At 37.6% G+C, this 230,686-nt stretch carries 183 protein-coding genes, 1 tRNA gene, 1 rRNA gene, 1 riboswitch and 1 other annotated feature (2 of these 187 running past the window's edge); of the genes, 22 read left to right on the top strand and 163 right to left on the bottom strand.

What is annotated here, in order from left to right:
• Positions 1-1,022: the 5' portion of an NAD(P)/FAD-dependent oxidoreductase gene (locus QA584_RS13260; RefSeq protein ID WP_278274975.1), read on the bottom strand. It extends 202 nt beyond the left edge of the window; only the first 1,022 of its 1,224 coding nucleotides appear in the window; its start codon is at positions 1,020-1,022; its stop codon lies off the left edge, out of view.
• 439 nt (positions 1,023-1,461) lie between these two features.
• Here QA584_RS13260 and pdxS point away from each other — a divergent pair, with 439 nt between their 5' ends.
• Positions 1,462-2,337 carry a pyridoxal 5'-phosphate synthase lyase subunit PdxS gene (pdxS, locus tag QA584_RS13255; protein ID WP_278274974.1) on the top strand — a complete coding sequence of 292 codons (876 nt, stop codon included), beginning with the start codon at positions 1,462-1,464 and terminating at the stop codon, positions 2,335-2,337.
• Positions 2,338-2,916, top strand: a complete 579-nt coding sequence (gene pdxT, locus QA584_RS13250) for a pyridoxal 5'-phosphate synthase glutaminase subunit PdxT (protein WP_278274973.1) — start codon at positions 2,338-2,340, stop codon at positions 2,914-2,916.
• A gap of 115 nt (positions 2,917-3,031) precedes the next feature.
• On the opposite strand, the gene hemL is transcribed toward pdxT, so the two are convergent.
• The 9 genes from hemL to QA584_RS13205 form a co-directional block, all read right to left on the bottom strand.
• Positions 3,032-4,306, bottom strand: a complete 1,275-nt coding sequence (gene hemL, locus QA584_RS13245; RefSeq protein WP_278274972.1) for a glutamate-1-semialdehyde 2,1-aminomutase — start codon at positions 4,304-4,306, stop codon at positions 3,032-3,034.
• Positions 4,303-5,274 carry a porphobilinogen synthase gene (gene hemB, locus QA584_RS13240; RefSeq protein ID WP_278274971.1) on the bottom strand — a complete coding sequence of 324 codons (972 nt, stop codon included), beginning with the start codon at positions 5,272-5,274 and terminating at the stop codon, positions 4,303-4,305. Before hemB ends, hemL begins: the two co-directional genes overlap by 4 nt.
• 352 nt (positions 5,275-5,626) lie before the next feature.
• Positions 5,627-7,144 carry a uroporphyrinogen-III C-methyltransferase gene (cobA, locus tag QA584_RS13235; protein ID WP_278274970.1) on the bottom strand — a complete coding sequence of 506 codons (1,518 nt, stop codon included), beginning with the start codon at positions 7,142-7,144 and terminating at the stop codon, positions 5,627-5,629.
• Positions 7,145-7,565: 421 nt separating this feature from the next.
• Entirely contained in the window at positions 7,566-8,567 is a 1,002-nt protein-coding gene (gene hemC / locus QA584_RS13230) for a hydroxymethylbilane synthase (RefSeq protein WP_278274969.1), read from the bottom strand.
• 14 nt (positions 8,568-8,581) lie between these two features.
• Positions 8,582-9,205, bottom strand: a complete 624-nt coding sequence (locus QA584_RS13225) for a precorrin-2 dehydrogenase/sirohydrochlorin ferrochelatase family protein (protein ID WP_278274968.1) — start codon at positions 9,203-9,205, stop codon at positions 8,582-8,584.
• 42 nt (positions 9,206-9,247) lie between these two features.
• Positions 9,248-10,402 carry a glutamyl-tRNA reductase gene (hemA, locus tag QA584_RS13220; RefSeq protein WP_278274967.1) on the bottom strand — a complete coding sequence of 385 codons (1,155 nt, stop codon included), beginning with the start codon at positions 10,400-10,402 and terminating at the stop codon, positions 9,248-9,250.
• A gap of 613 nt (positions 10,403-11,015) precedes the next feature.
• A complete protein-coding gene (locus tag QA584_RS13215; RefSeq protein WP_278274966.1) occupies positions 11,016-11,456 on the bottom strand; it encodes an RbsD/FucU family protein in 441 nt (146 codons plus the stop codon).
• Positions 11,457-11,653: 197 nt separating this feature from the next.
• On the bottom strand, positions 11,654-13,072 hold the full coding sequence (locus tag QA584_RS13210; RefSeq protein WP_278275167.1) for a rhamnulokinase: 1,419 nt from the start codon (positions 13,070-13,072) through the stop codon (positions 11,654-11,656).
• A gap of 62 nt (positions 13,073-13,134) precedes the next feature.
• Complete coding sequence (locus QA584_RS13205) at positions 13,135-14,928, bottom strand: L-fucose isomerase (protein WP_278274965.1); 1,794 nt, start codon at positions 14,926-14,928, stop codon at positions 13,135-13,137.
• A 205-nt stretch (positions 14,929-15,133) separates the two neighbouring features.
• Here QA584_RS13205 and QA584_RS13200 point away from each other — a divergent pair, with 205 nt between their 5' ends.
• Positions 15,134-15,997, top strand: coding sequence for an AraC family transcriptional regulator (locus tag QA584_RS13200; RefSeq protein WP_278274964.1), 864 nt, complete (start codon positions 15,134-15,136; stop codon positions 15,995-15,997).
• Positions 15,998-16,070: 73 nt separating this feature from the next.
• Here the strand turns inward: QA584_RS13200 and QA584_RS13195 are convergent, their stop codons facing one another.
• Positions 16,071-16,760, bottom strand: a complete 690-nt coding sequence (locus QA584_RS13195) for an HAD family hydrolase (RefSeq protein WP_278274963.1) — start codon at positions 16,758-16,760, stop codon at positions 16,071-16,073.
• Between the two features lie 230 nt (positions 16,761-16,990).
• On the opposite strand from QA584_RS13195, the gene QA584_RS13190 reads away from it, so the two are divergent.
• A complete protein-coding gene (locus tag QA584_RS13190; RefSeq protein ID WP_278274962.1) occupies positions 16,991-17,452 on the top strand; it encodes a GNAT family N-acetyltransferase in 462 nt (153 codons plus the stop codon).
• A 90-nt stretch (positions 17,453-17,542) separates the two neighbouring features.
• Here QA584_RS13190 and QA584_RS13185 read toward each other — a convergent pair whose 3' ends face one another.
• The 36 genes from QA584_RS13185 to QA584_RS13010 all read right to left on the bottom strand — a co-directional run bounded on the left by QA584_RS13185 (position 17,543) and on the right by QA584_RS13010 (position 59,760).
• Positions 17,543-21,331 (bottom strand): chitobiase/beta-hexosaminidase C-terminal domain-containing protein, encoded by a 3,789-nt coding sequence (locus tag QA584_RS13185; protein WP_278274961.1) that lies wholly within the window; start codon positions 21,329-21,331, stop codon positions 17,543-17,545.
• A gap of 717 nt (positions 21,332-22,048) precedes the next feature.
• Complete coding sequence (locus QA584_RS13180; RefSeq protein ID WP_278274960.1) at positions 22,049-23,110, bottom strand: GNAT family N-acetyltransferase; 1,062 nt, start codon at positions 23,108-23,110, stop codon at positions 22,049-22,051.
• 241 nt (positions 23,111-23,351) lie between these two features.
• On the bottom strand, positions 23,352-25,055 hold the full coding sequence (locus QA584_RS13175; RefSeq protein ID WP_278274959.1) for a sulfate adenylyltransferase subunit 1: 1,704 nt from the start codon (positions 25,053-25,055) through the stop codon (positions 23,352-23,354).
• Positions 25,056-25,955: a sulfate adenylyltransferase subunit CysD gene (cysD, locus tag QA584_RS13170; protein WP_278274958.1), complete on the bottom strand. Its 900-nt coding sequence runs from the start codon at positions 25,953-25,955 to the stop codon at positions 25,056-25,058.
• A 60-nt stretch (positions 25,956-26,015) separates the two neighbouring features.
• Entirely contained in the window at positions 26,016-26,330 is a 315-nt protein-coding gene (locus QA584_RS13165; RefSeq protein ID WP_278274957.1) for a 4Fe-4S dicluster domain-containing protein, read from the bottom strand.
• Positions 26,314-28,041, bottom strand: coding sequence for an adenylyl-sulfate reductase subunit alpha (locus QA584_RS13160; protein ID WP_278274956.1), 1,728 nt, complete (start codon positions 28,039-28,041; stop codon positions 26,314-26,316). Before QA584_RS13160 ends, QA584_RS13165 begins: the two co-directional genes overlap by 17 nt.
• A 68-nt stretch (positions 28,042-28,109) precedes the next feature.
• Complete coding sequence (locus QA584_RS13155) at positions 28,110-29,171, bottom strand: sulfate/molybdate ABC transporter ATP-binding protein (protein WP_278274955.1); 1,062 nt, start codon at positions 29,169-29,171, stop codon at positions 28,110-28,112.
• A 1-nt stretch (position 29,172) separates the two neighbouring features.
• Positions 29,173-30,000, bottom strand: coding sequence for a sulfate ABC transporter permease subunit CysW (gene cysW, locus QA584_RS13150; RefSeq protein WP_278274954.1), 828 nt, complete (start codon positions 29,998-30,000; stop codon positions 29,173-29,175).
• Positions 30,001-30,015: 15 nt separating this feature from the next.
• Complete coding sequence (cysT, locus tag QA584_RS13145; protein WP_278275166.1) at positions 30,016-30,846, bottom strand: sulfate ABC transporter permease subunit CysT; 831 nt, start codon at positions 30,844-30,846, stop codon at positions 30,016-30,018.
• Between the two features lie 32 nt (positions 30,847-30,878).
• Positions 30,879-31,922, bottom strand: coding sequence for a sulfate ABC transporter substrate-binding protein (locus QA584_RS13140; RefSeq protein ID WP_278274953.1), 1,044 nt, complete (start codon positions 31,920-31,922; stop codon positions 30,879-30,881).
• A 467-nt stretch (positions 31,923-32,389) separates the two neighbouring features.
• Positions 32,390-33,412 carry a LacI family DNA-binding transcriptional regulator gene (locus tag QA584_RS13135; protein ID WP_278274952.1) on the bottom strand — a complete coding sequence of 341 codons (1,023 nt, stop codon included), beginning with the start codon at positions 33,410-33,412 and terminating at the stop codon, positions 32,390-32,392.
• Between the two features lie 461 nt (positions 33,413-33,873).
• Positions 33,874-34,707, bottom strand: coding sequence for a BofC C-terminal domain-containing protein (locus tag QA584_RS13130; RefSeq protein WP_278274951.1), 834 nt, complete (start codon positions 34,705-34,707; stop codon positions 33,874-33,876).
• 89 nt (positions 34,708-34,796) lie between these two features.
• On the bottom strand, positions 34,797-36,425 hold the full coding sequence (locus QA584_RS13125; RefSeq protein WP_278274950.1) for a putative polysaccharide biosynthesis protein: 1,629 nt from the start codon (positions 36,423-36,425) through the stop codon (positions 34,797-34,799).
• Positions 36,426-36,507: 82 nt separating this feature from the next.
• Entirely contained in the window at positions 36,508-37,611 is a 1,104-nt protein-coding gene (locus QA584_RS13120; RefSeq protein ID WP_278274949.1) for a DUF3048 domain-containing protein, read from the bottom strand.
• A gap of 26 nt (positions 37,612-37,637) precedes the next feature.
• A complete protein-coding gene (ybeY, locus tag QA584_RS13115; RefSeq protein ID WP_278274948.1) occupies positions 37,638-38,135 on the bottom strand; it encodes an rRNA maturation RNase YbeY in 498 nt (165 codons plus the stop codon).
• Positions 38,136-38,155: 20 nt separating this feature from the next.
• Positions 38,156-39,445, bottom strand: coding sequence for an HDIG domain-containing metalloprotein (locus tag QA584_RS13110; protein ID WP_278274947.1), 1,290 nt, complete (start codon positions 39,443-39,445; stop codon positions 38,156-38,158).
• Between the two features lie 49 nt (positions 39,446-39,494).
• Complete coding sequence (locus QA584_RS13105; protein ID WP_278274946.1) at positions 39,495-40,568, bottom strand: PhoH family protein; 1,074 nt, start codon at positions 40,566-40,568, stop codon at positions 39,495-39,497.
• Entirely contained in the window at positions 40,543-41,784 is a 1,242-nt protein-coding gene (gene yqfD, locus QA584_RS13100) for a sporulation protein YqfD (protein ID WP_278274945.1), read from the bottom strand. Before yqfD ends, QA584_RS13105 begins: the two co-directional genes overlap by 26 nt.
• Before the next feature lie 48 nt (positions 41,785-41,832).
• Complete coding sequence (gene yqfC / locus QA584_RS13095; RefSeq protein WP_278274944.1) at positions 41,833-42,207, bottom strand: sporulation protein YqfC; 375 nt, start codon at positions 42,205-42,207, stop codon at positions 41,833-41,835.
• A gap of 214 nt (positions 42,208-42,421) precedes the next feature.
• Complete coding sequence (rpsU, locus tag QA584_RS13090) at positions 42,422-42,598, bottom strand: 30S ribosomal protein S21 (protein ID WP_033166800.1); 177 nt, start codon at positions 42,596-42,598, stop codon at positions 42,422-42,424.
• A gap of 396 nt (positions 42,599-42,994) precedes the next feature.
• Positions 42,995-45,634 (bottom strand): alanine--tRNA ligase, encoded by a 2,640-nt coding sequence (gene alaS, locus QA584_RS13085; RefSeq protein WP_278274943.1) that lies wholly within the window; start codon positions 45,632-45,634, stop codon positions 42,995-42,997.
• A gap of 181 nt (positions 45,635-45,815) precedes the next feature.
• Complete coding sequence (locus QA584_RS13080; protein WP_278274942.1) at positions 45,816-47,102, bottom strand: nitrogenase component 1; 1,287 nt, start codon at positions 47,100-47,102, stop codon at positions 45,816-45,818.
• A 4-nt stretch (positions 47,103-47,106) separates the two neighbouring features.
• Positions 47,107-48,555 (bottom strand): nitrogenase component 1, encoded by a 1,449-nt coding sequence (locus tag QA584_RS13075; RefSeq protein ID WP_278274941.1) that lies wholly within the window; start codon positions 48,553-48,555, stop codon positions 47,107-47,109.
• Positions 48,556-48,575: 20 nt separating this feature from the next.
• The gene (locus tag QA584_RS13070) at positions 48,576-49,328 is read right to left on the bottom strand and encodes an ABC transporter ATP-binding protein (RefSeq protein WP_278274940.1); all 753 of its coding nucleotides are present in this window, start codon (positions 49,326-49,328) and stop codon (positions 48,576-48,578) included.
• A 111-nt stretch (positions 49,329-49,439) separates the two neighbouring features.
• Positions 49,440-50,213 (bottom strand): ABC transporter permease subunit, encoded by a 774-nt coding sequence (locus QA584_RS13065; RefSeq protein ID WP_278274939.1) that lies wholly within the window; start codon positions 50,211-50,213, stop codon positions 49,440-49,442.
• Positions 50,214-50,288: 75 nt separating this feature from the next.
• On the bottom strand, positions 50,289-51,041 hold the full coding sequence (locus QA584_RS13060; RefSeq protein WP_278274938.1) for an amino acid ABC transporter ATP-binding protein: 753 nt from the start codon (positions 51,039-51,041) through the stop codon (positions 50,289-50,291).
• Complete coding sequence (locus QA584_RS13055) at positions 51,038-51,745, bottom strand: ABC transporter permease subunit (RefSeq protein WP_278274937.1); 708 nt, start codon at positions 51,743-51,745, stop codon at positions 51,038-51,040. The genes QA584_RS13060 and QA584_RS13055 overlap by 4 nt, the downstream gene beginning before the upstream one ends.
• Before the next feature lie 78 nt (positions 51,746-51,823).
• Entirely contained in the window at positions 51,824-52,516 is a 693-nt protein-coding gene (locus QA584_RS13050; protein ID WP_278274936.1) for an amino acid ABC transporter permease, read from the bottom strand.
• 17 nt (positions 52,517-52,533) lie between these two features.
• Positions 52,534-53,487 (bottom strand): transporter substrate-binding domain-containing protein, encoded by a 954-nt coding sequence (locus tag QA584_RS13045; protein WP_278274935.1) that lies wholly within the window; start codon positions 53,485-53,487, stop codon positions 52,534-52,536.
• A gap of 118 nt (positions 53,488-53,605) precedes the next feature.
• Positions 53,606-53,962, bottom strand: coding sequence for a NifB/NifX family molybdenum-iron cluster-binding protein (locus QA584_RS13040; RefSeq protein WP_278274934.1), 357 nt, complete (start codon positions 53,960-53,962; stop codon positions 53,606-53,608).
• A gap of 95 nt (positions 53,963-54,057) precedes the next feature.
• Positions 54,058-54,927: a radical SAM protein gene (locus tag QA584_RS13035; protein ID WP_278274933.1), complete on the bottom strand. Its 870-nt coding sequence runs from the start codon at positions 54,925-54,927 to the stop codon at positions 54,058-54,060.
• Positions 54,928-55,252: 325 nt separating this feature from the next.
• A complete protein-coding gene (locus QA584_RS13030; protein ID WP_331487921.1) occupies positions 55,253-56,395 on the bottom strand; it encodes a nitrogenase component 1 in 1,143 nt (380 codons plus the stop codon).
• Positions 56,395-56,559, bottom strand: coding sequence for a hypothetical protein (locus tag QA584_RS28600; RefSeq protein ID WP_331487920.1), 165 nt, complete (start codon positions 56,557-56,559; stop codon positions 56,395-56,397). The genes QA584_RS13030 and QA584_RS28600 overlap by 1 nt, the downstream gene beginning before the upstream one ends.
• On the bottom strand, positions 56,556-56,798 hold the full coding sequence (locus QA584_RS13020) for a hypothetical protein (RefSeq protein ID WP_278275251.1): 243 nt from the start codon (positions 56,796-56,798) through the stop codon (positions 56,556-56,558). The genes QA584_RS28600 and QA584_RS13020 overlap by 4 nt, the downstream gene beginning before the upstream one ends.
• Before the next feature lie 12 nt (positions 56,799-56,810).
• Positions 56,811-57,689 (bottom strand): nitrogenase iron protein, encoded by an 879-nt coding sequence (nifH, locus tag QA584_RS13015; RefSeq protein WP_278274932.1) that lies wholly within the window; start codon positions 57,687-57,689, stop codon positions 56,811-56,813.
• 1,399 nt (positions 57,690-59,088) lie between these two features.
• Positions 59,089-59,760, bottom strand: a complete 672-nt coding sequence (locus QA584_RS13010) for a flagellar brake protein (RefSeq protein ID WP_278274931.1) — start codon at positions 59,758-59,760, stop codon at positions 59,089-59,091.
• Between the two features lie 583 nt (positions 59,761-60,343).
• Between QA584_RS13010 and QA584_RS13005 the strand changes: the two genes are divergently transcribed.
• Positions 60,344-60,601, top strand: coding sequence for a hypothetical protein (locus QA584_RS13005; protein ID WP_278274930.1), 258 nt, complete (start codon positions 60,344-60,346; stop codon positions 60,599-60,601).
• Between the two features lie 498 nt (positions 60,602-61,099).
• Positions 61,100-62,515, top strand: coding sequence for a glycosyl hydrolase family 18 protein (locus tag QA584_RS13000; RefSeq protein WP_278274929.1), 1,416 nt, complete (start codon positions 61,100-61,102; stop codon positions 62,513-62,515).
• Between the two features lie 225 nt (positions 62,516-62,740).
• Here the strand turns inward: QA584_RS13000 and QA584_RS12995 are convergent, their stop codons facing one another.
• From QA584_RS12995 to QA584_RS12930, 14 genes are all read right to left on the bottom strand, one after another.
• Entirely contained in the window at positions 62,741-62,908 is a 168-nt protein-coding gene (locus QA584_RS12995) for a hypothetical protein (protein ID WP_278274928.1), read from the bottom strand.
• Between the two features lie 210 nt (positions 62,909-63,118).
• Positions 63,119-64,483, bottom strand: a complete 1,365-nt coding sequence (locus tag QA584_RS12990; protein ID WP_278274927.1) for an Ig-like domain-containing protein — start codon at positions 64,481-64,483, stop codon at positions 63,119-63,121.
• A gap of 160 nt (positions 64,484-64,643) precedes the next feature.
• Positions 64,644-64,841, bottom strand: coding sequence for a DUF4177 domain-containing protein (locus QA584_RS12985; RefSeq protein WP_278274926.1), 198 nt, complete (start codon positions 64,839-64,841; stop codon positions 64,644-64,646).
• A gap of 217 nt (positions 64,842-65,058) precedes the next feature.
• Positions 65,059-65,130, bottom strand: a tRNA-Glu gene (locus QA584_RS12980).
• 940 nt (positions 65,131-66,070) lie between these two features.
• On the bottom strand, positions 66,071-70,603 hold the full coding sequence (locus QA584_RS12975) for a PolC-type DNA polymerase III (protein WP_278274925.1): 4,533 nt from the start codon (positions 70,601-70,603) through the stop codon (positions 66,071-66,073).
• Positions 70,604-70,838: 235 nt separating this feature from the next.
• Complete coding sequence (gene ispG / locus QA584_RS12970; RefSeq protein WP_278274924.1) at positions 70,839-71,897, bottom strand: flavodoxin-dependent (E)-4-hydroxy-3-methylbut-2-enyl-diphosphate synthase; 1,059 nt, start codon at positions 71,895-71,897, stop codon at positions 70,839-70,841.
• A 175-nt stretch (positions 71,898-72,072) separates the two neighbouring features.
• Positions 72,073-73,434, bottom strand: coding sequence for an RIP metalloprotease RseP (rseP, locus tag QA584_RS12965; RefSeq protein ID WP_278274923.1), 1,362 nt, complete (start codon positions 73,432-73,434; stop codon positions 72,073-72,075).
• A 40-nt stretch (positions 73,435-73,474) separates the two neighbouring features.
• A complete protein-coding gene (locus QA584_RS12960) occupies positions 73,475-74,626 on the bottom strand; it encodes a 1-deoxy-D-xylulose-5-phosphate reductoisomerase (protein WP_278274922.1) in 1,152 nt (383 codons plus the stop codon).
• A 552-nt stretch (positions 74,627-75,178) separates the two neighbouring features.
• Positions 75,179-75,976 (bottom strand): phosphatidate cytidylyltransferase, encoded by a 798-nt coding sequence (locus QA584_RS12955; protein WP_278274921.1) that lies wholly within the window; start codon positions 75,974-75,976, stop codon positions 75,179-75,181.
• A gap of 14 nt (positions 75,977-75,990) precedes the next feature.
• Positions 75,991-76,689, bottom strand: coding sequence for an isoprenyl transferase (locus QA584_RS12950; protein ID WP_278275165.1), 699 nt, complete (start codon positions 76,687-76,689; stop codon positions 75,991-75,993).
• Positions 76,690-76,831: 142 nt separating this feature from the next.
• Complete coding sequence (gene frr / locus QA584_RS12945) at positions 76,832-77,386, bottom strand: ribosome recycling factor (protein WP_278274920.1); 555 nt, start codon at positions 77,384-77,386, stop codon at positions 76,832-76,834.
• A 30-nt stretch (positions 77,387-77,416) separates the two neighbouring features.
• Positions 77,417-78,121 carry a UMP kinase gene (gene pyrH / locus QA584_RS12940; RefSeq protein ID WP_278274919.1) on the bottom strand — a complete coding sequence of 235 codons (705 nt, stop codon included), beginning with the start codon at positions 78,119-78,121 and terminating at the stop codon, positions 77,417-77,419.
• A gap of 17 nt (positions 78,122-78,138) precedes the next feature.
• Positions 78,139-78,894 (bottom strand): bactofilin family protein, encoded by a 756-nt coding sequence (locus QA584_RS12935; RefSeq protein WP_278274918.1) that lies wholly within the window; start codon positions 78,892-78,894, stop codon positions 78,139-78,141.
• A gap of 26 nt (positions 78,895-78,920) precedes the next feature.
• On the bottom strand, positions 78,921-80,108 hold the full coding sequence (locus QA584_RS12930) for a polysaccharide deacetylase family protein (RefSeq protein WP_278274917.1): 1,188 nt from the start codon (positions 80,106-80,108) through the stop codon (positions 78,921-78,923).
• 412 nt (positions 80,109-80,520) lie between these two features.
• Between QA584_RS12930 and ccpM the strand changes: the two genes are divergently transcribed.
• Genes ccpM through QA584_RS12910 form a run of 4 tightly spaced genes read left to right on the top strand, consistent with a single transcriptional unit; the run spans position 80,521 to position 83,749 of the window.
• The gene (gene ccpM / locus QA584_RS12925; RefSeq protein ID WP_278274916.1) at positions 80,521-81,966 is read left to right on the top strand and encodes a Cys-rich peptide radical SAM maturase CcpM; all 1,446 of its coding nucleotides are present in this window, start codon (positions 80,521-80,523) and stop codon (positions 81,964-81,966) included.
• An 18-nt stretch (positions 81,967-81,984) separates the two neighbouring features.
• Positions 81,985-83,325, top strand: a complete 1,341-nt coding sequence (locus QA584_RS12920; protein ID WP_278274915.1) for a TIGR04066 family peptide maturation system protein — start codon at positions 81,985-81,987, stop codon at positions 83,323-83,325.
• Positions 83,326-83,337: 12 nt separating this feature from the next.
• Positions 83,338-83,583 carry a peptide maturation system acyl carrier-related protein gene (locus tag QA584_RS12915; RefSeq protein WP_278274914.1) on the top strand — a complete coding sequence of 82 codons (246 nt, stop codon included), beginning with the start codon at positions 83,338-83,340 and terminating at the stop codon, positions 83,581-83,583.
• Positions 83,584-83,623: 40 nt separating this feature from the next.
• Positions 83,624-83,749, top strand: coding sequence for a hypothetical protein (locus tag QA584_RS12910; protein WP_278274913.1), 126 nt, complete (start codon positions 83,624-83,626; stop codon positions 83,747-83,749).
• Positions 83,750-83,864: 115 nt separating this feature from the next.
• Here QA584_RS12910 and arfA read toward each other — a convergent pair whose 3' ends face one another.
• Positions 83,865-85,361: an arabinosylfuranosidase ArfA gene (arfA, locus tag QA584_RS12905; protein ID WP_278274912.1), complete on the bottom strand. Its 1,497-nt coding sequence runs from the start codon at positions 85,359-85,361 to the stop codon at positions 83,865-83,867.
• 207 nt (positions 85,362-85,568) lie between these two features.
• On the opposite strand from arfA, the gene QA584_RS12900 reads away from it, so the two are divergent.
• The gene (locus tag QA584_RS12900; RefSeq protein WP_278274911.1) at positions 85,569-86,351 is read left to right on the top strand and encodes a helix-turn-helix domain-containing protein; all 783 of its coding nucleotides are present in this window, start codon (positions 85,569-85,571) and stop codon (positions 86,349-86,351) included.
• A gap of 386 nt (positions 86,352-86,737) precedes the next feature.
• Here the strand turns inward: QA584_RS12900 and QA584_RS12895 are convergent, their stop codons facing one another.
• The 31 genes from QA584_RS12895 to QA584_RS12745 all read right to left on the bottom strand — a co-directional run bounded on the left by QA584_RS12895 (position 86,738) and on the right by QA584_RS12745 (position 132,135).
• On the bottom strand, positions 86,738-87,430 hold the full coding sequence (locus tag QA584_RS12895; protein WP_278274910.1) for an L-ribulose-5-phosphate 4-epimerase: 693 nt from the start codon (positions 87,428-87,430) through the stop codon (positions 86,738-86,740).
• A 14-nt stretch (positions 87,431-87,444) separates the two neighbouring features.
• Positions 87,445-88,941, bottom strand: a complete 1,497-nt coding sequence (araA, locus tag QA584_RS12890) for an L-arabinose isomerase (RefSeq protein WP_278274909.1) — start codon at positions 88,939-88,941, stop codon at positions 87,445-87,447.
• Positions 88,942-89,089: 148 nt separating this feature from the next.
• A complete protein-coding gene (locus tag QA584_RS12885) occupies positions 89,090-90,133 on the bottom strand; it encodes an AraC family transcriptional regulator (RefSeq protein WP_278274908.1) in 1,044 nt (347 codons plus the stop codon).
• Between the two features lie 145 nt (positions 90,134-90,278).
• Positions 90,279-90,491 (bottom strand): GNAT family N-acetyltransferase, encoded by a 213-nt coding sequence (locus QA584_RS12880; RefSeq protein WP_278274907.1) that lies wholly within the window; start codon positions 90,489-90,491, stop codon positions 90,279-90,281.
• A gap of 68 nt (positions 90,492-90,559) precedes the next feature.
• Entirely contained in the window at positions 90,560-91,381 is an 822-nt protein-coding gene (locus QA584_RS12875; protein WP_278274906.1) for an energy-coupling factor ABC transporter ATP-binding protein, read from the bottom strand.
• A 197-nt stretch (positions 91,382-91,578) separates the two neighbouring features.
• Positions 91,579-92,484 (bottom strand): cobalt ECF transporter T component CbiQ, encoded by a 906-nt coding sequence (cbiQ, locus tag QA584_RS12870; RefSeq protein WP_278274905.1) that lies wholly within the window; start codon positions 92,482-92,484, stop codon positions 91,579-91,581.
• A 114-nt stretch (positions 92,485-92,598) separates the two neighbouring features.
• Positions 92,599-92,919, bottom strand: a complete 321-nt coding sequence (locus tag QA584_RS12865) for an energy-coupling factor ABC transporter substrate-binding protein (RefSeq protein ID WP_278274904.1) — start codon at positions 92,917-92,919, stop codon at positions 92,599-92,601.
• 1 nt (position 92,920) lies between these two features.
• A complete protein-coding gene (locus tag QA584_RS12860; RefSeq protein ID WP_278274903.1) occupies positions 92,921-93,679 on the bottom strand; it encodes an energy-coupling factor ABC transporter permease in 759 nt (252 codons plus the stop codon).
• Between the two features lie 218 nt (positions 93,680-93,897).
• Positions 93,898-94,133: riboswitch (cobalamin riboswitch) on the bottom strand.
• Between the two features lie 358 nt (positions 94,134-94,491).
• Positions 94,492-96,948 (bottom strand): GH36-type glycosyl hydrolase domain-containing protein, encoded by a 2,457-nt coding sequence (locus tag QA584_RS12855; protein ID WP_278274902.1) that lies wholly within the window; start codon positions 96,946-96,948, stop codon positions 94,492-94,494.
• Between the two features lie 23 nt (positions 96,949-96,971).
• Positions 96,972-103,067 carry a glucoamylase family protein gene (locus tag QA584_RS12850; protein WP_278274901.1) on the bottom strand — a complete coding sequence of 2,032 codons (6,096 nt, stop codon included), beginning with the start codon at positions 103,065-103,067 and terminating at the stop codon, positions 96,972-96,974.
• Between the two features lie 410 nt (positions 103,068-103,477).
• A complete protein-coding gene (locus QA584_RS12845; protein ID WP_278274900.1) occupies positions 103,478-103,966 on the bottom strand; it encodes a C-GCAxxG-C-C family protein in 489 nt (162 codons plus the stop codon).
• 163 nt (positions 103,967-104,129) lie between these two features.
• Positions 104,130-104,873, bottom strand: coding sequence for an ABC transporter permease (locus QA584_RS12840; RefSeq protein ID WP_278274899.1), 744 nt, complete (start codon positions 104,871-104,873; stop codon positions 104,130-104,132).
• A complete protein-coding gene (locus QA584_RS12835) occupies positions 104,860-105,591 on the bottom strand; it encodes an ABC transporter ATP-binding protein (protein WP_278274898.1) in 732 nt (243 codons plus the stop codon). The genes QA584_RS12840 and QA584_RS12835 overlap by 14 nt, the downstream gene beginning before the upstream one ends.
• Before the next feature lie 63 nt (positions 105,592-105,654).
• Positions 105,655-106,416, bottom strand: a complete 762-nt coding sequence (locus QA584_RS12830) for a MerR family transcriptional regulator (protein WP_278274897.1) — start codon at positions 106,414-106,416, stop codon at positions 105,655-105,657.
• Between the two features lie 186 nt (positions 106,417-106,602).
• Positions 106,603-108,021, bottom strand: a complete 1,419-nt coding sequence (locus tag QA584_RS12825) for a redoxin domain-containing protein (protein ID WP_278274896.1) — start codon at positions 108,019-108,021, stop codon at positions 106,603-106,605.
• Positions 108,022-108,072: 51 nt separating this feature from the next.
• Positions 108,073-108,732 carry a 4Fe-4S binding protein gene (locus QA584_RS12820; protein ID WP_278274895.1) on the bottom strand — a complete coding sequence of 220 codons (660 nt, stop codon included), beginning with the start codon at positions 108,730-108,732 and terminating at the stop codon, positions 108,073-108,075.
• A gap of 200 nt (positions 108,733-108,932) precedes the next feature.
• The gene (locus tag QA584_RS12815; protein WP_278274894.1) at positions 108,933-111,059 is read right to left on the bottom strand and encodes a methyl-accepting chemotaxis protein; all 2,127 of its coding nucleotides are present in this window, start codon (positions 111,057-111,059) and stop codon (positions 108,933-108,935) included.
• Between the two features lie 73 nt (positions 111,060-111,132).
• A complete protein-coding gene (locus QA584_RS12810) occupies positions 111,133-111,918 on the bottom strand; it encodes a sulfite exporter TauE/SafE family protein (RefSeq protein ID WP_278274893.1) in 786 nt (261 codons plus the stop codon).
• A gap of 25 nt (positions 111,919-111,943) precedes the next feature.
• A complete protein-coding gene (locus tag QA584_RS12805) occupies positions 111,944-113,053 on the bottom strand; it encodes an anaerobic sulfatase maturase (protein ID WP_278274892.1) in 1,110 nt (369 codons plus the stop codon).
• A gap of 33 nt (positions 113,054-113,086) precedes the next feature.
• Entirely contained in the window at positions 113,087-114,559 is a 1,473-nt protein-coding gene (locus tag QA584_RS12800) for a sulfatase-like hydrolase/transferase (protein WP_278274891.1), read from the bottom strand.
• Between the two features lie 185 nt (positions 114,560-114,744).
• Positions 114,745-116,286: a sulfatase gene (locus QA584_RS12795; RefSeq protein ID WP_278274890.1), complete on the bottom strand. Its 1,542-nt coding sequence runs from the start codon at positions 116,284-116,286 to the stop codon at positions 114,745-114,747.
• A 118-nt stretch (positions 116,287-116,404) separates the two neighbouring features.
• Positions 116,405-117,904, bottom strand: a complete 1,500-nt coding sequence (locus QA584_RS12790) for a sulfatase (protein ID WP_278274889.1) — start codon at positions 117,902-117,904, stop codon at positions 116,405-116,407.
• A gap of 75 nt (positions 117,905-117,979) precedes the next feature.
• Entirely contained in the window at positions 117,980-119,014 is a 1,035-nt protein-coding gene (locus QA584_RS12785) for an ABC transporter permease subunit (RefSeq protein WP_278274888.1), read from the bottom strand.
• A 45-nt stretch (positions 119,015-119,059) separates the two neighbouring features.
• Positions 119,060-120,415: an S-layer protein gene (locus QA584_RS12780; RefSeq protein WP_278274887.1), complete on the bottom strand. Its 1,356-nt coding sequence runs from the start codon at positions 120,413-120,415 to the stop codon at positions 119,060-119,062.
• Positions 120,416-120,470: 55 nt separating this feature from the next.
• Positions 120,471-121,475 (bottom strand): ABC transporter permease, encoded by a 1,005-nt coding sequence (locus tag QA584_RS12775; RefSeq protein ID WP_278274886.1) that lies wholly within the window; start codon positions 121,473-121,475, stop codon positions 120,471-120,473.
• A gap of 14 nt (positions 121,476-121,489) precedes the next feature.
• Positions 121,490-122,998, bottom strand: a complete 1,509-nt coding sequence (locus QA584_RS12770) for a sugar ABC transporter ATP-binding protein (RefSeq protein ID WP_278274885.1) — start codon at positions 122,996-122,998, stop codon at positions 121,490-121,492.
• A gap of 220 nt (positions 122,999-123,218) precedes the next feature.
• Positions 123,219-124,832, bottom strand: a complete 1,614-nt coding sequence (locus QA584_RS12765) for a sulfatase-like hydrolase/transferase (protein WP_278274884.1) — start codon at positions 124,830-124,832, stop codon at positions 123,219-123,221.
• 165 nt (positions 124,833-124,997) lie between these two features.
• A complete protein-coding gene (locus QA584_RS12760) occupies positions 124,998-127,061 on the bottom strand; it encodes a beta-glucosidase family protein (RefSeq protein ID WP_278274883.1) in 2,064 nt (687 codons plus the stop codon).
• Between the two features lie 24 nt (positions 127,062-127,085).
• Positions 127,086-128,585, bottom strand: a complete 1,500-nt coding sequence (locus QA584_RS12755) for a sulfatase-like hydrolase/transferase (protein ID WP_278274882.1) — start codon at positions 128,583-128,585, stop codon at positions 127,086-127,088.
• Between the two features lie 182 nt (positions 128,586-128,767).
• Positions 128,768-130,360: a response regulator transcription factor gene (locus QA584_RS12750; RefSeq protein ID WP_278274881.1), complete on the bottom strand. Its 1,593-nt coding sequence runs from the start codon at positions 130,358-130,360 to the stop codon at positions 128,768-128,770.
• A gap of 38 nt (positions 130,361-130,398) precedes the next feature.
• Entirely contained in the window at positions 130,399-132,135 is a 1,737-nt protein-coding gene (locus QA584_RS12745; RefSeq protein WP_278274880.1) for a sensor histidine kinase, read from the bottom strand.
• Between the two features lie 359 nt (positions 132,136-132,494).
• On the opposite strand from QA584_RS12745, the gene QA584_RS12740 reads away from it, so the two are divergent.
• A complete protein-coding gene (locus tag QA584_RS12740) occupies positions 132,495-133,391 on the top strand; it encodes a hypothetical protein (protein WP_278274879.1) in 897 nt (298 codons plus the stop codon).
• Between the two features lie 136 nt (positions 133,392-133,527).
• Here QA584_RS12740 and QA584_RS12735 read toward each other — a convergent pair whose 3' ends face one another.
• The 6 genes from QA584_RS12735 to QA584_RS12710 all read right to left on the bottom strand — a co-directional run bounded on the left by QA584_RS12735 (position 133,528) and on the right by QA584_RS12710 (position 137,332).
• Complete coding sequence (locus QA584_RS12735) at positions 133,528-134,073, bottom strand: class I SAM-dependent methyltransferase (RefSeq protein WP_278274878.1); 546 nt, start codon at positions 134,071-134,073, stop codon at positions 133,528-133,530.
• A gap of 27 nt (positions 134,074-134,100) precedes the next feature.
• Positions 134,101-134,430, bottom strand: coding sequence for a DHCW motif cupin fold protein (locus tag QA584_RS12730; protein ID WP_278274877.1), 330 nt, complete (start codon positions 134,428-134,430; stop codon positions 134,101-134,103).
• An 89-nt stretch (positions 134,431-134,519) separates the two neighbouring features.
• Positions 134,520-135,236 (bottom strand): HAD family hydrolase, encoded by a 717-nt coding sequence (locus QA584_RS12725; protein WP_278274876.1) that lies wholly within the window; start codon positions 135,234-135,236, stop codon positions 134,520-134,522.
• A gap of 50 nt (positions 135,237-135,286) precedes the next feature.
• Complete coding sequence (locus QA584_RS12720; RefSeq protein WP_278274875.1) at positions 135,287-135,811, bottom strand: hypothetical protein; 525 nt, start codon at positions 135,809-135,811, stop codon at positions 135,287-135,289.
• A gap of 45 nt (positions 135,812-135,856) precedes the next feature.
• Positions 135,857-136,603 carry an EFR1 family ferrodoxin gene (locus QA584_RS12715; RefSeq protein WP_278274874.1) on the bottom strand — a complete coding sequence of 249 codons (747 nt, stop codon included), beginning with the start codon at positions 136,601-136,603 and terminating at the stop codon, positions 135,857-135,859.
• A gap of 414 nt (positions 136,604-137,017) precedes the next feature.
• A complete protein-coding gene (locus QA584_RS12710; RefSeq protein ID WP_278274873.1) occupies positions 137,018-137,332 on the bottom strand; it encodes a hypothetical protein in 315 nt (104 codons plus the stop codon).
• A 291-nt stretch (positions 137,333-137,623) separates the two neighbouring features.
• Between QA584_RS12710 and QA584_RS12705 the strand changes: the two genes are divergently transcribed.
• Both QA584_RS12705 and QA584_RS12700 read left to right on the top strand, forming a co-directional pair.
• The gene (locus tag QA584_RS12705; RefSeq protein WP_278274872.1) at positions 137,624-138,559 is read left to right on the top strand and encodes a glycosyltransferase; all 936 of its coding nucleotides are present in this window, start codon (positions 137,624-137,626) and stop codon (positions 138,557-138,559) included.
• Positions 138,560-138,975: 416 nt separating this feature from the next.
• The gene (locus QA584_RS12700; RefSeq protein ID WP_278274871.1) at positions 138,976-140,610 is read left to right on the top strand and encodes an NTTRR-F1 domain; all 1,635 of its coding nucleotides are present in this window, start codon (positions 138,976-138,978) and stop codon (positions 140,608-140,610) included.
• A 207-nt stretch (positions 140,611-140,817) separates the two neighbouring features.
• Here QA584_RS12700 and QA584_RS12695 read toward each other — a convergent pair whose 3' ends face one another.
• The 24 genes from QA584_RS12695 to cls form a co-directional block, all read right to left on the bottom strand.
• Positions 140,818-141,354, bottom strand: a complete 537-nt coding sequence (locus QA584_RS12695; protein ID WP_278274870.1) for a YcxB family protein — start codon at positions 141,352-141,354, stop codon at positions 140,818-140,820.
• A 233-nt stretch (positions 141,355-141,587) separates the two neighbouring features.
• On the bottom strand, positions 141,588-142,118 hold the full coding sequence (locus tag QA584_RS12690; RefSeq protein ID WP_278274869.1) for a hypothetical protein: 531 nt from the start codon (positions 142,116-142,118) through the stop codon (positions 141,588-141,590).
• A gap of 524 nt (positions 142,119-142,642) precedes the next feature.
• The gene (locus QA584_RS12685) at positions 142,643-145,225 is read right to left on the bottom strand and encodes a hypothetical protein (protein WP_278274868.1); all 2,583 of its coding nucleotides are present in this window, start codon (positions 145,223-145,225) and stop codon (positions 142,643-142,645) included.
• A 17-nt stretch (positions 145,226-145,242) separates the two neighbouring features.
• On the bottom strand, positions 145,243-146,715 hold the full coding sequence (locus tag QA584_RS12680) for a hypothetical protein (protein ID WP_278274867.1): 1,473 nt from the start codon (positions 146,713-146,715) through the stop codon (positions 145,243-145,245).
• Positions 146,716-146,987: 272 nt separating this feature from the next.
• Positions 146,988-148,580, bottom strand: coding sequence for a hypothetical protein (locus QA584_RS12675; protein ID WP_278274866.1), 1,593 nt, complete (start codon positions 148,578-148,580; stop codon positions 146,988-146,990).
• A gap of 146 nt (positions 148,581-148,726) precedes the next feature.
• A complete protein-coding gene (locus QA584_RS12670) occupies positions 148,727-150,019 on the bottom strand; it encodes a hypothetical protein (RefSeq protein WP_278274865.1) in 1,293 nt (430 codons plus the stop codon).
• A complete protein-coding gene (locus QA584_RS12665; RefSeq protein ID WP_278274864.1) occupies positions 150,019-153,180 on the bottom strand; it encodes a serine/threonine-protein kinase in 3,162 nt (1,053 codons plus the stop codon). Before QA584_RS12665 ends, QA584_RS12670 begins: the two co-directional genes overlap by 1 nt.
• 248 nt (positions 153,181-153,428) lie before the next feature.
• Positions 153,429-153,836 (bottom strand): hypothetical protein, encoded by a 408-nt coding sequence (locus tag QA584_RS12660; protein ID WP_278274863.1) that lies wholly within the window; start codon positions 153,834-153,836, stop codon positions 153,429-153,431.
• Positions 153,837-154,323: 487 nt separating this feature from the next.
• Positions 154,324-155,250, bottom strand: a complete 927-nt coding sequence (gene tsf, locus QA584_RS12655) for a translation elongation factor Ts (protein WP_278274862.1) — start codon at positions 155,248-155,250, stop codon at positions 154,324-154,326.
• A gap of 145 nt (positions 155,251-155,395) precedes the next feature.
• Complete coding sequence (gene rpsB, locus QA584_RS12650) at positions 155,396-156,151, bottom strand: 30S ribosomal protein S2 (RefSeq protein ID WP_278274861.1); 756 nt, start codon at positions 156,149-156,151, stop codon at positions 155,396-155,398.
• Between the two features lie 232 nt (positions 156,152-156,383).
• The gene (locus QA584_RS12645; RefSeq protein ID WP_278274860.1) at positions 156,384-157,283 is read right to left on the bottom strand and encodes a sensor histidine kinase; all 900 of its coding nucleotides are present in this window, start codon (positions 157,281-157,283) and stop codon (positions 156,384-156,386) included.
• Between the two features lie 100 nt (positions 157,284-157,383).
• Positions 157,384-158,160 carry an ABC transporter permease gene (locus QA584_RS12640; RefSeq protein ID WP_278274859.1) on the bottom strand — a complete coding sequence of 259 codons (777 nt, stop codon included), beginning with the start codon at positions 158,158-158,160 and terminating at the stop codon, positions 157,384-157,386.
• Positions 158,144-159,076, bottom strand: a complete 933-nt coding sequence (locus QA584_RS12635; protein ID WP_278274858.1) for an ABC transporter ATP-binding protein — start codon at positions 159,074-159,076, stop codon at positions 158,144-158,146. The genes QA584_RS12640 and QA584_RS12635 overlap by 17 nt, the downstream gene beginning before the upstream one ends.
• Before the next feature lie 333 nt (positions 159,077-159,409).
• On the bottom strand, positions 159,410-160,114 hold the full coding sequence (locus QA584_RS12630) for a response regulator transcription factor (RefSeq protein WP_278274857.1): 705 nt from the start codon (positions 160,112-160,114) through the stop codon (positions 159,410-159,412).
• 282 nt (positions 160,115-160,396) lie between these two features.
• The gene (locus tag QA584_RS12625; RefSeq protein WP_278274856.1) at positions 160,397-162,415 is read right to left on the bottom strand and encodes an FAD-dependent oxidoreductase; all 2,019 of its coding nucleotides are present in this window, start codon (positions 162,413-162,415) and stop codon (positions 160,397-160,399) included.
• Between the two features lie 647 nt (positions 162,416-163,062).
• The gene (locus QA584_RS12620) at positions 163,063-163,875 is read right to left on the bottom strand and encodes a MerR family transcriptional regulator (protein WP_278274855.1); all 813 of its coding nucleotides are present in this window, start codon (positions 163,873-163,875) and stop codon (positions 163,063-163,065) included.
• Positions 163,876-164,068: 193 nt separating this feature from the next.
• Positions 164,069-164,521, bottom strand: coding sequence for an NUDIX hydrolase (locus tag QA584_RS12615; protein WP_161839305.1), 453 nt, complete (start codon positions 164,519-164,521; stop codon positions 164,069-164,071).
• Positions 164,522-164,683: 162 nt separating this feature from the next.
• Positions 164,684-166,249: a peptidoglycan D,D-transpeptidase FtsI family protein gene (locus tag QA584_RS12610; RefSeq protein WP_278274854.1), complete on the bottom strand. Its 1,566-nt coding sequence runs from the start codon at positions 166,247-166,249 to the stop codon at positions 164,684-164,686.
• Positions 166,209-167,558, bottom strand: coding sequence for an FtsW/RodA/SpoVE family cell cycle protein (locus QA584_RS12605; protein ID WP_278274853.1), 1,350 nt, complete (start codon positions 167,556-167,558; stop codon positions 166,209-166,211). The genes QA584_RS12610 and QA584_RS12605 overlap by 41 nt, the downstream gene beginning before the upstream one ends.
• 43 nt (positions 167,559-167,601) lie before the next feature.
• Positions 167,602-170,097, bottom strand: a complete 2,496-nt coding sequence (locus QA584_RS12600; RefSeq protein WP_278274852.1) for a U32 family peptidase — start codon at positions 170,095-170,097, stop codon at positions 167,602-167,604.
• A 335-nt stretch (positions 170,098-170,432) separates the two neighbouring features.
• Positions 170,433-170,849, bottom strand: coding sequence for a cell division protein ZapA (locus QA584_RS12595; RefSeq protein ID WP_278274851.1), 417 nt, complete (start codon positions 170,847-170,849; stop codon positions 170,433-170,435).
• A 95-nt stretch (positions 170,850-170,944) separates the two neighbouring features.
• Entirely contained in the window at positions 170,945-171,949 is a 1,005-nt protein-coding gene (gene ruvB, locus QA584_RS12590; protein WP_278274850.1) for a Holliday junction branch migration DNA helicase RuvB, read from the bottom strand.
• Positions 171,950-171,968: 19 nt separating this feature from the next.
• On the bottom strand, positions 171,969-172,592 hold the full coding sequence (ruvA, locus tag QA584_RS12585; RefSeq protein ID WP_278274849.1) for a Holliday junction branch migration protein RuvA: 624 nt from the start codon (positions 172,590-172,592) through the stop codon (positions 171,969-171,971).
• 170 nt (positions 172,593-172,762) lie between these two features.
• Complete coding sequence (gene cls / locus QA584_RS12580) at positions 172,763-175,258, bottom strand: cardiolipin synthase (RefSeq protein ID WP_278274848.1); 2,496 nt, start codon at positions 175,256-175,258, stop codon at positions 172,763-172,765.
• Between the two features lie 170 nt (positions 175,259-175,428).
• On the opposite strand from cls, the gene QA584_RS12575 reads away from it, so the two are divergent.
• Positions 175,429-176,697, top strand: coding sequence for a ribonuclease H-like domain-containing protein (locus QA584_RS12575; RefSeq protein WP_278274847.1), 1,269 nt, complete (start codon positions 175,429-175,431; stop codon positions 176,695-176,697).
• A 160-nt stretch (positions 176,698-176,857) separates the two neighbouring features.
• Positions 176,858-177,034, top strand: a complete 177-nt coding sequence (locus QA584_RS12570; RefSeq protein ID WP_278274846.1) for a hypothetical protein — start codon at positions 176,858-176,860, stop codon at positions 177,032-177,034.
• A gap of 103 nt (positions 177,035-177,137) precedes the next feature.
• Here QA584_RS12570 and QA584_RS12565 read toward each other — a convergent pair whose 3' ends face one another.
• From QA584_RS12565 to QA584_RS12520, 10 genes are all read right to left on the bottom strand, one after another.
• Positions 177,138-177,425, bottom strand: a complete 288-nt coding sequence (locus QA584_RS12565; RefSeq protein WP_278274845.1) for a hypothetical protein — start codon at positions 177,423-177,425, stop codon at positions 177,138-177,140.
• Positions 177,426-177,630: 205 nt separating this feature from the next.
• The gene (rpmF, locus tag QA584_RS12560; protein WP_091687525.1) at positions 177,631-177,813 is read right to left on the bottom strand and encodes a 50S ribosomal protein L32; all 183 of its coding nucleotides are present in this window, start codon (positions 177,811-177,813) and stop codon (positions 177,631-177,633) included.
• A gap of 2 nt (positions 177,814-177,815) precedes the next feature.
• Positions 177,816-178,343: a YceD family protein gene (locus tag QA584_RS12555; protein ID WP_278274844.1), complete on the bottom strand. Its 528-nt coding sequence runs from the start codon at positions 178,341-178,343 to the stop codon at positions 177,816-177,818.
• 220 nt (positions 178,344-178,563) lie between these two features.
• Positions 178,564-179,751 (bottom strand): acetate kinase, encoded by a 1,188-nt coding sequence (locus QA584_RS12550; RefSeq protein ID WP_278274843.1) that lies wholly within the window; start codon positions 179,749-179,751, stop codon positions 178,564-178,566.
• A 102-nt stretch (positions 179,752-179,853) separates the two neighbouring features.
• Positions 179,854-180,846, bottom strand: a complete 993-nt coding sequence (gene pta / locus QA584_RS12545) for a phosphate acetyltransferase (protein WP_278274842.1) — start codon at positions 180,844-180,846, stop codon at positions 179,854-179,856.
• Between the two features lie 245 nt (positions 180,847-181,091).
• A complete protein-coding gene (locus QA584_RS12540; protein WP_278274841.1) occupies positions 181,092-182,348 on the bottom strand; it encodes an HD-GYP domain-containing protein in 1,257 nt (418 codons plus the stop codon).
• Between the two features lie 220 nt (positions 182,349-182,568).
• Complete coding sequence (locus QA584_RS12535; protein ID WP_278274840.1) at positions 182,569-182,715, bottom strand: cyclic lactone autoinducer peptide; 147 nt, start codon at positions 182,713-182,715, stop codon at positions 182,569-182,571.
• Between the two features lie 119 nt (positions 182,716-182,834).
• A complete protein-coding gene (locus tag QA584_RS12530) occupies positions 182,835-183,431 on the bottom strand; it encodes an accessory gene regulator ArgB-like protein (RefSeq protein WP_278274839.1) in 597 nt (198 codons plus the stop codon).
• Between the two features lie 163 nt (positions 183,432-183,594).
• Positions 183,595-184,917 (bottom strand): sensor histidine kinase, encoded by a 1,323-nt coding sequence (locus tag QA584_RS12525; RefSeq protein ID WP_278274838.1) that lies wholly within the window; start codon positions 184,915-184,917, stop codon positions 183,595-183,597.
• 22 nt (positions 184,918-184,939) lie between these two features.
• Positions 184,940-185,680 carry a LytR/AlgR family response regulator transcription factor gene (locus QA584_RS12520; protein WP_278274837.1) on the bottom strand — a complete coding sequence of 247 codons (741 nt, stop codon included), beginning with the start codon at positions 185,678-185,680 and terminating at the stop codon, positions 184,940-184,942.
• 209 nt (positions 185,681-185,889) lie between these two features.
• On the opposite strand from QA584_RS12520, the gene QA584_RS12515 reads away from it, so the two are divergent.
• Both QA584_RS12515 and QA584_RS12510 read left to right on the top strand, forming a co-directional pair.
• Entirely contained in the window at positions 185,890-187,131 is a 1,242-nt protein-coding gene (locus QA584_RS12515; protein WP_278274836.1) for a nucleotidyltransferase, read from the top strand.
• 20 nt (positions 187,132-187,151) lie between these two features.
• Positions 187,152-187,598 (top strand): GNAT family N-acetyltransferase, encoded by a 447-nt coding sequence (locus QA584_RS12510; protein WP_278274835.1) that lies wholly within the window; start codon positions 187,152-187,154, stop codon positions 187,596-187,598.
• Positions 187,599-187,895: 297 nt separating this feature from the next.
• Here QA584_RS12510 and pepF read toward each other — a convergent pair whose 3' ends face one another.
• Positions 187,896-189,701, bottom strand: coding sequence for an oligoendopeptidase F (gene pepF / locus QA584_RS12505; RefSeq protein ID WP_278274834.1), 1,806 nt, complete (start codon positions 189,699-189,701; stop codon positions 187,896-187,898).
• Positions 189,702-190,006: 305 nt separating this feature from the next.
• Between pepF and QA584_RS12500 the strand changes: the two genes are divergently transcribed.
• Complete coding sequence (locus tag QA584_RS12500; protein WP_278274833.1) at positions 190,007-191,053, top strand: transporter; 1,047 nt, start codon at positions 190,007-190,009, stop codon at positions 191,051-191,053.
• Positions 191,054-191,070: 17 nt separating this feature from the next.
• Here the strand turns inward: QA584_RS12500 and QA584_RS12495 are convergent, their stop codons facing one another.
• The 11 genes from QA584_RS12495 to QA584_RS12445 form a co-directional block, all read right to left on the bottom strand.
• Positions 191,071-191,721, bottom strand: coding sequence for an ATPase (locus QA584_RS12495; RefSeq protein ID WP_278274832.1), 651 nt, complete (start codon positions 191,719-191,721; stop codon positions 191,071-191,073).
• A gap of 1 nt (position 191,722) precedes the next feature.
• Positions 191,723-192,214, bottom strand: a complete 492-nt coding sequence (gene coaD, locus QA584_RS12490) for a pantetheine-phosphate adenylyltransferase (RefSeq protein ID WP_278274831.1) — start codon at positions 192,212-192,214, stop codon at positions 191,723-191,725.
• A gap of 122 nt (positions 192,215-192,336) precedes the next feature.
• Complete coding sequence (gene rsmD, locus QA584_RS12485; protein WP_278274830.1) at positions 192,337-192,891, bottom strand: 16S rRNA (guanine(966)-N(2))-methyltransferase RsmD; 555 nt, start codon at positions 192,889-192,891, stop codon at positions 192,337-192,339.
• 330 nt (positions 192,892-193,221) lie between these two features.
• Positions 193,222-193,425, bottom strand: a complete 204-nt coding sequence (locus tag QA584_RS12480; protein WP_278274829.1) for an alpha/beta-type small acid-soluble spore protein — start codon at positions 193,423-193,425, stop codon at positions 193,222-193,224.
• Between the two features lie 868 nt (positions 193,426-194,293).
• Positions 194,294-196,687 (bottom strand): DUF2298 domain-containing protein, encoded by a 2,394-nt coding sequence (locus tag QA584_RS12475; RefSeq protein WP_278274828.1) that lies wholly within the window; start codon positions 196,685-196,687, stop codon positions 194,294-194,296.
• A gap of 27 nt (positions 196,688-196,714) precedes the next feature.
• Positions 196,715-197,419, bottom strand: a complete 705-nt coding sequence (locus QA584_RS12470) for a glycosyltransferase family 2 protein (protein ID WP_278274827.1) — start codon at positions 197,417-197,419, stop codon at positions 196,715-196,717.
• Positions 197,412-198,506, bottom strand: coding sequence for a UDP-galactopyranose mutase (gene glf / locus QA584_RS12465; protein WP_278274826.1), 1,095 nt, complete (start codon positions 198,504-198,506; stop codon positions 197,412-197,414). The genes QA584_RS12470 and glf overlap by 8 nt, the downstream gene beginning before the upstream one ends.
• Before the next feature lie 196 nt (positions 198,507-198,702).
• Positions 198,703-200,346 (bottom strand): AAA family ATPase, encoded by a 1,644-nt coding sequence (locus tag QA584_RS12460; protein ID WP_278274825.1) that lies wholly within the window; start codon positions 200,344-200,346, stop codon positions 198,703-198,705.
• A gap of 137 nt (positions 200,347-200,483) precedes the next feature.
• Positions 200,484-202,520 (bottom strand): ATP-dependent DNA helicase RecG, encoded by a 2,037-nt coding sequence (recG, locus tag QA584_RS12455; protein WP_278275164.1) that lies wholly within the window; start codon positions 202,518-202,520, stop codon positions 200,484-200,486.
• 119 nt (positions 202,521-202,639) lie between these two features.
• Complete coding sequence (locus QA584_RS12450) at positions 202,640-204,328, bottom strand: DAK2 domain-containing protein (RefSeq protein ID WP_278274824.1); 1,689 nt, start codon at positions 204,326-204,328, stop codon at positions 202,640-202,642.
• Between the two features lie 32 nt (positions 204,329-204,360).
• Entirely contained in the window at positions 204,361-204,717 is a 357-nt protein-coding gene (locus tag QA584_RS12445; RefSeq protein WP_278274823.1) for an Asp23/Gls24 family envelope stress response protein, read from the bottom strand.
• Positions 204,718-205,137: 420 nt separating this feature from the next.
• On the opposite strand from QA584_RS12445, the gene QA584_RS12440 reads away from it, so the two are divergent.
• A complete protein-coding gene (locus tag QA584_RS12440; protein WP_278274822.1) occupies positions 205,138-205,278 on the top strand; it encodes a hypothetical protein in 141 nt (46 codons plus the stop codon).
• Between the two features lie 123 nt (positions 205,279-205,401).
• On the opposite strand, the gene rpmB is transcribed toward QA584_RS12440, so the two are convergent.
• The 10 genes from rpmB to QA584_RS12390 form a co-directional block, all read right to left on the bottom strand.
• Positions 205,402-205,587, bottom strand: coding sequence for a 50S ribosomal protein L28 (rpmB, locus tag QA584_RS12435; RefSeq protein ID WP_278274821.1), 186 nt, complete (start codon positions 205,585-205,587; stop codon positions 205,402-205,404).
• Positions 205,588-205,705: 118 nt separating this feature from the next.
• Positions 205,706-206,113 carry a GerW family sporulation protein gene (locus QA584_RS12430; RefSeq protein WP_278274820.1) on the bottom strand — a complete coding sequence of 136 codons (408 nt, stop codon included), beginning with the start codon at positions 206,111-206,113 and terminating at the stop codon, positions 205,706-205,708.
• Positions 206,113-207,405, bottom strand: a complete 1,293-nt coding sequence (locus tag QA584_RS12425) for a DUF2953 domain-containing protein (protein WP_278274819.1) — start codon at positions 207,403-207,405, stop codon at positions 206,113-206,115. The genes QA584_RS12430 and QA584_RS12425 overlap by 1 nt, the downstream gene beginning before the upstream one ends.
• Before the next feature lie 102 nt (positions 207,406-207,507).
• Positions 207,508-207,816, bottom strand: coding sequence for a hypothetical protein (locus tag QA584_RS12420; protein ID WP_278274818.1), 309 nt, complete (start codon positions 207,814-207,816; stop codon positions 207,508-207,510).
• Positions 207,817-207,899: 83 nt separating this feature from the next.
• The gene (locus QA584_RS12415; RefSeq protein WP_278274817.1) at positions 207,900-209,354 is read right to left on the bottom strand and encodes a hypothetical protein; all 1,455 of its coding nucleotides are present in this window, start codon (positions 209,352-209,354) and stop codon (positions 207,900-207,902) included.
• 18 nt (positions 209,355-209,372) lie between these two features.
• On the bottom strand, positions 209,373-210,608 hold the full coding sequence (locus tag QA584_RS12410; protein WP_278274816.1) for an ABC transporter permease: 1,236 nt from the start codon (positions 210,606-210,608) through the stop codon (positions 209,373-209,375).
• A complete protein-coding gene (locus QA584_RS12405) occupies positions 210,598-211,800 on the bottom strand; it encodes an ABC transporter permease (RefSeq protein WP_278274815.1) in 1,203 nt (400 codons plus the stop codon). Before QA584_RS12405 ends, QA584_RS12410 begins: the two co-directional genes overlap by 11 nt.
• Positions 211,801-211,858: 58 nt before the next feature.
• Complete coding sequence (locus tag QA584_RS12400; protein ID WP_278274814.1) at positions 211,859-212,734, bottom strand: hypothetical protein; 876 nt, start codon at positions 212,732-212,734, stop codon at positions 211,859-211,861.
• 44 nt (positions 212,735-212,778) lie between these two features.
• Positions 212,779-213,714, bottom strand: coding sequence for a magnesium transporter CorA family protein (locus QA584_RS12395; protein WP_278274813.1), 936 nt, complete (start codon positions 213,712-213,714; stop codon positions 212,779-212,781).
• Between the two features lie 499 nt (positions 213,715-214,213).
• Positions 214,214-214,555, bottom strand: a complete 342-nt coding sequence (locus QA584_RS12390) for a LysM peptidoglycan-binding domain-containing protein (protein ID WP_278274812.1) — start codon at positions 214,553-214,555, stop codon at positions 214,214-214,216.
• A gap of 529 nt (positions 214,556-215,084) precedes the next feature.
• Here QA584_RS12390 and QA584_RS12385 point away from each other — a divergent pair.
• Positions 215,085-219,317, top strand: coding sequence for an acyl-CoA dehydratase activase-related protein (locus QA584_RS12385; RefSeq protein WP_442870359.1), 4,233 nt, complete (start codon positions 215,085-215,087; stop codon positions 219,315-219,317).
• A gap of 72 nt (positions 219,318-219,389) precedes the next feature.
• Positions 219,390-219,686: a hypothetical protein gene (locus tag QA584_RS12380; RefSeq protein ID WP_278274811.1), complete on the top strand. Its 297-nt coding sequence runs from the start codon at positions 219,390-219,392 to the stop codon at positions 219,684-219,686.
• 267 nt (positions 219,687-219,953) lie between these two features.
• Here the strand turns inward: QA584_RS12380 and QA584_RS12375 are convergent, their stop codons facing one another.
• From QA584_RS12375 to QA584_RS12340, 8 genes are all read right to left on the bottom strand, one after another.
• Positions 219,954-220,448 carry a 2'-5' RNA ligase family protein gene (locus tag QA584_RS12375; protein ID WP_278274810.1) on the bottom strand — a complete coding sequence of 165 codons (495 nt, stop codon included), beginning with the start codon at positions 220,446-220,448 and terminating at the stop codon, positions 219,954-219,956.
• A gap of 292 nt (positions 220,449-220,740) precedes the next feature.
• Positions 220,741-221,955, bottom strand: a complete 1,215-nt coding sequence (gene tyrS, locus QA584_RS12370) for a tyrosine--tRNA ligase (protein WP_278274809.1) — start codon at positions 221,953-221,955, stop codon at positions 220,741-220,743.
• Between the two features lie 515 nt (positions 221,956-222,470).
• Positions 222,471-222,729: a binding site (T-box leader), on the bottom strand.
• Between the two features lie 163 nt (positions 222,730-222,892).
• Positions 222,893-223,567, bottom strand: a complete 675-nt coding sequence (locus QA584_RS12365) for a uracil-DNA glycosylase (protein WP_278274808.1) — start codon at positions 223,565-223,567, stop codon at positions 222,893-222,895.
• Between the two features lie 124 nt (positions 223,568-223,691).
• Positions 223,692-224,459: an imidazole glycerol phosphate synthase subunit HisF gene (hisF, locus tag QA584_RS12360; RefSeq protein ID WP_278274807.1), complete on the bottom strand. Its 768-nt coding sequence runs from the start codon at positions 224,457-224,459 to the stop codon at positions 223,692-223,694.
• A 9-nt stretch (positions 224,460-224,468) separates the two neighbouring features.
• Entirely contained in the window at positions 224,469-225,071 is a 603-nt protein-coding gene (hisH, locus tag QA584_RS12355; protein ID WP_278274806.1) for an imidazole glycerol phosphate synthase subunit HisH, read from the bottom strand.
• A 108-nt stretch (positions 225,072-225,179) separates the two neighbouring features.
• Positions 225,180-226,556, bottom strand: coding sequence for a hypothetical protein (locus tag QA584_RS12350; protein ID WP_278274805.1), 1,377 nt, complete (start codon positions 226,554-226,556; stop codon positions 225,180-225,182).
• Between the two features lie 144 nt (positions 226,557-226,700).
• A complete protein-coding gene (locus tag QA584_RS12345; RefSeq protein WP_278274804.1) occupies positions 226,701-227,591 on the bottom strand; it encodes a chemotaxis protein in 891 nt (296 codons plus the stop codon).
• A 235-nt stretch (positions 227,592-227,826) separates the two neighbouring features.
• Positions 227,827-230,686 (bottom strand): 23S ribosomal RNA (locus tag QA584_RS12340) (it continues 112 nt past the right edge of the window).

Here is a 230,686-nt window from a genome sequence, read left to right as displayed (position 1 = left end):
CCAGGCCCGCTTATAACAACCTTCCATTCTTTAAACTGTTCTGCCAGATGATAAAGCTTATTTTTCCCAACCAAAGCACATAGTTCCAAGGGATCGATTCCTGCCTGTTTTAATCCAACATAAGCAAGTTTATTATTAAATAATCCAATCAAGGCTTCTTCAGCTGTAACAGAGGGGTTTCGTCCTACCCGTTTATATAACATCTCTACTAACTCTTCTTTTGTAACCTCAGGAAGAAAGTCAATAAGCAGGTGAACTTTTTTCTTTTGGTCTAGTGCTCTGGTGGCATAACTGCTTAACTGCATAATTGGGATTCCGGAGACTCCGTAAGCTGCCAGCAATAATTCTCCCTGTTCTTCCGCTGCAAAGTTATCCTCTATAAACAGCCTGATAAACACTTTGGTTCTGACGCCTGCTAATGTTTTGAAATATTTAGCATCAGATTTTAATTGTACCAATGCCGGCAGGGGTTTTATAATTCTGTGTCCCAATTTTTCAGCAAGTCCGTAGCCGCTTCCGTCGGAACCAAGATTTGGGGAAGCACATCCTCCGGCTGAGAGTATAACAGTATCGGCTGTATACTCTCCCTTATTTGTTATAATAAGGAATCCGCTCTTGTCCTTTTTAATTCCTTCTACGTCAACCTCGCAGCAGATTTTTACCTTCAGGCGATTAAGCTCAAGTTTTAGTACCTCGACCACAGAAGAAGCCTGTTCGGAATTAGGATATAGATAACCGTTTTTTTCTTTTGGATATATGCCAAGCTCCTTAAATAAATCAATAGTATGGTTAACATGAAACAATGGCAGTACCTTCATGGCAAAGGAACTGTCATTTCCTCTGTACATCTTAGGACCTTGATCAAGGTTTGTATAGTTACATTTACCATTACCGGTAGCTAAAATCTTTTTCCCGATTTTATCCTTATGTTCCAGCACCGTGACTTTTTCCAACTGCCTGGCAGCAAAGACCGCTGCCATTAATCCTGAGGCTCCGCCGCCAACAATAATAACATTACCCATAGAGGGAATCCTCCCTATCGTCTGATCTATATGATGTATATTTTAATAATTATAGTTTGTAATTATACAATACCTATATTTTAACCATACTTTACCGTTATTTCAAGTAGTATTATTGGGGGAGGTGTTCATTTTGAAGTTTTTTCATGTTTTTCTTGTTATATATTAACATTTTTTAAAGTAAAACTTTATCATTTACAAACATTTCTTTTAAATTGTCAGCAAAAGCATGGCTTTAATACATAACTTTGCATAGTCTTTCATCTTTAACAAAAATCTGGCTCTGTTAAAATATTCTATTTTGGATGTTTTAACAGGGGCAGTATCCGTTATAATATACTTTATAACAAAGAGGCTTTGTAAGATAGTTCACGGTACCTTACAGTGGCCCCTTGTATCCGGATACTAGTTAAATTCATTAATTCAGGGAGGTTTCATTTTGAAAGAAAACAGATATGAGTTAAACAAAGAACTCGCCCAGATGCTTAAAGGCGGGGTTATTATGGATGTCACTACACCAGAACAGGCTGTTATTGCAGAGAATGCCGGTGCTTGTGCGGTTATGGCCCTGGAGCGGATTCCGGCGGACATACGGGCCGCTGGAGGTGTCGCCCGAATGAGTGATCCTGCTATGATAAAGGGGATTCAAAAGGCAGTTTCCATTCCTGTAATGGCAAAATGCCGTATCGGTCATTTTGCAGAAGCACAGATTTTAGAAGCGATTGAGATCGACTATATTGATGAAAGTGAAGTTTTATCCCCTGCTGATGATGTATATCATATCGATAAGACTAAATTTAAAGTTCCTTTTGTATGCGGTGCGAAAGATCTGGGAGAAGCCTTGCGCCGAACCAGTGAAGGGGCAGCTATGATCCGCACCAAAGGAGAACCAGGTACCGGTGATATTGTCCAGGCGGTAAGACATATGAGAAAAATGAACCGGGAAATTGCAAGCCTTGCCGCTTTAAGGGAAGAGGAGCTGTATCAGGCCGCCAAAGAATTACAGGTGCCTTATGATTTAGTACAGTATGTCCATAACAGGGGCAGACTTCCGGTGGTTAACTTTGCCGCCGGCGGTGTAGCTACTCCTGCCGATGCTGCTCTTATGATGCAGTTAGGAGCAGAAGGGGTTTTTGTAGGTTCCGGTATCTTTAAGTCCGGCAATCCAGCGAAACGTGCTGCTGCCATCGTAAAAGCCGTTACCAATTTTACAGATGCCAAATTAATAGCGGATTTGTCGGAGGATTTAGGAGAAGCCATGGTTGGAATAAATGAAAATGAGATTAACCTGTTAATGGCAGAAAGGGGCAGATAAATGACAATCGGAGTTTTAGCCTTACAAGGGGCTTTTATTGAACATGAAAACGCTTTAAGCAGATTAGAGACAGAGTCCTTTGAAATACGGAAAAAATCCGATTTAAACAGACCTATGGACGGACTGATCCTTCCTGGTGGAGAAAGTACTGTAATGGGAAAGTTATTAAAGGACTTAAAACTGTTTGACCCTTTAAAGGAAATGCTTGAAGGAGGTCTGCCGGTTTTAGGCACCTGTGCCGGTTTAATTCTGTTAGCTTCCCATCTTGCAGATTCTGATACGGTCCATTTTGGGACGCTTCCTGTTACAGTAAGGCGTAATGCTTATGGACGGCAGTTAGGGAGTTTTTATACGGAGAACTATTTTGAAGGAATTGGTATGGTTCCAATGAAATTCATACGGGCACCATATATAGAAGCAGCAGGCAGTTCTACGCAAATCCTGGCTGTAGTTGATAACCGGATTACTGCTGTTCGGTATAAAAACCAGTTAGGTATCTCCTTTCATCCAGAACTCACCGACAATCTTATGATACACCGCTATTTTCTTAATATGACTGGTCTTTTAAATAATATGTGATGCCAACTATAAGGGTATCATGCCTGACGTTTTAACTTCTTATACAAAATAACGCGAATGATAGCAGAATTATAAAATTCTACAGTCATTCGCGTTTTAAGTATCATTTATCCTGCTAATTCTCTCTGATTATCCTGCAGGTTTTTTCAAGATCTGCCTCGGAATGGGCAGCCGATACGAACATGGCTTCATACTGGGAGGGCGCAACATAAATTCCCTGTTCCAGCATAGTTCTAAAATAAGCGGCATATTTGCCAGTGTCGGAAGAAACTGCCGAATTATAATCCTTAACTTCTTTGTCTGTGAAAAAAGCACTTAACAAAGAACCAATTTGATTGACTTTAATAGCCTCCCCTTTACCGGCTGCCCTGTCTGCATAAGCATCGGCAAGTAATTTTGCTTTTACTTCCAGCTCTTGGTATATGAATGTATTTTTCTTTAGGATTTCAAGAGTTTTTATACCTGCTGCGGTTGCAATTGGATTACCTGAGAGGGTTCCCGCCTGATAAACAGGACCAAGAGGAGAAACAACCTGCATAATATCTCTTCTTCCGCCGTAAGCACCAATGGGCATTCCACCACCTACAATTTTACCAAGGGTAGTAAGATCCGGCTTTATATTAAAATATGCCTGAGCACCTCCAAGACCTAATCGAAATCCGGTGATAACTTCGTCAAAAATAAGTAATGCCTCTTCTTTATAGGTTATCTCCCTTAAGTAAGATAAAAAATCCTCCTCCGGCAGTACTACTCCCATATTGGCAGCAACCGGCTCCACTAGAACAGCAGCTATCTTTCCTTTAAACCGTTCAAATAATTGACTGACAGATGCTTTATCATTATAATCTGCAATCAGGGTATTTTCTGTATAAGACGCTGGAACTCCTGCACTATCCGGGACCGACTGGGTAAGTGCTGCCGAACCGGCTTTAACCAGTAATCCGTCAGAATGTCCGTGATAACAGCCTCGAAATTTAATAATCATATCCTTTTTCGTATAACCTCTGGCAGTCCTTATGGCACTCATGACCGCTTCGGTTCCGGAACTTACTAACCTTATCATTTCCATAGAGGGCATAATTTCTGAAATCAATTCGGTTAGGATAATCTCTTTTTTAGTAGGTGCACCATAAGTTAAACCATCAAGGGCAGCTTTTCTTACCTCTTCGACTACTTCTTCGTGGGCATGTCCTAAGATAGCAGGTCCCCAGGAACACACATAATCGATATATTCATTGCCGTCTGCATCATAAATTTTACTGCCCTTAGCCCGTTCTATAAATAACGGAGTCCTTCCTACAGACCCAAAAGCCCTTACCGGACTGTTGACACCTCCCGGCATAAACTTTACTGCTTTTTGATATAATTCTTCCGATTTCTGAGTCTTCATTGATTCATCTCCTTAATCCAACCGGCAACCTCCAAGGCATGATAGGTAATGATAATTTTAGCACCGGCACGTTTCATTGCCGTTATATTTTCCATAACTATTTTTTTCTCATCAATCCAGCCGTTCATAGCAGCTGCTTTTACCATTGCATATTCACCGCTGACATTATAAGCAGCTATCGGGTAATCTGTTTCAAGAGCAACGGATTTTATTACATCCAGATAGGCCAGGGCTGGTTTAATCATAACGATATCCGCTCCTTCTTTGATATCATCAAAAACCTCTCGGAGAGCTTCCTTTGAATTGGCATAATCCATCTGATAGGTTTTCCGGTCGCCAAATCCCGGTGCCGAATGGGCAGCATCCCGAAAAGGAGCATAATAGCCGGAGGCATATTTTGCGCTGTATGCCATAATAGGAGTATTAATAAAACCATTGTTATCCAGTACCTTACGGATTTCGCCTATATGTCCGTCCATCATATCAGAGGGGGCGATCATATCAGCTCCTGCCTGGGCACAGGTCAGTGCTGCTTCTGCTAATAATGGGAGAGTTTCATCATTTAATATGACTCCATCTTTTATTAATCCGCAATGTCCATGGGAGGTATATTCACAGAGACAGATATCTGCCACAAGAATAAACTCCGGATAAGCGGCTTTTATATACCGGATTGCTTTTTGTACAATTCCGTCTTTATTATAAGCTTCGCTGCCGGTTTCATCCTTATGTGCAGGTATACCAAAAATCAGAAGGCTCTTTACGCCGCTTTTCTTAATACGCACTAATTCTTCCCCTAAGCGATCAAGGGAGTACTGATAGATCCCCGGCATGGAATCCACCGGATTTTTTTGATTTTCTCCTTCTATTACAAAGATCGGATAAATCAGGTCTGATACTTGAACACTGGTTTCCCTTACCAATTCTCTTATCGTCTCATTTACCCTTAGTCTTCTTCGCCTAATCATTTGTTATCCTCCTGTTAAAAACTGCTGATAATTTCAACTTAAAATTTCCTATACCCCTATAAGTTGGATACTTCTGTATTTTAAACAGTTCTATCTAGCTTAATTAAGAAGAGTTTCCAGCTCGGTTAATAATATGATACTTTAAATCAAATACTAAGTTATAATATTAATATCAATACCTAACTTACAGTACTAAGTTATTATATTAATATCAATACCTAACATTCAGTACTAAGTTATTATATTAATATCAATACCTAACTTACAGTACTAAGTTATTATTTTATATCAATACCTTAATCCACAGTACGAAGTATCATGTCGTTATCATAAGACTTACACGAATTTAGTCTTAGATATTTTTAATTTCGGTATCATTTAATATACATTCAACGATACCCTTAACGCTAAATTCCTTAGCCGAAATAAACCCGGTAACGCCATAACCTGCAAGACATTTTGCAGTTACTTCTCCGATACTGACGATAACCGTATGTTCTAAACGGGCACTTAAACTTTCCTCTGCGTTTTCAAAAAAGCCTTCTACACCAGAAACACTGGCAAAGGTAATATAGTCATAACCTGATAACTCCTTGATTACCCTCTGCTTTTTCACTTCCTCGATTACAATGGAATAAAGCTTTATATCTGTATATGGTATATGTTGCTTATCCAAACGATCAGTTAAATCCTTTGAACCATTTAATGCTCTTGGGATTAACAGTCGGTCTTCTTCTTTTAAGATATCAGCCAGCCCTTTTGCTAAAGCCGCTGTAGTATAAGTCTCTGGCATATAATCCGCAGTAAAACCCTGTTTTAACAAAGCATCTTTCGTACCGTTTCCTACTACGGCAAATTTAATCCTAGCAAAATGTCTGTAGTCTATCTGCTGCTTTTTTATATACTCAAAGAATAGATCAACCCCATTGGTACTGGTAAAGACAAGCCAGGTATAAGACATTAAACTACCAACTGCCTGGGCTAATTCTTTGTTGTCCGTATGTTCTTTAACCTGTAAAAACCCCAGGTCATAAACCTGGGCTCCGTACTGCCTTAACTCACCCGCCAGTTTATCCGTTAATTTCTTTGTGCCGGTTACTCCGATTCGTTTTCCGGTTAACCTGCCGCTTTTTTCTTCTTTCATATTAAGTTGTGCAACACCTCCAATTATTATAATAGCCGGAGATTTGATATTATTTTGAGTAACCTTTAAAGTAATATCTGCCAGGGTTCCCTTCACCGTTTTCTGTCTGCATGTGGTTCCCTTTGATATAACCGCAGCCGGTGTGCTCCCATCTTTTCCGTATTTTAATAGTTCACTTACTATAAGAGATAAGTTGCCAAGTCCCATTAAAAATATAAGGGTTCCCTCTAACTTTGCTAATACTTCATAATTATCCGTAAGCTGGTTCTTAGAATCTCTGGTATGTCCTGTTATAACATGAAAGCTTTGGCTGACCCCCCGGTGGGTCACAGGAATACCGGCATAAGTGGCGGCTGCTATGGCTGAAGTAATTCCTGGAATGACCTCGTAAGGTATTTCCTCCTGCTGCAAAGCCATTACCTCTTCACCGCCCCTGCCAAATACAAAGGGATCACCGCCTTTTAAACGGACAACCTGTTTACCCTCCAAGGCTTTCTTAACAATAAGTTCATTAATCTCTTCCTGGTTAAAACTGTGTCTGCCCACTTCTTTTCCTACATATAATTTCTCACTATCTGCCGGAACCAGATCAAGGAGGCTGTCTGCGGCCAGTCTGTCATAAATTACGACCTCACATTCCTTTAATCTCGCCTCTCCTTTTATAGTAAGCAGTTCTGGATCACCAGGACCTGCTCCGACTAAATAGACCATCCCTTTTTTACTCATAAAAAGCTCCCATATATCCTGTTAGACCAGGTTAATTTATATAAATAATTCAAACTTCGCTGTTATTTTTGTCTTAGTATACTTGATAAAATCAGCAAGGAAGGTGATTAAGAAAGCATTGATTATGCTATGTTTCATAAGCTTAGGATTCTGAGCCTGGAATTCACTAATGATTTTTTCAGGTGGTAAAGCAAGACCCAAAAAGCACAAACTCCTCGCTATGCTCGTCAAACAGTGTGCATTTTGAGTCTAAACCACCTGAAAAAGTCATAAGTGAATTAGCAGACTCAGAATAAAGCGCTTATGAAACATAGCATAATCATGCTTTCAATTTAGCTTTAGGGCTGATTTTATCAAGTGTTTTTAAGTTTATTAACTACGAAGTTTGAGCAAATAATTATTCCACAAAACTTAATTATTGTTAAATTCCAAGTTTCAGCTTATGAACTAAATCCTGCGCAAGGCCAAGTCTGTTTTCTACTGCTGTAGTCCCATTCATCCTTATTACTTTTCCGTCATGCTTATACATTATCCTTAAAGTTATCTGATCCTTTTGTATTTTGGAATAAACCCCGATAGGTTCACTGCAACCAGCACCAAGAAGCTTTAATACCTCTCGTTCGGTTTCCAATGAATACATGGAGTATAAATCACTCCAGGAGTATAAATCACTCCAGGAGTATAAATCACTACTGGAAGTAATATCACTACTGGTGGTAAGTTCACTACAGGAGGTGATTTCATTCCTTACGCCCCGATCTTTTCCATTATTTTCAGTAGTAAATAATTCTTTTAAGAATACATCCTTCTTTCTTCCCTCAACTGCAATAACCCCCTGTCCGGCTGCTGGTATAAAGGTTTCTTCATTCAAATACTCATATTGAAATTCTTCCTCGTCTAGCATACCCAAACGTTTAAGTCCGGCTGCTGCCAGAATGATGGCATCATATTCTTTTTCCCTTAGTTTGTTTAATCTGGTTCCTACATTCCCACGTAAATTCTTAATCTGTACCTGATAGAGTTCTTCTAATTGTACCTGACGTCTTAAGCTGCTGGTGCCTACTATCCCTCCTGGTCTTAACGGAGAAGCTTTTCTGGTAACCAGCACATCTCTTGGGTCTTCTCTTTTTGATACAGCCAGTATATCAAGCCCTTCTTTTAATTCGATGGGCATATCCTTTGCACTATGTACAGCTAAATCAATATTTCCAGCAAGAAGGGCATCTTCAAATTCTGTGATAAATGCACCTTTTCCCCCAAAGCTTTCCAGAGGTTTATCAAGTATCTTATCACCGATTGTAGTCAAGGGCACCAGTTCAATTTGGATATCTTTATTCTTTGCCTTTATTGCACTTACTACCAGTTCTGTCTGAATCATAGCCAGTTGGCTTTTTCTTGTTCCGATTTTAATTATCTGTTCCACTGATACCTCCCTGATTAACGATACCTTTCTTTTTCATTCTGAATTATTTCTCTTACATCCTCATCGGTTAGTTTTCCTTTTTTTAAACAGCCTAATTCCACCAATTGCTTAAATACCTGTTTCCTTTTTTCTTCCTCCTCAAAGGAGCTTAGTACTGCTTCTCTGGTACTTCCCAGGTGTTCCACCAGTTCAGCCAGGTAATCCGGAATCACTTCATTAATCTTTTTCTTTAGTTTCTGTGAAATAATCGGGCTTTTACCGGAGCTGGTCACTCCAACGGTTATGTCCCCTTTTTTTACGAAGGCAGGAAAGATAAAACTGCACTCTTCTTTGATATCCACTACATTAACCGGTATTTTTCTCTCCCGGCATTCTGCGGATATCCTTTGATTTACCAAAAGGTCATTGGTTGCTGCAATGACTAAGAATGCCCCAAAAAGATCCTCGGTCTCATAGTTTTTCCGCTTCCTACTTATCTTATCTTCTGCTATTAACGGTTCACAGAATTCTGCTGCTATAACCGTTACCTTTGCTTCAAATTCCAACAGTGCCTTAACCTTACGGTAAGCCACCAGCCCTCCGCCAATCACTACACATGATTCATTCTTTAAATCCATAAACATTGGAAAATACGCCACAATAAAATCTCCTTTGTATCATTTAGGTATCTCAAACAGTACTCAAATATCTGTCAGCATTTTCAAACTTTGCAAAATAACTTTTAATTCATCGTTGGTTACACTATTCCGTATCCGGTACAATATACTTTCAAAGGACTGCTGCTCAAAAACCGATTTGATTTCACTCATATGAGGAACAAAATCCCTGAAGTTAATCTCTTTATAAAATTCATCCACCTGTTTTTTTAGGATTACCTTGGCAGCTTCGATTTCCTGAGTTTTTAAATTATTATTTTCTTCCGACAATTGTTTGAAATAATCGATATCAATTAAACGAATATTTTTTAATTTCTCTATCCCTTTATCAATATCTGTAGGTACTGCCAGATCAATAAATAAGCGTTTCTTATCATCGGTCAGATAGGTTTTAAGTTCTTCATAGGTTATGGTGTAATGGGGACTTGCAGTCGCACTGATAATGATATCTGCTTCATTTATTTTATCATATCTGTTTTGATAATCAATCATTTTAACTTCCGGGTATAATAAAACTAACTCCTCCGACAGGTTATGATTTCTGTAGGTTCCTATAATTTCCACATTTTTATTATGGTAGAGGTTTTTCATAACTATCGTACCAAACTTACCGGAGAGTCCAATAATTAATACCTTTTTTACTTCCGCTTTTTCAGAAAAATGAAATACTTCATTTGCTGCTAAGGTACCGATGGAAATGGAGGTTTTTGATAATTTGGTGTCCGTTTTCACTTTTTTAGCACAGGTAATAGCCTCCCGAAATAACGTATTTAATAAAAAATCCGTAGTTCCGGCTTCTAACGCAATCTTATAATCCTCTTTTACCTGCCCAAGGATTTCATCTTCTCCAATTAACATGGAATCAAGACCACTGGCTACCTGAAATAAATGTTTCACGGCTTTTTCTTCACTGTACCGAAGAAAATACTTCATCATTTTATTATATTCTATCTGCTTTCTGGTTAAAAGCAGTTCCATTATCTGCTCTGGGGCATTCTCTTCACCGGTTATATATACTTCTGTGCGGTTGCAGGTCGCAATTAATACACATTCCCTGACAGCCTGCAGCTTTACCGCACTTTGTATCAATTCGATTTTTTCTTCCCTTGAAAAGGTTAGTAATTCTCTGACCTCAACCGGTGCTGTTTTATGGCTGATGCCTATGTTGTATAGTTTCATTTGTATTCCTCTTTCTTGCCTGATACCGTATTTACTTTTTTGCGACAGGGTTATCGCTTCCATTAATTATAACACAAACTTTTGAAAGGTACAGGTAAAAGTTTATTGGAAGGTAGGATGTTTAAAGGGGGCGGCAGTATCCTGGCAGGCTTGTAATTTTTTTGTAGGGAAAGAACCCTCCTGGCACTAGAAAACTTGGTGAACCGCTTAAAGCAGGAGGAAAAGTGTAAAACTCGCTAACGCTCAGACAGTTACACTTTTCCTCCTTGGCGCGGTTCTCCAAGTTTAAGTGCCAGGAGGGTTCTTTCCAATACAAAAAAATTACAAGCCTGCCAGGATACTGCCTTAGTCTTTGGATGCATTGTATCTTACTTTCTGGTTTGCTGTGAAGTTGTAACGACGATTCGCATTGTGATGTCAGGTGAGGACTTGACTTAAGATTATCCTAAAAAAGAGTTAAGGAGTTGTTGCAAAATTGTAGGATATGTTGCTTGGGTTTTGAATAATCCGTATTGCTTCCCAAGTAACATATTCCTAATTTTGCAAAAACTCCTTTTTTGGTTTTTAACTGATATTTTCTCTTAATTCTCTGTGATATAAAGTGCGTTTTTTTCTATTCTACAACGACACCTTTTTGCAGCATTATATTGGCATAAAGTGCTTTTTCACTGGTTGCTATTATAGCATAGACAGTTTTTGCTTCTTCATAGAAGGCAAAGCGTTCGATACAGCCTACTGCCTTTTCACCACGGTTATCATATTTTGTAACGATTTCTTTGTAAGTATCCCATATTGGGGTTTCTACCGTATCTCCTGGCATTACTTCCATGAGATTGACCGGTTTTTCTGTGTAGGTATCTAAAGGGAATACTTTTAAGATAGCTTCTAGTAGTTCCGGAACTCCATGTCCGTCACAGCGGATTACGATGGCATTCTTTCCCATGGATTCAGCAGGGAAGTTGCCGTCGGATATAATCAGACGGTCACTGTGACCCATTTCACATAAGACCTTTAATAATTCAGGTGATAAAATTGGTGGTATACCTTTTAACATATTGCCCTCCATCTGCCGCTTTAGCGGCAATTAAAAATACGAAGTAAAACACCCTGTGTGCGCTTATTGAGAGTTGAAAATTGCATATCTTTTCAAGCCGCCACATCCTATTGCATCTATTATACATATATTATCTTCGTATTATTATCCTTGTATTACTATCCTTATATTACTATCCTTATATTACTTATTATACATTATTTCAGAATTAGGTCTTTATAATATTTATAAGCCTCTTCCCAGGCATCCACATTGTCTGGTTCATATCTGGTAATATCCGGGGACTGACCGATAATTCTTCTGGCTTCTGCTAAATCTCTGATTTGTCCGGCTGCAATTAACTGAAGGGCTACGTTACCAAGGACCGTAGCTTCCACGGGACCAGCTATGACTCTGCGTCCGTTTGCATTGGCGGTGAACTGGCATAACTGACTGCTCTTTATTCCTCCTCCCACCATATGAATTGCAGGATAGTCCAGTCCGGTACACTCACTAATTTGTTCCAGGGAATAGCGGTACTTAAGAGCAAGACTTTCGTTGATGCAGCGAATCATCTCTCCTACGGTTTCCGGTACTTTCTGGCCGTGACTACGGCAGTATTCTCTTATTCTTGAGGGTATATCCCCGGACGCTGAAAATTCCGGTGCATCCGGATCAATGAAACTGGCAAAGGGAGCTGCTTTCATTGCTAATTCTTCCAGTTGTCCAAAGCTATACTCATTTCCTTCCCTCATCCATTGCCTTCTGCTTTCCTGAACCAGCCATAATCCGGTAATATTCTTAAGGAAAGAAGCCCTGCCGCCATATCCTCCTTCGTTGGTGATATTATAATAGTCCGACTTCTCATTAATTAAGGGGGCTTCTAGTTCCGTTCCAATCAAGGACCAGGTACCGCAGCTGATAAAGATAAAATTCTCCTCCTTCGAAGGTACTGCAACTAAAGCGCTTTGTGTATCATGACCGGCTACGGCAATGACATCGCATTTCTTAAGCCCCAATTCTTCACAGATTTCATCGGAGAGAACTCCTATTTTGGTGCCGCTTGGTACAATGGTTGGAAATATATGCTTTGGAATGCCAAGGGTCTGTATGACCTTCTCAGACCATACACCCTTTTTGGCATCCAGTAATTGTGTGGTTGAAGCGATGGAATATTCCGCTTTTTTTTCACCGGTTAACATATAGTTAAATAAATCCGGAGTCAGTAATAGTTTATCGGTGCGTTCCAGTAAATCAGGTCTGTTTAAAACTAAAGACAGTAACTGGAAGGCAGTATTAATTTCCATGAACTGATTGCCGGTTATACTGTAAAACTCCTGCTTTGGTAGTTTTAAAAAACTTTCTTCAAGCATTCCTAAGGTGCGGTTATCCCTGTAATGTACCGGATTCTCAAGTAAATTCCCTGCTTTATCAAGGAGACCGAAATCAACGCCCCAGGTATCAATACCAATACTGTCAAATTCTGATTCATGCTTTGCTTTTAATAGACCCTGCTTTATTTCGTGGAATAAACGCAGAATATCCCAGTACATAGTACCATTTACAATAACCGGATCATTGGTAAAACGGTGGATTTCCTTTAACTCAATGGAATTGCCGTCATATGTGCCAAGCATTGCCCTTCCGCTGGAAGCACCAAAATCAAATGCCAATACTCTTTTCAAGGTTTTTCTCCTCCTTATTTATAAAGGGGACCATAAGCCTCACATGCTCTGTAATCCTGCCCTTCTTTATCCATACCGAATGCATTCCAGGCGGCTGGTCTGAATATCTTTTCTTCCGGAACATTATGCATACATACAGGAATTCTTAAAATGGAACATAAGGTAATGATATCTGCACCGATGTGACCATAGCTGATCGCACCATGGTTAGCTCCCCAATTATTCATTACGTCATAAGCGGACTTAAAAGCACCGGCTCCGGTAAGTCTTGGAGCAAACCAGGTACAAGGCCAGGTATAATCGGTTCTTTTCCACAATTTATCGGATACTTCTTCTGGTAGATTAACGGTATAACCTTCTACTAATTGAAGTACCGGTCCTAAGCCTTTTACTATATTTAAACGAACCATGGTAACAGGCATTTCACTTCTAGTTAAGAATCTGGAGGAATATCCGCCGCCTCTAAAATATCCGATATCCGCTGCATTCCAGGTAGTCGCTGTAAGGCAGGCTTTCTGATCTGCTTCTGACATTTCCCAGAAAGGTTTGATAACACCGTTACCCAAAGCATCTTTTACTTCACCGCAGGCATCGATGCAGGCAGCACCGGAATTAATTAAGTGGATAAAACCTTGGGATTCCTTTGCCACACCTTTAAGATCATATCCGGTTGCTTTTTTAACAGCTTCAGGACTCCAGTAAGTTCTTACATCGGCAAAGATCTGAGCTGTATTGGTAAGTAATTTACCGAATAACATACCCACACCATTTAAAGTATCATTTTCTGTTGCAAGAACATAAGGTTCTCTTGCGCCTTCCCAGTCAAAGGACGAGTTAAGCATAGCCTCCGGGAAGTCACAGTTAGGATAAAAGTCTGTCCACTGTCTCTGACCCTGGAAACCGCCTACGATAGCGTTATGGCCTACGCTTTCTTCTTTTGCATATTCCGGAAGATTTGGATTGCCGTTGTATAAATCCTTGATGATACACATCATCTTAACAACAAATTCCCAGTCTTTTTCTTTTTCTTCCGGAGACTTCTGGAATTCTTTCGAGTTTTTATCAAAGCCTTCCTTGCAGTTTGCCTTTGTCCAGGCCAATGCTTTTTCATATTCCGCTTTATCATAAATTTCTTCTGTCATTCTGCGGATAATTTCAACTTCATCCACGGATTCAACTCTCATGCCTAAGTATTCTTCAAAGAATTCCGGATTGATAATGGACCCTGCAATACCCATGCAGATAGAACCAATCTGTAAATAGGATTTTCCGCGCATGGTAGCCGCTGCTACGGCTGCACGTCCAAAACGTAATAATTTTTCCTCTACATCAGCAGGAATATCCGTATCCTCTGCATTCTGCACATCATGTCCGTAGATACCGAATGCAGGAAGTCCTTTTTGAGCATGTCCTGCAAGTACGGCTGCAAGGTAAACAGCACCCGGTCTTTCTGTTCCGTTAAAGCCCCAAACACCCTTAATGGTCATAGGGTCCATATCCATGGTTTCAGAACCATAGCACCAGCAGGGAGTTACAGTAAGAGTAATGTCAACACCTGCTTTTTTAAATTTATCTGCACAAGCGGCTGCTTCCGCAACACGTCCGATAGTTGTATCGGCTATAACAACCTTTACCGGTTCTCCGTTGGAATATTTTAAGTTCTTGGTAAAAAGCTCAGCTGCAGCCTTTGCCATGTTCATAGTCTGTTCTTCCAGAGATTCCCTTACCTTTACAGCACCTCTTCGTCCATCAATAGTAGGTCTGATTCCGATTACCGGATAATCACCGATTAATCTGCTTTTAGCCATTTTAAATACCTCCGTTATGAATATGATTTGTTAGTATAATGTAATATAATGTTGTCCGGTATTATCGGAAACCGCAGTTTCTGATAACCGGTAAGTAGGATAACTTATACTTCTTTCTGTTCCCTTATAATATACTATTGCTGCTTATTTAATACTTGTGTTATAATAGCAAAAAATATAAAAATATTCACCTTGGAGGTATCCTATGCAGTACATCGACTATAATGAAAGAAAAATACGCGGAACCTTTGATTTCCCTATAGAATTTTATCATATAGACAGCCAGCACCCCCAATATGCCATGCCCTATCACTGGCATGTAGAATATGAAATTATTCGTATTTTGGAAGGCAAATTTACAGTCAGTCTGGATGAAAATGAATTTACTGCAAAAGAAGGTGATGTTATCTTTATTAACAGCGGAACCCTTCATGCCGGAATACCGGAAAACTGTGTTTATGAGTGTATTGTTTTTGATATGAACATGCTGATGAAAAAAGATACTATTTCTCAGAAATATATTCAGGATATTATGAAACATGTAATTAATATAAAAGAATTTTTTGAAAAGGATTCGACTGAATTCCATAGAACGGTATGGAAGCTTTTTGATGTGATGGATAAGAAAAATTACGGTTATCAGTTAATCATACAAGGGTGTCTTTATGAGGTTTTAGGAATACTTTTAGAAAACGGGGATTTCGTAACCGATTCCCTGCAGACTCCCCAGAATCACAGAAGGATTCTGCAGCTGAAACAGGTTTTGGAGGTCATTGAGAATTCCTACTCTTCTGTCATTACCCTGGAAGCGTTATCAAAAGCCGCCGGTATGTCTCCAAAGTACTTCTGCCGCTTTTTCCAGGAAATGACCCATAAAAGCCCCATTGATTATTTAAATTATTACAGAGTGGAACGTGCCTGCTTCCAATTACTCAATACAGACACGTCCATAACTGATATTACTTATAATGTAGGTTTTAATGATTTAAGTTACTTTATTAAGGCATTTAAAAAATATAAGGGGATAACACCGGCTAAATATAGGAAATTAAACTATGTTTCTCAATAATCATAGTATAATCATAGCATAATAATGGATTAGAATCTTAATACCCATAATCAAAAAAAATATATAACCTATTTCACTCAGTTTTATAAAAAGTTAAACTGCTATTTTTTTCTTTACAGTTCTGAAAATAATTTCTCACCTCAAGAAGAGACTCAAATTTTCCATATAATAATTTCTTTAACTCTTCATCCGGCTGAATCAGATCCGGAACCATAATCGGTTTCATTCCGGCCTGATAAGCCGATTTTAACCCGTTGGGGGAATCTTCTATGGCAATACAGTTATCTGGCAGAGAATCCAGTTCCCTGCAGGCCTTTAAATAAATCTCCGGATCAGGCTTGCCATGGACTACCATATCACCGGTTACAATAGCCTGAAAATAGTGGGTGATGCCGGCCCTGTCAAGGTATTTCACTACATTGGCTTTATTCGTGGAAGAAGCCAGTGCAATCTTATAATTATTCTCCTGGAGGAAATTAAGCAGCTCAAAAACTCCTGGCTTTACAGGTAATCCTTCCGTAACCAGAATGGTATGAAATAACTCAGAGGAACGATTTCTGAAATTCTCATAGTCAAAGTCCTTACCGTACAGCTTTAGGAAAAAATCTCTGGTATCCTTGGAATTTAAACCGACACATGCCGTTACGGCAATCTCAATATCCTTAAGACCAAGTTCCGTTCCTACCTGGCACCATACATCCGAGCATACCCTTTCCGTATCAAAAAGGACTCCATCCATATCAAATACAACGCTTTCTATCATTGTGCACTCCATTTCATGTCATTTATTATAGTCTTTCTGGTTCTTGTTTCCTCTGGTTGGAAACTTTAATGTATTATACCATATTCAAAGGCAGATGTCTCGTTGAATCATAATTAGCCAGTATCATTGTATTGTAGATGATTTTAAGCTCTGTTAGATAATATTATTGGCATTGAACATATGTTCTTAATGTGATATAATAGAACTCAGGAAGTGAGGTCTATATAAAAATGGGTATTACGTTAAAAACAATAGATATAGTTTATTGTGATTATTTGGCTGAATTACTAAATTCAGATGAAAACTTATATTTAGCACTTACTCCAAACAGTCCACGCAAAAATATTACAGGTAATGATTATTATGTAGGATGCAAGGAATGGGAAGTAAGAAAAAACGGAAGTAATTTTGTGATTTTATATAATGAGAGACCTATTGGTTCTATATCATTTTATAAAAGAGATGATTCAACAGCAGGGTGTGGATATTGGATAGAAAGTCTTTTATGGGGAAAAGGTTATGGCAAGGAAGCTTTTTCGTTATTTCTACCGATTATTAAAAATGCAGGATTTGAATATGTTACTGCGAATATATTAAAGTCAAATGAAGCTTCGTTAAAAATTTGGACGAAGTATACAACTGATATAAAGGAAAATGAGGACAGATATGCTCCTATTATATGTCTTAAATAGTAAGCGACATAATGCTTACCCCGGCAGTTCCATGATTACCTGCCGGGGTATTTTTAAGCACTATGTAAAACTGTAAAAAATCAATAACTCTTACGGTGAAGGCTTAAAGTCCTTAAGCCCATATCCATACGGAAAGAGCGGATTTCCGAAATTGGTCGGAACCGGCTGACCGTTTCGAATATAAGTACGTATCTGGGCACGTTCCGCATCCGTTGCACCCAGATCATAGGGCAGATCCCACTTCTCGAGCTGATTGGTAGTCACATCGGTACCTACCTGATCCACTGATCTTGGAAGCTGGAACGGCAGCGTTCCATTTGGCAGGAAATCGCCGAACAATAACTGGGAAGTTGCAAGGCCGCCTCCGTTACCCGGTCTGTAAACTACTACGATTGCAGCACATTTATTTAATATATCTGTCAAAACGTAAGGTCTTGGCATAACTACTACTGCAATTACCGGTATTCCACGGCTGTAGAATTTATCAATCTGGGCAATCTGGTCCGCCGGAAGGGTAACCTGTTTATCCGGCCATTCCGTGCCATGGGTATAACTCTTTTCACCGATTACAACGACAGCGGCTTTCGCGGTTGTGGCATCATTTAAAACAACATTCACACCGGTTCCTGCTCTGTCCTTAATACCCTGATAATAAGTTTTTGCCTCCGGGTTGTCATGATAGATGGATTGCCAGATAACATTGGCAATATTGTCATTTGCCATATCATCGCTGGTAGCTCTTGGACCGGCTACAACCACCGTATCCCCGTTATTTACCTTAAGGGGCAGAATGCCGTTATTCTTTAAAAGTGTCAGGGACTGACGAGCAGCCTCATTGACAATATTCTGGCTTTCCTGGCTGTGCCAGATCGTGGTTGGATAATCCGGATCACCGTAAGGATTCTCAAAGAGACCCAGACGAAGTTTTAAGTCCAGAACCCTTCGTACCGATTCATTCAGGCGGTCCCAGCCTACCGAACTGATAAGTGCATTAAAATCTGTACCGGAAGCCATAGCGCCGCCCATAACATCGCAGCCTGCACCGATGCTCTTAACGGAAGTATCCGTAGCAGAGGCCAGCCAGTCGGTAACTACAACTCCGTTAAAGCCTAAAACATTTCTTAAATAGTCAATGGTTGGCTTACTTGACCCTGCTCCTGCTCCGCTGGGGTCTAAATAAGGTGCTCCGCCGTAGCCCGGCATAATCGTGCCACAGTTGGCTTCAAGTGCTGCATACCAAGGCTTCATATGCCATTTAATAGTATCCTGATCATATACGATACTCTGTTCACCGCCGGCACCCTGGCTTGGCCAGTGTTTTACGGTAATCATCAAAGACTTCGGATTTACTTCCGGTCCCCCCTGCATACCACAGATCATAGCCCTTACCAGGGCAGCGGAATAATCTGCATTTTCACCGGTGCCCTCCTGAAAACGAGGATACATTACTTTTGTATCTACTTCCGCAAGAGGGGACAGAGTTCCTGTAAAGCCGTACGCTTTTTGTTCCCTGCGCTGGAGATCTCCGCACTGCCAGGCAAGATTTAAGTTACCTGTGGCTGCTAAACCAAGTTCTGTCGGGAAAACCGTTTTCCAGCCCTGGATTTTATCGCCGGCAAAAGCAATGGGAATACCAAGTCTTTGTTCTCTTGCTACTTTCACCTGAGCATCCCGGATAAAGTCCGTTGTTCCGTAAGAGAAAACAAAACCGGCCTGTGAGTTTAAGGAAGTAATGGTATCCGGTGAGTAAAACAGCTGGTTAATCTTTTCGTCATTGCTCATCCGGGACATTAAGTCGTTAAGGCGGACATCAATGGAATTATGCCAGTCTTCGTAGGGTTCAATGGTACCGTTTTTATTTAAGTCACGGCTGCCATTTACGATATTTACTCCGTCAGCTATTTGCTCAAGATATGGCAGGTAAACACTGAATTGACCGATATCCGACTGAATTCTGCTGCCACTTTGGTCTACTGCGACTACATACCATTTGTAGGTCCACCTGTCTGCCAGGGAAGGTGCGGTACAACTGGTACCCGTCACTTCGGCAACTTTGGTATACCTGTCTAAGAGATTACCGGAAGCTTTCCAGTCATAGTCTGTTCTCGATAAGTTTACCCATACTTCATAGCGTACTGCCCCGGTTTTAGCCTGCCAGGTTAAGACAGGTGTCCTGGTATTGGTCACCATCTGACCGCCGGTGGGTGATACCACACGAAAGCCTACAATGTTATACACTGCCTGGGATACCCCTGAATCCGCATAGCCATTACCCGTTGCAATAGCACGGATTGTTGTGGTCACTCCAAGATGCAGCGGTGCGGTATAAACCGGAGAAGTAGCCGTAGGTGTGGAGCCATCCGTTGTATAACGGATTACAACTCCCTTTGTCTCACTGGCTAGAATCACATCTACTGCAGAGGTATAAGTGCCGGCTGCCGGTGAAAAGGTAGGTGCAGCAGCCCTTAAAAGAGGCGGTGTGGTACTTCCGTATACTTCAAATTCCCAGAGTGAATACCCATAAGGCGTATTGCGGACATTTCCGATTAACTTAACATACCTGCCCTCCGCAGGGTCAAAATTAATTGATTCAATGCCACCCGGTGCATTATTACCGGTATAAACCTTGTGCCACTCGGAACCGTCTTTGGATACCTGCAATATGTATTCTTTTCCGCTTGCGGTTTCCCAATTAAGCTTAACGCCGTCTATCCAGTAAGTGGAACCCAGATCTACATAAATCTCTTGAGGGTCCGAAAACTCTGATTCCCATCTTGTTTTATCATTACCGTCAAATGCTGCATTTGCTATATTTCCGCCAAGAAATGAAGTTGCCTGGGCTGTTTTTCCAAGGGCAAGGTTTGTCCTTCCTGTGCCAATGGTATAGACTGCCGTTGCAACCCCAGAGTCCCCAAGTCCGGCAGATACTGCATAAGCTTTTAAGGTGGTAGTTGCAGTTATATGGATCGGTCCCGTATAAACAGCTGATGAAGCCCCTGGTGTGGAGCCATCTGTAGTATACCGGATAACAGCATTGGCCGTAGCGCAGGAAATGGTAACATCCTGTGCTGTGCTAAAGGTACCCGAACCTGGTACAAATACCGGCAAAGCTGTGGCAGCCTGATCAGTAATCTCTACATTTACCGATGAATTACTAAGTACGGTAAAGGTCAATGGATTACCCTTTACAATATTGCCGCTTTGATCTTTGGTAGTAAACTGTACCTGTTTCTGCTCAACCATGTAATTTACCTTAAGGGTTACCTGGTCCCCTACATGGTATTTGAGGGTATGGTTTATAGTCCCATTCTGTGTCTTTAAGGTTGTTACACCGTTAAGATCCGCAGGACTTAACCCTACTTCCAAATATTGTGCATAAGGACCGGTCACAGGTATATCAACAGTTGTTACCGGCTGCTCACCCGAGGAGGTAAGTTCCAGCCAGTTAAGATTCCAGCCGTTAGTAACCGCGTTGACCCGCAATGTTCTGGCACCTGCTGCCAGGGTCACCATTGCGGTAATGGTTTCCCAGTTCTGATATCCTCCGGTGTTTGGAACGGTCAGTGCTGCCAGTACGGTACTGCCGTCTGTAAGCTGAAACTTTGTGTCATTATAGGGACTGGATACCCGAAACTGGGCGGTGTAGGTTCCGGCCGTCTGGATATTCACTGCGTAATCCATATAATCTCCGGCATCTACATAACCTACATTCAGGCCGCCTTCCTGGCAGACCTCTGTCTGTATTCCAAACATGGCAGAATAATTTTCCGCCTCGATTCTGCCCGGGTCTCCTGCTGCTGCCATAGCGGGCAGATTCGTCAGGATAACTCCTGCAGTCATAGTCAGGATTAAAAGTAGTGCAATGATTTTATTTTTCATACTTTTCCCCCTAACTTTTTGTGCGGCTGGCAGCTTCCGTTATACACCCGGAAGCCATACTGCCAGGCAGATTATTAATGTCTGACAGCAGTATACGGTTACTTTGGGTCAACTTACTTTTCTTCATGCTTATACTCCTTTCAAAATAAAAAAATAGTGAATTGGTAATACATATCTATCTGTCACCCCTAAGATAGATATAACAATCTGTACTGATATATTATCGGCTAAAGCAATACATATATTTACATATATAACCATTAATTGCCACGTTTATATTGAAAGAAAACCCCAATAAAGTTTACTGTAGTGACTCATTATCACCACTCTTGTCTACGTTTAGAAGACTTTATTGTTAAATTATAATATTGTTTTTCACATCAATAGATCAATTTTAGAGGTCTTTTAACCCTCGAATCAATATTTGAACTTATTTATATCAAAAATGCCGTTGTATGTATATTGATGCTCTCAATAAGTCATACAGCTGAAATAAAAAATCTGTTTACTTAAAGAGAAGCATATCATTACTACACATACTACGGCATTGCTAATACAAAATACACTATGAAATCTTATTAAGAATCCTTATTCATTGATTCAATCAATCTGTTGAGGTAACGTTCAAACAATCTGCTGTAATCATGAAACATAAGGCTAACAAGATAGTAAATGATTAATCTATTGGCACTCCTGTTTTATGTTCCTGATTTCTAATTAAATCCAAAATATTCTGGTCATCACAATAACAATAGAAAGTAAAGCCATAACCGAATATACTATCTTATTCCAGTGAAATACCCGGGTTCCTCCGAATACCGAAAAAGGATAAACGGCTAATATACGAAAACTCATCAGTGCACTGCAGATGATAAATACCTGATTACAAAATAAGTTATATGGGCTGAGAATACCAGACGCAAGTGCTAACACCAAATACCCGGCCCAGTTTATAGTAGACTGGATACCTAAATCTCTTTTAAATTTCTTTGTTTTCTCATATTCAATCGGATACCAGTTTCCAATCATCGGAAAGACTGCTTTGACTAAAGCCAGCAGGATGGAACTTATAAATCCGCAGTTTACTAATCTGAACTTCCATTTCCGTTTACTAAATACGGTTCCCAGATATCCTGTCAGCACACCAAAGGATAACACTGAGAACAAGGCTCCGGCAAAAATCATTGTCTGGGCTGCTCCAAGGTGAAAAATCACCAGTAATGAAATTAGAACATTAACAAACAAATACAGGAAGATCTGAAATAAGCTGTTGTTCTTCTTTTGTTTTGAATCCCCCTTGGAATCTGCCAGATAAACTTCACAGCCTGGTCCCCAGGCCATGGCTGTATGTAATATGTGATTTAAGAAGCCTTTCTTTCCAAGGCATTTGAACAAGGTATACAGACTGGCTCTTTCAAACCCATTTTTTAAAAATATGCTCCAGGAGCCTGCATTATCATCTTTTACCAGGGCGGTAATTTGGCTGCAACCACGTCTCCAAAGATAATATACGGAAGCCTTATAGATCTGCCGTCCAATCCCCTGATTATGAAATGCCGGGTCAACAAAAGCAAAATCGATATAACCTGTTTTCTGATTATCCTTGGATCGGATAATTTTTATGATTACCGCTGCTATAATTTTAGAGTCTTTTATTGCTACCAGTGCTTCTTTTGGGGTGGGGACAAACAGGCTTTCCAAACTCCGAAAGGATCTAATCCCAAGCTTCTTAACTTCTTTCGCTTCACCAGGTTCCATTCTTCGAATAATAAAATTCAAACTGGTACCTCCAAATATAATTCCTTATATTTATATGTTACAGGCTTAGATAGAATACCTTGGTATATATGATTTCCGGGATTTTTCGAACTATAAATACTAATATAATAGGACTCAAGTGTCAAAAGTCTCTCAACCAGTATTTTTATAATGATACCGGAATTCCTTAAAACGCAAAATTGCCTTTTAACACTTATATCATAAAATAAGAATATAGTATAACGATACAAGTTTTAGCAGCCTATATCACCCAGAAATTACTGCTAAATACGATGCGGCGGTACGTATCAAATGCAATCCACTTTGTATTGAATTCTAGTTCGTTTTTCCCTTCCGTACTTTTATATTCCTTTATAAACTGTTGGAACTCATCTTCGGTTACCACTTTAATGGAAAATCCACTTCCATTCATAAGAGGCAGACCAGAATAACGGAAGTCATCCATTGTTTCAATGGCTTTTATTTTGGCATCTCTTATTTTAACCACTGTCCAATCTCTTAGTACCAGTATATCAAAGCTTTCCGGGTACTTATAGCTTTCCCCTTCAATCGGTATTACCTCTCCAACCCTATAGACCTTACTGGCTGGCTTTTGTTTATGAATCGTAAGGCTTTCTAAGTTGTAATAAAACTCCTCAAATATATCACCTTTTACCTGTAAGTTTCCATAAGTGAAAGCAGCACCGTCTTTTATTGAATTCGTTTCATCATTAAATTCTTCTATAACACCACAGGCGGAGGTCATATTGGAAACTCGGTCAATTAAGATTAGTTCCCCCAGTGCCTTATGGGCATGAAAGCTGTCCGCAGTAATTTTCTCTGCCAGAACAATATCGCAAACTGCGATTTCATTTTTCAGTAAATGGCTTGCAGACTGGTGTTCACCGGAATTGACATCTATTTTATACCGAATGCCGGTTACTACCCCGGGTATCAGTTTGGTACCTATCTTTACAAAATAATTCTTATCTGCCGTCAGCTCTCCGTCATCCATCCATAGAATGGAAGCCGTTAATTCCTTCGTAGTGGTAAGTCCGGTATCTTTCGTAAGAACACAACCTCTTGAAACATCTACCTCCTTATTTAACTGAATGGTTACGGACTGTCCTTTTATGGCAGTATCCCCTTGTCTGTCGGTAATGTAAATGCTCTTAACGACAGCCTTTTCATTACTGGGAAGCGTAGTCAGTTCATCACCTACGGAGATACTACCGGCCTCGATTTGTCCCTGAAAGCCCCGGAAGGTATGGTTAGGACGGCACACTCTCTGGACCGGCATGTAAAAGCCCTCTTCTTCACCTGCGTTTGTGGTATCTACCTGTTCTAAGTAGGTTAAGAGTGCTTCTTCCTTATACCAGGATATATTAGGGGATTTCTTGGTAAGATTATCTCCTTCTGTTGCAGATATGGGAATAATCTTAATGTTTTCAAGGGAAAGTTCTGTGGCAAGCTGCCTGATTTCCGCCGCAATCTCGTCAAACCGTGCTTTTTGGTAACCGATTAAGTCCATTTTATTGACTGCAAATACAAAATGTTTGATTCCCATAAGGGAGCAGATTCTGGCATGTCTTCTGGTCTGAACCAGTACACCCTGTTTGGCATCCACCAATATAATGGAAAGGTCTGCAAAGGAGGCACCTACCGCCATGTTTCTGGTATATTCCTCATGCCCGGGGGTATCCGCTACGATAAAACTACGGTGATCGGTGGTAAAGTAACGATAAGCTACATCGATGGTTATACCTTGTTCCCGCTCTGCCATAAGTCCATCTAATAACAAAGAATAATCAATGGCGCCTTCTCGGCTGCCGACTTTAGAGTCCAGCTCCAGTGCCTTTTCCTGATCGGCATATAAAAGCTTGGAGTCATATAAGATATGTCCAATCAGAGTGGATTTTCCATCATCTACACTTCCGCAGGTAATAAATTTTAATAAGCCTTTCATCTAGAAATATCCCTCCCTCTTTCTTCTCTCCATACTACCGGCAGCCTCGTTATCAATTACCCTGCTGGTTCTTTCCGAGGATACGGCACTTAAGGTTTCATCAATAATTTCATCCAAAGTTACCGCATTGGATTCGCAGCCTCCGGTTAACGGATAACATCCCAGGGTACGAAAACGTACCTTTTTGTTCACGATTTCCTCACCCGGTAAAAGCTTTAACCGGTCATCATCCACCATAATGATGTTACCGTCACGATATACCACCGGACGTTCTTTGGCATAATAAAGAGAGACAATATCTATATTCTCACGTTTTATGTACTGCCAGATGTCCTTTTCCGTCCAGTTGGAGATTGGAAATACTCTCATACTTTCTCCTTTGTTGATTTTCGTATTATAGAGTTTCCACATCTCCGGACGCTGATTTTTCGGGTCCCAGGCCTGGGCTTCATTCCGGAAAGAGAAAATCCGCTCCTTTGCCCTGGACTTTTCCTCATCTCTTCGTCCGCCTCCAAAGGCTGCGGTAAAACCGTATTTTTTTAATCCCTGCTTTAAGGCCTGGGTTTTCATAATATCCGTATATGCAGAACCATGATCAAAGGGATTAATACCCTGTTCAATGCCCTCCCTATTACTGTGTACAATCATCTCAATCCCAAGTTCTTTTGCTTTACGGTCACGGAACTGGGTCATTTCCCTGAATTTCCAGGTGGTATCGATATGCATGAAAGGAAACGGGGGTTTTTCCGGATAAAATGCTTTCATAGCAAGATGCAGCATAACCGAGCTGTCTTTGCCAATGGAATATAACATCACCGGTTTTTCACATTCTGCTGCAACTTCACGGATTACATATATTGCTTCGGCTTCTAATTCATCAAGATGTGTTAACTCACTCATCTGTATATCCTCCTTTTGTTCTGCTTTAACAGCCATATCATGTGTGGCGCTGTTTAATAATTAATACTGGTTGGAATCCTTGCGGTTAACATCAATTACAAGAAGTTCTCCGTTTGTATCCTCAATCTGCCAGTGGACAATATCTTCCTCTATGACTGTAGTCAATTTACTTCCCCTGCCGCCGATATCCGCTCCCAGGTAAAAGGATATGGCTCCGAAACTGCATTCCTTAAGACAGGAGGTACAGCCCCAGCAATCTTTCGGGTATTTCATAAACGCTTTCTTTGTATCAGACACTTTAATAAGGCTGCCGGGACATACAGCGAGACACTTTCTGCAGCCGGTGCATTTATCCTGATTAATGGTTATGCTCATACTCTTCACCTCGCTCCACTAACTCTCTGTATATCATTTCTATCTTCCCGTTTATTAGCCTGGAATTCACATATTTTAACCATTCCTCACTTTTATCCGGATAATCCAGATTTTCTGCAAAACTATGCCATCTCGTTTCTTTTCTGGCAAGCAAATGCGCAATAACAGATTTCGCCAGCACCAGCCGTTCCTTCAACTCATAGATAAACATTAATTCGTGCATATCCTCTGCATGAAGCATCCCGCTTAAATCCATAATCTGATTAATTTTCTCCTCTGCAATAATAAGCTGTTTTTCATTATACTGATAGTTATTACTTATACCGCCGGCATAGGTATCCATTACCTTTTGCATGGCTTCTTCCAGTTGTTCTACAGTAAAGACTGGATTTTGATAATTCAGGATATCTTCCAGTTCTCTTAGTTTTTCCTTAACCAGTACATGTTCTTCCTGTTGTATCAGCTCTTTCTTATTGGCTTTACTATAATTTTCTGACAAACGTTCTTTTTCTAAATCTTCCAATGCTGTTAAAGCTGCAATCTCACCTTCTACCAATGCCCCAGTCACATACTTTTGCGGACATCCCCCGGCTACATCACCGGCAGCGTAAAGACCGTTTATCGTAGTACGTCTTTTGGTATCCACCCAGTAACCACTGGCAGTATGACCTCCTACAATGTAAGGCTCTGTACCTTCAATTTCCACGTTTTGTTCGCTGGGATTTTTTCTGTCTTCCATCCACTTAAGGGTCTGGCTCGGTGCCATATTAAGATATGCCTTTTTCAGTTCAACATCTTGTAAGGAAGTGATTCCCTCGGTTTTAAGATAACAGGGACCTCTGCCTTCCAGGGTTTCCTTAACCGTACCATATACTCGCTCAGAAGTAGTGAGTCCGTATTTGGCTTCATAGACTTCTCCTTTTGAATTAATCTGTTTAGCCCCGACTCCCTGGGCAATGGTACCGGTAGGTGCAATGGTATCCTTACATCTGAGTGCAATAAATCTCATCTCAAAGGTAGTCATTTCTGCGCCAGACCGTATACCCATGGCATAACCTGCACCTGTATTAAAAGGCGGATACCACATCTTATGCCTTGAAAATCCGGGATTATTTGGCCGGTATAAGCCGGCTGCACCACCGGTGGCACAGATTACTTTCTTTGCTCTGATTTCATACAAGATTTCTTCTTCTATACTAAATGCAAAAGCACCTTTAATCTGGTTATCCATAACAATATAATCCGTTACATTGACCCTGTTTAAAATCTCTACTGCCTCTAAGCTCTCTACTGCTTTTGCCAAAAGGGGTTTCATATTTTCACCGTTTATTTTAATATTGCGGTTACCTCTGGCAGCATATTCGCCCTGTTCGTCTTTTAAGATTACCAGTCCCAAATCCTCCAGTTTTTTTGTAACCCGGTTTAATCCCTGGGACATGGTAAGGAGTAAGTCTTCCCTGACGATATTGTCCCCATCCTTTTTCGCATAATCTACGTAATCCTCTGGAGTCCTTCCTTTCACAATATAGGCATTGATTGCATTCACTCCTGCCGCCAGACAGCCACTTCTTTTAATATTGGCTTTTTCTGCAATGATAACGCTTGCCTTAGAGTGTTCCCTTATGGTAAGAGCGGCATAACAACCAGCTGTTCCGCCTCCGATTATCAGGATATCCGTACTAAGTAGTTTTACTGTTAATTTCTTATTCATGAATTCCTCCGTTATAAACCTTTATCTATATAACCTTTATATATATAATCCTTTAGATATATAAACCTTTATATATAAACCGGGTTCATATCTTGAATAGCTTTATTTTCAAGTACCAGACTGCCTTTCTCATCAAAGGTAAACAACCGGTAGATTAAAACATTTACCTTTTCACCTACTGTTAAGGGAATCTCCTCCAAAGACCTGGTTGCAGTCAGCATATAACCCTTAACACTTATGATTACTTCAAAGTAACTGCCCCGAAAAGAGGTCTTCTCAACCGTTCCATCCTCTACGGAATTAGGGTATAGCAGTGCTTCATCTTTTCTGGTAACCTTAATAAATTCCGGCCGGATAATTGCTCCTAAGCCATCTGCAGCTCCTTCAAAGCCGGTAAGCCTGCCATAATCCTCCAGCAAGGAAGACTGCCCGACGAACTTGGCCACGAAAAGAGTCTCTGGATTGCGGTATATCTCTGTAGGGGAACCTTTCTGCTCGATTCTTCCCTTATTCGTAATAATAATCTCATCTGCCACTTCAATGGCCTCATCCTGGTCATGGGTGACAAAGATACTCGTAATACCAACCTTGTTAATGGTATCCTTAAGCCAGCTTCTAAGCTCCTGCCTTACTTTGGCATCAATGGCTGCAAAGGGTTCATCTAACAATAATAACTGGGGACTTGGAGCTAAGGCTCTCGCAAATGCTACCCGTTGTTTTTGTCCTCCGGATAACTGATGGGGGTATCTGTTTCCTAACCCCTCTAACCCGATAAGTTGTAAGAGTTCCTCTACTCTTTCCCTGCATTCTTTTTTATTCTTTTTCTGAATCTCCAGACCAAAGGCTATATTATCAAATACACTCATATACCGGAACAAGGCGTAATTCTGAAAAACAAAGCCAATTCCTCGTTTACTTGCCGGCAAATCGTTAACCCGGCTGCCGTTAATAAAGATATCACCGGAATCCGGAGTTTCAAGACCTGCAAGCATTCGAAGTATGGTGGTTTTACCGCTTCCGCTGGGACCAAGGAGACCTATTAATTTTCCCTTCTCAATTCCGAAACTGATGCGATCGGAGGCTTTAAAATCACCGAAGGATTTGTTTATATTTTTAAGTTCTACATGCATTTCAGACACCTGCCTTTTTCATTTTATATTCCAGCACATTTCTTATAATCAGAATAATGACTGCCAGGATGACCAGCAGGGAAGAAACCCCAAAAGCCGCTGTAAAGTTAAATTCACTGAAAAAGATTTCCACCTGCAGCGGCAGGGTAATTGTCTTTCCTCTTAAATGCCCCGATAATACGGACACCGCTCCGAATTCCCCCATGGCTCTGGCCGTACACAATACAATACCGTATAAAAAAGCCCATTTTATCTGGGGAAAGGTGATTTTGCGGAAAATACGGAAAGCACTTGCACCCATAATAGCTGCTGCTTCCTCCTGATCCTTCCCCTGAGCATTAAGTACCGGTATGATTTCTCTTGAGATAAAGGGAAAGGTAACAAACACCGTGCCGAGAATGACACCTGGAACTGCAAATACGACTTTTATGTCCAGTGCGGTAAGGATGCCATGGGTCCAGCCGATTCGTCCGAAGGTAAGTATAAAAATCAAGCCTGCTATAACCGGTGATATGGCAAAGGGGATATCAATAAGAGTGGTTAACAGTTTTTTCTTTTTAAAATGATATTTTGTTACTGTCCAGGCAGCAAATAAGCCGAATACCGTATTAACTGCCACTGCTGTTGCCGTGGCTTTCAGGGTAAGAAACAATGCCTTGATGGTGTAGGTGTCAAAAACTGCTTTTTTATAAACCGAGATTCCCTCCCGGAAAGCTTCTGTTATCACCACAATAAGAGGTACAATCAGCATGATAAATAGAAATAATATACTCATAGTAATTAAGATGACTGGTACGGCTTTCGATTCTTTTTGATTTACTTTAGCCATGATTTGCTCTCCTTTCTATTCTCTGGTAAACCGGTTTGCATATACCTGTACCGAGTTGATTGCAAACAGTATTACAAAGGATACGATTAACATTACCAGTGCAATGGCATTTGCCCCGTCATAGTTAAATTGTTCCAGTTTGCTCATGATTAAAAGAGGAGCGATTTCTGTTTTAAAAGGAATATTTCCAGCAATAAAAACAACACTTCCATATTCCCCAATGGCTCTTGCAAAGGCAAGACCAAAGCCAGTTAGTAAAGACGGCAGTATTTCAGGCAATACCACCTTTATAAAGATTCTGGCTTTACTAGCGCCAAGAACCCCTGCAGCTTCCTCATACTGTGGGTCCAGATCCTCAAGGACCGGCTGAATGGTTCTTACTACAAACGGTATTCCAATAAACACCATAGCTACAATGATACCAAGTTTCGTATAAGATACCTTAATGCCCCATATGGAAAGAATTTTACCAAACATACCCTTATCTGAATACAGTGTGGTTAAGGCAATGCCAGCTACTGCTGTTGGCAGGGCAAAAGGCAATTCAATCAGACCATCTAGGAACCTTTTAAATGGGAAATCATACCGTACCAACACCCAGGCTAAAATGACTCCAAATACTCCATTTATGATTGCTGCTGTCAGAGCACAGGTAAAGCTTACCAGGTAACCGGATAGGATCCGTTTGTCCGTTACCGTGGACACAAATGTATGTATTCCCATGGTAGAGGCATTCATAACCAAGGAAGCCATTGGGATTAAAACAATTAAACTTAATAAGGTCAGAGTTACTCCCATGGATATGCCAAAACCCGGCACCACCTGTTTTCTTTTAGGATGTTTCATAGTCATCAATAGCCTCCGCTTATTATGATTTATTATTTACCGGTATAGAGCTGGTCGAAAATACCACCGTCATTAAAATGTTTTTCCTGAGCCTTATCCCAGCCCCCAAACAAGGGATCATCAATGGTTATCAGCTCTAAGTTAAGGTCAAACACATCACCAAATCCCTTTAAAATATCAGGATTCGTTGGTCTGTAATAATTATCCCCTGCCAACCTTTGGCCTACGTCGGAATAAAGATATTCAAGATATGCTGTTGCCACCTCTCTAGTTCCCCTGTCATCGACAACCTTATCCACGATTGCAACAGGCGGTTGGGCAAGGATACTGATACTTGGTGTGACTATTTCATAATCATTTGGATTTTCCTTAATGGAAAGGTACGCCTCATTTTCCCAGGCCAGGAGTACATCTCCCTGTCCGTTTTCTACGAAGGTGGTGGTGGCGCCTCTGGCTCCGGAATCCAGTACCAATACATTTTCATAAAGTTTTTTTACAAACTCTTTTATTTGATTTTCATCGTGATTATAAAGTTTATCGGCATAACCCCAGGCCGCAAGGTAATTCCATCTCGCCCCACCGGAGGTTTTAGGATTAGGGGTAATTATCTTAATATCCTCCCTGATCAGATCATCCCAATCCTTTATCTGCTTCGGATTACCTTTACGAACCAGAAATACAATGGTTGAGGTGTAGGGCGAACTGTTATTCTTGAATTCGCTCTGCCAGCCAGATTCAATCAGTCCGGCCTGCTCTATTGCCGTAATATCATACCCTAAAGCCAAAGTAACTACATCGGCTTCGTTTCCTTCTATAACAGAACGGGCCTGCTTTCCGGAACCGCCATGAGATGGCACTATGGTAACCTCCTGTCCGGTTTTATCTTTCCAGTACCTGGCGAATTCCTGGTTATAAGCTTCGTAAAATTCTCTGGTTGGATCATAGGATACATTCGTAATCTCTACGGATTTAGCCTTTGACACAGTGGTATCTTTCGCTTTACTGCCGCAGCCTGCCAGCACCCCAGTGATTAGTGTGATAATTAATCCGAAGGTAAACAGCTTTTTAATCTTCATAAATTCTCCTTTCATTCAAAAACCGAATATTCAATGTTACGGTTCTCTCTTGTTCTCTCTCTTATTCATCCTTATGTATTATTCATATACTAACAACTTTATTCATATATGTTTAGTATGATTTATGATTATACTTTAGAACTAATAGTTATGCAACAGGAAAAAGGTGTAACGTTTGCGCAGTTCATTTTGAGTCTAAACCGCCTGAAAAAGTCATAATACGTCGCTTTTAAATTTATCCTATGAAAGAACAAAGAGTCTGGCTCGCCAGACTCTAGCGCTGACGCACTGTCACGACAGTGACAATCTTCCTTAAGTGCGTCATGCGCATCCTGCCTGGAAGGCTTTTTTATTGCATAGGTAAGTTCGAAGAAGTTTCCTATGCAATAAAAAAGAGCCGGATTAACATAAACGGACAATTTCGTCCATTTATACCTGTTACTCCGGCACCTGATTATGTATCGTTGTTATAAACATTTTGTTACACTTTCCCGTACTGCTAACTTAAAAGGCAGATATAGTTTCATCGGCAGTTTATGATTCTTATTCAGCCGGCTAACCAATATATGTACCGCCATATTTCCAAGTTCCGCTTTGGGCATACCAACCGTTGTTAACATAGGCGATACATAACCTGCAAGTTCAATATCGTCCATACCGATAATAGAAATATCCTTTGGAATTTTGATACCTGCTTCGGTAAAACGCCGGATGGCCCCAATAGCAGCCACATCTGTTGCACAAAAAACAGCAGTAGGTAACGGTTTTACCCTTTTAAGCAGCATATCCGCCCCCTGGTATCCACCCGCTCCAGTCTGAGGACAGGAACAGATTAAACAACGGTCATTATCTAACTTCTTCTCTAAAAGGGTATCCAGATATGCTTTATACCGGATCTCATTTACAGTTTCCCCAATATATCCGATTCTTTTGTGTCCGAGCCGAAGCAAATAGTTTAGTGCTTCCTTGGTCGCTTCATATCCGTCACATATCACCTGATCCAATTCCGCATCCACTACATTCCGGCCAACATACACTATATTCTTATAGTGATTCTTAAGAAACTTCAAAGTACCCGTATCAAAACGGCCAATGATGATAGCACCATCGGTTTTAACAGACTCGATTTTTTTTAGTAACTCTAAATTGGCAATATCAAGTATAGAATATGACAGGGCTACTACATAACCTAAACTCAACGCCTTCTGTTCAACAGCCCGCACTACCTGGGCAAAAAAGGGATTTTCCTCCGGAGTTTTTGTCCTCCCAAGAATACAAGCTATGGTAATTGGGTTTCTGATATCATTTTTCGTTTTATTTTGCTTTAATTCAATCGCTGACTGATTTGGAACATAACCCGTATCCCTGATAATCTCCCAGACTTTATCCCTTATCTCCTTCCGTGCAAAATTGCCGTCAGGTGTATTAATAATACGTGAAACAGTAGAAATCGACACATTGGCACGTTTCGCTATTTCCTTTAAAGTCATGAATTAGAAACCTCCTTATATAACAAGCATTCCATTATAACGAATCATTATAACCTTTATCGCAATTTTGTAATTTATTATTCGATATTATACATATTATATCCTACAATGTCAATATGAATATAGTTGTTTTATCATTTAAGTGAAATAGCATGGAGCAATTGGTATGTAAAAAAGGAGAAGGACCTCAATACCTCTTAGTATAGAATCTATTTTTCATAGTCCATAACCATAAAAAAACTTGATAAAATCAGCCATAAACTTAACAGAAAGCATGATAATGATGTCTTCATAAGCGCTTCCATCTGACTCTGAATAAAAGATTCGTGAATTCAGACTCAATAACTAAGCATAATGAAAGATATCATTACAATGCTTTCTTAACAACCTTCAAAGCTGATTTTATCAAGTATCCAACAACAACTACTAAGGATTACACCTCACGTATCCCAGTTAATCTTCTAACTAGAATAATTCTCCAACAACGCATACAGCTCGTCTAAATCCTTAACGAAGATGCCTTCCTTTAGCTGCTTTTTCTCGTAATCGGATAAATTCTCAACCGATACTCCCGTATAATCAAAAACAGTCTTCTGGTCCCCGTAATAAGCAACGATATAGCCGTTTTGTTCCTTAAGGTAATATTTATTTTCCGCTTTATCTTCGTTATATGTTTTTTTCAGCACTATTTTTTCCTTAGAAAAACTTATGACTTCAAAGGAAACCAAACCTTTTTGAAATTCATTTAAAGGCAGATCTTCCATATAATCCTTTAGGTATTGAATTATTTCCTCACGGGTTAAACCAATCAGATAGCTGGGAGTAGGCAGTACTTCTTCATTGGTAACACCGGTTTTTGCATCATAAGTCTGTAAAGTATACTCCGTTGTCGGAAGTACAGTACTGTTAACAGCATCGACTGCGATACTGGTATCTGTGGTATTTTCCGTATCATTTGAAGCATTAAGATTAGTATCATCTGTTGTGTTTTGATTGTCTGCTATGTTTTGGTCCTCTGTTGTGTTTTGATTATCAGCCGCGTTTTGATTATCTGCTGCGTTTTGTACCGGTTCATTTGCAGGCGGGCTTACTTGTGCCTTATCTGAATTCTGCTGTCCATTTAACTGCAGCAGCCCATTATTCTCTAATGATAGAATCAGCTGATTATTACGCTCTACCGCACTTTCATTAAAATCTTTCAAAGCATTCTTATAGCTTAAATAATAACACGCGGAAAACATTACAGATAACGAAAAAAAACTAATGAAATATACTAATGCCTTTTTCAGTTTCACAAAAATCACTCCTTTGGCATTAAGTATTCACTAGTTTTTCCCAGTTTATACAGTTATATATTACTACTTTTAAACATCATAGATTTTTTCTATAACAAATGAAGTTTTCCTGCAATCCTCGCCAGAGTCCTGCCCAAAGGCATTTCATGCAATTCTTCTTCTGTAACTCCTTTAAACAAAAGTAACATGCAGCCATATACAGCAACCGCAACAATTACAGCTGCCAGTGTACTGATGGAATTAATACCAATCAGTTTGTGAAGGCCATAATAGGTTAAATAGGATACCACTCCCATAATCCCGGAACACAAAGTCGGTATCAGGAAAGTCTTCTTTACTTCCTGCTGATAGTTTAAATGCCTTCCGACAGAAATCCAGTTTAAGATACAAACGACCAGCGCAAAGGTTACATTACCGATTACCAGTGCATAAGTACTTAGGTTAAAGAATTGCAGCAATATGTATAAAAGAACAATATGAATACCTAATGAAATGGCGGAATGGATAACCGGAATCCGCATCTTATTGATTCCCTGAAGTACAGCATTGGTAATGGTAGAAAGAGAAAACATTACGATTGCAATGGACCCAAAACGTATCAGATTAGCCGGCAGTTCCCTGGAATCATGAAACAAAAGCTGTAAGATCGGAGAAGCCAGAACACCCATTCCAACCGCTGCCGGTATGGCAATGATCATATTAAACTTTACTGCCTGTTGTACTTTATTCTTAACTTCATAATTGGAACCGCTGGCTCTTGAAGCCACCAGACTTGGGATAATGGCAACACCCATAGCAGAGGATATGGAAACCGGAACTGTGATAAGCAGGTTATATTTATTGGAGTATATACCCCATAAGGCATTCCTGGCTTCTTCTTCCAAACCTTTTCCTGCCATAATATGTCCGAATAAAGAACCATCTAAAACCCCGCTGATCTGATAGATCGTCTGACTTAAAATAACCGGAATAATTGTTATACCAAGTGCTTTTAATATGTCTGGATAAGATTCACGGATGCTGCCGGTATCTTTTCTTAACTGCTTATCTATTATAGGTTTGTAAAGGGCAAAAATAAAAGCTAAAAAGATTAGGGCGCTACAGGCACCTACAAATGTACCAAGAGTACCTCCCGCTGCTCCAAAAGCTGAGATATCCGGGGAAGCGCTGTGATTCTTCATTAAAAAATAAGCCGCCGCAATACTGACCACTGCATTGATAATCTGTTCCAGAACTTGTGAAACTGAGGTGGGCAGCATGGTATTTTTTCCCTGGAAATAACCTCTTAATACTCCCATGACAGCGAAGACAAATATAGTAGGAGCCAATATCCGAAGTGGTATTGCACTACGGGGAGATTTATAAATCGCACTGGCAAAAATATCTGCACCAAAATAGATACCAAGAGATGCTATGGTTCCAACGATTATTGCAAAACACATGGCACATAAAAAGATCCGGTAGGAATTCCGGTATTGTTTATTCACAACTCTGGCTGCCACCAGTTTTGAAACTGCAAGAGGTAAACTGTAGGAGGATAAAATCAAGGCGATATTATATATTTGGAATGCAGTGGAATAATAACCCATTCCCTCATCCCCAATAATATTGGTTAAGGGAATCCGGTACAGCAGGCCGATTAATCGAACAATAATTGAAGCGACAGCCAGTATACTTCCCTGCACCAAAAAACTACTACTTTTCTTACCTGAACCCATAAAATCCTCCTATATACAAACATAAGCCGCTTATTCTTTGACAGGCGTCTAATGTTAAGTAAATCATTTGTAATTTAATATATTATTTACCGGCTAAAACTACATCTTCCGTCCGGTTATCCGGAAAAATTGCTATATACGTTTTTCCCGGATTCATTGTAAGTTCATTCCCCTGGGCGTCGTAATAACGCATTTTTTTCGTGCTCTCATTTTTCTTCCAGGTAATATCTGATTTTTTACCGTTGGTAATATAATATCCTTTTCCCTCGGCATTTTCTATATTCATGGTCTGGTAACCATTTTTATCAATATTCCATTCCTTAACAAATTGTACAATAATATTTTTAAAAGTCAACTGTTTTCCAGTATTGCGATCAATATGTTCCGTTCCAAACTGATATCTTCCATATAATTTATCCTTGTTATCATAAGTAAAATATGGACTGGTATAACTTGAGAATTTTAAGGTAACAGTTTCAGCCTTGTCCTCGCTTGTTAAATCCTTGTCCTCAGTATAGAACTTAAAATGCCCTTCATAATCCTTTGGATATTCTGTTTCAAACTTTTTGATTTCAGTGCCTTTTAAGATACCTTTCTTACTGGCAAAAGCGTTGTGTGGAGCTTTAATGGACTTATCCCTGTAAAATACCGTATCTCCAAGAGCCGTTAACCCGCTTAATTCATCAATACCAAGTTGCTTTATCTTTTTGGTGGCATAAGTGGTTTCACCATAATGAACATAGATTGCATCATATTCATCTGCAAAACTGACAAAATAATGTCTGGCACTCCGAACTGAACCAATCCTGGTATCATTAAGTTCATCAAAGATACCCATAAGCCTGGTAATACCGCCTTCAACAATTGCTTCATAAAGAATAGACGCTTCTGAGGTTCCGCTTTGGGGTGATGCCAGCTTAATATTATTAAACATAATTGCATATGGTCTTTTCGTGCTAATCTCCTTTGGAACCCAAAGTCCGGTCAGTTTACTTATTGCTTCCCCGTCATGATTCTCCGGTGCCTCTGTCGGTGCTTCTGTCGGTTCCACTGTCGGTGTAGGGGTCTCTTCCGAAGTCTCTGTCAGTGGCGGTGTTGGAGTAATATCTGTATCTGCCTTTTTTTTGCACCCAGCTAGTGCTAGTACCAGAATTATCAGAATAATAAATATCTTGTATTTTTTCATAATAGTAATCTCCCGTTCTTAAAGCATTATCTGAATATAGTAAGCTCGTCTAAAACCTTTTTCTGCTTTTCTTCCATTATGATTCTTTCGTTTTCTTCCATATGATCATAACCGAACAAATGCATCATGCTGTGGGCTGTTAAAAATGCAAGTTCGCGTTCCCTGGTATGCCCATATTCCTTCGCCTGCTCGATTACTTTTTCAACGGATATAATAATGTCACCAAGGAGTAATTCTCCCGTCTCCGGATTAAAGTAATCCTCTTGTGCTTCTTCTAGTCCGTCGAAATCCCCGGGAGTCTCATAACCAATCATGGGAAATGATAATACATCCGTTGGCGCATCAATAGTTCGGTAAGTCTGGTTGATCTCTCTGATTTCCTCATTATCTGTTAAAATTACATTTAATTCCACTTCATAGGGACATTCCTCCAGATCCAGTGCTTTTTCAACTACTTTTGTTATAATACTCCGGTAATCAAGATTAAGTTCAATTTCAGCTTCATATTCTAAATTTAGTGTCATTTTAGTTCCTTTCCCAACATTTACATAGATAGAAAAAATTCTTTTAAATCATTATATTGTTTCAGGGTCAATCCGGACTCGTCAAGACTTCCCCTTCTTAACCGCATCTGAAATACATTGTCTACGATTTTGTCGATAGGAACTAAGGTTTCCTCTTGACTGTCCCCGCTTGATTTGACTTCTGTTTTTTCCAAATACTCCTTGGTGGCTATTACACTGATGGCTATCATGACAATGGCAGCCTCCGGTGATTTCGGTTTATCATACTTGATATTATGCTGGCGAATGATATCTTTGATAAAATCCGGAAGCAGATAATCCTCCGCTAACTTAATGCCTTCTTCCACATATTCTTTATTCGTAATCCTGCCTATTTCATGATAAAGACCGCCTGCTTTTGCCTTAAGTTCATCAGCACCGGCTGCCTTTGCCGCCCTTTGAGAAAGATCGCTTATTAAAAGGGAATGCTTGTACACTTTTGTGGAATATTCTCTTAATCGTAATAATAACGGAAAATTAATATCCAGAATTTCATCCAGGTTATAACTTAAATCACTATTCTGATAGTTAAGGCCATCTCTGTCGACAGCCTTTATATCCTCCCTATTCACTATTCCTATGCTTTCTGTGCTTTGTTCTTCGTGATCTAGAGAAGAAAAAACCTTCTTTTTATATAAGGAATATGCTAAAAATGAAAGTCCAATGACAGCAAGACTGGAAACCAGCGAATATAAAGCAGTAATATACAACGCATTCTTAAGTATAAAATTATGGATGATAAAAATTAAAATAAGCTGCAGGGATAATATTATTACAGTCGAATAAACAAGGGTCGCCAATTTTATCATATAACCCGATAACAGGCAATAAAGAGTGCCTAGTATCAGCAGATAGATAATGAACTCTAACTGAAAGCCTCCAGCAAAACCAGCTAACAAAATCAGGTTAAAGGTAACCAGATATCCCAGATACATATGAAACGCCATAGCTGTCAATAAACCGCCTGCCATCCAAAGGGTCAGTTCTGTACTGCCTTTGGTAAACATGATCAAACATATAGACACCAGATAAGTAATAGTAAAAATAACATAAAAATTCGGCAGTTCTTTTATTTTTTCCCCTTGTGATAATATATAAAATGCAATAATAGATATCAAAACAACAGATAACACACTTAATTTTATAATAGTAATTAAGGCAGCACCATTCACGGTCCCAAAGAATAGTATGATGAAAACGGATACAATCCCTACTATCCCGCACATATAAGCAAATGGCTTACTGCCTTTGGCAGTACTAAGATGTTTCACTAAAAACCCCCATCAGCCTGTAAGGTACAGACTTAACTTTCGTATTTTACTAATATCTTCTTCTTTTGGATGATTTATCACCATTCCGCTCAAAATTCTGGACTTTGGTGCCATTTAATTTTTTTCTTTGGAACCGGGAAGGATTATCTTTTACTTCTGCTTTACTTATTTTACTTTCATAAGCATCATAAGCCATAACAATCTTTTGAACCAGCGGATGTCTGACAACGTCCTGACCGGTAAGGTAAGCAAATCCGATATCCTCGATTTTGCTCAGTACTTTTATAGCTGTATCAAGACCTGACTGGGTCCCGGCAGGCAAATCCTTCTGGGATAAATCCCCGGTAATAATAACTTTAGAACCAAACCCGATTCGGGTTAAAAACATCTTCATTTGGGCTGGAGTGGTATTCTGGGCTTCATCCAGAATAATAAAAGCATTCTCGAGGGTCCGGCCTCTCATGTAAGCTAACGGAGCAACTTCGATTAAACCTTTTTCTGTATTCTTAAGATAACCTTCCGCACCCATAATCTGATACAATGCATCATATAAGGGTCTTAAATACGGGTCAACTTTACTTTGTAAATCTCCCGGCAGAAAGCCTAATTTTTCACCGGCTTCTATTGCGGGTCTGGTTAAGATAATTTTGCTTACTTCATCATTTTTAAAAGCAGTAACTGCCATAGCCATGGCCAGGTAGGTTTTTCCGGTACCGGCAGGACCAATACCAAAGGTAATCATCCTTTTGCGTATCAAGTCCACATAGGACTTTTGTCCAAGGGTTTTCGGCTTTATAGGCTTTCCTGCTATGGTATGGCAGATTAAATCCTGATCGATTTCCACGATAGCCGATTCTTTATTCTCAAAGCATAAAGACAGGGCATAACTTACATTTTGCTCCGTTATGGTATTGCCTCTTCTGGATAATTCAATTAATTGCACAAATACACTTTTAGCTTTCGTAACGTTATCGTTTTCTCCGATTAGCTTAATTTCTCCGTTTCTTACAATTACGGTTACATTTAAAGTTTTTTCAATCATTTTAACATAAGCATCGAACTGACCAAATACATTTTTCTCATGTTCAGCCGGTACATCAATTATCGTTTCCATTAGACTCATCTGTATCTATAATCCTCCACTCACTGTCGTCAATAGATTTAAATTCCTTTACGGATTCCTGCACGATTATTTTGCCGGATGCGATACAAGTATTATTCTCTATTGCTATTTTTACATTATTTTCAACAATTAAAACATCTTTTTTCTTTAATTCCTCTAAAAAACGTTTTAATTTTTCATTGGCTAATGCTGTAACTTCTTCCTTTGTATATTTCTTTTTAATTTCTTCATATTCCGGATACTGAATGACCGAGTAACCAATTGGCAGGTAAAAATTGTCACTTAGATGAAGCATAAATTCATTGACAATTATATCATACTTTGCATAAGGAATTCTAGGTTTATATAAATTAAATTTTTTCAGCAGTAAGGAACCAAGGTATCCCTTTTTACTTCTTCCGGTATACAGTTTTTGGGTATAATTTATAGGAATTTTGTCTTTATAATCATAAAAGGTTTTACCGATGACATCCGCATCCGCAATTACCGGTTTTTTAGCCAGCAAAATATCATTATCCCCAATAATATCCACTACACCGGATACCAGTATGTCACCTTTTTTCACCACACTGCCGACTTTTACTTTTGGGGTCCCGGTTCTGGTAATAATGTGGGTAATGATGCAGTCTTTCGATGCCGCAATATGGCAGTTCTTCGTAGCCGTTACAGCCGGTGCGGGCATATTGGTTTCTGTAATTTTTATGATTAATCTTGTACCTTTTATTTCGGCAGAAACCCATCCGATATCATTATAAGTCCCTCGGATTAATTCTTCAATTTCCTGACAGTCAATATTTTTCTTCTGCAGCCCGATATAGATCCGATTATTTTTTAAGAATTTCAGCATGGCTTCCTGGGTATAGGAATGTCCGCCTAATACACTAATATCCCATATATAAAGTGAAAGTATGTATAGAATCGTACAGAAAAGAAGAATTCCTGCCAGATAACCCTTACGTTTTTTATACTTGTGTATTAAAAAAGGGAATCCATATCTTTTTTTTATAAAAGGAATCGTGCCGGTTTTTTTTGCTATGGGCTTAAGTTTCAGATAATCCTTTAGCATAATCCGAAACTCATACTCCCCTTCCTTATGTTTTAGGTCCCAAAGATATATGTATCTATTGCTGCACAGATTAATAAAACGTTCCGGAGATTGCCCTTTCATTCTTATCAGTAAGTAACCGCGCAACCAGTGTAATAGCTTTATCAGCATGCCAATACCTCCAGTTAAAATTAAAATTGCCAGTCTAGATGTCTTTTCTCATCTGTTATTTACATAGTTTATAGTATGTATCATGCCAGTTATTTTCATCTCTTCGTTGGTAAAATAAGCAATATTTAGATTTTTTCCTTCTATATGTATGCTGCCGATTTTGGTCAGGATTTTAATTAAGGCACTGTTGTATTCAAGGATTCCTTTATAATTCTCTATACAGACCTCACTTCTTCCAATTGCAGTCACAATGGGTGCTCCTGCCAGCATATCCGAGGGAAGCTTTAACTGGCTGGAGAGGATTTCGAGATAACTCGCCCGCTCGGTATCTTCCTTTTTTTTCTTTTTCTCGATATGATCATATATTTCTTTATTTGATTTTTGTTTAAATTTCTTATGACTGGATTTAAGCTTTTTAATCATCCATACCACTCCATACTACTTAAGTACTATTATAGAATATATGGGAAGAATTCCTGTCTTATGCACGAACCGGTTATATTTGAAATATTCTATTACCTATGCATCCTGCCTGGAAGGCTTTTATTTATTGGTAAGTTCAGAGAACTTTCCTGTAAAATAAATAAAAACCCCTGAACCAATGGGCTCAAGGGCTTACCTTTGTAGATATTATCCACTATTTGAATTTACGCTTACGAGCTGCTTCAGACTTTTTCTTACGTCTTACACTCGGCTTTTCATAATGCTCTCTTTTACGGATTTCTTGCTGAATACCTGCCTTCGCACAGTTTCTCTTAAATCGACGTAGAGCACTATCTAAAGTCTCATTATCTTTTACAATAACATTTGACATAGTCTCACACCTAACCTCCCTCCAGTTGTGTATTGTGCCTATACAACTGTTTGGGTATTTTTTGAATAGCACTATTATGATTATAGCATAAATTTCTTATTCGTCAACCATTTTTTATGCATGAAAATATTTTTTTATTAATAATTCAGTACGAAACGGACTATAACTATTGACTATTCGTCAAAGTGAACAACCTTAATTAACAAATATATGATACTATATTCAGCTGCATAGGAAAAGGATACATTTTCTTCCATAATTTTGGAAAACACAGTTTCGGAATTATCCTTATGGCATACCATACACATGATACAAGTTTCCAGATTCTGTAATTCCACAGGCGGATTCAAATATAAAAATTCATATCATTTGCATGGTATCTGCTAACTATCTTATCTATTTAATCTGACCCTCCAGGGCTTTTGGCGCACGTTCAACAACAGAATCGATTCCCTCCGGATTCTTTCCGCCGGCCTGAGCCATATTGGGCCGTCCGCCGCCGCCACCGCCTACTAAAACGGCTAGTTCTTTAATCAGATTACCGGCATGGGCACCTTTCGCCATTGCATTATCGGTAGCCATGGCAATTAAATTCACCTTATCTTCTGCTGTGGAAGCAAGGATAATAACACCATCACCTAATTTATCCTTTAACTGATCTCCTAAGTTACGCAGTCCGTTCATATCAACACCAGGTACTTTGGCAGCTAATAGCTTAACTCCCTTAACTTCTGTCACCTGATTCATAACATCGCCTAAAGCATCTTTTGCTAATTTATTCTTAAGCTTCTCATTCTCTGATTGTAAGGCTTTTATTTCTTCTTGCAGTGTCTCGATACGTTTTGATAAATTGACCGGTTCCGTTTTAGCTGTTTTCGCAGCAAGGTTTAATTCTTTTTCAATTTCATTATAATATGAAAATACTCCTGCAGCCGTTAGGGCTTCAATTCTTCTTACACCGGCAGCAACACCTGTTTCAGAAACAATTTTAAATACCAGAATGGTTCCGGTATTACTTACATGGGTACCCCCGCAAAGTTCTCTGCTGAATTCTCCCATGGAAACGACTCTTACCTTATCCCCGTATTTCTCACCAAATAAAGCCATCGCTCCGGTTTTCTTAGCTTCTTCGATGGTCATCACATCCGTATTTACCGGAAGGGATTTTGCTATTTCTGCGTTAACAATAGCTTCTACCTGGCTGATTTCTTCTTTGGACAAAGCTGAAAAATGAGTAAAGTCAAAACGGAGTCTATCACTGGTTACTAAGGAACCTGCCTGTTCTACATGGGAACCTAATACCAGACGGAGTGCTTTTTGCAGTAAATGAGTCGCACTGTGGTTTTTACCGGTTGCCAGTCTCTTATCGACATCTATGGTAAGGGTTGCGTTTTCTGATACTTTAAACATACCTTTGGTTACTTTTCCAACATGACCAATCTTGCCACCCTGTAATTTAATGGTATCTTCCACTTCAAATTCTGCATCTGCCGTTGTAATAAGGCCGGTATCCGCAGCCTGCCCGCCGCTAGTAGCATAAAAGCTGGTTTCTTCTACGAAAATCGTACCGCTTTGACCTGCAATTAACTCCTTTACTAATTCGGACTCTGTGGTTAAAGCAATTATTTTAGAGACATTGCTGGTCTTTTCATAACCTACAAAGGCAGACGTAAGACTTGGATCTAACTGCTGATAAACGGTTTCATCAGCACCCATATAATTCGTAACAGCACGGGCACTTCTGGCAGTTTCCCTTTGAACTTTCATCGCTTTCTGGAAACCATCTTCATCGATAGAAAAACCTTTTTCCTCCAGAATTTCCTTAGTAAGATCTAAGGGGAAACCATAGGTATCATATAACTTAAAGGCATCCTCACCGGATAACGTCTTGCTGTTTTCCTTAACCAGTGCTTCTTCTAATTCAGCTAAAATACTAAGACCCTGGTCAATGGTTTTATTAAAGTTATCTTCTTCAATCGTTAATAATTTTAATATATAATCTTTCTTGTCTTCCAGTTCCGGATAACCATCCTTGGATTCTTTTATAACCGTAGTACTTAAAGTCGCTAAGAAACGGTCTTTTACACCAAGTAATCTACCATGTCTTGCCGCACGTCTTAACAATCTGCGCAGAACATAGCCTCTGCCTTCATTGGACGGAATGATACCATCTGAAATCATAAAGGTTACAGAACGGATATGATCGGTAATTAAACGGATGGATACATCTATTTTCGCATCGTTTTTATAGATGACCCCTGCTACTTCACAAACTTTATCACGAAGTGCTTTAATGGTATCCACATCAAAGATGGAATCTACATCCTGAACAACAGTTGCAAGTCTTTCAAGTCCCATACCGGTATCTATGTTCTTATGGCTTAGTTCTGTATAATTGCCGTTTCCGTCGCCTTCAAACTGAGTAAATACATTATTCCATACTTCGATATAACGGTCACAGTCACAGCCAACCGTGCAATCCGGTTTGCCGCAGCCGTATTTTTCTCCTCTGTCATAATAGATTTCTGAACAAGGACCGCAGGGACCAGCGCCATGTTCCCAGAAATTGTCTGCTTTACCAAAACGGAAGATATTCTGTGCAGGAATGCCGATTTCTTTATTCCAAATGTCAAAGGCTTCATCATCGTCAAGGTAAACAGAGGGGTATAAACGATTGGCATCCAGTCCAACCACTTCTGTTAAGAACTCCCAGGACCAGTGGATTGCTTCTGTCTTAAAGTAATCTCCAAAGGAGAAGTTACCAAGCATCTCAAAGAAAGTGCCGTGTCTTGCTGTTTTTCCTACGTTTTCTATATCACCGGTACGGATACATTTCTGACAGGTGGTTATTCTATTACGTGGTGGAATTTCCTGTCCTGTAAAATATGGTTTTAATGGTGCCATACCTGAATTAATTAATAATAAACTCTTGTCATTTTGGGGAACAAGAGAAAAACTGTTCATTTTAAGATGGTCCTTACTTTCAAAGAAATCTAAGAACATTTTTCTTAGTTCATTTACTCCATATGCCTTCACTCTATTTGCCTCCTGCGCACAATTTATCATTTTACGTTAATTCCCGGTTCTGATTAGGGAATCGCTAGTATTTTATTATAAGGATTAATTTATTATTTGTCAATAAAATAGCAAGGAGGGATATGTGACGTTCCAAAATTCAGTAACTGTATTTTGAGCGATTTTTATCATCGAATAAATTCTATAGATTATCATATAAATCTTCAATAAAGGTCAGGCTTCCTCTGTAACCTGCATAAGTCCGGTTAAAGATTAACCGGTCAGTGATGGGAAATGAGATCACACTGCACTGGATATCCCTGGACATGGCAAATTCTCTTTCATTGGTGCTGCCAATTAATAAGGTTATTTCACTATGCGCTTCTAAGGCTTTGGTTATTTTATATTGATCTGTTTCGAATCGTATTTCCGGCGGTTTAGCATATTCTAAATCCGAAATTTGATTTATGATTCGGGTTTTATCCTCATCCCGAAACACCGGATCGGTTATGATTGTTATAACAGGAGTAAAACTGAAATCATTGGCAAGAAATCTCGTTACTGCCACCGCGGTGTTTGCATCACCTACCACTGCAAACCGCTTCCAGCTAAGAGCACCTATGGCCGTTTCTAAATAATTATATATATAAGTTTCCTCTTCTTCTATGACCTTTTGTACTATTTCTTCATCCAGTTTAAGTGCTTTGGCAACCTGGCGTACAAATTTTGTCGTATCCGTTGCACCAATTGGCAGACCGGGAATTCTAAGGACAGGTATTCCAAAACGTTCTTTATACTCTTTTGCTGTACTTTTTAACAGCCATGGATTAACAATAATGTTAAGAGCGGCTTTTGAAGAAGTTTTTATGGTTTCTATTCCCTGATGTTCCGTAAAGAAGGTATTTACCTTTAGCCCCAGTTTTTTCAGTATTCTAGTTAGTTCTTCAAAATTCCCTGCCCAGAATGGATCATGATAAGGCATAATCCCAAATAAATTAACCAGGTTATCCTGTTTCGTAAGATTCTCTTCCACTATATAATCCAGAAAGGTTTTAAAGGCTGCTTCATAACCTAAGTAACTGTCTCCGGCAAAGCCGGGAGTTTCAATGGGATAAACACTATTTCCCTTTGCAATAAATTCATTTGCTACACTCTTTATATCATCTCCAATAATTCCAGCCGTACATCCGGTCAGGATAAAATAAGCATCCGCATCAATAATTTCAATGGCACCTTCAATTGTGGAACGAAGTTTATTAATCCCGCCAAATACAACTTCTCTCTCTAGCATATTTGACGAAGGCAGAGATACACTGGATAAAAAGTGAGGGGTACGGCCTCCGGCCTGCCCAGGTTCACCGGCCGAAGTCTGCATACAGCAGCCAGGACCAGAATGAAAAATGGGACATACTTTATCTACAGCACTTAACACGGCATTAATACCGCCAAGTACGCAATTACCGCGTGGATTTTCTGTTACAACGGACATACTATCACTCTCCTAAGGGTTTTATGAATTTAAATGGATCCGAGTCATACCAGGTTTTTTTATATGGTAAACGGGCATATGCAGCAAGCTTTTTATTAAAGCCGGGGTTTTCAATTTGATCGGCAATTTTATTACCAAGATATAAAATACCATCATAGCCCATCGTTGGACGTTTCATATCCAAAACATGTGTGGTCGGAATCCCTAGTCTTGCGGACCAGCTGGCAACACCGATAAACACATCGGGTTTTAGTCGGTTAACAATATTTACTTGTTCAAAAGGCTGCATATTTGCAATATCTATCACATAGTCACCATGAATTTCATTCAGATAATCAATATCAAGCTGTGCATCATCGTCATAAGTAGGCGTTTCCAAACCTACAAGTTTCATACCAAAATCATCAATTAAGGCTGCCGCTGCAAAGGAACGTCCGGTACCTCCACAGATGAAAACCCGTTTTCCCTGAAGACGCGTTTTAATTTTTTCTATCTCAGGTAATATTCTGGCATGTTCTTTTTCTATGTATGCCTCCGCTTCTGCTTCTTTTCCAAAGAGGGCCGCAACACTTTTATACCATTTATCCGTATTTCTTACACCTATGGGCATTACCGTATGAGAATAGGGAATATCATAATCTTCCTCCAGTTCCTTCATAAACTCATCTGCAAATACCTTGCAAATTGAGGTCGAGGCCTGTGCAGCCGGTATGGTTCTGATTTTTTCAAGAGTGCTGTAAAAAGGTATGTAATTTACCGTTAATCCAAGGAGACTAAGCATTCGTTCCATTTCCAGCTGATCTTTATAACTGATAGAAGTTGGTGCAAAAAGATTGATAAGACCTTTCTGTTTTTCTGACTTTTTTCCATTTAATATATATTTGGATATAGATAAAAACGCAGAATCAAAACCGGAGGCGCATATTTTAGATTTAAAACCATCACAGTGGATTGGTATAATTAAGGCTTCCGTTTTAGACTGCATATCCCGTACGATGGCATCAATATCATCTCCTATAATTCCTGAAGCGCAGGAAGTAAATACGAAAACCACTTTGGGATTATAACGTTCTGACGCATACCCGATGGCTTCTTTTAACTTACTTTCACCACCTAAAATAATATCCCGCTGATCAAGATTGGACACAATAATCCTGGGGCTTTTAATGAGTTTAGCACCTCTGTGTGCCTGACCGACACGGTACATATCACTTGCCATTGTGGTACACCCCACGCAGCCTTGTGGTGAGTGGGCTATAAAAACGGAATCCTCCAGTGACATCAATGCGGACATACTGTTAATCTGCTGGCACTGAAGTCCCTGACTGAAGCTTCGGTCCGCTAACTTTAAACAACGTTTTCCAAATTCTGATGATAATTCACGGCTGTTACCGCCGCAATCATTAAAAGTATTGGGACGGCTTTCACGTATACCGGAATAGGTATTACTCATACTAATAATTACCTCCTATATCATATTTTCAAGTTAGATGGTACGACCTGCTCCTTCTCTTTTTCCATAAGTTTATACTGTTCAAAAAAATCAGCATCATTATCTTTTATTCTGGGTCGGGGCAAGGTTATCTGTAAATCTATAGTTATATTATTATTGTCTAATATTATCACCCGGTTTGCCAGTCTGACTGCCTCACTTACATCACGGGTGACAAGAACTGCTGTGAAGCCCAGTTCCAGCCAAAGCTTTTCGATTAAACTCTGTATATCCAGTTTCGTTAGTGCATCCAGCGTACCTAACGGTTCATCTAGCAGAAGAACCTTTGGTTTTCCGGCAAGTGCCCTGGCTAAGGAGACTCTTTGTTTCTCTCCTTCCGTCAGAACTTTTGGCCATGCATATTTTTTATTAATAAGCCCGACCTTCTCCAGAATCTGCGCTGCCGTTGCTTCACTCTTATCGGTTGTTGCTAAAATCACATTTTTAATTATATTTCTCCAGGGAATCAGTTTCGCTTCCTGAAATAGAATCCGTATATTTTTATCAACACCAGATACTTCATTCCCCTCCACCTTCAGACTGCCGGAATCAAAATTGTCAAGACCCGATATCATACGTAATAATGTACTTTTGCCAGAACCGCTGCGACCTGCTATCGCTACAAAGTCACCTGCCTTAATTGTAATATTTAGATTATTAAATACATTTCGGCTACCGTTATTTTTATTGAGACCACTTATATCAATCTGAAAACCATTTTTATTTTCGTACATTAAAGTCACCTCTTTGCTGCTATATATTTGAGCGAAGAACTAACACTTCGGTTATCTTCCCTCTACTCAAAAATAAGGCAACGTATCATTGAATAGGATTTCCTAAAATTCTTAAGCTTCCTGCCAGCTTAATACGTTTCTTTCAAATGCCCTTGCCATGCTATCAGAAAGTTTACTTAATAATGCATACATAATAACACTTAAAACTAACTCCTCCATTTGTGCTGATTTTACTGCATTCATGGCCATATAACCAATTCCGTCTTCGGGTTCAATTAGCTCTACTGCAATTAAGACCAGCCACATCGTTCTAAGCGAGAGCCTTAAACCGATACTAAAATAAGAAAAAACAGCCGGAAAAATGATTTCTTTAAATTGAGTAACCTTATTTAGACCATAAGCTTTCCCCATTTCAATCAGTCCGGCATCGATAGATTTAATACCACCATAAATGCTTATATAAACTGAGAAAAATACATCACAAGCAATCAGGATAATTTTAACGTTTTCACCTATGCCAAATAGTACAAGCACAAGGGCTATAAAAGCCAGAACCGGAATATTCCTAAGAATTTGTATTGTTGTATTCAAACTGATATCTGCCGATCGGAATATGCCGTTTATTATGCCTAACAAGAATCCGAATCCTCCTCCGGCTATAAGTGCGATTAAAGCACGTTTTAAAGTAATCCATGTGTATTCTGCCAATTGCCCATGGATACTCATAGAAAACGCCCTGTTTATAATATCAATAGGAGATGGCAGGTTAGTATTGGGGTTTATTATGGCAATCCATGCAAACCATACTATAATGAATAACACAGGTAGAATCATCGGCAAAATTATTTCATATGCTTTTTTCACTGGTTTTGTTATATTCGTCATTACGCTATCCTCCCTTTTCAATTAATAATTAATATTATTTTATGATCTGTTTCGTTCCTAAAAATATGTAGTACATTAAATATAATATACTGCTTCCGGCAGAATTCTCTTTAAAAATTGTATCGTCCGTTCCTCTTTCGGATGTGTAAAAATCTCATTCGGAGTTCCTTCCTCTACGATTACTCCCTCATCCATAAATATTACATGATTTGCAACATCCGAAGCAAAAGACATTTCATGAGTAACAACAATCATGGTAATACCTTCTTTTGCAACTTTTTTAATAACTGCCAAAGCTTCTCCAATCAATTCTGGATCCAAGGCCGAAGTGGGTTCATCAAATAAAATCACTTCCGGATTTAACACAAGTGCTCTGGCTATTCCAACCCGCTGCTGCTGTCCGCCGGATAACTGGCTGGGATAGGAATCATACTTTTGTGACAGTCCAACCTTGTCAAGAGTATCCTTCGCTCTCTCTTCTGCTTCCCTTTTGGGAATCTTCCTGGCAACTATAAGCCCTTCTGTTACATTCTCCAGTGCGGTTTTATTATTAAATAAATTATAATTCTGGAACACAAAGGCTGTTTTCTTTCTGATGTCAAGTATTTCTTTTTTACTGGCATTCTTAAATTTCACTTGCCTATCATTTATTCTGATCTCCCCTTCATCTGCTTTTTCAAGAAAATTAATACATCTTAATAATGTTGTTTTTCCGGAACCGCTTGAGCCGAGTATTACCACAACATCTCCTTTTTCCACTTTTATATCCACTCCCCTTAAGACTTTGTTTTTACCATATGCCTTATGGATATTTTTTATTTCTATCATGCTAAATTCCTCCTGTAACAGCTGAATTTCTTTTCTATGAATTTCCCTGAAATTTCAATTAGAATACCTAAACCCCAGTATATAATAGCAGCTGCAATATAAGCCTCTAAAAAAGCATAAGTAGCATTGGCCGTCCTTAATGAACTATTTAGAATTTCAGATACACCTATTAAGAATGCAATGGAAGAACCTTTTAACAGACCAATTAAATTACCTGAAAGGGTTGGTATAATTACTAAAAACACCTGAGGAAGAATAATTCTTTGAAAGGTTTGAAATTTTGTTAATCCAATGGAATAAGCTGCATCGTACTGATTTTGTTCAATCGATAGCAAGGCACCCCGGATCGTTTCTGAAATTGATACGGTTGCTGTAATCGATAGTGCAAATAATGCTATGTAAATTACATTAATATCTTTTGTCCGGATTGACCAATTGAATGCTTTTGCAAAATTATCAAACGCTTTGGTGAAAAACAAACTGGATATCAGTATAATCAGTGTGGAGGGTATTCCTTTAAAGATTGTAACAGAAACATCTACTGCATATGACAGGAATCGGATCCTGTATACCCTCACAATTGCAATGACTCCGCCGATTAATATCCCTAATAACAACGGTACAAAGGTTAACAATAAGGTTACCGGTACAAACTTTACCGCATAGTTTAAACTGACCAGTATCTGAGGATAATTAATACTCATATTAGCTCCTATCCGTGCCTTGGCACACTATAAAATCAGTATGGATGAAACAGATTTATTACATGGCCTTAACTTATTCTACTTTCCAAGAGTACACTTTAAATGTATATCAAGTAATTTAAATGCTTTTTCCAGGATAATACTGATAACTACAAAAATCACTGCGGCACAGGTATAACCCTCCAGATAATGATAGGTATTTGCACCAATAACATTCACCTTACCTAAAATATCAATAATCCCAAGCAGATAAGCTAAAGAAGTACCTTGGAATAACCCGACAAAATTAGTTCCAAGCGGTGGAATTGCAACTCTTAAAGCTTGAGGTGCCACAATTCTTAAAAATGTCTGCCGGCCGGATAAGCCGACCGAATATCCTGCCTCCGTCTGCCCGGCTGGTATAGCTAAGATGGAAGCTCTTATTATCTCAGCCATAAACCCCGCTTCATTTAAACCGTATGTAATAATAATAAATATTAATTTATCCCACCTGTTAATATCTATTTTAAAAGCAAACTCCACAAATACCGGCAATCCATAATAGACTAAAAACATCTGTACTATAATAGGAGTGTCTCTGACAAACGATATAAAGATCTGAACCAGCTGATTTAACACTATAATTCTATAAATGCGTAAAAAGGCCAAAGCAACTCCAAGAAAAAGTCCGATTATGGTAGCTGATAAAACGATGATTAACGTAATATGGATTCTGGATAGTATTTTAGGGAAATATTCTACTACTCTGCTGAAAGAAAAAAAATCTGACATTTTCTGCTTCCCTTCTTTTAATCATTTGTCGTATAATCTGCACCAATGATTTTAATAGAGAGTTCAGCTAATTTACCGTTTTCCTTTAAGATTTTTAGTGCACCGTCGATGTCATCCCTTAGTTGCACATCATCCTTATTTAAAACAAAGTAAGTATTAGAATTTGCAATTGGGTCACCAACGGTTTTTAAGTGATCTCCAAATTCTTTATTCAGATTTTCAACTACTCTGGTAATAGAAATAATTGCATCATAGGTTCCGTTTGCAATGTTATTCACCTGCTGTTCCGAAGTCTCACTGGAATAAATCAGGTTAATCGGAGAATTGGCATGTTCTTTATTATATTGTTCTAGTATGTAGGAAGCATTGCTGCCGGTTCCGGTCTGGACTTTTTTCCCCTGCAGATCATCCAGACTCTTTATATCATCACGGTTTTTATCTACCGTAATCCTTAATATAAAGGTGGTATAACTTTCATTGGTAAAGAGGTACTTTGCCTGCCGTTCTTCATTCAGCTCAAATTGGTGAGCGCCTACATCAATCTTTTTGGCATCGATACCAACTAAAATATTAGCAAATTCAAATGTCTGAAATTCAAACTCATATTGAGGCAGCAGTTCGTCTACCGCAGATAAAACTTCATACTCATATCCGGCAAGTTTTCCGTTCTCGTCCAGATAGCAATAAGGTTTAAAAGAGGTTCCGGTTCCGATAATAACTTTCCTGACTTTTCCGCCTGCAGTATTTTCATCTGCTGCGGCAGCTGTATCTCCCGTGGTAGTTTTATCACCTGTGGTAGTTTTATCACCTGTGGTAGTTTCATCACCACTAATATCAGCACTGTTAGCAGAAGTTTTATCTTCTACTGTTTCTACCGTTTTCTTTGTACCGCAACCGGCTGCCACCATCGCTATTAATAAAAGGCTCCCTAAAACTAATATACTTTTCTTCCTGCTGACAATTTTCTGCATACATTATCCTCCATTATTTATTGAGTACTCTCGGGAACGTAAAAAGCCTATGTTTCCATATATAAATGGTGTCTGTTAAACTCATTTCTAAAGCCTCATCCGGTTCCTGAGAATAAACTTAACTTAATTTATTAATCTTAACTTCACTATTAAAACGAATTAATTTCTTCACAGCTTCTTCAATATAATGTGAAATTGCAAATGCCGTAACTCCTTTTTTGCTGAGTGCATATTCCGCTACCGGTCCAATCTGGCTGACCAAAACATATTTGCAGTCTGAAAGCAATTGTACCGTAAGGTCTAACCCCTCATCACTATGTGTTCCTCCATTACAGGCAGCAATATTATCTCTTTCCTCCACATAATAAAAATCATTATCTTCATTTACTTCCAGGACATAAAACTTTTCAGCTCTTCCAAAATGCTGATTGACAACTTTGCCGTCCGTACTTGCAACTGCTATTTTGTATGACATATTTACTTCCTTCCTGCACAATTCTATACCTGATCTGCATCCATATCCTGACCTGAAAACTTTGTATATGTAATTGATGGTAACAGGATAAAGATTTATCCATGGGAAAAAGTTTCTTTAAGCGCAATTCTGTTAAAATAGATTTGATCTCCGAAATCTTGTTCGCCCGGTATTCCAATCGCATCCGCTCTGCATCTTTGGCAATGTCTGAAGACATCAATATACTTTTCTGCTTTCAGTCTCGCTCCATCAATCTGACTGCAGGTAGGAGACTTACAATCAGATAACTCATACTGGGGTATCAAAGGAATAATATTATATATGGTGGCTCCGGCTTCACTGACTGCTTTTGCAATTTCTTCTATATGACCGTCATTAATACCGGGAACCAACACTGTATTTACTTTAATTGTAATTCCGGCAGCAGCTATCTTTTTAATCCCGGCCAGCTGATTCTTTATTAAAATCGCCGCCCCTTCTTCACCTTCATACCTTACACCATGATAAATAATACCATTGCACAGCTTAGCCAAAATACTTTTATCCACTGCATTTACGGTTACAGTCAGGGAATCAATTCCTATTCTTATTATTTCCTCCGCCTTTTCGTTTAACAATAAACCATTGGTACTCATACATTTTATTATTTCAGGATATTCTTCCTTTATTAGCCGAAACGTTTCAAAGGCATAATTCGTTGCAAGAGTATCTCCGGGTCCCGCAATCCCAGCAACTGTAATATCCGGACATAGTTCCAGAGACCGTTTAATAATAGCAAGGGCTTCCGGCGGCTTTATAATAGAAGAAGTCACTCCGGGTCTTTGCTCATAAGCATTGATTTTTCTGTCACAAAATTTACATTCGATATTACATCCCGGACTGACCGGTAAATGTATCCTTCCTTTATTATTCTTTTGTCCGCCAAAGCATGGGTGGGAATTTTTTAAATTTTCATAATTTTTCAAATAAGCAAACCTTCTCTTTCTAGTTCTCATATCATTAACCAGGATTAGAATGTCAAAACTTTCATTAAACCTAAATCAAATGTAAAACTTTCATTCACTTAAGTAATGAAATTAACATGCCATATTCTTTTACGGAATGAAATAAAGAATTTGTAATAAAACTAATTTGTTAGTTAAATCTTGTAAGTACCACCGAATAAATATCTTCTAACAGTTTCAACCCGCCATTATATCCTGCAATACTGCTGTTAATAATTAATCTTTCTACAACAGGGTAGGAAACGTTTAAATAATGAGCATCCAGTTTTTTTGCTAAAACCTTCTCCTAGCTGCTGCCAAGAATTAAAGGATATCCATTAAAATCAGCACTTTCAATTTCACTATGTATTTCATGCCCGTCGCTACTAAACCCGGCTTCTGCTTTAATACCGTAGTTTAAATCTTCAAAATAACCTGCTATTAATCCCCGGTATTCTTCCGGGGTATCATCAACAATATATTGCTTGGAAGGAAAAAGTCCTAAATCATTTACCAGAAATTTAGTCAGGGCAAGGCTGTTCTGCGCATCAGACACGGTAACAAACCTTTTTGCCATAACACGGGTTTCTAAAAATACATCCGCATACCGTTCAATATAGTAATAATAATCTTCTTCGTGTTTTGTAATAATTTCTTCTACCTTAGCAGCATCAACCTCTGCATATTCCCCTACGGTACGCAGGAATTTGGTTGTTTCAAAGGCTCCGATGGGAAGCACCGGATAGTGCAGATAAGGGGTTTCGAATTTTTCTTCTAAAAACCTAACGCTTTCAAGGCCTACCCAGGGGGATACTAATAAATTAAATTCTGCCTCCGGAATTTTATTTATATTATTAATTCCTTTGCCATGGCCGAAGATTATATTAGGTATTAAGCCAAGTTCGGCCACCAGTCTCTCAAGCTCCCTTAAATTACCCAGCCAAAAAGGATCATGCATGGGGATTCCGGTCCAGATATTGACGAGTCCTTTTTCTATATGGTCTGCCGGTTTTAAATATTGATCAAAGATTGCTTTTAGAATCCAGTCATGACCTCTGTAATTATTTCCTTTAAAACCTGCCGTAGAAGCATAGATTACCGGCTTATCATTGTTTTTAAATTTCCTGACCACATCTTCTACATTGTCACCTACAATTTCAGAGGTACATCCGGTTAATACCACATATAGATCCGCATCAATCACTTTTAAGGAATTTTCAATGGTTTCTTCTAATTTATCATCACCGCCAAAGATAACCTCTTTTTCACTAATGCTGGTACAGGGAAATATATGGGGGGAATAAAGCCCCGAACTTCCTACACTTCCGCTTAATTTTTCTGCACAGCCTGGACCGGAGTGCAGAATCGGAAGGGCTCTTGAAATTGCCTGTACGGTCTGCATCGCCGCCAGCGCACATTTATATCTTGGCTGATCTAATATTTTTGCCATTACTCCGAAACCTCCTTTAAGAGCGCACCATTATTCTGTTGATACCACCATTCTGTATAAGGAAGCTTCACCCTTTTAGCCAGATTTTTTTCAAAACTCCTGTTTCGTATCGTATCTAACACCGATTTAGCAAAATTAAGAGTTCCTTTATAGCCGAATATCATATATTCATCCGCCACATATAAAGCAGCGATTCCCTGCTTAATGGCCCATACCGTAGTACCCGGATGTCTTGAAAAGTAAATGTCCGGCTGGTGGACTGGCTGAAACAACGTTCTCTGTTCTTTAAAGTCCCGCATCTGGATTGATTGACCAAGTCCTGTAAATCACCGTTATAACCAGTTATGGAACCCAATCTGTTTTCCCTGGTTCCTACACTCGATACCTTTAAGTTTAATGCCATTTAATTTACCTCCTACAAATTAGCGGCTAATTCAGGTTTTATTGTACTTGTTTCCAAGGCTAACAAATAATCTCCCCATTTTGCTGCCCATTCCCTTAGTTCACTGATTTCAAGGGGGGACGGTACTTTCGACTCAGTGTGGTTTGCTATTTTATTTGCCAGGGAACGGTATACCTCTGCCTGTTTGGTATTTGGTGCAGCTTCTATTGTGGTCTTGCCCTGTAATTCACTTTGTGTTACCGTAACGGAACGAGGTACATATTCCATGATCTGGGTATTTGTTTTGTGGGCGAAATCGTCAATGATTTCTCTGGCATACGGAGCATTGATAGAATTTGCAATGACTCCTCCCAGTAAAGCGCCGCCGGAATTAGAATATTTATGTATCCCTTTAAATAGATTATTGGAAGCATAGATGGACATGAAATCTGCAGAAGATACCGTAAATACATGTTCTGCTATGCCTTCCCGTATGGGTACTGCAAAACCGCCGCAGACTACATCTCCCAGTACATCATAAATTACATAATCCAGATCCAATTCCTCAAAGACTTTCTGCTGTTTAAACAGTTCTACCGCGGTGATGATTCCTCTGCCAGCACAGCCTACCCCAGGTGCCGGACCGCCGGCTTCCACACAATAAATTCCGTTAAATCCCTGAAAAATAACATCATGAGCTTTAACCGAAGATTTCTCTCGAAGGGTATCAAGTACGGTCGGGATATATTTACCATCTCTAAGGGTATTGGTTGAATCACTTTTGGGGTCACAGCCAAACTGCATGACTTTATAACCCTGTTCTGATAAGGCAGCTGTTATATTGGAAGTTGTGGTAGATTTACCAATACCTCCTTTTCCATAGATTGCGATTTGTGTTATTTTTTTAGACATTTTTACACCCATTACGTATCCCAAGTATGCTTGTGATACTGCCACAAAAATGCGTGGCATCCTTTCAATTTTTATATTTCTTTTAAATTTACTTCTTTCGTTATGAAAGTTTCAGTTGCTTTGACAGGTTCTGCTTCATTTACCGAGGTAGTTTCAGACCGTTTACTGCTGCTATTTCGGATTCAGACTCATTTTTTGGCAGGCACCGACTGTAAAAGTTAGTACATAACTAAAGTAATTAGTATGCTTTTCTTTGATTTTTTCATTTTGCGCTCTCCTTTTGTCATTTATCATTGAAATCAAATCATAAACATTTCCTGATGAGAATAATAAAAAAAAGGCAATAGAAAACGATTTAAACTGTTTTCTAAAGCCTCCAGGTAACTGGTCAACCTTAATTATTCTTTTAGTAATTTAATCCTCTATAACCTTTTCCATATATTCATATAGTATATGTATGATTTTTTGTAAGTATAATATTATTTTTATATTTTGTCAATAGGTTTTCTGTGAATATATATTTATCGGTAGAAAGGGGGCTTTGTTGGGTTTCCGGCAGTAGCCGGACTAGTTTGAATTATTCTTGCAGGAAAGGAACCCCTATGTCACTAAAAACTCCGGAGATTGCTTAAAGCAGGAGGAAAAGTGTAAAACTCGCTGCCGCTCAGACAGTTACTCTTTTCCTCCTTGGCGCAATTTCCGGAGTTTAAGTGTCATAGGGAACCCTTTCAATGCAAGAATATTTCAAACTAGTCCGGCTGCTGCCTGGTTTATCACAGACAGAAGGTGTGGCTTAATGCTATTTTCATGGGCTTTTCGATTCATTTTCATTTTGCTTTCATTGAATTTTTCATTTTTTACTTGTGCTTTTCATTCTCATAACTAAATAAATGTTTTGGATAAGAAGGTCAAAAGATTTCACAACGTATGTTTTAGAAATATTAGCGCACACTCAATTTTCTTTCAGTGATCAAGGTGCACTGCATTTTTCAGTCAAGACTCCGACCAAAAATCAGATTAGGCGGCTTGATTTTAAAGACGTAAGTCGCTTGATAAAAATACAGTGTTTGAGAGAGAATTTTCTAGATTAGATCTATAAATTGCGACAGTGAATGATATAATAGTATCATTTAAAATTGAACTTATAAAGCATTAGAAAGCAACTGATATTAGATATTCATACTTTTAGCTCTTTTGCTACAGTCAAAATAATTAATTTCTCGAAATTAGGTTATTATATTGTCTATTCATAATTTGGGATTTGTTAGCTGTATGTATATTGTGAACTAGTTTTAGTTGGAAGATTTGTTTGTAGGTTATTTTTATTGGTTTTTAAATCGGGAGTATGTATGTAAATTTTTTTAGTTGTTATTACATACTAACACCACATTAGAATTACTTATATATTATCAATATTTAAACTGATATCCTGTTTATAACTTTGATTTTTTGATTTGTTCCGTACCTGTCTGCTCATGATATACCGGCTTAAGGCTTCCTTTTGAATTTGGAACTGGCAGCCGTAGAGATATCCTTTATTATTTGGTAATTCCTTGATACGGACTACATCTCCCATTAGATTAATATTAGTGTTTCTTGTTAAGTCAAGTATTATTTCCATGGTTTTTATGTCTTCCCCTTTATAGGGCAGGATGATTCCCATGCCTGTAAGACTTATATCCTTTAATATTCCTGATAGTTCAATAACATTCTGATTGGTTTTGGTTATTTTTAGGAGTACCGGATCATTAATATATACTCTATATGCTTCCCTTCGGTTTACCTTTTCGGCCTCATTTGGACTACTAACTGCATACATATAACCTCCTTTATAAGTAACCAGCTTAAAGGCAGCGGCTTTAAAGATAAATAACCCGGTTTCTGTTTTATAAGTTAATACAGGATCGTCCATATCCGCTCTTCTAATCGGCTCACCATTGCTGTTGATAGCCTGTATGAGTATGTAATCTGCGATTTTCATCTGTATTTCTACTTCCATATTGTACTTTCTTTTTTTATAGCCGAAACGCAGTTCCAATTTTGTTTTCTCCGGTAAATCGATTAATTTCATAACTCCCACCCTCCTATGCGAATTTTACCATAAGACAGGTAATTATACAATGCAATAACAGGGGTTATCCAGTTATAACTTTTAGATAAAAATCTTCATTTTATGATATTTTTCGCAGATTGTGCGACAGTTAAACAACAATAGATAGAAGCCAATAAGCCTTCACCACTGATTAGAGACCTTGAATACTCTGTAAAGTCTGGTATTATTCCTGATAAGGCAGATTATTTCGTCCGTCCAGTGTGCCTAAGATGTGTCCTGACTATGGACCTTGTAAGAAAAATCAACACATAATATCCGCGGCACTGCAAAACGGCTGCTATACTCTGAAGGAATTATAATCAATTCTTAATAACGGATAAAAATTTTTCTGTTTCGGTTACTAAAATTTTCATTTTAATAAATTTCTAACTTTACAGTTTACCATTTTTAATTTATACTGTTAGTAACTAGAAATGAATTGTTGTAAGTTCATAAATTCTTACATAATTCCGGAGCAGCTCAAACCATTACCATATCCGGACTCATGTCCATAAAACTGGAATTTTGCAACAAATCTTTACGTTTAGTAAGGAGGTAGAATATGTTAACTGAAATTTTAACAAAAGAATTTATCTGGAATTCATATATTAAATTTTTCTTAACACCTTTTGAAAGCTTTTTACCCTGGGTGATTGCCCTTATTATTATGGGCTTAATCGTTAATAAGATTCTGGATCATTTATACTACCGTTTTATACAATCCGGTAATACTAAGAGTCTTACCCGTAAGAAATGTCACGTTTTATGTTCCAGCTATGTAACAAGGAATTCCGACAAGCATCATGATACTTACCAATAAGCATATCGGTCTATAAAAGATAAATAGTGTAAACTTATTTATCTTTTTTTATGCCCTTTTTTCCTTTTAGCTTTTTGGATTTGAATTTTGGTCATATTGCCTTTTAGTTTTTTACCTACAAACCACAAGTAAAGTCAAAAATTAACAAGTAATACAATTGACATTTACTTCCATTCAAGGCAAAGTTAATTTGTAACTACCCCTATGCACGATGGGAATACCGGTACGGATTTTATGTCCGTAAGCAAGGTGCAAAGCTGGCTGTAATTTACATAAACTTGGGACCAATTGTATTACAGTCTGGTATGCACAGGAACCGAAAGGAGGGCATTGGAAAATCATACAATTATAATCCTTTTTCAGAGAAGCTTTAATTAACTTACGCTGTCTGGCAGACTTATATTAAGGCCAGACAAAGAAACACTCGGACAGTCCCAATGATTCATAAGAGTATGCAGGTAAATTAACAGTTTAATTTAAGAAAAGGAAGGTATCTCTATGTTAAGAAAAAGAACGAAGTTTATAGGTATGGTTATTCTGGTATTAATAGCAGCTCTCATCCATCCGTCTTTATTACAGGCAAACGCTTTAACTACAAATACAGGTAGTTATTCTGTCCTTCCGGATGCGAAAGCAGTTAATCTAACAACAGCTTATTCCCCGTGGGAAAACAGTAAGGTCTATGTAAGCGGGGATATGGTTACTTATAATGGTCTAACCTATAAGGCAAAATGGTGGACACAAGGGGAAGTCCCTGGCACCGCTGATGTCTGGCAACTTATCTCTGAGCCGAATGGTTCCTATGAAGCCTGGAACAGCACGAAAGCTTATGTAGGCGGGGATATGGTTTCCTATAACGGACATAACTACAAAGCAAAATGGTGGACAAGAGGTGAAACTCCGGGAAGCGCTGATGTCTGGGAGCTGATATCCAGTACAGACCCCACTGACCCAACAGACCCTACTGATCCTACTGACCCAACAAATCCCCTTCCCACCGGCTTTAAAGTAGTTGGATACTATCCCAGTTGGGAACCCGGGAAAATCAATACCATACAGTATAATAATCTGACCCATATAAATTATGCATTTGCCATTCCAACCAGTGATGGTTCCTTGCTGCCCTTAGAAAATTCCTCTGCCGCAACACAAATCATACAAAAAGCACATCAAAACGGCGTTAAGGTACTATTAGCAGTCGGAGGCTGGTCTTATAATGGAACACCCCTGGAATCTACCTTTATATCAGCTACCGAAACCCAGGACAAGATAGTTAAATTTGGTAATTCTATTGTAGCAATGGCAAAACAATACGGTTTCGACGGGGTGGACATCGACTGGGAACACCCAAGAACAGACGGGGACAGTAAAACCCGCTATACAAATCTGATGGTATATTTAAGAAGCAAACTAAATGAAAATAATATGCTTTTGACCGCAGCCGTTTTAAGCGGTGTTACTCCTGACGGTGTTGTATATTGGGATTCCGCTGCACAAACTGATACGGTTATCAACACCGTAGACTGGTTTAATGTTATGGCTTATGACGGCGGAGACGGCATCAGACATTCCACCTACGATTTTGCCGTCCTGTCTGCAAAATACTGGCGGGACACCAGACATATGCCGGCGTCTAAAGTAGTCTTAGGCGTACCATTTTACGGCAGACCTTCCTGGGCATCCTATTCAGATATCCTTACTGCCAATCCCAATGCCTATAATACAGACGTATCCATAATAAATGGTATGCAGGCATATTACAACGGAATCCCTACCATTAAGGCAAAAACCCAGTGGGCTTGCGACAATGTAGGCGGTATTATGATCTGGGAACTTTCCCAGGATACTACGGATTTAAGTAAAAGCCTGTTAAATGCAATTGGTGAAAAGGTACGGGAAAATTTTAATGAATAAAGACTGCAACGCACTATTTAATAATATAAAGAATATGAAAGCATTCGTTATTCAAGTTTATACCGAATTTGAAACCCTCTCACATGAAATTAGTTTGAATTCTACCGTACCTGGTACCAATGTTATAGTTAAATGAAAAAAATCCCGGAAGTAAAGTCAATGCAAAAGGTTAGACTGCACCAATACTTCCGGGATTATTAACTGCTTATGTAATTGATACTTTATTTATATCTCTTTGATAGCCTCTTCATCCTCAACATCTTCACACAGAATATTAACTACTTCCAGATCATGATCCCATAACCATGCGGCTAATTTTTCATATGGGGCACTAAGTACATTATCAGCTGCATTCTCAGTTTGTTCTAATACATATACGCTTATCTTTTTCATATGTTTTCTCCTTTGAATAAAATCAGACGATTAAATTGATACCTCTATTATAACTTGCTTTGGTATATTATTACATCATCAATTATTCCTATAGATTCTTGCATTGTATTAAAATGCAAGAATGGAGTTTCGCAATTACCTGCCTTATATATCAATACTTTACTAAGAATTTTAGAGTAAAACGCTCCTATTCCTATTGATGCCACTGAATTATTTTATTGTTACCTTGCATTTTAAAACTACATTACTTGTTCCATTGGTTACGGTACAAGTAATTACACAACTGCCAGTCGATACGCCGGTTACTGTTCCTGATTTAGATACTTTTGCTACAGATACATTTGACGATGACCATGTAAATTTTGAATGATTTAATGCATTACTAACCTTTAGTTTAAATGAATCCGCCTTTTTTAATTTAATAGTATCTTTTGATAATTTTGTATCATTCTTTTTATCAGACACTGTTATCACGCAACTTTGTGAAAATTGCATTGTATCATTATAACCAGATATTGTAGTTGTCCCCTTAGATACTCCGGTAATAATCCCATCAGCATTGACCCTTGCTATATTTGGATTATCACTTTTAAATGAAATCGGAATATGATCAGGATTACTTACCATAAAGCTATACCCCTCTCCAATATCTAATTTATTATATTTAAATACATCCATTATTATATTATATACTGATGGCATAACATAATTAGAAGAACTTGCAGCAGCCGTATTGTAATTTTCCGTTGCAAAGATTTCACCCGCCTTATTATATTCCTCATACATATCTGAAATATGATACCCATATTCTCTTGATGATAAAACATCTTTCGTAACTAAAAAATATTTATCCCGGCTCTCTGTATCTCCCCATGTTGAATCGATACAGTACCATTTACCATCTAACTTTATTGCATTCCAAGCATGATTTGTAGAAGAACCATTAACTCCGCCAAAAATAATCTGACAATCTAAGCCCAATTCTTTGGCTATTGCAGCATATAAGGTTGAATATCCCTGACATACTGTACCCTCTCCAGCTATACCACTGTAAGCTGAATAATTGCTCATACTATAATCTGTCTTTGTGTTATCTAACACCCAATTATATGCAAAATAAGCTTTTTGATAATCAGACTTCAAATTACTAATATTATTTTTTATGGCATCCCGAATTTGATGATACACATAATTTGATTGTTCAGGTGTTTCGTAATAATAAAATTCATAGATAAAGGTATTGTTATCATTATAAAATCCAGTTCCTGAAAAATTTCCTATTCCATTAAACGCCCCAATTACATTATCTTGAAAAGAATATCTGTAATTGATGTAATCATAAAAATTATTGGGATCTCCTATATATTTATTGGTATATATTATTTTGCTTCTAACTTCCATTCTTGCAAACATACTATGAAATGCCAGAAATCTGTCTTCTTTATTTGATACATAATAAGTTACAGTGCCGTCAGAGTCTACAGCTTGTTTCATTATTGCTGCAGATACATAAGTCTTAGAAGTAATGCAGAGTATTATAATTAATATAAAAATTATTCGTGCTTTATATTTCATTTTTATCACATCCTGACTAGTAATACATTTAGTATATATTTAAAACAAAATCCACTCTCCATCTGGATTTAACTTTTCACCAATACTGGACATACTCCATACTCCATAATTAATTTTCTGAAACATATATACATTTTGTTTGCTAAGTTTCCGCATGGAATTATTGTATCTTACGTTTGAATATGGAGACGATCCATCTTGTGCTACCATAACTTTGAGCAGCGGCAACTGTATTTACTAATTCCCATCCCTGTAAACCTAATTCATTCAAATCATTTTGGAATGAGTGTTGATCAACCTTACCACCAAATACTCCCTTGGCATCAGTAAAAAGTGTTTTGTATTCAAATTTCTCCATCTCCATTTCCTCCTCATATTAATTGATAAAAATAATTTTAATACTATAAAATAATTTTATCTTTTATGTAATAATTTTGCAATAAGATAATGTAATAAAATGTGTTATAAACATTAAAAAAAGCCTTACTTGTTAGGTAAGACTCTTCTTTTAACACTTAAGTTAATCATTTTATACTGTTATTTGTACCACAATATCATTTACCGTTTCTATTAAACAGCTCATAGGGGAGTCGAACCCCTGTCTCAGCACTGAGAATGCCACATCTTGACCACTTGACCAATGAGCCTTACAACAATAAGTATTCTACTACATTTTGAGAAAGAATGCAAGCACTATTTTTATAATTTTTCAAAAAGTTTTAAAAATAGACGCAATATGACTATCCACATGCTTCCAGATATACTCAATAGCCATGATTACAATACAATGATTAAATCATTAGCGAAGACTAATATTATTGCCATAACAAAATGAATAATCAAAACCAAACGAATAGCAAAATTAAATCAATAACCAAAACCAAAGGAATACTCAAATCAATTAATAAAAAAAACCAATCGAATAATCAAAGCAAAAGAAATAACCAATGCCAAAGAAATAACCAATGCAAAAGAATAACCAATGCCAAAGTATAACCAATGCAAAAGAAATAAACCAATGCCAAAGAATAGCCAATGCAAAAGAAATAAACCAATGCCAAAGTATAAACAATGCAAAAGAATAACCAATGCAAAAGAAATAAACCAATGCCAAAGTATAACTAATGCAAAAGAAATAACCAAAGCCTTATAAAATAACCAAAGCCTAATGAAAACCCAAAGCCAAATGAAAAACCCAGCTTTGCCTCACAACCTAACCCAAAATAGCCGGAGGGTGAGTTGCCTGTTTTGTGTGAATTGAAGGAACCGGGCAAAGGGTTCTTATGCACGGATGGCTGCGCCAATCCCTAAAAAACAGACTGTCTGAACCCTGTGCCGCCACAACCTTACATATACCAATCAAATAAAACCGGCACAGGGTGAGTTTCTGTTTTTCAGGGATGTTCTAAGCAGCAATCCGTTCATTAGAACCCTCCCGGTTCCTTCCCCAACACAAAACAGGCAACTCACCCTCCGGCTATTATCAACACACCCCAAGGCAAAGCGTCCATTACCTAAGAATCCATTTTTATAAAGTCTATTTCCTAAGTCCATATCCTTTACGTCCATCGTAAAATCTATAAAAACCTATTGCAAAAAGTCCATCAAAGAAATCTGATTAGAAATCGGCAAATCCCCAAATAAATTTAAGTCAGCCATCAAGTCTACAACTGTAGAACTAACCTTGCACCGACTCCTAAAATCATCCCTGGATAAAAACTTGCCATCCTTAACCGCATCCACCACCCCATCAGCAGCCTTGTCTCCAAGTCCGTCAATCGTGCTTAAAGACGGCATTAACTTACCATCAATAATCTGAAAATGATGGGCTTTAGCCGTATAAATATCAATGGGCATAAATTCAAAACCTCTGGCATACATCTCCTGGACTATCTTCATATCCTTTAAAACATCCTGTTCCTTTTTGGACAATTCATTGCTGCGCCGTTTATAGTCCGCCATATAACGTTCCAGCCTCTCACTGCCAAGACACATCAATTCATAATTAAAAGCAGAGGCACGGATACTAAAATATGCCGCATAATAAGCCAACGGATAATATACCTTAAAATACGCTATACGAAAGGCCATCATAACATAAGCCGCCGCATGGGCTTTGGGGAACATATACTTAATCCGTTTACAGGACCAGATATACCAGTCCGGCACGCCTTCTGCAAGCATTTCCTCTTCCATCTCAGGACTAAGTCCCTTACCCTTACGAACACTTTCCATGATTTTAAAGGAATGACCGCTGTCCACTCCCTGATGAATCAAATAAGTCATAATATCATCACGGGTACAGATTGCTGTAGCAAGTGTACATTTTCCTTCGGTTATTAAAGTCTGGGCGTTGTTTAACCATACGTCGGTACCATGGGAAAGTCCGGAAATTCGAACCAGATCGGAAAAGTTTTTAGGTTTCGTATCCCGAAGCATCTGCATAACGAAATCCGTTCCAAATTCCGGAATACCAAGACAGCCTAAATCGCAGCCCCCGATATCCTCCGGTTTTATTTCTAACGCACTTAAATTATCAAATAAGGATAAAACCTTTTCATCATCAAGCCTTATGGTTTTTGCATCCAATCCTGTTAAATCCTCTAACATACGAATCATCGTAGGATCATCGTGTCCTAAGATATCAAGTTTTAGCAGGTTATGGTCAATGGAGTGGTAATCAAAGTGGGTGGTTATGGTCTTCGTGGTCATATCATTAGCCGGGTGCTGTACCGGTGTAAAGGAATAAATCTCCTCTCCATGGGGAAGTACAATGATTCCACCGGGATGCTGTCCGGTCGTTCTTCTTACTCCCACACAGCCGGAAACGATACGTTCAATTTCTGCTCTTCTCCTGTGCTGCCCTCTCTCCTCATAATACTTAAGGACATAACCATAAGCGGTTTTATCCGCAAGTGTACCAATTGTTCCGGCACGGAAGGTATGCCCCTGACCGAATATGACTTCCGTATAATCGTGGGCCTTACTCTGATATTCACCGGAGAAGTTAAGGTCAATATCCGGCTCTTTATCTCCATTAAACCCTAAGAAGGTTTCAAAAGGGATATCATGTCCGTCTTTGCTTAAGGGCTGTCCGCAGACCGGGCAGGTTTTATCCGGCATGTCACACCCGGAACTACCCGCATAGGCTCTTACTTCCTCTGACTCAAAGTCAGAATAAAAGCAATTCGTACAATAATAATGGGCAGCTAAGGGATTCACCTCTGTTATCCCAGACATGGTAGCTACAAAGGAGGACCCTACAGATCCTCTGGAACCTACCAGATATCCGTCTTCATTGGACTTCCAAACCAGTTTCTGGGCAATAATATACATAACGGCAAACCCATTGGTGATAATGGAATGAAGCTCATGTTCCAATCGTTCCTCAACTTGTTTTGGAAGATTTGGTCCATACATGGAATGGGCTTTGTTATAGCAGATTTCACGAAGGGTTTTATCCGAATCTTCAATAACAGGCGGACATTTATCCGGACGGACCGGAGATATCTTCTCAATCATATCCGCCACCTTATTGGTATTGGTTACGACCACTTCATAAGCCTTGTCTCTTCCAAGATACATGAATTCCTCAAGCATTTCCTCTGTGGTCCTGTAATAAAGAGGGGCTTGGTCATCTGCATCTTTAAAACCTTTACCGGCCATGATAATCCTTCTGTATATCTCATCCTCCGGATCCATAAAATGTACGTCACAGGTAGCAACCACCAGCTTATTAAATTCTTCTCCTAACTTAATAATCCTGCGGTTTATATCCATTAGTTCCTCTCTGGAATTAATGTTGATCTTATCACTGCGGATCATAAAATCATTATTGCCAAGAGGCTGTATCTCCAGATAATCATAAAAGTTAACCAGCCGGTTGATTTCCTCCGGCGGCTGTTCTCTTAGTATTGCCTGATACAATTCTCCTGCTTCACAGGCGGAGCCGATTAAAAGCCCTTCTCTGTTTTCCATAAACAAACTCTTTGGGATCCTGGGCCGCTTGCTGTAATATTCTAAGTGGGAAAGGGAAATGAGCTTATACAAGTTCACCCTTCCAATATCGTTTTGAGCCAGTATGATTGCATGATAGGTAGGCATTTTTTTTATAGCCTCCGGAGATAATCTGCCCATAGTATTGATTTCATCAATACTCATAACATTTTTCTCTTTTAACATGACAACAAACTTAACAAATATCTCTGCCGTCGCACCGGCATCATCTACTGCCCGGTGATGATTTTCCAGGGAAATACCCAGAGCTTTTGCTACTACATTTAATTTATATCTGCTTAAATCAGGCAGTAAAATACGTGCCAGTCCAACGGTATCTATGACTGTAAAATCAGTGGCAATCCCTAATTCTTCTGATTTTTTCGTAATAAAACTAACGTCAAAATTAGCATTATGGGCAACCAGCGCGCTTCCTTCACAGAATTCCAAAAACCTGGGAAGAATGATGTCAATGGTGGGATAGTCCAATACCATCTCATCTTTAATACCGGTCAGTTCCTCAATTTCATAAGGTATGGGAATTTCCGGATTGATAAAGGTACTGAACTTATCAATAATAGTACCATTTACTACCTTTACGGCACCGATTTCTATAATCTTGTCCTTTACCGGTCCAAAACCGGTGGTTTCTATATCAAATACTATGTAGGAATCATCAAGGGACTGTCCCTTTTGGTTTACCACCACTTCTTTTAAGTCATCAACCAGATAGGCTTCCACCCCATAAATTACTTTAAATTCCTTAAGCCTCTCCCATTCTGACTCCGGATAATCTCTTTTACTAAGGGCATGGTTAGCTTCCGGAAAGGACTGGACCACACCATGGTCCGTAATGGCAACTGCCTTATGTCCCCAGGCAAATGCTCTCTTTACCAGATCTTTTGCATCCACCACCGCATCCATATCACTCATCATGGTATGGGCATGCAGCTCTACACGTTTTACCGGGCTGTTGTCCAGTTTAATGGTAGTAAAGCTTGGAATCGTCTTAATACCCACGATCGAACCAATGGTAACCTCATGATCATATTTATCCATTAAAGCCATACCTTTTAATTTGATAAACTGACCCTTTTTCAACACACCTATTACTTCCGCCGCTTCTTCTGTTTTGATAAATATTTTTCCCTGAATGGAATCGGTAAAGTCGGTAATCGTAAAGATAATAATGGTTTTTTCATTCCTAAGTTCCCTGGACTCTACATTAATAATCTTTCCCCGGATTACTACTTCACCGATTTCATCCTGAACGTCTGCAATCGGTACCGTATCACCTTCGAATCCTTTGCCATAGATGGTGTCCGGGTCATTAATGGTCTTTTTGTAACTATATTTGCTTTTATCAAAGGCGCCTTTATTCTTCGCTCCTTTATCATTACCAGATTCCTTCGTGGTTTTATCGTTCCTGGTTTCCTTAGCCGTCTGCACTTCCCCGCCGTAGGAATTCGTTTCTTTTACTTCCTGCATATAAGCCGTAGCCGCTAAATCATCGGCCAGGTTCTGTTCGGTACTGGAATAACCACTGCTATTAGGATTTAAGACCTTAACCCCTTCCCTTGTGACGAATTCATACTCTTCACCAGCCTCTTCTACTACCTCCGGTTCAAAAAATTCAAACCTTACCGATACCTCGTAATTGAAACGGTTCCTATACAGATCAGTCAGGTACGTAATAAAGCCGCCGGAAACTTTTCTGATAAGGAAGTTTTCTTCGCATTTGAAACAAATAATATTGCCCTCAAAGCTTATCTCGGCCAGCTCAAAAATATTATATTCCAATATGCTTCTTTCCCGAAATTCTTCTAGAATGCTGTCTCTGTAGATATGAAATAATTTTTCCGGAGTATACTGAGCTGATAATATGTAGTTTTCCCATAACACAATGTTATTCGGTGCGGTTGCAAAGAGCTGTTTCTTAAGCTGGAATTCCATTTTTTTAATATTCGTTCTTTGGATCAGCCGGCTGCTCTGCATATATATCTTTACTTCGGCAGTTGACTTTGATACTGAAACCTTATCAACCAAAACCTCTTTAAACTGGTTTGCTAGTTCACTTGGAAGATTGGTTAACTGGTCAAAGACCTCAAAAAAAAGCATACCCATAATTAAGCCCCTTTTCTTTCTGACTCTATTCAGATATAGTATTCCTTGTATTTACCTGAATTCCTTACCCGGGTAAATGTTAAGATAATTTAAGATGAACCAAAATTTATCGTAGGGAAAATCATAACTAATAATATTTTCCCAATAAATAAAGCCTTGGGTTTCACTCACTATTCATTCTTGTTTATTAATAATCATTATCAACTAATACGTAATGGAATCTAAACCTCATAAATTATATTGCCGCCTGCATTTTCATCAATTCTTCTCTTAAAGCAGACAATAACTCCGGTTCGGGTACTTTTCTTATAATTTCACCCTTTTTAATAATAATTCCCTCTCCCCTGCCGCCGGCAACACCGATATCTGCTTCTTTGGCTTCTCCGGGTCCGTTTACTGCACAGCCCATTACCGCAACTTTAATATCCAAATCAATGTCCTGAATCAGGTCTTCTACTTCGCCTGCCAGTTTAATTAAATCGATCTGGGTTCTGCCGCAGGTGGGACAGGATACTAATTCTACGCCGCCTTTTCGCAGTCCTAAGGTTTTTAAAATCAGTTTTGCAGATTTAACCTCTTCTAATGGATTACCAGTTAAAGATACCCGGATGGTATCGCCGATTCCTTCATATAACATAATTCCTAACCCAATAGAGGATTTAATATTACCGGCGATGACGGTGCCTGCCTCCGTAATACCTACATGGAGTGGGTATAAGGTCTGTTTTGCTATTAGTTCATGGGCTTTTATACACATTAAAACATCCGAGGATTTTATACTGATAACCAGGTTATCATATCCTAACTCTTCGATGGTCTTAACCTTATCCAAGGCACTTTCCACCAGTCCTTCTGCCGTGACCCCCTGATATTTGGCTACCAGTTCCTTTTCTAAGGAACCGCTGTTTACGCCAACCCGTATCGGTATCTTTCTTTCTTTTGCAGCTTCAACTACAGCTTTTACTTTATCGGTACTGCCAATGTTACCCGGATTGATCCTGATTTTATCAGCTCCATGCTCTATGGCTGCTATCGCCAGGCGGTAATCAAAATGGATATCTGCAACGATGGGGATATGAATCTGTTTTTTTATCTCTGAAAAAGCTTTGGCCGCCTCCATAGTAGGCACCGCACTTCTTATGATATCGCAGCCTGCAGCTTCTAGTTTAAGGATTTGGCTGACGGTTGCTTGTACATCTTCTGTTTTGGTATTAGTCATGGACTGAATCAATATAGGGTTATTACCACCAATCACCTTATCACCGATATGAATTACTTTTGTATTTTCTCTCATATAGACTCCTGTTAAGTACCTAATTAGAAACAATTAGATACTAGTAAGTTAATAATATAACTATAATATGCTGCTTCTTTGTTAAATAGTAAAAATCATAGACTATTTGTTTTTCAGGCCAAGTCCTAATCCCTTAATAACCCCAAATAATCTATGATTTTTCCATAGCCTTTACTTAATTAAAAAATCTGCTGATGTCATTAAACATTACAAATACCATGAGTATCATCAATGCCACCAGTCCAATCATATGAACCAGACCTTCCTTTGCCTGATCCACCGGTTTTCCCCGGAATAATTCAAGAATCAGGAAAACAAGTCTGCCTCCGTCCAGGGCAGGAATCGGTAACAGGTTCATAACCCCTAAGTTAGCACTTAATAATATACTGATATAGGATAAACTCAAAAATACCGATAGAGTACCTTCACTTTTACTTGCCTGATAGGTGTCACCGATAAAGCCTACGATGCCTACCGGACCTGCTATATCATTCCGGCTTACCTTGCCCCGAATAATCTGGCCTAAACTTTGCACCGTGGTTTTTATCCAGTACTTCACTTCCACTGCACTGTATTTTATCACCCCAAAAACATTGGTTTTAACCCTTGCAGAATTAACAGCTAATCCGATACTATAATTTTCACTGGTTAAGACAGGCGTTACCTTGACTGATAATTCTTCCCCTTTTCTGGAGATAGTCATAGATAATTGCTGATCCGTTAAGGGATTTTCTTGAAAATATTGGCTTAGACCCGTTCCATCCTTAATCTTTGTACCGTTAATGCTTGTGATCACATCACCATTTTGGACACCGGCCTTGGCTAAAGGCATATCTTCAGAAATAGAAGTTACCGTTGCTGCTGTTCCATCAGGGGTATAAGCAAATCCCAGCATATATGTTTTGACCATTACCGGCATCAAGGTAACTTTATTTTTAACACCATCTCTTTCATAGGTTAAATTTACCTCTTTCTCGGTATATGGATTAAATTGCAGATAAGTCAATACATCTCTTCCAATGTCTATGTTATTTCCATTAAATCTGGTTATTACATCCCCCTGTTTTATACCTGCATTTGCAGCCGGCGAACCTTTAGCCACACTGGTTATGGCTGCCGGATCGTAACCTACGACACCGGTTATGAACATGGCAAGTAAAAAAGCTAATAGGAAGTTAAAGAAAGGACCGGCAATAACAACCGAGATTCTGGCCCAGACACCCTTTTTACTAAAGGCTCTGTTGTCCTCAACTAGTTCATCTTCACCCATCATAATGCAGGAACCGCCGATTGGGAGCAGCTTCCAGGAATACTTAGTTGTATCCTTCCACTCAGGCGTTGTATCAAAATCATGTTGCGATAAAAAAAATCTGGGATGATACCCCTTCTCTGTCTTAACCATGGTTATTATTCTTGAACCCATACCTACGGAAAATTCAGTTACAAATATACCATTCTTCTTAGCCAGAAGAAAATGTCCCAGTTCATGTATAACAATAATTAAACTAAATATTAAAATTGCAATAATTATATTCATCCTTACCTCCTGATTTAGTAAAAATAAATTCCAAAACCTTTTAACATTTTGCAGTGAGCCGGTTAATTAAATCATATGTTTCTTGTTCCATATTAAGAATTTCAGATACAGACGGATTTTGAACTTTCTTATGGCATTTTACAGCCTCTTCAATTAAATCCACAATATCCAGATATCTTATTTCCCGATTTAAAAATTTAGCCACTGCGATTTCATTGGCAGCGTTATAAACCGTTGGCAGGCTGCCGCCGCCTTTTGAAACTTCATAAGCTAACCGTAAACCTTTAAAGGTTTCATAATCCGGTTCTTCAAAGGTGAGTCTTCCAAGTTCAAAAAAGTTAACTCTGTCGCCGGAAAGCTTTCTTCTACAAGGATAGTACAGCGCATATTGTATGGGAAGCCTCATATCCGGTGTTCCCATTTGTGCTATAATCCCGCCATCTTCGAATTCAACTGCGGAATGTATGACACTTTGGGGCTGTATTACTACTTGTATTTTATCCAAATCAACATGAAATAACCATTTGGCTTCCATTACCTCCAATCCTTTATTGACCAGGGTAGAGGAATCAATGGTAATCTTTCTTCCCATGGACCAATTTGGATGTTTCAGTGCATCTTCCACCTGTATGTTCTCTAATTCATTACGTTTTCTGCCACGGAAGGGACCGCCGGAGGCGGTTAAAATGATTCGGCTGACCGTATTGCCCTCTTCTCCATGAATTGCCTGAAAGATAGCGGAATGCTCGCTGTCAACCGGCAGCAGCCTTACACCATATTCCTGAACTAGCGGCATTATAATATGTCCTGCAGTTACTAAAGTTTCTTTGTTGGCGATTGCGATATCTTTTCCTGCCTTTATGGCTTCTATCGTTGGTTTTATACCGATCATACCAACAACGGCAGTTACAACAATATCAGTACTTTTCACCGTCACACAGTCTATTAATCCATCCATTCCTGAAACGATGGAAACCGGTAAATCCTTTACTTTAATAGCCAGTTCTTTTGCTTTCTTTTCCTCCCAGACACATGCAAGCTTCGGCTTAAATTCCCGTATCTGCTTTTCTAATAAATCTATGTTATTGGCCCCTGCCAAGGCATCGACCATTAAATCCGCATTATTTCTTACCACATCCAGAGTCTGTGTTCCAATAGAACCAGTTGACCCAAGAATAGATATATGTTTCATTCTAACTCCTATCTGCGCGTCTTGACGCACGTACAGACCAGGTTGTTTACTATTATTTAATTATAATTATACCGGAAGCCTGCATGGGATGATTTGCAATTCAAAAAAAGGATCTGCAAATACACCTGTTATATATTTTACACGAGAAACAAAGAATTGTTACTGTAACATTCTTCCTGATAAAAATATAAAATAATGTTAATCGTTATTGTCAATTCCCATCCGACAATAATCCTGATGCTGCACTGTTTTCGCTATGTGGTTAATTGTACTTTCCAGCTTATTAATGATTTATTGATTCACAACATTTACCTGAGTGTATACATAATACCTATTGCATACATATTACTTATTGCCTTGCATATTACTTATTATCTTACATATTACTTATTGCGTACATATTACTTATTGCGTACATATTACTTATTGCCTTACATATTACTTATTGCCTTACATATTACTTATTGCGTACATATTACTTATTGCCTTGCATATTACTTATTGCCTTACATATTCCTGTTTTCGTCCATTCTACACTTATAGAATGGCTGATTATAAAACATTAGATAACAAATATACTACCGGTGCAACAAATATGATGCTGTCAAAACGGTCTAAGATTCCACCATGTCCGGGTATTAACGTACCGTAATCCTTAATGTCATGATTTCGCTTAATTGCCGAAGCTGCTAAATCACCTAACTGGGAAATTACGCTGGATACCCCGCAGATGATTGCAAATGCTGCCTGAGGATTTTGTACTCCGGCTATCGTATTCTTAAATATTGTTGCATAAATAAATCCTAACAATGCCGCGCCTATCACACCGCCAATACAGCCCTCTAAGGACTTCTTGGGACTTAATTTTGGAAGGAACTTATGTTTTCCTATTAGTATACCTACGAGATACGCACAAGTATCAGAACCCCAGGCTCCGATAAAAATCAGCCAGACCAGTAATGAACCATCCTCTAGCATACGTACCTGATATACGAAGCTAAGCATTACCGCCACATAAAACAGACCGAAGAATACCATGGAGATTTCTTCAATTTTAAACTTCGGATAGGAAAATACATATAACAACATTAATAGTAATAAAAAGCCTATCATAAATATCATATTATACATTTCCAAATGGAATAATATAAGCAGATCAAATACAACCGCTGCAGTATATCCAACAACACCAATCAAAGACTTATTCATCTTAATTGTCCGGTACAGCTCCATCATGCCAATCAGTGAAATGGCAAGTATCGTAGCAAATAACACATTACCGCCTAAAACAAGTGTTGCAACCGTCACAATCATAAGAACAACCGAACTACGGAACCTCACCCAAAACATATAACTTCCTCCTATTAAACTGCTCCGAATCTTCTATTTCTACTGTTGTAGTATTGAAAAGCCTTCATTAATTCCTCTTTGGTAAAATCAGGCCATAATGTATCCGTAAAGTAAAATTCCGTATATGCCAGCTGCCATAACAAAAAATTGGAAATCCGCTGTTCACCGCTTGTTCTTATTAATAAATCAGGATCTGGTATACCTTTCGTATCCAAATACCTGAAAAAATTACTCTCATCTATTTCATCCAAACTTATCAGACCTGCTTTGTAAGCTTCTGCCATTTTTTTTGCTCCGCGCAGGATTTCATCCCTACCGCCGTAATTTAAAGCAACCTGAAAGTTAAGCCCTGTATTCTCTGCCGATGCTTCTTCTAACTCAATGATACTTGTCTTGATGTCCTCACCCAGTTTTGAGATATCCCCTAAGATTCGGACTTTCATATTGTTCTTACTACTGGTTTTTAAGCAGTCCTTCATATAATTACGAAGTAATTTCATAAGGGCATCTACCTCATCCCGGGGTCTTGACCAGTTTTCCGTGGAAAATGCATATACCGTCAAATACTTTACACCCATGCGGTATGCTTCTTCACAGATCTTTTCTACTGTTTTGCTGCCTTGTGCGTGTCCGTAATTCCTGGGCATCCTTTTCTTTTTTGCCCAACGGCCGTTACCATCCAGTATGATTGCAATATGTTCCGGTATCTTCATACCTTCCAGCTCTATATTATCTCCCATGGAGACCTCCAACTAATTTTCGTAATTAAGGGACTGTTGCTTATATCGGGTTATTGAATATGCAACAGCCCCCTCTTGTTCTATAAGTCTGATACGATAAAAAATCTTTGAACTCTTATACAGTAAGAATTTCCTTTGATTTGTCATCTGTAAGTTTGTCTATATCATTAATGAATTTATCGGTTGCTTTTTGAATGCTGTCTTCTAAGACTTTTACTTCGTCTTCGGATATTTCACTGTTTTTGTTCATTTTTTTAATGGCATCATTAGCATCTCTTCTTATGTTTCGGACAGCAACTTTGGCATTCTCTGCTTTCTTCTTAACATCCTTGACAAGGTCTTTTCTTCGTTCTTCCGTAAGTTCCGGGAAAACAAGACGGATTACTTTGCCGTCATTATTAGGGGTTAACCCTAAATCAGATGCCAGGATAGCTTTTTCGATGTCCTTAATTAATTTGCTCTCCCAGGGCTGAATCTGAATTACTCTTGGTTCCGGTACTGAAATATTAGCTACTGACTGAAGGGCAGACGGCGTACCGTAATAATCCACTCTGAGCTTATCCAACAAATGGGGATTTGCTCTTCCTGCACGTATTGTAGTGTATTCCTCTTTTAAATTATCCAATGATTTAATCATTTTGCTTTCGTATTGTTCAATTCTTGAATCCATAAAAACTCCTCCAATGATATATTTTAGTTATTAAACAGTTACTCGGGTTCCGCTAAAGTTACCACTGACTGCTTTCACAATACTATTCTCTTCCTCAAGGGCAAATACAAGCATTGGCATTTTATTTTCCATACTTAATACAGTTGCAGACAAATCCACTACCGCCAGCTTACGGTCAAGGGCTTCCGAAAGACTGATTTCATCAAATTTCTTAGCCTCAGGGTTCTTTTTCGGGTCGCTGTCATATACACCATCAACAGCCTTAGCCATAAGGATTACGTCTGCATCCAATTCAACAGCCCGCAGCACAACGCCGGTATCCGTAGAAAAATAAGGATGTCCGGTACCGCCCGCCAAAAACACAACCATACCTTTACCAAAATATTTATTTGCTCTATCCTTTGAAAAAAGTTTTGTCATGCTGCCACATTCAAATGGGGTAAGAATCTGCGTATTCATACCTGTATATCTGAAAATTTCTGAAACATAAATACAGTTCATAACCGTTGCCAGCATGCCAATCTGATCCGCTTTGGTACGGTCAATAGTTTCACTGGTTCTTCCCCTCCAGAAGTTACCACCGCCGATAACAACTCCAACTTCCACTCCATCCTCTACCAGCTGCTTAACCTGTTTAGCAACTGCGATGCAGGTGGCTTCGTCAAAACCGGTTTTCTTGTCACCAGCCAGAGCCTCCCCGCTTAATTTCAGTAAGACTCTTTTGAATCTGTTCATATAAAAAGTACCTCCGGTTATTCAAATATATTATCAATATCTATGGATGCATAGGATAGAGAGCAGAAACCTTCAATCACAGCACCATTATTGATTTGAATGGACTGAGCTTTAATATTTCCTTTAATCACTGCGGAGGAATCAATCACAATAGAACCGCTGACATCGATATCTCCCTTTACAGCCCCTGCAATAACTCCTGACGTACCTGTGATATCCCCGATAACCACAGTTCCAAGTCCGATTTTTATACTGCCTTCACTGGTTATACAGCCTTCAAAACGTTTTGCACCAACATATACTTCCGCAGCCATGCAATTACCATTTACAAGACCTACAACAGATAGTTTGCCCTGACAGTCGATATCACCTTTGATTGTACCCATTACTTCCAAGGATCCTTCCGAAGTAATATTACCGTTGATAACCGTACCTTTTGTTATAACGGTTACTTCATCATTGCCAAATCTAGGAGGTTCACTGGACTTATCTTCCTTTTCAGGTTCTTTATCCCCATCATTCTCTTCCTCTGTCTTCTCTTCCTGACTTTCTTCCTCATTCTCTTCCCTGGTTAATATAGCATCCAGAATATCCATATCTACATTATCATCATCCAAATCTGCTGAATCCTCCGCTGCCGTAGTCTCGGAAACTGTTTCTTCTGCTCCATCTTCTAAAGTATTAACCTCTGCATTGCCGTCAAACACTTCTTCCGGTAATAGTTCATTTACTGCCTGAGATAAATCGTCCTTGAACTCCTTAAAAAAACCCATATTTTATCCTCCTGTAAATAGCTTTATTATTTTAGTTCTGATGAACTTGATTTTACTTGTTGTATGGGCGTTACATCTTCATTCAATGGTAATAATTCGACTCCTTGTTCCGTTAATGTATCCAGAATCATTTTTAGGGCTTTTACGGAATTGCCTTTTGCATCCGTATCATGCATTAAAACAATGGATCTATTATGTACTTTTATACCGTTGATGACACTTTCATATAATTCTTGCGGCGTATACTCTACTCCGGTTGCATCACCACTTACTACATTCCAGTCGAAATATACAACTGACTTTTGATTCAGATAATTAATAAACACCGAAACATCTTCCTTCATAACACTGTTGCTGCTGCCACCAGGAAATCGGTAGATCGTAGAAAGGTATCCAGTAGTATCATATAACAAATCCCTTATCTTTGTAAAGTCCTTATCAAAATCTTCAAGGGATTTATATATCTTATTATAATCATGGGAATAAGAATGCATCCCCAGGGTGTGACCATCCTTTAAAATTTCCTTATACATTTTTTTGGAATAGGTATCTGTTTTCCCTATTACAAAAAAAGTTGCCTTTACCTGATAAGCCGACAGCAGTTTCAGAATCTCTTCGGTATATTTGCTTGGACCGTCATCAAAAGTCAGATATACTGTTTTTTTGTCAAAATCCTTAAACTCATTCTCTTGGGACTTTTGAGTTTTGGCATCTGGTTTATCGGATTTTAAAGTATCTGCAGTTTTTAGAGACTTATCAGTATTTTGAGATTTCCCATTGCTTTTACCGGTTTGATCCTTTTTATTGCTTTCTTTAGAGACCTTTGTATCCGTTTCTTTCTTATTATAATCGCTTTTGGTATTTTCTTCAAGATTAGTCATCTTTTTACCATTAACTTTATCACTGATTCTGGTTTGATCAGACTCTGTCTTTGACTGTTCTGTTTTCATACTGCTGTTATAGGTTTCTGCCTGTGCAATTAATTCATTACTTGTACTGTTTTTACCGCTGTAGGTAACTCCATACCGGTCAACCATTAATATATCGATTTGCTTTTGCAAAAAGTTCAGTTTAAAAAACATAATAATACATAAAACCGTTGGAAGAATTAATAAAACGATTACACTTATAACTATAAATATCTTTATGCGTTTTACGCGGTTGCTTCTTGGAGTATTGGAGCCTTGTCTGCCTGCCCTCATCTCTTTGTCCAAAATATATTCTCCTTTTATTACCAGACATTTTTACTCTTCAAAATATTTTAACACATTATGATGAAAAAACATATATCTATATTTATTAAATATCTATTACATGAAAAACCATTACAGGCTTTTATTCCCAGAACAAGTTAAGTCCCGCTATTTACCGACCTTTATAAATAATGGGATTTCTATCGGATACGATTAATATGTATGTGTAAATATGCAAAATTTCATTGATTCAGCAAATACTTAATAATGTATGTGGATCATTTTTATTACATTTATGATTTCCAATGAAATTTATATGTAAATATTTAACATATTTATATGTTGATATATGTGACATTTGTATATGGAATATATTGTAAACCAGGGGTAGAATATAACTTATACAAGGTATTAGAAAAAGGGGGAGGTACCTATGATGAAAGATAACCTGAAAGAAAAACCGTTTATCCATTTATTCCAAACATCTGAAGGGCATTATTTCTATGACGTAAATAAAGATAAAATTCTTCAAATTCCTGTAGAGGTTTATAACGTACTAGCTCACAACGCCGACTCTAAATCTGAAATGGACAAGCCTGTATTGTTATATATTGAACAACTGAAAAAGGCCGGTTACTTAAAAACAAATCGTGTTTTGGTGTCCGAACATCCTATGACAGAAATCTTAGAATATTACCTTAAGAATAAATTGTCACATATCATTCTTCAAATCACCCAAAACTGTAATTTACGCTGTGAATACTGTATCTATTCGGGGGGATATAACAACAGGTCTCACGCAGATAAAACCATGTCCTTCGAAACTGCAAAAAAAGCTATTGATTATTTAATCCAGCATTCCAGGGACTCCGCCCGGATTGGTTATAGTTTCTATGGAGGAGAACCTTTACTGGCTTTTGAGCTGATTAAAAGGTGTGTTCTTTATGCAGAAGAACAGGCAGAAGGCAGAACAGTTGATTTTAACTTTACTACCAACGGCACTCTCCTGACCAAGGACAAAATTGATTTTTTACAGACCCACAACTTTAACATTTTAATCAGTTTGGATGGTCCTAAGATAATCCATGACAAACACCGTAAATTTGCAGGCAGTGAAGAGGGTTCCTTTGAAACTATCCTGAATAATATAACCTTTATTAGGAAGGAGTATCCTGACTTTTATCATAACAGGGTATCGTTTAATACCGTATTAGATCCAAATAATTCCTTTGCAAAAGTAAATGAATTTCTAAATAAAAACCGTATATTTGAAGAAGTGGGGTTTAACACCGCTCTTATTAGCGGCGATTATGCCAAAGAAGAAATCCCATCAGGCAAAGAATTTTCCGCAGAACTAAAATACGAACTCTTTAAACTGTATTTAAGTAAGACCGGCTGGCTACTAAAAACTGAAACCTCAAAATTGCTGGAAAACCAGTTCCGAACTATGAAACAGCTGGCAGTCCGATTAAAGAAGGACAGCCAATCCCATATTCCGGATCAGTGCCATCGCGGCGGCACCTGTATTCCGGGAGGACAGAAGTTATTTGTAAATGCCGACGGTAATTTATATCCCTGTGAGAGAGTCAGTGAGTCCTCAGAGGCTTCCATCCTTGGAAACATCGAGGAAGGCATTCATATTGATAAAGCTGAGAAACTACTTAACCTTGAAAGGGAAACCGCCGAAGCCTGTCACAACTGCTGGGCCTACTACTACTGCAAAATCTGTATTACCAAAGCAGATGACGGGAATAAAATATCCGGGGATTTCATTAGACAGTCCTGCAGCAAAGTAAAAACAGACCTGGAAAATAACTTTAAAGATTTTTGTGTACTTCATGAATTCGGATATGATCCGGATACAGATAGAAAAGATTAATCTTAAGGAGGTATTTGCTTGGAACAGTCAATAATGTATCGGATTATGCTTTATCCATTTAATAAAGACTACGAACCTGTTGTTCGTCATCAGAACTTACTCAATAACTCGTATATCACAGGTTTGGTAAGCCCTAGAGGCTGGGGGCTTGAACACACTCAGATAGAATGTACAACGGAAATTATGAGGGTTTCCTGCGATTATAAAGAAGCCTTGTCAAACTGCTCTGCTGTTTGGTTCATAGAAGATTCCAATTTAACTCTGCCGGAATCTTTGCTTAAAAACCGTTTGGAGGAAGCCATCCAAAATGGTAAAAAAATAATTTATACCCGGTATCGTAATAAGGAAGAATTAAATCGCATGGCACAGATCATCCCATCGGACTTAAATATTACCCGATTAATAATGCATCATGAGAACACAAACCATGAAATGTTTACAGACATGGCTCCAATAGTACAAGAGCCAATGAATCCAGATAAAAAAGTATATGAACAAGTAAATCAAAAACAAGTAAATCAAGAACAAGTAAACCAAAGACAAGTAAACCAAAATCAAGTAAATCAGAATCAAGTAAATCAGAATCAAGTAAATCAGAATCAAGTAAATCAGAATCAAGTAAATCAAAATCAAATGGTCCAAGAACATAAAGCCCAAGTACAAAAGATTAAAGAACCGAATATCTGTTATGATATCAATACTCCAGTAATTGCCGTACTTGGTGCTTATCAAGGTACAGATAAATATGAAATACAACTTGCCCTGCGAAATGAGCTGTTAGAAAAAGGATATCAGGTCTCCTCTATCTCCTCCAGACGGGACAGCTCTATCTTAGGACTGCATCCCTTTCCTGAATTTATGTATGCCGATACAATCAATGAGGCCGACAAGATTGTACGGTATAACCATTACATAAAGCAAATTGAACTTACAGAAAATCCAGAGGTCATTATTATTGGAGTTCCAGGCGGCGCGATACCTTTTGATCAATATAATCACAACAATTTTGGTATCCTGACTTATGAAATTTCCCGGGCTGTAAATTGTGACTGCGGAATTATGGCACTGCCCTATTTTTCATTACAGGTCGACAACAATTATGATAAAATCGCCAAAGAAATCTATAACCGTTTCAGAATATCCATCGACTATTTTCATATTTCAGCCATAACAGAAGATATTACCCAGGACTCTTTTGTCAAAAGTTTCATTACTTTGGATCGTACGTTTATCAGAAAAAAAATCGGTACATTTGGGTACGATAATGTTTATGATTTTACAGACAGAACAACCATTACAGAAATTGCCGACAAAATAATAGATCAGTTATCCGAAAATTGTTCGGATTTACCCCTGTGAAAGGAGCCTGCTATGGAAACCCAGTTAGACGCAGTACTGAATCAAATATTTAAAAAAAGGACAGGTATTGATTTTTCCAAAAATCCCGAACGAAAAGACCAGAAGTTATTGGCAGAAGAAATTAACCTTCCTGTCAGAGAATTGGTATTGCTTCTTTATGATATCGAACAGCAATTAGGGATACGAATATCAAAGGAAGCGGTAATAGAGGGAAAATTCGATAGTTATCATCATATTGCAGAGCTTATTGTTCTCTAATATGTTAATGATAAAAACTAAGGAAAGGGGGTTATTCTTTATGAAAAAACAATTAGGCAAAAAACAGGTAAAAAGCCAGGAAGTTATTAATTTAACCGTTAGCGCTGGTTGCTCAGGCTGTGGCAGTGTTCCATCCTGGGACTATATTAATGTGCAAGTAGCTTAAGGTAAGCCGGTAAAAATATCATACTTAAAATATCCCGCAGGTCTTAATGACTTGCGGGATATTTCGTATCAGGGCTGATTATCCTGTCTTGACAGTAAAATAACCTTAGCCGTTCTTATTTTCCAAGTTTAATCACATGAAAACTCTTGCTGTTTAATACCACTTGTAAGTTTCCGTCGATAACTTTCGTAGTTTTAACATGAACCGGTGCCACATTATCAGGTTGTTCTTCCGTATTAATAGCCTTTAAATCGGAATGGGTCAGCATAATATGTTCTTTGACCTCATAATCCTTAAACTGACGCAGATCACAGGATACTTCCATAGAATCCTCAAGATCTTTATTGAGAGCAAAAATTGTCAGGGTTTCCTCTTCTTCATTCATTACGCAGACAGAATCCAGATAAGGTGCATCTCCATGCTTGCTTTCATAGGTAGGTGCTTTTACTACAGTATTCAAAACCGTTCCTCGTCCATAATTACTGATAAGTGCAAAGGGATAAAAAATAGTCTGCATCCAGGCTCCAGTATCAGAAGTCATAATAGGAGCAATTACATTAACCAACTGAGCAAGGCAGGCAACCTTTACACGGTCAGCGTGGCGAAGCATGGTAATCATCATACCGGCTACTAATAAAGCATCTTCAAAGTTATAGATATCCTCCAGCTGATGAGGTACTTTACACCAGCGTTCCAGCTTCTTGTCCTGTTCGTTGGAATGATACCATACATTCCATTCATCAAAGGATAAATGAATGGATTTGGTTTTGCGTTTTTTAGCCTTAACCGCATCACAGATAGATATTACTGCAGTTATAAACCGATCCATAGCAACCGTATTCGCTAAAAATTCCGGGGTATTATTATCCTGGTTTCCATAGTATTGATGTAAGGATAAGTAATCTGCCTGATCATAACATTCAGAGAGAACAGTATCTTCCCAAGCCCCAAACGTATCCATATTAAGACCGGAACTGCCGCAGGCAACTAATTCAATAGAAGGGTCCACCATTTTCATAATCCGTCCTGTTTCTGCTGCCAGCCTTCCGTACTCTTTTGCTGTTTTATGCCCCATCTGCCAGGGTCCGTCCATTTCATTGCCAAGGCACCATAGTTTTATGTCGTGAGGCTGTTCATACCCGTGTTTTTTCCTTAATTCACTATAATAACTGCCGCCTTTTAAATTACAATATTCTACAATATTCTTGGCGTCCTCGATTCCTCTGGTTCCAAGATTTACTGCCATCATTGCAGAAGTATCTGCTTTCTTCGCCCAATCCATGAATTCATTCAGACCGAATTGATTGGTTTCGATTACATTCCAGGCAAGATCAATTTTCTCCGGACGTTCATTTTTAGGACCTACACCGTCCTCCCAGTGATAGCCGGATACAAAATTCCCTCCCGGATAACGGACAATGGGAACGTTTAATTTCTGGATTAGCCCTATTACATCACTTCTCATACCCTGCTCATCGGCAAAGGGGCTTTCTGGCTGATAGATTCCTTCATATACAGCCCGTCCAAGATGTTCGATAAAGGAACCATAAATACGCTTATCAATATCTCCTACAATAAAATGTTTATCAATACTTAGTGTTGACTTTTTCATTATTTACCTCCATTACTTGTCGTAGTTAAATTATATCATTTATATAGTTAAATTATATCATTTATATAGAAAATGAAAACTACATTCTTTCTTATAATATTGACTTTTCTTCCGGTTGTTACTATACTGTTTTATATAAATACTATGCCCTATTTACATGAATTTATCGATATGGATGACCCTATACCAACCCTTCGGAGGAAAACCATGCTAACCATTGATTTTTGCGGATATCATACCCACAATCCTGACCATGATGTTATTTTACGTCCGTCTGGTACTCCCAGCTATCTCTTTCTGATCATATTATCACCTATGACCTTTTATTTTCCCAGTGGTGATTCTGTAAAGGCAAAATCTGGCGCCTGTATCCTGTATTCTCCGGGAGAACCTCAGCATTACCAGGCAGTTCATGAGTTTTTCAACAGTTACGTACACTTTTTTTGTAATCCAGAGATTATAGAGGAATATGACCTAAAACAAAACCGGATCTTCTATCCAGATAATGTCGAAGAGCTTAATTGGTTGATAAAAAAGATTTATCAGGAATCTATTAATAAGATGTCAAATGTAGATCAGATGCTTAACGCCTATTTAACCCAGCTCCTTATCATGCTTAATCGCTACCAGATGCAGGAGTCGATCCCATATGAACAAAGGCAGGGAATCTATGCGGAATTGTTAAGCTTAAGAGAATTGATGCTTAAAAGCTGTGAACAACCATGGACGGTAGATCAGATGTGCAAAATACTAAATATCGGGAAAAGTCAGCTTTATACCTATTATCAGCAGTTCTTTAACAGTACCCCAAAGGAGGAACTAATACAAGCCAGGCTTCAAAAATCAAAATATCTGATGAACAATGAGGCTGTGACAATCAGACAAGCAGCACTGGATTCCGGTTTTGCTAACATCTGTCATTTTAACCGGCTCTTTAAAGCACAATGCGGCTGTACCCCCAGTGATTATAGAGAAAAGATTAAAACCTGATGGTTTTACATGTACCGTTATCGTAATAGGAGCTATCTCATATTAATAAATATTGAGAAAATTTTCATGAACAAATGATATCAATTAATAAGGCTCAGTATATAGATGAAGGATTATATATTGTAATTTTATTCTATGCCTACATAAGCAAGGGGTTTCGTACTCTCTTGCAGCAGTCGCGCATACGTTCCATAAAAATTTACAATATATAATCCTTCTTTTTTCCAGATAATAACGTTTAAAATTTTTGATACCACTGGTCAATTGTTAATTTAACGAGTTATCTATTATTAGCAATATTTAGTATATCACTCTTATTGTATATTAGTTGTATAATTTCTAATAATCCCTGGATTCTATTATTTTTTTAACTGGGTTACGGCTAATTACTGCCCATAATAAGCATTTTCCCCATGCTTACGCAAATAATGTTTGTCTGCAATTGCAGTCGGTGCTGGCTTGACATTGGGATTAATCAGTTCCGTATAACAGGACATCTTTGCCACTTCTTCCAGTACCACTGCGTTGTGTACGGCTTCAAAGGCATCTTTGCCCCAGGTGAAGGGACCATGATTGGTGCAAAGGATTCCCGGCAAACTCATGGGCTTGATATTTTTTCCGGTCAGGGTTTCAATAATTACAAGACCGGTATTCTTCTCATATTCTCCGTTGATTTCTTCCTCTGTCAGGCTTCTGGCACAGAGTATGGGGCCGTAAAAATAATCTGCATGGGTTGTGCCATATAACGGAATGCTTCTGCCAGCCTGGGCCCAGGATGTTGCCCAGGTGGAATGGGTATGGACAATACCCCCAAGTTCAGGGTACTTTTTATATAATTCAATATGGGTTGCAGTGTCGGAGGAGGGCTTATAGTTACCTTCGATATGATTGCCGAGAAGATCAACAACGACCATATCCTCTGCCTTCATGCTATCATACTCCACACCGCTGGGTTTAATGACCATATAACCCGTTGCGCGGTCTATACCGCTTACATTCCCCCAGGTATAAGTCACAAGTCCACGACTTGGAAGCTCCATATTTGCTTTAAACACTATTTCTTTTAAATCTTCTAACATATCTTTTCCTTCCTTTAACGGAACGCAATGGCATTCCATCTGAGTTCATTTTTAAGATTTCTTATATTGGTATCTTTATCAATTAATATGGTTTCAATATCCATAGCGGCGGCCCAGTCACACAACTGCTCTGCGCTTAAGTCATAGGAAAATGCAGTATGATGTGCCCCACCTGCTAAAATCCAGGCTTCCGCTCCAGTTATCAGATTAGGCTCCGGACGCCAGAAGGCGGTTGCTACCGGAAGCTTTGGCATAGGTATCTCCTGTGGCAGGCATTCTACTTCATTGACAATCAGACGGAAACGATTACCCAAATCCACCATCGAGGCAGCCACACCTTTACCCGCTTTTGAGGTAAATACCAGACGTGCCGGGTCTTCTCGGTTACCCATTGTCAGTGGATTTACCTTTATTCCGATTTTTCCTTCGGCTATAGTCGGGCATACTTCAAGCATATGAGCCTGCAAGATACCTTCTTTACCGGCAGTCAGATGGTATGTGTAGTCCTCCATAAATGAGGTACCCTTAGCATCCTTTATTCCCTGGGTCATTAACTTCATAAGACGTACCATAGCGGCAGTTTTCCAGTCACCTTCCCCGCCAAAGCCATAGCCCTTTTCCATTAATCTCTGGATTGCAAGACCGGGGAGCTGTTTTAATCCGGATAAAACTTCAAAATTTGTAACGATAGCATGATAATCCTTCTCTGTTAAAAACCGTTCAAAACCAATCTCGATTCCTGCCTGTACAGCCACATGTTCTCTAAATTCCTTTGGATCCCTGCCCTCTGTCAGGATTTCATATCTGTCATAATATTCTTCAACTAAGGCATTGATATCTCCTGCCGATACCTGCTGTACATATTCTGCAATATCTGTAATATTATAAGCATCTATTTCCCAGCCGAATTTAATCTGTGCTTCCACTTTGTCGCCTTCGGTAACTGCAACATTACGCATATTGTCACCAACACGAAGCACACGGATATGGCTGCTTTCGATTATACCAACGGCTGTAATCATCCAGCCTGCGATACGTTCCTGAACTGTTTTGTCCTCCCAAAAGCCGACAACCACTTTTCTTTCTATTCCCATACGGCTCACAATGTGACCGAATTCCCGGTCACCATGGGCTGACTGATTGGTGTTCATAAAATCCATATCTATGGTATCATAGGGAATTTCTCTGTTAAACTGGGTATGAAGATGAAGCAGGGGTTTTCGGTATTCCTGAAGACCTAATATCCAGGATTTAGCTGGTGAAAAGGTATGCATCCAGGTGATGACACCGGCACAGTTCTCTTCTGCATTGGCATCATTAAATAATTTTCTGATTGAGATATTGTCAATCAGGGTGGGCTTTAATACTACCTCAAAAGGCAGTAATCCGCTTTTATTTAATCCCTCTACAATAATTCTTGAATGTTCGGCCACAACCTCTAAGCATTCCTCACCGTACAAAGACTGGGAACCAGTAGCAAACCAGAATTGATAGTTTTTCTTAGTAAGCATATTTTATACCTCCATAAAATTGATATGATGCTCTTTTTACTTGTACCTTTAGTATATACAATTTTATGCTTCCAAACAATTGCGCCTGGCTACTGTTTCCAATAAAAAGTTACCTATTCCTACTTTGATTTTTTACCTGTTTATATCCCTATCGCTGTTTTCGCAGCTTAGCCGGAGTAGTATTATATTTATCAAGGAAAATTTTATAGAAATACCCTTTGTTCTGGTAGCCTACACGATTTGCCACCATTTCCACGGTCATATCTGTGGATTTTAATAATTTAAGAGCATTGGAAAGCCTAAGTTCCTGTACGTATTCCAGATAAGTCATGCCGAGTTTTTCTTTCAGCAGCCGGTTATAATAGTCCTCATTGTAATGGAATTTGGAGATAAGTTCTTTTATCGTAATGCTTTCATAGTTTTCTTCAATATAGCGTTTAATCTCTTCATAAATCAGCCAGTTCATCTTCTTGCGCTGTTCATTGGAAAGACGGAACTCGTAACTTGTACTGAGATGATGAAGGATTCTTATGATATAACCCTTGCAGATATACTTGGTAGCTGCATCGTGATGTTCCAGTTCCTTAAAAACAGCAAGAAACATTTCATTCAGCTTGTTGTCTTCCATATCTTTTGGTTTGAAATGCAGAAACTGCCTGATGTCCTTTTGCTTTAACAAAGCGGTGCGAAGAAAATCAAGGAGTTTCTCTTCTCCGATATTCTCAACCATGACCTGATCAAAGATTTCATTGGCAAGTCCAAGAAAGATAATAATGCTGTCCTGTCCCCCAAGAAAGTCCTGGTGGGGACAGTTTTTATCAATGAGGCAAAGCTCCCCTTTCTGGAACAGAATGTCATTTCCCATGATTCTTTGTTTAAATTCACCCTTTACAATATAAGCCAGTTCAATGTAGTCATGGGTATGATACTGTGTCTTTTCTCCAGGCGCATATTCACATCGATAGCAAAAAGACGGCTGATATGGTTTTATCGCAGCATATAAAGTGCCCTCCTTCTTCAGATTCCAACACAATATAAAACTACCTTCCTTTTTAGGCAGGGGAAAGGTCTTAACATCAATATAATCTCCGGAATATTCCGGACACATAATCCGAAGCCCAAGATTATCATCAGATTCCTTAAGTTCACTTTTTCGTTCTGTTATCTCCGTGCAGTAATCCGTCAGCTCCATACTTATCCTCCTTACTAAAACCTAACGTCAATCTTTGCGGCATGGCTTTCCCGCAGTTCTTTTTCTGATATAAGTATAGTGCTTTAAAGAGGATATTTCAATTTGTTTCTTTCATTCGTGATTGATAAGAATGCAAATTAAGTTTTTACAAACTATAATGGTATATATATTGTAACCCATGATTTCCGTTTCTCCGCCTTCCGGTATCGGAAAATCCTGCTTTCTTATAGAGATTTTGAGCAGGTACATTAGCATGATTTACAATCAATACCAATTCCTGAACAAATGTAAAGTGTTCTCTTGCAAAATCAGGCAGCATTTTCATTGCCCCTTGAGCATATCCTTTATGTTGTTCCATTGAAGCAAAATACCCTCCATAAACAGAGATGGAACAATCAGGTATTAACATCCGGTCAGGTTCCTTTCTTATGGCAGCTTCTTTCCTTGTGCCAGCTTTCTGACATCTGAAATTACACGAGGCAGCGGATTAAAATTGTATATCTTTCCAACCTGGTATAAAATCGGTTGGGCTAATCCGCATTTTGCAAGGAGCGGTTCATCAGCAAATACCGTTTCCGGAGTGCCATCGGCAGCAAGTTCCCCTTTGTGAAACACCAGCACCCGGTCAGCAAACCGCCAGGCAAAATCAACATCATGGGTAGCAATTACCAGACCAAGCCCTTTTTCACGAAGCATATCCAGGTTTTTTTCCAAAAGACAGGAATTCGCAGGGTCTAAGCTTGCACCAGGTTCATCAAACAACAGCAGCTGAGGATTCATAGCAAGGACGTCCGCAATACTGACCCGTTTTTTTTCACCACCGGATAAGTAATGAGGTGCCCGAAAGCGCAGCTCTTCTAACTGCATATTCGTAATGGCAGCGTCCACCTGTTTGCGTACCTCAGCTTCCTCTAATTTAAGATTCATTGGGCCAAAACTTACCTCAGCTTCAACCGTCCCTGCAATTATCTGATTATCCGGGTCCTGGAATACCAGCCCTACAGCCTGCCGCAATAAATTATTCTTATGCTTATTCCATTGCATCTTATCCCGGTGAAAGTATACATCACCGCTTTGAGGTTTTAAAATCCCATTGCAGCATAAAAAGAAGGTACTTTTTCCGGCTCCGTTATTGCCAAGTACTGCTACTTTCTGAGATGTATAAAGAGTAACGGATAAATTATTTAAAGCAATCCGCTCTTTATCATAACGGTAGCTTATGTTTTCAAAACGAAGTATTTCTTCCATGCAAATGCTCCTTATATTAATAAACATCTAAAAAATTTAATTTTTATTCTAAAAAATTTTATATATCAGCAATACTCTGTCATATCATATACCTACTGATACGAAGTTCAGTGTCGTAATTTTCCACCTAGGCTAAAGATGCTGTGAACTTCATATCTATACAGGGTGTTTTTAAGACAGTGTAATTTGAACTGAGATTATCTATAAAACAAGGTCATACATAAAGTTCCTATAATCAGACCTGCGGCTGCTATCACATGACTTTTCTTAATCACTTTATTATTTTCTAAAAACCGGATTTCTCCTGTATAGCATCTGCTTTCCATGGCATCAAAATTTTTATTTGCCTGATAATAACTTCTGACTAGTAAATTAGAATAGATTTTTCCTGTAGTATGTATGCTGGTGGAATAGTTAATATACCCATTCCTGCTGGCAGCCGCATTTTTCATAGAACGGTGCATTTCCAGTAAAATAAAGATATACCGGTAGATCAAATACATTAATTCGATGACAATGTCCGGTGTTTTAAAACGTCTTAGCACACCAATAATCTCAGACATGGGTGTTGTAAGACTAAGCAGATACAAACAGCTGATTGCACCCAGGGCTTTCGCCATTACAAGGGCTGCTTTTACTTGTGCGGTAGTACTGACAATGAAAAATCCGTGATACACCGGTACATTAATAACACCTGTTGGTTGAACACCATATTCAAAAAGGAGTGCCAAACCGCTTATGAAAAGAAAAGATAACGGTAGTGAAAGGATTGAAAAGTATTCCTGAATATTCAGCCCGTCTCCCAACACAAGGATAATCAGCATGACACCGGACAAAAACAGCCCCACCAAGGGAGAATGGGAAATAATACATAAGATCATCAAAATAAGTACCGTACAGAACTTTAATTCAGAAGAAACTTTATTAAGACGTGAGTGCAAAGCTATAACATCAAACTGTAAAAATCCCTCCTGTTTATGATGGTTCATGAGTGTTAAAACACCTCCTGGCACCACACACAAGGCTATCAGAATAACGGTTGGAACCATTGAATAAAGTAGGCACCAGATTACAAGCATTGCTAATAAAGCAGTTATTATCATATCGTTCTCCAAAATTTAAGTGCAGTTGTAAAATGAAAACCTCCTCCCAGCCCCATATCTATAGCCGGGATTGTTATATTACCTCATTTTAAATTTTACAACTGCTCTTTTCTCTTATACTTTATTTGTTGTTTCCGAATACTTCTTTCTGGCAACCAGATAGCCAAAGGCATATGCAATTATCCCGACACCAATACCGGTCTGCACACAGAAGATAAGGCTTTCAATTTCTCCCGGAAGTTCACCTCCGATTGCTTTTTCCAGAACCGGGGTAAACCAGGGTTCATAATCCTTACCGGCTATTTCTTCTATAACCTGGCTTCCAGCGTCATCACTGCCGCTAAACTCTGCTCCTTTTAATAAAAACAATGGCAGAATTACCAGTGCCAATACAAGGAGCAATAACAGGGCTATTGTTTTTTTATTTTTAGACATCTTACCTTGCCTCCTTTAGGAAACCAACTTCATTCAATTCAGGTGCAGCAAAGCTTTCCAGCCCCATTATAATAATTACGGTTAAAATTCCTTCAATAATTGCAAGGGGTAACTGCGTTGGTGCAAATACGGCAAGAAATTTTAAAACACTTGCGCCAACACCGCCCTCTGTACTGGGATAAGCCATTGCCAGCTGTAAGCTTGTAACACAATATGTAAATAGATCTCCAAGGGCAGCAGCAAAGAATATGGATGCCTTTTTGTTTAATTTTAATCTGTTGCCCAATTTGTATAAAAGCACAGAAAGAATTGGACCGGCTATTGCCATACTAAAGGTATTGGCTCCCAATGTGGTCAGCCCGCCATGAGCTAACAAAATTGCCTGAAATAGTAATACTATGATACCAAGGACACTGGTCGTAAACGGTCCAAATAAGATTGCAGAGAGTCCCGTACCGGTCATGTGGCTGCAGCTTCCCGTCACTGACGGAATTTTAAGAGAAGACAATACAAATATATAGGCACCTGACATTGCAAGTAATATTAAAGCACGGCGTCTCTTTTCTACCGTATGCCGAATGCTGATAACTCCCGCTGTTAAAAAAGGTATGCTGATAATACCCCAGGCAACGCAATGAAGGACCGGCAGATATCCTTCCATTATGTGCATTGCAAAAGCTTTCTTAGAAGAAGCAAAAATCAAAGCGAATAAAACTGAACTACCAAATATTCGCTTTTCTGCTTTCGTCCATTTTTTCATACTATTGTTTCCTCCTGTAATTATTCAAATTTATTACTGCTTTTCGATTTTATTGCTTAAAATCCCCCCAATCTATCACAGCCGTTATTTTTATTTACCTTGTTATATTTAACTGACATTTCAGCAATTATAACAAGCTTAAAAAATAAAAGCCGTGACAATAAAAATTGCCACAGCCGATTTTCTGTGTATATCGTCGACAAAAGGGCAGACCTTTAGCCGGCTTTTCTCTTTTTGTAGGTCTTCTGACTCACGTTTACAAAGTAATATCAGGTATTTGATTTTACTTTCGCATCCATCCTCTGCCTTCTCAGGTTTCCCCAATGACTGATTTTCATCAACGAGAATGGACTCCACGCATACAGCGGCGGTACCGTCTGGGGTTCACACCCAATTCCCTTGTCCATCCATACTCACTGTACGGAGTATGGCCACAAAAAGCTATGTTCATTAAATAACTAATGCCCATTCTTTATAAAGTGGGCACGATTATATTCTAGTTTAACAGAGCGCGCACTATAAAGAAATCATGGGATACGACTTACACTGACTTATATTATCAGCAATTACAGCAATTTCACTCGTATTGGAGTTATACCAATCTTTTTATTAAGAGTTACTGTCTTAGTCTACAATTCTCGTCGCATCTGTTAATTATTCAATTGGATTTATTATACAATAACCCCTAAACCATGTCAATACGGTTCTATTATTGTCAGCGCTTTAAGGTAAACTTCTTTAATATAAAATTTCAGATAAAACTACCGCCAAACACCCAAGGTGATTGGCGGTAAAAATTTTAACTGGTACTTCTAAACAACTACCACATGGTTTTTCCCGTCATCCATAAGTTTAACCCGGTTCCCTTCCACTGTTTCACCATCAAGGATTACCTTTTCAGTAAGTAATTCACCTTTACTTCTGCTTTCAACCCGAATTTCATAAACAGCAGTCCCATGCTTATACCAGATGGAAAAATCACCGAAGTTTGCAGGGGTTTTAGGGTCTATTACCAGATAGCCATCTTCCTTTTTAATCCCTAAGAAATAGTTCACCAGACCCTGATACATCCATCCTGCTGAGCCTGTATACCAGCTCCACCCTCCTCTGCCGGTGTAGGGAGGGCTTAAGGAGATATCTGCAATCATGACATAAGGTTCCTTTTCATACTTAAGGGCATTTCTCTTATGCAGGGTAATGTGAATGGGATTTAACATAGTAAAAAGCGTGTGGGCCATACTATAATCCCCAATCATCGTATTGGCTATGGCTAGCCAAACCGCTGCATGGGTATATTGACCACCGTTTTCTCTGATACCGGGGTAATAATTCTTAATATAACCCGGATTTTTATTGGTTCGGTCAAAGGGCGGCATCAGAAGCAAAGAAATTCCCTCTTCTTCTTTAACCAGATACCGCTTTGCCGACTGCATTGCCGCAAGGGCTCTTTCTTTTTTAGCACCTTTTGATATAACGCTCCAGGACTGACTGATGGAATCGATTCTGCACTCATCATTTTCCTTGGAACCTAGTTTGGTGTAATCGTCATAAAAAGCTCTTAAATACCATTCCCCATCCCAGGTATTTTCTTCAATACTATTTAAAAGAGTTTCTCTTTTTTGCACCAGTTCATCGGCAAATTCCGTATCCTCTTCATGATAGCAAAGAGGTATAAAATCTCCCATTAAGGAATAGAAAAACCATGCCAGCCATACGCTTTCTCCGGTTCCTTCTATTCCCACCTCGCTCATACCATCGTTCCAGTCCCCGCCCCCCATAAGGGGAAGTCCGTGTTTTCCTAGTCTGGTGTAAAGAATTGTTTTCTTACAATGTTCATATACACTGCCGGTCAGCTCTGACCGTTCCGGTGTAAACATGGCGTCATGCTGATTTTCATTCAGCAAAGGTCCCTTGATATAAGCCACCTTCTCCTTTAAAATCTGGTAATCGCCCGTACCCTGTATATAGGCCGCCGTAGCATAAGGCAGCCAGAGAAGGTCATCCGATATTCTTGTCCTTACTCCAATACCTGTAGGCGGATGCCACCAGTGCTGAACGTCACCTTCTTCAAATTGTCTGCTTGAAGCAATCAGAATCTGGTTTTTTAGAGCCTCCGGATTGGTGTACAAAAGGGAAAGCGTGTCTTGTAACTGGTCTCTGTAACCATAGGCACCACCGCATTGATAAAAGGCAGCTCTTGCGTTTATCCGGCAGGAAATGGTCTGGTATAACAGCCAGCCATTTACCATGATGTCTATAGCCCGGTCACTGGTCTTTACCTTAATGGTTCCTAGTATCTTATCCCAATAACGTTTTACCTTATCAAGTTCTTCCGAAACCTTTAACACATCCTTGTATTTCTGCCTTAGGCAGGTTATCTCTTTTGAATCTGCACTCTGACCCAGTCCAAATATGATCGTTTTGGTTTCACCGGCTCTGACCGTTATCGATACCTGTATGGTTCCGCAGGCATCATAACAGGCTCCGGTGCTGTTGGATAACTTATTCTCCAGCCCCTGAGGCTTTAAGACGTAACCCTTTACCCCCAAGAACTCCTGCCTGTCCCCGGTATATCCGGTTATCATCTCACTGGAGAAGATAAAAGCATTGAATTTGTGGTAATTATAACTGTAGATATTAGAGGCACTTAAATATTCATGTTCATTATTGTATCCAGTTACAATATAAGGACCGGTCTGATCCCTTGCAGTACCAAGTACCCACTCAACATAATAGGTCAGAGTCAGATACTTGTCCCTGTCACAGGTGTTGGTCAGTTTAAGCTCCCATAACTTTACCGGCTCCTCAAGAGGCGCAAATACAGTAAGTTCCTGTTTCAAATTTTCCTCTTCATGGCGAAATACCGAATACCCAAAGCCATGCCTTACCAGATACTTACCCCGGTCCGACCGGCCAAGGGAGGCAGGGGTCATTACCTTCCCTGTTACTTCATCCTTGATATATATAGCTTCCGAAGCTCTATCACTGACCGGATCATTGGACCAGGGCGTAATCTTATTCTCTCTGCTGTTACCTGCCCAGGTAAATCCGGCCCCCGACTCAGAGACAAAGAAACCAAAGTTCTGATTAGCAATTACATTAATCCAGGGTGCAGGCGGTTTGTTGTTTCCTTCCAAAAGAATTTCATATTCTCTTCCTTCTTCTACAAAACCGCCAAATCCATTAAAAAATTCATAATTCTCATTCCCTTTAAGTTTCTTCTCCTCTGGTTCTTTTTCCTCAGTTTCCGGTGTTTTTACAGCATCCATTCAAGTTCCTCCCTTCTTAAAGCCTAATAATCTTCCGTATCAATTTCCTGGACATTCTGCTTGATATTTCTAAAGAATATGCCTGTTCTTTCCGAGAAAACCACCCTTGCTACCGTAAACAATAAATCCAGTTCTGCCGGAGTCATTTGATAGGAATGAAGAATAAAAAGGCTGGGTCTTTCCCGGTTTTCATCATAGACCCGAAGAGAACTGGTCATATCATTTAATAAATCCGTTAGTTCCTGCATATATCCGTATTTACCTTCGCTTAGTATAATAAGATCCACCTTAACCCGATTAATTCTCAGATATTCATAGGCTTTTAGTACGTTCTTAATAATGCTTTCGTCTTCAATGGATTTCACCCTTAAAAGCATAATGGGATTATCTCCCGAGACACCAAATTTCCATAAGAAACTCTGATTTTTCCAATTCCTTCGTATATTTTCTGCCGGTCCTCTATAATAACTAGAGGGATAAAAAATGGGACTGATTAAATCCTGGAAGGCATTTAACTGTGGTCTTGTAATATCCAGATATTTAAGCTCAATCTCGCTTTGTAACCGGAATTTTTCAAATATATCGTCAATCCGGTAGGCGACACTTAACTCTTCGCTTATTTTTACAGCCTCTTCTTTGTTTTCACATACTCCGGTAATAAAGGATACACAGGCACTCTCTTCCGGTCCTAACGCTATAGTTACCCTAAGGCTCATAATGGGATCATTACAAAAACCGGTATTATTAGATAAAGAGATACTATTAACTACTGCCTCTGGGTTTTGCAGCGTGTTGTTCCTGCCAATAAACTTAAGTCTGTCATTTTCGTATTCCACGCTTTTTACCGGTTTTACACCAGGTTTTACCATGTGCATGATATACGGACTTCCTTCCCCTTTACTGCCTCGTCTTCTGGATAAGAAGACAGATTGTTCTTTTATAAATTCACTTTCAATAAAAAGCTTATTAAAGGCAGGATGGCTTAGCTCTGCCAGATAACTGTCTCCTACCACTTCCAGATAGCTGGTGATTTCAAGCTGTTTTGACTCTTTTCCATTATTGGTTAGTTTCACTTTGCGGATTTCCAGGTTATGATCCGGGGATAAGCTAACGGTTGTGTGTGCTGATATATCACCATCGGTTCTTTTAAATTCTGCCTGATGAGGGGAAAAGACTACCTGGTATTCCTCCGGCTCGGCTTTGGTAGGATGAAAAGCAGCACTCCAAACCCTGCTCTCCTTGATATCTTTAATATAGATATAATTACCAGTATTGGCATATAGATCTGCCCGCCAGCGGTAAAGCATCATATCTTTGTAATTGCTGAATCCATCTCCATCTGAGGTAATCATAAGGGCATATTTATTATTGGAGAAGTATCCGGCAACGGGTATTTTAGGTGCTGCACCATTTACATAACGGTTGCTGACGATGTCTTCCTTAAAATTCATTTTGCCCATCTTAATGGTATAACCTCGTTTTGCAATAGAGATTAAATAGGACTGCCGTTTCTCCTCAAGCATGGCTTCTGCTGCCTTAATAATTGGTTCCGAATGAAATCTTTTTCTCATAATGCCATCATTTAAAAAGTTATTGATGGCTACCAGATTCATCCCCTGATGATGAGCCATGTAGGATTTAACAATACAGTAGGGCGTCATATTCATGGAATCCGGACTGTTAAAATCAATTGCTTCATAGTAGCCGTAAACACCAAAAGCTCCTAAATCCGATATTTTTCTAAGATTGGTTACGCATTCCTCTCCGGCATAATCAAGAGCCAGCATAGTAGCATACGGCGCTACTACCAGAGAGTTTTTACGTGCAGGCTGGAGTCTTAACTTGGGAACACCAAAAGCCCGGTACTGATAATTGGAATCTAAGTCAAACCGATAATATTGTGATTCGGAAATACCCCAGGGAATTCCCACACGTCTGGCATATTTTATATGCTGCAACACGGCGGCTTTAGAGGTTTCAGCAAATACAGAGCCTTTATATTCCCGCATAATCAGGTTCGGTAAAAGATATTCAAACATAGTACCGCTCCAGGAAACAAAACAGGGAATCCCTTTTACCATTGTTAGAGGTCTGCCCAGCTTATGCCAATGTTTTAAAGACACCTCGCCTCTTGCTACCGCTATAAGACTTGTAAGGGAGGATTCAGAAGCCATTAAGTCATAGCAGCCTTTATCAATGGTCCCAGAGGATACATGATAGCCGATATGAAAGAGCATCCTTTTTTCATTGTACAAGAAATTAAACTCTGCCTCCAAGAGAATCGAATCTATCTTTTTTACTAGTGTTAAAAGCCTTTCAACCATAGCTTTAGCGCTGTCATTTCCTCTTAACTCCAGCATTTTTAACGATGGTTTTAAAGAAAAGGAAATATCTTTTAGCTTAAGATGATCTGCTTCATTAATTATTAATTCCATATTTTTTAACAGTTCCCTGGTCCAGGCCAGATTTTCATGGGGAAGCTGCTCTCTGTCAATTAAGTAATCTTTAATTGTTGTAATATCTTTGATAAAGTCCCCTACCGTCTCATAGTCTTCCTTTAAAACCAGCTCACTGTTTAAAAGCCTCATGGAGTAGCGTATCTCAGAAAGAAGGCTTTCTTTATATACCGGTTCGTCCATCAATCCAGTCAGACCGTTTTTTAGAGCAATCAGATGACCCAGGAAGTTTCCGCTGTCTACCGTAGAGATATATTCGGGACTTAGTACTTTTAATGTGTATATATTATACCAATTGTATAGATGCCCCTTCCACTTCGGAAGTTTAATTACGGTCTCCATTAAGTTTTCCAGCATTCCAAGGGTTGCACTTAAGGTTTCAAAACCAAAATCCCTGGCGGAAAGAATAGCTAGAAATTGAAGTCCGATATTGGTTGGGGAAGTCTTATCACTGACTTTTTCTACATAAGCAATTTGATGATTATCGGGGCAAAGCCAGTTATTTCCCTTAGTGGAGTGGTCTTTAAAAAACAACCAGGTTCTTCTTGCAGTCTCAAGGAGCAGGTCTTTATCCCCTGTTTGGGTTAGAGGTGCGGACTGTTTTCTTGGCAGACTGATCCAAAAGGCCAGATAAAAGGAAGCCCCCCAGGATACGATTACCAAGCTATATAAAAGAGTCCCTAACAGGTGCAGTTCCTTAAAGACGATAAGACCAATTAAAAGTACCACTGGAATAAAGGAACTCCACATGGTTAAAAAATATCCTTTTTTCGTGTTTTTAATGGAAGCATCTACAAGTTCCGAGGCTTTCCATTTCAACAGATTTTTCTTACTTACATAGACCCGGTACAGGGTTCTGATAATGGCATCCAGGGCAGTATACGCCCGGTAGGGGGTAAGCACCAGTTCTAAATATGCCCGTTCAAACATTAATTTGATTTCTCTTAGTAATCTTTTGTAAACTATGGCAAGCATTGGTCGTTTCATCTTCTGCATCCATACTGCCAATAGCAAAATAATGAGATTCAACAGGTCGGAAAAAAATACGAAGGGTAGCCACAAATAATAGATTTTTGGCATAATTGCAAGATTTAGTATAATAAACAGGGTCTTGCTTATGGGTACTAAGCTGCGCCTTAAATTATCAAGTATTTTCCATTTGGATATTGCATTAAGGGATATCCCATTTAAAACCTTTGTCTTAAACAGCCAGGGCACAAGCTGCCAATCCCCCCGAATCCATCTGTGCTCCCGGCTTACATAGGAAAGTACGCTGGTCGGAAAAGTATCCATGATTTTAACAGAACTCGAAAAAGCTGTTCTTACATAGCAGCTTTCTAAAAGGTCATGGCTTAATATGCTGTTTTCGGGAATTGTATTATTTAAAATTTGGTGAAAGGTGTCTACATGATAAATACCTTTACCCGTATAAATTCCTTCTTTAAATATATCCTGATAAATATCGGAAATAACAATGGAGTAATGGCTTAAGCCTGATTCTCCCCCAAAGATTTCAGGAAATCTGCTGCTTAACTTATCAACAATATGATTTCTGATTGTAGGCTGGATAATAGCGTAGCCTTCCATTACTCTCTTTCCTTCTGAATCCATTACCGGTTTGTTCAGGGGATGATCGATAAGCCCTACTAATTTAGCCCCGTTGTCACGGATAAGATTGGAGTCAGCATCTAAGGTAATTACATAGGTAAAGGTTTCAAGGATCTGCTCGTCACATAAAAGAGTAGTAAACGTAGTATCCTCTTTTTTTACTCCATGGAGTAAATTATTAAATTCCTCCAGTTTGCCTCTTTTACGTTCCCATCCCATGTAGCAGCCCTCCGACTCATTCCATTTCCGACACCGGATAAACAAAGAGAACCGTTTCTGGGCAGAGGGGTAGCGGGTATTAAGTTCCTGTAACTTATTAATAAGTGTATTTTTAAGAACCTTATCTTTTGGTATGGTTAGTTCCTTTGCATCTTCAAAATCCACCAGAAGGGCAAAGTATAAATTTGGCTGTCTATTAGCCAGATAATGCCGTTCCAGCCGGTCCATGTATTCCAGGCACTGTTCTTTTGAATTAACCAAAACCGGCATAACAAGAAAGGTCCTCGCACTATCCGGAATCTCCTTAAAATAATCCAGGGAAGGGATTTTTTTAACCGGCAGCCTTCTGGTAAATATATGATTAGTAATTTCAAGGGCTATTCCCATTAGGAGCGGAAAAGCGACGAATAAAATTATGACATATGAAAGATGATTGTTGATTTTTCCCAGGTCTTTCATCATATAAACAATAAAAGCACTAAAGATAAACAGAATCAGGAAGGCACTCAGAAAATATAAGAACCCTTTGATATTCTTCTTATCTCTTATGGGATTTTTTATTGGTTTACCAAGTATTTTTGCTTTTAATAACGGGAAGCCCTTCTCAATTAGATATGCGCCAACATGATGGGAACAGTTTAAACCTTCCGTTCCCTCAGTGGCAAGTTCTAAGCAGGCTTCTGCTATATCTACTTCTTCGATCTTATATTTATGAGAAAGTTTTACGATTTCTCCGCGATAAATTCCCCGACTCTCAGAATCCATGGTTTTATAGACCCCTGCCGGATCTTTTGACAGAATCCGCTCTAAATTGGAAAACTCCTCAAAAAACTTTTCATCGTCCACTTCGTTGATTTCTCTTAAGCTGACAATAAGGGAATGAATGTTAGATTCAAGATATGACTCAAGCTTTCCCTCTTCTAAAAAGACCTTTGACGGCATGACACGCTTACCGTTTCCTTTGAAATGATAAGCTAAATACTGTTTGATTGCCTCTTCATCAAAGGACATACTTTTTAACAAATATATGACCTGGGCGTGGAATGAATAATTATGTCTGCAATCAGAATCCAGCTCCGTAAGTAGTTCATTCATATCTGCTATTCCCTGTTTATCCGCCAGCTTTTCCTTTACAAACCGATCCGCCTTTGATTTTACCTTTATAATACGGACAATGTCTTCTGCTACTTCAATAATGCTCTCTAACAGACAAAAACCTATCATTTCAGGCAGAACCCATAACTCCTTATCCGTTAACGAAATCTCTTTTTGATATGCATGAATCATAATAGAGATATTGGTCTCATCCAAATGTCCACCGGATAAAGCCACCATCTTTTTCGCTACAACATAAATTCTTGGGAATCCGCGGTATTCCCTTGTCCTAAGTATTGGCAGTACTTCATAACTTGTACCGGAGACTCTGACTTTTTTTATTTCCCGGTACATCATCTGGAAATTATCAAATAACCAGCGGGCGGCAGGTATCATAGTAATGATATCAGCTGAGATTTCAGATACATTATTCCGTATCCGGTTCAGCTTTTTGTAAGCAGCTTTATTATAATCTCCCAGGACAAAATTATATTGGGCAGTCTTTACCTGTTTATGAATTTTGGCAAGTTCTACCATCTGAAGAATCCAGTCTTTCTGCCCTACAACTTCTTTATTGCCTGTAAGTTCCGTCAGCAAATTTATTTTTCTTTTAAACTGTGTAAAACGGTAATACATTATAGACAAAATGCATAGCAATACAATTAATAAAAGTGCGATTTTAAATCCCACCGGCAAATTTACCACATCATCAACGATTACTTCTAGTGTGCTTAAAAACATAGTTACCACTTCCTTCATTTACGTGATTCAAAATCGTATATTTTTTGATTTTCTGCATAATTTTATTACTGCGGATAACTTGACAAAATAATTACATAATTAATTATCTTATCATTTCTTAAGTTTTGACTGTAATCTAGTATTAACGAAGCTGGTGTAATTTATTCTTTGATTTGCAACAGTCCCCGCGCCTGAGCGGAATGCTTTTTATTTTACAGAATAGTTTAGAGAACTTTCATAAAATAAAAAAAAAGCCCATAACCGTGAATTTACTAACAGTTATCGGCTCTAATACCTGCCTTATTCAGTTGTTGTATAGAAAATCAGTACCTGGAATTACTTAAGCTTTTCGTAATCCGTAATGACTCCTCCATAAACTGTTTGCTCTCATTTATCCATGCAGCTATTGACTACAAGCTTTCTACACTATGTTCTGACAGATACTTTTCCATAATATCAGCCGCAATACCGACAAGTTCAGCACAAGGCCTTTTCTTATAATACTCTGCCGTTCTAGCCTCAGGCACCGGACTATCTATACCGTCTTTTAAGCCTAATAATTCCCGGCATATGATAGAATGGTTTTTCTCCGTAAATTCCCTGGCAAGATATTGGATTCTTTCATAATGTTCTGCTTTTGTCTTTTGATCTTTGGGATCTGTATAACCATAAATCATGCCAGCAACCATAAACATCCCAGATACTGCCCCGCACACTTCCCTTAACCTTCCCATTCCACCCCCAAAGGAAGAAGAAAGCTTTGCGGCAGTCTCAAAATCCATATTAAGTTCCTCACAAAACGCCAAAAACACTGCCTGTGAACAATTGTAACCTTCTTTAAAATAATCCTTTGCAAGCTCTGAATGTGATTTTTCCATTATTTTTGGTTCTATATCCATTATTATCCTCCAGACTTTCTGTTTCTTTTTAATGTAATTCTTATGGATTTATTTTTTATCGCAATGTGATTCTAAACAATTTTCCTTTCTATATCTTAACAGATAATAAATAGAAATAGCAATAACTTTAGCCCGCTTTAAAAATATTGATACCTTCGCTTCCTTATTCCCACTTAAAAAAACGAAGAGAAACCGTTACACATAACACTGCAATAATTACCATTACAAGTACTGGCAGGAATACAATTTCAATAGGTTCTCCCAGGGAAGCTGCTTTCAGAAGTTTTATCCCTTGTGTCAGAGGCATAAAATCCGCTGCTTTTTGGAGTGCTAAAGGCATCACTTCATAAGGCAGTGTAGCTCCTGAAAAGATAAGCATTGGGAAATACAGCAGACTGGCAGCAGCGCTTGCTATTTTCGTATTTGGTGCTACTCCGCCGACTAATACTCCGATACTGAATATAGACAACATGACCAGCAAATATGCACCCAAAAAATGAAACCAGGAACCTTGTAAGTGATAACCAAAAAAGAATCTGCCAACCAAATAAATTAAAATAAGTGATGCAACTGAATAAATAGCATAAATAACAATCTGCACTGCCAGAATCAGAACAGGACTAGTAGGCGTTATCTTAAACCGTTTTAAAATTCTTCTACTCCGGTAATCAGATACAACTAACGGTAACCCCATCACACCTCCGGCACATATGGCAATCGTTGACACCGCACCAAAAGATTGGGCTAAAAAGGTGTAATCTGCACCCTCAAAAGCAGGCTTATCTCCAAACACCGCCCCCAAAATCAAAATAACTGCAACCGGCATGCAGATTGCAAAAATAAACATGTCCATTCCCCGAAGGGATAACTTGATTTCTGTTTTCAGTAAGGCTTTAAAGGCTTTCATTTTCATCCTCCTCGTCTGTGTACCAAAGATATGCGTCTTCTAGTTTTTCATATGGACTTAAAGCTATTGCTTCTTTAACAGTTCCCTCGAAAATAGATTCACCCTTTTTTAAAATCATAATTCTGTCACAAAGTATTTCTATCTCTTCCAGGTAATGGGAGGCTAAAAATATGGTAATTCCTTTCTCTTTTAAGGTAACCAGTCTATTCCATACCTCTCGTCTTGCTTTCACATCCAAACCAGTGGTCAGCTCATCTAAGAATAAGATTTTAGGATTTGGAATCAGTGCCAATACAAGGAATAAGCGTTGTCTCTGACCTCCCGAAAGTTCACTTACATAATTCTTAAACTTTTTCGATAGTCCAAATTGCTCCAGCAAAGTAATATAATCTAACGATGTTTTATAAAGGGCTGACGTAACCTGGCATAATTCTGCTACCTTTATTTTATCCTGGTAATTCGTTTCCTGGAACTGAACCCCCACCTGTTCAAATAACTTTTTCCGATCAGTCAGGGGATTCATTCCTAATAAGGATATAGTTCCCTTATCTTGCTTTTTCGTACCTAAAATACATTCGATTGTAGTGCTTTTACCTGCACCATTTGCTCCTAACAAACCAAACGCCTCTCCACGGTTAACGGAGATATTCAGATTCTCCGCTGCTTTGATACGACCATAGGATTTACTTAGGTTTTTTACCTCAATGGTTGTTTCCATGTCATTATTCCCTCCTGCTTTTTTCTTTGCATAAAAAGAATAACACCAGAACAAAGTCTGGTGTTAAAGTGTAGGGTTTTCTTTAAATTGAATTTTCATTTGTTGCAGCATTTTGATCATGACTGCTGCATTTTGTTCTGCCTGCTTTAAGGAGGTTATCAGTTTATCGCATACTGAAATAATATCTTCCTTGTCCTTTGGAGTATCAATGATCTGACGCAGGTTTACTTCTTTATTTTCTGTCAGGGTATTAAGCATTCGCAAAATTGCTGAAAGAGAATAATTAGCCCTCCGCAGGCAGCGTATAATTTTAAGTCTGCGGATATCATCACCATTATATATGCGGTAACCATTTTGTTTCCGCTTAACAGTAAGCAAACCGTTCATTTCCCAATTTCTTATAGCATCAATTGAGAGTTGCAGATAATTGGCAGCTTCTTTTCTGGTTAAATATAGGGTCTCCTCTTCCTGATTATCCCGGTATAACAGATTCTCAGTTATCAAAATGGCATCTTCAGCATCTTTCTGCTCATTTTTAATCTGCTGAAAATACTGCTCCGCTAAAGAAATCGCCTTGTCAAAATGCCCAAGAGCCGAAGTTTTAATGATAGTAATAGCCTGTTTCCTTAGTCCATTTTGCAGTACCTCTACTTGTAAAGATATTCTTGCAAATTTAATCTGCTCCAAATGAAATTCTGTAAATACGCGATAACCATTTTCTTTGCGTGCTGGTTTTGAAATCAATTCAAGTTCTTCATAGAGCCGCACCGTATTGGGGTGTATGCCAATACGGCGTGCGATTTCAGAGGTTTTGTAGGTGTTCATGTTAACTCCCATCTGTTGACGATTTATAGTCAGAACTAGAGCGCAAGTTGTCATTGTATTTATCACTTTCCCAATTTTTTGCTTATATTGTACGCTTGATAACTTGTGCTATACTTCTATCCTAACACTCATATAAAGTCTGGTGTTTTAATGGAGGGTTTTCTTATTGTAGCATTCACACCATATCTATTTTGCTCCTTGTAACGTTTGATCAATAACATTCTTCATAATATCCTTTGTCATTTTACCCGGAACATATCCAAAGACATTACCATCCTTATCAATCATAAATGTAGTCGGAAAGGCAGTAATACTGTAATTTTGTAAGATTTCCCCGGTTTCATCAAAAACCGTTGGGAAGGTATACTCATTCTTATCTAAGAATGAAATAATATCCTCTTTCTTTTCATCCTGGTTATAAGGATACTTCTCACTCTTTGGATTCGTTACTCCTAAAAATACCACCTCATCCTGATTTAAATTATATTCTTGATACAACTCTTCAATATGGGGCATCTCCTCTTTACAAGGCGGACACCAGGTCGCCCAGAAGTTTAAAAACACAACTTTTCCCTTGTAATCAGAAAGAGTGTGTTCCTCCCCGTATTGATCCTTAAGAGTAAAATCAAAGGCAGGAATCGGTGCAGCTTCCGAGGCATCCGTTGATGAATCCTCTGCTGTTTCGTTCGAGGTACGATCTGATGTTTCTTCTGAGGAATTTTCTCTGGTATCATTCCCTGTTACACCAGTATCGGTATCGGATTGATTATTATCAGTATTTTGATTATCCATAGAAGAATCTGTTTCTCCTGAAGCTTCTCCCTCGTCCTTAATGTTAGTATCTGTTTGGGAACCTCTCTGTTGATTATTACTGATAGAATTCAAATAACTCGAAACCCCATTCATCCAGCCGGTAAAGGTCATAATACCCATAAGAATAAGTATAATACCACCGGCCTTAATGGTATACTTAAGGAGTTTTTGTTTCGATTTTAAAAACTCTAATGCCTGAGTGGTAAATAATCCAAGCAATAGAAACGGCAGAACAAAACCCAGGGCATATATTAACACCAGCAGATATCCCGTTACCGCCGTTTTCGCTCCGGAAGCCATAATCAGAACAGAAGAAAGTGCAGGTCCAATACAGGGTGTCCAGGCAAAGCTAAAGGTAAATCCAAGGACAAGTGCTATAAATGGATTGACTTTTTTATCGGTTAAATTAAGGTGCAGCTTACGTTCTTTTTGTAAAAAGGAAAAGTCTAATACACCAAGCTGAAACAGCCCTAAAAGTACGATTAATATTCCGCTGACTCTGATAAAGAAGATTTTATTATGATTAAAAAAATTGCCAAGGACCGTAAAGGACATACCTAGGATGAAAAAAGCAAAGGAAATGCCAATTACAAAAAAGACTGTGTGGAGAAATACTTTTTTCCGGCCATATAAAATCTCACCATTTTCTCCCACCTTTTTCGCATTACCAGCCAAATAACTCATATAAACAGGTATTAAGGGAATAACGCAGGGTGAAAAAAAGGATAGAATACCCTCTAAAAATACAAGGATAAAACTTACATGCTGGGACACCACAATATTTACAAACATAATTCATCTCCTATCTTTTTAATCAAGGTTAACAGGTATATTAATTTCACTTTATTTACAGGTAGCCGTCACTTCATATCCGATTGCATTTTTCGGACATATTGTAACACATTTTCCGCACTGAATGCAATCTGGGTGGCTTAAGGCATTTCCTTTGTATTCATAAGGAACGATACCCAATGAGCATTTTTTCTCACATAATTTACAGGAAACACAATGAGAAGATACTTGCAAAACTTTTTTATTCTTTCTGAATTTTGAGATTACCGAAGCTAAGGTTCCCATGGGGCAGAAATTACACCAGGTCCTACTGTTATAGAATAAGGATAATATAACTCCTACAATCGTAGTTATCACTATGATACGGTAAAATACCATTCCAATTCCATAAGGATTACCCCAATTTTTTTTAATTCCCAAAGTAAACATCGTCATCATAAATAAAAACATAAATGCCCGGAAACCAGGGGATTTTAAAAACTTTGGTACCTTTTTATTGTTACTGATCTTACTGATTATATTATCATAAAAATTGCCTCTTGGACAGAGGTTTCCGCACCAGTATCTTCCTTTAAAGATAGCTACAACAGCAGGTGCCAGCATACAGATAATTGCCAGTAACGCAAAACGCAGATCCAACAAACTTAAGGTCACAAATGCAATTAGCAGAATAAACGAATACTTCTTCCAGAATATAAATACTTTCTTCACAACACACTCTCCATTTGATAGTTTAGCAGATAACCCTATTAATATAAGTTACAAAAACATTGGTTATTGCTACTGTTTTATATCATTATAACAGTTCCGAGTTTTTTATCTGTGACTTTATCACATCTATCCGGTTAAAATAAAAAAAGTTAAAGCCGCTTTTAAATAAAAACCGCCTTAACTTTTTATTAAATGAAATCCTATACGGTAAACCGCTGTACTTCCATTACCAGCTGTTCTGAATTCTGATTCAATTGACCCGCCGATTGATTCAGTGATTCCACGGACTGGAGCTGGTTACTTGAAATTTGATTCACATTATTACTGGATGCAGCTATTTCTTCCAGAACTGCTGATATGTTTTCAATGGCTCCCAAAGTACTTGTCCTTGCTTCTTCTATGTTATTTACATTTTCTATGATACTTTTTAAGTGGATCATGAGATTATCTACACTATTATTTATACCCTGATAGGATTCTGCCGTATTCTTCACTGCCATATCCTGAAGCACTAATACATTTTCAGCGCTTTTAGCCGATTTTACAAGCTCCATGGTATTACCTTGAATGGATTCTATTATGTCTCTGATATCATTTACCGAGTGTCTCGTCTGTTCAGCAAGTTTTCTGATTTCATCTGCTACAACCGCAAAACCCTTACCCACTTCACCGGCTCTTGCAGCCTCAATGGAAGCATTCAGTGAAAGAAGATTTGTCTGGCTTGAAATTTCATTGATAACATTAATAATTGAATCAATTGACATAGATTTCTGATTCAGTTCTTCGATTCCCCTTACAATATCCGTTGTAATCGAAATCGTTGACTTGGTCTGCAAAGTCAGTTCTCCGGTTACTACGGTTCCTTCCTGAATACGTTTTTTGGTACCTTCTGCTATTTTTCCTATTTCACCGGTATTCTCACTCATCTGCATAATCTTATTAGAGAGCTTATCCATTTGTTTTAAGCATTCCTCCGCATCCTCGGCCTGCTGCATGACCCCTCTTTCAATATCATTCATAGCTGTTGATATATCCTGGGTTGTCTTTAAAAATGCTTCGGAAGTTTTTGTAACATCCGTAGAAGCTACGGAAACGTCACCGCTCATACCCTTTACCTGACCAATTAACAACTTCATATTAGAGAAAGTATGATTGATTTCGTCTGCCAGAACCTTGAATTCATCCTTTCGTTTCATACTAAAATCTACTGTCAAGTCGCCGCCTGCCGCCTTTTTTAAATTTGATATAATACTTTTTATTGTTTTGTCAATACCGGTTGAAATAAACAATCCGGTAAAGACCGCAAGGATACAGGCTATAATCACAATAATGACGGTAAGATTCTTAATACCGTCCGCCTGACCCAGGATGGTACTTTTTGGTATGACAGCACAGACCATGGCACCCGTATCTCCAAGTTTAGAATAGATATATAAATTCTCTTTACCATTAATTTTTACATAATATGCTTTACTGGTATCTTTAGAAGAGACTGACTTCTTATAAAAATCCTTATCCGTAAATATGGCTTTTTTATTTTTATCCTGACTACCTGAAATTATCTCTTTTCCATCACCTGTCACCAATCCAATGATACCGGTTTTATCAAAATTAATACTTTTTAATATATCCTGTACCGCACTGATATCCATATCTATAACAATCAAGGCTTCCGCTCCTGCAAAGTTTCTGATTAGTCTTAAGGAATAACTCTCAGAATCTGTTCCCAGTTTTTCGTCCAGATATGTATTGCTTCCGACCCAATAAGAATCTTTAGAACCATTTACCTTCCTGCCAAACTCTGTATCAAAAAAGCCTGCACAGATAGGATCTGCCTGGGACTTTAAAGTAGTTATTGAGTTCACCTTATCGGACAGGATACTGATATTAGATATAAAATCATCCGAAGAGGTTTTTGTCATAGCAGAACTATTCTGATTTCTGAGAAAACTGCTACTTTCCAAGGCATCTTGACTGTAAAACCCAAAGAAATATTCATTTGTTTCATTATCATTTATATACTGAGTGGATAAGGTTTTTATGGAATTAACCCCCAATTTTAAATACTGGGTTGTCATATTAACCGCCTGACTGGCGGATTGCTCATAACTGCTGCGAATTCCCTGGGCTGCTTTATTAAAAGAGGCTGCTCCAAGAATAAGAATAAAGATTATCGGAACCAAAAAGGAAACGATCAGCTTTACCCGTATGGATGCAGAAAGCAACATTGAGGTAAAACCATTCCTTATAACTTTTGTATCTTTGTCCTTTATTAGACTATTTTTTTGTTTCCCCTTAACTTGATACTTAGCTCCCAATTTTAACATATCATTTTTCTCCTTTGTAATGTAAAGGTGTTAAGATTCCTTATAACTCGTTTTTTATGTATTTTATTTTAGGTCAATGAATAAATTTCCATATATTATATATATTGATACCAATTAGGACGACCATAATAAAAACTGATAAATGATCTACAAGCTTATCGTTTATTTTTTTATTAATCAGTCTTCCGCATATACCGCCTGAAATACCTGCCGCTATCATAAGTATCAGCAAACCAGGCTGGAACCGGGGCACATTCCCGGAACATAAGGTACTTACGAGACTTGTGACCTGTGAAAACAAAATAATATATAAAGAATTTTCTGCTGCCACCTTTGTAGACATGGAAAAGAAATAGTATAAAATAACCAGATTAACAGGGCCACCTCCAATTCCTAAGAAAGAAGACAAAAGCCCTAATATACTGCCTAAGACTAAACAGATCGGCATATTCTCCATTTGATAGGTTTTAATACCTGACCGGTTCAAAGCGTAACCTAAAGTCCCAATTGTAATGATTAACAAACATACTGACTGAATGACGCCAATCCTGCTTTTATCAGGAAATGCAGCCAAGAGACCTTCAAATAATACTTTTCCTGCTATCCCGCCAAAAGCGGCCCCAATCGCTAACGGTGTTCCGGTTTTCATATTAATCTTTGAGGCACCTTCAAGCTTTGTCCTGATAACGGTATAACTGGTCATAGAAAGCACGGTACAACCGGATAAAAAGCTAATTGCCGCCACACTCATTGCACCAGAAGCATCCAGTGCCGGCTTGATAATAATTCCCCCTCCTATTCCGCAAATTGCACCAATAGCGGATGCAATAAAGCAAATCAGGAAAAATATAAGATACATATATGTTTCTCCTATCTGTACTGTATTATTTTCTTTGTATTTGCAGCGCTATCTCAGACATCTTTGGAAGGCAGGCTTCAAAGAACATTTGATAAGATTTACAGAAATACTGTTCATATGGTTCTGTGTCCAGACGGTTTCTGCGGCAGCCGCTTCGGCATATGAAATAATACTTACATACCCTGCATCTTACATGATGAGACTGAGATTGTTCGAGAAAGCCAGACTTTTTTCTTGCCTCATCTATCTCTGGTATACTGTTTTCACATAAATTACCAATACAATACTGCTCCATTGCATAAAAATCGCAGGGATAAACGGATCCGTTTGCTTCGACAACATACTGTTTTCCGCAAGTTCCCCGCATATCACAGGATTCTGGCGGTAGCCCGAGTAAAATGGAGATATAATTCTCAAATTGGCGTATATAGGGCTGTTCCCCCGTTTGTAAATCCTGAAACCATAACTGGAATAATTGTATTAAAAATTCTCCGTAGACTTCCGGGGTAAGAGAATATTCTCTTTTACCCGGTTCTTCTCCCATTGGATCAAGGCATGCAATAAATTGAAGAAATTTTAGACCGTGCCGTTTATAGAACTCATAATTGCGTTTTATGTCTAAAGCTGATTTACCAGTTACAACTGATAAAATATTAAATTCTACCCCGTGTTTTCTGAACAGATTAATTGTCTCCATTACCTGATGAAAGCTTCCTTCACCTCTGTCATTTATTCTGTAATAGTCATGAACTTTAGATATACCGTCAAGGGACAAACCAACCAGGAAATGATGTTTAACAAAAAATTCGGCCCAGGCCTTGTTCATTGAGTAACCGTTTGTCTGAATAGAATTATGAATTTTTACTTTATTCACATTATATTTATCTTGCAGCTCCATTGACATTTTATAAAAGTCCAGACCAATTAAAGTCGGTTCTCCTCCCTGATAGGCTATAGAGCATTCCCCTTCTGCAAAGGCTAATACCTCTTTCATCACAGCTTCCAGGGTGCTATGGGTCATAAACCCAAAAGAAGGATTCTGCCGTTTGGACATGGTATCATAGTAAAAACAATATTTACATCTTAAGTTACAATTACCTGATGATGGCTTAATTAATACACTGATAGGCGGCACTTTTTCCCTCCTTTATGCTAAAAATCCACACATTCAGTTACTCTTTATTCTGTGATTCGCAGTTATTTTAAGTTCACCCCGCGCGCTGGGCGGATTATCAGCCCACCGTTCTGTTTCTTCCCAGCCAGTGGCTTTCTCATAATACCGGAACCAGTTCAGGTTCCTGGTCCGTCTGAATTGTTCCAACTCTATTTCTTCCGGATTTCCATTATGCTCTGCTATTTTTATAAACCATTCCCTAAGTTTAGGGAAACTCTCTATTATGTTAACCGTTTCATCCGGATCATTCTTTAAGTCAAACAATAAATCAAATCGTTCCTGTCCATGATAAGAGATGTATTTACATTCCCGGTAGCGGATCATTATGCCGTATTGATTTTTATCCTTGTGAGTATCTATAAACTGGCTGATTATAACCCTTTCAAAGTCTTCGCTTTCTTCCTCAGTTAACAGATTTTTTAAACTTTTTCCGTCTGCTTCTTCACAAAAAGCAGTACCCGCCAGCTCACATAACGTAGGTCCAAGATCCATAATACTAACCGGCGATAGAACTTTCTTACCTGCTTTTAAACCTGTGCCCTCAAAAATCATTGGTATTTTAACGGATTTTTCAAAAAATGTCTGTTTTCCGAATATCCTCCTTTCACCAGCCTGATCACCATGGTCGGAAAGATAGCCAAAGATATGTCCATTTTGCTTTTTTTGTGTATAGGATAAAAAGGCATCCCGGACTTGTCCAATCTGGCTGTCCATCCGTTCGATCATACCACAATACGCAGCATAAACACCTTTCACCGTATTTTCATCCACTTCTTGATTGCAGTGATTTTTTAAGAGGTCAAAATCCTGCATATAATGCGGAATATTATGAAAGAAATTAGGTATTCCTGCTTTATCCAAATATTTCAGATAAAGTTCCTCCGGGGCAACATACGGAAAATGAGGTCCATAGGTGCCAACTAATATAAACTGAGGCTTTTCGTGCTCCTGTCTTAAATATTCCAGTGCCGTCTCAACAATCTGATCGTCGTAATGCAATACGGGAGATTCACCGCCGCCTACAACATCCGTACACCAGGGTTCACCAAATGTCCGCACAAAATCTCCCCGCTCCTTTTTGAGCTGTTCCACCGGTCTGTTCCAACCTGTTGGTGTCATATCAAAAGCCAGCCTTTTTGTAAATCCGTGACGCTGATCAGGCCCTATAAAGTGCATCCGGCCAATTAAAACCGTTTCATAGCCAGCCGCAGTCAGGGCATGGGTAAAGCAGGGTATCTGGCTGCTTAACGTATCATTATTCGTAAAAATTCCTGTCTTTCCTGGTAAAAGCCCTGACAGCATTGACATTCTTGCCGGAACACAAAGGGGACAGGAAGTGTATGCAGCCTCAAATGAAGTTCCCTCACTTCTTAAACGCATTAAATTAGGCGTATCTACTAACTCACTCCCCCACCCGGAAAACAAAGGACTATGCTGATCACTCATAAAAAGCAAAATATCTTTCATACAAAACTCCTATCTGTGATATTGAAAAAACTGCTCCTGTTTTTTTCAATTTACTCCCGTCAGTGTGCTTTAGCACACACTTAAATCAAGACATTGAAAAAACTATCCTGTTTTTTCAATTTACTCCCGTCAGTGTGCTTTAGCACACACTTAAATCAAGACATTGAAAAAACTATCCTGTTTTTTCAATTTACTCCCGTCAGTGTGCTTTTACGCACCTTTACTTCCGGATGCCTCTTCGCGAGTTCTTTTGCTGCCCAGCTTCTGCCTGTATTCTCAAGACGCTTTAAATACTCAGGTAAATGTCCTTTACTATGAAAAGGTCCTCCTTCTGCAATTACAGTCCACATGGGATCCGTCTGACTTTGATGCACCATTTTTTTCATATTCTCTGTATACCATTGATCCAGCAAATACGTACCCTTCCAGCAAAATTCTTTCTTCTCCTTCGCAAGGTCCTTAAGCTGGTGGGGATCTTCTTTGATATTAAACAGCATCTCTTGCGGATGAAGATGAAAGCCATCATGATAGGTTCTTATATACATCCAGTCATCAAACCGTACTGCTCGCTGGCAGACATGAGCGCACTGGCTGACCACCAGATATTCCCGGCCTCCATCCTTTCCCTCTAACAAGGTCTGTGCATAACTGATACCATCATATTCCGGCTCCTTGCATACACCAACTATCTTTTCTGACACCTTCGCTGCAGGCATGGGTCCTAACAACTCTTTTAAAGTCGGCAGTAAATCAAGATTATAGTGTAACCCGGAGGACATATGGTTTTTGATTCCACCTGGCCACTTAATAATCATTGGAATATGGGTGGTCGGGTAATCTGCCGAACCATGCTCATCATATTCTCCCAGTTCCCCTAAATCTTCTCCATGATCCGCTGTTATGATAATCGCTGTATCCTCATAGCATCCCTCTGCCTTAAGCCAATCAAGCAGTTTACCGATATGCTTGTCCATGTACCAGATTCCGGTATCATAATCATCTATGTTCTTCTTATAATCTTTCATGGTACGGATTTGACCCAGCTGTCTTGGAAATAATGGCGTCACTGCATCATCATACATGGATAATTCCTGGGCAGAATGAGGACCAACTTCCTTGTCCCTATGCTCTTTCAATAATTCTTCATTCATCCATTCTTCTCTGGGAAGGGGTATCGTTTCAAAGGGATTACCTTCCTCCAAGGGTGTACGGTACGGTGTATGGGGGTCCCAGTAATGTACATGTAGGAACCAGTCTTCTTTGTTTTTATTACGTTCCAGCCAGTCAAGCGCATAAGGGGTGACTTCATCTGCTGTTTCAAGTCCTCTTTTTCCGACGTTATAACATTCATTAAAGCCTGCATTAAACCACCATGCACCATGACGCTCCGGAAATGAACTGACAGAAGCCGTATGCATCCCATATCGTTTCATCACTGCCGGAAGATTATCTCTGGTATTGGTATCCATCATGATTCGGTCCTCTCCATCCAGTCTCATATCGGCCGCAGTTCCGCCATGTCCGACAACCCCTGTATGGATACCAAACCGACCGGTCACCAAAGCAGCTCTAGAAGGCAGACATGGTGCATCCGAACAATAGTAATCCTGATAGCAAATCCCATCCCGCGCAATCGAATCAATATAGGGTGAAGTTGGTCTCTGATATCCATAACAGCCCAAATGATCCGGTCTTAACGTATCACAGTCAATAAATAAAATTTTCATATTTAATACCAATTGAGTATTGCAAGTCCACTAGCAATACCGCCACTATAAAAGGTTGAAGAATCCGAATGTGGCATCCTTTCAATTCTTAAATTTTCTTTCAACCTTAGATAACTCCTTACTGATTAACAAAACCAAATCGTTCATATATTGCTGCCGGTGCCTCGTTTTCTTTTAACAAATTGGCAAGTGCTAACTCCATCCGTTCCTTAACCTCTGGCAGATGGACAGGATTTACCTGCTTCGGATCCTGTTCTAAATCAAATAGTAAATCCTCCGTAATCTTTGCGGCTCCCCTTGCTGCTACAGGAATACGCATTACCTTGCATCCTTTTGTAAAGGTAAAGCCTTCTGTGAATTCTGCTCTTTGCATTTCTTTTACGGAAAATAACATGGTCATGTGGGTTGGCATTAGTGTATACTCATCAATCTCGGAACCGTCTGTACGCACTGCTCTCATATACACATAACGTCCATCCGTGATATTAATCGGACCGCCATGGATTCCATAGATACCGTACTCCCGAACTGCTTCATCTTTCTCAGCCGCAGCTTTAAGGGGTTTACCTAACATATCTTTGGGGATAGGGTACTGAAAGAAATCAAGTAAGGTTGGAGCAATATCAATGGTCTGTACCAAAGCTTTCCTGTGCTCACCTGAAGTCTTGCCGCGAGGATCCCATAGGAATAGAGGTGTATGAGCAACTTCATTGTATTCCGGCATGGAAGTCTTACCCCACCAGTCGTGTTCACCAAGAATAAAGCCATGATCTGTATTTACGATCAGCATAGTATCCTTCCAGAGGTCATACTCATCCATAAGATCTAAGACCCTGCCAAGACTTCTATCACAAAATTCTGCCAAAGCATAATACTTTCGGCGAATTTTATCAATGGTTTCCTCATCTTCTTTTGCAGGCGCATAAGGAGGCCAGTCCTTCTCGTATTCGTTATCCGGATCAAACCAGCGGCTTAGATAATTATCCGGCGAATCAAAAGGCTCATGAGGATCAAAGGTTTCAATCTGGACAAACCAGTTATCATATTCTGCATTCCGTTTAATAAAATCAATACCATTGTCAAAGGTATGGGTCTGGGGGTAATCTGCTTCTGTCCTGCATACAGTCCGGTTATCCATATTCTGCCACCCACCGCTTTTTCTAATGGTTCTAAGGGGTTCCGGCTGTGACTGCGGACTTAACAGTTGAGGGGAATACTCGGTTTCTCTAGGGGCGCAGTTTCCAATCCAGGTATCCGTTTCCTGTCCTCTAAAGCATTCCCAGGTAGAAAAACGGTTGTGATAGGTAGCCCCTCCATCCTGTACATAATGGTAATGATCCGTAGCTAAATGAGTATGGATTCCTGCCTTTTTTAATAGTTCAGGCATGGAATCATCAAAGGGCTCTAGTGGACCCCAGCTTCGGTGTAAAAAATTCGGACGGCCAGTATGTAATTCACGTCTTGCCGGCATACAAGGTAAACTGCAGACATAGCTGTTGTCAAACGTTACTGTATGCTTTGCCAGGCGTTCAAAATTTGGCATAGGAACGATTGATTCGTTATAACAGGATAAAAGATCTCTTCGAAGAGAATCATACATAATCATGATAGCTCGCATTTTATTGCCTCCTTTTTGGATATTTCTTATAAAATAGGATGCTGCAAAATTATTTTATTTACAGCATCCCGATATTTAAATAATTTGCAGATTTTCTACACGCCTTGTTTCCTGGGCTAATTTAATCCGTATTTTCTTTTCTTTCAGTTTTTTCAGTTTATTAGAATTTGTACGGTAAATCATAAAAATCAAGAATAAGGAATAGATAATTATATTTTGGGTACTTCCTCCCAGTGCCAGCTTGGATAGTCCTAAGGTTAATAATTTTATGCTAAGTGCTCCGCCCAGAACCCCAATAACAGGATTACCGACAAAGGATCCAAGCCAGATACCTAAAAACATCGGGAACATATTACTGAATACACTGCCATTGCTGCTCATTCCCAGACCAGGTATTAAGGTTCCCTTATAGGCTGTATCAAAAACTCCCGCGCAGGCAACCAGTGCGCCTGCAATAACATAACACCAGATACAGTTTTTAAAGATATTGATACCCGAATCCGCTGCTAATTTCTGACTTCCCTGAATAGCACGGCGGCTGTAACCAAAAGTACTGTGCTGGAACAAAATAGTCATAATAAATATAAGCAGGATTGCTATGAAAAATATAAAGGTTATATTAGATAAGATTTCAACATTCTTTTTCCCATACAGCATAAGTCCCTGCTGGTTATAAGCTCCAAATGAAAAACATTCAAAAATCAGTGTCATACCAATACCAAGTACCATGGGAAGAATACGCATGTTAACAAAGATAACTCCCACTAACAGCCCGCATAAAGCACCGATTACTATGCTTAATATAAGAATTCCGATACCTCCTAAATTAAGCTGCAACGCGATATTTCCTCCAAAGATACATCCCATAAACATCTGTGCACCGGCAGAGAGATCCATACGTCCCAAAAGCAGATTACAATTAAGGGCCATCGCAAAGCAATAACAGGTAATAACCGTACGGAAAAGCACCCTCAAATCGGCAATAGAACTAATTAATCCCTTACCTGTTGACAATCTGTCAATGATTTCGAATATAAGAAACACAGCAAGGGGCATTAAAATTAACTTCAGTACACTTTGTAATTTATATATAACTGTTTTTTGATTCATGAATATATCCTTCCTTCAAATAATTGCGTTTTCGATATGGCCGGTTTATTCAAGACGGGATTTTGCTTCATCAAAGTTTACACTGTCATAAACAGCCTGGATTCCTTCCGAAGTCAAGTCAGGATGATAAATACCAAGTGTCTGATCGATTACATTATAATCTACAATCCACTTATTTCCGCCTGCTACATCCCAGTTTGACAGAGTACTCATCTGCTCGGGATTCTCAATTGCCCACATTCTAAACAATACTTGTGACGGATCACCGCTAGCTTCAATATTTAAGTTGCTATAACCGGTTAATGCATTATATACTTTTACAAATCCCATACTGCTTACCATACTGGTGGATTTTACCGATGCCATATTGATGGATGAATTACCAAAAGCATCCTTTGTATTAAAGGCGTTCAAAAGGGAATTTGAGATAGATGCTACCGAAGCCACTTTAATATCTTTTTTAAATGCCTTTTCTACTTCGTCAACAACAACTGCTGTCTCCGTAAAAGATTGTCCCGACTGAATAAATACTCCGTAATTTCCTGTTTGCAGCGCTGTACTGACACCAGCCAGCCAGCCTTCATTCTGTGATGAAACACCAGGATAAATATAAATTTTTATATTTTTATCATTAGCAACTTCGATTGGAGCAGATGCAACTGCCAGATTTTTAATAGTATCTTCATAAGTCAGACCATACTTCTCCTGAAGTGCGGATAAAGCTGCTTCCGTACACTCTGAATGCTGGGTATTCCCTTTATAAGCAAGGGAAGATGTAATCAGGAAACCCTCGCTTCCGTCATCGGAGGCATTTTTTGTCAGCCAATCTTTAAACAGACTTCCAACATATGGCTGATCAGCAGCAAAGGAACCGGTAAAGTTCTCATACCCTCCTGTAAATGCATCTTCAACTAATGGTGAACGTTGATTATTAATTACATATGCCATTCCATATTCCTTACAGACCTGAGCCATCTGATTTGCATCTTCTGACCGGTAACTAATAATCGCATCGGCACCTAAATCAGCACAATTCTCTATAAAACTTAATTCATCATCCGTATCTTTTACTTGTTCGGAAAATACAAATTCCACATTATATTTTTTCGCAAGATAGTTTTCATAATAATCACGGCGGATTACTACCTCATCAATGGCCTGTGGTTCACAGACACCTATTTTAAAGGTTTTAAAATCCTGTGGCGATTTTTGCTGGTTATCAGTATCGCCTGTTTGCTCTGTTCCGCTTGTTTGTTCTGTTCCACCTGTCTGTTGTGTTTCTGTCGTACCTTTACCGGTATCTCCCCCTGTTTTATCACCACCGGTATTACTTTTACCACAGGCTATGAGACTTAAACTCATGACTGCTGTTAAAGCCAATGCTAATACTCTTTTTTTCATAATAATTTCTCTCCTTTTTTATTAAATTGAATTGCAGCTTTATTGATAACCTTTCCTAAACCTGTTGTCTTGTCGGCAAGGTTTGTGGACGTTCACTGTTCATATAGACTAAAAGCAGGAATATGGCACCACGTACTCCCTGGATTACGGTAGGTGAAATACCAACCATTAACAATCCCTTATTAAGGGCTGAAACCGTCAACGCTCCAAGAAGACCTGCATAAGAGTTGGACTTTGCACCGCCGAAAATAGACATACCGCCCAAAACAGTAGCAAGCATAACATCCATTCCCATTCCGTTTCCTACTTCAGTACTCACCGAACCGGTACGTATTATTGTAAAAACTGCTGCCAGCCCAACACCAATACCTGCCATAAGAAAGCTGATATATTTTGCCTTGCTGGAATTCATACCAGTCTGATTTGCACAGACATCATTGCCGCCGATAAAACGAAGTTCCCGTCCAGCCGAGGTTAAGTGGAATACCACAAAACATAATACAAAATATCCGATAAAGGCAGCGTAGCGAAAGCCGGAATTTTCCATTATTTTACACATTGCATAATCAACCTTCAGAGTTTCTGGCCCTAATATATTACTTACGATAGCACTGTATAACTGAATCATAACAATAGCAACTGTAATGGACTTTACTCCGAAAATAACACTCATCGTACAATTAAACACCATGAGCAGAATCCCTGAAACAATTGCCGAAACAACCATCAGAACAGCATTTCCTGTCGTATTATAGACCAATGCACCAATGGTAGCAGCCAGAGCCATGGCATTTCCAACAGAGATATCAAGATTACCCGTAGTGTATATAAAGGAAACGGCCGTAGCCATAGTACCAATAATAATGGCCTGATTAAATATACCTAAGAATATATTTTTCCCAAAAAAACTCCCACCTGTTGCCGCTCCAAAGACTGAAATAATCAGAAGAAGAACTATAATCGGAAAAGCAAAGGAAAAAGAAGGGTTATTTTTAATAATACTAACGCGGTCCGTCAAACTAAGACGGGGCGTGCCTTTTATAATTTCAGTATCAGTCATATTATTCACCTTTCTTATATCATACTCTCAATTAACTGATGCTCATTGTAGCTTTCTTTGCGGTAGAATTCCCCATTTAACCTTCCGTCCTTTAAAATCAGAATTCGGTCTGCCATACCGATAAGTTCAGGCATTTCTTCACTGATCATCACAATTGATTTGCCCTTTTTTTTCATCTCATAGATCAAACGGTACATAGAAGCTTTTACACCAATATCCACGCCTCGGGTTGGGCAATCCAGGATTAATATATCTGCATCATCTGCAATCCATTTTCCAAATACGACCTTTTGCTTGTTTCCTCCTGACATTGCCTTCACCGGCTGGAGTATATTCACGCATTTAATGGCCAGGGCATCCACTTGAAGCATGGCATATTTCTTTTCTTTCTTACTTGACATAATTGGACCAAACAGTCGGTTCTTTTTATAACCGGTGCTTTGGATATTAGCACCAATGGAGGCATTTAATTCCAAAGACTCCGTATCACGGTTCTTTGATACATAACCCATGCTGTTTTTAAAAGCAATCTGAGGACTTTTTACAACTGTACTGGATTGAGTAATGACAACTTTTCCATCCACTACTTCCTCTAATCCATAAAGTGCCCGGCCAAGTTCATGCATTCCGCAATCGGAAAGCCCACCAATTCCCAAAATCTCACCTTTATGTAATTCCAGGTCAAAACACAGCAGATCTTTCATCGTGGTAATACAATCTGCCTTAAGTACTACTTCATTACCGTACCCATCCATATCCACACGATAATAATTTCCTTTTATCTCCCGGCCAACCATTTTATGCTTAATATCATTCTCTTCATAGGCTGATTTCTCCAGGTTATCAATAATGACGCCGTCTCTGAGAATAGTAAGGGTATCACAGTGTTCCATTAATTCATCCAAATCATGGCTGATAAAGACTACCGCTTTATTTTCCTCTGCTGCTTTATGCATCAGTTTATATAGAAGTGTCCTTCCCTTTTGTGATAGTGCAGTTGTCGTCTCATCCACTACAAAGAGGTCTGGATCATTATACATCGTTCGTGCAATCTCAATGAGTTTACGTTCCTGCATATCATACAAGTGGGTAGGATAAGCAGGATTTATATGAGTTGCACCAATCTTTTCCAACGCCTTCTTCGCTTCTGCATTCATCTTAGAACGGCTTATGAACATACCTCTCTTAAATGACTGATAATTTCCGAGAAAAATATTCTCCGCTACCGTGACATTGTCAATGGTACCAGCTTCCTGAACAATCATACCAATTCCGTTATTTACAGCGTCTAAGGTACTTTCCGGCTTCCAAAGCTTTCCTTTATAATACATTTCACCACTGGTTGCAGGTTGTATTCCTGCAATGATTGAAGAAACTGTAGATTTGCCCGAGCCATTTTCACCGATGAGCCCTCTGATTTCCCCACGCTTTATGGAAATATTTACAGATTTAAGAGCTACTGTCACTCCAAAGTTTTTACACATGTCTTTTACTTCAACCAGAATCTCACCTTTTGCTGACATGTTTTTTTCTCCCTTTCTTTAGATTGAATTTCAAACGACAAGTAAAGTAAATGGATCGTTATACATGAATTATAAAAAATTCTACCGTTCTACACTATAAAATTCACGATGTCAGCTATCAAATTTCCGACTACCTGGTTTCTCCAAAACAAATACCTATCAAAAAAATTAAAATCCTATCGTATTTATGACTTTTGACTGCCTCAAAGCTAAAAATTTATTATATCTGAAGTTCTGTACAATACCGGATAATTTCATACATTGATTTTTTACCTTCCCGTATCAAAGCCTGTATCTCTTCCACACGGTCGGCAGGACATATGTTTTTTACCCGGTTCCAAGTCATTTCATAATTAAAACGACTGTCATAGGTAAATGGTACAATATCGCAGGTAGACTGATACCAGTCCAGCATTTTCAAACGCATATCCGTTACAATACCTTGATATGCCCCGTCATCAGCAAGATTATGTGTCTCTCCCGGATCTCTTCCTAAGTCAAATAACTGATCCGGTTCATATAAACGGCGTATATATTTATACTGTTTTGTCCGCAGCATTGTTGCTTTTGTATGAGCCTTATCATCTTCTTCTGCTTTTATACGGGGCCAGTATACATTACGGGGATTGACACCTGTTTCTCCGTCAACATGACTTTCATCGCAATGGATTTCGCCGGCAAGGCGACCCCCTTCACAGCAGGCATAGTCCCGGACTGCCAGACTGCGGTCTGCTATATTTCCTCTAAGGCTGATTCCAAAATGAGTATGATCTGGTTTAATTCCGGCAAAATCCATGGCTGTACCATAGAAATCTACAAGTTCAACAATACTGTCGCTTATTCCGTTATCTACCTCATAACCTTTTGGCGGTTTAATTAAGAACGGAACCCGTACAAGATTATCATAAAACGTATTTTGATTTTTTTCTGTTAAACCAAATTGCCCCTGATAATCCCCATGGTCACTGAAGAAAAAAATAGCACAGTCATCATAGATACCGGCCGTTTTGAGCCCCTCACATAACCGGCGGAACATATCATCTACCTTCATGCACATTCCAAGGTAAGAGGCACGCAACTCATTCCAGTCTTCTTCTGTAAACTCCTCCATTCCCTGGTTATTTCTAATCATTGTTTCAATTAGGGGTTCCGAAGAATCCGGACTGCGATCTACTACTCTTTTAGAAAGTTTTGTCCTGTCAATGGCAGAAAAGTAAGGCTCCTCCACTCCATACTCCGGATGGGGGTTTATAAGACCTAAAAATAAACAGAGAGGCCGTTCATCAATTGGATTAAGGGCGCGCTGTATAGCTGCGTCTACGACTTCGTCATCACTGCTGTAACGGATTCCCTCTTCATCGGTTTTAAGACAGCCCTGGTAATGGGAATAATAATATTTTCCCCCTGGCTCACCACGCAATCCCGGATTCACTGGACCTGGAGGCGGTAATACATCCCCTCCATAGAAAATCTCATTCGCATGAGCTTTGAAAGTCCCTTCCTCCTGCCCCGGAAGAAAATCATTTCTTGCATTCATCCATACATAATATCCATTCTCTTTTAATTCTTTTAATATACTGCTTTCATGAGAATGGAGCATATGATTCATGGTGCGGTGACCGTGGACATGGGGATATAATCCGGTAAGAAAACTACATCTGCTGGGTACGCATACGGGATTCTGGCAATATGCATTCCGATATGAAACAGCCTCCGTTGCTGCCAATTCATCCAAAAAAGGGGTCTTAGCTGCCGGATTCTCTCCCATATGTGCCAATGCAGAGTTTTGCATTTGATCCGGATTAAAGATAATAATATGTGGTCTTTTTTTCATAGTTCTCCTCCATTAGTTTGTTATTTCTCCATTTTAAAAGATGCCAGGTTACCAGTCTGTCGTAATTCCGGTCTCTTATATCGTAAATGAGACTATGAGCCTTGCAATCTCTTGAAAAAAATAGACAGCATATACTGCTGTCTGGTTGAAGCTTTATTTTTCTAATTATATAATAATTTTGTCCCTAATCAAATCTGTAATATCAGAACTTGTACCTACGTAAATTTCATACTCCATATGCTCAAGTTCCATTTGATTTTTACTTTCGTTATACCAGCTAAGTTCTGATATCCGGCAGGATATTTCAACAGTTTTCTCTTCGCCGGTCAATAAATTAACTCTTTTAAACCCTCGTAACACTTTCACCGGTCTATCCACTATGGAATTCTTGAATCCTATGTACAGTTGAACAACTTCTGCGCCATTTCTTTTTCCAGTATTCGTAATATTAAATTGTACTGTAATATTGTTTATATCCTTTCTAACTTTTAGGCTGTCTATTTTAAAGGTGGTATAAGATAATCCAAATCCATAGGGATACCTTGGTTTGATCTCTTCCTTTTCTAATTTAGTATAACCATGATAATATTCATAATACTGATAATCTGTATTCCAATTTATTTGCGGTAAATCTGTTTCTTTTACCGGGACAACATAGGGCAGCTTTCCGCTGGGATTAACATCTCCAAATATAATTTCACCAATTGCCGTGCCTCCCTCCATTCCCGGATAATAAGCCATCAAAGCTGCACTGACATCGTCAATCCAATCTTCCATCATAATCATATTACCGCCAAACATGACTACGACCGAATTTCTATTTTGTGGTCCTACTTCCTGTAATAACTGTATATCTTCCTTATGTAACCCTAGGCTCAACACCCGGTCTCCCCCTACAGCACCAGTATAAAGATCATTCTGATCTTCTGCAACGTATTCACCTTCATCGTTGTAATCATATCCTACGGCAAAAACAACTGCATCTGCTTCTTTTGCCAACTCCTTACAGTGTTCTAAATCCATTCCCTCATAATAATGAACCTCTGTATCAGGAGCCGCATTTATAAGCCCCTGCAGCGGCGTTACAATATATTCCGGATACACTTCACTGGAACCACGATCTCCGATTACAGCCTTATTGCCTAATTTTCCAAGTACAAGGAGCTTTTTAACGACTTGTCTACTAAACGGTAAGGTTTCGTCTTCATTTTTTAATAAGGTGATTCCTTCTCTGGCCGACTGTAAAGCTAATTGATTATGCTCCGGACATCCTATGACACCAGCACTTACTTCATTATGGCATTCCTCAAAAGCAATTAGAGTGCGGATAATACGAAGTGCCGCTTCATTAATTTTATCCACTTGGACTTTTCCGGCTTTCACTGCATTCACTAGCTTTTCACCATAATATGTGGTACAGCACATCTCCATATCCTGACCACCATTTGCTGCCTCAACCGTATCCCTGACGCCCCATACAAAATCACTCATTACAAAACCGTCAAACTCCCACTCCTTTTTCAAAACCTGATTCAATAAATAATCATGATGTCCGAGGTAAGTTCCCTTATACAAATTATAGGAACTCATAACACTTGCCGCACCCTCATCAATGCATTTCTTAAAATGGGGAAGGAAAACTTCCCTCTCTGTTCTTTTATTACAGTCTACATTAACTTTAAAACGGGAATTTTCCATTTGGTTAAAAGCAAAATGTTTAACACAGGCAATAACTCCTTCTTCCTGTACGCCCCTGATTAGGGCAGATCCCATTTCACCTAAATGGAATGATTCTTCCCCATATGTTTCCTGGCTTCTTCCCCACCCGGGGTTATAAGGTAAGTTAATACAGATTCCTGCAAATAAATTTCCCTTGTAGCCTAAGACCTCTCTACCTATTGCATGTCCTATTTTTTCTTCCAATTCCGTATCAAAAGCAGCCCCCCGCAGCATAGATACCGGGAAACAGGTACTTTTTCCAGTTCCGCAGACAACACCTCTTGGTCCATCACAAAATAACATTGGTGGGACATTATAGTCTGGTAATCCCCCTGCGGGATAAGGAATATAGTTATAGTGCTGATTTGTTTTGCTTCGTATGGCTTCTCTTACTTCCTTAAAATCTATCTTGCCGCTCATCAGAGAAACCTTCTCTTCTAATGATAAGGCATTCACTATTTTCTGCGCTTTCTCCGTATAAGCTAACCTTATGCCTTTACAGCACTTCATTTATTATTCTCCTTAGTTATTAGGTTATTCACCCATAATTTTTTTAATCCTATTTGTTATATGCTCCGGCAGCTCTATACTGGACTGATAGAAATTTTCAGGTTCCTCCAAAGCTTCCGGTGTGGCTATCCATCGTTCGCTTTGGTCAAGCTGTGAATTCTTAAACCACTTTGCCTGAAGCTCTAGATTCTTTTCTCTGACAGCATACCGATTAATGATTTTCTCCGTATCCCAGTTATGATGAACGATTTTTCTCATCTCTTTTACTATATCAGGCTGTTCATCGAATAAATTTACCAATTCATGGGGATCTTCCTCCAAATTAAAAAGCAGGTCATAGTCCTCGTATCCAGCATAAGTAATATATTTCCACTTATCCATTCGTACCATCCTCCCAGGTATTCTTTTTTCCTTCACCGGTCCCTCTAAAATCTCACTAAAGACATATCTATCTACTTCAATACCGCTTTCTAGCTGTGAAACCAGACTTTTTCCATCCTGTTCCGGAAGTGGTTCTGCACCAGTCAATTCGCAAATAGTTGGTCCAACATCCATGATGCTGCAAGGTTTTTTAATCTTTACGCCTGCTGCAATGCCGCTGCCCATAAATATCATCGGGATATGAGCTGACATTTCAAAAAAGGTCTTTTTACCATAGAGTCCCCTTTCTCCAACCTGATCACCGTGATCTGAAAGGTATAGAAAAACCCCTTCCTTTTTGTTCCGATTTAAATAAGCTTCCCATGCCTCGTATACTAATCCAATATTTCTGTCCATGAACTCGATCATTCCCCAGTAAGCAGCTCTTGCTTTTATAACCGTATCCCTTTTAGTATCCTTAAGTTTACTCTTTAGTATTGGATGTTCGTGATTACATCCCTTACTTAAGGTCAGGGGATATTTAACTTTCTCCAGATAATAGTTATATAGCTCTGTGGGTGCAACATAGGGAAAGTGCGGCGCATAGGTTCCAACGACGATACACTGAGGTTTTTCGTGGTCTTTACTGAGATAGTCCAGGGCTGTCCGGATAACATGCCGGTCATATTCCAGTGTAGGTGAATTTCCACCTCCTATGATATTAAGGCACCCTAGCTCAGTTAAGGTTAATCCAAAATGCTTCATTTCCCTGAATGAACTGCGATCCCCGGTGTAGATTGGAGTGATATCGCCAAAAATCCTTTTTGTAAACCCATGCCGCTGGTCTGGTCCCTCAAAGTGCATCCTTCCGCACAAAACTGTTTCATAACCTTGCGCCCCTAAGGAGTGAAGAAAGGTAACCTGATCCGAGGGAATCGAACCGGCATTATCCAGAACGCCCATTTTCGTAGGAAGCTGTCCCGAAAGAAAAGACATTCTTGCAGGGACACATAAGGGACAGGAAGTATATGCAGCATCAAATACTGTCCCCTTAGCTGCGATTCTGTCTAAATTCGGGGTATGTATCACGTCATCTCCTGCGTATCCAGTACATGGACCTGCATGCTGGTCACTTAAAAAAATTAATATATCTTTCTTTCTCATAGAAATACTCCGTTCTCCAAAGATTATCCGTTTGAATATCTTTATGAGATTATTACATATGGTTACAGTATTAATTATATTCTTATAAGTCTATCCTAACTGTAATTATTCCGTACTGAATTATCGTATTTCCGACCATCTTCTATAACGTAAAACAGCAATATAAGTCTGCACCTATCCTGTTAATCTTCTCTTACCATTGTTCCCAAACGTTCCTCCTGGGGGGTTCTGCCCATTACTTTCTTATAGGTGAAAGAGAAATGACTGAAATTACAATACCCCATTTTAGCTGCAATATAGCTGACCGGTAAACCGGTCGTTCGTAAGAAACCCCGGGCTGCACGCATTTTCTGTTCTGTAATATATTCTTTTATATTAAGACCCGTTTCTTTCTTAAAAATCCGAGATAAGTAATCCGGATTCAAGTGTATGTGTGAAGCTAGTTCATCCCGCCTGATATCATCCTCAAGATTCCGGTCGATATACTCAATCACCCGGCGTACCAATGCTTTGGGGTCCTCCTGGCTATCTACAACACGAAAATGTTTTGTAACAAAGCTGATAAGCTGCTTCATCTGGGGAGCAGAATTCATACCATTTTTGTATAGCTCAAGACCCTCTGCCGTACTAAACATGTCGTTTAACATACGCTGGTTTCCATCCATTGAATTATACAGCATCTGCATAAAATCCTGATAAAAATAGCGCAGGGTTATCCGGTTAATTGTGCCATTTTCGCACATTTCATCCAAAAGACCCAATGCCTGCTCCTCAACCGTATATGCAAAACCTTCTTTCATAAGTTCGTGCCAGTGTTTAATCTGGGGAATTCGAAACATATGATAACTTTTCTGTTCGATGACTCCAATTGGGAATACCCCGCTCTTAAGAAGTACATTATTATCCTTATGCGCTATTAGACTGGGCCATATATCCAAAGAATTATCCAAAATAAATGGACCCTCAAAATAGCAGGCAATGCTGCATTTAAAATATTGCTCACAAAAACTGTTCAGATACTGGAGCTGCCTGATAAGACCTTCCCTTGAAATTTCTTCCTTATCACGTCCCTGCAATAACATGGCAAATGTATTTTCTTCCATAAAAGCGAGTCCCGTAAGTTGATTATTCGGTGCAAAAATTTCACTCACAATATTTTCTAATGATGTTTCCAGTAAAGTATTATCCCATTTTTCAGATAGAGTACTCCATTTCACAATATGAATCAGCATTAAGTATCCTGGTTCACTAAGGCATGGTAGAACTGCTAGTTCAGACAATGTATGAATGTCTTTATTACTGCCGGAACTGCTTAACCAGTTCCGGATAGCATTACCCACTATGGATTTTTCCTGTTTACTGAACACTTTTCCCTTATTGTATAGTTTATCCTTATAGATTTCCGTATGGATTACCTTAACCGCTTTTTGTACCGTCTGATAAATTTCCTCATAGGGGGCTGGCTGTAGTATATAATCAAAAGCTCCAAGTTTAACAGCTTCTTTCGCATACTCAAATTCCGCGTGGCTGGTAAGAAAAATGCAATTCGTTGTATACCCTTTTTTATTCATCCATTCGAATAGCTGTAAACCACTTTCCACTGGCATTTCAATGTCACAAAGCATAATATCTATTCTTTTATTCTGCAGTATATTTTTTGCATCAAGAGCGTTTAATGCAGTATAAACTTTTTCTATCCCGAGCTTATCCCAACTTATCCCTTTTAACAATCCCTCAACAACAGAAACCTGGTCATCTACAATCAGAAGTTCCATAGTTACTCTCCTTCCACCGCCAGTGGCGGAATAAATTCTTATTGGCAAAGTGAATTATTACTGTTTACCTCACCTTCTTCCTTCATCAAAAACATAATTTCAACCTGTGCCCCGTCATTATTTGAAAATGTTATAGCTAAATCATCGCCATACAGTACCTTAAATCGATTCATTACATTCCGTAATCCTACCTGAGAGTTATTCTTTTCCTTCTCCTCTCCATTATTAAGTACTTTCAAAACCTTTTCCGGAAAACCAGGTCCATTATCTCGTACGACAATATCAGCCAGTCTTTGACCATCAATTTCATAACTTTTCGCTATAATCTGCACACGAAGTGTCCCATCCTGTGCCATTCCATGCTTCATACAATTTTCAACCAATGTCAAAATACTGACCGGAGGGACTTTGAGCATTAAGACATTTGTATCCACGGAGAGATTCAACTTCGGTGACCCACACTGACTTACTACCTGCAAGGAAATATAATTTTCACACATCTGCAGTTCTTTTTCCAGTGTAATCACCTCTGTACTAATATCAAAAATGTATCTTAAATGAGGTGATAGGCATAAAACACTTTTCTTAATTTCTTCCGTCTTACCAGCCTGGGCCAGTCCAAAGATACTTTTCAGGCAGTTTAAGAAAAAATGAGGCCGTATCTGCATGCGCAGAGCCTCCAACTGGGCTTTTTCGGCCATTAACTGCTGTTCATAGCTCTTGATTCGCAGGGTTGTAATCTCACTCATCATACTGTTAAAGGTACCGTGTACCTGGGCAAATTCGGTACCTTTGTATTTGAGGGGTCTTGCCGTCAGATCGCCTCCTTGTATCCTGCGCATCGTAATAACCAGATTATCCATTGGAATAAACAATTCATGTTTTAAATATAAAGCAGCACACACTAAGGAAAGTACGGCCGCACCTAAATAGATAACAGGACTGAAATACAGGATTTTAACTCTCTCATTATTTCGTTCAGAGGGCATAGCAAGTCCCACCTTAAATCCTGCTAATTGCTTTTGCACAATAATATAATCCTCTTTTTTCCCTGCATAATAAAACTCTTCCTTGCTATAATCCAGTCGAATACCTCTTTCGTCCATCCAATCTTTATTGGCTAGAATTGTACCTTTTTTAATGAAGAACACTTCGCCATCAATATTATAGTTAAGCCTGGCATTTCTTACCGCCTGAGTCAAATCCACCAGACAAACAGCATACGCGCCATTTCTTTGGGCTATCCGGCTCAAGAGCCAGCGTCCTGAACAATTCATCAAAAACCAGCCAAGTGGTTTATCTTCCTTTGATTTTAATGTCTGCTTTAATTCCAGTTCGATTCCTTGCTTTATTTTACCGTATGCCACAATTTGGTTATATTTTGTACGATATATGCCATTACCAGGGTTATACACAATAAAAGCTGTTATATCTTTATTCGCCTGAAACACATCCTCCATTCCGCTTAAGATTGCCTGACTTGCTTTTTCGGCCTCGGAGTCATCCTCTGTGCTATAGAATTTTGCAAACTCCTCATTTACCCAGGTTAAATTAATTAAATATTGTTCTGCCAGCTCAATTTCTGTCTGCAGTGTATTCCGATATATTTGCAGACTATTCATATTTGCCTGTACTACCTGATCCTGAATTTCATTCAGCGCCTCTTTTATTATGCCTGCAAATACTACTGATACAGGAATTAAAACATAAAGAATTGCAATCATAATCCTGTGTTTTAGTCTTAATCTGTTTTGTAATACTTTTCGCAATTTCATCTTCCATTCCACACGAAATAAATTAATAGGGTATCTAACACCAAGATTATATTATGTTTATTATTATGTCAACATATAAAGCAAAAGAATTCATCGAATTTTGTTGGAAATGTCATATTTATGATAGCATATGTCGGTTTTTGCATAATAATTCCCAAAACCAAACTCCATTTTAAGCTTATATATGTAAATATGTATACACGAATGAACATGAATTTTATCCCTGGCATCTTAAATGCGACAGAAAATATCAATAACTTTTTGAAACATACTCCCTGTCTATATTGATATCATAAGGAGAAAAGTTTATAATAATTAATTAACCAGATAATGCTAATTATATGAAAGGATTTTTTATCATGAATCAATCAGTTTATACCAGCGATAAGTACTGTTTTTTAACAAAAATATCTAACTTTAAACAAAAGAAGGCAATTATTTTACTTTTAACCTTTTCCTTCTTTCTTCTAATACCCTCTCTAGGTACCTTTGCTGCCGAGAGGAGTACCTCACCGGCAGGTATTGAATACCTACAAGAAAATACGCTTTACGAATATGATTTAAACCAAGATGGTCATAACGAAACCATACAGTATAAGGTAGCTGAAAATGACGATAAACGCACAGCTACTATAAAGCTGTATATTAATAATAAATTATACCTTACCAAAAACAACAATGGACTGTCCTTTAATATATACCTGCTGGATTTAAATCAGAGTGATGGTCATTTGGATTTATTTATTCATACGGTTTGGGAAAACGGTGGGGTTTCTGATGCATTCTTTGTACAATATAATGGAAGTAAATTGGTTCATTCCACCGTTTTTGAACCGGAAAAACTTACTAAGAATATTGATATATACTGTTATACCATAAAAAAGACGGACGGAAAGGGTGGTTTTACGATAGCCCTGAATACTCCTTATACTCCCTCCATCGGCTGTTATTACATCGAGGTATCTTATCGGTTAAAGGATGGTAAGATTACAAAGACCACAGCGAATACCTACACCCTGTCAGACGATTCCAAAGCATATCGGTATAAAGCTATAAAATCTTTTACCGCTTATCAAAGTCCTGGTTCAAAGAAATCAGCCTATAAAGCTAGAAAAGGTGATACTGTAACTTTTGATAAGATGTATATTACAAAAACCGGAACGGTTTATTTTAGGATGATTAACAGCAAAGGAAAGAAAGGTTTTATCCGGTCAGATATGGAGAATCTGTTTCGTGAGCTTCCTGCCTGGGGATAATTAATTCTATAATTATTCAGTAGAAGCTGTTACAAAATCATAAAATAATAAGTTTCTAACAAAAATAGTGATAGGGTGGAAACACAGATTATATCCATTTCCACCCTATCACTTTCATTTCGTTATCAGCCATTGTTCAATTAATATGAAATACAGAACAGTAAAAATTCTCTCCCAGATTAAAACTCTCCTTTACACTAAACCCAAATTTATGCAGTATAGTATTTAGGGTATCACAGTCTATCCGATGTTCAACCGGAGGTCCCATTGGTGTGGTTCGCTTATGAAACTCGATAACTGCCAGAGTCCCGCTAAAACTAAGAATCCGTTTTATCTCTCCCATCATATATTCTATATCAGATAATTCATGAAATACCGTACATAAGAAAACAACATTGCAGGCACCAGCAGGTATACTTTCTGTATTATTCTTTATCACTATATTGTTAAGCTTCTGTTCATTTGCTTTCGTATAAAGTATGTGCAGCATATCCTCAGATATGTCCACCGCATAGATCGCAGCTTTTGTAATCTTTGCTGCTGCAAAAGTAAAAATTCCTGTTCCTGCACCAATATCGCAGATAACTTCTCCGGACTTCAAACCAATTCGTTCCAGGCTTTTCATAGGATTTAACTCTGCCACTCTGTCTGGATTCTCCAAACGGCTAAAACTTTGATTCATAGATTACCTCCCTTCTTATTAGCTAAATCAATCTACAATAAACAACTTAGCACCTTTTTCCGTATGGGAACGATGCGGATTCATATCGTCGGCAACCTGGTAACTCATTCCGGGTAATAAGGTGAATTCGCTGCCATCTAAAAGCTCTGTTACTAGTTCCCCCTCCAGTACCAAGAGAACATGACCTTTGTTACACCAATGATCGGCTTTATACCCCGCTGAGTATTCTACCATACGTACTCGTATATTTCCCATTTCAAAAGTCCGCCAATAAGCCTCTCCGGTTACGCCTGGATGAATTGTCGGTTCTATTGTATTCCAGTCAATTGTGGTAAATGGAACTTCTTGAATTTTCATACTACCTCCCATTGCATGTCGTATCTGCAAAAAATAATTTATTTGTTACTGTATAAACGAAATGCTTTCCTGATTCACATTTGATCAAATTAACTCCACGACCTCATAAGTTCATTCCAATTCGTAATAGTTAATACCTCTTCTTTCATCGTATACGGCATATCAATAGCCCCAATATACCATACCGGAAACATTCCGGCAATTCTGGAACCAACGATATCACATTCATATTGATCCCCTATGTACCAGACATCCTCTGCCGGTAAGCCTGCTTTTTCCAACGCCAAATCAAATATTCTGCGGTTTGGTTTTCGAAACATATATTCACTGGTAGCAATAATAAATTCAAATTCGTGATTCGGTAAAAATTTATGGATCCTTTCCTCTAATGTATCGCGGCAGTAGCTTATATTACTGATAACACCGGTGCGAATACCCTGTTCTTTCAGAAAATGTAAGAATTCTGCAATACCCTCTGTAGCTGTTCCCGGCGATGCTGCATCCCAAAAAACCTGATCTAGTTTGCTGCTGGGTATAGAAAGCCTAATGCCCAGGGACTCATATAGATAAGCGGTAAACATAAAATTGGGGACTTCTATTTGAAATTGATGCCGTTTCAGCGGGTCAAATCTTCCAAGTTCATAATTGATTTCATCAGCCACCGCCTGAATTTCCTCCGCTGTCTTATTATATTTATTTACAATTGCATATTTTAAGACTTCTGATGTCCCCTTTACACCATCAAACTTAGCTTCGTTAACCAAGGTTTGTCCGTAATCAAAAAGTATCATTTTGGGTTTTTTCATTACCAGTACCTGCGCTTTCTTTTTATATCTATTATAACATAATGAAATGTTTACTCAATAATCTCATAGTATAAGTTCTTAGAATTATTAAAAGCAATAAGGAAATAAAGAGTAGCGATAAATAACACAACCATGCAAATTATTAATACTACAGGAATTAGCACCAGAGCAAATGTTAAAATATCCATAACCGCCAGAAATGTCCATATCGTTTTTAAATGCTCAGCGTCTAAAGATCTGTTATATTTTTTCTCTGTATCTATTACCCCCATAACAATATTATATGATATATAAAGTGTAATTACGGTAGATATGATTCCAAGTATATACCCTATCCCTAAACCAGTGGAAAGACCAATTAAATCCAACAGGTATAGAATTCCGGAATAAACCGCCATAGCGGTTACCTGTGGTTTCACCTTAGTAAATAGTGTACTTTCCTCCGACATTTCCAATATTCCATTTATCATGATAAGATAACCAGCAAAGTCCGGTATTAATCCGATTTTTGAGTTACCAAGATTCAGATTAAAATCCAGAAAAATTAAAATAAAACCAATGAATATATCTTTCATATTACTCCCATCTATGCTCCAACTCACATACCACTCCGTATATTCTTACTTTATAGCCTCCGTGAAGGACTCATAAGTGTATCTCAACCGTTTTTTTGTCGAATCACCATAGTTAATTGCTTCGACCGGACATCGATGCAGACAGCGCAAACAATTATCGCATTCCTTAAGCACCCAAGCCGCTTTGTTTTCCTGCATTACTATCGCATGAACCGGACAATTTTTCTCGCACAGCCTACAGCCGATACAGGAACCATTCGTACGAAAGGGTAAGGTGCTTCGGGCTTTCTCATATTTAGCCTGAATCATTGGAGTTAACTGCCTAATAAACCAGTTACTATGATAAGGTTTTTGAGTCCCTTGGATAATTCTGTCCAGGGCTTTTTCCGCATGGTATAATTTCTTTTTCTGAACCTCAAAAGATGGTATATTATGCAATATTGAGTAGTTTGTGACCATAACTAGAGAGTATATTATCGGTTTAGGCATACTTTTTTCCAGAAACAATTTTTCAACAGAAAAATCTCCTCCACCCAGATATCCGCCACAAGTCATAATAACAACTACTTTACTAAGATTTATAAATTCACTATTTTTAATAAAGCTTTCCATCTGTTTTGATATTCCCCAAAAACAATTAAAAGTCACCAGATATAACGTTTCACCATCTTTTAGCTGAAAGAGACTCTTATTTTCTAATTGAGTAACATCAAGCAAATCCCCATGAACAGTTTCATGTAGCTTTAACGCAACATGTTTAGAATTGCCGGTCGAGCTATAATATATTACCATATTAATTATCCTTCCCTTTTCAGTACTGTTTTTCCAACTAGATTAATTAACATTTTAAATTCTTGTTATTAAGATTGTATTCTTTTTCCTACCTTTTCTCAACCAAAATTTTCTTTTTAATCCGATTAATTTTTCTTAATACTACAATTTTTATATGCAACTACTTCGATTTGAAAAAACCCTCTCCTATTATTTCATATAAAGTGAGAGGGTTAATCTGTAGTAATAATGCTTTTCCAGGCTTACTATGCTGCTAATTAATTTTATGTCGCTTTGTAAATAGATAATTATTATCCTTGTTATATATTAATTCCTATATATTAATTCCTATATCAATTCTTATTTATTAATTCTTATTATTTCTTTTATGAATTCTTATTAATTCTTTTTATTAATTCTTATATGTAAACTTTACTAATTTTTCTCTTCATCCTTTGGGTCAGCGTTAACAGCTTTTTCAGCATTCATCTTTACATTCAGTTTATGTTTATTAATAGCACTATCCACTTTTGCTATTAATGAACGCCATTGTTTATCAGACATTTTAATATTTTGCTCCTCATCATTTTCCAATTCTTCCGTCAACTTTAACTTGATTTTCTCTTTCCAATTCACTACTTCATCTTTAAATACGTTAGCCATATTAAGTTCTGTACCCTTTTTTAAAGTACTAGATTTCTCAGATGATGCGTTCGTATTGTAGTATTCATTTGTACCTGTTATTTTCATATCAATTCTCTCCTTCTGTTTTTATCTCAGCCATATCTGATTACGTTCAATTAAAATATTACTATATATAATTAAATTAGTTTTTCTTCTTGTCATATCGGCATATATATAGTAAATGTTTATAAATAATTTTATTTATATATTAGTTGGAGGATATGGAAATCTAAATCAGGTTAATGATTTGTTACTGTCGATATCGGAAATATAATATCATATTTTATACTATAAAGCAGAATAAAGTGGTAACTGTTTAGTAAGGCTGACATAAAATAGATTGTGATTTAAATTATTATGGAAAGGATTGATTATATGGTTCCGCCCTTTTTAAGTTATATTACTTTTAATCGTATGGGTTTAACGGCAAGAAATTTAAAATCCATACTGGACACACCAGAAGACTTTGAAATGCATATTATTGACAGCAATTCCAAGGATGACACCTGGGATTATCTTCAGACATTAACGGATAGCCGTATTAAGTCAAAAACACGTTTAACAGTTAATTCAGGACCAATATTTGCTTTAAACTTAAATCTCACTAAAAGAAGACCTGAACAATACTTCTTCTCTATTGACAGTGATGTTTTAATGAAAACACCGGATTGGCTTACACGTTTTATGAGGGTCTTTAATACGTTTCCTGATGTAGGCTTATTAGGTGTTCAAAGAACAGCACCTTACCTCCCGGTATACCCGCCTGTTATACCTAAATCAAGTTATGGCGTTACCTATCTTGAACTTACTGCTGGTATTATTGATGCACCTCTGGATTTTGTACACGGATGCTGCATGGGCATGCGACCAGAATTAATACCTTTGATCGGCTATTGGAGTGAAGAAACCTGTTACGGCGATGCTGAGCTTACACCAAGAGTTATGCACTATACCCCTTTTAAAGCAGGCTACATGACTGATCAAAATATGATTCCGCTAATCGATATCGATATGACACAGAAGATATCCTGTGCAGAATGCATGGTACAAGGATATTGTAAGCAGGATAAAGTTTATAATACCTGTTTTAATATCCATAATAATTACCATAAAAATGAACCTTTTGTTAATTTATACAAATGGAAATATCTTGAGTTTTTTAGAGAACTTCAGGCTGGACAACGGACAGCATATTGTGCCTCTATTTATGACGGCAATTCCATTGCAAACCATGCATATAACAGTGCTTGGGCAATGGAGAATATGAATTATTATATTGCGAATAGTAATTAAGTAACACATTACCTATCTACCACTGAACTAATAACCATGGGATTTTATTATGCTATCCATTTTAAGCCTCATAGTAAAACACCACTTAATCGTCCTAAAGCTCTTATTTCTGGCAATTAAGTGGTGTTTTGCTATGCAAACTAAATTTTCTTGTACTGTTTACAATCAACACCGGCTTAGAATTTCTGATGTTTAATCTACTGCATTCTAATATAGTCAGTATCAATTAATGATTAATTATCACAATTATTAATTTAGTTATGATAATTTACTATTTCCAAACTTCTTCCTTTTATCGACAAAAAAGTAACTAATTCGTTTCATAGGCATATTATTAATATGGGCCGTATTTATATCTTTACGGTCTGATGTAAAATCTTTGACATGAAAATCACAAAATAGAGGAGTTGATAGAAATGTCTTTTAACGAATTGATAGTCAATGGTAGTTTTGAAACAGGAACTTTTCCACCATTTGTTCCATTCAATGCAACCATAACTTCCCTGTATAGCCACACAGGTTTCTTTTCCGCGCTATTGGGAGGTGGAACATCCGAATCTTTTATTTATCAGATTGTTCCAGTAACTGCAGGTGAACGATATGAATTTAAGGTTTCTCTGGCAAAAGTGGGTGTTGCTCCTAATTCTCAAGTAACGGTTGTTATAGCATTTTATGATGTAGCATTTAATTTTTTAGGATTAGGACTTTCATTAACGATTCCAGCTGGCCGCCTGCCAAATGTTAACGATAATAATACCTGGTTAGAAATTTATAGAATTACTGATGCTGCTCCTGTTGGCGCAGCCAATGCTTTTGTATCAATCAACAGAGTACCCCCAGCAGGTAATGCTGATGTAGTTGTAGATGATGTATCATTAGCCGCAGTAACTGGTGCTACCGGTCCTACTGGTCCTACCGGTCCTACCGGTCCTACTGGTCCTACCGCACCTACTGGTCCTACTGGTCCTACTGGTCCTACTGGCGCTACCGGTCCTACTGGTCCTACTGGTGATACCGGTCCTACTGGTGCCGTTGGTGCTACTGGTCCTACCGGACCGACTGGCGCTACCGGTCCTACTGGTCCTACTGGTCCTACTGGTGATACCGGTCCTACTGGTGCCGTTGGTGCTACTGGTCCTACTGGTGATACCGGTCCTACTGGTGCCGTTGGTGCTACTGGTCCTACCGGACCGACTGGCGCTACCGGTCCTACTGGTCCTACGGGTGATACCGGTCCTACCGGTGCCGTTGGTGCTACTGGTCCTACTGGACCGACTGGCGCTACCGGTCCTACTGGTCCTACGGGTGATACCGGTCCTACTGGTGCCGTTGGTGCTACTGGTCCTACCGGACCGACTGGCGCTACCGGTCCTACTGGTCCTACGGGTGATACCGGTCCTACTGGTGCCGTTGGTGCTACTGGTCCTACCGGACCGACTGGCGCTACCGGTCCTACTGGTCCTACGGGTGATACCGGTCCTACTGGTGCCGTTGGTGCTACTGGTCCTACCGGACCGACTGGCGCTACCGGACCGACTGGTCCTACTGGTGATACCGGTCCTACCGGTGCCGTTGGTGCTACTGGTCCTACCGGACCGACTGGCGCTACCGGTCCTACTGGTCCTACGGGTGATACCGGTCCTACTGGTGCCGTTGGTGCTACTGGTCCTACCGGACCGACTGGCGCTACCGGACCGACTGGTCCTACTGGTGATACCGGCCCTACCGGTGCCGTTGGTGCTACTGGTCCTACCGGACCGACTGGCGCTACCGGACCGACTGGTCCTACTGGTGATACCGGACCTACCGGTGCCGTTGGTGCTACTGGCGCTACCGGACCGACTGGTCCTACTGGTGATACCGGTCCTACTGGTGCCGTTGGTGCTACTGGTCCTACCGGACCGACTGGCGCTACCGGACCGACTGGTCCTACTGGTGATACCGGACCTACCGGTGCCGTTGGTGCTACTGGTCCTACCGGACCGACTGGCGCTACCGGACCGACTGGTCCTACTGGTGATACCGGCCCTACCGGCCCTACTGGACCTTAATAGGTTTCAGAAGCACACATTCGGTTTCGATGAAAACCCTCTAAAATACACCTATAAAAAAATCGTCATTTCCAATTAGTGAGATGACCGGCTTGTCAAAAAGGCAAGCCGGTCATCTCATAAACCTAAGAGCAAGAAACGTAACTCTTAACAATATACATAAGTTGTAAACTGTACTATAATATATTGGATTTCGTTCTAATTTTTTTATACTTTGAAAAAATCAACCTTCCCATTGATAAATTTAAGAAATTCTCTTTTTTCCATCTCTTCTGAAAAAACAGTTACCGGAAGAATATATGCCTGTACTGAACTAAAATAAATATAAATAGCTCTTTCTGTTGCAATAATTTTCTCAACCATTGAATAATTTGTTTTATTTTCTGTATTTGGTGTAATTTCATGTATCTTCTCTTCATCGAACTTTAAGATGGCTTCATTGCTATAAGGTAGCCTGCTTTCTCTTTTCATTTTTAATATTCTTTTATTCATTGATTTTAATATCAATTTTTCACTAAATCCAATCCACAATACAGATAAAATGGTCATTAATATAGCTTCAATCAATATTAATTCAAAGTCAGCACCTGCTATGCAAAATATAACAACGAACATAAAAAAAATAAATGGAACAAAAAATCTCGTGGTTTTTAAATATTTCTTACCAGAATTGCTATTTAGTAAATGATATTGATTAAATATTAAATAATCATTATCGTCTAAAGTAATTTTATATTCAAACATATCTTTCACCTCTAATCTACAACTATGCGTTTCTTATTTACTTTTGGATTTAACAACATATTTTAGTATATCCCTCAGATCTTGAAATGATGGAACTTCAACTGAAAATTGTAAATTACTTGCAACCGAATCTGGCTACGAATATGCCAGAGCTGATTGCAGCCAGATCCTAAAATAATTCTTACTAATCCAATAACAAAATTAGCCCGACAGTGCTTAATGCATTTTATATATCAAACAATTATAAAATCATTCTCTTCATCAAGATATCTGGATAAAATAAATATAGCGCACAATTCATATACATTAATCCTCTCTAAATACTCAACTCTATAACCTTTTAATAATTGTTTATTAATATTTCCAATAATGATACCTTTTTCATTTTTAAGTACACATGATCCATTACGATTCAGGAAAATATATATAACTTTTTTTTCTGAAAATAAATTTATTTCCATTTTATTCACAAATGGGGGTCTAAACATGAAATCGTTGGATACATTATTTTCATGTACTAATTCTGCTGTTCCTACTACCATTGATTCTTGGGGGGTTTTTTTTATGATCTGATAATTATAATTGTACTCATTAGATATACTATTTCTATTTTTTTGTATTTCCGTAATGTACCTTACTTTATTTTCAGTATCATAAATGCACCTTCTTCTTTTAATAAATGGGTTCTTGATTATTTTACATAACTTGTTATGTCCATCATATACAACACTAAATATTATGTAGTTTTTTAGAATAATCTCCATACAATGCCTCCTTTATCAAAAAAACAAATACAGGTCTGGATTGCAGAGTTATTTTTTATAAGAATCCCTCTTCTCATTTCAGTAATTTCCAAAAACCACCTTCCGTTAGTTTCTTTGCTCGACTGGATTCGCATTCCAAACTCACTTCATTAAGTATAAAACTGACTATTTTGTTAACTTCACAAGACTTGTATCGTTTGAAAAACATATTTATCGAATATATAAAAATTCTCAACTGTCACATTAATTTTCGTTTGTTTAAAATAATTCAGTAGAAAAGTAATATTAAATTACTATATCCCTTTTTTATCCTTATCTCAATCTATTTTTATAGTATATCAATTATTTCCACATAATTGACATTCCAACTGATAAAAATATTGAAAATGGTCTGTTCCTACCTCATCAAGCTTTCCTAAATTCTTTTGATGGTTATCATTTAAATAACCAATTATAGTTTGTTGTAGATATTTTTTTGTATGTCATATATGCCCCCCTTTATATTTTCATTATTTATACTGTTGCTATAATCCCCAATCCAATCTGTTAATAAATGTATTGTAATCGTTTCCTTTAGCATATCGAATACTTTCCTCCATCCTTTGAAAACCCGGAGAATAACAAATTGAATATTTACGGATATTACCTATCTCAGCTATAAATGTTACTGTTATCGAACTTGCTTCTTTCCATTTATTAACCATCCGCATTGTAATTATGGTTTCTCTTATTATTGCTCTTATCTGTCCATTAAAAGGATGTAGTTCACTCTTCGAATTTAATGAAGCAATTAATTCAATATGCCCATCTTCTCTAATTTCAAATGAAGAATTAAGCATTGTCTTCAACCTTTCTAATGCTGTTCTTGGAGAATGATAGCTAAAAAGTTCTTCAAAGCATGACACTATATCATCTTGTTGATATATATATCCAATTAATTCAGATTTCTTTGTCAATGAAACCAAACAGCAATAATTATCCCTAAACCAATTATCATTATCTATAAACTGTCTTAGTAAATCCAAGGCTTTTTTTGCCTTGACTATTAAATCATCATTAAATACAATTGCATTCTTAAACATCCATATTATTGAGTAAGTACTCAAACTGATTAATACCTCTATACTATTTTCTGCCATAACTTGTTTTCTTTTATATCTAACTATAGCATCCAATAATGCATAATACATATTGATAATCTCAAGTTCATCTAAAGGAAATAATATCTTACTATTGGTTTGAAAATGTACATAGGCATCACTTTCTATTAGCTTTCGAGCGAATTCTAATACTGCAATGTTTTTTTCCCAGAAACTATTCCAATTAGCTTCTAACATATATTTCTCATCGTCTAGGCTTTTATAATATGCATCTAGCAAACCATTTAGTTGTCTTACTAGCCATTTCTTTTCGTAATCAGTATAACTGGTTTCTATTTTATCGTTTTTTGTACTTTCATTATAATTTATTGGGTTTTCATAGCTTATTATATCTGATTTATTATGCTTAAATCTTTTCATACCGAATTCATAGAAAATACTTAATAAACTTCTTGGATTACTTGAATAGTTAATATCCTTTGTTTCGCTTAATATATCTTCTACAATGTAATCTTCCAAATTATCATTAATACTTTCATTAATTTCAATTTCTGATTCCTGCTTCTTTTTAATGTATTCAGCTGATTGAGTTAACTCATCAAACGACCAGCAAGCCTTTTCGATAAATTCATAAACTATGTCTAAAATGCAAGACAAATCAGATGTCCATAGACCATTCATAATTTTATGTCTAATAATCTCTTTTCGGTTATCATGAGTATATAGGATAGCTTGCTCATCTAAATACCAGCCAATTAATTGGTATTCAACTTGCTCCTTTTCTTTAACTGTTATCTCAAAAACAGATTTATTATCTAATAAACCATCCGGAGATTCTAGAAGTATTGATATTCCATTTTCATTCTGGCTAAAAAGAACACTTTTATTGTTAATATGTATCTCTTTAATAGGAACAGGCTTACTTTGTTTTAATATAATTTCTAATCCATTTGTAGCCAATAATGCAAATTCGAAATAAGTATTAAGATATTTAAGTTTTTCTACTCCATCTTTGACTGCTATGAAATCAATATTTTTTATTTTTTCAGGCTTTTCGATACAATTTAAATAATAGTCAAAACATCCCGATTTTCCTTTTTCAAAAATACAGGCCTCATAATTTCCATTTCTAACATTTTTACTAAGTGCAACTGTGCTACAATTAGCACTACCGTATAATACATAATCATTCTTTATCCCATGCAAAATAAAAACCTTGGCATGATAAAAATTATTGCTTTGATTAAATTTATTAAAACAATATGCTTTTATATCATCAGTAAGCCTATTTAGCATTAGATTACTGTTCCTATTCTGAACATAAATATTGCATTTACTTACTTTAAGTACATCTCTCAAATAATAAGTAGCTTTACATTTTGAATCAAAGAACGGAACGATAATATCAATAGACTTTATTTGATCGTTTATCTTAGTTAACAGTTGATCAATAATCGGCATTCTCATATTATCAATCCAAATTTTTGCGTTGTTTCCCTGAATGCTTTCCGATAAGTATTTTAAATCCCTAATATTGTAAAACACCTTATTTTGCAGGGGTATACTATTTTGCATGGCGATGAATTGAAACATTCGGTATGCACTTTGAATTATACTTAACTCCTCTTCATTACCTTCAGAATATTCATATTTTGTAAATACTTCTGTGTTGCTTAACATCCCTGCACAAGTTAGATTACCGCTTCCTACCATCAACTTCGCCTTTTCTTTGCCTAGTAGCAAGAATACCTTTGGATGGAAAGCGTAATCTGTCTTTATTGTATTAATTATATACTTATTACCTAGAGTAACATTATAGTCCCTCATAAGATTAACGGTTAACATTCTTCGATCCGTAAATAAAATTATTTTATTACAGCCCTGTTCCAACATTTTTGCTATAATAACTTTATTAATAAAATTAATATCACAACTATAAGTGGATAGCAAAGCGAACTGATAACCTTTACACATATTTAGTTCTTTAATAATATCTAATGTATCCAAAACATTCTCTCCTTGTATTAAATAAGTTCTAAATCTGTCAAAATACTAATACCCTGAATTACACGCATAACATTAAATGCAGGTCGATCTGAAGATACCCAATGTAATATCCCATCTTCCTGAACAAAATGAAATGTCTGGTTTCTAGTCGTACATAGTTTATCCAACGCCGTTTTTAAGTGCTGATTTAGTATCAAGTGCTGCAATACATACACCAGTAGTTCTTTTACAGTTTTATCTTTATAATTATTAACCGTATCAATCCAAGAGTAGAGAGATATCTGCTCTTGTCCCCCTAGCCTTAAAAAATCGAGTAATAAATCGTCAAAGTCATCCCGATTACTGAGTCGTTGATATACATCAAGCATAATCTGCAATCCTGATATAACTGATAATTCATCAACATTCCTTAAATGTTCGATTATATTTTCTCTATCTTCTTGTGATAGAATATTATTTCCAATTAATGAAGTTATTTTTTTCCTAAGTATCTTTTTATCAACCTCATATAACACTTCATCAATTATTGATATCATATCTAAAGGCATATTTTCCATTTTATATAAAGTTCTTGACCAAATTCCTTCTAGAGAATATGTAAAATACATTCTCGTAGTACAGACTTCCCATCCTAATGCCACTTGTCTAAATGATTCCGGTATTACGCAGGAAGGATTCGCTTTCGGAGAAAATATATCATAAAAAGTAAGTCTCCATTCATGTTCAGTCATACTTTTGACTTTACAACTTTTTAGAACATATTGATAATATTGTAGTGATGTTTTCTGCTTTATAACATATCCATCAGATGTATCTTTGGGAAGAAACAATTCAATTAATTTAATACCATCCTTCGTTTTTCCTATATTCGATAAATGAACTTTTTCACCATACTGAATAAGAACTTTCTTAGGTACTGGTATATTTGATAGCCTATATTTTTTATAGTATTCACTGTCCTTAATCTCGTCTTCAAATGCTAATGCTATTTGTTCTCCGGTTTTAGTAACAAAGTCAATTTTGATATTTTTATTTGAATCAGAATCACGCGTTAATCCCATAATTTTGATTACGTTACGATATACGCCATATCCACCAAAAGCATTTGAAATATACTTATCGTTTAAATCAAATGTTTGTGCGTCTGGATTTTCATTCCATACTTGATTTCCTACCCGTATTCCTTGTAAAGAACTTGGTTCTTTTCTAATTTCTCTTCCATAAGCTATATTACTTAAAATAAAATACCATTCCTGTCTTTTCATATAGGCTTTTAAGTTATTTTCTGTTTTTTTAATATTAGTGTTAAATATAAAATCATAGAGAACCCATGTATAAAAAGACCAGTATCTTGCTCGTGGTGTTACACTAGTTATTCCCGATTGAAGTACATCAGACATATTAATAGCAACATATTTTATTCCAAGCTGATCTTCGCCTAATACTTCATTATATATAGACGAATAATTTAATTTAGGTCCTATATCCATTTCTTAACCCTTTCATTAAAATTAAATTACTAAATCCCCTATTATATTAGGCTATTCTCCTTATCGTAAAATATAAACACAAAGAAAAGCCTAAAATGTATTTTCATAATAATTAAAATGTGTTTTCTCAAAACAACTATAGTAGAATTTAATACTCAATGGGAGTATATCTTGCTATTCTTTTTCTATCTTCTCTAAACAATAATTACATAAATTAAGAAATTGTGTATCAGATACATACAGATTATTAGTATGAACTACATAGTTCTCCTTTACATACATAAATTCTCAATGAATGTCCAGCATTGATTAAAGTCGGCTTCTTTAAATTCTTTTTCTGATAATTTTGCCTTCTCTAACCCTCGATCCTTAAATAATTGCCACATGAAGTCTTTACCTTTAGTTTCTGCATCTAATGTTTCATTAAATGCATTAATTAATGATTTTCTTATCTCTTGACAATTTCTAACCTTATATATTTCATTGTAAGCTCGCAAGTCATCTTTTTCAAATCCAATAAAAAATGCTTTAGAGATGTTAAAACATGCTAAATATTCTTTTAATTCATTGAAAAATTCAATTTGTTGTTGTTCGTTATTTGAATTAAAAGGAATTTTATGATGACAAGCTTTACAAAATTCTTTACTTAATTCTTTTTTATTTTCTTCCCTCAGTTTTAATTTATTTAAGACATTTTCAAAATTAGACTTATACCATATATATCCGTTTAAATGAAAGAATAATTTATCATACTTATCTTTTGTTAAATTTCTTAGATGAATGCGATTTTCAGGTATATCTTCCATTGGATAACCAGTAGCAACAATTCTTCCTTTTACACTTTCACACATATTAATATGTAAAAAATTTTCACCTTTATGTGGAAAATCTATCCTCATTATAAAAATATCATCATTTGCAATTGAAAATGTTATACTCAATCTTGTTGTTGCATCTTCCTTACCTCTCTCATCAGTAGGTTTACTAGTATTAATTTCTTTCATTTGTACATAAAGCCTATGTAGACTTCCACAAAACATAATCTCTTGCAAAATATCTATTAATATTTCTGCAAACATTCTCATATACATAGGATATTCAAGAGATCTTTGGATACATATTAATGCAAGGAAAAATTTAAAAACCGCTAATTTTTGTTTTACTATTAACAAATCATATCCTAGTAACAAATTTGATACACTGTATAAATCTTCGTTCTCTGATTCTTTAACATTACGCTGATCTTTATATAAATTTATATATTGTAGTTTCTTTTGTTCAATTAAACCATTATATATGTCAGGTTCAAGATTATAATGCTTTGTAAATGAAAATTTATTTCCACGATTAATATCCATAATAAAATTTGAAACACCTAAGTTTACAAATATAAGACCATTAATCATTTTATTAATTGCAATAATAGTTTCCTGATACATTTTTAGTTCCATTGCATCCATTATTTCTTGTTTATTTATTTCCATCCTATCAATATCAACCAATAAGCCACAAATATTATATATCCCACTGTTCACATTCCTGATTATTTGTAGTTCATCACTTTCCATTATTAGATCATCTAATTCACCAATCTCTTCCTTAGATATTTTATCTAAGGATAATTTTTTTATATATTCGCTTTCCGAAATCAATTTTTCAGTTATGAACTCAACTTCACTTATATTTTTGAGATTTTCACCTGGTAATACTTCTGTTAACCAAATTGCCTCTGGAATATAATTAGTCAAAAATTCTTCAACAACATCTACCTTGGGTTGATACTCATCTCTATAAATATAATTCAAAAAATGACATAGTGTTCTAATTCTCCTATTAGTTATACAACCAATATCAACAGTTTTCACTACTTTATCCTTTCTTCTACATAAACTACTATTAAATATTTTAGCTATTGTGTAATTTAATTTAGAAACTCAATAGTATCTAATAATTATTATATAGACCAAATTTTCATAAAAATTAATGCATTTTTTACATTATTAAACACCATCTATTTGTTACATTCCAAATAAAAGTTTAGCTTATGTATATAGGTATCTTCATCTAAAACTTTAATATTCTCAGGTATCCCTTTTAAAATATATTTGTTATCGAAACAAATTCCAATATAATCATTATGTAATTCCATTTGTATCTTTGATTTTAACTTAGGAGTATTTCTTTCTAAATATTTTATACACTTATTAATCTGTTTGCATGATGCATAATAAATTTTATCTAATTTGCTAATACCTACTAATGAAAGTATTTTATTTAATAACTCTTTATTGTACCATTCATCTAAATGTGATATTTTTACTATAATTTTTTCAGAACAATCAGATAAATATCTTAGCATGATATCAAATTCATCATCGAATAACTTTCTGTTTTCCAAAATCTCTTTATTGAAAAAATATTTTAACTCATTCTCTTCCCATTTGCTTTTTTTATGTTTCAATAAACCTTCCGTTATTTTAGAGTTTATTGTATACGATGGATTCTCATACTTTTCCTCCACTGGATAACTATACAAATCTTTCTTAAATAATTTATGCTTTCTAATCTGCTCTATAATTTCAGTTTTATAGTCATTAAATATTGATTCTAGTTCTTTATTGATGGGTAAAATATCAATATCTCTTCCACTATTACTTACGTAAACATCTATAGGAATTTTTATAAATTTAACAGAAACACTTTCTATACCATCAATGCTTAACAATTCATCTGGTTCAGCTTTTGTTTTATCATTATAGATATCCATTTCCTCTAAAAAAATTTGATTAATAACATCCATATTTCCACGAAAAATATCAATTCTTTCTAGTTCATATTCAGTTTCTACTTTTTTGTCATTATCATTTGTATTATTTATTAATTGTAAATTATTAAATTCCGGTAATACCTTTCTATTTATAGGATCAAAATATATGTTTCTCAGGATATCTTTTTTCCTTTGTATAACTTGCAACTTTTGTAATGCAGCTTTTCCTGTCGTCTGCAAAGTACACCTATCCGCTGAACAATAAATAAGGCCTTTTATATATAAATCCGCTATCGTTATCTCTAACAGTTTTCTATCAATTCCTAAAATCTTGGAAATTTCTGATATTTCATTAACTCCTTCAGCCAATAGTCTAAGTGTAATCTCATCTAAAAGAGGTAATAAAAAATGTGATCTTTTAGTAATAGACAAATAGGTTCTGACAATGGGAATGTAAACTTCTTCCCTCATCACCCAGGAATAGCCTTCATTTATATCTGTATTTTTCTTAATAAACATATTTATATATTTGTCCACTACAAATCACCTCCAGGCATTATCTTACACTTATCATTATGCTCATATATGTAATCTATAATTTCAACGAACTTATTTTCTGGATGATCAAAATGATAGAAAAAGTCCATATCTCCGCAAATTATTAATAATTTTTTTGCCCTTGAAAACGCAACATTGACTCTCTCTTTCTCCTTTTGAAATCCGATTGAATTTTTTGTTCTTACAGTGCTATAAATAATAATATCATTTTCTCTTCCTTGAAACGCATCTAAAGTATTTATATCAATCATTTTAGCAATTTTATCATATCCATTATTCGTAACTGTACGAGTAATTAATTCCATTTGTCCTCTATATCCGGTTATTATTCCAATATCTAGATTTGATAAATCTCCATCTTTGTTTAACTGTTCCAGTAATTTTCTGACTATAGTATTTTCTGCATAATTACAAAAAGAACCTCCTTTTTTCGGCTTTTCATTTTTATCTTTCATCATACTCGTATTAATCCAAATTATAGATTTACCTTCAAACATTTTTATTGAATGAATTTTTCGTTTGTCCTCAACACCCGTGGCAATTTTACCCTGATAAAACACTTGACTGATTAGATTACCGATATTCCTTATCATACGATATTGTAATGTAAGCACCTGTTTATGCGTATCTGGTAATATGTTAAATAAAATATCAAATAATCTAAAACTGGGTTCTCTCGTTAATTTTGCTATTGTCGGAGATAATTTTTTATCTGCATATGCTGGTAATTGATTTTGGTCTCCCACCAATACTATTTTCTTTGCTTTTATAATTGATACTAATAACTCTGGCGTGGTTGATTTTGCTGCTTCATCAATAATAACATAATCAAAATCCAATTCCTTAACAAAACTGTTTGATAAAAATCCAACGCACGTTCCTGCAATAATCGTTGCACTTTTTATAACTTGACTATCTAAGGTTTCAAAATTACTACATCTATTCAACCAATCTTTTTGAATTTCCTTAATACTAGCCCATCTTTCTTGTTCTTTCTTGTCTTCAACAGACTTATATATCTCATCTTGAGTACATATATATGACTCCGATGATTCCTGAATTTTATCAAATATTTCTTTTCTAATAGCAGACAGCGTATATTTTTGTGCAACGCTTTTTGATATATCCTTTTCTTTACCAATTCTTATAATATCAATACCAGTCTTAATATTATTATTCAATCCTTCAATAATATTATCAACAGCAGTATGCGACTGTGACACAATAAGAATTCTGCATACATCATCGGTTATTTCCACTTGTTGTACTATCTGTGTTATAATTTCACGTATTACTTTTGTTTTACCGGTTCCTGGTGGTCCTTGAATTAAACTTATGCTATCTGTATATATTGCTTTGCATACAGCTTCTTTCTGTGAAACGTCAAATTCATCACTAGAAAAACTGATATTTGATAATGTAGGTGTGGCGGTTGGAATATCCAAATTTAGCAAAATATCTTTAAGGTTTTTTGATGAATAACTATCATCATGCAAAGCTCTTAATGCATAAATTTGGCGTTTATATGAGCTTATATTTGCCCTAAAATCCTCTAGAAGAATTTTTTTATTAGTCAAAATTCGTTTTACCTTACCAAGAATTATTTTTTTCACCAAATCTATCACAAATATGGTTGAATCCTCTTCATATCTAACACTGTTAAAAGAACCAACATCAACATATACAGGATTACCTTTATTATCCACATCTTCAACTATATATCGAGTTTCGCTATTTAACTCATCCAAATCATTATTATAATATTTTTCAAGCTTAACCAATAGTTGTTTTTCTTCTATTGAATAACCTGACAATAATACTCTACCAGATTTCTCCTTTTCATTAACTATTGACTCGTCCAATCCTTCTTGCCACTTACCAAATAATTCATCGAATAGTTCATCTTGTTTTTGCACTTCATATTGTTCACTACTACTATTTTTAAATTTAACAACTAGGCGATCATTATTATTATATCCTAATGAAGCTCTCCCCCTCTTTGCCTCATAAGAATTAACAAATTGAATGTTTCCCGTTATTTCAAACCCTTTTTTATCGAATCTTACCTTTCTATCGAGCGAAAGCGGTAAAATTCTAACGGTTTCAAACAATTCACTTTCTTTATTATATATACTTTCTAAAGCCACCTTTTTCCCTGTAAAAAAGTAAACATCCTCTTTCTTATCATAAAATCCCGTCAATCTACGAAATTGATATTTAAGATATGATTTAGTAAATATCGTCATATTTATATCTGACTCTACTAAATTTATTTTTTTCAGATATTCTAGCTTATCGCTATCTACCAAACAAATAAAGTTTTCTCTTTCAGAAATATTTTCTCCTATTATATCTTTTAACTTGTCTATAATTTCATCTATATTTTGAAACCTATTTTTCGGTTCTACTTCTATCATACCTTTTATAAGCACATATAAATCTTCAAATATTCGCATATCTTTCATAGTGTCTATCATCATTTGCGAACCATTAGGATCAATCCCAAAAAAGATTTTAAACATTACTGCTCCAATGGAAAAAATATCACTTGCTTCAGTGGTATCATTTCCTAAAATAACTTCAGGTGCTGAATAATTTTTTGAATAAAATGGGAAAGTAGTTTCCTTTTCAATTATTGTTTTTATTTTACTCGTACCAAAGTCGATAAGTATAACTTCGCCTGTCTCCTCATTATACATAATATTTGATGGTTTTATATCCCTATGTAATACATTATTATTGTGTGCTTCTGAAACGGCATAGAGAATTTTCAAACATATTTCATATTTTTTAACCTGTGAAAAATCATTCATATCTAATTCTTCCAGATTATCTCCATAGACATAATCCAATAATATTGCTCCCCAATTTCTATTCTTAGCAAAACTAATATTTATTAAATGATCCCGAATCTTAACTATGTTTTTACATGAATTTAATATCTTTAAAGCTTCTATTTCTCTTTTAAACATTAATTTTTCAAGTCTATTATCTAAAGGACCAATTAGTTTTAATGCATATACGCGTTCACATTTCTCCTTGAATTTTTCTTTAACTTTTGCTATTACCGTATTACCATGTTCTGATGTATGTTTTATCTCTATAACTTCATAATTATCTATAGTTTTACTATTGTCCATATCTATCTTCTCCCTTAATAATATTTTATACAAATGTTTTTACTTAGTTTCTACTGTACCTGTTAATCAAAAAATATGATACGACTATATTAAGGGCTTTGATTATTGTATGCGGCAAGAGAATAAAAATAATTATGTAATACAATGATAGTGATGTTATATTAAATGCCTTATCAATAAGGAACATTATACCAAATTCAAAAACAGCAAATAATTTTACCCAGAAGCTAAATTTTTCATATTCATCATTAAAGCGAATGGCAATATAAATAAGACTTAATAAAATTACTAACCAACCTATCATTACTTGTTACGATTACAGTTGAAAATGAAAACGCTTCTACAAAATCAAATATATTATCAGTATATCCCTTAAATCCTGCTTTCATCGCTATTATATAAAATGGGACACCCACAACACACGTTAATACTATAATTTCATTTACTCGGTAATATTTTAACCAAAGTGATATTACCAAAGAAAATACAATTTGAATAAATGTAATCTTTAAGTTTCTTTTAAAATAAAACTCTTTTGCGGTTATATTTTCATAGCCAATATTATATGCACTGTTCCAATCTCTTTCCGCATCATACAACTGTATAATTAAACCAATTCCTAATATAGCAAACATCCAACCAATTTTCCATTCCAATTATTCCACCCCATTTTTGATTGTCCTTGTATAATTATATATCATTATTTTTCCAACCTCAACAATTTATTCCAATTCATCTCATTCTTTTACAAATAATGTTTAATCTCTTTTCTTAACAATAATTACTTTTTCCTATAATCCAACTCTTCAAAGTTTAGTTAATACCCCATTCAAAATCTATCAATTCAATATATAAGATGTATTAAATCAAACGAGATTGACTAGTTTATGGTACCCCAAAAACATAAGAAAACCGTTGGAAACACTAAGATACAGCGGTTAAACACTCTTTTAAAATTACATTCCCATTTCTCTCGTCCAGGGTTTCTGACAAAAATAAGCTGTAGCCACAACACCTCATCCATATCGAACGTTCTACCAACTTTGCCCCGAAAACCTGCGGTATTTTACGATACCCAAAACGCAAGAAAACCGCCGGAAATACTACATTTCCAGCGGTTAAGCACTCTTTTAAAATATAAAATTACATTCCCATCTGTTTTGCAACTTCGTCGGCAAAGTTTTCTTCTTTTTTAGCAAGTCCTTCACCAGTTTCAAAACGTACAAAGCTCTTAATAGAAATAGGTGTGCCAAGTTCTTTCGATACAGCTTCAAGATATTTCTGAACGGTTAAATCACCATCTTTTACATATACCTGTTCAACTAAGCAGATTTCTTTTAATTCTTTATTTAAACGACCTTCGATCATTTTTTCAATGATGTTTTCAGGTTTTCCTGTATTTTCATTGGCAACCTGAGCTTTTAAGATTTCTTTTTCATGTTCGATGTAATCCTGAGGAACATCGGATTTCTGAACATATTTTGGGTAAATAGCTGCAATCTGCATTGCAATGTTTTTGGCTGCTTCTTTAGCTGCATCATTGTAAACAGCACATTCTGCTTCAACTAAAACACCGATTCTTCCGCCGCCATGGATGTAGGATTCTACGAAACCATTCTCTGCAACAACTTTCTGGAATCTTCTGATGTTCATATTTTCGCCGATAATAGCGATCTGGGAAGATAATTCTTCTTTAATAGTCTTAGAAGGATCTAAGTCCCATTTTTCAGCTAAAAATGTATCAATATCTTCAGTTGATGTTTTTGCTGCCTGATTTACAACTGCAGTTACGAATGCTCTGAAGGTTTCGTTCTTAGCTACGAAGTCAGTTTCGCTGTTAACTTCAACGATAGCTGCTGTTTTGCCATCTTCGCTGATGGAAGTTGCACAGATACCTTCTGCTGCGATTCTTCCCGCTTTTTTCTCAGCTGCTGCAAGTCCTTTTTCACGTAAGAACTCTACTGCTTTATCCATATCTCCATCGGTAGCGGCAAGAGCTTTTTTACAATCCATCATGCCGGCTCCGGTCATTTCTCTTAAATCTTTTACCATTGCTGCTGTAATAGCCATGTTTAAATACCTCCATAATATTGATTATATAACTAGCCGGATAATTTTAAATCCCAGGATTTAAAATTATCCGGTACACAACATACACAAGAAAATGCATAGTTTGCGTGTAACAATCCCTAAGAACCAACTATCAAAATAATTATTATGCTTCTACAAATTCTTCTGTAGTTTCTTCTGCTGCTTCAACCGTAGCTTCAGTTCCATCTGTATACTGAGCACCCTGGTTAGCTTCGATAACAGCGTCTGCCATCTTAGCAACAATTAATTTAACTGCTCTGATTGCATCGTCATTACCTGGGATTACATAATCTAATTCTTCTGGATCACAGTTAGTATCTGCAATACCAATCAACGGAATACCTAATACATGTGCTTCCTGGATACAGATTCTTTCCTTCTTAGGATCTACAACAAAGATTGCATCAGGAATTGATTTCATATCTTTAATACCGCCAAGGTTCTTTTCAAGTTTTTCCCATTCTTTTTTCAGTTCAATAACTTCTTTTTTAGGGAGAACTTCGAAAGTACCGTCTTGGGACATAGTTTCGATTTGTTTTAATCTTGCAATTCTGCTCTGGATGGTTTTGAAGTTTGTTAACATACCGCCTAACCATCTTTCATTTACAAAGTACATACCGCAGCGTTCTGCTTCTGATTTAATAGAATCCTGAGCTTGTTTTTTAGTACCTACGAAAAGGATTTTTCCGCCTTCTGCTACAACATTTTTGATTGCGTAGTAAGCTTCGTCTACTTTACCTACTGATTTCTGTAAGTCGATGATGTAGATACCGTTTCTTTCTGTGTAGATGTACTCTGCCATTTTAGGGTTCCATCTTCTTGTCTGGTGTCCAAAATGTACACCTGCTTCAAGTAATTGCTTCATTGATATAACGCTCATAATTTACCTCCATTTGGTTGTTTTCTTCCGCATGTATCGTTTTCCAGGCAGACCCGGCTGGGCACCTTGCCAAAAATCAACATGCGTGCAATTTAGCATATGAATTATATCATATGTAACAAATGTTGGCAAGCATTATTTTATCTACTTATGTTTTTATTTTATCAACTTATGTTTTTATCTTATCAACAAATGTTTTTATCTTATCAATTTATGTTTTTATCCTATCAACTTATGTTATCTTCCATGCCAGTTCAACTGCAAATACATTATCTTTAAAGGACGCAGTTATTCTGCCTTTCATCTTTTCCATCAGTATTTTAGCAATGGTCAGTCCTAATCCGGTGTTCTGCCCCTGGCGGCTTTTATCTACGGTATAAAAACGGTCAAAAATATGCTCAATATCTTGTTCGCTTAAATCCTTAGTGTCATTTTGGAACAGAATGATTCCTTCCCCATCTGTACAATATTGTTTAATGATAAAAAAAGACTGACTGTATTTTAAAGCATTCTGGACCAAATTATTCAGTATTCGGTTAAGTTGAATTTTATCAGCTATGATATTAAAGGGACTCTCACACAATTGAATATCCACTTGTATCTGTTTTCTTTCAAACTGCTGATAAGATACCAACACTTCCTTTAAAAGAGGCTTAACAGGTATGCTTTCGTAAAGAAGCGGATAATCCTCCCCTTCAATTCTTGAAAGCTCATAAAAATCCTCAATAAAGCCTTGAAGCACCTTAGCTCTTTTATATATTATACCCAAATATTCATTGATATCAGCTTCTTTGATTTTTAAGTCTAAAATCAATTCTACATATCCAATAATGGAGGTCAGAGGGGTACGAAGATCATGGGATATATTTTCGATTTCCCGTCTAATCTGTGTTTCTCTTCTTTGATACTGAATCCGCTCCTGCTGACTGAATTCATAGAGTTTATTTATCCGAACAAGCAGGGCTTCCATTTTTTTATTGGCAGTAATCGCTTTTAATTTTGTATTGCTGTCCTTTTGATTTTCCTTCTCCTCCATCTGCAATGCAGTATAGTGGATTGCCCGATTCAGATATAATAACCGTATCACTAAATAAATGCTAATTACAGCAAGTCCTACAATAATGTAAATCATCCGGACAATCCTCCCTTCTGCTATAATTTAAATAATCTAATTGATTTTAAAAATAGTCTATCGTTAGTTTGAGTTTAAGCATAATTTATAATCAATAATACTATTTTATCTCTTTTTTACGAAACCACAGATACCCAGCGAAGGCAATCAGAATCGTCTGCACCGTGCCTAGTATCCAGCAATTCCGATATCCTACCGAGTCAGTCCAATAAAAAATTAAACTGCCGGCCTTATCATCACTTCCGATATAACTTAATATATTCCAGGGAAGCAGCTTTGTTAGTTCCTCAAACAAATGGAATTTCATTCCTAACGCATTGCACACAAGAGGAAGGGCTATCATAAGTCCACTAGATGCTGCGATAGCTCCAGACCCTTCTATGTTAAAGGTAAAGCAGTTAGACGCAGCAAGACCAAACAAAAACAAAGGCAGGGCTGCGGTACATGCCCTTAACAGGATTTTTAGCTGTTGGATTCCAGAGTCTTCTAGTAAAAGGTATGAACTAATCACATGGAATCCGATAATGATAGTAAAGGCAGCTATAGCGTATACCATCTGCACGATAAGTTTACCAAAATAAATTTTTCCTCTGGATATTCCATAAGATACACTATTTTTCATAGTATGACCAGCATGCTCATTACCAAAAACCATACTGCTTACAACTATACATAATACATAAACCATTACCATACTTGTGGTTACATTTGAAAATGAAAAATAAGTAGTTGCGTAAGGAAATGAAGCATCCGTATACTTCAAAACCGCTAAAACAATATTGGAACTTAGCAATAATAAAGAGCAGAGTGCAATAAATAAATAGGTCCATTTATACCTCTGCAAACGGTAAAATTCACTCTTAATGTACAGAATCATTATTCTTACCTCCTACCAGCTGAATAAAATAATTCTCAAGATCCAGCTCCTTTAATTTGATACCATTCAGTTTAACGCCATTATTTACAGCCAGTTCACTAATAACTGATGGTTCGTCAAGATATCCGTAAACCTGAATTGCATAATCCGGTGTAACTTTGTAGGAGATATTACTTAATTTTTGTTCCAGAAGAGCTGTCATTTTTTCCACCTGGTCCACTCTAAGTTCCAGATATTTATTGCATTCCTTTAATAACTCATCGTGGGATAACTGCTTTACCATATTTCCATTATGAATAAATCCATAGTTAGTTACAAGACTTGACAGTTCAGATAAGATATGGCTGGAGATTAATATAGTAATGTGTTTTTCCTGATTTAACTGAAGCAAAAGATTTCTTATTTCCACTATCCCAAAGGGGTCAAGCCCGTTAATAGGTTCATCCAGAAGAAGAAAATCCGGATTGTTCATTAGTGCCAATGCTAACCCAAGCCTTTGTTTCATGCCAAGAGAAAAGCTCTTATACTTCTTATTTCCGGTATCGGATAAACCGACCTCTTTTAATACCTCACTTACACAATTTTTTCCAGGTATTCCTCTTTGGAGACGGTAGTATTCTAAATTCTGTTCTGCTGTTAAGTAGGAATAGAAACTGGGAGATTCAATAATTGCTCCTATTTTTTTCCGCTCTCTGTTCATAGGTCCTTCCCCATAGGTCTGAAATAATGAAAATTCCCCCTCCGTCGGATAGGCCTGCCCGGTTATCAGCCTTAAAAGAGTCGTTTTTCCGGCACCGTTCTTGCCTACCAGACCATATATCTCTCCCTGCTTAATTTCCATGGTCACATTGTTTAAAGCGTAAACTGAGTTATATTTCTTAGTAAGGTTTTTCATAGATAATACAGTTTCTCTCATTCTACCCACCGCATATCGCAAGTTCATTTGCGATACTGCCACTAATAAATAGGTTGAAAGAATCATATTGTGGCATCCTTTCAATTTTAATATTTTCTTTCAACCTTTCCGTCATAAGATAACATAATGAAAAATTAAGACTTGGTGGAGACACTTTTTTCCTCACTATGCCTTCATATGATTATTGTATTGACTGCAATCATTACTTACCTACTAATAATAACAATTTAGTTTAAACAAGTACTTAATAAAGTTTAAAGAAAGTATAAAGCTGAAATACCGGATGATTCATATCCTCACTATTTCAGCTTAATTAATTCTGGTGGGAATAGTTTATTCATTTACTCTGCCTGCAGAAGTATCCATTTTAAATCCGATGCCCCATACTGTTTTAATATAGGATCCTTCTTCATCATAGTCTTTTATCTTCTTTCTGATATTGCTGATGTGTACATTAATTGTATTATCTTCTCCATAATAATTATTCTGCCAGATTTCCTGATAAAGCTGTTCTTTGGTAAATACTTTCTCTGGATGCTTTAACAAAAATAATAATATATCAAATTCACTTCCGGTCAGGTTTATCGGTTTATCTTTCACGAAAACTTCTCTGGATGTTTCATTTAAACTTAGATTCTTAAATTCTAAAACCCCACTTTCACTAGCTGATAATGCTCCTTTACTTCTTCTAAGTATAGCTTCAACCCTGGCAATAACCTCTTCCCGTTCAAAAGGTTTTGTCATATAATCATCAGCACCGTTTTTTAGCACTTTTACTTTATCCTCTAAGGTACTCTTAGCCGATATCACTAGAATAGGTGTATTATCCTTTTTTCGTATAAGCTGTATCAGTTCTTCACCTGAAATACCTGGAATCATTAAATCAAGCAGTATTAAATCACAGCTCTCCATAGACAATAAAAGCCTGGCCTCTGTTCCGGAGTAAGCACAGCTTACCTGGTATCCTGCATTTTCAAGATGTTTTTTTAAAAGTTTGTTAATATCCTCATCATCTTCTACAATCAATATTCTATTCATAAGTTTACCTCAGTTCCTTATGGAATTTTCATCATAATTTACTGTATTATACCATTGACAGATTTTTTTGTACAGAATGCACCAATACATTTCCTAACAATCTCATGAAGGAAACTCTTAACTATTACAAACATACCAGATTCCGCCAAACGCTTTTTACTGCTGATTCCATCTCACATTTGCCGTAAATACTTTACCATACTTATGTAATCTTACTAAACGAAACACACAAAGAAAAACCAACCCGGCAATTACTCCACCGGATTGGTTTTCAAATAGTACTTATTTACTTCCTAATGCATAATCAGCTGCATCTTCACCGCCAAGTCGTCCGGAGGTAAAGGAATAGCCAATACCGACTCCATTGCCAACATAAGTATCGTTAAACAATACGCCTTCTGACTCCAGTCCGACTGCATATAAACCTTTAATAGGAACACGTTGGTCATTTAACACTTTAAATTTTGTATTAACTAACAGACCGCCTACAGAGCCTAAATTATTGATTTGTGCTACAACTGCATAGTAGGGTCCTTCTTCACCCATTGGAGTCAGATATTCTGCTTTTTTACCAAATTCCGTATCTACTCCGCTCTTAATTGCTTTCATGTAATTATTATATTCGTCTTTAAAGGTTTCAACATCCATTCCTGCATTCGTAGCAAGTTCTTCAATGGTATTGCCTTTATATCCATCGCCGTTTTCTACCATGGAATCAAATACTTTTACAACATTTTTCCAAGGATTTTCTAACGTATACTGATCCTTAAAATCTGCATAAAATTCTGGAGGCATTCCTGGTAGTGATGGTGCATCTACGCCACTCATACCCTTTTCTTCTAACTTCTCTAACTGCTGTTTAGAAACTATTACCATATGGTAGGGTCCGTTAAAAGCACTGGTATTAGCTGCTGCTACTGCCGTTAAGGTAGCTGCCTCGTCCCTGAATCTGGCACCGGAAGGTCCTACATTCATAAAGTTAGGAAGATAGCTGAGCATAAGAGGGTAGCTGGCTTCAAAGGAATCATATTGTTTTTTCAGATTTTCCGTTGCTTTAGACAAAGTCTGGTGAAGCATCTGTCCGCCAACATTATCAGGAACTTTTGCACCGATGTCCCAAGCCATTTTAAGACCTTCACCTACATTTTGTCCCAGACCGCCATTAATACCTTCAAAGCCAAATAATTCTTTCACCATTTCAGCATTAGCAGCATAACCGCCGGTTGCCATTACAACACTTTTCGCAGTGATTTCTAATGTAGTTCCATCTTTCTTTTCTGCACTTACGCCGGTTACATCACCTTTATCATTGGTTAAGAGTTTCTTACCGGTAGTTTCTGTCAGTACCTGTCCGCCGCTTTTTTCAACGGATTCCTTTAACATATTTTTTAGCAGTTCCTGACGTGTATCGTATGGAGGCAGCATATGAAGCTGTTCCCCGCCAAAGTTAATAAATGTGGTATTATAGCCTTTAGAAGTCAACCAGTCATAGGTTTCTCCTGATTTTGTTACATACTGTCTGACAGCCGCTGCGTCCACTCTCCAGTGATTATTGACAATCCAGTCAGAAATTTCTTTTTCTACTTCTACTTTCACACCATTGTCTAGCGCAACAGAAGAATTATAGAATTTACCAGCCCAGGATAAATTGCTGGCTCCACCAATCGTTGCTGTTTTTTCAATCAGTATTACCTTAGCTCCTTTATCGGATGCAGAAACTGCTGCCGAAACTCCGGAAGCTCCTGCACCAACTACTACTACATCCGCAGTTAACTTTTCAACTTTTCCTTCGTTTTCTTTGGCTACTACGTTGGCTTTGAGTTTGTCTACATCGCCTCCGGCCTGCTTAACTGTATCTTCAATCGCGCTTAAGAAGCCGTCGCTGGTTTTTGTTGCGCCGGAAACTGCATCCACTGCTAAGGTCTGCCCGCTTAACACCTGTTCCTTTATTGTTTTCAGTGCTTCCGAACCGATACCTTCTGTTTCCGTCTGACTTACAATATTGATATCTGTAATTTCCGTTTCGCTAAAGGTAACTTCTACGGTTATTGTTCCGTCTTTACCATCTGCCTTCGCCGTATAAGTTCCCGGCGTATACTTCATTGCGGTTTCTGCAGAAGTATCTTTAGAACCGGTATTATCCGTGCTTTCTGCTGTACCTGTATTTTCTGCGGTATCTATGCTTTCTGAGCTGTTATCTGTTTTCTGATCATTTTTCTTGTTTTCACACCCTCCAAGAAGAGAAACAAATAATGTAAAACATAATGCCATAACTATTAAAGATTTACTTTTTCTTTTCATGTTACCTCCCATTACTTACTGCCACATAATAACTAGATGATATACTACAAACTGTAATCACTACTATAAACTTTCACTGAAAACTGCTTTCGCCAAAATCAATCGCAAATTAAAAAGAATAAAGTGTGGCATATTTTCTTTCAACCTGCATATACTTCTGATACTGCCTGTAACTCTTATATATAGCCCATTGCCCTGGAAAGATTAATAAAATCCTGAACGCAATTAAAAGGAATATATTCTGTCAGACTGTTTTATTATTTTGGTTATGTTTGTCTCCAGTCATTCAATGCCGTATTTCTTCATCCTCCTATTTTTAACATTCAGCAGCTTTACAAGACTGCTTAATAAATGTTACACCTTGGTGTAAGACCAATGTCAATAGTTTGTTAATTAACAAACTATCTTTTTTTCCGTTTTTTTCGTTCCAAGTATGCATTTAGTATTATTTGGATTATAATATTACTGAATTATAGTCAATCCCTGACCTTCGTATTAGAATAAAAAGATATAAAGAAATTATTTTTTTGAATATCTGATAATGTAACACTCAATTAATCGGATGATCCGCCGCCCTAACGAATACCGGTACCTCTGTTTTATAGTATCAGCAATACCGGAATTACATATTAAGACAGTTTGGTTGATTATATCGAATCAACTGGTATATTGACCTCTAAAAAGGTTTGTCTTACGTCCTGGGTTTTTTCAGTCAGAATAATTCTTCCAATTATATCGCCATCCATCTTTAATTGATTTTCATGTATATAGTCTATCATAAACTGCATTGATTCTCTGGTTATATAATCTCCGGTAGTCTTAATAATAGATGAAATATATTTTTTGCCTTCAATATACTCAATCCCTTCATCAGCTTTAATACCAAGGAGTGCTGCATCTTTTTCCTCCAGGGCCAACCCCCAGTTGTAATCAAAGGTATCATCCGTTGACAGTACTTCCATACTATTAATATGAAAAGAAAAGAATGCAAATGGCAGGTATTTCATCCACTCTTCCACTTTTTTAATTAAATCTTCGCTTTTTACCAGATTGTTTTTATCCGTCTGCCTGATTCTGTAAATACCCGGCAGTTCTTTTGCCACACACTTATTTTCTATTGACTCTAGATCGGAAAAATTGTCCGTTATCTCCTCCAGTTTTTTAAGGATCATCAATTTACGTTCAATTTCCTTGGTTAAATTAACTTTTCTTTCATTAATTTTATGAATAATAGCATCCGTTGTACTTTTTCTAGTAAGGGAAGAAACTTCCTGCATGGAAAACTCAAGGCTCCTGTACCATCTGCTCATAAGCATATTCCTGGCATCTAAATCGTCAAAATACCGGTAATTATTTTTTTTACTTTTAATTGGTTTTACTATTCCATATTTTTCGTACAGCCTTATTGTATCGACCGTCACTCCTAGTAATTCCGCAAATTCACTAATCGTATATTTCATTTTAGCACCTATTCTTGCGCACGCTCTTTACGCATACTAAGTTTGTGCTGTGCAAGCACAAACTTGCGGTTGAAAAATTTATTTTTCAACCTACACCCACCAGCTGTCAGTCATACAAAAAGACAAGTAATAATTACCTGTCTTTTTATTTTTCATATAAGTTATTTTAGTTATGCTAATTTGATAAAATTGTTCAGAAATACTTTTTATTACCCCAGAGATTACTCTTTTTTAAATCTACATATTCATTATAGGCACGTTCCAGTATCTGTTTTTCATTAGAAAACTTTAACATATGGTATGCTTCATGAAATTTGTAATATCCGGAATCCATAAAATATTCTTCTCTTTGTGGTTTGCTGTAATAGCTATCAGACATCATTAAGTACCAATGAACATCCTTTATTACTGTATTCTGCGGTGTGCTGAATGTATACTGGCTCTTGCCGATATACTTAATAATAGAAGCATCCGTTCCAGTTTCTTCTTTCACTTCACGTATTGCTGTCTCCTTATATTCTTCGCCTTCCTCCACAGTCCCTTTTGGCAGAACCCAACCTTCATATTTATTTTTATAGTTCTTATACAGTAGTAAAATCTTTCCTCTGAATATAACTACACCGCCACAGCTCGTTGCTTCAATCATCGCAATCCCTCCTGTATATTGGTGTGTCGATTTTTCTACTAACAGTATACATCATTTTTCATAATTGTTCAACTAATATTTATGCAATACTCACAAATACATCCTATCTCCCATGTCATTTTCAACGCTGACTAATGAAAATGCGCCAAATATAATATCAATTTACTTATTATTAAAGTAAGTTTTGAATATTTTAGAAGCAATGGGTACCGCATATTCACTACCGGTTCCTACACTTTCCACGATTATACTTACGGCAATTTCAGGCTTTTCAGCAGGTGCAAAGCCAACAAACCAGGCATGGGCCGGTTTATTTTCAACATACTCTGCAGAGCCGGTTTTACCTGCTACGGTGTAACTCTTATTATTTAAAGCCGACCCAGTTCCGCTTTTTACCACTTCACGCATAAAGGAAGTCATGATCTGGGCCTCATCCGGTGTAATCAAAGTATCGTAAATCTCCGGCATGTATTTTTTAATTACTGTACCGCCCTGATTCTCAATATGGTCAACTACATAAGGTTTCATCATAACCCCGCCGTTGGCTATGGTTGACGCAATCAGAGCATTATGAAGCGGAGTGATCTGGGTTTTTCCCTGACCGATTACCGTCTGAGGTATTTCACTCTTAGGAGATTTTGAGGTCAGAACATAACTACTTTGATTATATGCCAGATTGGTTGGCAAAGGTTCATTAAATAAAAATCTTTCGCATAATTTATGAAAAGAGGCAACATCCAAGGTAATACCGATATTGGCAAAGGAGGCATTACAGGATTTTGCAAAAGATTCTTTTAAGTCTTCTTTTCCGTGAACCTTGTTATTATAACAGTTAATCGTTACACTATTAAATTTACCTTTACCTGTACAATCATAAGTATAATCCTCATAATCAGGATTTTCTTTCATATATTCCAATGCCGTAAGTATCTTAAAGGTGGAGCCGGGTGGATATAATCCTTGAGTCGCACGGTTAATTAGGGCTGAATCATTATCACTGTCTTTTAATAAGTCTTCCCATAAAACATTAATATTATTTGGGTCATAGTCAGGTTTTGAAACCATTGCAAGTATTTTACCTGAGGATGGTTCTGTTACCACCACCGCGCCTTTATTATCTCCAAGCGCTTCATAGGCAGCTTTCTGAAGCCTGCTGTCAATCGTAGTAACTACATTGTCCCCGATATTTTTTTCTCCGGATAATTCCCTTAGAATTTTACTGATTTCATTGTTATTGGAGGTTAGCAGGTGAAAATTCTCAGAAGCTTCAATACCGGTCTTTCCTTTAGAAAAGCGCCCTACCACATGGGCAAACATACTTCCAAAGGGATAAACCCTCTTTTCTTTTCCTTTTTTATCTGTAACGGTATGAGCCAGAATCTGACCATCCGAAGAGATAATATCACCTCGAACAATCTGTTCCGCCAGCAAATCCTGCCTTTGATTATAGGCATTATTAATTACCTCCGAACTTTGGGTAACCATAAAATTCACAAAATACCCCAGTACCAATACAAATAAACCTGCAAAAATATAGGTAACCAGCATGATTTCCCGATTCGTCTTTTCCTTTTTTGCAGCTTTTATCTTCGGTACTGTTATTTCGTTCTCTGGAGAACTCTCCTTGTCTTCGTGAAGTGCCTGATTTAAGGCATTGATTTTATCCGATTTAAATGCGGCTTTTACTTTATTCAGTTTCTTTTTTGCGTTTTCTTTTTCTTTTTTCAATATTCTCATTCCTGTCCTGACCCAGTACATAAAGTCCCTGGATCACACTAAACATTATTATGCTGCTTAATATGGAACTGCCGCCGTAACTGATAAGGGGCAGAGTAACACCGGTAGACGGGATAAACTTGGTTACTCCTCCGATAGACAAAAAAACCTGGAAAATATACATAATACTAAGCCCTAAAGCTATCAGTTTATAAAAGGTATTATTTAACTTCATTGCAATGTTTATAAACATAACGAAGGTACTGATGCAGATTAAAATCAGGCAGACAGCAAAAAGACCGCCCATCTCCTCCGAAATTGCCGAGAAAATAAAATCACTTGCCACTACCGGAATACTGGTTGGAAGTCCATGATATAAGCCCATGCCAAACCACCCCCCGGTTCCGATGGCAAATAAGGACTGGGATACCTGATACCCTTCTTTATCAATTAAAGACCAGGGATTTCTCCAAACCATAACTCTTACCCGGACATGGTTAAACAAGTGATATGCCAGATAAGATGCTCCGCTCCCTGCAATTAATCCCGCGAAAAAATAGATTGGCTGGGAGGTTGCTACAAATAACATAACCAGATAAGTGATAAAAAATATTAATGCACCGCCTAAATCCTTTTCCAACACCAAAATAATGACATGAAGAGCCGCCAGGGCTGTTACCAATATGATATACTTAAAATCTGTCCTTTTTGATAAAAGGGCTGCAATGCAAAAAACAAATATCAGCTTCACAAATTCCGAAGGCTGAAAGGTGATACCTGCAATCCTTATCCAGTTGGTAGCACCGTAATTTTCAACCCCCCAGACGAATACGGAGGAGAGCAATAAAACTCCAAAGACACCATATATCCATCCTAATCTTGCTAAATGTTTGATCTTATCCATCAGCAGCGGAATAACCAGACACAGCCCCAGGGCTGCGGAGGCTATGAGAAACTGTTTTACTGCTTTGTCAAAGGATAATCTGGTCAGCATTACATAACCGGTGGTTATGAAAAATAACATATTATGAAGAATCTGTTTGGAAAGATTCACATAGATCCATTGATAAAGACATAAAACCAGTATCATTGCCGCCGCTTCCATTGCATATAAAAATATTGTCTTTACACTTTTTACATTCAGATATAGTACCAGATAGCAGATGAAGTGAAATGCAAATAGCAGATAGCTCATTCTCCGGTAAATCCTGTTTTGTTTCTTTTTATCTTCAAAACCAAATACACGGAACGCATAATAGGTATAAACAGCAATCAAAACAATATTGATATATTTCGAAAATTCCGTAATTATATTAACCAATCCCACTCAACCCCTTTATAAATCGTTTCATATATCCGGTCATCTATTCTACGCCACGCTTAAAGTGTCCGCGTGTGAAATCTTTTATCTCATCAATATTCCTGCTGCCAAAGATATAACTGTCTACAAATGCTCCGAGGATTTTTCTTGTTTCCTCATAGGATTCATTCGTAAAATTTAACCTTATATGCCTGGTCTTTAGTTCCTTTATCTCATCTGTATTAGAAAGCAGGGACAAACACTGACTATTATATATGGTATTAAAACACTCTCTGCAATGCCGTTTTACCCGGAAATTCTTATTAAACCGGTCGGTTAATACTGACTCATTCCAATCAATCCCACAGCAGGGAGTATCACTAGTCTTCGTATAATTCTTATTGCTGCCCCCAGTCACTGTCTTTATAAGGCATTGAGCGGAGATCATAAGCGGAAGGTATCCATATACAATAATATCATGGAAGACACGATCCATCTCTTTTAATTCATTATAGTTTAATTCCACTGGTGCCGTAAAGTTACTGATGCCTAAATCCTTCCAAAATTCCGCTCCGGATCGGTTCATAACATACAGGTTATAATCCGTTATCAGTTCCTTATTAAGAACTACCGTCTGTAACTCTTTGGTTACAAAGTAATACTCTTCATAACAACGCAAAATATATCCATTAATAGTATTGTCTGTCAATATGGTTTTATTCCGCAGAAAATTCTCATAAGTGGCTTTGCGGAAGATAAAGGGCAGAAGTAGGTAACAATTTTTCCCTTTATTTCTAATATATCCGGTTAGTTCTGTTAAATCGGTAAAGGGTACTGCATCACTTTCTAAGTAAATATTAGTGACTTCCGGCACTTCACAGGCCGCCAGAGCCTGTTCTTTCGTACTGACTGCTGCACTGATCCCAAGAGTTTTTTTGTCCTCCTGATATGACAGTGTCCCCTCCTGTTTACAGTCCTGTTTATTATCCTGTTCCTTAAGAAGACCGTATGCTGCACTGCGTCTGTATTTTAATGCAATCGCTTCTGACAGGGCTGTTATACCATTTCTTCGTAATTCATTGATTTTTTGTACCGGAATAAAGGAGTTTCCCTCCAGCAGTATAGTTAAATCCTTAAATTCATAGGCCGTATCATTGGTTTTTATGAGCTGTTTTCTAAGCTTGTCCTCCGTCATAGGCTGATTTCTGGCTTCTTGTGCAAGATCTCCGATGACTTCTGCAATCGTATCCTTGTAAAAAAGTCTAAGCTTTATCGGTTTACCAGTCTCAACCTTTAATTCTCCGGATATCAGTATTTTATCCTCTTTTTCCAGATATTCCGCTGATAAGGCGTTTATTAATCTATTATTCTTTGTCCGGTAAACACAATTACCAGGCATAATCCTGATGCCTTTTTTAAAGTTTGCAGAATACTTGTTTTCTTTCACTTCTGCTGTTTTTACGGTAAATTCATACAAGTTCTCCGATCCATCCCTGATTTCTAAAATATCCTGGGCATTAATATCCTGAATCAGTTTAATTACCGCCTGATTATTCTTTACTCCAACAACATTACCCACCTGTACACCACTATGGTTTGGGCGGTTTAATGAGATCATGGATTTTCCGTTTCTTTCACTGTAATATCCTGGGGTAAATCCTCCCCGGTTATATAAATCCTGCAAGTCCATAATATCCTGATTTATTTCAGATTTATGAGTCTGGCGGAAAATTTCATATTTTTCTTTGCCAAGTTCCAGGTATTTATCCGTATATTTACGGTATGCTGCTGTGACACCGGCAGTATATTCTGGCCTTTTCATCCTTCCTTCGATTTTAAAGGAATCAATTCCGGCTTCAATCAACTGAGGGATCAGATCCAGTGTGCACATATCCTTAGGACTTAACAGGTATTTATCCTCCAAAGCGGATACCTGTTTGCCATTATTTAGCAGCTTATAGGGCATACGGCAGGGCTGGGCACATCTTCCTCTATTCCCGCTTCGCCCGCCAATCATACTGCTCATAAGGCACTGACCGGAATAACAGTAACATAACGCACCATGGACAAAAGACTCTATCTCAAGGTCCGTTCCCTCCCTGAGGCTTTTTACTTCCAAAAGCCCTAACTCCCTGGCCGTGACAATTCTGGTAACACCCTTATTCTTAAGAACCTCTGCTCCCTGAGCCATCGTTAAGGACATCTGGGTACTGGCATGAATAGGCAGTTCCGGAAAGTGCTTTCCGATAAACTGCAGCACCCCTGTATCCTGTACAATAACAGCATCCAGTCCCTGTTTATAATATGGAAAGAGGTAATCATAAAGCTCCTGCTCCAGTTCGGAGTTTTTCAGCAAGGTATTCACCGTCATATATATTTTTTTATCGTGAATATGGATATAATCTATGGCACGAAGCATGGTTTCATCCGAAAGATTATCGGCATATGCCCTTGCACCGAATTTTGTCCCGCCTATATAAACCGCATCACAGGAAGCATTTACTGCTGCCACCAGGCTTTCATAGGAACCTGCCGGGGCTAATATTTCAATTTTTTTCATTTTAATTCCATTGCACTGCCGCAAAAAGAAAGGTTATAAGTTGTTTTGCGGCATCCTTTCAGTAATTATGTTTTCTTTTCACCTCTGTGACATGGCTTCCCATCACCCGCTATTGGCACATGATAATCAAATGGCACTTGATAATCAAATGGCACATGATTATCATATGGCATTTGATTATCAGCCAGAATATAATAAGGAAGCGTTCCGGGTTAACTATCATATTTTATACACTTTATCTTAAAAAATGAGCTGCAGCAAACTATAAGTTAATTCCCTGCACAAGTACCTGTGTAAGTAATATAAATTATGAGTTTTGCAACAGCCTTCTTTTACTATTTATTTTCTTTATTCTTATCCATTAATTCCGTTTCTAACCGGATATTGGTTTTCTGTGCTTCGTATAATTCTTTTTTCAGCGCTTCTATTTCCTTTGCAGCCGCTTCCAGTTTCGTCTGAGTGGATATTAGTTCATGCTTTATTTCAAAGATTTCATTGCCTTTACTCTCATTTTCAATTTCGATCTCTTTTATCTGATTACGGATTTTAAAATAATCATCCGCTATATTGATTTCCATCAGAATGCCTTTCATTTCTGAATCCAGCAATTTATAAAAGTCCTGCTTTTTAAACTCCTGATGTTTATTATTAATATAAGATGCAACCTTCTGAAGGTATTCTTCACTTTCATACCCTCTTAAAGTATATCTTTTGTTATTGATGATTACTTCGATATTGTTCATCTTATTCATGTAATCGCTCCTCAGATTTATAGTACCGCCTGTAATAGGGCAAGGATGGAATTTTATCATTTCCGATAAGTTACATTATAAACTATCTCTTCCAGTTACACAAGCTTTTCTTGCCCCAGTCCAAAATGCTTATATGCCAGATCCGATACTACCCTGCCTCTTGGAGTCCTTAAAATAAGCCCGTTCTGAACCAGATAAGGCTCATATACTTCTTCAATGGTTCCGGTATCTTCACCGATGGTAGTTGCAACCGTTTCAATTCCAACTGGTCCGCCTCCAAACTTTTCAATCATAGTAAATAAAATCTCCCTGTCGGTATTGTCGAGACCTAACTTGTCCACTTCCAGTAAATCCAGAGCAAAATCTGCTACTTCTTTCGTAATATAACCGTCATATTTTACCTGGGCAAAATCCCTGACCCGCTTTAACAGTCGATTGGCAAGCCTTGGCGTACCCCTTGAGCGCCTGGCTAGCTCTAAGGCACCTTCTTCATCAATCTTAACCTGGAATACTTGTGCAGAGCGGCTGATAATTACCTTTAACTCGTCTACCGTATAAAATTCCAGACGGTTAACTACCCCAAACCGGTCACGTAAAGGCGGGGTAAGCATTCCTGCCCTGGTGGTGGCCCCCACCAGAGTAAACTTTGGCAGATCCAGTCGAATGGATTTGGCAGATGCACCTTTTCCGATTACAATATCAATTGCGTAATCCTCCATAGCCGGATATAATAGTTCCTCCACCTGTCTGTTTAGCCGGTGTATTTCATCTACAAATAAGACATCACCTTCCTGCAGATTATTAAGGATAGCTGCCATCTCACCAGGTTTTTCAATTGCAGGTCCTGAGGTAACCTTCATATTAACAGACATTTCATTGGCAATAATCCCTGCCAATGTAGTCTTACCAAGCCCGGGAGGCCCATAAAACAGGACATGATCCAGACTTTCCTTCCTTCTCTTGGCAGCTTCAATATATACCTTCAGATTTTCCTTTGCCTTGGTTTGTCCAATATAATCCTCCAGAAGCTGAGGTCTTAAAGTACTCTCTATTTTTTTGTCTTCCTCGATTAAATCTGTTGTTATGATTCTCTTTCCCATTTTGCACCCAGCTTTTCAATTATAGTAAGCTTTTTAAACTTTGCTTTAATACATCTTCCGAAGTCATACCTTCTTTAATTTCCGTATTTCTTACAACTTTGGCCGCATCGGTAGCGGAATAACCTAAAACCACCAGTGCCTCGATTGCCTCTTTTCTGATATCGGCAGCAACTGAGCCGGTACCCTTAAGGGGTGGCTGTCCCTCCATCTGATTTATCAGTTTTTGCTCAAATGCATCTTCTAGTTTCAACTTATCTTTTAATTCAATAATCAGCTTACTAGCTGTTTTATTACCGATTCCGGGGGCTTTTGCTATTGTCTTTACATCATCGGATAACACGGCAAACCGCAAATCATCCGGAGTAATTGCAGATAAAATTCCTAACGCACCTTTGGGACCGATGCCATTGACGGTAATCAAGAGTTTAAATACCTTTAAATCGTCACGGGTCAAAAATCCAAATAACCCGATGGCATCCTCTCTGACATACAGATAGGTATATACCTTTAGCTGGCTGCCGGTTCTTGGCAGACTGTCTAAAGAAGAAAGGGGCATACGAACTTCATAACCCAAGCCGTTTGCCTCTATCGTGATTCCTTCTTCGCTCACTTCTGTTAATTCACCTTTTATGTACGATATCATATAACACCATGCCTTTCAATCAAGTTCCTGCTTAATCTTTCTTTATTATAACCTTAATAAAGGAATTAAGCAAGAACTTTCAAAACAGATGTTCGTTATACACAGAACCCACAACACACTCCTGTCAGAAGCAGCTATACTATAAAGCCTTAAGGATTACATATTTATATCTACATTAAAGTTGAGAATAAATTCAGTATTCTCTGATAAGTTTTTAAATACCAGGGACGGTTCTTCCAATCCTGATAGGTTATTAAAAGACTGATGTCCATAGTATCTAATAAGTCATCCTTTATCACATCAATGGCCTGTCTGTTACACATCCACAGTCCGCATTCATAATGGAGATAAAAGCTTCGGTAATCCATATTGATGGTTCCGACAATTCCGCAGTCTTCGTTAATAATAGTTTTTGCATGGATAAATCCAGGTTTGTATTCGTAGATTTTAACGCCGGCCTCCAGTAGCTGCCCATAATTATAATTGGTTAATCTTTTTACATTCTTCTTATCCGGTATATACGGAGTTATGATTCTAACGTCAATACCGCTTTTAACTGCGGTAATCAGCGCCTGCTTCATATCGTCCTCAATAATAAGATAAGGTGTTGTAATATAGACATATTTCTTAGCATAATTTATAATCTGCATGTAAACTGTTTCAATCGGATTATTAGGGTTATTAGCCGGTCCGTCGGATATGACATGGCAGTATACATCACTTGGCTCAAATTTCATTGTAGGACGATAGGTATCATAATCAATTCTTGTATTGTTGTTGCAGATTTCCCACATCTGCAGGAAGGTAACCGTAAGTCCCCAGACTGCATCACCTGCAACTCGAACCGCATTGTCCTTCCAGGTTCCAAACCGTTTCACCAGGTTCACATACTCATCCGCCAGATTCATACCACCGGTATATCCAATATTACCGTCTATTACAATTATTTTCTGATGGCTTCTATAGTTCATATACAATTTATCCGTATATTTGTGGATTGGATTAAAAACAGCTATTTCAAACCCTTCCGCTTCCAGATTCTTTCTGAAATTCTTTGGAGTCCGAAGGGTTGCACCAAAATCATCATACATAAATTTAACCCGGATACCTTCTTTTATCTTTTGGAGAAGGAGTTTATGCATATTATCCCAGAGAACCCCTTCACCGACAATAAAGAAATTAATCAGTATGAACTTTTTGGCATTCTTTATATCTTCAAATATGGCTTCAAAGGTATCCTCACCCATTGGATAATACTGGATCTGATTATTCTTAAACAACGGGAAGTGCTGAGATTCCATATATCTTGAAATCCTGCTTTTGGTAGGATATTTTAAAGCATATTCTACCGCCAGATCAGAATCATAGTGCAGATACTGATAACCATGGTTTAACTTGGCGAGTACTTGTTTTTCTATTTTCTTCTTTGAACCCGCTTTTCCCCATAGGGCATACATAATATGCCCGGTTAAGGGCAGGATGAGTACAATACAGATCCAGCCGATTTTGTAAGAAGGACTTCTGTTATCATTAACCAGACCAATCGTTACAAATATACTGAATATCTCAATAATCATATAAATATAAATTGTGGACGCACTAAGCCAATATGTAAGCAGAAAAAGAAGAACAAACTGAATTAAAACTAATATTCCTACTAAAGCAACACGTAAAAAACCGCTTAAGTAGCTTTTACTCGTTCCTTTTAAATCATCACTTAAAATATTGCTCATATTACACCACCTCTCTTTTTTAATACTTTTTATAAATCTTTCTTTTAAACTAGTTAATTCCACTTCGTGACGCATGGAGCGCATATCGGGAAAGGCTTTTAACAGACGTCGTTGAACAAAACTAGTCTTGCTCTCTCTGACCTGTAATCTGTTTAGATACTCTTTTACATGTCCTTCTATCTCCAGACGCAGTTTCTTGAATTCAAACCCGTCTTTTGTCATATTTCTTTCAATTAATTTATCTCTGTTATCCTCCATAAATGATTTTATGCCATCCAACAGTTCAGAAGCTTTATAGACAGAGAGCCTGCGTTTTAATTCTTCTTTGGTTTCATAAATTCTGCTCTTTTCGATATAATCCTGAAAATCTGTTTTAAGTCTTTGAAGATCTGAAAGCACCCTATCCAGCTTAAGAGTATGTACCACCGTTACAGTTGTATCGGAGAGAAGGAGCGTAATTATTACATATCCTGCATATGTTCCGTACTCTTTCGGAATGGCATCTAATAGCTTAACCATAGCCGGCTGTAATAATTCCGTCATAATAAGGGATAAAACACCCCAAAATAAGGAGGCAGCTAAGCAGATCCGCCCATTCACATTGAATTTTTTATCACTGTAATCCCACCATTTAGCATGAAATAATTGTTCCATAAGAAGAGACGTGATATATTCAAGTAAAGTCGCTAAGACCATACCTCCGGTAAATATCAGCAGATACTGATTCCGGTACCGCCAGAATACAATATAAACCATTGTAGCGCCGGCTCCATAGATAGGAATAATCGGTCCGTTTAAAAAGCCTCTGTTCACCCAGCTTTTCTTCGTAATCGATACGAAAGTGCTTTCATAGATCCAACCAAGAAATGAATATATAATGAAATTATAAAAAATATCAAAAAAATCAAGTCCAAGAATTTGTATGTCCCACATAGTAATCCGCCTTTAATTGGAATATCAAAAGATATTATGCATATTTTAACATATATAACACATGAAATACACATTTATTTTACAATTTTATTCTGCTCTTGTAAAGTTAACCATTTATGATAAAATAATTAGGGTAAGGTTAAGAAACTTTGTCGATTAAGGAAAAAAACATGAAAACAATCCATACAATATTACAAATTAATCCTTCCTATCCTTTAATGTACCCTTATAACTGGGAGGACATTATCTTTTTTGATATAGAAACTACAGGTTTTTCAGCAAATACTTCTTATCTGTATTTAATTGGCTGCATGTATTATAAAAATAACACCTGGCAGATGACCCAGTGGCTTGCGGATGATATGAACAGCGAAATTTCTATCTTAGAGGCCTTTTTCCAGACCTTAAAATCCTACAAACGCCTGATTCATTTTAACGGCAGCGGCTTTGACATCCCGTTTATTCTGCAGAAATGCAGACGCCACCACCTGGATTACACCTTTGATAACCTAGAGAGTTTTGATATCTATAAGAAAATACTCCCTTTTAAAAAAATGCTGCCTCTTCCAAATTATAAGCTGAAAACCATTGAGCAATTCGTGGGTCTTAACCGCACAGACATATTTAGCGGTGAAGATCTGATACAGATTTATGCCAATTACTTAGGACGGGTCCAATATGAAAAATTAGCCGGAAAAAAATCCGTCTCCGTCAGCCAAAAAGTCAATTTGACAGATATTATAACCCATAAAGAAAAGGATAATACCAAGAATCTGACTTCTGAGGAATTATCCCAGATACTTCTTTTACATAATCTAGAGGATGTAAAAGGCCTGATTCAGGTTGCTGATATACTCTATTATTGTGAGGTACTAGTTACCCCGCCCCTTACTGACCCCTTGACCCTGAAAGCAACCATATCTGACGATCCGAATGAAGCTTTTATCCACTTTTCAATTACGCTCCCTTATCGTCTGCCACAACCGGTTACTCTGCGTTCACCATTTCCTTTGTTTATGCAGGATATGGAAAATGAAGCGCAGATTCCCTGTTCCATTCGGCTTTCACTGGATGAAAATCAGATGAAGATTATACTTCCAATATATGAAGGTGAACTGAAATATTTCTTTGATAATTACAGAGATTATTATTATTTACCCAAAGAGGATACCGCCATACATAAAAGTGTTGCCCAATATGTGGATAAGGACTTCAAGGTAAAAGCCAAACCCGGCACCTGCTACAATAAAAAATACAGCCGTTTTCTACCTCAGACAGATTCACAGTTTTCACCCTGGTTCAAGAACAGCTTTCAGGATAAAATAACTTATTTTGAACTTACTAACGAAGCTTTCAGGGAGCCTGAAAAAATTTATAAGTATATACAATCACTCCTTCAATATATTATAACGAATAAGTCAACCATAATACTTCAATAATTTCACAATATTTTTATTAGTATAATATAAAAAAATTAAACCATACTATTTTCCATAAAGACTGCCGCAAAATAAATCAAACCATACGCAGATATAAATCAAGCTTTCTGGGATATTATTTTGCAGTAGTTATTATTAGTCCATAAGAAAGGAGATAGTTATGGCAAATACCAAAAACAAAGCAGGTAAAAATAATTCTGCAACCAGTAAAGCTTCCCAAAAGAAATCCGGCAGTTCCAGTACAGATACAGATACCAGGAAACTTCCTACCTTCACAAGTATAGACAGCACAGATACGGATGACAGGGAACGCCGTGATGGTCCTGGCGGGAATTAAAGTTTTTCATGAAAGAGGCTGTAGCATATTTCAGGATTAAGAACCTGAAATATGCTACAGCCTCTCCTTTATTCACAATCTATCTCTATATCAAACATAAACTTCAATTACTAATCTTTTTTGATAGTCTTTTCCATAACTTTGTTGCTAAAGAAATTATAATATAAATAATAAATATATTAATTAAGAAAGCCAGCACATTGATATTCATAGACATAAAGGGAGTTCTTTCAATAGGTATATCATGAATCGTTATATAAGGGATTGGATACCCGAATGTAGTTTCAAAACCATCAGCATAACGATATGGCAATAGGTAGGTAAACAACACCATCAGCCATGCTGATAAATTCAATCTTCTTAGGTTCAATTTGTTTGATTTCAAATCCATTATTCCCCACCTCCTACTTTATATATTACAATATAATTAATTGATATGCAATATCGAATAAAAATGACCCCCCCCAAAGACTTAGCAGCATCCTAGTATGCTGCCTAACGCCTAAGTATACCCGGTGCTGCAAAATATCACCTACTATTGCCTCCATGTAAAAAGGCTTTCCGAAGAACTTCGGAAAGCCTTAATTTTACTCTTACTAGTCTTGAGGAATGATTTCTTTCTTGTTATAAGATCCACAAGCTTTGCAAACTCTATGTGGTACCATTAATGCACCGCACTTGCTGCACTTAACTAAGTTAGGGGCAGACATTTTCCAGTTTGCTCTACGGCTGTCTCTTCTTGCTTTAGAAGATTTATTCTTTGGACAGATAGCTCCCATGATTACACCTCCTTAAAATTATTGAATATATCTCGGATAACTGACATTCTGGGATCGGAAACCGTATTATCACAGTTACAGGAACTCTTATTCAAATTCGTTCCGCAAACCTTACATATACCCTTACAGTCCTCATCACACAGAACCTTCATGGGAAAGTCTATAAGGATTTCGTTATAGACCAGTAAATCTACATCCAGATCATATCCATTAATATAGTTTGTTTCGTCTAGCTCCTCGATACGGTCATCTGACCCTTGCTTGAAATCTAAATTCTGTAGAATCTTTAAATCAAACCAGGTTTCAACTTTCTCAAGGCATCTGTTGCACGGAATTAATAAAGATAATTTTGCTTCGCCCTCAATTTTCACTTTCCGATCGCCCAAATGGGATATGGTCAGATCCACGAAAGACTTGCTGGCAAAGGGATATTCTATTCCCTCCATACAAAAACTCTCTAGTTCGATAGGTGCTTGTATATGTTCGATATTGCCTTTAACAGACATTATCTCTGATAAATTAATAATCATGACAATCTCCTATCTTTAAAAATTCGCACTTCTTATATTATAGTCAGACAGCCATGTTTTGTCAATGGCTATTTTACTATTTTATAACCATATTATAGTATTACCGGTATAATCTTAATACCAGTTTGACATAATTCCAAATTTATGGTATTACTAGTTTTATTGGCATTACCGCATTTATTCCATTATCCGTTATACCGGTTCAACCACATTACCTGTATTACAGTAAAGCTACGGTTTCTCTTGCAATAGCAAGCTCTTCGTTTGTTGGTATTACACATACCTTAACTTTGGAATCTTCCGTAGAAATAATAATTTCCTTACCTCTGGTATTATTGTTCTCCTGATTCACTTTTATACCAAGGAATTCTAAATAAGAAAGAACACTTGCTCTTACATTACAGTCATTTTCTCCAAGTCCTGCTGTAAATGCAATTGCGTCAACTCCATTCATAGCAGCCGCATAGGAACCAATATATCTAGCTACACGGTATACGAATACTTCCGTAGCAACTCTTGCTTTTTCATTACCAGCTTTTGCTGCTGCCTCTAAATCCCTGAAATCACTGGAAACACCGGACATACCGTATACACCGGATTTCTTTTGTAAGATGTTCATGATTTCTTCAATGGATTTATTTTCTTTATTAGCAATAAACTCAATAATTGCAGGATCAATACTTCCGCTTCTGGTTCCCATGATAAGTCCTTCAAGAGGTGTAAAGCCCATGCTGGTATCTACCGATTTACCGTTTAATACAGCAGTAATACTTGCACCATTACCTAAATGACAAACAATAATCTTTGAATTCTTTTCCTCTAATTTAGCTAAATCCATTGCTTTTTTTGCAACATAGCTGTGACTGGTTCCATGGAAACCATATCTCCTTATTTTATATTTTTCATAATATTCATAAGGAAGACCATAAAGGTAAGCTTTCGCAGGCATAGTCTGATGGAACGCCGTATCAAATACCCCTACCATAGGAATGCCTGGCATAATTGCCTGGCAGGCACGGATTCCGATTAAGTTGGCTGGGTTGTGTAAAGGTGCTAAATCATTACATTCTTCAATGGCTGCTATCACTTCCTCAGTAATAACTACGGAAGAGGCAAACTTCTCACCGCCGTGTACAACTCTGTGTCCTACCGCACCAATCTCACCAAGGGTTTCAATTACGCCATGGTTTTTGTCGATAAGTGCTTCCAACACAAGTTTAATGGCTGCTTCATGGTTTTCCATAGGGGCTTCTAAAACCACTTTTTCGCCGCCTGCCGGTGTATGGTTTAATCGACCGTCGATGCCAATTCTTTCGCACAGTCCGACTGCTAATGCTTTTTCGCTCTCTGAATCAATCAACTGATATTTCAGTGATGAACTGCCGCAGTTAATAACTAAAACTTTCATATTTTTCTCCTTTAATGTATACATATAATTTTATGGATAAACGGCAAAAGGCAGGTTCAATAGCTCCTCCTACCTTTTACCACCTACTTATTAAGTTGTTCTTTAAGCACCTGCTTGTACTGCTGTAATTGCGATAACACCAACGATATCATCCGCAGAGCATCCTCTGGATAAATCATTAACAGGTTTTGCAATACCCTGAGTGATTGGTCCGTAGGCTTCTGCTTTTGCAAGTCTTTGGGTTAATTTATAACCAATATTTCCAGCATCAAGGTCAGGGAAAATCAATACATTCGCTTTTCCGGCGATATCACTGCCAGGAGCCTTAGAAGCACCAACGCTTGGTACAATGGCTGCATCCAGCTGATATTCTCCATCCAGTTTAACTTCTGGATATAATTCTTTTGCTATTCTTGTAGCTTCTACTACTTTATCTACATCAGCGTGTTTTGCACTTCCTTTGGTGGAATGGGAAAGCATAGCTACAACTGGTTCTTCACCTACTAATAACTGAAAGCTCTTTGCTGAACTGCCAGCGATTGCAGCTAATTCTTCTGCGTTGGGATTCTGGTTTAAACCTGCATCAGAGAAGATAAAGGTTCCATTAGAACCATATTCGCAATTCGGAACAACCATAACGAAAAATGCAGAAACTAATTTTGTACCAGGTGCTGTTTTAAGAATTTGAAGAGATGGTCTTAATACATTAGCAGTTGCATTAATAGCACCTGCTACCATACCATCAGCATCACCTGCTTTAACCATAGTTACGCCAAAGGTAAGATAATCCTTGGTTAGTAATTCTTTTGCAGCTTCCGGAGTCATTCCTTTACTTTTTCTTAATTCTACTAAAAGATTAATATAAGACTCCAGCTTGTCTGTAGCAGCTGGATCTACTATAGAAGCTGCGGATAAATCAAATTCTGCACCTTCCTTTTTAATGGCTTCTTCATTACCTACTAAAACGATATTTGCAATTCCTTCTGCCAATATTTTAGAAGCAGCCTCCAATGTTCTCTTATCACTTGTCTCAGGTAATACAATTGTCTTTTTGTTTTGCTTTGCTCTTTCCTTAATTGCGTCAATAAATCCCACGTCAATATCTCCTTTCGTAAATAACACACCTTTTAGGCAGTCGTTTAAAGCCTGCCTTTTTATGGCAGACATTCTTTATAATTATTACATGCTATGATAGGTAAACCGATTTGTTTAACAATATCAAATAGCAAAATCTCAGATACATTATAGTCCAAATGTAATTGGTATACAAGTAAGAATTCAATAATTTTTATAAATAATTCACAATATATATTTTTATATACCAAAACATATCCAGTCTCCTATGTAAACGACAGGAATTTTTCATTCAGATCATTATATTTCTTTTTTATGTCGGCATAAATATGCAGCGTTTCAAAGGTATTTCTGTTAACATTATCCATGATTTCATCAAAATGCGCGGATACACATTCGACTGTATCCGGGCAAAGCTTACCCTTGTCGGAATCGTTCTTAATAATCGTCAGAATCGTTTCTTTGTCAAAAGATTCTTTATAGCTTCTTTTACCGCACAGGGCGCTTACTATGTCTGCTACCGCAAGAATTTTCTGTGGTATGGTCAGCTCCTTAACGGTTAAGCCTCTGTGATATCCGGAACCATCTATCTTCTCATGATGGCTGATGGCGATCTCAAGAATATCCGGATTAATGTATTCCTTTAAAATATATTCACTGGTCAGGACATGATTCTTCATGATTGCCATTTCTTCCTCCGTTAATTTTCTGGGTGCTTCTAAGATACTTATAGGTGTTGAAATCTTTCCGATATCATGAAGCAGCGCTCCATAATGAAGAATCTCTCTCTCATATTCATTAATCCCTCTAAGTATGCCGATTTCATCTGCTATACTTACGGTAGTAATCGTATGCATCACTGTATATTCACTTCTAAAATCAATTGAATATATCAACATTCTTATAAAAGCTTCTTTTTCATCCTGTGCAAAGCTGACCTCCCCAAAGATCTGATTCAGCTCGTTCATATATGTATTATCCTTTAACTTATTGATAATATGGTACTCTTTATCTGCCTCTTTAAATAAATCCAGTGCTTTTTTTGAAAATTTGGTATCCAAATATTCCATAAAGAGTTTATCCACATCGATATCTTCATGATACATCAAGCTGACATCAATCCGGTCCGCCAGATTCAGATAACCTGCCAGAGCTTCATAAGGGCTATTAAGTTTTATAAGTTTATTATAATCGAGATGATGATACAAAACAATTTCTGCGATGTTGTGAAGGGGGGACAGATACTTTAGAAACAGATAGCCGTAAATGGAATGCCCCCAGACATTCGTGGTTTCAAATTGGACCATTTTATCCAGTTCTTCATTCTTATAAGCTCCTATATCATGAAGCAGCGCTGCTATAGTATAGGAAAGAATTTCATCTTTTTTATACCGGTTTTCATACGTCAGCATCTTATTAATTATATAACTTACTCTTTCTCCATGATGTATGAGCCTTCCGTCTATTAAATTCAAGGTTTTTCTAATAATATTCACTAAATTTCCGCTGCTGATAATATCCATGGTGTTTTCCTTTCCATTGATAATTTTCTCTTAAGTAATTTGTCGAAATTTATCTATAATTGTTCATTTACATAGTAACATATGATAAGCGGACTAGCAAGTCCTGCCAAAAGGATATCGCCAATATTATTCTAATATTGGCGATATCCCGATTCATTTAAAACATAAAATTGTAGGATTTTAGTAAAAAAATGGATGTTTGAAATCTAATGTACTTTCACTAGAATTTCTTTAGTTTATTGACGGATTGTGGCAGTTTAGGCTGATAACCTAAAAATACGCAAGCTGAATTGGCAGTCTTTTTTGCAGTTCCCATTGCTAATTTTGATACTACAGTTAAAACCTTGTTTTCCATTTCATTTTTCATATTGCTACCTCCATTTAAATGATTGGTTTATAGTGTTATGTATGTCACTTCATGATAACTAATTATACTTCATTTGGAATTTTTTACAAGATTATTTGCATATTCTACATGTTTTTTGTCTATTCTACATGTTTGCAACCAGGAATGGTCCGATTCACATAGAAACCTGCTAATGCAATCACCAGTTCGTAACCCAGACTTAAGGCCAGAATAAAACTAAGTTCCTTCCATTCAACCATCCGAAATATCAGTACCAGTCCAAATTCGATAATTATGATGAAACCTGCCTTGCTTTTGTAGTAAGTCCTCTCCGCATCCTCAAGTGGTTTGTTGCCCGTTTCCACCGGTACAATCAAAAACAGGAATAAACTTGCAGCCAGAGCCAGTACCAGGCTGTATTCCATCATGCTATCCGGCAGAAAAACAAGAAAACAGAGAAAGGAAATCACCGTTGCACAGGACATAACGTAACACTTAAGGGCTGTACCGGCGTGATACCCTCCCGAGCTTTCTCTTAAAGGGATAAAGGCTGCCAGAAACACCAATAATTCCGGGAGTCTAAAAAAAACAGCCCCAATCACCAGATAAGATATAATATGGAATGCTTTCATCAGAAAGGTTTCCATGCCGAATTGATAAACCTCAAAATCTTCTTTTGCAATTATATTCTTCTTTACCAGCTTGTTCGCAAGACTCTTTGATGCCTTACCAAACATGTAAAAACTCCCCCTCCACTTTTAATCCTGAACAGCACATCTGCAGGTCATAAGAACATTGAACTTTCTGCATCTTAATTTTTATTGTATCTTTGAAAAGAAAAATTATCAATATCTCTTGTCTATTCTACATGTTTTTTGTCTATTCTACATGGTTTACTTTTTAATCCTGGCGTCCCTGCTTGGATAATATAATACTGCACACAAACATATTTCCTTCTTTTTGGATATTAAAATCACCGTTGTATTTACTAATTACATTAATAACGTTTGGAAGACCAATGCCGCTGTGGTTTTTCTTGCTGGATTTCATATTGTTGCCTACGCCGGATATGGTTTCCTTTAAGGTATTCTTAATTGTAATTACAACCAGATTATTAAAAGCACCAACCTGCACTACAATCGATTTACCGCTCTCTACATCTCCTAAATCCTGACAGGCTTCAATTGCATTATCAAGCAAATTGGCAAATATCGTTGTCAGGTCAATATTATCGATAAAGTTAAGATCTACTTCCTCAATCCTACAGGAAAAATCAATCTTCTTCTGCTCCGCCACCCTCATCTTGTCATTTAAAATAATGTTTAACATACGGTTATCGGTATAATCATTTAATCGGAAGGAATCCAGCTTATGGCTTATTTTTTTGGAGTATTCTACTGCGGTTTCGCTCTCTTTATGCCGGTATAATTCTTCTATTGCCCTGATATGGCGTTTAACATCATGCAATATACTTAGGGATTCTCTATACTGCTGTTCTATATTATCATAATACTGGTACTGCATTTTAGACTGTTGCAGAAACAGATTGTTTTCATATTGAAGCCTATTGTTATCTGAGGCAAATTCTAAAAACTTTAAAAAATGCGTATTAATTATTACAATTCCGGTTATTGTTATAAGTACCAGTACTAATTCCCCGTCAGAAAAGGAATCCTTTAAAAGCACGGATAAAATATAGATATTGATAATACTAAACAGGGCATATCCAAAAGCAAAAAGATACTGCTGATGAGTCAATTCATTGATGTTTTTCTTCTTAATAATTTGCAGGATAACTGCATGGCTGATTAAAATCACAAAAACCTGGCTTATGGTAACATTAAACAAGGGTCTTAATTTCTCTGATTCCATCGCTATGGGCAGAGTGGCAAATAGGTAATTTAAAAGGACAATCCCGATGGATTCACAAGCCCCCATACTAACAACAATACAAATTATGTAAAACAATTGTTTTAATGACCGCCCATAATACAGCTTAAAGGCAATGTATTCTGAGAGTCCGATCACGGTAATCAGATTAATCCATCCGTTATGTAAAGCATTAACTCCAGCCAGGATAATAATGAAGACTACCTTGACCATATGGTATAGTAATTTTTTCTTACTATTTCTTTCAAATAATTTATCCAGAAAATCCATTATAATACTAACAGATACCATGCTGGATAAAAATAATCCTACGATAAAAACCATGTAATTCATTGTTCCACCTCAGACAACTTAACTATTTCGTACTATGTTCCAATTTTTTCTGTAAAAATTCTCTCATAGTCCGTTTTACTTCCGATGCCCGTTTTTGAGCAACCGGAATAATGTCACAATTTAACATTATAATTTCATCTTTTAAGTAATCTTTCATATTATTAATATTTACCACAAAACTTTGATGAGGTGTTACAAAATCATATTGGTGAAGTTTCTCCTCAATGGAGGCAATGGTTTCATAGAGCATAAAATTACCTTTTTTGGTTACAGCCTTAAGTTTGCGGTCTACCCGCTCAAAATAGTAAATGTCGTCTATAGGCAGACGGACACTATTTTTTCCGGCATTAAAAGACACGATATGATATTTATATTCCTCATTGAGCTTTTTTCTCAATATTTTTTCCAGAGCTTCGTCAAGCTGTTTATAAATCTGTTCCCTGTCAACAGGCTTTTCCAAATATTCAAAGGCGTGTACCGAAAGTGCTTCTTTCGTTAGCCCGGAATAACTGGATAAGTAGATAATTTCTACGGTTTTATCCTTTTTCCGTAATTTTTTTGCTGTTTCAATCCCATCTATACCAGCCATCACAATATCAAGAAATATAATATCGTATTCCTTTTCTTCTGACATAAGGCTCTCCCCATTATGGAATATATCACAGCTTATCTCCTCATCCCTTTCTTTATTATATTGAGTAATAATTTCCTGCATCTCGTCTGTAACCATGATATCATCATCACATACAGCTATATTGATCACAATAATCCCCCCTTTTATTACCAATAATACTATTATAACTATTTTTTGGGAATAAAGGAAGTAATAAATTCTTACCAGGATATACAGCAGCATATTTCCTTTTTATTTTATACAGCTACTTGTAAAATAATTCTGCTTATATTATCATGGAATTACTGATTTTATTAAGATAAGTCTACTATTTCGTCACCCACATAAGGAGTAACACTATGAAAACCGTTGGTCTGATTACTGAATATAATCCCTTCCATAATGGGCACTTTTACCACCTTCAGGAAGCAAAACGAATAACCGGTGCCGATTATGTTGTCGTCGTCATGAGCGGTAATTTCGTACAACGGGGAGTTCCTGCTTTCATGGATAAATACAGCCGTACCAAAATGGCTCTTTCCTGTGGTGCAGACTTAGTTTTTGAACTTCCGGTCTGTTTTTCCACAGCGAGCGCCGAATTATTTGCTCTCGGAGCTGTTTCCTTACTGGACAAGCTTGGTATCATTGATTTTCTCTGCTTTGGAAGTGAATGCGGGGATATCACCCATTTAAAAAAGACAGCCGCAATCTTATTAGAGGAACCTCAGGAATACAAAACCGTATTGAATCAATTCCTAAAAAGCGGAAAAACCTTTCCTGCTGCCAGAATGGAGGCAATAAAAACCGTCTCACAAGATATTAGTGCTGATGTGTTAGCTTCCCCCAACAATATTCTAGGGATCGAATATATTAAATCTCTCTTGAAGCTGAATAGTAACTTAAAGCCTGTTACCATCCAAAGAATATCCGCGGATTACCACTCTATGGAACTCTCCTCCCTTAAGGAATCCTCTATAAGCAGTGCTACTGCAATCCGTAAGAATCTCCGGGAAGAAAAGTCACTGTCTCATTTAAAGAATCAGATACCTGAACCTGTATATAACATATTGCTGGAAGAATATTTAAAGTCCTACCCGGTTTTTGAGGAGGATTACTCCCTGTTGCTGCAATATAAACTAATGCAGGAAACCAGTGACTCTTTAGCCGCCTATACCGATATTACCCCTGATTTAGCCCACCGGATAACAGATATTAATATTCAGGGGTTGACCTTTTCAGAGCTGACAAAGCTGGTTAAGACCAGGCAATGGACCCTTACCCGAATCAACCGGGGGTTGATTCATGTTTTATTAAATCTGTATTCCAACAATCTTGATACCTATAAAGCTGCTGGTTATACCCAATATGCCCGCTTGTTAGGTTTTAAGAGAACCTCCTCTCATTTGATTCGAGAAATTGTTAAAAACGAAAAGATACCGGTAATTACAAAAATGGCTGATGCCAAAAAATTGCTCAGTAATACCGGATTAACCATGTTAGGGGAAGACATCTTTGCCTCTCATCTATACAATCAGGTGATATATAATAAATACGGGACTGCAAATAAAGATGAATATACCCATGGAGTTATTATAGTATAATTATAAGGAGGTCATACCAAATGCATATAATAAAAATTACCAAGGATAAAAAAAGATTCCTTGATCTGCTCCTTTTAGCAGATGAACAAGAAGACATGATTGATAAGTACCTGGCTCGGGGGGATATGTATGCCCTTTACGATGGTGATTTAAAAAGCATAGGTGTCGTTACGAAGGAAGATGAGGATGTGTATGAAATAAAAAATATAGCAACCTATGAAAAATACCAGGGAAAAGGCTATGGCAAACAACTTATTAACTATATCTTTGATTCCTACAAAGACAAATGCAAAACGATGCTTGTAGGTACCGGAGACAGCCCTTTAACTATACCTTTTTATGAATCTTGTGGTTTTGTTGTGTCTCATCGGGTTAAAAATTTTTTTACGGATAATTATGACCATCCAATATACGAAGGCGGTGTACAGTTAGTTGATATGGTTTATCTTAAGAAAACCTTCACATAAAATCCGATATTTTTATTTTGAAACCGCAGCCTATCTACTTTTTATAATAGCACGATAAATGAAATTGTAAATAACATTTGCAGAATCTACATATTTTTTGCATATTCTACAACAAATCAAAAAGAGAAGAAGTAAAACCGAAGCAGCTTAAACGGCTAGCTTGTATTTTTACTCTTCTCTTTTTGGAAAATAAGGATTAACTTATATGTTTTATTTCTAAACGTTTCATTTCTAACGATCTATTTCTAATCTATTACCTTCTTATTACTCATAACTTATTCTGCTGCTAATATAATTTTATTTCATCAATTCTTCCATCTCATCCAAAAGCTGTCCGAATAAAGTAAGTGCCTGTTTTACCGGTTCCTTGGTACTCATATCAACACCGGCTTTCTTAAGAAGTTCAATCGGATAATCGGAACTGCCGCCGCTTAAGAACTTATTAATATAATCCTCTACCGCCGGCTGACCTTCTTTTAATATTTTTCTGGAAAGGGCAATGGCTGCGGAATATCCTGTAGCATATTGATATACATAAAAAGCATTATAAAAGTGAGGGATTCTTGCCCATTCCATATCAATTTCAGGATCTATTACAATGTCATTACCAAAGTAGCAGATATTAAGGTCACGGTAAATCTGACACAGGGTATCGGCAGTAAGCGCCTCCCCGTCCATAGATTTCTTATGGGTAATCATCTCGAATTCAGCAAACATAGTCTGTCTGTAAATAGTAGTTCTGAATTGTTCCAGAAAATGATTCAGTAAATATGCCCTTTCCTTTTTATCCTCTGTTTTACCAAGGAGATATTCCATTAGTAAGGCTTCATTACAAGTAGACGCCACTTCTGCAACAAAGATTCGGTATCCTGCATAAGTAATAGGAAGTGCCGCATCCGAATGGTAGCTGTGGAGCGCGTGTCCCATTTCATGGGCAAGGGTAAATACATTATCCAGGGTATCCTGATAGTTAAGCAGTACATAAGGGTGAGTGCCATATGCTCCCCAGGAATAAGCACCGCTTCGCTTTCCTTCATTTTCATATACATCAATCCAGCTGTTTTCAAAACCTTCCTTTAAAACCCTTCGGTATTTATCACCTAATGGCTCCAAACCGTTATAAACCATTTCTTTGGCTTCTTCAAAGCTAATCTTCGTATCTGCATCTGTAACGATGGGAGTGTATAAATCATACATATGAAGTTCTGTAAGACCTAAGAGCTTCTTGCGCAATGCAACATATCGATGCATAAGAGGCATATATTCATGTACTACTTCGATTAAATTCGTATATACAGATAAAGGAATATTGCTCTTATCTAGTTCCTTCTCCATGGCGGAGGGGTACTTTCTTACCTTGGCAAAAAAAGCTTCCTGTTTCACGTTGGCACTAAAGGTTGCAGCCAAGGTATTCTTGTACTTTTTATAAGTTGCATAAAGAGTCTGGAAGGCATCCTTTCTGACTCTTCGATCAGAACTCTCCATATAGGAAATGTATCTGCCATGAGTCAAATCCACCATCTCACCATTTTCATTTTCAATCTGTGGGAATTTAAGATCGGCATTGTTAAACATAGAAAATATACTTTCCGGAGATTCTGCCATCTCTCCGGTATTAGCAATCAATTCTTCCATCTCTGTGGACAGGGTGTGGGGCTTTTGCCTTATGATTTCTTTGATAGCAAACTCATATTTTTTTAATTCCAGATTCGATGCAATAAAAAAGTTAAGGGTCTCCTCCGGTATACTTAAAATTTCAGGGACCATAAAGGATAAGGCGCTGCTAACCTGAACGGATAGATTCGCGGCTTGATTGGAATAGCCCTGATATTTACCTTCTGAGGTATCCTCGTGGTATTTTTGATAGGCATATACATAAACCCGTTCCATATGAAGGGAAACCTCATCATGTAACTTGTAAAACTCAAGTAAAACTTCCGCCGATTCTGCCAACCTTCCCTGATAACTACTTATTACAGGTATCAGGTCTTTTGTCTGGGCATATTCTTTTTTCCAATCTTCCTCACTGGCAAACAAATCCTCAATTGCCCATTTGTGTCTGCTTTCTACTTCACTTCTTTTTTTCAATTGTATCTTATCCATTCTTATTCCTTTCCCGGACTGCTTTTCTTATTCTGCTCCAATTATGATAACCGGTTAGAAGTCCCTCCCATAATTATACGCCAGTCCTGTTTCATTTATTATTTTTAATTTTAGTGTATTATAACATATTTTCCAGATATATGATAGTCACTTAACTTATTTTAACTGTTCTCAGCTAAAGATGCACATAGTTTATGCAATATAATAAAATCATAAGCAGGATGCCTTATGGTAAATAGAATTCTTAAGCATATCTTGGACAGCAGTTAAATAGATTATAGTAATACTTTTATCGGAGGAAGAAAATGAATTTAACGACTGGAATCAATACAGCATCTAAGAAATTCAGCAAAAAAAATGGGCATAATCAAACCTCGAGCGAGAATAAAAGATCATATACGAAAGCAGGAATTGTCTTGTTTTTGGCTATCATCTTAATTTTTCCTTCCTCCTCTTACCTGGGTGCGAAAAAAGGTCTTCTGTTATGGTTTAATACCGTACTGCCAACTTTATTACCTTTTATTATCGTATCCAATCTGGTAATAGCCTTACAAATCACGAAACCCTTAAGCAAAATCCTTTATCCGGTCTTTCATTTTCTGTTTGGAATCAGCCGGGGCGGCTGTTATCCGGTTTTAATGGGTTTTTTATCCGGTATACCAGTTGGTGCCAAATCAGTTGCCGATTTGGTAAACCAAGGAACCATTGATGAAGAAGAAGGGCAGTATCTTTTAGCTTTTTGCAACAATGCCAGTCCTATGTTTATTATGAGTTACATTGCAATCTCCCAGCTAAAACTACCAGAAATCCGTTTTTATTTATTACTGATTATATATTTATCTGGTATCCTATCTTCCTTTATACTTTTTCGTCTGTTTCCGAAACGAAACGGTAACAGAAAGCTTTCCCTATCTGCAATGGAATTTGGACAGAATTGTAACAGGGCTAATACAGAAGCTGCCAAGTTTGATTTTTCCTTACTGGATAATTCCATTATGAATGGCTTTGAGATTATTACCAAAGTAGGAGGCTATATTATATTATTTTCCATACCGGCTCAGATTATTTCAACACTTGGAACCGGTGATGGTTATCTAAAACTTCTGACCACCGGTTTTTTAGAAATTACCACAGGCATAAACAACATCAGTTTATCAAATCTGGAAATGGGCACAAAAATAGCCTTGATTACCATGATTACAGCTTTTGGCGGTCTGTCCGGAGCGGCTCAGACCAAAAGTGTAATTAATAGTACAAGGCTATCCATCGGTTTATATATTAAGTCCAAATTACTTCATATGCTGATTGCATTCACGCTAACTGCAATCTATGTAAGATTTATACTATATTGAATACAAACTGGTTAGATTTATTCAATATCTTCCAGAAAAGTATTCTCATCAAAGTTAAAATCATCATCGGAATACCCTTCAGTTGTCCCGGCGGCTGATTCGTTAACCTCAGCACTGTATTCCTGTCCGTTGTTAAGAAGTTCATTCCTGTTATTAATAACAATATCAAGATTGCCTTTTAAGGCGCTTAACAGATTCTCATATTTTGCACGGCTGCTATCATAAGCATTGGTTAAAATATGTTCCACATCCGAGAGCATATCTTCGGTATAAGCTAAGGCTCCGGACCGGATCTGATTGGCGTCTTCATTGGCAGCTGCAATTATCCTCTCTGCTTCTGCTGCAGCCTTATTAACCATATCATTCGCCTGTTCATAAGCCTGCTGCATAATTTCATGATCGTTGATAAGAGAATGCGCTTTCTCGCCAGCTTCAGCTAAAATTACCGCTGCTTTTTCTTCTGCATCTGCAATAATTGCATCCCGGTTTGATATAATCTTTTGATATCTCTTTATCTCATCAGGAGTCCTCAGTCTTAACTCATCCAGTAAATCATATAATTCATCCTTTGGTACAATTACTTTCGTTGTTGATAGTGGTTGCATTCTGCAGCTTTCTACGAATTCGTAAATGTCTTCGATTAACTGCTCTATTCTACTGGCACCCATATTAACCTCTCCTTAATTTGTTATATTTTTCGTAAATAGACTGTACAATACAGTCAGGTACAAACTGTTCTATTTTTCCACCGTAACTGGCTATTTCTCTGACTGTACTGGAGCTAAGATAAGCATACTCCACACTCGTTGTTAAAAAAACGGTATCTACTTTTGGATTTAATTTATGGTTCGTTTGAGCTAACTGCAATTCGTATTCAAAATCTGTAATAGCTCTTAATCCCCTCACTATTACATTGGCATTCTTCTCGTCAGCAAAATCTACTAAGAGTCCCTGGTAAGCTTCTATCGCTACATTGGGGACATCCTTTGTTACCTCTTCTAAAAACCTGACACGTTCGTCCGAAGTAAATAAAGGTGATTTACTGCTGTTTTTTAAAACTCCGATTATTAACTTGTCCACTAATTTTGATGCCCGTAAAATTATATCTAAATGTCCCAGAGTAACCGGATCAAAGCTTCCGGGATAAATTCCTATTCTCAATTTAATTCCTGCCTTTCCTAGCGTCGAGTCTTTCCTTCGAGCCGGATGGGGCTAATAATGTGTGCGAAAAACTACAGCTGCTATAACATATCTTAGCCAAGAAGACTAATCTTATGTGTTTCTTATTTTAATTCAATAAATACATGTTTGTTGGTTTTGTATTCTTTCTCCCGATAAATCTGAAACCTGCTTTTGTCTAAATAATCAAAACTGGTATCCATAGAAGCTTCCACAATAATTATGGTATTGCGGTATACGATACTGGAATGTTCCAGTGCATTTAAAACCTTTTGTTCCAATCCCTGATTATAAGGAGGGTCCATAAAGATAATATCGAATACCCTTCCCTGTAATTCCAGGGTTCGGATTGAGGATATTACATCCAAAGCAAGAACCATCGCACCTGCTAAAAGACCGGTATTATGTAAATTAAGCTTAATACAATCAAGTGCAGCTTTTGAATTTTCTATAAATACTGCTGACCTGGCTCCTCTGCTTAAAGCTTCGATACCAATCGCACCGCTTCCGCTGAATAAATCTAAAAAATCACAATCTGCCAACTCCTGATTTATCATATTAAATAAAGTTTCTTTAATTCTATCTGTAGTAGGTCTGGTTTCCAGTCCGTCGATGGTTTTTAATGTTAACCGTTTAGCTTTTCCTGCAATTACTCTCATTGTCTGCTCCATTACCTTCATATAATCTATGTATTGCCTATTAGATAAAATATCTGAAAACTTTTAAAATATCTATTAATATTGTATAATATAAAATCATTTTGTCAACTTGTTTTTGGCTTTTTAGAGCATTTTTACTAGATTGTATCCATTAATTTTACCCCAAAAAAGTTGATATTTCAACAGATATTTTGATTTGCCATTAATTGGCGTTCTTCTCCTTAGCAAAGGAAAGGATAAAATTAGTAAATGAGCTGCTTAACTTTATAAGCAGCCCATCTACCATTACTAATCCTAAATTATTTCGTTTTTTGTTTTCATATATTAAAATTACTGTTGACCCGACATACGTTTTTCTTGTTCTGCAATCATTTTTTTAACCATCATACCACCAACACTGCCATTCTGGTAGGAAGTTAAATCCCCGTTATAGCCCTGTTTTAAAGGTACTCCGATTTCGCTTGCAACTTCATACTTGAAACGATCTAATGCTTCTTTTGCCTGTGGTACTTCTGCTCTGTTTCTACTTGCCATAATAAACGCCTCCATTTACTTATTTTGAATCCTTCAAGTTTAATTTTTTTGTTTGTGGTTCAAAATAGTTCTGTGTTGTTGTTTGTTACGCTATTATTATGTGCAGTCTATTTTATAAAATTCATGTAATTTATGGTAACCGCATCTGAATCATATTAATGAGATCTGTTTATCCGATTCATATAATTCGTAGTTTCGATTCGTTTATAAGGAATCTGTTAATTGATGATTGGTTTCAGTAAATATCACTTAAATTCATTCCACTTATTGCAATTCTACTTATTATTGAATCTAATTTATTCAGCGACCATAAAATTCATTGAGTATTAAAATTCAATCTATTTCAATTTGCAACATTGTCAGTTCTGTTTTAATTGATATTCAGGTTTTATTGAAATTCAGGTTTTATTGAAATTCAGGTTTTATTGAAATTCAGGTTTTATTGAAATTCAGGTTTTATTGAAATTCAGGCTTTAGAAATTCAGTTTGTTAAAATTCAGTTGTTAAAATTCAGTTTAAAGAAATTCAGTTTAAAGAAATTCAGTTTGTTAAATTCAGTTTAAAGAAATTCAGTTTGTTGAAATCCACTTTATTGAAATTCACTTTGTTGAAATTCACTTTGTTGAAATTCACTTTTTATTGAAATTTAGCTTAATTGAAATTCAGTCTATTGTAGTTCAGTTAATAGAAATTCTGTTTAATTGGACTTGGCTAGATTGTGGTTCTGTCTTAAAAATTATTTTGACTGAACGATATTCCAATAATCAATAATCCGTTTAAACGGTATGGGCTGAATCTGTATTTAGTTTTAATGATGTTTAGTTTATCGAATTCCGCTATATAATATAAAATTCTAAGATAATTTATATCATTCGTTTTGCTTCACATGGACAATATAGGTTTCATAACTCTTTTCTCTTGTAGTCGGGCTGATAAATACCACTTCTCCCAAAGACTTTAAGAGCTGGTCATTAAGATCTGAATATTTATCCCGCTCCAATTTACCTATATAGATATATTCAATTTTATATTCATCAAGGAGAGACCGAACCTGTTCTATATCGCCAGAAGTATAAATCGTTTTAATATCTTCCGCTCTCTTATTCACTATTTCGGTACTTCCTCGCCATAGCCATTCATGAACATACCAGCCAAGAACGGTTGGTAAGCCTGTAGAAACAGATATACGTTCATAATCAGAATAACTGTCACCATTTGCTTCCAGTATGACTGGTGTTCCTTTAATATTCTCGTTCAGCCATTGAATCCCCAGATAATCATCCGGCATTTTTTCCTTTAAATAAGCGGCTGCATCAAGTCCCTTATAATTCTCTGTTTTGAAAACATTACCATACCAGGCCTTAACAGAAACTTTCGTATACCAGAGGCTGCTTAAAAATAAAACTAAAGTGATAATCGTAAATTTAAGCTGCCACTTAAATCTACGGGCTTTTATAAATTTTAAGAAGATAAAACCGCTGCTGACACCAAAGAGGATAAAGGCTTGATAAGTCAACTTAAACATAGTATTTGCTCTTTTGTAATCACCGGAATATATGTCTTTTATATAGATTAATTCCGGTATCAAAATCAGACCAATGCCGCATAGACCAAGTGTTATGACAAATAGTTCCGATATATTTAAGGAACCTAAAAAATCAACAATAGATCCGGATCTGCCGCCATTATAATATACAAGGGAGCCCTTTTTCTCTTCTCCCGGCTTATTTATTTTTTGAATATAGTTTGATATTAAATCAACTAAAAGCCCGGCAATTAAAGTAACGGGCAGCCCCCATAATATAATGAGCTGATAAATGGGAGTATGGTTCATAGCCAAATTAACCTGGGTTGAAATCTGTTTAAAGGTTAAAGTAAAGGGTAGTGCAATAACTTCCGAAATTACGAAAACAGTGACTCCCTGAATAGCCGTAACGATAAAGGGGTTTCTTAATAACCAATAGCTCTCTTTTTCTGCCCTTATCTTACAATCTCTGAACATAACCAAATTAAAGAATAGAATTACCGCTCCTGACACGACATAATAAATAGGAAAATCCCAAAAATTTGTAGTGTGGAACAAACCGATAAAGAATCCGATTAAAAGAATATGCGGATCTGCTATATTATGCAAAACTCCTGCCAGACCTACAGGTTTTTTCTGTGGAAGGTTGTCCATGGATTTTTTCCGGAAAAGCACCCACCCAAATAGGATACCAAGAACGGTCAGAACAAAGATAATATTAATTGCATGGGCATGCAAATCTCCCAATACAAAGGAGTAACTGGGGAATTCATGGATGGTTTTATCTTTGGTATCCGGATTATAGCCAATAAATCTGGTAGAATCCGGAAACCAGTATTTGTCCTCAGATTTTACTCCCAGAATGGTCTGGATTAAGGGAACTATCCAATAAAACAAAGTAAAATGCATATTACCTGCCAAAGAAACTCCTGCACCGGATAATAATCCTGCAAATACAGGTGATTTTTTGTACCTGATATCCTGCTCTTTTAAAAAGTTCCTAGTAACATTATAAATCAGGGAATATGGCAGTACAAAAGCAAAGGCTGCCAGGGTCATAAGCATCAGGTTATAGCCTGCATTTACTTTGACTAATGATAATTTGGTCATAAAGGCCGCCATATACTGGCCTACATAATAATAATTTATGGTACTGCCGGCAAACCACAAATCCTTTGGCGGCATATAATCTCCCCGCATCATGATGGTCATAAAGCCGTAGTCCATAAATTTCTCTGTTCCATAAGCCTCCGGTTTAAAACCCCTGATATAAGTCCAAATCAGAAAAATAATAAGAAATAATAGCTCTTCTGAAATCATAGAAGTTAGCTTTTTCGCCGAAAACATAGCTTTTTTATCTTCCGTCTTCATTCTTACCAACAATAAGGCATTGACTAAGACACATATTATAATGACCAGAAAACAGGATACCGTATTAAACTTAAGCAGTTTCATGGAAGAAAAAAGCCACATAAGGTAACCGCTTAAAGCTATTCCAATGGTTTTGGCAAATACATAACCATTATCATGAAAATGAGAAAAGATTTTCTGTGCAAGAGGCAGAAAAGTAATTCCAAGCAGTAAAAGCACACACCACCACTGTAAAAAAGCATTAAAATCTTCTTTTAGAACTAACTTTGCCAGGATAAAGACAATTACGCCAAGCAAACCCTGTATACTATATTTTATTACACTATTATGTTCTACACGGCGAGATAAGGTTGTATTATTCTCCATAGTTTGGCTCCTTACCTGATTTCTCAGTTAAATGTATTTATTAATGGAAGAAAAGTCTTTAACAGCCTGTCTTCCAATTTTAACTATTTTCTTCATATTAATGGAGTTAACCCCTCCCTGTCTCGGACGAAAGGTAATGGGAAGGTATTTTACAGAAAGCTTCTTTTTTCCGTAAATAACCGATACCAAAACATTGGATAAGTTATAATCTTTTGGTATCAGTTTAATATTATCTTTTAAAATGTCGGCTTGCATTAAACGAAAGGGCGTATTCGCATCCTTTATCGATACATGAAAACACACCTGTAATACAAGCTTTAGAGTTTTAGTAACAAAAAGTCTGGATAAGCCGTCCTGTCTGCCTTTTCTGCTGCCAATCACCATAGCATACTGATCACGGAGTTTCCAAAACTCCCAAAATTCCTCCGGTAAAGTCTGACCATCAGAATCAGTCTGGAAGATGTAGTCCGCCCCGTGTTCTATCCCATAGTTATATCCATATAACACGGTAGCACCATGTCCGCCATTGGGCTTTGTTAATGGTTCAAAAGCAGGCTTTACTTTAGCTTCTGCTTTCATGATGGAATAGGTGGAGTCCTTACTTCCATCATCTATTATCACTAATTTACTTCCATTTCCTATCTTATCCACTATATTGTACCAATCATTAATTATGTCACGGATAGTTTCTTCTTCATTGTAAGCTGGAATTACAATATAAAGTTTATCCATTAAGACCTCCATTAAAGATATCAAGTGCACGCCTTACCACAGCGTCCATATTATAATAGCGATATTCCGCCAGTCTGCCAAGAAAGATTACTTTTTTCTCCTTCTCCATCTCTGACTGGTATAAGGAAAACTGATCCTTACATTCCTTGGTCGGAAAAGGATAATAAGGTTCCCCTTCGCTGTTTGGAAATTCTTTTAATATGGTAGTCATCTTATGTTCCTGCCAAGTCAGTTTTTTAAATTCCGTAATCCTTGTAAAATCATAATCATTGGGATAATTCACCACCGGTGCCTGCTGGTATTCTTCTTTAGGAAAGGTTTCAAATACAAAATCAATACTTCTGTATTCCATCTTTCCATATTTATAGTCATAATAATAATCGGTAGGACCAGTATAAATTAGTTTCTCATATTCTATATCTTCTATTACTTCTTTATAGTCCGTATTTAAAAGTATTTTGATATTAGGATTTGCTGCCATCTTCTCACACATTTTTGTAAAACCGTACTTTGGCATTCCCTGATAACGGTCGTTAAAATATCTGGTATCCCGGTTTAAACGAATGGGGATTCTGGAGATAACAGAAGTATCGATTTCACCCGGATCAATTCCCCACTGCTTTTTTGTATAAGTTTCAAAAATCTTCTGGTAAATGTCCACACCAACTTTGCTTAATGCAACATCTTTGCTGGTTTTGACTTCCTCCATAGGAACTGCCTGCTTTTTTAAGAATTCCTCTACTTCATCACAGGATAAGTTAAGGTTATAGAGTTTATTGATGGTTTCAACAGTAATCGGCATAGGAATCAGGTTTCCGTCAACATAAGTTAAAACCCTGTGCCAGAAGTCATTCCAGGGTGTAAATTTACTTAAATACTGATATACCTCACGGTCATTGGTATGAAAAATATGGGGTCCGTAATTATGAATTAAGATTCCATCTTCATTATAAGAATCGTATACATTGCCGCCGATGTGGTTTCTCTTTTCGATTATCAATACCTTTTCCTTTAATACATTGGCGATTCTTTCTGCAACGGTTAAACCAGCAAGTCCTGCCCCGACTACAATATACTTATATTTCATATGTTAATACCTGATTGTTGGGCTGCCGCAATCAAACACACCGATACCTGTTAAAGGCATAGTAACTATTTTTTCTATCTCTAGTATGCGATTAATCTTCAACAACACCACTGCCGCAATAAACTTAATATTATGCGGCGTACCTTTCTTTATATTTTATTCTTCAAATCTCATATTTCTTTCAATCAATCTTTTCTTACATAATTCCATAAAATACGTTAGCTACATCCTCCGTAATAATCTCTGATAACTGTTCTTTAGTAGGTTTATCCTTAGTCACTAAACGATTTGCCTGGTTTACAATTATTTTCTCAAAAACATTTCTGATTCCCCTGGCATTGCCAAACCGAATCCGATCCTCCTCAGCCATTGCCATAAGCTTTCCTTTTACTATGTTAAGTGCTGCTTCTTCTATCGTAAGACCTGCTTTTGCGGCCATGGATTTCAAAATCTCTATTAATTCTTCTTCGGTATAATCCGTAAATTCTATAAATTTATTAAATCTCGAAATTAAACCGGTATTGGCTTTTAAAAACTGCTGCATCTCTTCTCTGTAACCAGCTACGATTACCACCAGATTATCCCTATGATCTTCCATCATCTTGACCAGGGTATCAATTGCCTCCGACCCAAAATCATTAGTGCCAATGCCGGTGGATAAAGAATATGCTTCATCAATAAAAAGAACGCCGCCAAGAGCCCTTTCAACCACTTCCTTTACTTTAAGGGCGGTCTGTCCGACAAAACCCGCCACTAATCCGGAACGATCTGTCTCAACTAAATTACCCTCGGACAATATTCCTAATTCCTTATAGAGCCTAGCTACCAATCTGGCAACTGTAGTTTTACCGGTTCCGGGATTACCGGTATATACCATATGATAAGACATCTCCATCGTTGGCATATTATATTCTTCTCTAAGCTTCCTTACCCGTATTAAATTGATCAAGGAGTTGATTTCTGTTTTGACAGACTCCAGACCAATAAGGGAATATAATTCCTCCAGATGCTTCTCTAGATGATCAGGTTCATCAACAGCCTCAGAGGTTTGCTCCTGTAACGTTTCAGACTCTGTATCTGCCTTAAGACTTCCGTCAGCTTTATACCCAGCCTCATGTTCCGTCAGTTCTTTCTGCTTTGCTGTCACTGTATTTTTCGTATAATCCAGATCTTTAAGCCTTATTTTGGACTTGTCCTTGTTTAATATATAGTTGTCTTTATATTTTTCAAAGTCCCCATTCGAGGTCACTTGCATTGCACTGCTGTATTCCAGCTCCTCACTGCTGATTTTACGAAAAACATATCTTTCGTCAATAACATAGTTAAGTTTACTGCTGCCTTTGATAAAAGCACTGATTTGCCGGTAATATCCTAAAATAAATGACGTTAATTTTACATTCTTTGAATCATTGATATAAGCCATAGCTAAAACCGTATTCAGCAGAGCATCAAAAAACATGCCGCCGATACAGGTAGATTTCTCAATATCCCTTAGACTTAAGAGCTGCAATAATATCGGTGGTGATTTTAATACTTTCTGGGCCTGGTAAAGGATATCCTCATCATCCTCTTTATTAAGAGTCATGCCGATCATATTATATTCCGGTATATCTGCAATATAACATCTTTCTTCCTGATTAAAACACCCGCAGAATACTGCCAGCTGTACCAGAACCGCCTGCAGATATAAGTCTAACATCTCATTAATTGACTTTCCAAGCACCGTCTCCGGTTTTTCCCAGTACCCTTCATTCAGTAATAGGTCACAATATTTCGCTAAGGTATTGTAATTATCCTTTCCAATCTGAAAAAGCTTAGCTTTTGAATAACCCTGGCTCATTATGACACTCCCTCCTGCTGCGATATCCTATGGATTACACTATAAACAATTTTATTATACTATATATTTCCAAAAATAAAAAGAGTATGTTTCTAAAACCTTATGACAAATAATTAGGAAATAGTGCCCGGGTCAAACTACAAAGTTCCCATATCAAAATGATTAATCCGTTCTGCCAAAGGGGGGTTCTCTTTAAGAATCGTACTAAGCTCCTGTTCCGTTAAACCCTTTGCAGCTTCATTGGCCTTCATAAGAACACCAGCATCATTATAAATATCACCGATTCGAAATTCCATATCACCGCTTTGCCTTATACCAAACATATCTCCGGGACCTCTTAATTTTAAATCTTCTCCAGCAATATAAAATCCATCATTAGAGCGGTTTAAGATTTCAAGCCTTTCCTTCGTCTCCCTGGAACCAGAACCGCTTACCAGAATACAGTAGGACTGATGCTTTCCTCTTCCTACCCTTCCTCTTAGCTGGTGAAGTTGGGCCAGACCAAATCGTTCCGAATTTTCTATCATCATTACCGTTGCATTAGGAACGTTGACGCCTACTTCTACTACTGTAGTAGAAACTAAAACCTGAATTTCTCCCTTTGAAAACCGCTCCATGATATCATTCTTTTCCTTTGGTTTCATCTTACCATGGAGATATTCCACCATAATATCTGCTGGCATGGCTTCCTTTAATTTTTCCGTATATTCCAGTACATTTTCTGCTTCTATAGTTTCACTTTCATCCACCATTGGGCAGATAACATAGGCTTGTCTTCCTGCACTTACCTCTTTAGCAATAAAGCGGTAAGCAGTAGGACGATATCCGGTATCCACCACACAGTTTTTAATAGGCAGGCGGTTTGCCGGCAATTCATCCACTACTGATATATCCAGGTCTCCATACAGGATAATAGCTAACGTTCTTGGGATTGGTGTGGCACTCATAACAAGAACATGCGGATGGTCTCCCTTACCGGTTAAGGATTCTCTTTGTCTGACACCAAAACGGTGCTGTTCATCCGTAATAGCAAGGGCCAGGCAGTTATATTCCACCTTCTCCTGTATCAGGGCATGGGTTCCAATAATAATATCAGCTTCCTGGGTTTTAACCTTTTCGTAAGCCTTCTTCTTCTCCGACGCGGTCATGGAACCTACTAACAGCAAAGTATTGATTCCATAGGCTTTAAACATTCCGGTTAAGGATTCATAATGCTGCTTGGCTAGTACTTCTGTAGGTACCATAAGGCTACCCTGGTAGCCGTTTAAAGCGGTTAACAGCAATGCAAGAGCAGCTAATATAGTTTTACCGGAACCAACATCTCCCTGTATCAGACGGTTCATGGTATGACTTCCGGTCAGATCTGCCTTGATTTCTTTCCATACCTTATCCTGGGCATTGGTAAGCCTAAAGGAAAGTTCACTGATAAAACGAGTTAAATCTTCCCGGTCTGTCATATTAAACTGGTTAGTCCAAACAGTCTTTTTCTCCTTCAGAGTCATAAGTGCCAGCGTGAATCCAAAGAACTCATCGAATACTAACCTGTTTCTGGCATCAGCCATAGTTTCAGGACTTTTAGGAAAATGAATTTCCTCTAAGGCATTTTTATAGGATACCAGCTTATTTTCTTTGACAATCCGCTTAGGCAGATAATCTTTTGATAACTCCAGTTCGCCAAGGGCAATTTTTACTGCTTTCGATATGGCATGATTGGTTATTCCAAAAGTCAGGGCATATACCGGCTGCAACACATTCATTTTAATCCGGTACTCTTCCCTAGTATATATTCCAGGCTGTTCTATCACTAAAACTCCATTTTTTCTTACTACTTTCCCCCGGAAGATAAAGTGATATCCCATACGCAGTTTATTTTTTAAAAACGGCATATTAAACCAGCTTATATTCAGACTTCCACTTGAATCCTTTACTCTGCAGGTTAAGATTTTTAAGTTTCGTACCTGCTTTACCTGAATGATACTAATAACAGACGCTTCTATGGAAATCATTTTCCCTTCCACAAGGTCTGTAATAGATATTGGTGCTTCAAAGACATCATACCCCCTTGGATAATGCCTGATAATATCCTCTACAGTAAAAAGACCCATTTTATTAAAGTCTCTTTCTGTTTTTTCACCAATTCCTTTAATTACTCTTAAGGGATCCGTTAAATTCATTGCCATATCATAGCCCTCCTCTTAATAAACCGGACACAATTTCTAATACATAAAAAAAGAGCCTTCGCCTTTTAAGCCCGAAGATTCTTTTTATTATTATGACCGGGTAATTCCCGGGATTATTCTACAGAAAGAACATAGTAGTAAATTGGCTGCCCGCCAAAATGCACTTCCACATCCATATCCGGATATTCTTTCATGATAAGTTCCGCCAGTTCACCAGCAGTCTCTTCTGTCATCTCGGCACCGTAATACAGACTGATTAATTCCGAGTCCTCATCCACTAAACCTTTTACCAGCTCAAATGTTGTTTCGGAAATATCCGTACCGACAGAAAGTATGGTCTTATCATTAAGACCCATGATATTACCCTGCTTGATTTCTTTACCGTCAATATTAGTATCCCTTACCGCATAAGTTACCTGTCCGCTCTTTACTTTCTTCATTTCTTCATTCATTCGTTTTTCATTCTCTTCAACGGTTTTATCATGAACATAATTAATGATGGAAGTAATGCCCTGAGGGATGGTTTTAGTCGGAATTACCACAATATGTTTATCCTCTGTTAAATCCTTGGCCTGTTGGGCAGCAAGGATAATATTGCTGTTATTCGGGAAAATAAAAATTGTTTCGGCATTCACCTGCTCGATAGCCGTTAACATATCCTCCGTACTCGGATTCATAGTCTGCCCGCCGGAAATGATATAGTCCACTCCAAGTCCTCTAAAGATATCGTTGATTCCTTCTCCGATGGAAACAGAGATAAATCCGACTTCTTTTCTAGAAACCTTTACAGCGGTGTTTTCCTTGGCTTTTTTTTCTTCCGCCTGTTTTGCGGCCAATTTTTGTGCATCTTTAATCAGACGTTCCGTATGCTCTTCTCTCATGTTATCAATTTTAATTTTAGATAAAGAGCCGTAAGTTAACGCTCGTTGGATGGCAAGTCCGGGATCATTGGTATGTACATGAACCTTGACTATCTCATCATCCGCTACCACTACCAAAGAATCACCGATTGATTCCAGATATCCTTTAAAATCCAGTTCGGTTTCAATACTGAATTCCTTTTCCAATACAATAATAAATTCCGTGCAATATCCAAACTTAATATCTGCGGCATTGAGATTCTCTATATTAACGGAAACCTCACCATGGTTCTTTGCTACCGGAATCGCTTCAAAATCAACTTCTTTACCAAGTAAAACATCGTAAGCGCCTTTTACAATTTCAAGGAGCCCCTGACCGCCGGAATCAACTACGCCTGCTTCTTTTAATACGGGTAAAAGCTCTGGAGTATGTTCAAGGACTTCTTCCATGTATTGTATTACTTCTTTACCAAAATAGACCAGATCATCTGTTTCACTTACCAGTTGGGCTGCTTTTTCCGCACCACCTCTGGCAACAGTAAGGATTGTACCTTCCTTGGGCTTCATTACTGCCTTATAAGCAGTTTCAACCGCCTTTTGAAAAGCATTGGCCATAATTGTTACATTTATCTCATTAAAATCCTTTATTTCCTTTGTAAATCCTCTGAATAACTGAGATAATATAACACCGGAATTACCTCTTGCCCCTCGTAAGGATCCACTGGATATTGCTTTCGCAAGCCCCTCGATAGTTGGATTCTCCATCTGAGCAACTTCCTTGGCAGCGGACATAATTGTCAATGTCATATTGGTACCAGTATCACCATCCGGCACCGGAAATACATTCAATTCATTAATATATTCTTTCTTACTTTCAATGCTCTTAGCTCCTCCCAAAAACATCTTCTTAAGAGTTAGAGCATCTATTGCCTTAATAACCACAAGTTTGTTCCTCCTTAAATGTAATTCGTCCTTTAGTCTATGACTCTTACGCCTTCGACAAATATATTAATTTTAACAACTTCCATTCCGGTAAATTCCTCAACCTTATATTTAACATTGCTGATTAGATTTTCAGCAACAGCTGAGATGCTTACACCATAGGATACAATAATATGCAGATCAATTATTATCTTGTTGTTGTCGACAGTAATATTAACGCCATGACTGAGACTTTCACGTTTCAGAAGTTTAACAAGACCATCCTTTACACTGATAGATGCCATTCCCACAACGCCAAAACACTCGACTGCAGAAGAACCGGCATATTTTGCCAATACATCATTATCTATTGAAACTTCACCGATTTGTGTATTCATGTGTCCTTTCATAGGAACCCTCCAATTCTATTTTTATAAAATAAGAAGTAGTAACAATTTACTACAGCTTATATCTTTCCATTCATTACTATTATACCCTTTTTTTTAATAAAATGGAATACTTATTTTAAAATCTGCAGGTTCTATTGTGCTAATTCTACATATTTTCCTCTGATTATTCCATGTTTCTCCAGCTTATGACAACTCATATAGAATAGAATCAAAAGATGCTATTCTTTGAAACCCTTCTTATAATATAAAAACAGCCAACTAACAAGTTTCTAGTATCGGATATATTGGAAATATCCTGCGCATATACTGTTATTATACAGAAATATCAATCCCTAAAAAGAAGTTACAATTCAAAAATTTATACTAATTTTAGTAACCATTCAGATAGATTGCTGCTTTGACAGCAGATGGGAGTTCATAATGAAAAGAATGATCGGCTTTATACTATTCTGGGTCGCTATCGGCATGACTATAATGCTTTTTATCACCAATGGAATTCTGGCAGTCTGTATTATTATAATGTTTTTAGTTTTGGGTTACAATTTATTTACATCCTGCTGAAAAGCCGAAAAAGCCTGTCCAAAACTATCAGTTATACCTCTTGAATGGATTATGAGAAATCCTATTCTCTGAGGCTGATAACTTATAGTTTGGGACAGGCTTTCCCATTGTTATGCTTTAAAATTATGCTCTTTCTACTTTGCCGGATCTAAGACATGAAGTACATACATATGTTTTCTTTGCTGCACCGTTAACCATAATTTTAACAGACTTTACATTCGCTTTCCACATCTTATTAGATCTTCTATGAGAATGACTCACAGCATTTCCAAAGTGAGCACTTTTTTCACAAATTGCACATTTAGCCATTTAAAGCACCTCCCTAGGTTTTATTTAAGTCGCACGACCTGCAAACAAATCTATTCTAGCAGAATTAACCTAATATTGCAAGATAAATTTTAAACTTTTGTAAGTATCCTATCCAAAATTAATCATTGCTGTATGTTTTTGAATTAATTACCTCATCTACTTTATCTGTTACGTCGTCTTCTTTATCCTTATCCTTCTTGAATTTATTGATAAATTCCGGCACCAAGTCCAGTATTTTGGTAATACTGTCTTGATTCTTTACATTAACCAGACGGGCAGTTCCATCTTTAATTACTAACACGGCACTAGGTGTCATTTTACCACCCATAGCACCACCCGCATTATTCTTACTGACATCCTTAGAAAAGGCTCCCGCACCCACACCAAAACTTACATCTACCAGAGGCAGAATGATAGTACCGTCATCGAATTTCACCGCATCTCCTACCACTGTTTTGGTGGTAATAAAACTATCCATACCTTTAAATAATGATTCTACTGTTGAATTGAAATTATTCTCAGCCATTATAAATCCTCCTTAAGAGTTTTAAAGTTTTTCAGTAAATTTCTAAAATTTTTATCTAATATAAGCTGTAAACATATTATTAGTAATGTTAATAATCTTATTCTTCCAAGACAAAACAAAGATCCTTTTAGAATTTCTTCTTCAAAATTAGGAATGACCCGCATGGATTTTCCATAATAACCGTAAAAAACTGCAAGAAGCCCCATAGCCTGCCCGGTAGAACTTGGATCACCAGTTCCAAACTCCAGATCCAGTTTAAATCTATTAGGTCTAATATGTCTTAGCATACGTTTTATGGTAACAAATGATTTTGAAAATGCTGCTTTATTGTTGCTAAAAAATACTTTTATCTTATCCCATTTCTCATGTATATTAAAAATCTTATCTTTAATATTGTTAAATTGTTCTTTTAAACTGATAAAAAAGCTTTTGATTTTAATAAAAAAATCTTTGATTTTTAAAAAAAAGATACTGATTTTATAAAAGAATTCTTTAATTTTTGAAAAGAATCCTGTTTTGCTTTCCTCTTCACCGGATTTTATCTCTGCCGCTTTTAATATAGTATCCGTATAAAATTGACTTTGCTCGTCTTCGTTTTGGTTATCATTGATAAAGGCTTTCTTTTGATCCGCCAACGTTTGATTTTCTGATTTTATTTCACTCTTCACCTCAAACTGTTTTGGGTTATTAAAATCTGGTTCTTTCTCATTCCAATTGGTCGTATCTAAGCTATCTAAGTCTTTTTTCTCTAAGCTATTTTGGTCTTTTTTCTCTGAGTCATCCAGGTCCTTGTTCTTTAGAGTGCCGATATTTTTACCGATTTTCATCTCCGATTCTTCAATCCGTTTCACAGTCTTAACCTCTGTCTTCATTAGGTCAGCTGTATTAACTTTCGAAGGTAGGTTCCCTTTTATATCTGTATTAGACTCTGTCCTTGCCTTTTTTCTGGCTTGCTTTTTTACTCCCGGCTTTTTCATAAAATCCTTAGCTTTATTTGGGTTATCTTTTCTGTGTAATCTTTTTTCCACCGGATTACTGCTGTCATAAAATATCTTTCCGAATATTCTAAGTTTTATAACCAATTTGCTGCCAGAATAATAAGCCCGTATATAAATCAGCCTTAACAGCCAGCTTATCTTTGCTTCAGCTTTTAATTCCTCCTGATTATCAGCATTTAATCTGTACCTGATTGGAACCAGCAGCACCAGGAGAATTACCAAAAGCAGCAAACCCAATATGGAGGCAAGAATAATTCCGATTATTTTTAAAAGGACTAAAACAATATGGAGCATATCTTCTTGGTTTCCTCCTTCTGGTACCTATATTACCGGGTCTCAAGCGGTCTTAGAATACAATCTGTGGGTCTTAAATATATTTCTATTTATCCTCTAACCCTAAAAATACTCCCTGACCTTAAAATCCCCGGTTTTATTATATATTTCCTCCAGCATATTCTTTACTAATATCTTAGCTTGTCCCTTGGAACCGGCTAAACCAAGTATATAGATTTCCTGCCTTGCATAATAGGGAAATAATAATTCATTCGCGTTGATTATATCAAACAGATTATGGGAATTCGATGCGAAGGTTATACAATACACCTCAAAAGTCATTTCGCCTCTTTCAATGGATTTCATGGTCTTACTTTTTTTCTTCTGTTTGAAATCTTCACCAAAATACAATTTAGATGCCCATTTTATCATTATAATAACACCTGTTCTTCCATAAACTCCCACGATATAATACTTATTCCATTATACCACAAATTTACATTAAAAATACAGAATTAATTCTCATAAAATGACTTAATTATATTTATACAGGCAATTTTTTCAGCCTTATCATGGCACTGCTCTAAAACTCCTTTAATATAATCCCTTACTTCATCCGTAGAACCGAAGAAAACCGGCATTTTGTTAATGGTATTTGCCATAACTGCTCTGTTAACGAATTTAGAATTAGCTTTAAAACTTTCAGTTAATTTTAGTATTAAATCTTCTTGTTCTTTGCTTAAATAACCTTCATCAACTCTATGCTCCGTAACAACCTGATCCAGCTCAATAAATAAGCTTGTACCTAATAGGTTCTGAGCGGTATTAAGACAATTATATAGTCTTCCTAGCATTAAGCTTTCCACCAGGTTTAAATGATTTGACTTTATATCAAAGAAATAAGCTTCTAAAATCCCGGCTTCTTCCGACATAAGTTCCTGTCTGCCTTCGGTATAAGTTAATTTATCTTCGGCTTCTTCACCCAGGGGCACTTTTTCCTCAGATAAAAAGTGTTCATTGATTTCACTAATTAATTTCCTGCATTGGTCTTCTTCCGACGGCAACAAAAGAAATTTCATTTCACCTTCCAGACCTTCAATCCGGTAACCATCCATATACGCATAAGGTGCTAAAATAAGCATTACATAAAGTTGATTTACACACTCTTGCAGACCATAATAAAAGTCCACGGAGGAATTAATTTTATAAGCTGCTCCGTCTATCTGCTCCAGGTAAGACGTGTAGTCTTCCTTCGTAAGTTCCTTATAATCAAGACTTTCCAAAGATTTCCTTAAGGTATGCAGATCCGGGTAAGCCCCTTCCATATCTTCCTGTTCATAGAGCATGGCTCCAGTTTTAATCATATACAGATAACTGTCCAAAGAAGATTGGTCAGCACCTTTATAAATGGTCAGACTGTCTCTTAGCAGGTCAAAATATCTGGATTTTGTCAATCTTACCGGAAGCTGGCCGATTACTTCTTTAATTTTTTCATTGACTATCACATTATCCGTGGTATCAAAAATATACGCCATAACTTCTTCCAGAAATTCCTCTTCATCAACTTCTTTAATTTCATCCTGGAATTTGTATTCTATACGGTTGAATATATATTCGAACACCTGGAATATGTCCGTATAAGCAGTTAAGATCTTCATGCGGCTGATAATAATATTACGGATTCCATCAAGACCTTTTACTCCTGCTTCCATTCTGTCTCCGGAGAAATTGCATAATAAAATGTCTTTCACGATCCGGTTCACTTCATTAAGCAGATCTATTTCCTCTTTCGGTCTAATTCCCTCAGCGTCAACATAGTTCTCATAAAAAGTATAGTAATGCATGGTAAATTTTAATTCTGCATACTGTCCATACAAGTTGACCAAACGGTTAAAAAACTGCGGTATATTAAACTCCAGATTTTCTCCTTTTTGAATTTCTTTACAGATTAATTTCATGTTCTTGTTCATAGTAACGTTTTCCTCCAACTATCTATACTGTCTTTTGCTGATAAATCCATTGACAACCAGCAATCCGCAAGCTGTTATAATGAATTTGATATAAGAAATATATGGAATATTCTCCAAATTCGTATTTAATATTATAACAGTAAATTCTTTAATAAACCAGCAATTTGGAATAATTTTCGAAATATTTAATAACTTATTGTCAAAAAATCCGGCTGCCAGACTAAAAAAACCTAAAAAACCAAAAATTAAAACCGAAAAAACACCCAGCAATTGATACCTGACCGTCCTTACCGTTAAATTGCCCAGGAGAAGAAACCACAGTATCATTACGGCCAAAAAAAGCTCCGACAGGAAGAAAATCTTGCATGCACCTGCCAGACCAAGTCCCGGTACCTGAAAAAATAAACCAAGGCTAAGTAAAAGAGTGATTATACTCAGTAGGCAAAAGGTAACCGTAAAGTGGTTTACATCCATATAATAGTGCTTGTTCAGAGTAATCTTTACCCTTTGGCGAATTCCCTGTTCCTTTTCATAGACGGTAACGGCTGTCAGTAACATAGCCATAAAAGAAAGTAACATGGCGGTAATTCCCCAGACTGCCTGGAGATAGAGTATAGAATTACCTATGCTCCCGGCTGAATCCTGATTGCTGCTATCGACCATCCTGATGTCAAAGGCAAAATCAAAATCAGGGCTTGTAAGCAAAGAATTTGCATACTCCATGTACTCTTGTTCCGATAGTTCCTCTTTTCTATTTAGTGAACCGGAAGCTCCAAGGCTTTTGCTACCAAAAGGAAGCGCTTTATATAAATTATACCCTTTATACAGACATATCTTATACAACATTTCACCGGCAATGAGATCGGACAGTATTTTGGCGGATTCATCTCCTTCCAGATAATACATAGTAATCAACTCATCGGTTTTTCCGTTTCGGATGGATTTTTCATAACCTTCCCTTATTATAAAATATGCCCTTATTTCTTCTTTATATAATAAATCCTTTAATTCCTTTTCTTTACCTTCATATACATAAAAAGCCGGTACCTTTTTAATGGCTTCAACCACATCGTCAGCACTTTGACTTGTGTCAAGATTAACGATTCCAACCGGCACGCTGCTACGCTCTTTCGCATGAAAGGACAGGGTGTTGATAACAAAAAGAAAGGAAATCACGGAAACCACCATAAGGATAGAGGTCAGTTTATGGTCAAAAATAGTTTTCAGTCTGATTAGAAAGAGATTATTCTTCATAATATACCTCCTCCCGGTTATAGAGTTTTATCGAAAGGAATAAAAAAATAAGTGCCCCTCCAGCCATACTAAGTATAAACTTAAGAGCCAGTCCCTCATCGGTCCCTTTTTGAACCAACAAAAGGGTACGGACAAACCAGTAATTCGGAGTCAATACCGACATCGACGTGAATGCCTTGGGTAAATACATAATCGGAATAATACTGCCACCGATTACAGCAGTCAGGAACCCGATAAAATTACCGGCTGTCATAAAGCTTTGTATCCGATAAAATAAACCACTTAAAAAGATGGAGAAACAGATACTGAATAAACAAGCAGACAGCAATACTCCTTCATATAGAAAGGATATTCTATTCCCCTGGTATACAGCTGAAAGTATATAAATCAGAGATATAGCCGAAAATACAAAGACAGAGGCAAACAGGACTTTTTCTGAAAGTATGATAAAGGTCGGTGTTCCCACTGATGAGAGTCGTTTTAAGATACCAGCCTTTTTTTCCTTCATTAATAAAAATCCTACATATAATCCCATATAACTGATAAATATGGAAAGAATAGCGAAATAATAATATTGAAACAACGATGTCACCGGATAATCACTGTCTTTCAGATACCGGAAAAATTTTTCTTTACCCAATGCAGTAAAAATCAAATTATAGGATATCTCAATATTCTTCTTATTTATTAAAGCATTATCCATACCAGCATTTTTCATGGTATCAAATAAAGCCATGCAGTTTACTTCTACAGCTCGTATGTATTTTTCATAACTATCCAATATATTCTTGAGCAGAACTGCTTTTGTAACGTCTTTTTTACTAATTAAAACCTTAACCGGAAGGTGATCAAAATACATCATGTTTTCTGTAAAACCTTTTGGTATCTGAAGGAATAAGTCAATTTCCCCCTGATAAAAAGCATGTTCCAACTCTTCGCTGCTGCCTTCTACGATTTGTACATAAGAAGAAAAACTCTCACTTTCTCTGAAATATTCAATCAGCATCTGAGAATAAGGTGAACGATCCTCATCTGAGAGTCCAAACTTTATCGGGTTTACCAAAAGAGCTTTCTGATCCCTGACATTATAAGAAGTGCTTATTATAAAAATAATAAGCACTACAAGTAAAATGGCTATTCTTTTTTTATCTTCCAATACTTCTTTGAGGTCTTTTTTTAATAAATAAAGCACGATACCGTTCTCCTTATCACGCTTCGTTCTTTTGTTTTAAATTTATTCTGATACGCTCTTATTGGTGGCTCACAGGATTTTTTACATGCTCATGGGTAAATAAGTGATCCATACAATACTCATAATTGCCGTCACATTTGGAACAGAAACGGAACTCAAGATTTTCATCATCTAATTCCGTACGTCCACAAACCGCACATTTATGCCTGGTTACCGTCTTTTTACCACGAAACTCCACAACATTTCCGCTTCTTCCGGAATTTACCTGACGTTTATAATTTGATTTCCGTTTCAATTCATTGGGTGATATCCGCTTATAATTTCTTGTGGATAGAAAATAAATCAGGAAATTACCTAAGGCAACTGCGATTGCAACTCCGACAAAATATTGGTGATTTGCAAAACTCAAATAAATCTGATATAGTACAAAGGCTCCATATATATAACCGAGATGTTTTACCTTAACCGGAAGAATGAAGAACAGCAAAAATTCGACATTGGGATAAAGTGCCGCAAATGCAAAAAACATGGATCTGTTAATATAAAGCAGCCCAAAATCCAGGCTTACTCCGGTAAATAAATATATGATTACCGTTGAGAGTATATTAAAGAGTAAACCGGATAAATAATACATATTGAACCGGAAAGCCCCCCAAGCATTCTCCAGTGCATTACCAATCATATAGTATAAGTATAATTCGATTGCCAGGAAAAAAATATTACTGCTGCTGGTAGGCTGAATGATAAATGTGACTAATCTCCACAACTGTCCATGTAATATGGCGTCAATATCCAGGGAAAGGTAGGTCCTGTAAAAATAGGGGTTAATAATATTCACAAAAAATCCGGCAGCATACAAAAGTATGATGTAGAACATTAAATTATGGATTGCGTATCTTCCGTATTTACGATTCAGTTTGTTTATAAAGTTCATTAAGGTTTACCACTTCTTTCTTTATTCAAAATCTTTAGCTTATATCAAAACAGATCTTTCTTTCTGAATATTAAAGCAACTATAAAAGTAATCAGAAAAGCTATGGCTGTCACAATATAAAATCCGTAAGGACTACCGCTTCCCGGAATACCCTTTACATTCATTCCATAAAAGCTGGCAATCATGGTCGGAATAGCCATTACAATTGTCACAGTTGCGAGAAACTTCATTACTAAATTCAGGTTATTGGATATAACCGAGGCAAAAGCACCCATAATACCGCTTAAAATTCCACTGTATATATTAGCCATTTCGATGGCCTGCTTATTTTCGATAATTACATCTTCCAGTAATTCCGTATCTTCCGGATACTGCTTAATATTTTCTATTTTTAACATCTTTTCAAGTACTACTTCATTCGCCCGTAAAGAAGTAGTAAAATATACCAGACTCTTTTCTAATTCCAGCAGGTCAATTAATTCACTGTTTTTTGTAGATAAATGAAGTTTGTGTTCAATCTCTTCACTTTTTCTGTCAATAATTCTAAGGTATTGCAGAAACACAGTAGCATTCTTATAAAGAATCTGCAAAATGAATCTGGTCTTTTTAAAGGTAAAAAATTCCCTTACTCTTCCGTCCATAAAGCTTTTTAATACTTTTGTCTCCTCGAGGCAAATCGTAACAATTACTTCCTTGGCAACCACTATGCCTAAAGGAATGGTAACGTACCTGTCCTTATTATTCCTCTCTTCCATAGTAGGTATGTCCACAAGTATTAAGGTATACTCATCTTCCACTTCAATTCTGGACCTTTCTTCTTCATCCAGAGGTGCTCTTAAGTGGTCAATATCAATATGACAGGTTTCTGATATCTCCAAAAGTTCCGTAGCAGAAGGATTGGTCATAACAACCCAGCATCCCTGCTCAATTTCATTAATTTGACGGATTCCATCCTCGTAAGTCTTTAAAATTTCAATCATGTTCCACTCCTTCTACTGCCGGGCATGGCAGTAGAAAGAATATTTCTATTCTATCTGAACTGCCTGCTGCAGTAATTTATTTTGTAATAGCACCGTCGATCGTTACAACTGGGCCCCGCTTCCATTCGGTTCACTTCCTTTCACTTGAATTAATTCGTATATCTGTTTGATTTTAGTATCGTCTTAATTATATGTTCTAGGCTTATCTTTGTCAAATAAAAAACATATTAATATAATTAAGATAATTAAATATTATGTTATACCTAAGTCTATCTGAGATGCTATCCTAATAATTATTCGAAATGTGATGCGATAGGAACTTATATTAGGATTGGTATTTTTAATAAAAATTATTTCCGTTATATGGGAAAAGTTTACTAAATAGCAACATAAAAAGGAGTAAGTCTTATTCTTCTGACTTATCTCCCCTTATATCACCGGTTTATTTTGTTTTGTTCTCTGATATTTGATGCAATAGAGTAAGTCATGTTCCATACCGTTACATATCATAAACCGGTATCTGGATCGTCATGCCAGGTGTCAGAGGCACACCGTTTAAGTTGTTAAATTCTAAGACATCCTCTAAATCAATACCATATTGATCAAGAACTGCCTGCAGAGCAGCTTCATCCTGAATTACGTAAGTGACTGCATTATTCCATGCGGATGGATTCATTACAGGGATACAGAGTTCATCTCCAACCTGCAGATTATATATATCCACATATGGATTTGCTCTCAAAATCAGAGCGATCGGTACATTATACGTCCTGCTGATATTATAAAGAGTATCTCCCTGCTTAATATTGTAAATCATACAAGAAAATTCACTATAATTCATTTAACCCGGCCTTCTTAATAGGGATAAGTCCTGACAACTTCCCGATTATAAATTTATAACAATATATTCAAGTAATGCAAGATAGGTTCCTATCTTTTATCGAATAGGTAAGTTTGACCAATTCGGTAAAACCACCAGAGGATGCTCATGACATACCAGATAGTTTGTCACCGCCCTGGCATTACATAAAAACCAGAGGCTTATAAGTCAGACTCTTATTTATTGTCCACAAAATTGCATTTACTGCATATATTAAAAGGAAGTACCGGTTTTCTATTTACTGGAATGCTTTTTGATTATAACTTCTTTAGATTTTGTTTCAGAATTCTTTTTTGTTGAACTTACTTGACATGTGTCGTATAATACTACATGATATCGATTTTAATATTACATGTAAATCTTTCACAAAAGATTATAAGAATATTATAACCGTTTTATATATCAAATGATATTTTCATCTTATCTGATTATCCAGGTTTTCTAAAATCAGATTTAAATATAGTAAGGAGGTAAGCCGTTATTGGCGAATATTATGATAGATAACAAAACTATTACTTTAGGAATTGATATAGGCTCTACTACAGTAAAAATTGCCGTGCTTGGTCCAAACAATGAAATCCTATACTCCGAATATGAGCGTCACTACGCCAATATTCAGGAAACTCTGGCTAAGCTTATGATAAATGCCCATGAAAAGCTGGGAGATTTAGAACTTTCTCCTATGATTACCGGTTCCGGGGGGCTTACCATATCAAAACACTTAGGGATTCCCTTTGTTCAGGAAGTTGTTGCAGTCTCTACTTCGCTGCAGGATTATGCACCTCAAACCGACGTAGCCATAGAACTTGGCGGTGAAGATGCCAAGATAATATATTTTACAAATGGGATTGACCAGCGTATGAATGGTATCTGTGCCGGCGGAACCGGTTCCTTTATTGATCAGATGGCTACTTTATTAAAGACAGATGCCTCAGGATTAAATGAATATGCCAAAGAATATAAGGCTATTTATCCCATTGCCGCCAGATGTGGGGTATTTGCCAAATCCGATATACAACCCCTGATTAATGAAGGTGCTACTAAGCCCGACCTGGCCGCTTCCATCTTTCAGGCAGTTGTTAATCAGACCATAAGCGGTCTGGCCTGCGGTAAACCAATTAGAGGCAATGTTGCATTTTTAGGTGGTCCCCTTCACTTTTTGACTGAGCTTAAGGAGGCTTTCATCCGAACCCTTAAGTTAACCGGAGAGCAAATTATTGCACCCTCCCACTCCCATCTGTTTGCAGCCATTGGTGCTGCTATGAACTCTAACTACGATACAGTAACCTCTTTTGATGAATTAAATAAAAAACTTACCTCCGGAATAAAAATGGAGTTTGAAGTAAGCCGTATGACTCCGCTTTTTGCAGATGAAACCGAATATAATACATTTAAGACCAGACATTCCTTACATTCCGTTAAAAAGGGTGACTTAAGTACATATGAAGGAGATTGCTTCCTTGGAATCGATGCAGGTTCTACCACCACTAAGGTGGCAGTAGTCGGTGCAGACGGTACCCTTTTGTACTCTTTTTACAGCAATAATAATGGCAGCCCCTTAAAGACTGCCATCAAAGCTATCAAAGAAATCTATTCAATTATGCCAGACAGTGCACGCATCGTCCGCTCCTGCTCCACCGGTTACGGCGAAGCCCTAGTAAAAGCTGCCTTAATGTTAGATGAAGGAGAAGTTGAAACTGTGGCACATTATTACGCTGCTGCTTTCTTTGAACCTAAAGTTGACTGTATTTTAGATATTGGCGGTCAGGATATGAAATGCATTAAAATAAAGAACAATTCTGTAGACAGCGTACAGTTAAACGAGGCCTGCTCCTCCGGATGCGGATCTTTTATCGAAACATTTGCAAAGTCCTTAAATTATGAAGTAGCTGATTTTGCTAAGGTTGCCCTGTATGCAAAGAATCCTATTGACTTAGGTTCCAGATGTACAGTCTTTATGAATTCCAAAGTAAAACAAGCTCAGAAAGAAGGAGCAAGCGTTGCTGATATCTCCGCAGGTTTGGCTTATTCCGTTATTAAGAATGCAATCTATAAAGTTATCAAAATCACAGACCCTAAGGATTTGGGGGAAAATATCGTGGTACAAGGTGGAACCTTTTATAATGAAGCTGTCTTAAGAAGTTTTGAGCTTCTTGCAGGCTGTCATGTAGTCAGACCGGATATTGCAGGTATTATGGGTGCTTTTGGAGCAGCACTAATCGCCAGGGAACATTACGAAGGTGAAGAAACTACCATGCTCTCCATAGATCAAATCATCGCATTAAAAATCGAGGCTTCTATGGCTCGCTGCAAAGGCTGTACCAATAATTGTCAGCTCACCATTAACCGTTTCTCCGGCGGTAGGCAGTTTATTACCGGAAACCGTTGTGAACGAGGTCTTGGAAAAGAAAAGAATAAAGATAATATTCCGAACCTGTTTGAATATAAACTAAAACGACTCTTCTCCTATGAGCCTTTAGAGGATGATAAAGCCTTTAGAGGAAAAGTAGGTATCCCAAGGGTTTTAAATCAATATGAGAATTATCCCTTCTGGTTTACCTTCTTTACGGAAATGGGTTACAAGGTTGTCTTATCACCGGAATCCAACCGTAAGATTTACGAACTTGGCATTGAATCCATTCCCAGTGAATCGGAATGTTACCCTGCTAAATTAGCCCATGGTCATATCATGTGGCTCATAAAACAGGGTCTAGACTTTATCTTCTACCCCAGTGTTCCTTATGAACGAAAGGAAGTAGAAGGAGCTAACAATCACTATAACTGTCCTATCGTAGCTTCATACAGCGAAAACATTAAGAATAATGTGGAGGAGCTGCGTAATGGTCATATTAACTACCAAAACCCTTTTCTTTCCTTTGAAAATGAGGAAATCATCAGCAAACGTCTGGTAGATATTATGAAGGGTTTGACCGACACCTCCGATACGGAAGTAAAAGCTGCCGTACATAAGGCATGGCTTGAACAAGAAGCTGAAAGAAACGACATATGCAAAAAAGGGGAAGAAACCATTGCTTATTTAAAGGAAACCGGAAGAAAAGGCATTGTTCTTGCGGGACGCCCATACCATGTAGATCCGGAAATCAACCACGGCATCCCTGAATTAATAAACTCTTATGGTGCTGCTGTATTAACTGAGGATAGTATCTCCCATTTAGGTAAAATTGACCGTCCTCTTGTAGTTGTTGATCAGTGGATGTATCACTCCAGATTATACGCTGCCGCTTCCTATGTTAAGACTATGCCGAATCTGGAATTAATCCAGTTAAATTCCTTTGGCTGCGGTCTCGATGCAGTTACCACCGATATGGTGAATGATATCCTGTCAAAGTCTGGTAAAATTTATACCGTTTTAAAGATTGACGAGGTCAATAATTTAGGAGCTGCAAGAATCCGTGTCCGCTCCCTTTTATCCGCTATTAAAGACAGGGAACACAAGCATGTGGTTAAAACAAAAATAGTGAACAATGCCTTCCACCGGGTTATTTTTACGGAAGAAATGCGCAAGGAGTATACTCTTTTATGCCCACAGATGTCGCCAATCCATTTTGAGCTCTTACAGCCTGCGTTAAAGGCTCACGGTTATAATGTAGATATTCTGGATAACGACAATCACTCAGCCGTTGATGTAGGTCTAAAGTATGTTAATAATGATGCCTGTTACCCCTCTCTTATGGTGGTTGGACAGATTATGGATGCCTTATTATCCGGCAAATATGACTTGAATAAGGTTGCAGTTATGATAACCCAGACCGGCGGCGGCTGCCGTGCAACCAATTATATTAATTTTATCCGCAGGGCTTTGGAAAAAGCGGGTATGTCACAGATTCCTGTGGTTTCCTTAAGTGTAACTGGTCTTGAGAAAAACCCCGGCATGAAATATACTCCAAAATTATTAATCAGTGCGGTTCAGGCTTTGGTATACGGAGATGTATTTATGCGGGTCCTTTACCGAACCAGACCTTATGAAGCAGAACCTGGTTCTGCTAATGCCCTTTATAAGAAGTGGAATGAAATATGTAAGACTTCTGTTGCTAATGGTAAATGGGGCGAATTCAAACGCAATTTACGCAATATTATTAAAGAATTTGACACTCTCCCACTTAAAGATATCAAGAAACCAAGAGTTGGTGTAGTTGGTGAAATCCTGGTTAAATTCCTACCGGCAGCAAATAATTATCTGGTCGAATTACTAGAAGCGGAAGGCGCAGAAGCTGTTGTACCTGATTTAATTGATTTCTTTATGTATTCCTTCTATAATTCCAATTTTAAGTCGGAATATTTAGGATTTAAAAAATCCTCTGCAAGAATCGGTAATCTATTAATTCAGGTCGTTGAATACTGCAGAAAGGAAGCACGGATTGCTCTGGAAAAAAGTAACCGTTTTACACCTCCTGTACATGTTAAGAAACTTGCTGAATATGCCTCTCCTATCGTATCCGTTGGTAATCAGACCGGTGAAGGCTGGTTCTTAACCGGAGAAATGGTGGAACTGATTCATTCCGGTGTTGAGAATATTGTCTGCACTCAGCCATTTGCATGTCTGCCTAATCATATCGTTGGGAAAGGGGTTATTAAGGAATTACGATTACGGTATCCGGGTTCTAATATTGTTGCGGTGGATTACGATCCCGGCGCAAGTGAAGTTAATCAGTTGAATCGGATTAAGCTTATGTTGGCTACGGCTGTTAAGAATTTAGATTGAGTGTAACTTTTATAGTTATTTGAATCTGGTTGAGATTTCAATTCTGGTTCCGGTTTCGACTCTGGTTCTGGTTTGACTCTGGTTCTGGTTTTGACTCTGGTTCTGGCTTTGACTCTGGTTCTGGCTTTGACTCTGGTTCTGGCTTTGACTCTGGTTCTGGCTTTGACTCTGGTTCTGGCTTTGACTCTGGTTCTGGCTTTGACTCTGGTTCTGGCTTTGACTCTGGTTCTGGCTTTGACTCTGGTTCTGGCTTTGACTCTGGTTCTGGCTTTGACTCTGGTTCTGGCTTTGACTCTGGTTCTGGCTTTGACTCTGGTTCTGGCTTTGACTCTGGTTCTGGTTTTATCCTGTGCAGGACAGTGCTGTTAGGTGCTTTAAGGTAATTTAATTCTTTTAGGCTGTGAGACACCGGGCAGTACGTGTATCTATGTAATAAGTTTTTCAGTGCTTCGTACAAAAAAGTGGAACTGTACGCTTTGTTAAGACAATGAATTGTCTTCCCTAATCGTACAGTTCCACTTTTTTGTCTCCGCAGATGAAAACTTATTACATAGATACACATACTGCCCGGTGTCCTTAGAGGTTTTGAAATTAAATCACCACCGCAGGTTTTGAGCACTGTCCAGTTTCATAGTTTTATACTAATTTTTCTTTTGTTATAAATTGTGTGGGCCAGAATTCGTATAAGCTGATAGATTCTATTTTAGCTTCTATGTTTTTATAATCTTTGGCAATATAAGGGAGTGCTTTTAGTATGGTGTCGTGTTTGTCAATAAGCAGGGTTGTATGAGCCGTCCATGTGCCGTCATTATCTTCATTACTAAAGAATTGCTGTAAATTTAAAAGTTCATGGTTAACAGATGGTGCGAGGAACAGGACATCTAACCCGAACAGACCAATACTACTTAGTGAGACTTTAAAGCTTTTAAATTGTTCTGCTGCTTTGAATATTTTTACTTTTAAATTTTCTTTTTCTGATACCTTGAACGTTCCCAGGGTTATATGATAAGGCAGATTTTGGGTTTGGGTTCCATTAAAACCGTTTATCGATAATATCTGCTGTAATTCTTTTAATCTTTGTTCCGTTTCCATATCATACTGTGCTAGTATACATAAGAATTTATCCTGCACCTGTCTTCCTCCTGATATTTTTTTATTTTTGTATACCTAAACATATAAAATACTGATTAAATCGCATAACAATGTAACTCTATGTTACACAGTAAGTATACTTAAATTTATTAGTTATTTCTTAAGCCAGATTGGATTTAAATCATTAAAAAATGGCTTTTAATTTCTTTGAAAACATATTTCATCTCATTATAATAAATCGATAAACCCATTCCATTATAGGAGATATTTCAAGCTTCTGTATAAAAATATTAACTCCTATCTGTCTCTATAACAAGAGCCATAAATTGTATTACTTAATGATTTTCAAAAATTTTTTCTTCCCAATCATTATAATATCTCCACAGGCAAGTACCAGATCCAGGTCATCCATTACTAATGTTTCTTCATTTATCTGAACACCACCTTGGAGAATGAGGCGGCGGAATTCGCTGCTGCTTGGTACATATTTTTCTTTTATCAGTAATGGTATAATATCTATTAGTTTATCTTTTTCCAACTCGATTACAACTTCAGGTATGGATTCCGGTATGGATTTTTTACCGAAGGCAGTGTCATAATAGTTTATTGCTTCTTCTGTTTCAGAAGTAGTATGGTAAAGGGAAGTTATTATTTTTGCCAGGTCATATTTAATATCTCTTGGATTTTTTCCGTGAATCATTTCTTCTTTTATTTTGTTTATTTTATCAGGATGTTCATCGGTTACTAATTCATAGTATTTTATGATCAGATCATCCGGTATTTCCATAACTTTTTTAAACATATCTTGTGGTGCTTCATGGATGCCGATATAATTTCCTAGACTTTTGCTCATCTTTTCTTTTCCATCAAGCCCCTCCAGTATGGGCATAAAAAGGGCTGCTTGCTGCTCCAGACCCATAGCTTTTTGCAAATTTCTGCCCATTAAAATGTTAAAGGTCTGATCGGTTCCTCCAAGCTCAATATCTGCCTGTAACGCTACAGAATCATATGCCTGCATTAAGGGATAGAAAAATTCATGGATACCTATGGGCACATTATTTTTGTATCTGTTCTGAAAATCATCTCGTTCTAACATTCTGGCTACCGTGGTAGTTGCAGCTAATTTTATTACATCATCAAATTTTAAACTGCCAAGCCACTCACTATTAAAACGGACTTCTGTTTTCTCTGAATCCAGTATTTTAAATATTTGATTGGTGTAGGTTGTAGCATTTTCTTTAACCTGCTCTTCGGTAAGGGGAATTCTTCCTTTCGTTTTTCCTGTAGGATCACCAATTCTGCCGGTGAAATCTCCTATAACAATGACGGCTTTATGTCCTAAGTCCTGCATCTGCTTTATTTTTCGTAATACTACCGTATGACCCAAATGAATATCAGGCGCACTGGGATCAAGACCCAATTTAATAATCAGCGGTTTGTTCTGTTCTATGGATATCTTAAGCTTTTTCCTCAGTTCTTCTATGCCTACAATCTGATCAACACCTTTTGTTATGATTTTAATTTGTTCCTCAACCGATACCTTCATTTTTTTATCTCCTTGAATTTATAATATATTTTGTAGTATTTTTTTATTAATTTTGAACTAGTTCTTAACTTGTAGTTAAAAATTAAACACATCCTCATAAAATTAAGCAAAGACCTTTAAATTCGAAATATATACGCATGAAATTACGCAAAAACCTGTAAATTCAAAACATATACGCATGAAATTACGCAAAAACCTGTAAATTCAAAACATATACGCATGAAATTACGTAAAAACCTGTAAATTCAAAACATATTTGTATGAAATTACGTAAAAACCTGTAAATTCAAAACATATTTGTATGAAATTACATAAAAACCTGTAAATTCAAAACATATACGCATGAAAATAAGAAAAAATCTTTGCTTGCCAGACTCTAGCGCTGACGCGCTGTCACGGCAGTGACAATCTTCCTTAAGTTGCGTCATGTGCATCCTGCCTGGAAGGCTTATTAATTTATGGGTAAGTTCGGAGAGCTTTCCTTTAAATTAAAAAAACTCCCGTCCTTCTGCTACCAAAAGGACGAGAGCCAGCTCCCGTGTTACCACCTTTAATTTATAGGCAACTCACATTACCTATCTCTTCGAGTACTCCATCCAAAAATGGGTTATACTCTAGCACGATAACGTGTGCAGGAATCCGTCACAGCCTACTATTAAGGTTCGGTGTGAAGCTCAAAGATGTATTCATAACCAGCCTGCCATGCACCTCTCATCTCCCGGTAGCTTTCTGTTTGGATTACTGATTATTACTTATTCTTATCACAGCTTTTATATTCTCTATATTATTACATATTCTAATTTGCTATTCATGAATGCTAAATTAATAACATTATATTTTTAAATCGCTGATCTGTCAAGTGTATATTTTATTATTTTAACTTTGTATATTTTACTATTTTAACTTTATGTATATTTTGTTATTTCAACTTTGACTTTTATATATCTTCAATCTGCCAATCAATAGGATTAATTCCCTGCTCCTCAAGGAATTGGTTGGTTTTACTAAAAGGCTTACTGCCAAAAAATCCTCTGAAAGCTGATAAAGGGCTTGGATGAGGCGCTTCTAGTATATAATGCTTTGGATTATTTAACATACTCTTTTTAAGCTGAGCCGGTCTGCCCCATAAAATAAATACAATTGGTCTATCCACTTCATTCACTGCTTTGATAACAGCGTCAGTAAACTTTTCCCAGCCTTTTCCCTGATGAGAATTCGCCTGGTGGGCTCTGACGGTAAGCACTGTGTTTAACATTAATACCCCCTGTTCCGCCCATTTAACAAGATAGCCGTTATTTGGTATTTTACAGCCTAAATCATCCTTTAATTCTTTATATATATTAACCAGTGATGGCGGTATTTCAACTTCCGGTTTAACGGAAAAACACAATCCATGAGCCTGACCATCATTATGATAAGGGTCCTGACCAATGATAACTACCTTCACCTTTTCTAAAGGTGTTAGATGAAATGCATTAAAAATATCATCTGATTTCGGAAAAATTAAATTGATACTATATTCATTCCGAATGAACTTATATAATTCAGTATAATACTTTTCATGAAATTCATTACCAATCACATCCAGCCAGTCATTTGTTATTGCACTCATTTTAATACTCCTTTATTACTGCTTTTTATAATACTTTTTATAATACTTTTTATAAAATACTTTTAATGATACTCCGTTTAATCTATTCTAAAATACATCTCAAAACTATTTTTCACTTTTAACATCACACATTAATACGCACACTGATGCCTTTATCTCTAAGATACTGCTTTAAATCATATATTTCCATTTCTTTATAATGGAACAGGGATGCGGCTAATACGGCGTCTGCCTTACCGATTGTCAGAGCATCATAAAAATGCTCCATTTTACCGGCACCACCGGAAGCAATTACGGGAATAGATACATTCTCTGAAATAATTCTGGTCAATTCTAGGTCATAACCGTCTTTTGTACCATCGCAGTCCATACTAGTTAGCAGTATTTCTCCTGCCCCTAACTCGTTTGCTTTCATAGCCCATTCGAGAGCATCGATTCCCATATCCACTCTGCCGCCGTTTTTATAGATATTCCAACCTGATCCATCCTCTCTGCGCTTTGCATCAATGGCGACCACTACGCATTGGCTTCCAAACTTATCAGCTGCCTCAGAGATCAGTGTGGGGTTAAGTATTGCAGCAGTGTTTACTGCCACCTTATCCGCCCCTTCTCGTAAAATCAATTTAAAATCTTCAATAGTCCTAATACCCCCACCAACTGTAAATGGTATAAAAACAGTTTCAGCAACCCTTCGTACCATATCCAGCTTTATTGATCTGGCATCAGAAGATGCTGTTATATCCAGGAATACCAATTCATCAGCTCCTGCCTTATCGTAAGCTTTTCCAACCTGAACCGGATCTCCTGCATCTCTTAGATTGACAAAATTTATACCTTTCACTACACGTCCGTTGTGTACATCCAGACAAGGAATAATTCTTTTTGTAAACATATTTTCCTCCTACAATTGGGCAAAGTTTCTAAGTATTGTTAAACCAACCTCACCGCTTTTCTCCGGATGGAATTGGCAAGCAAATATATTACCTTTTTCAACAGAGGCATGGATTAATGTACTATAATTTGTAGTAGCTGCAACCTCCTCCTGGTTTCTTGCTTTTAAGTAATAGGAATGCACAAAATAGACATATGACTGATTATCTATTCCTTTAAAAAGCTTAGATCCGTCTTTTATATCCAGTGAGTTCCATCCTATATGAGGTATTTTAAGCCCTGCACAATCAGGTATGCGTACAATCTGACCTTTAAGAATACCAAGCCCCAAAATCCCTTCTGACTCTTCACTGCTTTCAAATAAAAGCTGGAGTCCTAAACATATGCCTAAAAAAGGCTTCTTTTGTGCAGCTTCCTTAATGGTATCCACTAATCCGTAATTATTTAATTTACCCATAGCATCACCAAAAGAACCGACACCTGGTAAAATTACTCTATCAGCACCTAATATTTCTTCTTTGTCTCTTGTAATTGTCGCCTTTTCCCCCAAGTAGTGCAATGCCTTTTCCACACTCTTTAAATTTCCGGCATCATAGTCAATTATAGCAATCATATAGTACCATACCTTTCTATCATATACCACTTTAGTGCATCATAGTTAATAAGCATAAAGGGTTGTTGCGTATAGTATGCAATAACCCTTTATGCCTCTTTGCATGTATTATTTCTTTTTTTCTAATACTGTATTAATTACATTAAGACTATACTTTGTCTGATCATCAATATTATTTATAGTATTAGCTTCTTCTTCTGAAATATTGAACTCCTGCTTTAATTCTTTTACAATCAGCTTCTTTACATAATCCATATCACTTTCGATTCCCAGATCAGTGGCGTGCTTTATGTATTTATCGTATCGTTCTAATCCTTTTAATAAAGAATCCAAGGCCTCTGGGTATTTCTTTATATCCATATAATTATTATACGAGTTTAGTTCTTTATTTACAAACATAACCGTCATAATTTTGTCATAAACATCAGCATCTTTTTTCTTGATATCCAGACCGTAGATTTCTTTGTAAGCTTCTGTATATCTCTGTCTTGCAAAGTTCACATCTGCATTTTGTATATCTAATGAATAAGAATACATATTTGTTCCTAAAATAACAAATCCGCCGATAAGAATAAAGAAAGTCATAACAAATATAATCGCCAGCTTATTAATCTTTACATAATCTTCACTGTCCTCAATTGCATTGGTTACTTTAGCAGCTTTTTCAGTTTTATTTTTTTTCACTGCCTTCTTTTTCTCAGGCTTTTTCTTAACTGCTTTTTTAGCATTTGCTTTATTGTTTTGTGTTTTATCTGTTTCATCACCATCACTGACAGTTGACTTACTCTGTTTAGCTGTTTTTGCTTTCTTTGATTTGGCTGCTTTCTTTACCTTCTCTGCCTTAGCTTTTGGTTTTTCTGTCTTTTTCTCAGCTTTCTTCACGGTAGCAGGCGAAATATCAGATTGATTAACGCTTTTCCCTTGATCATCCTTATTCTTACTGAAAAGTTTCTGGAAAAACCCTTTCTTTTTTTCTTCCTTTTCATCCTTATCTGCTCCTGCAGACTTAGATAGCTCTGCATTATTCATCAGCTGCTCATCTTTATCCCGCAGCGTATCAACTGCACTTAAGGCATCAGAAAAAATACCACCCATATCATTTGTACCATTAGGCTTGTCTTCTGAAATATCATCCTCAAGTCCGGCTGATATTTCAGAAGGCAGATCATCAATTGATAAGATATCTTCAGCCAATGGCAACTCTTCCTCAAACTCCTCCGGTAAGGATTCATTCGTTAATTTAATTGGAGGTTCACTATTATTTTTTTTCGCATTTTCTTCATCCTGTGCCGATATCATATCAAGTAATGCCAACAGGTCTTCATCCGTATCTTCCATTACGGAGTTATCATTTTGATTATAATATGCTTCCTCGGAAGCATCATTTGAATTACCCTCTTCCTCTGAATAATCCTGCAGCAAAGATAATATATCCTCATCAGTACTGCTGTTCAAATTATTTTCTTTGTCGAATTCGTCTCTCAAATTTTTTTCATCCTGTTTCGTAATATTTTGATGTGTTGCCGTATAATACTTCTTTAGCATCGTATCAGATAACATTTATCACTACTCGTTTTGGCAAAGTCAGAATTCATGCCAGACAATACTTGTTAGCTACTTAATAACTAACTATTGTAATATAAATTTATCTAATATTTCTACCAAAGATCCAATTTCAGGTTTTGTTATCTGGGCGTCAGCACCTACTGAATCACCTTTTCTTTTCATTTCATCATTAATTAATGATGAAAATATAATGATTGGAATATATTTCATATCCTGATCTGTTTTAACCAATTTAGTGAAGTGATGACCATCCATCTGAGGCATTTCAATATCTGTAATAATACATTTTACGCTGGTTTCTATTCTATTATTGTTTTTAAATTCCTGTAGCTTATTCCAGGCTTCCAATCCATTACCAGTTAATATTACGTTTGTATATCCAGCCTTGCTTAAACATTCCTCTATTAATTTACTTAACAATGGAGAATCTTCAGCGATCAAAATCGGTGCCTCATTCCGGTTTCTTACTCCTAAATGATTAATATCAGATACCTTTAAACCAGTCTCAGGACTAATATCGGATATTATCTTCTCAAAATCAAGTACAATGATAAGTTTTTCTTCAAATTTTATGATGCCGGTAGCAATGGAATTAATAGTTTCATCGGGTTTATTAATATCTTCCCAGGAGATGCGGTGTATACCAACAACGCCATGTACATGAAAAGCCACATTTAGTTTATTAAAATTTGTAATAACATTCATATCCGTTGTCTGATCTTTTAAATCCGGTATATTAAGGCATTTCGCAAGATTAATTACAGTAATAATAGTATCTCTGGGCATAAATATTCCCTCAATGCATGGATGCGCATTCGGTACAGGTGTTGGTGCCTGATATGGTAATATCTCTCTGATCTTTGCTACATTAATCCCATAAAAGTTGTTTCCAACTCTAAATTCTAATATCTCTAATTCATTTGTTCCACTTTCCAATAAAACTCCGGTATTCATGGCTGTATCCTCCGTTATGCAAAGATTCTTTCGGTTAATTCACTCTTTATATCTCTTATTATATTATAAAATTCCATAAAATTCAAACTTATTTGATAAAATTCGGCAACAAAAAAACCCAAAAACTCTATATTTCAGAATTTCTAGGTCCATATTACTACTTATTTATTAATGATTTTTAAACTTTTGACTACTACCACAATGAATACATCCAAAATAACGAACAATTACCATATTGGTCAAGCCCTCGACCTATTAGTAACAATCAGCTGCATGTGTTACCACACTTCCACCTTTGTCCTATCCACCTTGTCGTCTTCAAGGGGTCTTACTGCTTTCGCATGGGATATCTTATCTTGAGGGGGGCTTCACGCTTAGATGCCTTCAGCGTTTATCCCTTCCCGACTTGGCTACTCGGCCATGCACTTGGTAGTACAACCGATCCACCAGAGGTCAGTCCAACCCGGTCCTCTCGTACTAAGGTCAGCTCCTCTCAAATATCCTACGCCCGCGCCGGATAGGGACCGAACTGTCTCACGACGTTCTGAACCCAGCTCGCGTACCGCTTTAATGGGCGAACAGCCCAACCCTTGGGACCTACTACAGCCCCAGGATGCGATGAGCCGACATCGAGGTGCCAAACCACTCCGTCGATGTGAACTCTTGGGAGTGATAAGCCTGTTATCCCCAGGGTAGCTTTTATCCGTTGAGCGATGGCAATCCCACTTTATACCACCGGATCACTAAGTCCTACTTTCGTACCTGCTCCACCCGTCGGTGTCGCAGTCAAGCCTTCTTCTGCCTTTGCACTCTGCGAATGGTTTCCAACCATTCTGAGAAGACCTTTGAGCGCCTCCGATACCCTTTCGGAGGCGACCGCCCCAGTCAAACTCCCCACCTGACATTGTCCACTGCCCGGATCACGGGCACATGTTAGAAATCCAATACTGCAAGGGTGGTATCCCAACAGCGGCTCCACTACGACCGGGGTCATAGCTTCAAAGCCTCCCACCTATCCTGTGCATGCAATACCGAATCCCAGTATCAAGCTAGAGTAAAGCTCCATGGGGTCTTTCCGTCCTGGCGCAGGTAACCAGCATCTTCACTGGTATTTCAATTTCACCGGGTGCATTGTCGAGACAGTGCCCAAATCATTACGCCTTTCGTGCGGGTCGGAACTTACCCGACAAGGAATTTCGCTACCTTAGGACCGTTATAGTTACGGCCGCCGTTTACTGGGGCTTAAGTTCAACGCTTCGGATTGCTCCTAACATCTCCCCTTAACCTTCCAGCACCGGGCAGGCGTCAGCCCATATACTTCACCTTTCGGTTTTGCATAGACCTGTGTTTTTGCTAAACAGTTGCTTGGGCCAATTCTCTGCGGCCTGTATTGCTACAGGCACCCCTTCTCCCGAAGTTACGGGGTTATTTTGCCGAGTTCCTTAACAATGCTTCTCCCGTCGGCCTTAGGATTCTCTCCTCATCCACCTGTGTCGGTTTACGGTACGGGCTTATATAAAACAATAGCGGCTTTTCTTGGCAGTTCGCTCACCAGCTTCCCTACTTATAATTTCGGTCCGCGTCACGTCTTCGTATTGTATGACGGATTTGCCTGCCACACTACTATCCCGCTTGCACCGGTCTTTCCATTCCCGGCTCTGGCTTTCTCTCTGCGTCCCCACAGTTCTGTTTATATAAGGTACAGGAATTTCAACCTGTTGTCCATCGACTACGTCTTTCGACCTCGCCTTAGGTCCCGACTTACCCAGAGCAGATCAGCTTTACTCTGGAAACCTTGGATATTCGGCCTAGAAGATTCTCACTTCTATCTCGCTACTCATTCCGGCATTCTCTCTTCTTAACACTCCACGGCTCCTTACGGTACCGCTTCGTCGCAGTTAAGAATGCTCCTCTACCAAAACCTCTGCCCTTCGAATAACCGGAAATAATTCGTTAGAATTATTTCCATGGCTGTTCGAAGAACAGACATTTTCCACAGCTTCGGTGTCGTGTTTTAGCCCCGGACATTTTCGGCGCAGGACCTCTCGACTAGTGAGCTATTACGCACTCTTTTAATGTATGGCTGCTTCTAAGCCAACATCCTAGTTGTTTTCGAAATCCCACATCCTTTTCCACTTAACACGCACTTTGGGACCTTAGCTGGTGGTCTGGGCTTTTTCCCTTTTGACTACCCAACTTATCTCGTGCAGTCTGACTCCTGGTCATCATCTGTATGGCATTCGGAGTTTGATAATCTTCGGTAAGCTTTGACGCCCCCTAGGATATTCAGTGCTCTACCTCCATCAGACTAAACCAAGGCTAGCCCTAAAGCTATTTCGAGGAGAACCAGCTATCTCCGGGTTCGATTGGAATTTCTCCCCTACCCACACCTCATCACCACCCTTTTCAACGGATGTGTGTTCGGTCCTCCACCACCTTTTACGGCAGCTTCAACCTGGACATGGGTAGATCACCCGGTTTCGGGTCTACATTCACTGACTGGACTTCAAAGAAGTCATACGCCCTATTCAGACTTGGTTTCCCTTCGGCTTCGGACTTTTCGTCCTTAACCTCGCCAGTAAATGTAACTCGCCGGACCGTTCTACAAAAAGTACGCGGTTCCTCTGTAAATAGAGGTTCCACAGCTTGTAAACACAGGGTTTCAGGTTCTCTTTCACTCCCCTCCCGGGGTTCTTTTCACCTTTCCTTCACAGTACTATGCTCTATCGGTCACTAAGTAGTATTTAGCCTTGGGGGGTGGTCCCCCCGACTTCCCACAAGGTTTCTCGTGTCTCGTGGTACTTCGGATCCCGCTCGCTGTCTTCGGATTTTGCGTACGAGGCTTTCACTCTCTTTGGCTGGCTTTCCCAAAACCATTCTGCTATCCTAAAACTCACTTGTTGCGGTCCATAACCCCGAAGGATAAATCCTCCGGTTTAGGCTGTTTCCTTTTCGCTCGCCGCTACTCTGGAAATCGAGTTTTCTTTCTTTTCCTCCGGGTACTTAGATGTTTCAGTTCCCCGGGTTCCCTCTATTAAGCTATGTATTCACTTAATAGTAACGGAGGAGTACTCCGTCAGGTTTCCCCATTCAGA

The organism is Anaerocolumna sp. AGMB13025 (assembly GCF_029689925.1).
Classification (GTDB): domain Bacteria; phylum Bacillota; class Clostridia; order Lachnospirales; family Lachnospiraceae; genus Anaerocolumna.
Note: the sequence above shows the minus strand (reverse complement) of the source record. Positions and strands in the feature narration are given on the sequence as shown.

Bases quoted from the DNA above. Each gene is read 5' to 3' on its own strand.
- QA584_RS13010 (WP_278274931.1), bottom strand. From the start codon at position 59,760: ATGAAATTAATCGATTTACCGGAGAAAACAAAATTGGAACTGCGTTTC.
- QA584_RS13020 (WP_278275251.1), bottom strand. From the start codon at position 56,798: ATGGCATTAAACTTAAAGGTATCGAGTGTAGGAACCAGGGAAAACAGA.
- QA584_RS12550 (WP_278274843.1), bottom strand. From the start codon at position 179,751: ATGAAAGTTTTAGTTATTAACTGCGGCAGTTCATCACTGAAATATCAG.
- QA584_RS12865 (WP_278274904.1), bottom strand. From the start codon at position 92,919: ATGTCTAAAAATAAAAAAACAATAGCCCTGTTATTGCTCCTTGTATTG.
- QA584_RS12935 (WP_278274918.1), bottom strand. From the start codon at position 78,894: ATGGGTTTTTTTAAGGAGTTCAAGGACGATTTATCTCAGGCAGTAAAT.
- hisH (WP_278274806.1), bottom strand. From the start codon at position 225,071: ATGATTGCTATAATTGACTATGATGCCGGAAATTTAAAGAGTGTGGAA.
- hemB (WP_278274971.1), bottom strand. From the start codon at position 5,274: ATGATTAGGCGAAGAAGACTAAGGGTAAATGAGACGATAAGAGAATTG.
- cbiQ (WP_278274905.1), bottom strand. From the start codon at position 92,484: ATGATAATAACTGCTTTATTAGCAATGCTTGTAATCTGGTGCCTACTT.
- yqfC (WP_278274944.1), bottom strand. From the start codon at position 42,207: ATGATTAAAAAGCTTAAATCCAGTCATAAGAAATTTAAACAAAAATCA.
- QA584_RS12680 (WP_278274867.1), bottom strand. From the start codon at position 146,715: ATGGATATAGGACCTAAATTAAATTATTCGTCTATATATAATGAAGTA.
- QA584_RS12775 (WP_278274886.1), bottom strand. From the start codon at position 121,475: ATGACTGATACTGAAATTATAAAAGGCACGCCCCGTCTTAGTTTGACG.
- QA584_RS12725 (WP_278274876.1), bottom strand. From the start codon at position 135,236: ATGAAAAAACCCAAAATGATACTTTTTGATTACGGACAAACCTTGGTT.
- QA584_RS12765 (WP_278274884.1), bottom strand. From the start codon at position 124,832: ATGAAAAAAAGACCACATATTATTATCTTTAATCCGGATCAAATGCAA.
- QA584_RS12770 (WP_278274885.1), bottom strand. From the start codon at position 122,998: ATGTCAGCAAAAGGTGAGATTCTGGTTGAAGTAAAAGACATGTGTAAA.
- QA584_RS12420 (WP_278274818.1), bottom strand. From the start codon at position 207,816: ATGATAAAATGGGCATCTAAATTGTATTTTGGTGAAGATTTCAAACAG.
- QA584_RS12410 (WP_278274816.1), bottom strand. From the start codon at position 210,608: ATGAAGAATAATCTCTTTCTAATCAGACTGAAAACTATTTTTGACCAT.
- pyrH (WP_278274919.1), bottom strand. From the start codon at position 78,121: ATGAACAGATTCAAAAGAGTCTTACTGAAATTAAGCGGGGAGGCTCTG.
- QA584_RS12760 (WP_278274883.1), bottom strand. From the start codon at position 127,061: ATGAAGTGCTGTAAAGGCATAAGGTTAGCTTATACGGAGAAAGCGCAG.
- QA584_RS12810 (WP_278274893.1), bottom strand. From the start codon at position 111,918: ATGTATCTTATATTTTTCCTGATTTGCTTTATTGCATCCGCTATTGGT.
- ispG (WP_278274924.1), bottom strand. From the start codon at position 71,897: ATGAGAGAAAATACAAAAGTAATTCATATCGGTGATAAGGTGATTGGT.
- arfA (WP_278274912.1), bottom strand. From the start codon at position 85,361: ATGAAAAAGTCAACACTAAGTATTGATAAACATTTTATTGTAGGAGAT.
- QA584_RS12960 (WP_278274922.1), bottom strand. From the start codon at position 74,626: ATGAAACATATATCTATTCTTGGGTCAACTGGTTCTATTGGAACACAG.
- tyrS (WP_278274809.1), bottom strand. From the start codon at position 221,955: ATGAAGGTATCGGTTGAGGAACAAATTAAAATCATAACAAAAGGTGTT.
- QA584_RS12885 (WP_278274908.1), bottom strand. From the start codon at position 90,133: ATGGAGCTGACGGATTACTGCACGGAGATAACAGAACGAAAAAGTGAA.
- QA584_RS12730 (WP_278274877.1), bottom strand. From the start codon at position 134,430: ATGAAAATTCAAGAAGTTCCATTTACCACAATTGACTGGAATACAATA.
- QA584_RS13060 (WP_278274938.1), bottom strand. From the start codon at position 51,041: ATGATAGAAATAAAAAATATCCATAAGGCATATGGTAAAAACAAAGTC.
- QA584_RS13055 (WP_278274937.1), bottom strand. From the start codon at position 51,745: ATGAGTATTAATTATCCTCAGATACTGGTCAGTTTAAACTATGCGGTA.
- QA584_RS12630 (WP_278274857.1), bottom strand. From the start codon at position 160,114: ATGAATAGAATATTGATTGTAGAAGATGATGAGGATATTAACAAACTT.
- QA584_RS13005 (WP_278274930.1), top strand. From the start codon at position 60,344: ATGTTAACTGAAATTTTAACAAAAGAATTTATCTGGAATTCATATATT.
- QA584_RS12460 (WP_278274825.1), bottom strand. From the start codon at position 200,346: ATGAGCCAGGGTTATTCAAAAGCTAAGCTTTTTCAGATTGGAAAGGAT.
- QA584_RS13045 (WP_278274935.1), bottom strand. From the start codon at position 53,487: ATGCAGAAAATTGTCAGCAGGAAGAAAAGTATATTAGTTTTAGGGAGC.
- QA584_RS13210 (WP_278275167.1), bottom strand. From the start codon at position 13,072: ATGCTTGGCACATATGACGGCAATTCCATTGAGTTAAAGGAAATCCAC.
- nifH (WP_278274932.1), bottom strand. From the start codon at position 57,689: ATGTCTAAAAAAATAACACAAATCGCAATCTATGGAAAAGGAGGTATT.
- rpsU (WP_033166800.1), bottom strand. From the start codon at position 42,598: ATGTCAAATGTTATTGTAAAAGATAATGAGACTTTAGATAGTGCTCTA.
- QA584_RS12895 (WP_278274910.1), bottom strand. From the start codon at position 87,430: ATGTTAGAAGATTTAAAAGAAATAGTGTTTAAAGCAAATATGGAGCTT.
- QA584_RS12900 (WP_278274911.1), top strand. From the start codon at position 85,569: ATGCTAACCATTGATTTTTGCGGATATCATACCCACAATCCTGACCAT.
- QA584_RS12705 (WP_278274872.1), top strand. From the start codon at position 137,624: ATGGAAAGGATTGATTATATGGTTCCGCCCTTTTTAAGTTATATTACT.
- QA584_RS12695 (WP_278274870.1), bottom strand. From the start codon at position 141,354: ATGTTTGAATATAAAATTACTTTAGACGATAATGATTATTTAATATTT.
- QA584_RS28600 (WP_331487920.1), bottom strand. From the start codon at position 56,559: ATGATATTCGGCTATAAAGGAACTCTTAATTTTGCTAAATCGGTGTTA.
- QA584_RS13065 (WP_278274939.1), bottom strand. From the start codon at position 50,213: ATGACGAATATAACAAAACCAGTGAAAAAAGCATATGAAATAATTTTG.
- QA584_RS12415 (WP_278274817.1), bottom strand. From the start codon at position 209,354: ATGAACAAGAACATGAAATTAATCTGTAAAGAAATTCAAAAAGGAGAA.
- rseP (WP_278274923.1), bottom strand. From the start codon at position 73,434: ATGAATATAATTATTGCAATTTTAATATTTAGTTTAATTATTGTTATA.
- QA584_RS12525 (WP_278274838.1), bottom strand. From the start codon at position 184,917: ATGAATTACATGGTTTTTATCGTAGGATTATTTTTATCCAGCATGGTA.
- QA584_RS12625 (WP_278274856.1), bottom strand. From the start codon at position 162,415: ATGAAAAGAAAAAGTAAATCTTTAATAGTTATGGCATTATGTTTTACA.
- QA584_RS12445 (WP_278274823.1), bottom strand. From the start codon at position 204,717: ATGAAAGGACACATGAATACACAAATCGGTGAAGTTTCAATAGATAAT.
- frr (WP_278274920.1), bottom strand. From the start codon at position 77,386: ATGGATTCAAGAATTGAACAATACGAAAGCAAAATGATTAAATCATTG.
- QA584_RS12785 (WP_278274888.1), bottom strand. From the start codon at position 119,014: ATGAATCAAAAAACAGTTATATATAAATTACAAAGTGTACTGAAGTTA.
- QA584_RS12600 (WP_278274852.1), bottom strand. From the start codon at position 170,097: ATGAAAAAAATTGAAATATTAGCCCCGGCAGGTTCCTATGAAAGCCTG.
- QA584_RS12640 (WP_278274859.1), bottom strand. From the start codon at position 158,160: ATGATTCTGTACATTAAGAGTGAATTTTACCGTTTGCAGAGGTATAAA.
- rpsB (WP_278274861.1), bottom strand. From the start codon at position 156,151: ATGAGCGTTATATCAATGAAGCAATTACTTGAAGCAGGTGTACATTTT.
- hisF (WP_278274807.1), bottom strand. From the start codon at position 224,459: ATGTTTACAAAAAGAATTATTCCTTGTCTGGATGTACACAACGGACGT.
- pepF (WP_278274834.1), bottom strand. From the start codon at position 189,701: ATGGATAAGATACAATTGAAAAAAAGAAGTGAAGTAGAAAGCAGACAC.
- QA584_RS12345 (WP_278274804.1), bottom strand. From the start codon at position 227,591: ATGAATACCGGAGTTTTATTGGAAAGTGGAACAAATGAATTAGAGATA.
- QA584_RS12575 (WP_278274847.1), top strand. From the start codon at position 175,429: ATGAAAACAATCCATACAATATTACAAATTAATCCTTCCTATCCTTTA.
- QA584_RS12430 (WP_278274820.1), bottom strand. From the start codon at position 206,113: ATGGCTGAGAATAATTTCAATTCAACAGTAGAATCATTATTTAAAGGT.
- QA584_RS12425 (WP_278274819.1), bottom strand. From the start codon at position 207,405: ATGCTCCATATTGTTTTAGTCCTTTTAAAAATAATCGGAATTATTCTT.
- QA584_RS13030 (WP_331487921.1), bottom strand. From the start codon at position 56,395: ATGGCAAAAATATTAGATCAGCCAAGATATAAATGTGCGCTGGCGGCG.
- pdxT (WP_278274973.1), top strand. From the start codon at position 2,338: ATGACAATCGGAGTTTTAGCCTTACAAGGGGCTTTTATTGAACATGAA.
- recG (WP_278275164.1), bottom strand. From the start codon at position 202,520: ATGAATTTAACGGATCCCTTAAGAGTAATTAAAGGAATTGGTGAAAAA.
- QA584_RS12570 (WP_278274846.1), top strand. From the start codon at position 176,858: ATGGCAAATACCAAAAACAAAGCAGGTAAAAATAATTCTGCAACCAGT.
- QA584_RS12880 (WP_278274907.1), bottom strand. From the start codon at position 90,491: ATGGAACAACATAAAGGATATGCTCAAGGGGCAATGAAAATGCTGCCT.
- QA584_RS12665 (WP_278274864.1), bottom strand. From the start codon at position 153,180: ATGGACAATAGTAAAACTATAGATAATTATGAAGTTATAGAGATAAAA.
- QA584_RS12975 (WP_278274925.1), bottom strand. From the start codon at position 70,603: ATGGGTATGCTTTTTTTTGAGGTCTTTGACCAGTTAACCAATCTTCCA.
- QA584_RS13215 (WP_278274966.1), bottom strand. From the start codon at position 11,456: ATGTTAAAAGGTATACCACCAATTTTATCACCTGAATTATTAAAGGTC.
- QA584_RS12565 (WP_278274845.1), bottom strand. From the start codon at position 177,425: ATGGATTTGAAATCAAACAAATTGAACCTAAGAAGATTGAATTTATCA.
- QA584_RS13075 (WP_278274941.1), bottom strand. From the start codon at position 48,555: ATGAGTAATACCTATTCCGGTATACGTGAAAGCCGTCCCAATACTTTT.
- QA584_RS12780 (WP_278274887.1), bottom strand. From the start codon at position 120,415: ATGAAAAAAAGAGTATTAGCATTGGCTTTAACAGCAGTCATGAGTTTA.
- QA584_RS12400 (WP_278274814.1), bottom strand. From the start codon at position 212,734: ATGAACTTTATAAACAAACTGAATCGTAAATACGGAAGATACGCAATC.
- QA584_RS12990 (WP_278274927.1), bottom strand. From the start codon at position 64,483: ATGAAATATAAAGCACGAATAATTTTTATATTAATTATAATACTCTGC.
- QA584_RS12995 (WP_278274928.1), bottom strand. From the start codon at position 62,908: ATGAAAAAGATAAGCGTATATGTATTAGAACAAACTGAGAATGCAGCT.
- hemL (WP_278274972.1), bottom strand. From the start codon at position 4,306: ATGAAGACTCAGAAATCGGAAGAATTATATCAAAAAGCAGTAAAGTTT.
- QA584_RS13165 (WP_278274957.1), bottom strand. From the start codon at position 26,330: ATGAGCATAACCATTAATCAGGATAAATGCACCGGCTGCAGAAAGTGT.
- QA584_RS12740 (WP_278274879.1), top strand. From the start codon at position 132,495: ATGAATCAATCAGTTTATACCAGCGATAAGTACTGTTTTTTAACAAAA.
- QA584_RS13070 (WP_278274940.1), bottom strand. From the start codon at position 49,328: ATGTACGAAAATAAAAATGGTTTTCAGATTGATATAAGTGGTCTCAAT.
- yqfD (WP_278274945.1), bottom strand. From the start codon at position 41,784: ATGCTGATAAAGCTATTACACTGGTTGCGCGGTTACTTACTGATAAGA.
- QA584_RS13125 (WP_278274950.1), bottom strand. From the start codon at position 36,425: ATGGGTTCAGGTAAGAAAAGTAGTAGTTTTTTGGTGCAGGGAAGTATA.
- QA584_RS12615 (WP_161839305.1), bottom strand. From the start codon at position 164,521: ATGATTGAAGCAACGAGCTGTGGCGGTGTAGTTATATTCAGAGGAAAG.
- QA584_RS12795 (WP_278274890.1), bottom strand. From the start codon at position 116,286: ATGAAAATTTTATTTATTGACTGTGATACGTTAAGACCGGATCATTTG.
- QA584_RS12365 (WP_278274808.1), bottom strand. From the start codon at position 223,567: ATGAGTGCAATAACAAATGACTGGCTGGATGTGATTGGTAATGAATTT.
- QA584_RS12835 (WP_278274898.1), bottom strand. From the start codon at position 105,591: ATGGAAACAACCATTGAGGTAAAAAACCTAAGTAAATCCTATGGTCGT.
- QA584_RS13205 (WP_278274965.1), bottom strand. From the start codon at position 14,928: ATGGCTAAAAGCAGATTAATCGGTGATTATCCGGTAATCGGAATCAGA.
- QA584_RS12440 (WP_278274822.1), top strand. From the start codon at position 205,138: ATGAAAAGAATGATCGGCTTTATACTATTCTGGGTCGCTATCGGCATG.
- QA584_RS12470 (WP_278274827.1), bottom strand. From the start codon at position 197,419: ATGGATAAACTTTATATTGTAATTCCAGCTTACAATGAAGAAGAAACT.
- QA584_RS12595 (WP_278274851.1), bottom strand. From the start codon at position 170,849: ATGAATAAGATGAACAATATCGAAGTAATCATCAATAACAAAAGATAT.
- cysT (WP_278275166.1), bottom strand. From the start codon at position 30,846: ATGAAACATCCTAAAAGAAAACAGGTGGTGCCGGGTTTTGGCATATCC.
- QA584_RS12480 (WP_278274829.1), bottom strand. From the start codon at position 193,425: ATGGCAAGTAGAAACAGAGCAGAAGTACCACAGGCAAAAGAAGCATTA.
- QA584_RS12735 (WP_278274878.1), bottom strand. From the start codon at position 134,073: ATGAATCAAAGTTTTAGCCGTTTGGAGAATCCAGACAGAGTGGCAGAG.
- QA584_RS13185 (WP_278274961.1), bottom strand. From the start codon at position 21,331: ATGAAAAATAAAATCATTGCACTACTTTTAATCCTGACTATGACTGCA.
- QA584_RS13200 (WP_278274964.1), top strand. From the start codon at position 15,134: ATGCAGTACATCGACTATAATGAAAGAAAAATACGCGGAACCTTTGAT.
- QA584_RS12840 (WP_278274899.1), bottom strand. From the start codon at position 104,873: ATGAAAGCCTTTAAAGCCTTACTGAAAACAGAAATCAAGTTATCCCTT.
- cysD (WP_278274958.1), bottom strand. From the start codon at position 25,955: ATGAGTGAGTTAACACATCTTGATGAATTAGAAGCCGAAGCAATATAT.
- QA584_RS12800 (WP_278274891.1), bottom strand. From the start codon at position 114,559: ATGAAAGATATTTTGCTTTTTATGAGTGATCAGCATAGTCCTTTGTTT.
- QA584_RS12515 (WP_278274836.1), top strand. From the start codon at position 185,890: ATGAAAACCGTTGGTCTGATTACTGAATATAATCCCTTCCATAATGGG.
- QA584_RS12750 (WP_278274881.1), bottom strand. From the start codon at position 130,360: ATGGAACTTCTGATTGTAGATGACCAGGTTTCTGTTGTTGAGGGATTG.
- QA584_RS13140 (WP_278274953.1), bottom strand. From the start codon at position 31,922: ATGAAGATTAAAAAGCTGTTTACCTTCGGATTAATTATCACACTAATC.
- QA584_RS12540 (WP_278274841.1), bottom strand. From the start codon at position 182,348: ATGGATATTATCAGCAGCGGAAATTTAGTGAATATTATTAGAAAAACC.
- QA584_RS13135 (WP_278274952.1), bottom strand. From the start codon at position 33,412: ATGACTTTAAAGGAAATAGCGAAACGTGCCAATGTGTCGATTTCTACT.
- ybeY (WP_278274948.1), bottom strand. From the start codon at position 38,135: ATGACACTAAATTTAGAATATGAAGCTGAAATTGAACTTAATCTTGAT.
- QA584_RS12395 (WP_278274813.1), bottom strand. From the start codon at position 213,714: ATGATTGAAATTTTAAAGACTTACGAGGATGGAATCCGTCAAATTAAT.
- QA584_RS12710 (WP_278274873.1), bottom strand. From the start codon at position 137,332: ATGAAAATAACAGGTACAAATGAATACTACAATACGAACGCATCATCT.
- QA584_RS12790 (WP_278274889.1), bottom strand. From the start codon at position 117,904: ATGCGAGCTATCATGATTATGTATGATTCTCTTCGAAGAGATCTTTTA.
- QA584_RS12635 (WP_278274858.1), bottom strand. From the start codon at position 159,076: ATGAGAGAAACTGTATTATCTATGAAAAACCTTACTAAGAAATATAAC.
- QA584_RS13155 (WP_278274955.1), bottom strand. From the start codon at position 29,171: ATGCATGTAGAACTTAAAAATATAAACAAATCCTTCGGTGATTTTAAA.
- QA584_RS13105 (WP_278274946.1), bottom strand. From the start codon at position 40,568: ATGAGTCTAATGGAAACGATAATTGATGTACCGGCTGAACATGAGAAA.
- QA584_RS12510 (WP_278274835.1), top strand. From the start codon at position 187,152: ATGCATATAATAAAAATTACCAAGGATAAAAAAAGATTCCTTGATCTG.
- QA584_RS13040 (WP_278274934.1), bottom strand. From the start codon at position 53,962: ATGTCATACAAAATAGCAGTTGCAAGTACGGACGGCAAAGTTGTCAAT.
- QA584_RS12500 (WP_278274833.1), top strand. From the start codon at position 190,007: ATGAATTTAACGACTGGAATCAATACAGCATCTAAGAAATTCAGCAAA.
- QA584_RS12555 (WP_278274844.1), bottom strand. From the start codon at position 178,343: ATGATTATTAATTTATCAGAGATAATGTCTGTTAAAGGCAATATCGAA.
- QA584_RS12700 (WP_278274871.1), top strand. From the start codon at position 138,976: ATGTCTTTTAACGAATTGATAGTCAATGGTAGTTTTGAAACAGGAACT.
- QA584_RS13195 (WP_278274963.1), bottom strand. From the start codon at position 16,760: ATGATAGAAAGCGTTGTATTTGATATGGATGGAGTCCTTTTTGATACG.
- QA584_RS12910 (WP_278274913.1), top strand. From the start codon at position 83,624: ATGAAAAAACAATTAGGCAAAAAACAGGTAAAAAGCCAGGAAGTTATT.
- QA584_RS12915 (WP_278274914.1), top strand. From the start codon at position 83,338: ATGGAAACCCAGTTAGACGCAGTACTGAATCAAATATTTAAAAAAAGG.
- QA584_RS12755 (WP_278274882.1), bottom strand. From the start codon at position 128,585: ATGAGAAAGAAAGATATATTAATTTTTTTAAGTGACCAGCATGCAGGT.
- QA584_RS12715 (WP_278274874.1), bottom strand. From the start codon at position 136,603: ATGGTAATATATTATAGCTCGACCGGCAATTCTAAACATGTTGCGTTA.
- QA584_RS12620 (WP_278274855.1), bottom strand. From the start codon at position 163,875: ATGAAATATACGATTAGTGAATTTGCGGAATTACTAGGAGTGACGGTC.
- cls (WP_278274848.1), bottom strand. From the start codon at position 175,258: ATGTGGGACATACAAATTCTTGGACTTGATTTTTTTGATATTTTTTAT.
- QA584_RS12745 (WP_278274880.1), bottom strand. From the start codon at position 132,135: ATGAAATTGCGAAAAGTATTACAAAACAGATTAAGACTAAAACACAGG.
- QA584_RS12690 (WP_278274869.1), bottom strand. From the start codon at position 142,118: ATGGAGATTATTCTAAAAAACTACATAATATTTAGTGTTGTATATGAT.
- QA584_RS12390 (WP_278274812.1), bottom strand. From the start codon at position 214,555: ATGAATTATAGTGAATTTTCTTGTATGATTTACAATATTAAGCAGGGA.
- QA584_RS12955 (WP_278274921.1), bottom strand. From the start codon at position 75,976: ATGTTTTGGGTGAGGTTCCGTAGTTCGGTTGTTCTTATGATTGTGACG.
- QA584_RS12950 (WP_278275165.1), bottom strand. From the start codon at position 76,689: ATGAAGATACCGGAACATATTGCAATCATACTGGATGGTAACGGCCGT.
- QA584_RS13050 (WP_278274936.1), bottom strand. From the start codon at position 52,516: ATGTCAGATTTTTTTTCTTTCAGCAGAGTAGTAGAATATTTCCCTAAA.
- QA584_RS13080 (WP_278274942.1), bottom strand. From the start codon at position 47,102: ATGTCCGTTGTAACAGAAAATCCACGCGGTAATTGCGTACTTGGCGGT.
- QA584_RS12875 (WP_278274906.1), bottom strand. From the start codon at position 91,381: ATGGAAGAAATACTTCGTTTTGAAAACATAAGCTACCGTTATGATAAA.
- QA584_RS13175 (WP_278274959.1), bottom strand. From the start codon at position 25,055: ATGAAAGGCTTATTAAAATTTATTACCTGCGGAAGTGTAGATGATGGA.
- rpmB (WP_278274821.1), bottom strand. From the start codon at position 205,587: ATGGCTAAATGTGCAATTTGTGAAAAAAGTGCTCACTTTGGAAATGCT.
- QA584_RS12495 (WP_278274832.1), bottom strand. From the start codon at position 191,721: ATGGGTGCCAGTAGAATAGAGCAGTTAATCGAAGACATTTACGAATTC.
- rpmF (WP_091687525.1), bottom strand. From the start codon at position 177,813: ATGGGAGCTATCTGTCCAAAGAATAAATCTTCTAAAGCAAGAAGAGAC.
- QA584_RS12850 (WP_278274901.1), bottom strand. From the start codon at position 103,067: ATGTTTTTAAGCACACTAGAAGTAATCGTTGATGATGTGGTAAATTTG.
- QA584_RS12830 (WP_278274897.1), bottom strand. From the start codon at position 106,416: ATGAACACCTACAAAACCTCTGAAATCGCACGCCGTATTGGCATACAC.
- QA584_RS13190 (WP_278274962.1), top strand. From the start codon at position 16,991: ATGGGTATTACGTTAAAAACAATAGATATAGTTTATTGTGATTATTTG.
- ruvB (WP_278274850.1), bottom strand. From the start codon at position 171,949: ATGGGAAAGAGAATCATAACAACAGATTTAATCGAGGAAGACAAAAAA.
- QA584_RS12720 (WP_278274875.1), bottom strand. From the start codon at position 135,811: ATGAAAGATATATTCATTGGTTTTATTTTAATTTTTCTGGATTTTAAT.
- ruvA (WP_278274849.1), bottom strand. From the start codon at position 172,592: ATGATATCGTACATAAAAGGTGAATTAACAGAAGTGAGCGAAGAAGGA.
- QA584_RS13000 (WP_278274929.1), top strand. From the start codon at position 61,100: ATGTTAAGAAAAAGAACGAAGTTTATAGGTATGGTTATTCTGGTATTA.
- QA584_RS13160 (WP_278274956.1), bottom strand. From the start codon at position 28,041: ATGAATAAGAAATTAACAGTAAAACTACTTAGTACGGATATCCTGATA.
- cobA (WP_278274970.1), bottom strand. From the start codon at position 7,144: ATGAGTAAAAAAGGGATGGTCTATTTAGTCGGAGCAGGTCCTGGTGAT.
- QA584_RS12855 (WP_278274902.1), bottom strand. From the start codon at position 96,948: ATGGATGCTGTAAAAACACCGGAAACTGAGGAAAAAGAACCAGAGGAG.
- QA584_RS12985 (WP_278274926.1), bottom strand. From the start codon at position 64,841: ATGGAGAAATTTGAATACAAAACACTTTTTACTGATGCCAAGGGAGTA.
- QA584_RS13120 (WP_278274949.1), bottom strand. From the start codon at position 37,611: ATGAAAAAATACAAGATATTTATTATTCTGATAATTCTGGTACTAGCA.
- QA584_RS12530 (WP_278274839.1), bottom strand. From the start codon at position 183,431: ATGTTTGGTAAGGCATCAAAGAGTCTTGCGAACAAGCTGGTAAAGAAG.
- cysW (WP_278274954.1), bottom strand. From the start codon at position 30,000: ATGGCTAAAGTAAATCAAAAAGAATCGAAAGCCGTACCAGTCATCTTA.
- QA584_RS12845 (WP_278274900.1), bottom strand. From the start codon at position 103,966: ATGGATATAGAACCAAAAATAATGGAAAAATCACATTCAGAGCTTGCA.
- rsmD (WP_278274830.1), bottom strand. From the start codon at position 192,891: ATGAGAGTAATTGCAGGAAAAGCTAAACGGTTAACATTAAAAACCATC.
- glf (WP_278274826.1), bottom strand. From the start codon at position 198,506: ATGAAATATAAGTATATTGTAGTCGGGGCAGGACTTGCTGGTTTAACC.
- araA (WP_278274909.1), bottom strand. From the start codon at position 88,941: ATGCTTACTAAGAAAAACTATCAATTCTGGTTTGCTACTGGTTCCCAG.
- QA584_RS12535 (WP_278274840.1), bottom strand. From the start codon at position 182,715: ATGAAAAATGAAATGGAAAACAAGGTTTTAACTGTAGTATCAAAATTA.
- tsf (WP_278274862.1), bottom strand. From the start codon at position 155,250: ATGGCTATTACAGCAGCAATGGTAAAAGATTTAAGAGAAATGACCGGA.
- QA584_RS12475 (WP_278274828.1), bottom strand. From the start codon at position 196,687: ATGGAGAATAATACAACCTTATCTCGCCGTGTAGAACATAATAGTGTA.
- QA584_RS12645 (WP_278274860.1), bottom strand. From the start codon at position 157,283: ATGATTTACATTATTGTAGGACTTGCTGTAATTAGCATTTATTTAGTG.
- QA584_RS12815 (WP_278274894.1), bottom strand. From the start codon at position 111,059: ATGTTAAAATTGGGAGCTAAGTATCAAGTTAAGGGGAAACAAAAAAAT.
- hemA (WP_278274967.1), bottom strand. From the start codon at position 10,402: ATGAAACTATACAACATAGGCATCAGCCATAAAACAGCACCGGTTGAG.
- ccpM (WP_278274916.1), top strand. From the start codon at position 80,521: ATGATGAAAGATAACCTGAAAGAAAAACCGTTTATCCATTTATTCCAA.
- QA584_RS12825 (WP_278274896.1), bottom strand. From the start codon at position 108,021: ATGTTTGTAAATATTGTGGTGTCCCAGCATGTAAGTTTTATCCTTGTA.
- QA584_RS12860 (WP_278274903.1), bottom strand. From the start codon at position 93,679: ATGAAAAAATGGACGAAAGCAGAAAAGCGAATATTTGGTAGTTCAGTT.